The organism is Vibrio splendidus (assembly GCF_002873455.1).
Taxonomy (GTDB): Bacteria; Pseudomonadota; Gammaproteobacteria; order Enterobacterales; family Vibrionaceae; genus Vibrio; species Vibrio splendidus_J.
This window is the reverse complement of record NZ_MCUN01000007.1, coordinates 57672-288357: the sequence shown is the minus strand read 5'-3', so window position 1 is coordinate 288357 and position 230686 is coordinate 57672. Positions and strand designations below refer to the sequence as shown.

Sequence of the window (230686 nt, the reverse complement as noted above, 5' to 3'; positions counted from 1 at the left end):
CTTGGGGCCGGGTAAAACTCTAACTTGCTCCCTTCTACCACCAGAATACAATCCATCTTCGCAGCATGAGCGGCTTGTTTACCTAAGTTCGTATCTTCAAACACAACACACTGCTTTGGCTGTAATCCCATACCAAAACACGCATCTAAGAAGGTATCTGGATTGGGTTTGTGATTCTTAACGTCTGTTGCTGTCACTAGGATATCGAGCTTGCTCAAGATATCTGTTTTGTCCAACAACTGTTCTGCACTTTTACGTTGGCTACCCGTCCCGACGGCAATCTTCTTGCTACCTAAATTTTCTAATAACAGAGAATGCGTACAAGGGATGATATCTCCTTTGTCTTCAATCGCAGCAAACGACGCCATCTTAAACGTAGAAACCGCTTGTGGGTCGAGCGATAAACCGTATTTACTGTTCACCTCACCCGCGATCTCATAACTCGGCATGCCACCTAAGCTATGCAGCCAAGACGCTTCAAAATGAAAACCGAATTCTTCAGCCGTTTGCTGCCACGCCTTTACATGTGCTGGCATTGTATCGATCAACGTACCATCCATATCAAAGATTAATCCATCATATGCCGTTAAATCTATTTTCATCACTACTACCACTCTTTGAGAAAGTTACTGATACCATAACCAATATTCAGTATCATGACCCCATATTACCGTTCAAAATGGATGTTTATGTTACAAATATCTAACTCTGTTTCGATTCAAGACTGGGAACTTCAGTTAACTGCGATCAGAGCACAAGGAGCAGGCGGCCAAAACGTCAATAAAGTATCAAGTGCGATACATTTGCGTTTTGACATCAAGCACTCCACCCTACCAGATTTCTATAAAGAGAAACTGCTTGCACACAAAGATAGCCGCATCACTAAAGATGGCGTGATTATCATTAAGGCGCAGCAGTATAGAACGCAAGAACAAAACCGAGACGATGCTTTGGTGCGTTTGAAAGAATTGATCTTGGAAGCGACAAAAGTTCAAAAAGTAAGACGAGCAACGAAACCAACACGTGGTTCTCAGAAAAGACGTTTAGAAAGCAAGAAGCAAAGAAGTACCACCAAACAACTGCGCGGAAGAGTGGATTAATGACTTGATGTCTCCCAGTGAACACGTCAACTATGAAACAACCGTTCTAGCTCTGTTTATTTAAACAAAAAAAGATACCTAACGTTATTTATTCCTCGGGCTATTTGTTCGATCGCTAGGTATTCGAAATCTAGGTTAGGTATTCTAAGATAACCTAATGGAACAAAACTCTACTGCTGTTTTTTGACCGACAAAATCAGCTTGATTAACAACATCCGCTCTTCGCTGGTCAGTAAACGACTGACCGCCGCTACATCTTCCGCTGTTGCTTGTGATGCACCAACAATATCAAGCACGACATCCAAATCGGTGACTTTCAAGGTTCTCGTAAGCGAACGATACTGAGACATTTTGATATCAGCTTCACCGCGCTCAATTCGTTGATAGGTTTTTAAACTCATTCCCGCACTGGAGGCTAACTTTTCTTGAGACAAATTGGCTTGTTTCCTACGTTCAATCAGCGCCATTATGATGGGTTCTTGTGACATAAGCTCATCCTCAGTAGACAGTTATGACCTAATTTCAGCAAGAAACAGACCATATTGACTTGTGACGGTTTACATACACCATCAAAGACATATCATTCGAAAATTAAAAAACGTTACGTTTCATAAACTTTCGTACTTAGATCAGTATTGAACGTACAGGCTAGTTAACTTGAGTATTCAAGTGTTGGGAAATCATATAAATTGCAAATTGCGAATATGAAACACGTTAAATTGGAAATTGCGAGTCATTATAAATTGGCATTTCCTTGCATAAAGCACGCTTTAGAATCAGAAAATACCCGCAATCAAATTATCTCGGTACAGCATAGGCTACTTACATACAAAGAGGTGTTGTTACACGGCAACATGTTGGAAGACAAAGAGTTAAAAGACGCTTTTTCTGTATTGAGCCAAAGCGAAAAAGGTGTGGCGCAAGGTGGTATCGAAAGGATCAGCGACGCAGTAACAGAGATGGATGAGATTATCGAAAGATACAGTAGAAAAGTACCGACGGATTTCTGTGTATAACCATTTAGTAATCACTATTGACTATTCAATTCACTGACTACCTACGGCTTAAAGTGAATAGAACAAAACGGCCAGTCATTGTTTAATGACTGGCCGTTTTTAAACCAACATTAAAGGTTAAATTCTAACAAGAGATTATTTTTCTAAACCCACCAAGCAGCATTAACGCACCTAGCAAGCCAAATGATACACCGCCGCCACCTGAACCAGATGACGTTCTCGCATTGACGTAAGCCGTTCTTTTGGCATCGGTTGCTGAAATTTGAACTGTTTCAGAGCTATTGATTACACCATTAGCTACATCTGTAATCCAATATCTGTAATCATAGATTTCAGTGAATACCGATGTCACAGTTGAGCTACTACCACAAGTTGTTGGACCAAAACTAGTAATCCCTACTTGTTGGTATGCAGAACCATCCCACCAATATACCGGACCACCAGAATCACCCTGACAAGTTCCACCATACAAATTTGAGGCTCCCTGGGCACCACTAAAACAAATTTGTTTTCGCGTTAACGAGACACCATCGGTAAACACACCTGCACAAACATTATTTTCAACATATGTGAGGTCAACTTTTTGAAGACGGCTTGTGGCATCTTGACCTGTTGCCGTATCTCCATGACCAACAGCGACAAATTGACTACTAGAGCTTCTATAAACTTCAGAGGAAGGAGGGATAATATTCGCACCGATATTGAGTGATGTTTCAAGCTTTAAAATTGCAACGTCATTTGGTAACAACTTTCTTAAACTATTCGAATAATCACTGCGATAATAAACCTCTGCCACTCGGACTTTCTGAATATTACCATTCGGAAATTCAGACGTATTCTCTAGTTGAGGAACAACCGTAGTAAAAAGCTGCGCATTCTCGTCACCATAAATACAGTGTGCTGCAGTTAAAATATGGGTTGGGTTGAGAATGGTCGCTCCACAGTAAGGACCTGGAGAATGAAAGCCATCATAATCAATACGATCAATGAACAAACTTGCCATCGAAGGAAACTCAGTTACCGAAGCGTTGCTACCATTCACGATATAAGGAGTGATACCAACATCAGGAATGCTCTCGGCCGTGTTTTCCGTCGCCAATACACTAGATGTATAAATAAACGGTGCTAACAGCACTAAAACGACTTTACGAACCGGACTGATTGTATGGCTCACATTCATAGTTAACTCCTTGTAACTTTTACTACTTATTTACAAAAATGATGAATCGCCACCATAACACGTCACCACCATCAGTATAGTAAGTATTTGTAATGATATGGCTACATCTATCATTTTATAACGAGTTTATCGACAAATTATCTCAGCCAATCGTCCTAAGTTTTATACGTTACGGAAAACAAAAAAGCCTACCGTTAAACTCCTCAATACAAAGAAGTAAACAATAGGCTTTTCATTAAGCTTGGTGGTTTATCTTAAAAGAGATTAACCGCGGTAGTAACGTTGAGGTACGAATGGCATTTTTTCAACTGTCATAGGTAGTTTCTTACCACGAACTTCAGCGAATACTTCAGTGCCAATAACCGATAGATCAGTACGAACGTAAGCCATCGAAACAGGTTTACCCGCATTAGGACCGGCAGTACCGCTTGTTACAACGCCAATCTTGTTGTCTTCAGCATCAAACAGCTCTGCACCTTCACGTACTGGCGCTTTAGTTTGCCCCACTAGACCAACACGCTTACGTTGAACATCTTTCGTTGCGATTTGCTCAAGGATGACATCAGCGCCAGGGAAACCGCCTGCACGTTCACCGTCAGTACGACGCACTTTTTGAATACCCCATAGAAGGCTAGCTTCTACTGGAGTTGTTGTTGTATCTAGATCGTGACCGTATAGACATAGACCACACTCAAGACGAAGTGAGTCACGAGCGCCAAGGCCGATCCACTCTACTTCTGCCTCTGATGTTAATTTACGAGCAAGCGCTTCAGCGTGATCGTTCGGTACTGAAATCTCATAGCCATCTTCACCCGTGTAACCACTGCGGCTCACGATACATTCAACGCCGTCGATATCGACTTTTTGAACATCCATGAACAGCATGTCTGCAACACTTGGTTGGAAACGAGCTAAAACTTCAGACGCTTTAGGGCCTTGAAGTGCTAATAGAGCGCGATCATCAATCACTTCCATTTCTACGTCAGCAGGAAGGTGCGCAGTTAGATGGTCGATATCTTGTGTCTTACAAGCCGCGTTCACAACAACAAATAGGTGATCGCCTAGGTTAGCCACCATCAGATCATCCATAATGCCGCCCTGCTCATTAGTAAAGAACGCGTAGCGCTGCTTACCAGAAGGAAGGTCAATAATATCTACAGGAACCAAAGATTCTAAGACAGCAGCTGCATTCGCGCCATGAAGACGAAGTTGCCCCATGTGAGAAACATCAAAAAGACCGGCAGCATCACGAGTGTGTAAATGCTCTTTCTTTACACCTAGTGGATACTGAACTGGCATATCGTAGCCAGCGAAAGGAACCATTTTTGCACCCTCTTCAACGTGAAGTGCATGCAGTGGTGTTGTTAGTAGGTCTTGATTAGCGTGTTCTTGAGTCATTTTCTTCTCCATGAAGCGTTGCAGGCTTTCCAAATCGAGTCTGCCGCTTATATCTCTATTTAGAGTCGCTTCTAACGATAAGTTTCATCATTAGTCACCTCAGCGTAATCGCGTCAGTAACTTTGGCGTCTTAACCTTAGAAACAGTAGATAGTAAAAAGTGATGTCTTTTATATAGGCTTATATCGTTAGCTTGATAAATCAGGTTAGCTGTACAAAAGCTCTACAACTCACTTTCTAAGAATTCACTTCAGTAAACTTCAATCAACATGAGTAAACCGTGTTCACTATAATAAACAAGCCTGCGTCAGTTTTACACCCTTAACAATAGTCAAACAGCTCAAAATGTGACATTTAACAATTTAAAAACAATTATTCGATACATACAAAAACGCGATATTGATGATTATCACACCAATATCGCGTCTAATGCTTAACGTTCGAAACAAAAGCAAACGTTTGCATCCACTATAAGAAATTCTAAGATTGTTAATTTATTTTGCAGTCACCCACAAAATGAGCGCGTCTTCTGCACTGGTCGAGATAAGCATATGACCCATATTGGCATCGTAATACATGCTATCGCCTTCACTCATAGGTACGGGTTCGTAAAATTCTGAGTAGAACATCACATCACCAGAAATGATCATTAAGAACTCTTCACCATCATGGCGAACCCAATCGTTATACTCTTCAAAAGTACGCGCTCTCACGCGGCTCTTAAACGGCATCATCTTCTTATTAGAAAGCTCTGTGGCAAGTAACTCATGTTCGTAAGTCGGTGTTGGGTGTGGCTTTCCTTGCCCCGCCTTAGTTAAGTCACGACGCCCTGTTGCGACCTTTTTCCGCGGTGGCTCAAACAGTTGGGGCATATTTATTTGCAAGCCCATTGCTAATTTTTGCATCGCTTGGAAGGTTGGCGAGATTTGCTCGTTCTCAATTTTGCTGAGCGTAGAGCGAGCTAAACCAGTACGTTGGCTCGCTTCTTCTAACGTGATACCAAGCTTGCCGCGGATATCTTTAATGCGCTGGCCTAGCCTAAGTGGTTCGATATTCTGGTCTAACGTTTCCTTCGCCAACGTTAAAGATGGGTACTCATCATAAATGTCTTCTGACATAGGTCCCTCATTAAATTCTTGCTTCCTGTCTATTAATTTCATTGTTGCATGAAGCGCTTTGTTGATTAAAGAGCACGCAGAGAAATAAAGCGTGCTCCCTGTAGCAAAACAAGAAAAGTTGTTTCCTATTGGAAATTTTTGTTGAAAATTGATTTTATCGGGGCTATGTTATCGACTTGTTAGATGAAGAGATGCTACTTCAGCTTGCAGCAGATGATAGATTTAACATTTGTAAGAGCTGTTTTTTACCCGAACTTTTTGGGAAACAATTCGTGCTGCATTGACCCTACAACGATCGCTTAGACGCTGTAAGAGTATATTTATAACGCAATTCACGTTTATCTATACCTATATAGCGCAAACGATACCGATGCAGAAATCAACGTAAGACCTAATGGACTATAAAAACAATCACCATTAGCTTAATGAAAGGTCTCGATAATGAACGCTTACCAAAATCATAGCTTAGACAGTTTTTTCTCTACGAACCTATCTGGAACAGACGACGCAGTATTTGCTGGAATCCAAGCAGAGAACACTCGTCAAAACGAGCAAATCGAACTTATTGCTTCTGAGAACATTGTTTCTAAAGCAGTAATGCAAGCTCAAGGCACTTGCCTTACCAACAAATACGCAGAGGGCTACCCAGGTCGCCGTTACTACGGTGGTTGTGAGCACGTAGATACCGTTGAAGCTATCGCGATTGAACGAGCAAAGCAGCTATTCAAATGTGAATACGCAAACGTGCAGCCTCACTCTGGTGCTCAAGCAAACGGCGCAGTTAAACTTGCCCTACTTCAACCTGGCGACACAATCCTTGGTATGTCTCTTGACGCTGGTGGTCACCTTACACACGGTGCGCGCCCTGCAATGTCTGGTAAATGGTTCAATGCCGTTCAATATGGCGTAGACCGCGACACTCTAGAAATAGATTACGAAGCAGTTCGTGCGTTAGCTATCGAAAGCCAACCTAAAATGATTATTGCTGGTGGTAGTGCTATCCCACGCGTTATTGATTTCGCTAAGTTCCGTGAAATCGCTGACGAAGTTGGCGCTATCCTAATGGTCGATATGGCACACATCGCGGGTCTTATTGCGACAGGTGCTCACCCTAGCCCACTACCACACGCACACGTTGTAACCACAACAACGCACAAAACACTTCGTGGCCCACGCGGCGGCATGATTCTGACTAACCACGAAGACATCAACAAAAAGATTAATTCTGCAGTATTCCCAGGCCTTCAAGGCGGCCCACTAATGCACGTTATCGCAGCGAAAGCAGTGGCGTTTGGCGAAGCTCTTGGCCCAGAATTTAATACTTATATTGATTCAGTGATCGATAACGCAAAAGTTCTCGCTGAAGTGTTGCAAACTCGCGGTTGTGACATTGTGACAGGCGGAACAGACACACACCTAATGCTGGTTGACCTTCGCCCTAAAGGCTTGAAAGGTAACGTAACAGAAGAAGCGTTAGAGCGTGCTGGGATCACATGTAACAAAAATGGCATACCATTCGATACAGAGAAGCCTATGATTACTTCTGGTATCCGTTTAGGCACGCCAGCTGGGACCACTCGTGGTTTTGGCACTGAAGAATTCAAACTTATCGGTGAATGGATCGGCGATGTACTTGATGGCTTAATTGAAAGCCCTGAAGGCAATGCTGAAGTTGAGCAACGTGTTCGCAAGCAAGTTAAAGAGCTTTGCAAGCGCTTCCCTCTTTACCGTTAAACCGTTTTTAAGATTTAAATTAAAACCTCATAAATTTTTGGAGAATAGCAATGGACAATACACTAAAGTTTGCAGACAGCCACGAGTGGGTAAAAGACAACGGTGACGGTACTGTAACTATCGGTATTTCTGAGCACGCTCAAGAGCTACTAGGTGACGTTGTGTTTGTTGACCTGCCAGACACTGGAGACGAAATTGAAGCTGGCGAAAGCTTCTCTCTCGTTGAGTCAGTGAAAGCAGCTTCTGATATCTACGCACCAATCTCTGGCGAAATCGTAGAAATCAACGAAGAATTAGAAGATAGCCCAGAGTTAATTAACGAAGAATCTTATGAAGGTGGTTGGATTGTTAAAGTGAAGATGTCTGATGCGTCTGAACTAAACAACCTTAAAGATGCGGAAGAATACCTAAGCTCTGTAGAAGAAGACTAATAGGTAACCTCATTACGATAAAGCTGCTCATTTGAGCAGCTTAATTTTAGGGGCTAGCTCACGGCTCCAGAGAGAAAGTAGAACATATCATGACTGAATTACTTCAAAGCCAATTACTGAAAGACTTGGGTACGCAAAACGAGTTTGTTGCTCGTCATAACGGCCCTAATAAAGCAGACCAGCAAAAAATGCTTGAAGCGATCAACGCGGCTAGCTTAGACGCACTGATCGACGAAACGGTTCCTGCACAAATCCGTCTTGAAAAACCAATGACACTTGCTGCGCCACTGAGCGAAATGGACATGCTGACCTCTCTTAAAGAGATCGCTAACCTAAACCAAGTGAAACGTACCTTCATTGGCCAAGGCTACTACAACACATTTACTCCAAACGTTATTCTACGTAACGTTTTAGAGAACCCAGGCTGGTACACAGCTTACACACCATACCAACCAGAGATTTCTCAAGGTCGTCTTGAAGCTCTACTGAATTACCAACAAATGGTCATGGACCTAACCGGTATGGAAATCGCGAACGCATCCCTTCTTGATGAAGCGACAGCGGCTGGCGAAGCGATGACACTGTGTAAGCGTGCTGGTAAAAGCAAGAGCAAAGTATTCTTCGTTGCTGACGATGTTCACCCTCAAACACTAGAGGTTGTTAAAACTCGTGCTGAGTACATCGGTTTTGAAGTAATGGTTGGTGCTCTTGAAACACTTCCAGAGCAAGACGTATTTGGTGCGCTTCTTCAATACCCTAGTACAACAGGTGAAGTTCGTGACCTAACTGACATCATTGCGAAAGCTCAAGCTAACAAAACACTGGTTACAGTGGCTACAGATCTTCTTGCTTCTGCTCTACTTAAGCCGGCTGGCGAAATGGGTGCAGACGTAGTAATCGGCAGCGCGCAGCGTTTCGGTGTTCCAATGGGTTACGGCGGTCCACACGCTGCATTCATGGGTACTCGTGAAAAGCATAAGCGTACAATGCCAGGTCGTGTAATCGGTGTATCTATCGATACTCACGGTAACCAAGCGCTACGTATGGCAATGCAAACTCGTGAGCAACACATCCGCCGCGAGAAAGCGACATCGAACATCTGTACAGCTCAAGCACTTCTAGCAAACATGGCGTCTTTCTACGCGGTTTACCACGGTGCAGAAGGCCTACGTACTATTGCGCGTCGTACACACCACATGACAGCTATCCTAGCGGCTGGCCTGACTAAATCGGGTTACGAGCTAACGAACAACAGCTTCTTCGATACCATCACGATCAACTCTGAAGAGAAGACAGATGCACTGTACGCGAAAGCGCAAGCAGCAGACATCAACCTTCGCCTTCTTAAGGGTAAGATCGGTATCAGCTTAGATGAAACAACAACGATCGACGACGTGAACGCACTGTTCGCTATCTTCGACGTGAAAGAAGACGTTCAAGCACTATCTTCTGATATTGCATCAAACGAGTTTGCAGCAATTCCAGAAAACTGCCGTCGTGAATCAGAGTTCCTAACTCACCCAGTATTCAATACGCACCACAGCGAAACGCAAATGATGCGTTACCTGAAACAGCTTGAGAACAAAGACTTCTCACTAACGCACGGCATGATCCCATTGGGTAGCTGTACGATGAAGCTGAACGCTGCTGCTGAGATGATTCCAGTAACATGGCCTGAGTTTGGTTCTATTCACCCGTTCGCACCTCTTGATCAAGCAGCGGGTTACACAGCACTAGCGAAAGATCTTAAAGAAAAACTATGTGAAATCACCGGTTACGACGATTTCTCACTACAGCCTAACTCTGGTGCATCTGGTGAATACGCGGGTCTAGTCGCGATTCAACGCTACCACGCAAGCCGCGGTGACGCTCACCGTAACGTTTGTTTGATTCCAAGCTCTGCGCACGGTACTAACCCTGCAACAGCATCAATGGTTTCAATGAAGGTAGTGGTTGTTAAGTGTGATGAAGATGGCAACATCGACATGACAGACCTATCAGCGAAAATCGAGAAGCACAAAGATAACCTATCAAGCATCATGATCACTTACCCTTCTACGCACGGCGTATACGAAGAGCAAGTGAAAGAAGTGTGTGAACAAGTACACGCAGCGGGCGGTCAGGTTTACCTAGACGGCGCGAACATGAACGCTCAAGTAGGCCTAACTTCACCTGGCTTCATTGGTTCAGACGTATCTCACTTGAACCTACACAAAACATTCTGTATCCCACACGGTGGCGGCGGTCCAGGTATGGGTCCTATCGGTGTTAAATCGCACCTAGCACCTTTCCTACCAGGTCACATCGAAAACGGTGTACAAGGTTCTGACTACGCGGTATCAGCAGCAGATTTAGGTAGTGCTTCAATCCTACCTATCTCTTGGGCTTACATCGCAATGATGGGCGAACCAGGCCTAACAGACGCAACTAAAGTAGCGATTCTGAACGCGAACTACGTGATGGAGAAACTACGTCCTCACTACCCTGTTCTTTACCGTGGCACTAACGGCCGCGTAGCGCACGAATGTATTATCGATATTCGTCCGCTTAAAGAAGACACTGGCATCAGCGAAGAAGATATTGCTAAGCGTCTAATGGACTTCGGTTTCCACGCACCTACTATGTCTTTCCCAGTAGCTGGCACACTAATGGTAGAGCCAACTGAATCTGAAGATTTAGAAGAGCTAGACCGTTTCTGTGAAGCGATGATCGCAATCCGTCACGAAATGGCAGCAGTGAAAGCCGGTGAATGGCCACTAGACAACAACCCTCTAGTGAACGCACCGCACACACAAGTTGACATTTCAGGCGCAGAATGGGACCGCCCTTACTCTCGCGAACTGGCTTGCTTCCCATCGAAAGCAACCAAGAACTCGAAGTACTGGCCTACTGTTAACCGTGTAGACAACGTATACGGCGACCGTAACCTAATCTGTTCTTGCCCAAGCATCGACAACTACGAAGACTAATTCGTAGCGGCGCTAAGCAGCGAAACATAACAAAAGGCGAACCAAACGGTTCGCCTTTTTGTTTTTTGAAATTCAACGTCAACAAATGCATTGACCTTGCCGTAAGGGAAAGGTTTAAGGTGAAATGAATCCAACGATGAATTAGGAAACGATGATGGGATGTTGTAATAAGGCTCCAAAAGGTGGAGCCCCTCTTGGCTTACTTCTAAAAGTCACGCTTGGGATTGGGATTTTTGTGCTTCTGCTGGCTTTGTGGCAGTAGAATTGTGTATGAGCAATCAACTTATGCATCAACATTAGATTTTATGCTTTGAGATGAGTGATAGAAATAAAGCAAGCGCCAAAGGTAGCCAATTGGCGCAATAGTATCTTGTTGTTCATCAAATCCATCGACGAACTTTTTTACAATACTCTTCATACTCTTTACCAAACTTAACGTGCATCTTTTGTTCTTCAAATGAAATGTACCACCTGTCAGTAATCACAAAGAACACAAACGTCAGTAGAAAACTCACAACAGAAGCTCCTACAAGCATAGAAAAGCCGAGCATTGCGATCGTAAAGCCCAAATACATAGGGTTTCTCGTATACCTATAAATCCCTTCTGTCACTAACACTGTCGGCTCATCAAACGTCATGATATTGGTTTCTAGATGTTTAAAGAGCTGTTTCCCCGAGTTCGCGAGCAGAAAACCAACACCAATAACGGGTATTCCAAGTAAGTTAAATGGGAACATAAGTTGATGAGGAAAACCTATCCCCCAACATGTTAAGCCGATTACAACGATAAAAACTAAAAAAAGAAATGGCGGTAATATTTTTTTCATCTCGATACTCCGTAATAACAAAGTTCGAGAATATTAAAACCGTCTTATCTTGACCTTAACCTATGTTAAGTCCATCTCGCGGCGAATACGTGACAGAGTAACGTCTGTGATGCCTAAATACATAGCGACATGGCGAAGTGGGATATTCTTACTATCTTCACCAAACTCTGTCAAAAATTGCATGTAGCGCTCCTTTGCTGAAAGCATAAGAAAACCGGCTTCTCTCTTCTCTTTCTTTAATACCAGACGCTCAAACATCATACGGACGAAATCACCCCAATTACTGTTCGTTTTTGATAAATCCAACAAATTCGAATAGCTTATCGATGCGACAGTACAACTGGCAATAGCTTGAGCAAAAAAAGGGCTGGGACTGCCTTCAACTATTGAGCTAATACTGGCAAAAGCGCCCCCTTTTCTGACCAATGACTTATTACGTTCATTCCCATTCTTATCGATATAAAAATACCTACCGACGCCATCAAGAACAAAGTGAACATCAGAGATAACATCGCCACTCAAAAAGATAAACTCATTAGGAGCAAAGTAACGAAATCTAAAAAAAGGCAGAGCCAGAACCAGATCGGCTTGACTCAAAGGAACGAGAGAAAAGAATGCGCTATGCAGCAGTTGTTGGTTAGTATTTTCCATATTTCCATCTCGAATAAACGAACAAAAAACGCGACACCACGTTAAGTAACGATACGTGATTTACAGCACCCTGTGTTACTTTCTGACCCCAACTAAGACTGTGCATTCTGAACGGCCAAAAGAGTGGTAACTAGCACACAAAAACCCATTGTTAGAAATGTACTTGAGCAACTCTTTATTTGTGGTTTCGTATTCACTTGAATTGGTATGTCCATGCGCCAAATGTATCCCTCCAGTAATGACACCTAACTGTTGACTATCCATAAAGTCGAGAGCTGAGCGCTTGTTATTGAAAGCGAATAGGTAGTCTGAATATTGGTTAAGGGTACGAATATCTGCGAAATCTATGTTATTTAGCATCTCATCCGAAAATAATTTGTCGACTAGATTGATCACCACATCACGGATTACAGCTAGGCTATTTGATGGGTTCTCGAAGATAAAAAACTCAGTATTTTAATCCTCACAGAATTGAGCTAACTCTTGACTTTGCTCTGGGGATAAACCGGAAGCAAACAAACCGTCAAAAACAGTGCCCGATAATGATGAAACCGAGAGAGAATCTAACGGAATAAACCTTCCATTTGAAACTGAATCTAAGCCAGGAAGTGAGACAACTAATTGTAATGGTTCCATTTCAAATTCAATGGGTTCAAACATCGTAACTCCTATACTGATGTGATGTTCATAATGAATGATATGTGCTTTCCCTTTCGATAAACATCTTCACTCAAACGCCCATTAAAGAGTGGATATTTAGTGAGAACGCCACACCTTTTTCTGTAACAGATCCGCGAAGCTAAAGCCGGACGGCAATTACCTCGAATTCCTTTGGATATTCTTGATTGATTCATGAAATGGCATAGGCACATTCAATTAAAGTATGAGTACCCGCTAGATCGGTGCAAGTACAGAATCTGTCTTAAACTATCTGTTAGACGAGTTTTGCCTTCAGCGAAGCCGCTTGTTGCTCAAATAAACCATTGTCAGATTCAGAGTAAGATTTGGCTATATTTACCCATTGAACTCCTGTCTCATCAATATGGCGAAATTCAATTTGTAATGCATATTTTGAACAACGAAGTAGGCCAAATACAAAGCCTACAATCGTTAAGATAACAACTAGAGCTTGCAACCAGAGCGGTGTACTTTCAAGGCTTGAAATGGCTAGCCAAACTGCCCCTGAGAAAACAAATAACCAAAATATTATTTGACCCAAATTGTCGAGAAAACCGAGATTTTTAACTCTCACATTATTAATTTTTGATAAAGGATATGAATCTTTTTTGAAACTAAACTCTTCTTGGCTTAGTTGAAAGTCTGTTTCCCTGTACATTATTTACTCCATTCTTATAACAGTTCTTAGACAGAAAAATCTTGCATTTAAATACTGCATTTTTCACTCTAGTTTTTATGCCACCAATTGTATTACACCTGGACCATTCATAACAGTAGCTGATAACACAAACATGCTGATTTAACTGGTGAATATAGAAACTTTCCATTTAGTCTGATTCACATTAAAATCATCAGCTTATATATATTAGGAAGTATTTAAACAATAAAAAATCAGGCATCTCTTAGGCCAAATTAGACGCTATAAATCCAAAGCTTGACCCTTTACGGTAAGGTGTTTATATTGTCGCCCGCCCAACGGGGCACATCCTAAAATGCACACCGGCCATCCTGCCATCATTCGTGTATTTATATTGGTGTTGTGAACTTCCATGCTAACGAAATTTCGTCCATTTACTCGTGAATCGGGTGCGCTTATGCATCTTTCGATTCCAATCATTTTGACCCAAATAGCGACCCAAGCGATGGGATTTGTCGATACGACAATGGCTGGCCAAGTGAGCCCTGCCGACCTCGCCGCTATTGCACTCGGCACCAGCCTTTGGATTCCTGTATTGCTGCTACTGCGTGGCGTGATTATGGCGTTAACGCCAGTCGTGGCTTATCACCGCGGTTCACGTGACTTTCAAAGTATCTCTGTTGAATTCTTCCAGATGGTTTGGTTAGCATTGATAGCGAGTGTGCTGCTTATCGCTTATTTAGTAAGTGCGAAACCTATCCTAGAATGGGTTGGGGTTGCTGCTGAGATCATTCCAATTGGCAGTGACTATGCGTTTGCCCTAGCCTTCGGTGTTCCGGGTATTGCGTTGTTCTACACCTTGAATGGCTTTTGTGAGGGTATGAATAACACCAAAGTACCAATGATTATTTCGGTAGTGGGTTTGTTGGTGAATATTCCGGTCAACTACGTGCTTATTTACGGCAAGTTCGGCTTCCCTGAAATGGGCGCTGTAGGTTGTGGCTGGGCAACAAGTCTGGTGTATTGGTTAATGTCAGGAATGCTGTATTCGTACATTAAAGGTCATCACCACTACAAGACCATCATCAACTTTTCAGATGCAAAGCCAAAAGCAAAAGAGATGCTTCACCTTCTAAGATTAGGTTTACCTATCGGGATGAACATCGCGGTATGTGGCAGTATCTTTGCGGTAATTGCTCTGATGATTGGCCGTATTGGAGCTGAGAACGTAGCAGCAGCGCAAATTGCACTTAACATCTCAAGCCTAACTTACGTGATTCCTATGAGTATCTCATTTGGCATTACGATTCGTGTTGGACATGCACTAGGCGAGAAAGACGAACTAGGCGCAATTGAACGCAGCAAAGTCGGCATTTTGGTTGCCGCGTTGATTTCATTACTTTCAGTTGCGATGTTCTTGCTGTTCCCAGAGTGGATCATTAGACTTTACACCACCGACCCTGCAATAAGTGCTACGGCAGCAGTATTGTTGACCTTTACGGCGATGTACCAGTTTAGTGATGCATTGCAAACGTCTGCTAACGGCGCACTGCGTGGCTATAAAGACACTAAGATCCCGATGATCTTAGCTATCGCTTCATACTGGGGCTTAGCACTACCACTGGGCATGGTGTTGGGCTTAACAGACCACATTGTTCCTGCAATGGGTGAAGAAGGCTTTTGGATTGGTATCCTAACGGGCTTGAGCGTTTCAGCGACGCTGATGTTAATTCGCTTACGACACGTGATTAAGAAACGTGACTTGCCACCAGAAAGTGCTCCATTGGCAAACTAAGATAGGCCAATAAGCTAATAGAAAAAAGCGCGTTATTGCTACTCGGCAATAACGCGCTTTTTTATTGAATTTCTATAAACCAGATGATGTGCTTGGTTTAACACTCATCGTTCATAACACGAACTGTACACTCACAACCATCTACTGGACATGTGTCTCCACTTGTCCTGCCGCCAAAAGAATCATAAAGAACATAACAACCTGAAGGTAAGGCATCATCAGTTATGTTATTGCTGTTAAGGTCAGCTTGACTAAATGGCTGAGTATATCCTACTACCGTGTGTCTGTTGCCTAATTCAGATATGATACTGTCATCATCCGACAAAGTTAGGAAATGGAGCATATTTAACGCATCTCCTGATTCACCTTCACTTTCAGGGCAAAGTGTTCCCCAATCGACTTCAACGCTACCAATACCAAAATCGATCACATAGTTGCTCTGATCACCTGGGTTTGTTGCGTCCGGATTAAGCCCAACAATAATGGCTTTAGAAGTCACCTGAGTGATCACGCCTTCCATCGCACCAGCAACACCTTCAAGTACCGCTTCTCTTGCTGACTCTTGAATATTGAGGAACCTCGGGGCAGCTGTAACGGCCAACACTCCGAGTATCAGGATCACAATGATTAATTCCATTAAAGTAAATCCGTTTTTCTTCATAACACCCACATCAACTGATAACTACAGATACAATTACTGAATGAATTATCAATAACTATACATCGTGATGAGATGCGTAACACCCTATGTGTCTCGTTAGAGCTGTTGTTTAGTCGATTTTTTGACCTTGCGCATGTAGGACTTGTTGTTCGGTCTAATTGGATCGCGTTGTTCTAAATGGGTCAAATGGTCACGATATTACGCTGCGCGTACATTCTTCATTTCTGTTGCGCGCTATTGGTGTATCTGCGTCGGCATGGAGCAAAAAAATAGCGCTCATGTTTGACATAAGCGCTATTAAATAACTGGAGACTCAGCACATCCCTTAAAGAGGCATGCTGGGAAGTCTAGATTTTAAAGGAACCGACATAACGGTCGAGAACTTGCGATAGTTCAGCCAGCTGCTGACTTGATTGCTCTAACTTCTCACTTGCGTTCAAACCATTCTTCACTGAGCTATTAACCGTATCCATATTCATATTAATCTCATTGGCTACCGCTGATTGTTGCTCCGTTGCCGTTGCGACCTGAGTGTTAATATCTAGGATTGACAAAACTTGCGTGGAAATTTTTTCCAAAGCTTGGCGAGCCATTTCAGTTTCAGTCGTACCCTCTTCAATTAAGCTCTTACTATTACTCATCGAACTAACAGCGTTCTTAGCTTCGGTTTGAAGTTGGTTAATCATAGTGTCAATTTCATCGGTAGACTGCGCGGTTTTTGTCGCTAGGTTACGAACTTCATCAGCAACGACAGCAAAGCCTCGGCCAGCCTCACCAGCACGCGCAGCTTCAATTGCAGCATTAAGTGCCAGTAAATTCGTTTGCTCAGAGATACCTCGAATAACATCAAGAATAGTACCGATCGACTGGGTATTATCAGCAAGGCTAACAATGATGTCAGAAGCACTATTCATTTCGGCTTCAAGGTTCGAGATTGAGGTCGTGGTCTTCTCAATCGTCTTATGACCTTCTTGAGTTTCACTCGCCGCCATGTTTGCCGCACTTGCAGCACCAGCCGCGCTAGATGCAATTTCATTAACCGTGGCAATCATTTCATTCATAGACGTCACAACCAACATGGTTTGTTCGTTCTGTTCTTGCCCTCTTTGCAATGCTTGCTGCGACTGTTCACGAAGTGCAATAGCAGTACTATTTAATTCAACACCCGTATTCACGGTTTGTTTAATGATCTCGTGTACATTGCCAACAAACACATTGAAAGCCGATGAGATTTGAGCAACTTCGTCATTCCCTTTGATTGGTAAACGAACGGATAGATCGCCATCGCCTTCAGAAATATCATTTAGCGTATTTTTCAATACCAAAAGAGGTTGCATTAATTTGCCAAGAAGAAGCGACAAAACAATAAGACAAACAACAAAAATGAAAATCATCGAAGCTAGCTGGTAGCTAACAATACCATTGGTAGCTTGGCTAACTTCTGTAATTGGAATACCGATATCAAAAGTACCGTACAACTCTCCGTTGACATAAATAGGTGCCATAATGTCAAACACCCACACTTGCTGAACATCAGCGTACCATTTCGAGAATTGTTGTACGCCTTTAGTTGCACCTTCAACGGTATAGCTGTCTTCATAAACTTTGTTGAGTTTATTTTTATCACTGTGTGCGATAGCCATTACGTTACTATCAATAACAATGGCATAACTCACATCTGAACGCTGTTTCAGATCACCCACCAGCTTTTGTAAGTCTTGAACTGGATTCTCGGAATTCTCTAAGATGTACCCTGCATTGCCAGCTAAAAACTCAGCTTGGACTTGAGATTTATGCAGTATTATCTCATCAATTTTCTCGCTTGAAATAAAATACGTTGACGCCATACTCGCAGCGACTGCAATGCCAAACATAATAAAAACGGCTAATAGGATTGTCTTCTTCATTTAGGTGTCTCGACGCAAGTTTGTTAAAAATTCTCTAAAAGTTTCAAAAAGCGAAACCAAAGCTCACACGTTTTATCTCGTGTTAGAGCTATCCACTATTTCTTTATCTGCAAAAACCCCGATAACTTTAGCCGAAGAATATAAAAAACATATATTGATCACATTAATGCAACACAAAATCATCCAACGAAAGTCCATTAATTGGAAATCAAGTAGTTGGAGTTCAGGTTATAAGAAATAAATGTCGCTCAACGAATAAGTATAAGAGCCTTCTTTAGTTCGCTGCGATACAAAAACACTCTTCCCATTAATCGACTTCTAACAAAGACGTCACCCATTTTTGTAGCGGATCATCGTTATACCTTGGGTGCCATGCGGCTATCACATCAAAACTCTCGGGGGATTGTTCCATTGGAATAGTCACCAAGTTCAGCCCTTCGATTGCCCTTGATGGTAAGAAAGCAATAGAGTCTGTAGTGTTTAAATACATAGGCACCATGGAGAAACACGGTGCAGATACCACTACATTGCGCTTTAGCCCAAACTGACCGAACCATTCATCAATCGATCCTTTGAAGTTTGGACGAGATGGTGAAGCAATAATGGTTGGATAGGTCGCCACCTCCTCTAATGAAGGTGTGGTTCGTGCTATCGAAGAATGAGGCGAAGTGACACACACATGGTGCTCTTCAAACAGCTTGATTACTTTGTAACTATCAGGAATGTAGTCCGGAAACGCGATGGCTAAATTGACTTTGCCGCTTTCCATTAGCTCGTGCAGGTTGTCAATTTCGAAGTCACGCACAATCAACTTTAACTCTGGTGCTTGTTCCCTTAGCTTTGCAATTAAGCTTGGTAGGATGATCTGTTGGGCATAATCCGTCGCCGCAATCACAAACGTCCCTTTAGCTTTCTCTGGTACGAAATTTGTTCTAGATAACAACAAATTGAAATCGATCAGTAAACGATCGACACTCACAGATAACTCTTGTGCGAATGTGGTCGGAACAAAGCCGTTGGTTTTTCTCACAAACAGCCTATCGTCGAACACTTCTCGCAGCTTCTTCAAATGCTCACTAACAGCTTGTTGGGTCAGCCCCAATTGATTCGCAGCTTTAGACGCATTCTCTTCACGGATTAAAGCTTGAAAAACTCTTAGTTGCTTTATGTCTAATCGGTCTAGTTTGCTCACACGCACTCGCTTCGGTGAAGTTGGATTCCATGTCAGTGTAGCATTCAACAAGTAAAATCAGTAACACTCACAACTAAGCTTTGTTTCTACTTGTTTAGTGATTTAGTTAAAGTTCTTCCATCGAAACGAAACACATACAGATCGGAGAACAACATGAAAACAATCATTCTAATTGGCGCACGTGGCAAGATGGGTCAAGCAGCATTAATGGGCTTAGGCAATCATAACGTTATCACTGCGGGTCGCTCCGGCGATGTCGACCATATTGTTGACATCACTGACCCACAATCAATTGAGGCGCTTTACAAGAAAGTGGGACACTTTGATGCGGTTGTGAACACCGTTGGTCTCTGCGAATACAATACTTTTGCAGATATGACTGAAGAACAGTGGATGACTACGGTAATGAGCAAAATGATGGGACAGATCAACCTTGTTCGCATCGGTCAAAAGTACATTGCTGATGGTGGTTCATTTACGCTGATTAGTGGCATATTGAACGTTAAACCAATCCCTTTTGCTATTGCTGATGCGACCACCAGCGGCGCAATTGATACCTTCGTTAAGACTGTCGCTTATGAAATGCCAAGAAACACACGTATCAATGTAATCAACCCAACGGTTCTTGCTGAAGCATGGGATGTTTACGGTGAAATGATGCCAGGTTTTGAACCCGTCCCAAGTAAGCTCGTGGGTAAAGCCTTTGAGCGTTCTGTCGATGGCTTCATCACCGGTGAAGTGATTTTTGTAGACGCGTAGACTAGCAAATGAACAATGTTTATAAGCGCTAGCTTTTTATACACATAGTTTTTAAAAACACATAGTCCGTTTCTCTCTAACAAAAAGGCGAACCATTAGGTTCGCCTTCTTGTTTAAAGAGTCGTGCTTAAAAAGTCGTGTTTATCGATTTATCGCCAAATATGAGCCAGCCGCAATCATGATTCCACCAGCACTTTGATTTAATCTTTTATGTGCGCGTGGCGTTTTAAGTAACATAGCCATTCTACCCGCGCCTACAGCGATAAGCATCAAACCGGACATCAGAGCAACAGACGCTAAAACGGAAACCAAGACGATATCTTGTGAGCGTAAAACAGTCAGGTCAACGAAAGTCGGCAAGAACGAAATGTAAAACAGAATCACTTTAGGGTTTGATGCTGAAATCAAAAAGCCTTGCACGAAACTTGCCAGTTCGGATTTCTGACTCTGTTTAGCTGCGAGCTCAGCGGAACCTTGTACTTCAGGCAGGCTCTTAAACATCTTATAGCCCAAATAAATCAAATAAGCGGCACCAACGTAGCGAATCACCTCAAACGCAAACGACCAATTCTCGGCTATCGTCGCTAGACCAAAACAGGCAAGTGTAAGATAAATAAGATCACTGCATATCATACCTAACGAAAGAGTAATGCACTTTCGCCATCCATGAACCATACCACGAGCTAAAATGGCAAATACGCCAGGGCCCGGAGTAACACCAAATATAAACATGGCAATGAAGAATGTAATCGCACCTTCTAATGACATTGGACTGTCCTTATCTATAACCCAACATAATTGATCATGAACGTATCATGGAGCTTCGATTCGGGTAAAGAACGTTTTTGACTAAGCACAATTCACAAAACTCATGTTTTGAATAAGTGTCACACGTAATTTCCCCACTACACCTAAGCCCAAACCCAAACTTAAACCAAAGTGTTTTTTGTTAAGACCCAAAAAGGCGAACCTAGAGGCTCGCCTTTGAAAATGTTAACGACAAATCAACGTCACAAGATTAGTTAGCGATTGGAGACAGTAACTTAGGGTTTACGACTATATTTCTCACTCCGTGGGCGTGATCTTCGTTAAAATCATTTCCTTCACACCAGGTACCAACCGTCGCGATGTTTACTTTCGCTACTTGTGGTCTCACGCTCCATGTCACTTGGAAAGGCGATCCTTGTTCATTGTAGCCAGGACCTGTTGTTGAACCTGCGTATTGAATCGCTGAGCCCGTATTTTGTGGAATGTTTGGAGCTTGGTTTAAACCGTTGATTTTAGAGTGTTTCGCTAATGCTTCGAAATCGAGAGCTTTGTCGTCGTTAACTAATACGTAGACTTGAGTTTCAACACGCAGTTGTGGATTGGTAATCGCATCGTTAAAACAAGCGCCCAATGTTTCACCCGGTTCAACTTGCGCCGTTGAGTAAACATAGTGGACTTCAATGGTGTCACCCGAGTGTAGCGATCCGTGATCGCTTGGACAAACCTTGCTCTCAAATGGTTTTAACTCAGCCGCGCTCAACTTACCCGTGTATTTAAAACCACTTTGGAAGCCCTTTCCATCGCCGTTACCTGCGTATTGGGTAAACTCGCCGCCTTTGTGCTCTGCGTTCTTATGGAAGTGAATATTACATAAATTCATTGCGGTTGAATCGGGTGCATCGGAAAACAGGCGAGCGTTAGTTCCCTCTAGAGAGCCCAAATCTCTTGGAGCTTGCGGTCCAAAACCTTTCCCTTGGGTATTTTCAGAAAGGTTCGCTCTTTGTGCAGCGATAACTCCATCTGAAACCGCTTCATGATTAGCGTCAGATGCATTTGCTTGAGCAGATAACACCACCATCGCGACGCTTAAAAACACACTCTTGTTGTTCATATTTCTTCCCTAGAATATTGATAACTTAATCAAAACATCGAACTTCACAGCAAACATATTACTATGCTCACACATGAATATAAGCGTTGTCTTTGTAAGATTAGATTTCATTGATTACTTTGGGATGAGTATTAGAACCCTTGATGCATATAACAAGTCAAACACGGCAAATTCGGCTAGTCCCTTCCATAACTAACAATTTCCGACTTTGTTGACTGTTCCATGACTCAACGGGCTGATAAACGAACAAAGAATATTAAGTACCGCGATGACAAAGTTTGTAAGACCAAAAAGGCGAGCTTCTTGGCTCGCCTTTATCGTTTCATGCAATATTTTTTGGTTGTTAATGGTTAACGGCTTAACCCTGACCCGTGGCAAATATCCCAAACGTCATGACGTTCAATGCCTCTGTCACGCCCTCTAGTGATTTAATCACTTTCTTGGTCGGTTCGTTATTGAGAATAAAATAGCTTCCGATGCTTTTTTCACCACCAGTCTCTACTCTGTCTTCTGTCGCTGGTTTCATTACTACTTGAGAAGGTTCAACGCCGGTCTCAGCATTTGTATCCTTTGAAGTCTCGAGATTACTCTCTCCCTCTACGTTTTTCGACATAGCGTCTTCGTTGCTCAATGTGTTGTCGTCTAGCTGATGATTACTCGTTGAAGAACAAGCTGTTAAGCAAAAAAGGCTAACGATGAATATAAGTAAGTTTCTCATCATAATGATAAAACACGAATTAATAAAACATTGTTCGATTGTATTTTATTTGGCTGAAGACATCCAGTGATAAGCGGATTAGACATCAAAAGACGCATTCTTGAAGAATAAAGAAAAGCGCACGAGTTTAATGCTCAAATCTAATAGTTCGAGATCTCAATCAGATTGCCATCAGGATCACGAATATAAACAGAGACAATTTTTCCGATTGCACCTGTTCGCGGCACTGGCCCCTCTTCTATCATAACTCCTTGCGCTTGGATATGTTCGGCAACCTCAGCAATTGGCGTATTGGTAATAAAGCAGAGGTCTGCACTACCGACCTGCACGCGCCTTGCCTTTGGTTCAAACTCGCTACCACTGAGGTGTAAGTTGATCTTCTGTGCCCCAAATGACAACGCCAAGCGACCATCACCAAATTCGATGGGCTTCATTCCAAGCACCCGTTGATAAAAGTCGACCGTAACTGGTAAATCACTCACGGTTAATACCAAATGATCTAAATGACTGATTTCCATTATTACTTTCCTATAAATAAGAGTGATAAGGGTTTATTGACAATGATTAGCCATAGTTGGGCGAACAATGTCATTTGACAACCCACATAACTCATAACAGAAATGTAGGTGGGAATTAATAGACTTACCCTTCACGCTTACTGAGCGTATAGGAAACTAAACTATCATCACCTACTTTGAACACCCAAACATTCTCGTCATCTACAAATTGAAACTGATTAGTCGACTCCATCGGTTTTAATTTCGCAATAAACTCGGACAATGCGGGCTCGCTGATAACGAAGCTTCCTTCTGAAGTATTCGCATCGAGGTCGTTATTCACTTCAATCTTCACGGTAGACTTAGGCAGAATGTCGGGTAACCAACCTCTCTCGAACAAGCGTTCTTCTTTGGCTTGTGCATAAGTCGAGTATTCATCGCTGACTACATCTGAACAACCCGACATTAGGGCCAAAGCCGAAAATAAGGCAGGGAGTAAAACGTTAATTTTCATTTAATTACCATTACTTAAAGATAGGGTTTTGAGGTCGTGTTTTGCGATATAACCTCAAATCCATTCATAAAAGACATTTTATAAATCAACCGTAATCGCCATTCAACTCAATTGACTTTATTTACATCCAAGCCAATTATTGAAGAGCAAACTCTTGATTATTAAATCATCACCCTTTCACTCTCGCGCCGCTCAACCTGCAACAGATGTAACCAGTGCTAGATAATATTCAGGCCAAAGACGTCTTTTACATCAAACAGTACCTTTTGCGTTCTTTCCCTAGAGACTTCGGTGCCACTGCGTAAAATATCGACGAGTTGCGCTTTGTCATCTAGTAACTCTGATCTTCTTTCACGAATAGGACGAAGCATCTCTTGTAAGCACTCTTCCAATACTTTCTTAGTTTGTCCATCACCTAGCCCTCCTCTTTGGTAATGCTCTTTTAGTTGACTGACATAGTTAGCTTCACTGTGAAAAGCATCAAGATAAGTAAACACGATGTTCCCTTCTACCTTGCCAGGGTGTTCGATTCTTAGATGATTTGGATCGGTATACATGGATTTGACTGCGGCTCTGATCTCTTTCTCTGTGGCACCAAGATTAATGGCGTTGCCCATCGATTTAGACATCTTACTTTTACCATCGGTACTAGGGAGACGTGAGGCGTTGCTTAGAAGTGGCCTGCATTCATTCAAAATTGATTTACCAGCGAGCGAGTTCAATTTCCTCACTATCTCGTTGGTTTGTTCTAGCATAGGCAGCTGGTCATCGCCAACAGGCACTAAAGTCGCGTTGAAAGCGGTGATGTCTGCCGCCTGTGAGATTGGATAAGTGAAGAAGCCTGCTGGAATTGAGCGTCCAAATGCTTTGTTTTGAATCTCGCTTTTGACCGTTGGATTACGTTCCAAACGAGCGATAGAAACAAGATTGCTGTAGAACATGGTGAGCTCAGCTAACACCGGCAACTGTGATTGCAAACAAATCGTGGTCTTCGCCGGATCAATTCCAACAGCAAGATAGTCAGCGACTACATTGAGAATGTTAGAAGAAACCTTCGAGGGGTTATGGGCGTTGTCGGTAAGCCCTTGCATATCAGCGACCAATATCGTTTGGTTGTGAATATGCTGCAAAGAGACTCTTTGTTTAAGTGAACCGACGTAATGACCCAAATGTAAAGGCCCAGTTGCTCTATCGCCAGTCAGAATGATTTCAGGCTTGTTGGTATTGTTCTTACTGCCAGCGCTATAGTTGCTGACCGCATGGCTGTTGCTGTCGATATGGCTGTGTGAGTTGGTATTCATGGTGTATCTCCAAGTTAAAAAGGCTACTGGAGATAAAAAGAGGCGACATTTTTGATGACATTCTTAGCTACCGTCCAGCAGCTAAAGAATGTGAGTATTCCGTGCTGCTCTGTTAAGAGCACCACCAAAAGAAAATTGAAGTTGAAGTTGAAGTTGAAGCAGAATTTAATTTCATGGTTAAAACCTATCAACAATACAGACGAGCGACAACTGTTATTTACGCGCACCAAGAAAATAGGTCTTAAAATTAATAGGTTACAGGCTTAATCTTTAACGGAACACAGCTCAATGATTCGGTCACACATGGCTTGGTTGACTGTGAAGTGGGTGTTGAGGAACGTTAGTTGGGCAAGTGCCGATTCAGCTGTGCGTTCGTAACCTTGAGTAAAGGTTGGTAGCAATTGGGCAAACTTAGGAAAACGCGCTTCTAGTCTTCTATCCGACATAAACTCATCGACGAATTCAGGCTCAGAATGTTCAGTTTGATCCACAAGATCGATCAAACGATCAAGTGCGTAAGATTGAACGAACCGACTGCCCGACAGTTTTTCGCCTCGATTATAACGAGACATACCGACATAAAGATTGGTTAATGCTTCGCCTATGATCCACTCTTGCGAATTAGCTTCTGCCGCCCCTTTTTGTGGTGGGATACAGCACTGAGTATCAAATTCAGGTTGCTGCCAAACAATGCGCCCTTCAGCAAATGGGATATGCGCTAACTCGTGGGGTTCAAACACTGCAAACTCACAAAAGATTCCGTCAGCGTACAGGACTTTATAACCATCGACGGTATTTCTCACCGCGTAGTCGATTGGGTGAATATCAGATAGCCAATGTAAGCTGTCTAAGAAATATTGCTTGTGCCCTGTTTGTACTATCGCGAAAAAATCGACATCGGAATACTGATCAAGTCGTTCTGTTTCAATACCTACTGAGCCCAATCCCAGTAAAGCATGAGCCTTACCCGATGCGTTCAAAGACTCTCCAATCGCATCTAAACGCTGTAGTAGTTTTTCTGGAGTATTCATGTGCCTTGTTTGCGTTAATATATCCGTTTGCATTGATCGCTCCCTATCAAGTTGAATGCCATTCAACCTAACTGATAGTTAGAACATCTAAGAAGCTTAATTTATAAAATGTGTGTTTTGGATAACGATCTGCGCAAGTTATTGTTTGAATTACGCTGGGATATAGAGGTGAGAAAGAGTGCGTTCAACCGATAAACAACACTCTTCTATCATGACTTATCTTTTAACCGCTGATATTTATAACAGCTTATAGTTATGAGCACCCAGCTTATAAGTACCTAGTTTACAAACAACCAGCTTACAAACGCTTTGGGGCTAAACCGACGATTTTTCCAAGTAAGCGGCCATTTCTTCTTTCGGCACCATGCCTCCGCCAGTCGCCCACACAAGATGCGTTGCATTCGCTAGCGTCGACTCATCAATTTGTAGACGAGTAAGGTATTCGCTATTTTGCTCAACATGAACCGCACCTGGCATACCCGCTAATGCTGAAGGCTCAAGTTGAATACCCTCAGCTTGGTTCAGTTCACCTAGCAATTGATACATGCGTTCATCGGTTAATGTGTAATAACCATCAAGCAAGCGCTCCATCGCGCGACCCACAAAACCTGACGCCCGACCCACCGCCAAACCGTCTGCGGCGGTGAGGTTATCGATACCCAGATCTTGCACTGCAATCTCATCATGCAAACCCGAGTGAACACCGAGCAACATACAAGGCGAATGGGTCGGCTCAGCAAAAATACAGTGCACGTGATCACCAAAAGCCATCTTCAAGCCAAATGCGACACCACCGGGGCCACCACCGACGCCACACGGCAAGTAAACAAACAAAGGATGCTGTTCATCGACAATTATTTGTTGCTGTTCAAATTGCTGCTTTAGCCGTTGTCCTGCCACCGAATAGCCAAGAAACAGGGTTTGCGAGTTTTCGTCATCAATAAAGAAACAGTGCGGGTCTTGTTCCGCTTCTTTACGTCCTTGTTCAACTGCAACGCCATAGTCTTGTTGATACTCAACCACGTTAACACCATGCTCTCGCAGTTTACTTTTCTTCCAAGCTCTCGCGTCTGCCGACATATGAACGGACACTGTAAAACCTAGCTTGGCACTCATTATGCCAATCGACATGCCTAAGTTACCCGTGGATCCTACCGCAATGCTGTATTGTTGGAAGAAGTCACGAAACTCAGGTTCAAGCAGTTTACTGTAATCATCATTTTCTCTGAGCAAGCCCGCTTTAATAGCAAGTTGTTCGGCATGCGTTAATACTTCATAGATACCGCCACGCGCTTTAATTGAACCCGAAATCAATAAATGGCTGTCTTTCTTCATCATCAAACGCCCTTTTATTGGCTGCTGATAATGAGCTTCTAATGCTAACTTCATTGCAGGGATATCAATAAGCTCAGACTCGATGATGCCATTGGTCACTTGAGTTTCAGGAAATGCCTTCGCCAGATAAGGGGCAAACCTTTGTAACCTCAAACTCGCATCATGAATATCTTGTTCACCCAATCCCACATAAGGCAAACCGCGCTCCAGAGTCGTCACATTTGGGTTAAACCAAACCACCTCTTCCAGTGCAATCAATTGTTGAAGTAATGGGAAATCTGAGATGAGTTTATGGATATTCAATATGGTCATGGATTACCTTTTTTGGTAAAGCGCGCGCGACGCTGGTTCAGTCATTAGTAAACCTATTTAAACGGTATTTGTGTAATCATTCAATGACCTGTAGGCTAGCTTTTCTTCTCATAAGCAAACAGTAGAACAACCTATGAGCGCCTCTCTTCGTAATAGCATTTTCGTCATGTTAGGGATTCTATTCCTAGCCCTTAACCTTCGTGGGCCTTTTACGAGCTTGGCTCCTGTGCTTTCTCAGGTTATGGAAGGCCTCAACCTTACGTCGTCGGCTGCTGGATTCTTAACAGCTTTGCCACTGTTAACTTTTGCCTTATTTTCACCATTAGTCACCAAGATATCTCAACGAATTGGTCTAGAACCTAGCCTGCTCTTAGGCTTAGTTTTGATCACTTCGGGTATTACACTACGCTCTTTTGGAGCAATTCCGACGTTATACATCGGCACAGTAATGATTGGACTTGGTATCGCAATTGGTAATGTGTTGTTGCCCGTAGTAGTGAAAATTAGCTTCCCTACTCGTATTGCGACAGTCACTTCTTTGTACATCTTTACGATGGGTATCGGTTCGACGTTAGGCTCAAGTTTGATGGTGCCGTTTTCAAATCTAACCTTATTCACGGTCACGGGGTGGCAATTAGCACTGTTAATGAACCTAATATTCCCAATATTAGCTTTGATGATTTGGTTGCCTAAAATCAGAAAACGCTCTTCTTCATCGACCAATAACAAGCATCAAGAAACGCCTATTCCGATGAAGAAGATGATCAAGAGTGGCGTTGCATGGCAAGTGACACTAGCGCTTGGGTTTAACTCATTTACCTTCTATTCTTTGGCAGGCTGGCTTCCACAGATCTTGAACGACCTTGGCTACAGCGAAATCGATGCGGGCTATATTTATGGATTTCTACAATTTTCGACCATGGTCCCAGGGTTACTGTTACTGCCGTTCTTAGGTAAAAGCGATAACCAACAATGGCTCATTACGCTTTGTACTTCGAGTGTATTTATTGGATTAATTGGGCTGCTGTATTTGCCTGAGTTTGCGATCTTTTGGGTGGGACTATTTGGATTAGCCAACTGCTCTACGTTTATTATCGCGCTCTCTTTTGTTGGCTTGCGCACATCGAATAGCAGCCAAGCTGCATCTCTGTCGGGTATGGCGCAAGGAATTGGTTATGCTTTAGCGGCAACAGGCCCAACGCTGGTGGGTAAGCTTCATGCTCAAACCGATTCTTGGAGCGTTCCCATTCTGCTGATCGCATCTGTTGCATTTGCGTGCACGATTTTCGCGGCATTGGCAGCACGAGACAAAAAAGTGAGCGTTTAGGACAAACAGAATGGTCATGGCGTCGCGACTTTATTACTCGCGACTGTATTGCTGACGACGGTTTTGATGTATTCACTTGGCGACAAACCAAACTTCCCTTTAAAGCGCTGGCTAAAACGCCCTTCCGATTGATAACCGCAAGACTGAGCCAACATCGCCACATTCTGCTGTCCGTTTTGCATCAGATAAAGTGCATGACTCAACCGAACTTCAGCCAACACCTCACGATATTGCATACCTTCAAGTTTCAATTTACGGATAAGCGTGGCACGGCTCATCGCAAAGCGTTCCGCCACCGACTCTAGTGGATGCTTCTCATCAGGTGAATGTGAAAGGTAATGGCTGAGCTTTTGGCTAAACGAGACGTTGGCACTGGCAAACAATCGATGCAACACACCTTTTTCAGCTAAGTGTTGGTATAAGCCCTGCAACCAAAACTGTTGGGTCTCTTTGCTCATGCTCTGTGTATCAAACGAAAACAGCGCGTTGAGTGAGTCTTGTAAGCTTCGGTCCGCTTGTACTGTAGGCAGCCCCAGATCATTCGAGCGTTCCTCACTTAAATCAAGCATCCCTTGAGAAGGTTGGAATTGAAAGCTGAATACTCGCGACAAGAAACGTCCTTTGTGGGGCATATTCTCAAAACTTAATGACGCTGATGCCTCACACAACAACAGTTCAGAATGTGAAAGTTCTTCCGCTGAATCTTTCCAAAACAGGCGCTTACTGCCTGTAATGATCTGAATAATACTAGGAGATAGAATCCTCACATTACGCAGTTTTTGTAACTGCTCTGCACGAAAGATCGTTACTTGATATTGATGACTCACCTCATCCCCTTGTTTTATTAGCGTGTGTAAGTTGTAGTCAGTTTCGCTTTGTCTAAAGCCATGCTGTTCAACGTGAATCCAACCACAGCCGACGGCGTGTTTTCGTCTAGGTTGAGCTTATCCGTTGGCAATGCCCAAACCGTGAATTGATAACGGTGCATACCATCTTTTTCTGGAGGGCAAGCGCCACCGAAACCTACCGTTCCATAATCTATACGGCCCTCTTTGCCACCCACTTTAGAGATGTCGACACCACGAGGTAGCTCGCTCACTGCTGCTGGAATATCAAACGCCACCCAATGCCAGAAACCACTTTCAGTTGGTGCATCTGGATCGTAAGCCGTAATTGCAAAGCTTTTGGTTCCTGCTGGAGCATCTTTCCACATCAACTGCGGTGACAAGTTTTCGCCATCACAGCCCCAACTTGAATATTCAAACATCTTCGCCATTGGGTGACCTTCTTGAATATCATTACTCGTTAATTCGAATGCCTGAGCCGAGCCCACTGTTAAGGTACTAAGTGCCAATACTGATTTGATGAGTGTTTTCATGGTGGTTCCTCTGATTAGGTATGAGCCCAGTATAGTCCCCTCCACCTGCTCAATAATGACAATAAGTACACAATTATCTAATTTATCTCAAACAAATGATACTTACTGTATTTATACTTTATTATTTAAAAGCATGATCCACTCGACAATTTGTTATTAAAGGAACACTTGTTGACATTCAGGTTACAAATCGCGCCTAAAACTCTTTAGACTCGCCCCAAGACTTTTAACGAGAATGATTGGATGCGCAGGTTTACATTAGCCCTTTGCTTGACCTTTTGGCTCCCCACTCTAGCCAATGCCCAAAGTTTGCAAGACAAGTGGCAAACCCTGTATCAACTGAGCTGGCAATCATCCCCAATCCTAGTATCTCAACAAGAGTTGACTCAGTATCCGAGAGTTCTGCTTCATGAACGTAGCCGCTATCCTGATTTCAACCAATTCAGTTGGGACGACATCGCAGCGTTAGCGTCAATACAAGATCACTGCCGAGCAATTGAAAGCAATAACCCTTCATTACATGACGCCATCGAGTTCGAGCTCGCTTTATGTCAGCAACAATCATTGGATTCAATTTGGTTTGCAGCACACTCTAAACGACATCCTGCAGGCGGAAGTTTTGCTGATCGTTATCTGACAGCTTACCCAGACGTAAGCGAGCAGATACGCCCATTTTTGAGTATTTCCAACCCTCAGCACCCTTTATTTAACAAGCTAGAAGCCCTAAGCGCACAAGGCAAAGAAGCACTGCTCAATGGATATCGCGCTTGGAAACAAGACGATGTGCTTTGGCTAAGTGGCGAACAAGGTTGGAAAGCCATTCCCTTAGATGTTTGGCTACCTATTGCGAAGCAGCAACAAGTATCCTTGACGGGTGAAAACTGTTCTTTTCGTTACAGTAATATGTGTATAAGTGAGCCTAACAATGACAACCTGATCATGAAGATTGTGATTTTTTCATTACTCCTAATATTGCTTTCGGGATTAGGTCGAGTCTTATACCTAAGAACAAAACAACGAAAAGAGAGACAGTTCGTTTTACAGCTTCTTACTCATGAACTGCGCACACCAATTACGAGCCTAGGTCTAACCGTCGAGATGTTTAGAAATCGCTACGACGACTTTTCTGATGAAACTCAAAGTGCAGTTTGGCGTTTAATATCCGACTATCAAAGGCTCTCTCAGCTCACCGAGAACAGTAAAGTGTACCTAAGTGCGGATCAGTCAGAGCCTGTGTTAAAGCAAAACGCATCCTTAGAAGAGTGGCTCGATCATGTATGTGAAAAGCACAGTATCAAGTATCAATGCGAATCAAGTGATGCCGAACTTAACCTACCGTATTACTGGCTAACCATCTGCCTGGATAACTTGATTAAGAACGCCAAACAGCACGGTAAAGGTGAGGTTTTGGTCAAGGTAGAGCTCGCTGATAAACTGAGAATTGAGGTGCAAGACAAAGGTCATTTCCCTTCTTTTCTGCAAAGGTTTGTATCTCGATCAACACCGAATACCAATCATAGACAAGACAACATGGGTATTGGCCTTACTATTGTCAAACACTTGATGAAACAAGCAGATGGCCGTCTCATTATTCTCCGTAACCCAACCCGATGTATTTTGGAAATTGCTTATGAACACCCTATTGCTGATTGAAGACGACCAACTGCTTGGACAAGGCCTCGTCAGCTTCTTTGAGTCCAACGGTTACCAATGCCTTTGGACGACGGATTCAGAGAGTGCCAGTAAGCAATGGTTTCGAGCCGATCTAGTGATACTGGATCGACAGCTCGAAGATGGTGACAGCTTACGACATCTGCCGAATTGGTTACTGCTCAAAGCCATACCAGTGATAGTGTTAACGGCTAAAGTGGAAGTTCAGCAACGCGTAGAAGGATTAATGGCGGGTGCCAAAGATTACGTCACTAAGCCTTTTTCTAACGAAGAGTTGCTTGCTCGTATCATTACCCAACTTCGTCCGTTAGGTACGAGCCAACTAAATTACGCCAACATTGAAGTCCGCTTGTCTGAACGCATCGCTTATTTGGATGAAAGCCCTATCACGTTAAAACCTAAAGAGTTTCAGTTACTGGTGTTATTTGTTCAGAATCAAGGGCGTGTGTTTCACCGAGATGAGTTGTTGAATAAAATTTGGGGTTATCAAGCCTTTCCAAGTACTCGAACCGTGGATAACCACATACTGCGTTTGCGCCAGAAGTTGCCGACACTAAATATTGAAACACATCGCGGCGTTGGTTACCGCTTGGCTGGGGAATCATAATGAAAGTCACTTCATTAATCGTATTGGTCTTCACTTTGCCGTTTACGTGTCATGCAGCTTGGTTTACCAACACGCCATTGAAGCACACCTATCAATCACTACTTAGTGACCAACCTCGACTAGCCTGGCAAGAGCTCCAAATAGCACTCAATCAACAAACACTTGATAGCGATCTTTGGCTGCCAGTTAAACAAGAGATACTGAGCCAAACTCAATGCGGAACTTCACTAAAACAACACACCGAGACGAAACATCACATTCAAGTTAGCTTCATTCGACGCTACGGCCTGTCATCGCAAGGTTATCAAATCAAAGTCTCTGCGGAACAACTCAGCGAGGGCTTAGAAAGCCAGACACAACCTATCACTTTGATCTCCCCTAAAGGGAAAGTCCATATCGATGGACAACTCGCTTCTAACAATGGGTATAAAGAGGTTGAGACAAGTGAAATGTTTATCAAACCCGAATCTGGTGTTTATCAGTTAACAATAGGATCAAACCACTACCCTATTGTGGCGGCTTTGGATGACAGCAAGCGATGGTTATCGCTAGAGAACAAACTTAATGATCCGCATATTATCATAACGCCACCAAAGGTAATCGACAACTGCCCTGATGCTAATGTGAGTTGGCAATGGTTTGATGAAAACTACAACCTGTTGGGTTACAAAGTGCCAATCAAGACAGCGCAAGCACCCGTTCCCACAGAAACTCCACTTGGAACCCAAGCCAAGCATTTGAGTGCTTCGGTTGAAATGTTTGAGTACCAAGGTGCAATTGAAGTCCAATATGTGCAGCGTGTCGCGGTGCCTTTCTAATAGAATGCTTACAGCAGAATTTTAGAAAGTTAGAAAGCTTCTAATATAAAAATAGCTACGCAATGCCGAAAATAGAGACATATAGGTGACATAGCACTAACGCTGCTTAGGTGTAATGACCGTACTTACCCTTTACGGAATCTAGATATGCTCAGCGTACGTCACCCACTTAACCTTTCTACTTACGCCATTGTAGCTTTAACAACAGCTTGTCTGTTTTCATCCAACGCACAAGCGAGCCAAATAACACTCACCAGTATTAGCGAAAACAGAATTAACGACAGCACTAACACCACCACTAACAATACAGTCTCTATTTCATCGAATACTTTAGAGATAGATTGGAACGGCTTAAGCGTTAACAGCGGCGTTCTCACCGTTGATAGCCAACCACAGAAAGTGACCAATCTAGTCATTGGTCTTTCGAATAAAACTAACTCAGCAAAGACCGCAACTTGGACCTTAGTACCTAGTGGGATAAACGTTGAGGCAGAACTAAATCAAGATCAACTCACTTTTCAGTTCAGCTTGCCTTCAAATATACAGGTGAAACGTAACCAGCCCGTAGAGTTGGCGTGGTTTGATCTTGCAGAACAACAAACTCAGACCCTATTTCTTCCTTTTAGCGAAGGCATGCGTGTACCTACAAATAGCAAGCTTTGGGGTAGTTATCTCGTCGGTAACCATTCTGGAAGCAACACCACTCAAGACCTAAAGATGCCTTTTTGGACAGTACAACAGAACGACCACTTCATTAGCTATCAGATGATTAATGCAACCAATAATCAACTGCTTTTTTCAAATGCGTCCCCTGATACCTCCTCTAAAACAAACACCAAAATTGATATGAAAGCATCACACCAATTTACGATACTGAATCAATCACAACCTTTTATTATTCGTATCACCCTCGGAGACTCATGGTTAGATGGTGCCAAGCAATACCGAAATTGGCGCATCGATGATGACCAGTCTGAAACACTTGCAGCAAAGCAAAAGCGCAATCCAGATGTGAGTAAGTTAATCGGCGCGAGCCACGTTTATCTGTTTGGCAAAGATCCATTAAGCGTCCAAGATGTGAGTAACTGGTGGGGATTGAAAACCTGGTATCTAGTGGGCTCTAAGCTCAACGTTTCCAAGGAAGCAAAAAGAGAGCTTTCATCACTCTCCAAGGGCAAAGATTGGTTCAGTCAGTACCACAAACAGTTATTGTTAGACTCTATTAGCCAATCGTTGCAGGTCTTATTTCCGATTGGTAATCCGACACTCGAAAACAACTCGATTAAAGCTCAATACGAGGCCGCGCAGAATAAGAAAAACTGGTTGACTGAACACGCCTCCCCATACCTAAACTCGCCAGACACTTGGGGACAAGCGTTGTCTTTAGACATGGTCGCCAATCTAAATAAGGCAGGCTTAAACAAACTTTGGCTCGGATTCGATAATTGGATGCCAGCATTCTATCAACCTAACGCCGTTAGTCTGGCAAAACAATCCGGATATCTGGTTGGTACCTACGATTCTTACAACACAGCCATTCCTGCGAAATTAAACGACAACTGGTTAACCGCTCAATTACCAGAGCCGATGCGTCAAAGTTGTGCCATTGAATTAGCAGATGGCAGCCTAAAAAAAGGGTTTCGAGGTAACGGATTCTATCTCAATCCGAATTGCCATTTAGATTACGTAAAACAGCGCGCTCAAGACATTATGAAATTCGGCAACTTCAACAGCTTGTTCTTAGATGTTGATGCAACCGCCATGGCACGTGAGGATTACCGCGGCTCTCTAGAGGGTCATAGCGATAACAACGGCTACAGCCACACAAATGGCAATACAAACGAATCGGCCATGCTTTCAGCCTTCAATAACCGAATGCAGTGGTTAAGCGAACAACCATCGTTAGTATTAGGATCTGAAGATGGCAACAGCCTGACGACAAAAGGCATCGCGTTTGCACACGGCTTAGAAACGGTTGGTTTTGGCTGGACAGACAAAGACATGAAAGAGAACCGTCAGTCACCTTATTATTTAGGTCGTTGGTATCCAGACCACAAGCCTGACTTCTTCTTTAAGCCCGCCGAGGTTAAAGAGCCCTACAAGTCGCTACTGTTTTCGCCTCAATATCGAATCCCGCTTTATCAAGCCATTTTCCATGATGAAGTGATCAATACGCACCATTGGCATTCAGACAGTCTTAAATTCACCAATGTACAAGCAAATAGAGATTTAATCGCGATGCTGTACAACACACCACCGATGGTTCACTTGACCAGAGATGAAGCTTCATCAAGTTCAAGCCCAAGGGTCAAATCACTAAGCCACTATCAAGATGGTTTTGAACCGATGCACGAGCAGTTATGGGATAAGCGGTTAGTCGATTTCTTCTGGTTAGACAAAAACGGAAATGTTCAACAAACTGAGTTCAGTGACGGGAGTAAAATCATCGCAAATTTCTCAGATGAAGTGTTCGATCAAAATGGTATTGATGTCGCGCCTGACTCTATTAAAGCCCTCTTAAGCAACGGAAAAATCATAGAGTGGAAACCAGAACTTAATTACTAACGCTCCTCTTATTCAGTTCGTTAGCTTTCTATTCCGATACTAAAGAACTGAATCATATTTTGAGATTGATTATATAGAAAGCTATCTATGCTTCTCATTTTGAAAGGCCGTTAACAGGTAATCAATAAAGACTTTCTTGCGCTTTGGCATCAATTGCCTGTCGGCATACACCAAACTTACAGAGACTTGGGGCATGTCATATTCAGGCAATAAGTGTACTAATTTACCTGTTTTGAAATGCTCTCTACAAATGAACTCAGGTAATACTGCAAGCCCTAACCCATCAACACACGCGGTAAGACATGCCGTGATAGTATTGACTTTCAGTTGACTAGGAAGCTCAATTAATTCTGACGTTCCATCATCGAGTTGCAACTTCCATTTGGGCATTCGTGCCGCTTTGTTCACAACCTCAATCATTCGAAATGGTGTTTTAAGATCTTTTGGCGTTTCTATTTCTCCGTATTCCTCTAAATACTTAGGGCTAGCGACCAATACACGTTCAGAGGTCGTTAAATAACGGGAAATCAAGCTTGAGTCGACCAACTCACCAATTTGCGCATAAAGATCAATACCCTCAGCAATGATGTCGACTTCTCGATTGGTAAGTTCTAAGTTCATCGTCACATTTGGATGTTCTAGCAGAAAGCTATGAATGTATTTAGCGAGTACTTGATGGCCTAACTCCACCGGGAGCACCAGTTTTAACGGGCCGCGGATCAGGTCTTGGCTTGCCGACACTTCAAGTTCAGCTTGATTCATGATCTCATGCATTTGTAGGCTAGATTGATAAAAGCGTTCACCTTCCGGAGTCAACACCAAACTACGAGTCGAACGCGTGATCAACCTAACACCTAAATGCTGCTCAAGCTCTGCCAGCTTTCGACTAACCGTTGATTTAGTCATGTTAAGAGCTTCAGACGCTTGCGTAAAACTCCCACAATCAACCACTTGTGTAAAAACAGCCACAGCATTTAAGTCCATACAGCCTTCCCAAATTCTCTATTAGTTAGATTTTTGCAACAGTGTTTCCATTTTTTCCTATCTTATCAATCAATGCGAATCATTTACAATTGGTTACATATAAGTATTAAAGAAAACTGAGAATTGAAAAATGACAGAGAACAATAACGCTTCGCGACCAGTAAGCACAAAAAAACGTAAAAAAGCACCGCTTATTGCTACTGCGATCATGTTGTCATTAGGGTTAGCAGGCGCTGGATATTGGTATGGCTATGGCCAGTACTTTGAGTCTACAGATAACGCCTACCTACAAGGCGACATCACCAATATTAGCCCTAAGGTGTCGGGTTATATTGTTAAGTCTTACGTGAGTGATAACCAATCGGTTAAACAAGGTGATTTGTTGGTTCAAATCGACGATCGTGATTACCAATCTGCACTTGCTCAGGCTCATGCGCATTTAAGCGTCGTTCAATCAAGCGTACACAATCTTGTCGCTCAGCAAACGTTACAACGTAGCCAAATAAACCAAGCTGAAAGTCGTGTTGATTCCGCACAAGCTGAATATGAGCGTGCAAATCAGCAAGTCGTGCGTTCTCGTAGCTTGTTAAAGCGTAACTACGCGTCTCAAGACGAAGTTGACAGCATGGTTGCACAACAAAAAGTCACCCAAGCAGAGTTAGAAGAAGCGAAAGCGAATCTAGTCGCAAGTAATGATCAGTTAATCGTGATTGCGAGCGAAATCGAACAAGCAAAGGCATCGGTTACCGAGGCTCAAGCACAAAGAGAACAGGCGCAGCTCAACCTTGATTACACCAAAGTATACGCGCCAACAGATGGCGTTATAGGTAAGCGCAGTGTTCGTGAAGGCTTGCTGATTCAAGCAGGCGCGCCACTTATGAGTTTGGTACCAAACAACCAAGTCTGGATTGAAGCTAACTTCAAAGAAACTCAATTAAGCGGCATTCACAAAGGCCAAACCGTAGAAGTCGAACTGGATGCCTTTCCGGGTCAGCCACTTGAAGGCGTGGTAGATAGCTTCTCTCCTGCAACTGGCGCCAAGTTTGCGCTACTGCCACCAGAAAACGCGACAGGTAACTTTACTAAAATCGTTCAACGTGTACCGGTGAAAATTACTATTCCAGATCAGCAAGAATTGAAAGGTCGACTGCTTCCTGGTTTGTCTGTGGTCGCGACCATCGATAAACGAGGCTAGATCATGAGTAACGCTGGTGTTGCCACCCACACTATTGATGATGGAGTGGTTTCTAGACGCCATTGGATCGCCCTATTTGGCGGTTTGATTGGCGCGTTTATGGCGATCTTGGATATTCAGATCACCAACTCGTCTCTCAAAGATATTCAAGGCGCGCTGTCTGCCACCTTAGATGAAAGTTCGTGGATCTCTACGTCTTATCTAGTCGCAGAGATGATTGCTATCCCACTCAGTGGTTGGCTTTCTAAAGCGCTCGGTAAACGCCGTTATATCACGTGGACGACGGCCATTTTCACCATTTCATCTTTGTTGTGTTCGTTCTCTTGGAATATGACCTCGATGATCGTATTCCGAGCGATGCAAGGCTTCAGTGGTGGCGCTTTAATCCCGCTTGCTTTCTCGCTGGTGATTCAGTTATTGCCGGTCAACAAACGCGCCGTGGGTATGGCATTGTTTGGGGTAACCGCGACATTTGCTCCGTCTATCGGCCCTACTTTTGGGGGTTGGCTGACTGAGAACTTCTCGTGGCACTATATTTTCTACATCAATATTCCGCCCGCTCTGCTCGTGATCACCATGATCCGATATGGTTTGGACGATGAAAAGCTCGACCTTGGTACGTTAAGAAAAGCGGACTGGTTTGGAATCGCAACCATGGCTCTAGGCTTGGGGTGTCTAGAAGTGGTTCTAGAGGAAGGTAATCGTGAAGAGTGGTTCAGTTCGAGTTTTATCATTGGCTTAAGTATTGTGTCCGCGGTCAGTTTGGTTTACTTCGTGATAAACGAACTCCAACACAAAAAGCCACTGGTTAACCTACGGCTATTGCGGGATGGGCAGTTTGCTATGTCTTGTATCGCCTATTTGATTTTAGGGATGGCATTACTTGGATCTATCTATGTGCTGCCAATGTACCTAACTCAAATTCAACAATATAACGCGATGGAAATTGGTGAAGTGCTGATGTGGATGGGTTTCCCACAACTATTGATATTCCCTATAGTGCCCAAGTTGACGCAAATTATTAAACCCAAGTACTTAGTAACCTTTGGTTTCGCGATGTTTGGTTTCAGTTGTTACGTGAATACGCACATGACAATAGATTTTGGTGGCCAGCAGCTGATTTTGTCTATGGTTCTACGCGCTATTGGCAGCCCATTTATTATGGTTCCGCTGTCTTTGGTTGCCATGAAGAACATCAGCAAAATGGACACGCCAGACGCATCAACTTTAACCAACGTAATGCGAAACCTAGGTGGTGCTTTCAGCATCGCAATTATCGCTACGCTACTCGACAACAAAACACGTGAGCATTTGGCTCATATTAAGGAATCACTGCCTTCTGTTAGTCAATTAGGTTGGCAAACACTCAAAGATCAACAAGCGTTTTTCATTCAATCAGGGAGTGATGCTGCAACTGCGATGCAACAAGCGCAAGCAAGCTTACTTGGCACCATGCAACGTGACGCTGCCATCATGGCTTACAACGATGTGTTCTTAATGATGACGGCATTCTTGGCGCTAGCGGCAGTATTGATTTTAAACATGCGCGATTAACAAAGAAGTAAACTAATTCACCATTCAGATATCTCTAAATAGAAACAAGAAAGCCCGATAACCATCAAGTCATCGGGCCTTTTAGAGCTGTGTTGTAAACTAGAAATTAGTACTTAAGCAACACTTTCACATCGCCAGTAAGTGCAGTTTCATCAACATACCCAATCGCATTAGCGTTTGAAGCAACTTGATTGATTACAGCGCTGTAATCAGCAACTTGGATCGGCGCTTCAGCTTTACCAGTGAACACAAGTCGAGCCCAAGCCGATTGTAGTTGAGATTCAGAACGACCCGTTGCTATTTCATGAAAAGCAATACGACCTGCAGCGCCATCAACAAGCTCTACAATTTGTGCTTTGCTACCATTACCCAGTTGGTTTGATTTACCCATGAATAATTTTTTCACATCAGCATTGGTTAATGCATCAACACCTGCATTATTGCCGATAACAACCATACCTGCAGCAGCATTAAACGAAATGAGCGTTGCTGCCATAAGCGTTACTAATTTTTTCATACTGATACCTTAGAATACGAAGTCTAGCTTAGCTGAATACAAGATTGAGTCATCTTCAAAGAAATTGCCTGTTGCGAAATATGTACCGACTGTTTCGATATTCTCTTGGAAGCCGCCGCTAGTACCTTTGTAGTCAACGTAAGTAACATCAACTTTAAGTGACATATTTTTAGCAAAATCCCAACGAGAACCAACAGAGTAAGATAGACGCTCGTAGTTTAAAGCCTCTCTAAGAGCAGACTGAACGCCTGTCATATTAGTACGCTCTTCATTGTCAGTCGTTTCTACCCAGTTGATTGATAAATAAGGAGTAAACTCATTGACTCTATAGCCAACTAAAGCAGAAATAGATTGATAGTCATAGAACTCACCATCTAGCTGCACATCCGCACCTTCGATGTTGGCGATTAAATCACCGTTGTCGTATTGCGCACCAAGTGAAATAAATTGCCCGTCTTTGCTATCTAGCATCTCAGCCATTTTGCAGTAAGGATCAGATGAGGTCTTAAAATCACAAGATGGATTTGATTCAGCAACAAAGTAAGAACCACGGAATGTGAAATCGTTGACGTTCCAGTTCGCGCTTACACCCATCAATTTGTCTAATTTAACTTCACCAACAATAGAATCGTCTTCGTCAATGGTGCCAATACCAACAACGGGTTGAATCAATAGGCTTGAGTTTTCAAACTCTACAGGGATCAATAGATCAGCACCGGTATAGCTTTTTAAAACGATATTTTCGTACAACTCTTGAGAAGGACGAATCATCGGGTAAGCGTAACCAAGATCCGTGTAATCTGAGTAGAAAAACAGCGGTAGGCGTAGCTTACCAGCACGAGCCGTAAAACTGTCAAAGTCGTATGACGCATAAGCCATCTCGATCTTTGGTTCGTAGTCATAACGACTATTCGCAACAATCTGCGTTACAAACTTTGCTTTCTCATTCACATTGAAGTCAAACTGAAGCCCAGCAAGCGTCTCTTGTTCCCACTGCAGATTTTCGCTAGTGTACCCCGCATAATTAACATCATTGTTAGCTTTACCGATTCCAACCGAACCAAAGCCACTGATATTAATATCTTCCATACTTGCGGCATTAGCACCACAAGCAACACTCACCAAAGCAGCAATTAGTGTCTTTTTCATAACGAACTCCACAGTTATGTTTTCATTTTTATTATTTTTAGCCTCAAATTCGAGGCAAACTACCGCTGTTCTTCTTGGTGAAAATCAAGAAAAACGTCACTTAGAAAACAGCGGAAAGAATTGAGTGAAGTTAACGAGTCTTAAAGTGACCCGTTAATTCAGATAAATTTCGTGTGATTTTTTGAATATCCTGAGCAACTGAGTCAACTAACTGAACACTGTCCGTCGTACCTTCAGCCATATCACGAATATCTGTAACAAAGGTTTCGATTCGAGACGAAGTTTGCTCTTGCTCTTCAGTTGCCGATGCTATGCTGTCATTACGCTGACTGATATCCATGACATCATTAGTGATTTGGATAAGAGACTTTTCAGCGACTAAAGATTGCTCAACACAATTTTCGGCTTTCATTGCACTTTCAGATATGATTCTCGAAGCCATTTTTGCTTGCTCTTGGAGTTGAGAAAGCACTGACTGGATCTCTTGTGTAGAACTTTGTGTTCTAGAGGCTAATGTGCGAACTTCATCGGCAACAACGGCAAAGCCTCTTCCCTGTTCACCCGCTCTTGCGGCCTCAATAGCTGCGTTTAATGCAAGTAAATTGGTTTGTTCGGCAATGGCGCTAATTGAATCCAAGATCGAGCCTGCACTTTGAGTATTAGTATCCAATTGCCCAACAACTTGAGATGCTTGGCGCACATCAGTTGTCAGCTCTTGTACTGCGAGAATCGTACTTTTAACTTGTGACTCGCCCATAGAAGCTTGCTCACTAGCACTTGTCGCAGATAAAGAGGCATCGTTGGCATTCAGGGCAATATCTTTAGCTGCGCTGAATAACTGCTGTAAAGATTCGGATACTTCTTCAATTGCCAAATTTTGGTTCTTTGATAGTTTGCGTGTATTTTGGCTTGTGCTGACCAACGAGCGCGAAATAGAGTCCAACTCTACAACGTTTTCTATGGTCTCAGTTACATTGCGTTGCAAGTGAGAAACGAAAGAGTTGAACGAATCGACCAAAGGCTTAAGTTCATCATTTTTTTCATGTATAAGTCGAACCGTTAAGTCGCCTTCACCTTCGGCAATGTCTCTCATTTTGTCACTGATATTAGCCAAATCTTTACGAATAGCATGTACAACGAACCATCCAAACAAACACAGTGCGATCAACGCAGTGATGCCTAGCACTGTCATTATTTTGTTTGAACGAAGGTTATTTTGCTCCAGTACCGTGACTGAGTTTTCAAAATCTGAGATTCGAGCTTCTGAGAACTGATTTATATCTTTGGTAAGCACTTCAAGCATATCGCTATTTTGTTTGGCTAGTTTACCAACCTCAGTAAGTGCAAGGTCTCCATCGATCATGCCCTTAGCAATGCGATGTGCTAGTTCAAAATATGTCGTGGTATTTTTCTGAAGTTCTATGATTGAATATTTTATTGATGGGTCTAAACCTACCTGCATCTGAAAGTTAGCTATTATCTCCTTGTAGGTAACAGCATTCATTTGAAGTAGTTCTTCGTCACCTAACGTGACTGCTAAATTAAATCGTTCGGCCAATTGAGAGATTAACACTCTGTTCATTGACGACGAGTCCATGATTGGATAGAGAACTTTATCTATTCGATTTACTTGTTCATTGTTATTACTTAAGGCCCCCTCGCCCACAAATAAAATACTACTGAAACCAGCAAAAGAGAAAAGGCACAAAGCCAGAACTTTATTTTTTATAGAAAGCGAAAACATGAAACATCCTTATAAACGGAATAATATACCGTCGTTTATCTATAAGAATACTTTTAAGGTTAGTTACCCACAATTCAGATAAAACATGATCACCACAAATAATTTTAATTAAACACATAAGTACGGTAAATCATATGCATCTGAACGGTTAATTCTTCTTTTCGCTAACATCGAGACATCTAATGTAAGTAATCGCCAAGCCAAAGGTCTTGTACGCTAGAAAATTCAATTTAATGAACCTTTATCACGCAAATAAATAACATAACAACAATGACTTAAAGTTGTCTCATTAAAGAAGATGCCATCTTGACAATGTGCAACTTGACACCTAAATTAAGAATAACATTTGGTATTGAGGAAAATGGATTTGACCTTATCACCAGACCTACGGGTTTTAATTGTCGACGACTCTAAAAGTGCAACGATACTAATCAAACAGCAGTTGGCGAGCTTAGGTATTGCGCGCGAATGTATATTTGTTGCATCCGATTATCGACAAGCCATCAAAGCGGTCGAGACGCACTCGTTTCATGTACTCCTCATCGATTACCACCTTGAACAATCCTTTACTGGGTTTGAGCTTTTGGGGATTCTGTATCGAAACAGACTCATCGATCATACTGTTGCCACCATTCTTGTTTCTGGGGATATGCGTCAAGAAACGGTATTGACGGCTCTTTCCGGCGAAGCACATCATTTCGTTTCTAAACCTATTCATACTCAAATGTTGGGTAAAAAGATCCAAAGTGCTGTGTCCGTATCGAAGAAGCTCACTCAACTTAATGATTTATATCCAATTACCAGTCAGGATAGACTGAATCAAGCGTTAGAGATCTCACCCAATGGCACTAGCGTACAGTTCGAAGCAACATTGATTGAACACTTAATTTCAGGTAAGAAATGGCAATTACTCTCAAGCGTAATCAACAACTCTAAAACCAACATGCACCCAACAAAATTGGTTGCTGAAGCTCTTATTCTCGACAGCTTAGGTCAACCAAATTTAGCAATCGATAAGCTTCACAACTTTCTGATTGCGCAGCCACTCTCATTGAGCGTCATTGATTGCTTAAGCTGCATTTATGAAAAACATAATATGTTACTGCCTGCACTTAAACTGGCCATCAGAGCGTTTGAAATGACACCTAGCATCAGTCACCGTGCGATAAGAGCTATCGATTTAGCGGAAAATGCCGATAACACCCTTATGCTGATCAAACTCGGAGAGATGTACGCGACACATATATCGTCTACCGACATTGATGTTATTCATTCCATTGGCGCTCACTTCAGTTCACTAAAGGCGACATACCAGCGTGAGACACAATTAAAGTACAAACGAATTCTGCTGGAACACGCTAATCAATTCACAGAGCTAGTAAACCTCAAACTTCCGGTAAAACAACAGCAACAAGTTTTGGCCAGCCTTGCCCTATTTCAAAGTAATATTTTACTCATTGAGAACAGCCCTCAAGTTGCTCATAAGAAAGTGATTCGAGCCTCGACACTATTAGCAAATAACTTTTACAACCAACCAACTTACTTACTGTTTCAATTGTTGCCTCTGTTGTCTCATTTTGGCGAATACTCCCTGTACCACTTAGTTGCAGAGTGCTTAAAAACTCGAGGGGAGACAATAGACCATCAACTTGAATCAAAAGATGTCGACCCTTCTACTTGTGTAAATATAGAAAACTCTGGTTCCATTCAAGAATTAAAGGACTACATTCACAATTACCCATATTCAATTGCGGCGAAACTTGACTATATATATGCAGTCCATAAAGCTCATATAGAAGAAAACCTTAGACATGAATACTTAAAGCAACTCGCACAGCTAGAGCTTCCACCAAGATGGAGCCAATGGCTCAGTGATTCATCAAGATCTGGTTTTTCTACTAAGCCGCCCAGCCCATTTTCAACATACAGCCGACAGGAGTCTATATGCTAGATTTTGATGCCTTAAATGCCTACTTAGATAATGACAGAGAAGTAATTTTCGCTGTGTTGTCTGTGTATCAAGAAGACCATGGCAATTCATTAGAAGAGATACAAGAACTGGTACAGAAACAGGATTGGGGCAAGCTTCATTTTACTGTGCATACATTGAAAGGCATATTAGCCAGCTTCGGCGAAGAAACAGCCACAGTGGCCTTAGAAAAAGTCGAACAAAACACACTTAACAAGCTTGCTCCTCAAGATGATGATCTTTCTGTTATCTACAGCGAAATGAAGATCATCAACAAACAAATAGATGAGGTTCTTAGTACTTATTAGCAAATTTACTGAGCTTTTAGCCATAGGTTTTTGTATTGGGTAATAGCTTTTAGTTTTGGGTAAAACTTTTAGTCTTGAGTAATAGCTTTCAAGCTTTACGCACTAAACAATATCAGGTCAAAGAGCTGAGGTACTTTGGAAACATGGAACCTCGACTCTTGCCATTTCACCCTCAATTTTCCTATCAATTATATAACCACACACACCTATAAATTCACCCAGCTTATCTTCACATACCAATGCATAACACACACTTTGTAAGCCATACATAGTCATGTTTCCCATGAAAAACCGACACGTTCGATGAGATGTAAAATCGTTAATTATTTGTAGATTTTTTTGTGACGTAAGTATACGAAATTGCATTTTATTTATTGGTAAAGAAGAAACTGTTATCTACACTCTAATGAAACCAAGCGTTAATCACTTGGTGGCATAATAATAAAATAAAAAACAAAACGTTCAGTCGGCTAGAGAAGGACAAGGAAATGAACAACGATAGTTTTGCTGCGTTTCAGGGGCTCACGGATGAAACACCCATCAAAGAATCATTTTCGACTACTACAGAACCCTATGCACACTATCTAAAAGATATTGTGGGCATTGATCTTTTGTCGCGTGAAGATGAAGTATATTACGCAAAATTGAATCGAGCTGGTGACAAGCAAGCACGCGACATAATGATCGAATCAAACCTGCGACTTGTTGTAAAAATCGCAAAGAATTACCTAAAACGTAAAGGTAACAACTTTACACTGCTTGATCTTATCGAAGAAGGTAATATCGGCTTAATCAAAGCAATCGACAAATACGACCCCGAACCAGGTTATCGCTTTTCGACCTACGCCGTATGGTGGATTCGAGAGAATATTGAAGCCGCATTAATGAACAAAGGTCGTACTGTCCGATTGCCCGCCCACGTATGCAAAGAAATAAACAGCCTCGCGTCCAAGAAGCTCGATGTAAGTAAAAAAATGAGTAAAGAGATCTCTATTTCAGAGTTATCAAACAGCTCTGGCGTTAAAGCAAAACGTGTCGATCAGCTCGTGGCGCTTAGTGGGTTTATTGACGTAACAACAACGGTTGGTATCAGCCTCGCACCAGTGGTAATTGAACAGTGTGAAAGTGAAACTATCCCCGACCCTCAAAAAGATTGTGAAGATCAGTCTTTTACCCAGGCTCTAGAGCAAATCATAAACACGCTGCCACCCAAATTGCAGAAAGTTCTCATTCACCGTTTTGGTTTCTTTGATAACAAGGTGAAAACGCTATCTGAGGTGGGACAAATGCAAGATGTGAATGTTTCTAATGAGCGCGTTAGACAGATGCAAAAAGAAGCGGTCGAGAGGATTCAAAAAAGACTCAAGTTTGATGGTTGGGTGTGAGTCACACCCTTGCTGAAAAGTAATAGCAACGAGTAAAAACAGCAACGCTGAGTGAAAATAACAATGTTAATTGAAAACAATAGCGTTAAGTGAAAACAACGACGTGAAATGAAAACAATAACGTTAACTAAAAGAAAGAACCTTAAGGGTGAGCCTCAAAAGCTTGCCCTTTTTGTTTGCCTACTTTCCTAGCAAACTTGAATATCATAAACACTCAAAACAAACAATTATGGTCAACACACCAAGGCTGCGCTTATTCACCTTAACGAATTGGATCTTTCACTACGCAGAATAAGGTAATTAACATAGGTGGTTTCAAGGCAGTCTTGTTCCCACAAAGACAAAATACGCTTAGTTGCAAAGTAATAGTCTTTGTTCCTCAATAACATACCAACCGTACGGCTGAGTTTCTCAAATCGAACTTGGTCGCTTGCCGAAATATAATCGTCTTCACTTTGAATAATGGGAGCCAAACCATCGGCAAACCAATTATTTAGAATTTCTCGCATCTCTAATTCAGACTCAGGCACATCCACACTCGACAACTCACGATGTTGAGGTGGTGGCACGATGTATCTCGACGCTTGTGGCGAACTGACATATCGATACATGTCGTCCCTCCTTCTTAATTAACTCTTCTAATAATTAAGGACATTTTTACGCGTTCACAAGTTTTTAGTGCTTAGTTTGAGAAGGCAGTTTTTTAAAACCAACGCAATGAATAGAACGACAAATAAAAAAGCCACGTAAAGGTGACTCTACGTGGCTTTAATGAGGGCAACATTACGCTGCCCTGTCTGGTTGTAAGTTCAGAAAAACTGAACTCTTTGGGTTAGATAGAGCTCTGATCAAAATCGTTGCTTTGATCGGTTTCGATTTGAGAATCTGAATCGAAGCTTCCAGAATCGTCCGTGAAGTCAACACCTTGATCTTGACCACCTGAACTTGTCCAGTCGCTGCCACCAGATTCCATACCAGCCATGTCTGGTTGCTGCTCTTGAGTAGAACCTTGCATGGTGTATTGATCATCGACCTCAACTTCAACAGAACCGCTAGCACCGTCTATTGAACTACCCAATTCGTCGTAACCTTGGAATTGGATCTCGCTAGTACCTTCGTAACCTTCTGGAAGTTCAACGGATACAGGCTGCTCTAAGTTGCCACTGATTGTGAAGCTACCATCACCGTTATCCAGTGCGTTGCTCACAGTAGCGCCCTCAGGTAAGCCAGACATATCAGCGTAATCAACCGATTCATTACCACTCACCTCATCTGGAATCGAAATAGAGATGGTATCGCCCGGTGCCGCCGTTACATCTGCCGCATTGTCTTCAGTGTCAGCTTCAGCATCTTGAGATTGGTCATCAGCTTGTTGAACCACTTCCACTTGTTGCTCTTCTGTTGTTTGAGCAACTTGAACTTGTGGTTCATCACTTTGCACTGAATCATCGGCTACTTGGATACTTAAGCTGTGGCTTGATACTTCACCGCCGTCGTTAACTTCAACATTCATCGCTAAATTGCCATCGAAGTCTTCGTTCGGCCAGTAAGTCCACTCACCTTCACCAGATTCAGCAAAGAAGCCAGCATCGTTCGCATCTGCAACATCAACGACTTGTGCAGAATCACTCACACCTAACTCATCCACCAGCTGTGACTCAGTGATAGTTAGTGAACCATCATCAGCTAAAGCATAACCTTCACTCGCCGCTGCTTCATCACCACCTTGGATATCGACATTGAAGAAGCTTTCGATACGATTTTCGCCATCCGTCGCTATAAACCCAACTTGAACATCGCCGGTGTAGTCTTCAGCAGGTGTGAATTGATAGTTACCTTGGTTATCGCTTTCTATCACGCCCTGGCCTTCCATCAAGCTTACTGACTCAATGCTCAAGCTATCGCCTTCTGCATCGCTCAGGTTCGCTAACATGTCTTGATCAGTGAACGACAAGGTTGCATCAGCTGCGATTTCCGTCGTTGTGATGCTGTTAACTTCTGGTGCTGCATTCTCTGGTGAGTCTCCTTCTTTCACGACCACGCCAGTTTGCTCATCATGAAGCACGCCATCTTTATCAATCACGTAAGCAATGTCTGCTTCACCAATGAAGCCTGGTGCTGGTGTGAACGTCCAAGTGCCATCGCCATTATCGACAATCTCACCTTGGCTGCGGTCTGCTAGATGAACCAGTTTCACTTCATCGTCGCTGTCAGCATCCACATTTTCAGCTAAACCGATTAGCTCGTCCGCCGTTAGGATGATGGAATCACCCGCTACGGTTTCGAAATCACCTGAATCGATGCCATCTTCAAATGCTTCTGGCTCATCTCCGTAATCAACCGTTGTAGCACTTACCGTTACGAAGAATTCACCATGGAAATCTTCTGGAGGCGTCATTTGAATGTTTGAGATATCCCAATCGAACAGGTCGATGTATTGACCCGGCTCGGTGATCATCACGGTATTCACACCATCTGTTACCTCGAATCCAACAGGGAAACCTGTCATCACCAAGTTACTTAGCGTTTCCGAATCATCAACTAGACCAACATTCAGCCCTAGGTGACCGGTTTCATCTTCACCGAAGACTAATGGACCGTCATGGTCAGTTGAAATAACCGCGCCATCAGCGACAGGACGTACGTATACAGGAACATCGAGAACCGTTTCAAACTCACCGTCACTTACGACAACTTGAAGGTCAGAAACGCCCGCAAAATCGCCTGTTGGTGTGAATGTCCAAGTACCATCACCGTTATCTGTTACTTCTCCGCCATCTTCACCGTCTGCGGTGATAATACGAGAAACAACAAGGTCAGCGGTATCAATGTCACCGAACAAGTTCATCAAGTCGCCAGCATCGAAGGTGAACGCGCCATCTTCGTCTGTGGTCATCATTGCGTTACCGACGTTAAATGGTGCGTCGTTAACCGGAATGACATCCACATTCAGCGAGCCATCAACCACTTCTTCACCATCAGTTGCCTGATAACCCAGTTCTACCAAGCCATTGAAGTCTTGCGTAGTCACTAAGTGATACATGCCATCTGGTTGCTGAGTTAAGGTCGCATTCGCTGGAGCACGAACCGTGATGCTTTCGATGCTGATCTCGTCGCCATCAAGGTCTGTGACTTGATCCGCGATGTAGGCTGGGTCAATCACCATGACCACATCTTCTTCACTTTGCATCTCAATCATTGGTGCTTCAGGTGCATCATTCACTGGCGTAACATCGATGTTACCGTCGACTGAAATTGTCTCTTGGCCATCACTAACGTTAAACGTCATTGGCACATCGCCATTGAAATTTTCGTTTGGCGTAAATGACCAAGTACCATCTTCGTTGTCTAGCAACTCACCCAAGCTAGGATCGATTTGTAGACCAGAAGCTGACAGCTCGTCTGCGGTGTTATCGATGTCGGTAGCTTGAGCTAACAACATGTCTTGTGTGATAAGAATGGTGCTGTCTTCGGCTGTGGTTAGTTCCACTTCCTCAGATACTGGTCCATCGTTCACAGCCAGAACTTCGATACCTGCCGTCGTTGTTACAGTTGCACCGTCATCATCGGTCACAACCACATCTAGGCTGATATCACCATTAAAGTTCTCGTTTGGCGTGAAAGTCACAGATCCATTGTCGTTTTGAACCAAGGTGCCGTTGGAGCCTGAGTAAGTCGCGCTTTCAAGCGACACTTCACCATCAACGTCCGAGCTATTAGCAATTAATTGCTCTGGGCTGATTGTGATGGTGCCATCTTCGTTCATTTGGTAAGACGTTGAACCCGCAACTGGCGCATCGTTAACATCCGTTACCGTCACATCAATATTGGCATCGACTTTCTCAGTACCATCAGTCACTGTGAAGCCAAGGTTTACATCGCCATTGAAGTTCTCGTTCGGAGCGAAGCTGTATGTACCATCTCCGTTGTCAGTGAATACACCCTCTGCACCTGTGTAAGACACATCAGCGATAGAAAGATCATCACCATCAATGTCCGCAGCACCGGCTAACAGGTCAGCATCAGTAAAGGTTAACGTGCCATCTTCCTCAACCGTAAAGCTTTGATCAGCGGCCGTTGGTAGGTCATTCACCGGATTAACCGTTAGGTCGACTCCCGCTTGAACGGTTTCGATACCGTCTGAAACATCGAAACTTAGGTCTATGTCGCCGTTGAAGTCAGCATCCGGAGTGATAGTAAATGAACCATCATCGTTCGCTGTTACGGTCGCATTATCACCTGCACTTAAGTTAGTGGCAGTTAGGTCATCACCATCAACATCAGATGCGTTAGCCAACAACTGCTCTTGAGATAGCGTGATTGAACCATCTTCATCAACCGAATAAGCCACGTTTCCGGCAACTGGTGCGTCGTTGACGGCAATCACTTCAATACCAGCCGTTGTTTCAGCCGTTGCGCCATCGTCATCAATAACCGTCACATCAAGGCTGATGTCGCCATTAAAGTTTTCATTTGGTGCGAACGTTACTGAACCATCTTCATTTTGAACCAAGATACCGTCTGGGCCTGAGTAGCTCACGCTATCAAGCGACACTTGACCATCGACGTCCGAGCTATTCGCAATTAACTGCTCTGGGCTCAATGTGATGGTGCCATCTTCATTCATTTGGTAAGACGTAGCGCCCGCTACTGGAGCATCATTAATGTCCGTAACTGTTACATCAATATTGGCATCAACTTTATCAGTACCATCAGACACTGTGAAACCAAGGTTTACATCGCCATTGAAGTTCTCGTTCGGAGCAAAGCTGTATGTACCATCTCCGTTGTCAGTGAATACACCTTCTGAACCTGTGTAAGAGACGTCAGCGATAGAAAGATCATCACCATCAATGTCCGTAGCGCCAGCGAGAAGATCCGCATCAGTAAAGGTTAACGTGCCATCTTCTTCAACGGTAAAGCTTTGGTCAACAACCGTTGGTAAGTCGTTCACAGGATTAACGGTTAGATCTACGCCAGCTTGGACTGTCTCGATGCCGTCTGAAACATCGAAGCTTAGGTCTATGTCGCCGTTGAAGTCAGCATCTGGAGTGATAGTAAATGAACCATCATCGTTTGCCGTTACCGTAGCGTTATCACCCGCCGTTAGGTTTGCTGCCGTTAAGTTGTCACCATCAACATCGGATGCGTTGGCCAGCAACTGTTCTTGAGATAGCGTAATTGAACCATCTTCATCAACCGAATAAGCCACGTTTCCGGCCACTGGCGCATCATTGACCGTAATCACTTCAATACCAGCCGTGGTTTGAGCGGTTGCACCTTCTTCATCTTCAACGATGACATCTAAGCTGACATTGCCGTTGAAGTTTTCATTTGGTGCGAAACTGTACGTACCATCTCCATTGTTTGTGAAGATGCCTTCTGTGCCAGAGTAAGAAACGTCGCTTACCGATACATCGCCTTCAAGATCCGAACTATTCGCTAGAAGTTGTGCATCGGATAACGTAATTACGTCATCTTCATCAACACTATAAGCCGTTGAACCGGCTACCGGTAAGTCATTGACTGCTATTACATCAATGCCAGCTGTGGTTTCAGCCGTTGCGCCGTCTTCATCCATAACGGATACATCAAGACTGATATCTCCGTTAAAGTTTTCATTTGGAGCAAAGGTATATGTGCCATCGCCATTATCCGTAAACACACCATCCGTGCCGCTGTAAGTCACGTCGCTAACAAAGACTTCGCCTTCAACGTCAGAACTATTAGCCAATAGCTGCGCATCACTCAGGGTAATACTGCCATCTTCAGCAACAGTGTAAGAGGTGGTTCCCGCTACCGGAACGTCATTGATTGGTACGACTTGGACATCGATGTTTGCCGAAACAACATCGGTGCCATCGCTGACGTCGTAAGTTAGGTCGACATTACCATTAAAGTTCTCGTTTGGAGCAAAGGTGTAAGTACCATCGCCGTTATCCGTGAACACGCCGTCGGTACCTTCGTAATTAACCGATTCGACTGAAAGGTCATCACCATCAATATCCGTTGCACCAGCCAATAGTTGTTCATCGGTAAAGGTCAACGAACCATCTTCGTTTACGGTGTAGTTATGGTCGTAGATAACTGAAAGATCATTAACTGCCGTAACAGTAACGTCGAGTTCAGCAGGTGTTACTCCACCGTTACCATCGTCCACGCTGTAGCTAATGGAGAATTCACCGTTAAAGTTCTCTTCCGGTGTGATGGTATAAGTACCGTCACCATTGTCAGTAATAAGAGCGTTCTCAATTGAGACATCTCCAATACTTGGTTCGTTACCGCCCGTTTCCCCTGCTAATTCACCTGTCTGATCCGTTGAATCGCCAGTTTCATCAGTGGTGTCATCATCTTCACCGCCCGTAAGCAATTCAGAGATATCAATACCATTTTCATTCGCAAGCGCTTCTTCTGCCGTTGGCAAATCAAACGCATTCTGAGTGCCTACATCTTGGCTTGGAACAATAACGCCGTTAACGATATCGAATACATGCCAGTGGTCACCTGATGGGTTTTCAGATAAATCTGGGCTAAAGGTTTCAACCAATGTATCACCCACAAACACCTGAACTTGCACATCTTCAACGCCATCTACATCCCAACTTCTGCTAGTGTAATTGTGCACTGAGTAGTGCATGTCAGCATCTTGATAATTTGGAATAGTGATGGTTTCAGGGCCACCACCATTTGTGTCATCAACGTCTTGCTGAACAACATTGCCTCCGCCTAGGTCATGATTCATATCGCGGTAGTAGATATGATCCAACTCATTGCCAGACTCTGTATCGTAGAGCCATAGATGGTTATCCATGTCACGAGGGCTTTCACCCCATGTCACAACGATCCGCATATCTGTTTCTTCTAACACTTCAGATATGGCGGTGACACCACCATTAGTCTCTTCACCAGCAGGAACAATGAAGCTGTTGGTGATAGAGCCGTCTTGCTCAATGGTGATCGTACCTTGGTCTACAACAGGGCCGCTTACAGAGTAATTACCTGATTGATCAGTCTCGGTTTCGTAAGAATGGCCAACATTATCTGTCAACGTAACATCCGCACCTGCCACTGGACTCCCCGTTTCAGCATCCAACACCGTACCGGTTACCGTCGTATCATCCCCTTGTTCTCCAATGATTGCGGTCATGTCATCGTCTTCGATGTCCGTTGCGAATTGAAGTAACTCTTCTTGGGTAATCGTGTACGAACCATCTTCTTCAATGGTTATCGCAACATCCGCAGAAACAATTGGCGCATCGTTGACAGGATCCACCGTCAAGCCTAAGTTAGCGGCAATTGGTGTGTCGCCATCGCTGATGCTGTAGGCCACATCGATGTAGCCATTGAAGTTTTCGCTTGGAGTGATTGAGAACGTACCGTCGCCATTATCGACAATCGTTGCATCGTCACCCACTAAGGTTAAGTCGGAAGCGACAAGGTCATCGCCCTCAATATCAGCGGCATTCGCAAGTAGCTGCTCCTGCGTGATCGTGATGATGTTGTCTTCATCAACGTTCGCATAAACATCGTCGCTGGTTGGTAGGTCATTGATTGGGTTAACCGTTAGATCGGCGTTCGCCACAATCGATTCTGTACCATCAGAGATGTCAAAGCTTAGGTCGATATTACCGTTGAAGTCAGCATCTGGCGTTACAGTAAAGGTGCCATCGCCATTATCAACAACGGTTGCATTATCTCCCGCGCTTAAGTTGCTGGCGGTTAGATCATCACCATCAACATCGGAAGCTTGAGATAGCAACTGCTCTTGAGTAAGAACAATAGAACCATCTTCGTCAATGCTGTATGACAAATCACCCGATACCGGTGGATCGTTGATCGGAAGGACATCAATGCTTGCTGTCGTGGCCGTAGTTGCACCATCTTCATCGGTCACAACCACATCGAGGCTCACATCACCGTCGAAGTTTTCGTTCGGTGCGAAGCTGAATGTTCCGTTGCCATTGTCTGTAAAGATACCGTCAGCGCCCGTGTAGCTGACGCTATCAATCGCCACTTCGCCTTCAATATCAGAAGCGTTGGCCAAAAGTTGCTCTGAACTGATGGTGATGACTTCATCTTCGTTAACGGAGTAGCTGGTTGAGCCAGCAATCGGTGGATCGTTCACCTCAAGTACGGTGATTCCCGCGGTGGTCGCTTCAGTTGCACCGTCTTCATCGGTCACAACAACATCTAGGCTCACTTCACCGTTGAAGTTTTCGTTTGGTAAGAAGGTGTAAGTACCATCGCCGTTGTCTTCAAAGACACCGTCAGCGCCCGAGTAAGTCACGTTATCAATAGCCACTTCCCCTTCAATGTCTGAAGAGTTGGCCAATAACTGTTCGTTGCTAATGGTAATCGAGTTGTCTTCATGAACCGTGTAAGACGTACTGCCTGCGACTGGAGGATCGTTCTCTGGCGTCACGCTCACTTCAATGTTGGCTTGAACCGTATCTGTGCCATCCGACACATCAAAACTGAAGTTCACATCACCATTGAAGTTTTCGTTTGGCGCAAAGCCGTAGCTTCCGTCACCATTGTCGGTAAGCACACCATCAGCACCCGTGTATGTCACACTTTCGACTGTTAAGTCATCACCTTCGACATCCGTTGCACCTGTTAACAGGTCAGCATCAGTGAAGTTAAGAACCCCATCTTCACCAATAGTGAATGCTTGGTCTTGTGGCTCTGGCGCGTCATTGACTGGTGTTACCGTCAAATCTAAGCCTGCTGCCACCATGTCTTCCCCATCGGTGACATCGTAACTAAATTCGATATTACCGTTGAAGTTTTCACTCGGTGTTATGGTGAAACTGCCATCGTCGTTCATTTGAACGGTCGCATTTTCATCATTGGTGGTTAGGTTGATTGCTGATAGGTCATCACCATCAATATCGACAGCGTGCTCTAGCAACTGTTCTTGAGTTAGCGTGATGCTGTTGTCTTCGGCCGTAACGGCACTGATATCCCCATCAACTTCTGGAGCATCATTCGCTGGCGAGATATGAATCGTCACATCTTGTGTTGCCGTCGCGGTAGTGCCTGTATCAACATCCGTCGATGTCGCGTTAACGGTTAGTACCACATCACCATTGAAGTCCCCTGAAGGGATAAACTCTAGCCCTGCAAGTTCTTCAGGTTGTAGTGACCATGTACCATCACCGTTATCAGTACCTGCGGAAAGCGAACTTCCTTCCGGCACATCTTCGATCAAGATAGCGAGGTTTTCTGAGCCATCGGTATCGGTTAACGCCGCATCAATATCCAGTGGTACTGGCGTATCTTCGGTACCAATGATTTGGTATTCCGCGTCAGACACTGTGATTTCAATGTTGTCGATGCCAAACGACTCGTCACTGATCGCTTGATTCAAGGTTGAACCGAAGCCTAACTCAAGTTGGCCATCTTCGACTGGTACCGTTAGGTTGATTTGGTGTGCCTGTTCGTTCCAACCACTGAAACCTTCACCTTGTGATACACCGTGAACGACTTCACCCACTTCATTGCCAGCTGAATCGTACAACGTTGTCGTGCCATCTTGAGTTTGGAACGCTGAGCTATCTAACGAAGTAAGCTCTTCGCCGCCAACAAAGATTTGGAACGACTCACCGTCCCAAGAGTCAATCTCGTAGAAGCTAAACGAAATATTAACTTCGCTCACATCACTTGGAATGTCGTAGGTTTTGCTGACCGCTTCTTCGCCACCAGTGCCACCTATACGCCCCAACATGTCACCTGAATCAAAGCCTTGCGAGCTTTCAGTACTTGCATTCCAGCCGTTTGAGCCAGACTCGAAGTTGTCTGAAGCAATCACTAGGTCAGATGCAATCGACAGTTCAGGCATATCGACCACAGATTGAACGTCAATCGTTGCTTCTGCTGGTACGGTTGCCGTGCCGTCATTCACATCGAACGTCACATTCACATTGCCATCGAAGTTTTCATTCGGAGCAAATGTGTAAGTGCCGTCGCCATTATCAACCAATGAACCGCTGTCAGAAGCGACATTTTCGACAGTCAAATTATCGCCATCAATATCGCCTGCATTTTGCAGCAGTTGCTCTTCGGTGAACGTAAAGCTGGTGTCTTCTTGAATCACAAATTGTGGCTCACCGACAGTTGGCAAGTCATTGACTGGATTCACGGTAAGATCAGCCGTTGCTTGAAGCGTCGCATCACCATCGGTAATGTCGAAGTTCAAATCAATGTCACCATTGAAGTTCGCATCCGGTGTAATGGTAAAGCTACCATCATCGTTTACAGTGACGGTCGCATCACCACCAACGGTTAGGTTAGCCGCTGTTAGGTTATCGCCGTCAACATCACTTGCTTGAGCCAATAATTGCTCTTGGCTTAGGCTAATCGAACCATCTTCATCCACGCTGTACGCCAAGTCACCCGATACCGGAGCATCGTTAACAGGCAGAACATCAATGCTTGCGTTGGTCGCTACGGTTGCGCCATCTTCATCAGTGACAACCACATCAAGGCTGACGTCACCATCGAAGTTCGCGTTTGGTGCGAAGCTAAATGTGCCGTCACCATTATCGGTAAAGATACCGTCTGAGCCTGTGTAGTTAACGCTATCAATCGCCACTTCACCTTCGATATCAGAAGCGTTTGCCAACAGTTGCTCTGAACTGATGGTGATGACTTCATCTTCGTTAACGGAGTAACTGGTTGAGCCTGCGATTGGTGGATCGTTCACCTCAAGTACGGTGATTCCCGCGGTGGTCGCTTCAGTTGCCCCTTCTTCATCGGTAACGACAACTGTTAAGCTCACCTCGCCATTAAAGTTCTCGTTTGGTGAGAAAGTGTATGTACCGTCACCATTGTCTTCGAATACACCATCACTGCCTGTGTAAGTCACGCTATCAATCGCCACTTCCCCTTCAATGTCTGAAGAGTTGGCTAACAGCTGTTCGTTACTAATGGTAATCGAGTTGTCTTCATGAACCGTGTAAGACGTGCTACCCGCAACTGGCGGATCATTTTCTGGCGTCACGCTGACATCAATGTTGGCTTGAACCGTATCTGTGCCATCTGACACATCAAAGTTGAAGTTCACATCGCCATTGAAGTTCTCGTTTGGTGCAAAGCTGTAGCTTCCGTCGCCATTATCAGTAAGAATACCGTCGGCACCTGTGTAGGTAACGCCTTCAACCGACAGGTCATCCCCATCAATGTCGGTCGCACCTGTCAGCAAATCTTCATCAGTGAAGTTCAATACACCATCTTCACCAATGCTAAACGTTTGACCTTGTGGTTGTGGAAGATCATTAACTGGATTAACCGTTAGGTCAGCCGTCGCAACCAGCGTATCTGTACCGTCGCTAATGTCGAACGTTAGGTCAATGTCACCATTGAAGTTTGCATCTGGCGTAATGGTAAAGCTACCATCATCGTTAGCAACAACTGTCGCGTCTCCATCAACCATTAAGTTAGAAGCAGTAAGGTCGTCTCCGTCTACATCGCTAGCTTGAGAAAGAAGTTGCTCTTGGCTCAAGGTAATTGAACCGTCTTCTTCTACGCTGTATGCCAAATCTCCTGATACTGGAACATCATTGATTGGTAAGACATCAACCGTAACATGAGTATCAACTTGAGCGCCGTCTTCATCTTGAATGGTCACATCCAACTGCACTTGGCCGTTGAAGTTTTCATTCGGTGCAAAGCTACATGTGCCGTCACCATTGATTGAGAAGATTCCGTCTGGGCCGTCGTAGTTGATCTCAACAAGTTGTACGTCACCTTCAATATCAGAGGCGTTCAGCAGAACTTGAGACTCATTAAAGGTCAGTACAGAATCTTCATCGATAGTGTATGACGTTGGGCCAGCAACAGGCGGATCATTGACTTCTAGGACCGTAATGCCCGCAGTGGTCGATACGACTGCATCATCTTCATCCACAACAACCACATCGAGGCTAACTTCGCCATTGAAGTTCTCGTTTGGAGAGAAGGTGTATGTGCCTTCGCCGTTGATTTCCAGAACACCGTCACTACCACTATAAGTCACGCTATCAATCGCTACTTCCCCTTCGATATCCGAAGAGTTCGCCAACAACTGTTCGTTACTGATCGTAATAGAGTTGTCTTCGTGAACGGTGTAAGACGTGCTACCCGCAACAGGTGGATCATTCTCTGGTGTCACGCTGACATCAATGTTAGCGGTTACCGTATCGGTACCATCTGATACATTGAACGAGAAGTTCACATCGCCATTGAAATTTTCGTTTGGCGCAAAGCTGTATGTGCCATCACCATTATCGGTTAGGACACCGTCTGTACCTGTGTAAATCACACCTTCAACACTTAAGTCGTCGCCTTCAATGTCCGTTGCACCTGTTAACAGGTCTTGGTCATTGAACGTTAACACGCCATCTTCGCCGACGGTGAATGCCTGATCTTGTGCTTCTGGACCATCATTCACTGGTGAAACGGTTAACTCAAGATTGGTAGAGACAACATCATCACCATCAGACACATCAAACGTAAAGCTAACATCGCCATTGAAATCAGCATCTGGCGTTAATGTGTAAGTACCATCACCGTTATCTGTGATAGTCACGCTGTCATCGTCGGTCGCTAAGTTCAGAGCCGTCAGTTGATCGCCATCTAAATCGCGAGCATTGGCCAACAAGTCATCTTGAGTGATGATGATAGAACCATCTTCTTCCACTGTTGCTGCAACAGGAAGTGCTTCAGGTGCATGCTCAATGTGAGCGCCTGTCGCATTAATGTAGATAGTTTGAGAGACCGTTTCAGAATCATCATTCGATAACTCTGTTGCGGTAGCGGTTACATGAACTTCAAGCTGTTCGTTGAAGTCTTCAGGTAGCTGAATTTGTAGTGCATTTTCGATAGCCGTTGTTGGTAAGTTCACCGTACCATCAGGACCAACCGTCACTTCACCACTGTAGATTTGGCTGTTCACTTCACCGACATCGATTGTGAAGTTGAAGTCTGAATAGTCAGCATCACCGCCGCCATACAAATCTTCAAAGCCGTAAACCAATTCACCATCTTCGTTAACGGTCGTGCGAGTATGTTCGATACCATCTTGGTTCAGCTGAGAACTTGAACCACCATGGAAGATCGCGTCACCATTCTGGCCTTGAATTACGGTCTCAGAGCCATCTGCCGAAACAAAGACAAGTTGAGGATCAACCGTATCCATATTCGCAGGCGAACCATCCGCAGCACGGAACTCATACTGACCTTCCTGCATCGCGTCAAAGTCATTGTGCTGATGTCCGTTTGGAATCAAGAACAGGTTGAAACTTTCACCTTCTTCAACTTGGAAACTGAACTGATCTTGCCCTGGAACAAGGTTACCACCGCCACCCACTTGTGATGCGTTTTCGTAAACGACTTCAACACCTGTGATGTTGCCGTCTTCGTCTACTTTGTAGTAACCCGCTGTGTTTTGATAGCCTGCAGTTTCACCCTCAAACGTCACCGTAATTTCAGTGTCGTTGTAACTGGTGATACCGTTATCTTGGTCATTCAGAACACCTTCGTTATCGTATTGAATAACCGAACCTTCTGGCACACCATCTACGGTTACGGTGAGCGTTTCAGACAAGTCTTGGTCGACAAGCGCCGCTGCAATGTTCAGTTCAACAATGCCACCTGGCTCAACCAAAATCGCTTGGTCATCAACGTTAACGCCGTCGCCATCAGTAATAACAAGATCTGGCGCATCCGCTACCGCTTCAATGTGAACATTGAGATCTTGTACTACTTCAGTCGTACCGTCGGTAACTGTAAAACTGAACTGTAGATCACCGCTAAAGTGCTCTTCAGGAACAAAACTAAACGTGCCATCACCGTTATCGGTTACTGTGCCTTCATCACCAGAGTAATTGATACTGGTAACGCTTAGGTCGTCTCCATCGATATCAACCGCACCACTCAATAGATCTTCTTGAGTGAACAGGATGCTGCCATCCTCTTCGATGTGGTACATGCCAGGGGCAACCATTGGAATGTCATTCACCGGATTCACGGTCAATGTCATGTCATTGGCGGTACTTAGCTCACCATCACTCACTTCATAAGTGAATGCGATATCACCGTTGAAGTTTTCCGAAGGTGTCACCGTGTAAGTGCCATCGCCATTGTCTACGATACTTGCATTTGGATCGTTGGTTTCTAGCGCGCTCGCAAACAGCTCATCACCATCTTGGTCACTCGCGTTCTCCAACAACATCGCTTGTGTAACGAGAATTGAACCGTCTTCGTCGACATCCGCAACCATTGGCGTTGCTTCTGGCGAATCATTAACGAACTCAACTTTTAGGTCGATGTTTGCCGCCACCACATCGGTGCCGTCACTCACATCAAACGTTAAATCAACATTGCCGAAGAAGCCCTGTTCTGGCGTTAATGTGTAGGTGCCATCGCCGTTATCTGTCACGTCTACCGTATCGCTAGCACTTGTCACGTTCAGTACAGAAAGATCATCACCTTCTACGTCTGTCGCTTGTGCCAATAGTTCTGCTTCGGTAATGGTAATTGCTTGACCATCTTCCGTACTGAATGACATGTCAGGCACATCTGGAGCATCGTTGATTGGATTTACGGTTAGATTAAGATCCGCTGCCACTGTCTCAATTGCGTCAGTGACATCGTAGGTAAACTCAATCTCACCAAAGAAGTCTGCACTTGGTGTGATTGTGAAGCTACCATCTGAGTTTTCTACAACAACCGCATTTGGATCATTCGTCGCAAAGTTAACCGCTTCAAGGTTATCACCATCGACATCCGTTGCATTCGCCAACAAGTCCTCTTGCGTAATAGTGATTGAACCATCTTCATCAACCGCCGCTTCAATTGGACCGCTCACTTCAGGGCCTTCGTTGACAATCTCAACGTCGACTCTTGCAGTGCTTGGTGCGCTTGCTTGACCATCACTGATATCAAAGGTCAGATTCACTTCACCGTAGAAATCTTCTGCAGGTTCGAATGTGAAGGTGTTATCACCATTATCCGTTAACGTACCTTGCGTTGGGTCTGCAAGTAATAGGTTTTCGACATGAAGAATGTCGCCATCAACATCGGTCGCGCCAGACAATAGGTCTTTCGCTTCGATGATCATAGAGCCGTTTTCAAGCATTTGGGTGTGCAATGGTTCGCCCGGAACCGGAACATCATTGACAGGTACAACCGTTAGGTCTAAGTGCGTTGCAACTTCATCAGAACCATCAAACACCTTGTAGTCGATGTCAATTTCACCATTGAAGTTCTCATTAGGCATAAAGGTAAATGTGCCATCACCGTTGTCGACTAAGTCACCGTCATCACCACCGTAAGTGATGTCAGAAATAGACAATGCATCGCCTTCTACATCTGTGGTGTTCGCCAACAAGTCATCAGCACTGAACGTGATACCTTGGTCTTCATCTGTCGATAAAACCATTGGGCCAGAAACGATTGGCGCATCATTCACCGATTCAAAATTGATATTGATGATGTTGCTGTCTGTAAGCTCACCATCGGTAACTTGGTAACCCAGCTCAATTTCACCATGAAAGTTTTCATCCGGTGTTACCGTCCAAGTACCATCACCATTATCGGTGAGTGTTGCATGCTCAGAGTTTTCACCCACCAGCTCCAGATTTTGAATATCTAGATCATCACCATCGATGTCTGATGCTTGGGCTAGCAATTGTTCTTCAGTAATCACAACAGAAGCAAACTGTGCTGAACCTTCTGTATCGATAGTGATGTTAGGAAGATCGGCCGTCAGCTCAATTTCGTTGTCACCCGCACGGATGTTCAACTCAACCGTTTCGGTAATTTCTGAGCCGTCTACGCCAATCGATGTAAACACGGCTTCATCATGAAAAGTCTGTGACACTGTCATGTTTTGAACAACGTAAGTACCATTACCTTGCACGGTACCCAGTTCAAAGTAAGACACTGGTTGGTCAACCGTAAGTGTGTAATCAGTCTCGTAACCACCACGATCTTCTTTGTGGTAAGTCATCGAGTCAATTAGGTCGCCATCCTCATTGAATGCTTTAATTTCTACTTCCGTAAAGTGACGTGACTCTTCCATGAACCAGCCACCTAAACCATCTAGGTGGAAACTGATTTCATTGATGTCTTGGCCTTCAACTGAAATAGTCAGTTTTTCATCACCACTCAACCCTTGGCGATCGGTATCACCAAGGCCGTGACCTATGTGGGTGTTGCCATTCCAAGCACCAAGAGGATCATCGTTACTTTGAACTGTTACCGTTAAGTCGCCATCCGAGAACTCACGAGTGTATGGGTCGACTTCTGTACCCCAGTCGTCAACGCTCGCGTTATCGTCGAAGGTACCAATTTGCGTAGTATGTGTGCCTTCAGCAAGAGCCCCCTCACTTGGAACGAAGCGTACTTCTGTATCAGCCGGTACTTCTTGTCCTACTTCTAGCTCCACCCATTCATTATTAACATTCGCTTCAATGATGCCGTTTTCTGGCGCTTGGTCTAGACGCAATGCAGGTTCTTCACGAAGCGTCACGCCAACCGTTTGGTCTTCTTCCGCCTGAATGAAAATTTCTTCGCCCGCTTCTGGCGCATCGTTTACCGGGTTAACCGTCAAGTCGAGTGTGGTCAGTACTTCACTGTCACCATCACTGATGCTGTAAGTGAAGTCTAATTCACCATTGAAGTTTTCTGTGTGCGTGATGGTGAATGAACCATCGCCATTTTCAACAATTGTCGCGTCTGGGTCGTTGGTTTGTAAGTTAGATGCCGTTAACTCATCACCTTCAACATCGGTTGCGTTTGCAAGCAACTGCTCTTGAGTAATAGTGATGGAATTATCTTCATCTACCTCAGCCTGAATACCCGAAGTTTCAGGCCCATCATTCACAGCAATGACATCAATGCCCGCGGTAGTTGTTGCGGTTGCACCATCTTCATCAACGACAACGACGTCTAGTGAGATATCACCGTCGAAGTTTTCATTTGGTGTGAAGGTGTAGGTGCCATTACCGTTCTCAACAAACGAGCCGTCGTCACCAGCGTAAGTAACACTCGATAGAGCAACATCACCCTCTACATCTGAAGAGTTTGCTAATAACTGCTCATCACTGATCGTGATTTGACCATCTTCTTGTACCGTGTAGGCTGTTGAACCAGCGACAGGAGGATCGTTCTCCGGTGTTACACTCACATCGATAAGGGCAGTTGTTGAACCCGTACCATCAGAAACATCAAATGAGAATTGAACATCCCCATTAAAATTCTCGTTTGGTGCAAAGCTGTAAGTACCGTCACCATTATCACTCAGAACGCCGTCTGCACCTGTATAAAGAACATTTTCAATCGACAGTTCATCACCATCAATATCTGACGCTCCAGCAAGTAAGTCTGAATCCGTGAAGAGTAACGTGCCATCTTCTTCAATCGTGAACTGTTGATCTTGCGCTTGTGGCAAGTCATTAAGCGGGTTCACTGTGATATCGAGACCCACTTGAACCTCACCACCATCGTTATCGATGATATCGAAGCTCAAGTCTAAATTGCCGTTGTAATCAGCGTCTGGCGTAATGGTGTAGCTACCATCATCATTTTGTTGGATGGTCGCATTTTCATCGGTAGATAGATTGATAGCTTCCAAATTATCGCTATCGATATCACCCGCTCGAGCTAGCAACTGTTCTTGGCTTAACGTGATGGAGCTATCTTCATTGATGGTATAAGCCAAATCGCCCGATACTGGCGCATCATTGATTGGTAATACATCAACGTTAATGTGTGTTTCAACCGTCGCACCATCTTCATCTTGAATGGTTACTCCCAGTTGAACTTGACCATTGAAGTTTTCATTGGGTGCAAAGCTGCATGTACCGTCACCATTTACAGTGAAGATACCATCCGAGCCGTCGTAACTAATGCCAACGAGTTCGACATCGCCTTCTACATCAGAAGCATTGACTAGAATTTGAGATTCACTGAACGTCAGTACCGAATCTTCATCAATGGTGTATGACGTTGAACCCGCAACCGGTGGATCATTCACTTCTAGAACGGTAATGCCCGCAGTGGTTTCATCAATCGAACCATCTTCATCGGCAACAATAACGTCAAGGCTGATATCACCACTGAAGTTTTCATTAGGAAGGAAGGTATAACTGCCGTCACCATTGTCTTGGAAAACACCATCTGTGCCGCTGTAGGTCACGCTATCAATCGATACCGCGCCTTCAACGTCAGATGAATTTGCTAACAATTGCTCATCAGAAATGGTGATCGCATTGTCTTCGTTGACCATATACGAAGTAGATCCCGCAACTGGCGGATCGTTTTCAGGGGTCACACTCACATCAATGTTAGCGCTGACCGTTTCAGTGCCATCAGACACATCGAAACTGAAATTCACATCGCCATTGAAGTTTTCATTTGGTGCAAAGGTATAAGTACCATCACCGTGGTCTGTTAGTACGCCGTCACCGCCGGTGTAGCTAATGCCTTCAACGGTTAGGTTATCACCATCAATATCAGTTGCGCCGGTAAGTAGATCTGCATCGGTGAACTGTAGAGTTCCATCTTCTTGAATAGTGAATTGTTGATCTTGAGGAACCGGTAAATCATTTACTGGGTTAACAGTCAGATCGGCGGTTGCTTGAACCGTGTCAGTACCATCAGTGATGTTGAATTGAATATCAATGTCACCATTGAAGTTCGCATCTGGAACAATGGTGAAGCTACCGTCATCATTGGCGGTTACTGATGCGTTACCATCTACCGTTAAGTCACTCGCGGTTAGGTCTTCACCTTCAACATCAGACGCTTGAGACAACAATTGCTCTTGGCTCAATGTGATTGAACCATCTTCGTTAACGTTGTAAGCCAAATCACCCGATACTGGCGCATCATTGATTGGCAATACGTCGACATTGATGACAGTTTCAACTTCTGCACCGTCTTCATCACGAATGGTTACATCAAGCTGAACTTGGCCGTTAAAGTTCTCGTTTGGTGCAAAGCTACAAGTGCCATCGCCATTTACTGAGAAGATGCCATCTGGGCCATCGTAACTAATACCAACAAGCTCAACATCCCCTTCAACATCAGAAGCGTTGAGTAGCACTTGTGATTCACTGAATGTAAGTACTGAGTCTTCGTCAATAGTGTAAGACGTTGGACCAGCAACTGGCGGATCGTTCACTTCAAGAACAGTAATTCCAGCCGTTGTCGCATCAGTCGCGCCATCTTCATCGGCAACTACTACATCTAGAGCTATTTCACCATTGAAGTTCTCGTTTGGAGAGAAGGTGTAAGTGCCATTACCATTGATTTCAAGGACACCATCACTACCCGAGTAAGTCACGTTGTCTATCGATACATCACCTTCAATATCTGAAGAAGTTGCCAATAGTTGTGCATCAGAAATGGTAATCGAATTATCTTCATTGACCGTGTAAGAAGTTGAACCCGCAACTGGCGGATCGTTCTCAGGAGTCACGCTAACATCAATGTTTGCAGACACCGTATCGGTTCCGTCTGATACGTCGAAGCTAAAGTTTACATCACCATTGAAGTTTTCATTGGGGGCGAAGCTATATGACCCATCACCATGATCAGTCAATACACCGTCTGTACCTTCATAAGCGATACCTTCAACGGTTAGGTTGTCACCTTCAATGTCGGTTGCGCCTGTTAGCAGGTCTGCATCGGTAAACTGTAAAGTTCCGTCTTCTTCAATACTGAATTGTTGATCTTGAGGAATTGGTAGGTCATTAACTGGGTTAACCGTTAGATCTGCAGAAGCTTGAACCGTATTAGTGCCATCTGAGATATCAAAGCTGATATCGATGTCGCCATTAAAGTTTTCATCTGGCGTGATGGTAAAGCTGCCATCGTCGTTCTGAGTGACTGTTGCATCACCACCAACCGTTAAGTTGCTTGCTGTAAGGTCATCGCCTTCCACATCTGATGCTTGAGAAAGCAGTTGCTCTTGGCTTAAACGAATCGAACCATCTTCGTCGACTGAGTACGCCAAGTCGCCGGATACAGGCGCATCATCGACTGCAATAACGTTTACATCGATGTTTGCCGCTACCGTATCAGTACCGTCTGATACATCGAAGCTGAAGTTTACATCGCCGTTGAAGTTTTCGTTCGGAGCAAAGCTATACGTACCATTACCGTTATCAGTAAGAATACCGTCGCCACCATCGTAGGTCACGCTTTCAACAGTAAGGTTGTCACCTTCAATGTCCGTTGCACCTGTTAGCAGGTCTGCATCGGTGAAGATAAGCGTGCCGTCTTCTTCTATTTCAAACGTTTTGTCTTCTGGTACAGGTGCGTCATTAATAGGACGAACCGTTAAATCAATTGCGCTGCTTATGGTTTCTTGGCCGTCACTGATGTCGAAAGTAAGGTCAAGTTCGCCATTAAAGTCTGCAGAAGGAACAACAGTGAAAGTACCGTCACCATTATCTTGAACTGTTGCATCTGCACCAACTTGAACGTTTGAAGCAACAAGCTCATCCCCATCTACATCACTTGCGTATTCTAGTAATTGTTCTTGAGTGAATGTTATTGAGCCATCTTCATCCATGATGTAAGCCAGATCTTGTTCTACTTCTGGCGCATCATTTTCACTTTCTACTTGGATTTTGAACGTTTCGCTTACCGTTTCAGAATCAAAGTCATCTTCCACTTCGCTGATGGTCTCTTCGTCAGAAGCTTGAACATCAACTGCAAATGTCTCTTCTACTGTCTGTGAATCGAGATCATCATCGGCTTGTTGGTCATCCGATTCAGAAGATGTCGCACTTGGCGCTGCAGAGGTACGCGCTGCTTGGCCTTGTTCTTCATTACCCTCAGCGTCTGCTCCACCTGTCGCAGCCTCTGCGTTATCACCACCTACAGCTTGAGCGCCGGCCCCAGCCCCGCCGCTACTACTAGAAGCATTATCCGAGCCCGCTTCAGAAGATGCCCCACCAACCACATTGGATTGAGCTGCATCCGAACCGCTATCGCTTTCTGACGACTCTTCTTGCACTGCCGCACCAGATGCTGAGGCTTCTTCAGCATTACCAGCACCACTTGGATTATCTTCCAACGCTTGGTTGATTTCGTCCGCCGCGTCAGTATTTTCAGCCCCCGTCGCTACCGTCGACGCAATCGTATTCTGTTGATTTTGTTGATTCTGCTGTTGGGAGGGCGTACCCGCGTCGTTCGTGTCTGTCTGTTCTACCGCGTCATTGAGATCTTCATTTTGGTTGTTTTGGTTATTTTCGCCTGCCATTACAGCCTCCGTTGCTACTAGCTAACTGATCGTATTTAGAGGCATTAAAGGACACCATTTTAAAAAACCAAGTTTTTATACAACTTTTTTCATATTTTTCTTTTTTATGCATAGAGAAATAAAAAGAAGCAAAAAAAAATTGAAAACTGCCTTTAAACATCCTTAGTTATTGTGATTAAAGCAATTAAGGCAGTGGAATGATGATAGACATGACGAATTTGTTACGTTCAATCGACAACAACCACAAAGGGCTGCAATTGCTGTTAGGCGACTTTTATAAGGACTTTTCGGACGCATCGATGAACATAGAGACACTTAATAAAGGTCATCGTTTTGATGAACTCAACAGCTACTCGAAAAAATTGAAAACCATCTTAACTTTACTGTGCGACCAAGACTTGCCACCCAAAATGGCCAAGTTGGAACATTTGAGTAGACACGAATTCCCTGCGCCGGAAGAACTTTTGGAAGATGTAAAAATTGAACTACAAAACGTCAATCGACAAATCAATCACTTTTTGGACATTAAGGAAGTTGTAGATGACGAGTCATCGAGGTAAGTCATGAGCAATAACCAAATAGAGCATCACCTCAGAAAAGCGCTCGTTTCTAACAACGAAGCTTCCAAGGTCACAGCGGATGACACTATCGTGCTTGCAAGTGCTATGACTAGTGTTCATAAAACGCTGCTCATCATTTTCCTACTCGCTTTGGTGGCTATCGCCGTGGCGTCACAGGCACGCATCGACATAGTCGTTTCTGTGCGTGGCGAGCTTTTACTAGAGTCTGACGTTGAAAAAGTTCAACACCTAGAAGGCGGTATTTTAGAAGAGTTGTTAGTGAGAAAAGGTGAAGTTGTGTATGAAGGACAACCTATTGCTCGAATCCGTTCACTCGACCGCAACACCCAACTCGATACAGTGAACACCGAAATCATTCAGTTGGAACTCGACAAAATTCGTTATGAAAGCTTACGAGACATGGTCGAACCAAACTTTGCTTCTTACATCGAAAAGTACCCAGAACAAGTTCAGGTCAACATGAATACGTGGCAACAAGAGTTCTCGAAGAACCGTTCCAACGAAGAGCTCATCACCCACGATATCAAACACAAAAACTCTCTGATTGGCTCGATGCTAAAGCGTCGTAAAAGCTCAGAGAACCAACTCTCGCTCATTCGCAAACAACTCAACATTAAAAATACGCTTTATAAAGAAGAGATGGCGTCTTATGTCGACGTTCTCAATATGAAAGTACAAGAGTCCAATATGGTTCGTGAGATTGAAAACCTTGATGAGTCGGTCATGAATGAACGCTTTCAGCTCGACAAACTCGAAAAACAACATCGAGATTTGGTTGAGAACCGCAACTCCGAGTACCAAGCACAGATCATTCAGGCCAATAAGGACCTCAAACTGAAACGGATCATACAACCACAACATTCCGACAAGGTCGACCGCCTAATCGTCTACTCACCGGTGGATGGTGTGGTCGACAAACTACATTTCAACTTCCGCTCGGCGGTAATACCACCCGGTGAGAGTATCGCTGATATTGCACCGATTAATAACTCCCTACACGGAGAAGCAAAAATCCCACGTAAAGACATGGGTTTTGTTGAAATTGGCCAAGCAGTGAAAGTCAAAATGGACACTTACAACTTCGCAAAATATGGATTTGTTGAGGGGACCATCGCCTCAATCAGTCGTTCATCATATGAAGAAGAAGATGCTGAGTTCTATTTGGCAGAGATTGAGATTGATCGAAACTTTCTTGAGCGAGGAGGCACTCAATACAAATTATCACCTTATATGGAATTTACCGCCGACGTGAAAACAGGCTCGCGTCGCGTGATCGAATATGCAGCAAAACCTGTGATGTCAGCCATCGAAGATGCATTCGATGAGAGGTAATCAATGAGCGGAAAACCTTCTTACAACATTTCTGTACCCGCCCTGCGTCTGAGCATATTGTTCAGCGTGGTACTGGCCGCACTCGCTTTCTATTTGTACTTTTCTTGGTCAAAAGTAGATTCAGTTGCGCAAGTTCAAAGTGCCCCACTTCTAATACAAGCCCAAAAACTGAATCAGACCATAGAGTTGGATATACAAACCTTGCAGTATTGCCTGAAGGCCAACAATTGCAGTACCAGCGATTTAAACCTATCAACTTTGAAGGCTGAGATTGATGAGTTTAGGTCGCTAGCCTCTTTAAACAAAACCGAATTCAGCTTGGTGGGGGCAACAGAATACACGCAACTTGAACTCGCCATCAATCGATTCAACGATAGCCCTAAAACACGTAGCGAAGTGTTTGATTTGTATCTATCACTGACCAACAATTATCTGCAGATGGATGATAACTACCGCACCATGTTCAATAACCATGCAAGCGATTTGATGTCTGAGAAAAACGAGTTCTTCATCTGGCTATTTATGGTGGTCATAGTACTGGCTGTGATTACGGTTCTATCTAACGCAGTTGCCATGTTGAAACTGAAAAAATCCAGCTCTAACGAACGCGAAATCGACTATGAATTCGATGCATTGTATCAAGAACTAAAACAGCTAGATCTACAAAGGCTTGAAGAGCTTCTTAATGAAGTGAGCATCAACCCCAAACAGCGTCAGATCTACTCTCACCTCAAACTGGTCTTCAGTAAATTGGAAGACCAAAAGCGCAATAACGATCTCTACAAACAGCTGTATGCACTCATCGGCTATGAAATTCGCGGAATCACCAACACCATTAATGGTGGTGTCCAATATCTCGTTCAAGAAACCGATGAAAACGGTGTGTTGATGGCGAAGGATATTACCTCAGCATGTAGCACATTATCTGAACTCGCAGAAAACTATAACCGATTGATTTCACAAGGTACGGAAAGCAAGTCGAAAGAGTTCTCTCTTCTAAGCGTGTTGTCTGAATTGATGATTCATATCAGCGCCAAAGTACAACGCAATGAAAGCCAACTCGACTGCTTTATTTCTGACAATTTGCCCAATCGCGTAGAAGGACAATCCACCAGCTTGTTCTGGATATTGTTTCTGCAACTTTCAAACGCCATACAGCTTAAATCAAACAAGAAGTTATTCGTAACGATAGAGTCTGGCGCGGCTTCTGATATGGAAAATACGCGTGTCACCATTAATCTCAACTTCCTTTCAACATTGGATGTCTCTGTAGCCAAGCTGAATAAACTTCATTGGAGCACTCACAAGGATCACACCGCTAGCACAGACGACTTAGCAAAAAGCGTATTAAAAGATTACGGGTATTACGAAAGCCACTGGTTCCAATCGGGTACGCAGGAACGTTTTCAGATTGAGCTTGATCTCAAGGCTAAAAATTTCCACACAGAAAAAACTCGCTTCGACGGCAAGCGTTTACTGCTTTGCGCCAATACTCAAGTTCGCATTGATGTAATGAAAAAAATGCTCAGCAACTTAGGGCTTGATATCACAGAGGTTCGCACGGCAAATGAGTTATTTTCGGCGGCGAAGACCTTCGGTGAGTACGATGCCATTATGTTGACCGATACCTTTGAACCTAACAAGTTAGCGTCACTGAGTAAAACGGTGAAATCTCAACTTAAGAGTCACCCAAATACTAAGCTATTGCTTTCAGTGACCAACACTCAGCAAGCGCAAGAGTGTCATAGCTTCGTTGATAAGATCATCAACTCCCCTGCGATTCCTTACGAGTTTATTCCTAACCTGCTCACCATTATGGAAGCGGATGCATCAGAAGAACAAATGGAGAACAGCTCATTCCTTATCGTAGAAGATGACCGAGTTCAGCAGATCTTACTTAAACGAATTCTTACCAAACAAGAATATGAGCCCGATACGGTTGGCGATGGCGCTGATGCTGTGGAGCACTTCATGAACAAACGTTCTGACATCATCTTCATGGATTGCATTATGCCAGGCATGGGCGGTATTGAAGCGACAAAACGCATTCGCCAATTTGAACAAGAAAACGATAAAAACCCTTGCACCATCATAGGGGCAACCGCATTGACCAGCAGTAACGAACATCAGGCTTGTATCGAAGCAGGAATGGATTACGTGATCAGCAAACCTTACAAAAGCGACCAAATAATCAAGGTGATCAACAAGTATGTGGCGGTTCAAAAACTTAACTAGCAGCATCATCGCTGCGCTTACATTAAGCACGACACCTTCGGCATCGGCGACTACCTTGCTCGAGGCGGTAGAACTCGGCCTACAAAACAGCCTGTCTCTTCGTGCCAGTGATAAAGGTGTGGAAGAGAATGAATACAATATAGGTATCAGTCGCTCTAAATTTTTGCCTTCACTCAATGGTGCAGCCGATACTACATGGAACGAGAATGAAACCTTACTATCGAGCGTACCCGATGAAACCTCTAGCTATAACTCAAACAGCTACAGCCTTTCTCTTTCTCAATCGATCTTCAATCTTGGTGACATTTTTAAATATGGAACGGCTAAGCTCGACTTCAATATCGAAGAGGTTAAGCACGAGAACAAAATTCAAAGCACTATTTCGGAAATCGGATCTCAATATTTTGAGTATTTGAAAAACAACGCACAAATAAAAGCGACTAAGGTTGAGCTTAAATCGTCTGAGACGCGTGAACATCAAATGCGACGGAACGTGGAGTTAGGAAACACAGCCGCCAGTGAGTTATACGAAGTGATAGCTCAGAAAGAAGGAGTGTCGAATCGATTGAGAACCTTGCAGAAAGACCGTCGTGTCATTCTCAACGGGCTATCGATTCAAATTCAATACCCGATTACTCCGTCTCAAGATATATACGAAAGCGTACCTTTAAAAGAGATTAATGAAACCGAACAACGCGCGATTATGGATCAGGCGTTAAAGCTCAACAACGACTTGTTAGTCGCGAAGAAAAACGTCGAAAGAAGCCGCAGAAGCTTAAAAGAGAGTGGTTCGAACTTCTTACCGACCGTTTCACTTTCAGCTAGCTACCGTCACGATGATGCCAATAACTACGACAAAACCGATATCACAGCGACAGGTGAAAGTAACTCAACCAGTGTTGGCTTGAACCTTGCCGTTCCTATCTTGTCCGGTGGCTCTGATTACTACAGCTATCAAAAATCATCGACTGCAATTGAACGTACCGAACTGCTTTACCAAGATTCGCTTTACACCACACGTAACAGCGTCAACACCTCGGTGCTCAACATTAACGATTTCTCGCAGTCCATAAGCAGTTACGAAAACATCATTCGCGCCAACTATGCCTCTTACAAAGGTATCCAAAGGGCATATCAGTTAGGCACGCGTACTATCACCGATTTACTTGCCGCAGAAAGTAAACTGTTCAGCGCTTTAAGAGACTACGAAAGCGCGCGATACGACTACATCATCGAAACCATCAAGCTTGAGCAAATTAAGGGCATACTCTCTATTCAATCAATAGAAAGCATCATGCAATTAATGAGCGATATTGAAGGACGAAACAATCAAGAATTGGTACCTAAACACCTTCTCTCGACTGAATCATTGAAGAAAGGAGGCCGTCATGCAAACTGAACAGTTTTCTCAAAAGATCAACATGGCCGATAAGTGTTATCTCACTTTCTCAACGATAATATCGACCTTGTTTGGCTTAGTGCTGCCCTTCTCCATTCTGATCATTTTTGACCGAGTTTTACCCAACCAAGCGCAAGACACTCTGTTCCTGTTATTTGCGATTATCTTGATTTCAATCTTCCTCGACTACCACCTGAAAAATCAGGAAGAGAAAATATCTTCGGTCATCATGAGGCAGTTTGAGACCAACTTAACCAACAAGGTATTTCAATCGATATGCTTGGCCGAGATATCCAAATTCCGCCGTTTAGAGCCAGGTGAATATCTAGAACGAATCTCAACCATTCCTGAACTTAAAACCTTCTTTGGTGGAGAATCGGTTCGAGCCCTTATAAACCTTGCTGTCAGCGTGATCACCATCCTCATTATTGGTCTAATCAACATATGGGCTGGCGTGACGCTTCTGATTGCCTCGCTCATTTTAGCTATTTTCGCTTGGAGCCTTTCTAAACAGAAGATTGGCAGCTTGCAAAACAAATCAGACATAGAGGGCTTAACCACCTCTAAAATAATAGAAATCATCTCTAGCCCGCTGGATATCAAAGCGCGAAACATGGAATACCGAGTTGAAAGCTTGATGACACAAATGGTCGAAGAGCGCGAAGTGGAAAACATCAAATACGAGCAGATTGAGTCGAACTTCGGTTTGATCTTGGCGCTCATCCAACAACTCTCGATTGCTTGTGTTGTGGTGGTATTGGCAACAGCCGTGATCAATATGGAATCAAGCCAAGGCATCATGGCCGCGATCATCATGCTAACCAACCGTTATTTTGCGCCTTACCAACAAGTAATGCGCACCGCAAGCCGTTGGGAGCTCAACAAACTCCACATTCAGCGTATCGCTGAACTACTTGAACTGGCGGCTTCTGTTGAACACCAACATGAGACAACAGAAGTTGAACGCATTTCTATCAAATATTCTGAGAAGCAGCGTATTGAATTCGAACTAGGACAAGCCTACCTACTCACAGGTAAGAGTGGTGCGGGTAAGACACACTTAGCCAACTGCATTACGCGACAAAACAATGACAGCAAACTAGACATAATGATTAACGACACCCCTCTCGATGACATTAACTACAACGTGTGGCGCAACAGCGTGCTAATGGTAGATAAGACAAGTTCGTTCGTAGAAGGAACCATTATTGATAATCTGACCTGTTTTCGACCGAGTTTGAATAACACGGCGTTTGCGTTGTGTGAAACCATGAACATCAAAGCACAAATAGATGCGCTTCCGGCTGGCTTTTACACTGAAATCAAAGGCCATATGCGTAACCCATTCTCACGTCAGGTCGGCTACGCCTTATTATTGGTTCGCGCGCTGCTCGCTAGTAAGCGCGTATTGATATTTGATGATATCGATTGTGTCTATGATGAGGAATTTGCACGAGTGGTGCTGACCAGTACCGCGTATCGTGCCAATGACAAGATTCTAATCATCGCCAGTAATAAAATGGACAAACTTAACCATCGCCTCAAACGCGTAAAACTTACCGGAGGTGATCAATGAGCATCCTAGTTGACTTCAACAATGTTCCGCAACGTGTGTTGGACTTTGAAGCAAGTGGTTATGATGAGCGCTACAGTCAGTCGCCGCTGATTCGTGGCTTAGCCTACAGCTTGATAGCACTAGAATGGGAAGGGACACCCGCTATACTCAGCGACGCCTTTATTCCAAAACCAAAAGACAGTGACAGTTTTACTGCAACCATTGAGCGACTTGGATATCGCTGTGATGTTACTAAGCTCAAGACACTCGAGAATATCGATAAGTACCCTCACCCATGCTTTATTGAGATAGAAAACCTCAGTGCTATCTTCTTGGGAACAAAGGATGGAAAGCTGTTGTTGTTTGATTACACAAACAACAACACCATTGAATATCCAATGTGCAAAAAGCCATGCTTGTTAATTGCGATTAGTGAGTATTCTCGCTTGTTCCGCGAACCACCACCGGAATCTCAAGACAGAAGCAATTGGATTAAATACGCTTTCTATCGTTACAATAATGAACTCAAAAGCCTGATCATACTGAGCTTTGTGATCAGTATACTGGGCGCTCTGCAACCATTCTTTATTATGAGTGTGTATAATTTTGCACTCACCTCAAGCTCTCAAGCGACACTCTATTGGTTGACCTTGTTTGCCGTTATTGTTGGCTTCTCTGAATACTTCTTTAAGAAGATGCGAGTCAACATCATCGCCACCTCTGGTAAAGATCTCGCGGTGCACATATCCCAAGCCGTAATATCGAAACTTCTTTGGCTGCCTTATGCGATGACATCAACCGCAGGCGTTTCATCTCAGCTGGCTCGTTTGAAAGATATCGATACCTTCCGTCGCTTAGTGACCGCAGAATCGACTCTCAGTTACTTTGATATGCCTTTTGTGATTGTATTTATCATCGCGATTGCCGTGATGTCTGGAACGGCAGCGCTTGTGGTCATGGGCGGTCTAATTTTGATGTTAGTGTTCTGTGTGTACTCACGCTATATCTACTCGCAAGCCACATCCAAAAGCTCACGCGCCAACGCAATGGTCTCGTATCAGTGGAATGAGATCCTTCGTGGGATCAAAACCATTCAAGGTCTGCCTTTACTGCGTGTGGTTCAATCTCGATTCAGTGCCTCACATATGCAAAGCACCAGCGATGCCGAGAACGTTGCTGTGACCAACAGTAAAATTCAAGCGGCAGGCGGCAGTTTAATTCAGGTGATTGGTACTGCAAGTATCGTGACCGCGGTAATTGGGGTAATGGAAGGTACTTCAGATGCTGGTGCTATGCTTGCGACCGTGATTCTCGTTTGGAAAGCACTAGGTCCTATAATGGGCATTTATAACTCCATCTCTAAGTTTCAATCGATTAAGGCTTCATCGGCACAGATCAACAACTTGATGTCAATGAATGACGATAAACTGACCTTAGAGAAAAGCCCGCCTATTCGCTTGTTCCAAGGCAGCATAGTGGGCAGTGGCGTTAGTCACCGTTATACAGGAGCAGCAACTGGGTTAACCAACCTTGGCTTCAAAATACCGCCCAGTGCAAAAGTCGTCATATGTGGACCAACAGGCTGTGGAAAGACAACTCTTATTTCCATCATTGCAGGGTTAGAAGATCGTTATCAGGGAGCAGTGTCGGTCGATGGCTATAACATTAAGCAATTCAACAGCTATCGCTATCGCACATCAATCAACTACATCCCTTTTAATTTACACATTTTCGAAGGTTCTTTAGAGACCAACTTCATTTTACACAATGGATTGATTCCAGCAGAGAAGATGCAGGATATGGTGAGCTTCTTCGAATTAGACGAATGGCTACCAGAAGGCTTGGCGACTCAATTGAGTGTCGACAAATGCAAAGGCCTTCCAAATGGCATTCAGCAAAAGCTGCGTTTGGCACTTGGTTTAGGTAACTGTGAACAATCTCTGATAATCATTGATGAACCGTTCAACGGGGCTGAAAATGAAAACGCGCAATATTTTAACCGTCTGTTCAGCGATAAGTTGCTGAATAAAACAGTCATTTTTTCGACCAATGATCCCGGTTTGATTGCGACTTCCAATATGAGTTTGGTTCTAGAACCTGATGGAAACTTGAAATATTTTGGCTTAACAGACAAATACTTAAACAGTTTGAGTTAAACACGTCGATGCTTACTCACAGATTACTCGTTAGATAAATGGATGTAATTGACAAAACCATAAGTGAGAGAGATGATTCGTTCTCAAATCACATGTAACAAGGAAGCTAATGTACACATTCGTTGCAGACAAGCTTGATATCGCTTACTTATCCGCAATCCCTGAAAACCATCAACTTCAGGGCTGCGATGTGCCTGAAGAAGAGATTGAACTCCGAGAGATCGTTGAAGTTTGGTATGAGTCCGCCTTTCTACCTGCTTTCAATCTTAACAAAATCGATATCGAGAACAAAGCTGAGCTAACCGTCGTACAAACACATGTATTGAGCAACGATACGAGCACGCTCGCTTTCCTACTCAAAAACAGAGTGTACCGCGCCGCGCTAAACAGAATGTTAGGGGTTTGGGCATTAGAACCCTCTGCAAAAACGGTGTTAGAGCAACTTCTGTTTGAACAAAATTTCGATAAAAAACGCCCTCATTAACACACTTTTCAAGTTATTCATCAATAAACATAAAAATCAAACCGACTGCCAAACGCTATAAGTTGCTAGTAAGAGAGGGAATTTCAAAATAAGCTCTGGAATCACAAGAACTTATACCCCTCCCACACTTCCATTAAATTTACCATTTCAAGGTTTCCATATCCGCATTTTTATTCTACTGTTTTTATATAAAAACAGTTGGATGGATCCTTATATGGCGATTACGGTCTGGAATAACCTTTCAGTCAAACATAAACTCTTTGGCTTAGTTCTACTTCCCATTTCACTACTGCTCTTTCTAGCAGGCAGACAAGCGTATATCTTAACGACTCAGTTAACCGATTTTGAACGAACCAATCAGTTATCTGCGTATCTTCAAGATATTTCCGTCTTATATCGGAGCACTCTAGCTTCTAGCTCTGAAGAATTCGCAACACAAAGCAGCCAAGTAAAGGCAAAACTAAAAACGCTTTCTCCAGCTGTTTTTTTAGACACTTCTGATGAAATGAATCAGCTGGTTGCTGACTTCAGCGAAGCAAGCCTTTCAACGATGGAAGCGACTGATGATTACGATAAATTGGATGCACTTGAGTGGCAGAGTGATTTGTACAAACAGTTGCTCCTTGAGATAGAAAAAGTCCCTTTCGAAAACACCAAACGTGAGATTCAACAACACCTCACCGCGTTACAACAGCTTGAATGGCTGATGTTTTGGTCAAACGAAGAGTTTAAGCTGGGCACCTCTCTGATTGAGATATTCCAAAGCAGCCAAGAGTACGACCCAGAACTTGCTGAACAGATTGAAACCTTAAGTGAAAGACAGCAATTGTTCTTAGAACGCTTTGTTTCATTGAATGCCAACGAACATCAAGTGTCACTGATGGTTGAAGTATTTAGAAACGATGTGTTTGCTCAAAGCCAAGAGATCCGCAGCGCACTACTCGACCTAAACGCAATCAGCCAACTGACGCCACAAGAGATTTCTGTCGGATTAGAGGCGATGAGCGCTCGACTCAGCTTATTGCAAAGCCTAGGCAATGTTATCAAGCAAGAGTTCCAACAAGAAGTTGAGCAAGCCATCTATGAAGCTCAGATCCAACGAACACTGTTTATCTCTATCGTTGCTTTGCTCGCGACCATTGTGATGGGATTAACCCTAAGCTTGGCAAGACAAGTCACCAACAACCTGAATTTGGTGTTGGCTTTCTTAAAAAGCGAAAACGATGAAACCCGCCCTTCTTTGGACAAATTGATTCAGGGCAAAGATGAACTCAGCCTATTTGCTCAACAAGTAGAGCGACTCACGATCGAACGAGAACACGCAAAAGAGAAGTTAACCTTAGCCGTAGAAGACGCAGAAAAAGCCAAAGACCACGCAATACAAGCTAGCAAAGCGAAAAGTAGCTTCTTGGCTAACATGTCACATGAGATTCGCACTCCATTAAACGGGGTTATCGGTATCTCAGAGATCCTCTCTGATACTCCACTTACACCAACACAACGTGATTATGTAGATACAATCGAGACCTCATCTCAACTACTACTAAGCTTGATCAACGACATCTTAGACTTCTCTAAGATTGAATCTGGCATGCTATTAATCAGCCCGCATTCGGCATCGATTAGAGAATCAATTTACGACATCGCATCTATTGTCGCGCCAAAAGCTAAAGAGCAAAAAATATCAGTTAATGTAGACATCAGCCCCGACACACCTGCACGCGTGATGATCGATGACCACCGATTAAGACAGATCTTGATGAACTTTATGTCGAATGCGGTGAAGTTCACAGCCGAAGGTGGTGTAACACTATCAATTAAGACACTCGAACAGTCTAGCGACAATGTCACCATTCGATTTGCGGTGCGCGACACGGGTATTGGTATCGATAAACAGCAACAAAAGCAGATATTCGAACCCTTCGCTCAAGAAGATGATTCCACTACCAGACAATTCGGTGGTACTGGTCTTGGCCTTGCGATTAGTACTCAGCTTGTCGAGCTCATGGGTGGTCAGATCCAACTCCACTCAGTCAAAGGTGAGGGCAGCTGTTTCTACTTCGATCTGGCACTTCCCGTGGATTTGATACTTCCTAAACCAAGCACTGCATCAGCGAATATCTATATTTTGGGTAATGAGAACATGCTCTCTGAGCGCATAGAAAGAGACCTTAACCTTTATGGTTTAAAGGTCACTCAACAAACCAACAGCACAGACACCATCAATGAGCAAATCTCTGCAAAACAGCAAAATAAACCAATCACGGTCATTTTTGCTGAAGATGATTCATTCCAAGCCAGTGATTATTCAGACAGCCTAAATAAGCTCCATCAAAATGGCGCGACTATTTGTCTGATTCGTTCATTCTTAAGTGACCCTGCGGATATTGGCAACTGTATTACGGCTCAGGTATCACAACCCCTACTCGGCTTGCGCTTAATAAAAGCCATAGAACTTTGTGACACACAAGGCCTAGCTGAACTATCAGAAGCCAACCAACAAGCTCTTACGATTCAACACAAAATCCTTATCGTCGAAGACAACAAGATCAACCAGAAGATTGCAGGACTTCACGTAGGAAAAAGTGGCTTCGAGTTCGAGTTTGCGAATAACGGCCAAGAAGCCGTGGACATGTTTACTGCCAACCCTAATTACGCCGTGATACTGATGGATTGTATGATGCCCGTTATGGACGGTTTTGAAGCAACAGGTAATATTCGCCGTGTTGAAAAAGAGACTAATGCCACGCGCCGTATCCCTATCATCGCCCTAACAGCGAGTGTGATTGATGACGATATACAAAAATGTTTCGATGTAGGCATGGACGACTACGTGCCAAAACCATTCAAATTCGAGATGTTGAAAGAGAAAGTTCTCGCGGCGGTAGAAGCTATGCCATTACCAGTCACACATAACACACCTTCAGCGTCAAACGCCACAACGGTCACCCCTATTCATAGCGCAAAAGCAGTCAAGAAAACACTGCCAGAACAAGCAGAATTGAACGTGATACCAAAAAAATCTGAGAGGATCCTCTTGGTAGAAGATAATCGCGTGAACCAAAAGGTTGCTTCAGTCATGCTAACAAAGGCCGGCTATGCCTTTGAAATTGCAGACAACGGGCAAATAGCCGTTGATATGTATCAGAACGACAGTAGCTTCGACATTATTTTAATGGATTGCATGATGCCGGTGATGGATGGTTTCACCGCAACTAAGGAGATTCGCGAACATGAGAAAAACCTAGGCTTAAGCAAGACTCCCATTATCGCGTTAACTGCCAGTGTTATCGATGATGATATTCAAAAGTGCTTTGATTCAGGCATGGATGGATACGTAGCGAAGCCCGTAAGGAAAGAAAAGCTATTCCATCAAATAGAAAGTGCGACTTGTTAGGAGAAACCCATGGATTGGATGAAAACAATAAAAACACTTCCACGCAGAGTCGTAATGTCAGTCGTGGTAGGGCTATTAGGAAACTTGCTTATTCTCAGCCCCGCTCACGCTGCAGAAGATTACGCCATATTCTCTTTAGATTCTGGATTTGAAGCGTTATCAATCAACAAAGCAAGAAAGCTCTACAGAGGGAAAACCAAGCGCCTTAACGGCAAGCGTATCGAACTGTCTGATTGGCCTGAAAATAGCGCCGAAAGAGAGATATTTTATCAGCTTTTACTTGGGAAGAACGCCGCTCAAATGAATGCACACTGGGCGAGCTTATCCTTCTCAGGTAAGGCTCGTTATCCAAGAGAGCTTGAATCGGCGTCCACCGCAACCTTGGTTGACTGGCTAGACGACAAACCAAACCGTATTGGTTACTCCCCACTCTCTTCGGTTCCAAAAAATGCCAATGTTCTATACGTTATAAGTTCGGAGAAATAATATGAATAGAATAATTACGTCAGTGCTATGTGCCTCATTTGCCTCTCCGGCTTTCGCTATTATTGAACTTACCGATAATTTTTCGTTAAGCGGATTTGGTTCTACTTCGTGGGCAACATCAGATAACGACAACCCTTTAATTATTAACCGTGGTTTTACCGATGAAAATTGTTACGATTGTGATACAACGTTTGGTGTTCAGTTAGATTACTTCTACAACTCACTTAAAGCATCAGTACAAGTTGTTAAAGCACCGCAATTAGAATGGAGTGACCCACAGTTAGAATGGGCTTATCTTGGCTATGAATTTAATGACTTTGACGTCAGTATCGGTCGATTGAGGCTCCCACTGTTCCTTGCTTCTGAATACTACTATGTCGGCCAAGCTTATATGACAGCAAGACCACCGACAGAGGTGTATAATAGCATTCTGGGTATCACCGCTTTTAATGGTGTCAAAGTCAGTTGGACTCATGATGTAAGCGATGAATCTACCCTACAACTCTCTCCCTTTGTCGGAATCAAAGATAAGAACGAAGTCGACTTCGATTCAACAACCGAGCTGGAATTCGAAACGAATCGAATGTTTGGTGCTAACCTCCAATTCAGCGGTGACAATTATCGTTGGAACCTATCTTTCCTTGATGCAAATTTCGATCAAACGGCAACAATTAAAAACGTTGGTACCCGTCCTACAGAAGAAAATCAACACCTCCAACTTTGGTCGCTAGGCGCTGAATATGAATTTGGCCAAGCCGTATTTTCGAGCGAAGGTCAAATCAATGATATTTCTTCATCCCTGTACGCCAGTCTAGGTTACCACTTAAGATCATTCACACCTTACGTGGTATACGGAGCACAATTTAACGCCAATGAACACTTAGAAGGCAATAGCTACTTAATTGGTGTCGATTACGATTTGCTACCAAATGTATCTATCAATGGTGAGTTACAATTCTTTGAAACTCGGAAGTCGAACGGTGCCTTTATAAACACTCCTAAAGGTGATACAGATGCGATGCTTTACACCATCATGTTGAGTTTTGTTTTCTAACTCGAATTCAAATCGATAATCACTCGCGGTAATGAGGTAATGAGGTAATGAGGTATTTAAGCAGTTAAGCAGTTAAGCAGTTAAGCAGTTAAGTAATTAAGTAATTAAGTAATTAGGATACAAAAAGCCAGTCGAATATTTTCGACTGGCTTTTCATTAACTGCTTCTCTATTCACTCATTCAATATTATGAGTTGGAAGCCACTCTTTTCTCTTTCAACTGCTCAATAACATAATCAGGAGCCACTTTACCTAGCTCACTTAAGCAATCATCGGCCTTTTCGTTGCCGTAGCGCACGTAGATATCACATACCGCGTATAACTGCTCCGGAGAACCAGAGATCAAATACGCTTTCTCGAACGATTTAGTCGACTTGTCGATATCCAACTCTTCTTGCAACACTCCATTTAAGTACCAATAGTAGCTATTGTCTTTTGCAAGTTCTGCTGCGACTTCAATCTCTTTTGCTGCTGCTGTTTTATCTTCAAGGCGAACCAGAGTTAATGATTTGGAATAGTGCATCGCTGCATTGTCCGGCACGTTCTTCAAACCACGATCCAACACCTCGACCGCTTGTTGATCTTTATTCTGAGCTCTGAAATTATCCGCGTAACTCAGCCAAACTTGAGGGTCTTTCTGGTGAGTATTAATCAACTCAAGATAAATCGTTTCCGCTTTATCCCATTCATTGTGCCAACGGAGCACATCAGCGAACAACAATTGAAACTTTTCAGATTCTTGTGATGCCAAGAATGTGATTAACTCAGCGACAGGTTGTTCAATTTGTGCTTTCTGTTCTTTATCTAACGTATTGTAATCACGTACTAAGTTCGATGTTGCTGAGTGACGAACCATAGAATCTGTATCGCTCAGCAAAGGCGAAACTAACGACCAACGATGCTCAAGTTGATAAGGTGAAGAACCAATAATCGAAGCCTCACGAACTTCAGGGTTTTGATCTTTCAAACCTCTTGCCACCGCCACCAGCGCATTCTGGCTTGGGTATGAAGCAAGCTCTTGCAGTGCACCAGTACGATTTTCTATAGATTGGTTCTGATCTTGTGCCATGTAAGACAACTGTTGAATACGGGTTTGTGTGTCCGTCATTTCGAGCACTTGATTGATATTTTGTGCCGGTGCATCAACCGTTTGTTGAACGCTATTCGCTGCCATCGCAGACGTTGATATCAATGCGGACGTTGAAAACAATGCGGACGTTGAAACCAATAAAGCAACAGCCGTCGCTAAACTCTTCTTCATCATAGTATTACCTTAAACTGGAGAACTTAGCCTGTCCTTAGACTCGTATCTGGTTAAATTTGTCTTGGAGCTGTTGACCCAAGAAACAAGTTAAAACTTCGTCTCGAATGTAGATTGTTGCACCTGTTTTGCTCGATGCGCCATCAATACTGAGTCGCTGAATTTGCCATGAGCGACTGGATGCCCCATCGCACGAGCGATATAAGCCATCGACTGATCAACATGAGCAAAGAACTTGTGCCAACCCGCACATAAGTAGTTCAAGCCCGGCTCACCAGCGCTAGTTTTGATAAAGCGATTTTTGGGACATTCGCCATGACAAGCAAACTTGTAGTCACATTGCTGACACTGACTGGTCATTGTGCGTGATTTAGCAAAGCCAAACTTTTGCTGTGGTGCGCTGTATGCCAAGTCATCAAGCTTCTCGTGATGGATGTTGCCGATTTTGTATTCAGGGTATACATAGTGGTCACATGAAAACACGTCGCCGTTAGGCTCCATCGCGAGGCCTTTCCCGCATATTTCATTCAAGGTACAAAGAGGATTTGGACGGCCAATCCATGTTTCTAGGCTGGCTTCAAAATACTGAACGAACACTTTACCTATATCGTTCTTCGTCCACTCGTCAAACACAGAAATTAGGAAGTTACCCCATGCCAAATCAGACACGCACCACGATTCCATGATCGAATCTTTGTGGCCAGGGATCAGACGCTTGTCGCCTTGTTTTAATTGTTCGCTCACTTGGGATGTTTGCGGTGCAACCGTTCTGAAGGTTTTTTGCTCTACGATAGGAATAAACTGCATTTGTGGTGACTTCACCACATCTCGTAGGAAGCGATACACTTCTAGTGCATTTTGACTGGTGAGATTATTCACACAGGTAAGCGTTGCGAATTTCACTTGATGTTTGTGCAGTAATTCAACCGCCGCCATCACTTGTTTGAATGTGCCACGGCCTGCCCTGTTGACACGATACGCATTGTGCAGCATTTCAGGACCATCGATACTCAAGCCGATCAGGAAATTGTTCTTTGCTAAGAATCGACCCCAGTCGTCATTCAATAGTGTGCCGTTAGTTTGTAGATCGTTTGAAATCAGCACACCTTTAGGTTGGTATTTTTTCTGTAACTCAACCACTCTTTCAAAGTACGCTAAACCCAGCATAGTAGGCTCGCCACCCTGCCATGAGAAGATAATTTCAGGTGTATTTTGACCTTCGATGTATTGTCGGATGTAGGTTTCTAACGTCTCATCATCCATTCTTGGAGAACTGCCTTTCTTGTACTCCAGCAAATCTTGCTTACTTAGGTAATAACAATATTTACAATCAATGTTGCATGCTGCACCAATTGGCTTAGCCATAACATGCAAGCGTTTAGACGCTTTACCATTGTATTGTGGACCTTGAGTAATGTGCATGATTTATCTACCTATCTTAGTGTCTGTAGCCATCATAATGCCTATTTGAGTCAGCGGCATGTTATACCCTTTATAACCAATAGGAATGACCTTAAACGTTAAAATTGCCCTCTATTTCGAACATTCGAGGCACGTGATGAAATTTTTCAATTACAAACAATTAGCGGCGATCAGCAGCGTCACCATGACTATTTTCCTAAGCGGCTGTGCGAGCGTGCCTACACACCCTATCGCCCAACAAATTGATCAAGAAATGGTGTTGGTTGAAGGCGGTACATTCACTATGGGTTCGAACGATCCTGAAGCGACCAAAGCAGAACGACCTGCGCGAGATATAACTGTAGATAGTTTCTACATTGCGAAGTTTGAGGTGACTCAAGAATTGTTCGAATCGGTGATGGGTTCATCTCTCAGTTATTTCCAAAACCCACAAGTTCCGGTCAACAACTTAAGTTGGCAACAGGCGAACTATTTCGTTGAACAGTTGAATGAACTAACAGGCGAAGAATACCGACTGCCTACTGAAGCTGAATGGGAATTTGCAGCGAAAGGTGGTAACAAAAGTAAAGGTTATACTTACAGTGGATCCAATAACTTAGATGATGTTGCGTGGTACTCAGCAAATTCTAAAAATAGCGCGCATCCAGTCGGGCTAAAGAAGCCAAATGAACTAGGCTTATATGACATGACCGGAAACGTTGGGGAGTTTGTTATTGATGCCTTCGATGACACCTTCTACAGATTCGGTCCAACAGACAACCCTAACAATGCAAAACACAGTGACGTCGGTTTATCACATAAATCGGTTCGCGGTGGCAGTTTTGCTTATGATGAAAATGAATCTGAAAGTTACCGTCGTGACTTCGCGAGTCAATCGATCACTATGTCAGACATGGGGCTGCGCCTAGTAAAGAATACAAACTAGTCGAGGACGCTGGTTCATTCTCACAACAAGTTAGTTTGTTGTGAGAATAAGCCCACTAAAGATGCCGAAGGTTACGGTTCTGTGATCTTCAATTCATCACTCCAAAAACATGATTTGCACCATCCAAACGCTACATCGCTACGGCAATACTGAATAAGGAAACTCTATGCAATACACCAAGCTTTCCGGACTTACACTCGCGTTACTCTGTTCATTCCCTGCATCGGCTTCGGAAAAACCAAATCTAGTCCTTCAAATTACGGTTGATGGCCTGCGCGCAGACCTTATCGAACGATATAAGCATAACTTCGGTGAAGGTGGTTTTCGCTATTTAATGGAAGACGGCACTTACTACACCAATGCAAACTACCAACACGGCAACACAGAAACCATTGTGGGTCATGTTTCGCTTGCAACAGGTGCTCCACCAAGCGTACACGGTATGGTAGGTAACGTTTGGTATGATCGTAGCGAAGAGCGTTTGGTGTATAACGTAGAAGACGGTAAGTACAAAATGCTCACCTCTGGTGCGGGTGTCGACAAAGCAACCGAGATCGACCCAACGCAGAAGACAGCACAAGGCGATGGCCGTTCTCCTGAGCCAATACTCTCTACCACGTTTGGTGACGAGCTAACGATTTCCAATAGTGGTAAATCAAAAGTGTTCGGTGTGTCTGTGAAAGACCGCGGCGCAATCTCACTCGCAGGACACAGTGGTAAAGCATTCTGGTTCTCCAAAGCACAATCGGAGTTTGTCACCAGCAACTATTACTACGACGAGTATCCAAACTGGGTATCACGCTGGAACGAGAAAGCGATTGCTGCAAACTACTCGAAACAGAAGTGGGAGCTTTCATTACCACGTGATAAATACACGTTGCAAGAGCACGATACCGAACATAAAGTGAAACTCGGTGATTTCCAACGCACCTTCCCTCACCCATACGGCCCTGCAAGTTACAAGTACTACAGCACCACGCTAACCGTTAGCCCGGCTGGTGATGAAATCACAGAAAACTTTGCAAGCACACTGTTGATGCAAGAGAAGCTAGGCCAAGGCGACGTGACTGATTATCTGTCAGTAAGCTTCTCATCGAACGACTATGTGGTGCACTTATACGGCCCTGAAAGCCTAGAGACAGAAGACAACCTAATTCGACTCGATAAGACGCTCGCCAAGCTTCTTAAAACCGTTGATAACCAAGTCGGGCTCAAAAATACATTAATTGTGTTGTCTGCCGATCATGGTGTACCTGAATCTTCACCTGCGGCAAATACGCTTGGCTTCAATCAAGCTCAATACTTCAATAAAGACACACTACTATCGAGTGGCGTAGAGAAAAGATTGAAGGATCAATTTGGTTTATCCAAAGACGCAATTCGCTTGTATGCACAGCCTTATATCTATCTGAATCACGACTTAATCGCAGAGAAGAAACTTGACCTGGCTAAAGTGCAGGAAGCGATCGCCGATGAAATAGCGAAAGTGAAAGGTGTAGCGTTTGCCGTATCGAGCAGCGATATTGCAGCGAACCGAGTGCCGGATACTCATGTGATGCAACTAATCAAAAACAACTATCACCCTGCTCGTTCTGGTGACGTGTATGTGGTATTTGCACCACGTAGTTACATTAACGACATGGAAGGCCTTCAAATCGCCTCTACACATGGCTCTCCGTGGAAGTACGACACACATGTGCCGGTTATCTTCGCAGGCTATAACGTTGAAGCTCAAAAGGTCTCGCGAGCAATCACACCATACGACATTGCGCCAACACTTTCGAATAAACTGGGCATCACCCAACCAAGTGGATCAATTGGAGAGGTGTTAGAAGAGATTACTGACTAATCACAGCTACTCAGGTTGTGAACCAAACGTGCTCATAGAGTCTCAACCATAAAAAGAGCCGCTTATTCTGATTAAACTGAATAAGCGGCTCTTTTGTGTAATGCTAGATAGATTAAAGCATGCTTAATTCTTACCCGAGTAGCGAAACGCTTCTCTGGTTAGCTGATCCAATTGGTCATCATTCATCTTGTTGTGCACAACTGTGATACGGCCTAAATAGACCAGAGGGACTTCTGCTTCACGCTCTTCCAAGTGAAACTTGATTGCCTCGGCAGTTGCCACGCCAAGATCATCACTCATTCGCATTGGAGTTGCATCTAATTCATCAGTACGAATCTTTTCAATCTCTTTCGCAGTACCACCCCACCCCGTCACATAGACTTCAGACAACATGTCGGCATTGTTCAATGCATCGACCGCCCCCATGGTCATTGCAGTATTAGCATTGTGAACCATGGTCACCTCAGGAAAGTTACCGAGCACTAAACGAATCCCATCGGCACCGCCTATCTTCTGGTATTGTCCAAAGTGCTCATACACCGTCAACCAATCACCTTTCTCTTCTACGCAGTCAATGAAACCTTGCGAGCGTTGAGTATCTGTTATTCCCGGAATCCCACGGTTCGCTGAAAACTCCACTTCGTTGCCGAGCTCTTTCAACACATGGGCACACAAAACATCCGCGCCCATCGAACTGGAAAAATCGAACCAACTGTCTGGTTGATGTACCCATTGTTCGTTTGGCGTGTGAAACGCCCAGATAAAAGTTTTGAAGTCTTTAGACGCTGACAGTTTCTGAATATTACCTGCTTGAATGTCCAATTCAGACGGTCCAAAAATGACGAAATCATAAGGCGTCTCAGAATTCAGGACATGTTCTGTATGTTGTGTCTGTAACGAGTGTTCGATCTGTCTTGAAGTAAACTCCTCTATCTCAAACGGCAGCTCTAGATCAATGAGACGCTCTTTCAATGCGATGTAATTACGTATCCAAAAGTCAGAAATATCTGCACTTGGGTAAATTAATGCGATCTTAACTGGTTTTTCAATTGTCATCGAGGTCAAAGATACGGGTTCTCCGCTGACAGTCTCTTGAAATTTATCCAATTTTTTTACATCTAAGGCTGTCTTTAAGTCATCTGCATTCACATGCAAAGGGGAATAAAAACAAGCTGTAACAAGGGCTGGCAAGACGTTTTTATAGATTCGATGCAACATAACTGTTACCAAATGTTTGAATGTTTATTAACATTATTATAAATATAGAATGATAATGAATTAAAGCCTTTTATAGAGACTATGAATAAGAAGTTAAGTTTTGCGAGTTTATTGCTTGCTACCGCCTGCTCCTCCCCGAGTTTTGCAGGTAATCAGGAAGATGATTTCTTCAAATATGCTGAAGAAAAAGTGATGCTTGCGGTTTCCAACCAACGAACGTGGGATGGCCCCACACAAGGCCCTACTGTTCGTCATGAAAAGAACGTTATTTTTGTCGCGTCTGATTTACGCAATGGTGGCGTTTACGGCGTTGGGAAAGGCCTGTCTGAAGCCATTTCCAACATCAATTGGCACCTTAGATTCATTGATGGGTTAGGTTCAGAAGTGCGCCAAGGCGCTGCTATCAGGAAAGCGATTGGCTTTGAACCCGATGCCATTGTTCTGGGCGGCATTGATGCTGTCCGACACAAAACCATTTTGAAACAAGCGGAGGATCTCGGAATTGTCGTCATTGGATGGCATGCCACTGAGCTGGTCGGCGGTAATCCAGAGATTGGTTTATACACCAATATAACCACCGACCCTCTCGACGTTGCCGAAGTGGCTGCGCTACTTGCCATTGTAAACTCAAACGGACGAGTAAAAACCGTTGTATTTACCGATCCTAACTATGAAATCGCGATGATCAAAGCCAACGCAATGGTCAATACCATCAAGCGCTGCGGTACTTGTGATGTACTTGAGCTGAACTATTTACCGCTCGACAAAATTGCCGAGCAGATGCCTGCCACATTGAAGAACCTTGATGAGAAATACAGCGAGAAAGTCACTCATATTCTGGCAATCAACGACTTGTACATTGATTATGCTATCCCTTCTTTAGAGTCACACCTCGAGGAATACAAACTAATACCACAAAACATTTCAGCGGGTGACGGCAGCAAAGCCGCGTATAAAAGAATCAATCGCGGTCAGTTTCAACTGGCTACAGTACCTGAACCCTTATATCTACAAGGCTGGCAAATTGTCGACGAGCTCAACCGAGCATTTAATCAGATGCCGCCAAGTGGCTACTCTGCCCCTGTACATCTTGTCACGCCTGACAATGTTGAAGAACTCATCAGCGAGTCAGACAAAGGCATCTACGACCCTAAAAATGGCTACCGTGAAGCGTATCTGAAAATTTGGAAGCCACAATGAAATTACCTCAGATAAACATCACCCAACGACTCATTATTTCGAACCTGCTTTCGCTTTTGATTGTTAGCTTTGCTGTCATCATGGTGATCCGATCTCTGTACTACGTCGAGTCGACACTTAAAAACGAAACTTCTGCACATGTATCGGACTTGATCGTTAATTCTGAAATCAGCCGACGCGTATTTACGCTCACCTCCCGAGTTAAGCTGCTTGAACAGACTTTTTTATTCAGTGAAACCACATTGTCGGAAGAAGCATTTAATGTGGACTTCCAGCTTCAACGACTCAGAGACTTATCAACTAACGAAGGCTTCTCACAAAAGATCGACGCCTTCATTAGCAACTTCCACCGGTTTTTAGGTAGCTCACTTGCATTAAATCGGATTCTAAAACAGACAAAAAAAATTGACGCCACGCTGGCAAATCAACTTGATCAGCTCGAATTTGCTATTGCTGATAGTAAACTCAAGCACTTAGAAAAACCTGGTTTCATTAATTACAACAATGAATTAGATCTAATAAGCATGTTAAGAGAATCTTTTCTTACTTCAGGAAAAATGGTTGGCGACATTCATAGCCGTATTACTCCAGAGACTGAAAAGGTGCAATTAATCGAAATAGAAAAAGAGCTGGATATATTCTTACTTCACCTAGAAAACGTCGATATCGAAACCTCTGCGGTCATTGCTGAGAAAAAAAGAATCAGCCGCACGGTTAAACGATATAACGCCGCCTTAAAACGAATTCGAGCTAATTTGGAACAACGGTGGTTGGTGATGGCTTCGCTGTTAGTTGCTCAAAGTGACCTATTGGAGATGGTAGAAAAAACCGAGTCGCGCGTACAAAGCCAAGCTTTAGAATTAACCGACCAGCTTGAAAAAGAGATCGGTTTATCAAGAATGAACGCCATTATTATCAGCTTTTCGGCTGTTGTATTGTCGATGTTGCTGGTTCACCACGTTGTTCGACACCACATTCGAAAACCACTCAATGCACTGAGACATGGCTTCGATCGACTAGAATCTGGAAGCCTCAAAAATCCAATTAACTTGGGCAGAAGTGATGAATGGTCTCACTTAGAAAAAGCCTATAACGATATGGCTTCAAGGTTATCTGAAGCGTATCTAGACCTAACGGAAGAGAAGAAGAACTTCGACTTCCTCGCGCACCACGATCCGCTGACCAGTTTGGCGAATCGACTATTGGCAACAAAACAGTTAGATGAAGAGATCAGAAAATCCTATGAGAACAACACCTCTTTCTTGTTGTTCTATCTCGATATTGACGAGTTTAAGACCATTAATGATTCCTTAGGCCATGCTCCAGGGGACAACTTATTAGTGAATGCCGGTAACATCCTCAACAACTTAGTAGGCGATAAAGGCTTTGTTGCGCGAATGGGTGGGGATGAATTCTTGGTTGTGTATTCGAATATTGGATTAGACGAAGGTGAACCCTTTGCAGAGCGCTTGAACCAAGCACTACGAAAACCTTATTACATCGAAGAGAACTCTATCTTTGTATCTGCGAGTATTGGGGTGTGTGAGTACCCTACTCATGGTTTAAATCGTGAAACCCTAATTAGAAATGCGGACACCGCAATGTATCACGCAAAACGTAACGGCCGAGATCAATATAGGGTCTACGCGGACGAAATGACTCACGAGGTAAATGACTTGATCGAAACCAACATGGGGCTTCATCAAGCCATTGCAAATGACGAGCTTGAAGTCTTTTTCCAACCCAAAGTCGACTTGGATTCACAAGGCATCATTGGTGCCGAAGCTCTCATTCGTTGGCGTCATCCTAAATTAGGCTTGTTACCGCCCGTTGATTTTCTTGAGGTTGCCGAGAAAAGTGACCTCATTATCGATATCGATAAATGGGTGTTCAAGAAAGTAGCGAATCTAATTACCGAATGGCAACGTGAGGGCATGGACCTAGAGGGTGTGATTTTTTCCATCAACTTTTCAGCGAGAATGTTCTATATGACAGACCTCGCAGACCAGTTACAAGTGATACTCGACGAAACGGATTGTCAGCCTCATCAACTGCTACTGGAGATAACTGAAAGGGATATGATGCGAGACTTCGAGACTTGTTCAAGGACTATAGAGGTACTTCATTCTAAGGGTTACAAGATCGCTATCGATGATTTTGGAACGGGTTATTCTTCCCTGTCGGTGTTGAAGAATCTGTCCGCCGATTGCGTAAAATTAGATCGAAGCTTTATTGAAGATATCAACTCGTCAAAAGTAGATTACGAGATCACGTGCGCGGTACTCAAGCTCGCGCAAATACTCGATTTCTCAGTGATTGCAGAAGGCCTTGAAACCCAGAATCATGTAACGACTCTGCGCCAGATCGGTTGTAAATACGCTCAAGGCTATTTCTTTGCGCGACCTCTGCCTATTGATGATTGGGTGTCTTACTTCTTGCTTAACTCAGAACGAAGTCCAAAAGAGGCTTAATGCCTATTACTTAAAATTGAGTAACTTAAATCAAATAACTTAAATTAAACCGCTTCAGTTTGTTAAGTTCCTTCACTGATTTTTGACTAAACAAGCGCTGCCTTCGGGCAGCACCAAGCTGATGCTTGATGGCATAACCTCAAAGCGGATTTGGTTAGAACGATAAGGTTCACCATCAAGATTAATCGGCAGTGTCTGAGGGAAATCTACCTCTAGCCAACGAGCTTGAGTGCGAACAATGTATTTTCCGTCGTCGGCAGGATGTTTAAGCTCTTCGATAACTTTTGGCAAGTCAGAAGCAACGAAGGCTTTGACTAAAGTAAGATCCATCAAGCCATCGTCAATTAATGCATTAGGTGCGAGCTCTTGTCCACCACCTGCCAAGCGGCCATTACAAAAAGCACCGACCAAGATCTCACCAGTAAAACTGCCTTTATCTATAGTCAGTGTGCCACTATAAGGTTTAAAACCTAACGCCTTAACCATACCTGTCAACGTGTACGCACCACCACCAAGAAAGTCCTTAAGTTCAACGGGCGTTTCAGCTGTCACTTCCGCGCCAAAGCCAGCCGCAGCAACGTTCATGAAATAACGATCATTCGCACGAACGCTGTCTACCGCAAGCGCATTCCCTTCTAACGCGAGCGTAAAAGCACCGGTAATATCGCTCGGAATACCTGCTGCGGTAGCAAAGTCGTTCGCAGTTCCCATTGGAATGATCGCAAGCTGTGGCCTTTCACTGGCACGAAATTGGTTGAGCGCATTAACGGCTTCATTCACCGTTCCATCGCCACCAGCCACAATCAGTCGTTTTACACCATCGCATATCGCTTCGCTCACCAAGCGAAACATATCTGATGACTCCCACGTAACTCTAACTTGCAGGTCGATATCCCGCTCCCTTGTAGCAAAAACCGCTTGCCTTAGTTCTGGAGTATTGGCTTTCTTTCCGTTAAAAATCGCACGAACGCTTTGCATGGCGATGCTCCTTATGATTTCAACTTGATAACTCTTTTGCGGCCGCTTTGATCTTGGATCTCAACCATTTATGACTCGGTTCATTAGTTCGACTCGGATGCCAGATCATGCACATATCTAGATTTTCTAACTCGAAAGGCAAAGGCAGTGTTTTTACATTGTACTTTTCAGAAAAACATCGCACTGACGACATAGGAAGCATGCCAAGACAATCAGAACCTTCGATGACCGGAAACATTTCAACGACACCCGCAGCTCGATAAACGATTTTGCGCTTTTCTAAGTCCCTGAAATGCTCAGAGCTCAACAAACTCTTACGAGCGTGCCAGCGAGAAACCACTACATGTTCATGAGCCAAAAATTGCTCCATATCGATAGTGTCACCAACTGTGGGATGATCGGCTCTACACACGACAACCAGCTCTTCATGTGAGATCACTTCGTGTTTAAGTGTCGTTCTTTCCTTTGGAGTCATATCAATGATCACATCATGTCTTTGTAGCCTAAGATCCGATTCGTAATCTTCGGTAAATAAAGGGTGAACTTCCAGAGCTATGTTAGGAGCGACTTGACTAATAAGTTGCATTACTTTTGGCATCATTTCGTAACTTGCCGGGGAGACACAAGCAATAGAGAAAATACGATTTGATGTTTTAGGGTCAAAATCTCTTGAAGCCGACAATGTAGAAGTGAAATTCTTTAGCGCAGCCGCCATTGCCGGATAGATATCAATGGCAAAGGTAGTAGGCTCAACCCCTGATGTTGTTCGGTGAAACAATGGCTCGTCATAAATATCACGAAGCCTAGCAAGCGCTTTGCTTACCGCAGGTTGGCTAATGTCCATACGATTAGCAGCTCTAGATAAGTTCTGCTCTTCATAAATAGCGACAAAAATAGGAATTAAATTGAGTTCAGTACTTTTCATACAGTTCCATAGTAAAGAAGCAGGCTCTCCATATTAGAGAACCTGCCGATTATGTTCGATGCGAATGACTTAAGTTTGCTACTTAGTTCTATCTTTTAAGTCTGGCAAGGCTTTAGGAACTTTCAAGAGACCAATAATTGAACGCGAATTCACCTTGCCAGTTACCCCGTCAGGCGACATAGATTGGTCACTTGGTAGGATACGTAGACCTTTCCACAAACGAATAAATACCTTTTTATCTTCACGCCCTTGTTGAAGCGCTTCGCTGTCTTCCACCCAACGCTTTTGAGAGCTCGCTTTATTTAGTTCGAGTTGAGTGGTTTCACTGCGTAATTGACGATAAATAAAGGTTCTCAATGCAGACCAATTACCTTGCTTTAGTAAACGACGTAACGCCAACCAACTTGGTGCAGGACGGTTTTTATAATAACGCTTCAAAGAAACCAATAGCACAACACATAACGTCATTACCAAACCAATGCTGATAAAGACCGACATGTAAGCCTTGATGAAAGATTGGAGTGTGTGTTTTGCTTCAAACACTTCGCCTTGTATCACCACGCTTTCAAGCCGCTGGTTTTTGCTATCCCACCACTGGAATGAAAACTCTGGCAACGTAAATTCGCCACCTTGTTGAATCACATAGACCGTCTCTTCAATTCGGCTAGAACGGTAGTCACCACGTTCTTGTGTGTCATCTAAACGATTAGGTTGCGGGTAGGCTTGATATTGTTGAGTGGATTCCTTGGTCAACACATTGGGAAGTAACACCGACAAACTGTCTTTCGCTTTGATCGTCACAGTTCGAGTAACCGCATCACCCACTTTTAAGTCCTCGCTCGAACGTTGCCATTGCTGCTCAACATCCACGTTTGTCGCAGAAAACCAAGGCGATTCATCGCTTAACAAACCAGACGGTAATGAGGCTTCAAACTTAATCGGTTGTGTGTAAAGCGTGCCGCCAACGTTTGAACCATGAGGAGCAGAGACTTGTACACGAACCGGCAAGGTTGGAATCACAAACTCGCCAGAGGTCATTGGGTAGAGCGTCACTTCCCAACGTTGGCGCGACCAAGTTGTGCTACCCACTCTTTCCGTGTAATTCGTCGCGAGTTGGTTACGTTGTTTAGCAATTACATTCGGGATTTCAATACCACCAATGCGAGTTCCACCCGTAAACCAACGCGGCGTCGCCACCTCAATATTCAAGATCACTTGCTCATTAACGCTAACTTTAGGCGGCGTTACCCTATCGCCTGACTTCGGCTTTTCCCCTACCCAAGCGATAAGCTCAACGTCACCACTTTTTTGCAGATCGAAGATATCGATCGCAGAAGCAAGCGTAGAGAAAACAGTGCTAATCAAGAGAATCATCGACATTAGCAAGGTCTTCACTAGTTTAAAGGACTCTGAACGCCCTGGCTTTGCTTGAACCACTTCAAGAGCTAAATCATATCGACTCATTGTGCTTGCTCCTGTTTTAACGACGGCTCGATCGAAGGCGCAGGTTCTCGTAGTTGAATTTGGAATTTGGACTTCAAGAATAACTTGGGATCCGCCTCTACTCGTTTTAACCACTTGTCTGCCAGTTCTTGGCTACCCAAAATTTCGTTAGCGTTGAGTGTTTCCTTAAGCATGAGTTCTGCGACCGTTTCTTCTTCTGCACCATCGCCAGTGCGTGGCTGATCGTCATCTAATTCTAACGATTCCTCAGGGCCATCTGTAGTGCCTGATTGGCTCTCGCTGGTGCGATTGACCTCTTCGACAATACCGCCAATTACCGCTAAGTTATGCTCAACGTCAGGTCTTAGTTGTAGTGAAAGGTTTGGCTTTTCACTCAGCGCTTTCAATAAGTCTCGTGCGGCAAGGTATTCACGTTGACGAGCTAATGCACTCGCAGCGTTATACAAACCAAAATCGGTTTTCGTTTGTAAGAACGCACTATGTGCTAACTTAAAATCACGAGCATAATAATAAGCAACACCTTTTCTCATTGGATCTTTAAAGTGCTTGGCAGCTTCAAGGTATTCTTGTTGGTTCAATAAACGCTGCCCTTGTTGGTCGGGCGTTAGCCATAAATCCCACCACCATTGGGCTGTTTTATCCCAAGCGGTGACAGACTCCACCACGAGCGGTTTCTCAGCGGTTAAGTTGACTGTTTTCGCCAAAGTGTTAGGAGAATACACGCCGCCTGTAATCAGAACGCCAACCACACACCACTGCACTAACCACCCTTTTCTGAACCACAACAACATGATGATTGCCATTGGAATAAGTAGACCATAGCCCATGTCTTTCCATGGCATAGAGGACTCACCGTTAAGTTGCATGTTCCTCTCAACCGCTTTGTTCAGTTGTTGAATATCCGAGTCATCAACAGTCACCTCAATCACTCGTCCACCCGTTTTACTCGCTAAGTTACGCAGTGAGTCTAAGTCGACAGGGTTATCGCTGACCACATTACTGTTTCCTGCAGCTAGGATGAGCAACTGATATGGATTGTCGTTAAAGAAGCTCTCGTACGCTCTTATGGTACTTGGGTTTACACCATCTGATACTAACAGCACCGAAGAGCCTAACTCTCCAGATAGTTGTTGATTGATCAGTGGTAACGCTTCTTCCGCTGATTTACCTGAAACCGGCATAATGTCAGGTGTAATAGCCGCAAGAAACGGTTCAAATACCTTGCTGTCCTGCGTCACGGGCATCGCCACGTGTGCGCTGCCTGCATAAACCACTAAACCCGTATTACCGCCTTTACGCGCAGCCAACAAGTCTCGAATTTTCTGCTTAGAACGCTCCAAACGACTTGGCGGTAGATCTTTGGCAAGCATGGATTCACTGTTACCAAGCACAACCAACATCGACGCTTTGTCTTCACCAAAAGGCGAAGACTCACGCTGCCATGTTGGACCCGAGCAGATGACGATGGCGATAGTCACAATCACCACTAATAGTTTCAATGGTAACTGCTTACGCCAGCCGGTTTCGCCAATCGTCAATGCATCGCGTAAGTGCGCAGGTAGAATGTCTCTCCACGTTGGCTTGGTCTCTTCTCTCCAACGAACCCATAACAGGGAAAACATCGGAATAAAGGCCAACAACCACAATGGTCGAATGAAATGAAACTGGGTAAAGAACTGTTGCAGAGTGAGAGAATCAGGCATCGTCCTCTCCTTTCAATTTTTTAATTTTAGAGGCCAAAAACGATCTTCGGCGTATCGTCGCAAAACTAAAGGCAGTCAAATACATCACAACGACAATCGCCATCAGATAATGGTGCAGCCCCTGTTTAGGGCGAAAAGTGGTGCTTTCGTACAACTGAGGTTCTAGTTCACCAATCTGAGCGTAAGCTTTGGTCAGTTCGTCGCGGTTAAGTGCTTCAAAGGCTTCGCCGCCGGATTCTTGCGCCACACGCTTGATGGTTTCCATATCCAAAGCCACTTCACCAACAGTTTGCGGATCGCCCATCGCGATAACGTGTATACGAACGTCTTTCGCTTTAGCAACTTTTGCAGCATCAATCGGCTCAACAAAACTTCCCGTATCGTTACCGTCGGTTAACACAATCACGACTTTCTCTTTCGCGTTGGTATCGATGCTTGAGTCTTGAACTGCAGCGCTCTGCTTCTCGCTTTGTTCAAACACCTTAATGGCCAAACCAATTGCATCACCTAAATGAGTACTTTGACCCGCCATCGCAACATCGGTTTGGTTGAGTAGCTCAAGCCATACCTCTTGGTCTGCCGTAAATGGGGTTTGTACAAACGCTGCATCACCAAACAGAATCAAACCGAGTCTGTCGCCTTTTCTAGTTTTTGCAAAGTCGGCTAACACTTCTTTGGTCGCGTCTAAGCGAGAGATTTTATCTCCTTGCTTAGAGGTAAAGTCTTGCTCTGCCATTGAGCCAGATAAATCGACCACAACCATGACATCACGACCTAGTTGTTCGCGAACCTGTGGCTCACCAAGAATGGTTGGTTTCGCTAGCGCACACACCACTAATCCCCAAGTAATAATAAGCGTGGTTCGTTGCCACCAACTAGGTGTTAATTGGCTTGCACCTTCAGATGGCGCCTCCCCAATCGCTTCAACCAACTCGCTGAAGAATGGCACCTTGATGGCCATTTGCTTGGTGCGATAAGCAGGCACAGCAAAGTAGACCAATAAAGGTAGAGGTAACGCCATAAACCAAAGCGGGTGCACAAATTCAAAGTTCGCAGATAAAACATCAAACATTGTCTTGCTCCTCAACCGTCACCTGTACATCTGGTTTTGTTTGTACATTCGGCTTGTGAAGTTTTAACCACATCATCGCGGTTTGAATCACTTCTAAACGTTGTTCGAAGGTTAAACGCACGTTAGGGTTTATCAGGCTTTGCATCCATAATCCCGAGACTTCATCAGTAAAAAATGCACTGCTGCTTGTATTAGTGTTAGCGCCAACTGGCAGATAAGCGTTCAAGCGATTCACATAGGCTTGACCAAACAATTTCGCATTGCTGTTGTCTAGGTAGCGCAGTACCACTTTCAACACTTTAAAAGTTCGTTCGGTTGAGTTTTTATCTCTTGCATCTAAAAGCATGAGTTCTTTAAGTGCTTCTTGACGATAACGATTGTTCCACCATTTCTGCGCCAAACGATAAGCCAAATAGACAGCGACCAATAACAAAATAACGCCGAGGATCTTCCAACCCATCGTTTGAGGAGCCCAACTCACACTGTCAGGAATAGCGACATCGTGCAACTCGCGAAGAATGTAAGTACTTGGAGGAGTATGTTCAACGGCCATTTAGCGCCCTCCCACTAGCTTTTGCAGCTGCGATATGTGATTGCCTGACGTGTCTAATTCGATGTAAGGGAGGTTTTTCATCGCCATTAATTTAGCAAGGGACTGTTTCTGAAGTGCCGCTTTTTGGGCAAGGCTTTCACTCGCGAGGTTTACCTTAGATTGGCTGTCCAGATTAAGTTGAAACCGACCATCACCCACCACCCAGTTTGCGCTTGCAAGATCTTGAGGCAATGACTGTTCTAATGGGTCGGTGACCATAATGGCCAGGATATCGTTGTGTTGCTGTAACTGCTTTAGTCGATCGAGATGTTGTTCTCGGCAGTCTCGCCAGTCACTAATGAATATCAAGGTTGATTGCTTGAGTCTCATTCGTTTGATCAGTTCAATCCACTGGTTAAAACCAACATTATCGCCATCACTTACGTTGACGCCTAAGCTTTGATTAGCTTTGGTAAGATGCTTTAACTGAGCCAGTAAATCAGACTGTGAACGCTGTGCTTTAGTATGGAAAAGTTTTTGATGTGAGGCCAAAACGAAACCGACACGGTCACCGTCTTTAAGCACCCGCCATCCACACAATGCCGCCACTTCGGCAGCGACAACGGATTTCATAGTGTCTTGAGAGGCAAAAAACATTGAACTGCGCTGATCAACACAGATCATTACATTTCGGTCTTTCTCTTCGGTATAGCTGCGAACATGAGGTTTACCCGTTCGCATCGTGACTTTCCAATCGAGGTTACGAATATCATCACCAAGTTGGTAGTGACGCAGCTCCTCAAAATTCAAACCACGGCCACGGAACAGAGAGTTATGTCTGCCCGAAAGTACGCTGCCCGCTTTTAGATGTGGTAGCAGAGAGAAAGACTCAGCTTGAGCCTGAATTCGCACTAACCTTGAATAGTCACAATATAGTCGTGGATCAAGGCCTTGTGATTTGGGAGCTTGTGTTGGCTTCGCCATAACGCCCCCTAGTTATCCGATCTCAACATTATCAAGCAGTTCTTCAACCACTCTTTGATGGTCAACACCATCGGCCAATGCATCGTAAGACAACGAGAATCGGTGGCCTAATACGGTTGGCAACATAGCACGCACATCATCTAAAGTGACGTGGTCACGCCCTTGTAGCCATGCATAAGCGCGAGCACATTTATCTAATGAAATTGAAGCTCTAGGACTTGAACCAATTTCAATCCATTTCGATAAGTCTGATTCTGGATAACGCTCAGGTTTTCGCGTTGCCATTACCAAGGCCACGATGTAATTCTCAACTAATTCGGAAACGGCAATTTCTGGGAGTTGACGACGAGCCTCAAGTACCAATTCAGGTTCGATGTGTTGCGGTGTGACTAGCTCTGAGCTCGTTTCGCTGCCTAGCTCCTCACTGCGCACTAGTCGAATGATGTCGCGCTCAGCTTCATCCTCTGGGTAGTCGACCGTCACCTTCATAATGAAACGGTCCATTTGCGCTTCCGGTAGTGGATACGTACCTTCTTGTTCAACTGGGTTTTGAGTCGCTAACACCATGAACAGGTCTGGAAGGATATGAGTTTGACCGCCTACGGTTATCGTCCCTTCCGCCATCGCTTCAAGCAGTGCCGCTTGCACCTTCGCTGGAGCACGGTTCACTTCATCGGCCAGAACAATGCTATTGAAAATAGGACCCGGTTGGAAATGCAGTTGAGGTTTACCATCTAGCTCTTGATACACTTCAGTACCCGTTACATCAGATGGCAGGAGATCGGGCGTAAACTGAATACGGCCAAAGCTTGTATTCAGTAAATTCGCCAACGACTTCACCGAACGCGTTTTTGCTGTACCGGGAAGCCCTTCTAGAAGCACATGGCCATTGGTCAATAACCCTATCACCAGAGCCCGAACGACGTGGCTCTGACCGATAACACTTTTCTCTGTTTGTTCAATCAGTTGGTTTATTGCTTGTTGCGCATGGTTCATAGGTCTTCCCTTAATTCAATCTGGCTGCGTACATCCTACTCACAAACCCCATAACTATTAGTTATAAGCACCATAAATTTATAAGCGTATCGCCACGTTGATCATGGCGCTCTATTTCAGCTTAACTTGTTGCTCGATAAGTGCTTTCTACTTGCTAAGTGCTTTTGCTTTCAACTGCTGAATTGCCTCCGGAGGTGCTACTTTGCTCAATGATGAAATACATTGCTCAAACGCCTTTGGTGCGCCCGGTTTATGACTGTTTCGCGCCAACACTTCACATTGGGCATACAGATGCTGTGGGTTGCGACTAAATTGGTAAGCCTTGTTCAGTGATTTACTTGCAGCAAGCACATCAGACTTCTCCAAAGCCAACCCATACACATACCAATATTGCGGATCGGTTTGTGCAGTTTCCGCCGCTTGTTTAAGGTACGTCGTTGCTTGTTCGTAATCTTTCACACGAAGCAGAGATAACCCTGTGCTGTATGGTAATACACTCGATTTTGGTTGAGCTTGAATACCTTGTTTCAGTGTCGCTAATGCTTTTGGCTCGTCGCCAAGTGCGCGATACAAATCAGCCAAGTTGGCATAACTGTTCTCGAAATAAGGCTCTATCTCGATAGCGCCTAGATAAAACTCAATCGCTTTGTCGTGCTGACCTAAATCTCGGTAAACATTACCTAGGTTAGTACGTCCAAACCCTCTGTCGGCATTAAATTGCTGTATCTCAATGTACTCTTCCAATGCAGGCTTGATTTGATCTTTCTGCAGAGGGTTCATTTCTCCCCAGTAACGTACTAGCGCGCCTGCAGTTTCTGAACGAATCGACAATACAGGGTCTTTCAGTAGCGGCTCTAAAATCTGCCAACGGTCAGTGAACGTGAAACCAAACGAGCCTTGCACAACGCCCAAACGGATCATTTCATCATCATGTTTCACCGCTCTTGCTAGCGAGATAAGCGTATTCTTACCCGTATTGCCGCCCAAACGTTCTAAGCTAGATGCACGAATGATATTGCTTAAGCTGGAGTCCTGAGCCGAGTATGCCAACGCATCCTCTGCACCTCTGTGCCCTATTGAGTCAGCATAAAAGGCAACGGCAAAGTGCTGTTGATTACGATACTTAGAATCAGGGAACCATTCGCCAATTTGTTTATCTGCCCACTGGTCGGTTTGGTCTTCATGACAACTGGTACACACGTTCGGTGTTTTAATGTGTTGGCTAATATCTGGCCGCGGGATATGCCAACTGTGGTCACGTCTTGGGTCGACCTCCATGTACGTCGTTTCTGGCATGTGACAAGTCGTACATTGTGAAGCTTCGGTATTCGCTTCGTGGAAGGTGTGCTTTTCAGGCGTGTATTCGGAAGCAATGTGACATTGGCTACATACGGCTTCCTCTGCAATCTTTAATTCTGCGGTATGAGGATCGTGACAGTTAGTACATGTGACGCCTTTTTCAGCCATCGCCGATTGAAGAAAAGAGCCGTAAACATAATCTTCATCGTAGATTTGACCATCGTTATGGTAAAGCTCAGGAGTAATCAAGCTCAAACGATACTCATCAAAGAAAGACCCGTTCACGTGATCACCCGTTTCATTTAACTGAGTTCGTCGGCTGTGGCACTGAGCACAGGTTTGGACTTGGTTGGTATGGATGATGTCTTTTGGTTGCAGGGTTGAGTTGCCCTCTTGGTAGACCCACTCTTTCACCGACTTCGACAAGTCGCGATCAAAGCCATAATGCGCCGAGACTTGAGCATCCTTTCCGCCGTTAGCTTTTGCTGACTGCTCTTTGGTTAATTGAGCTTTTGCTAACTGGGCCTGCTCAACGTGCTCACTCGCAGGGCCATGACAGGCTTCACAACCGACATTAATCTCAGACCAAGTAGTGTTGTAAGTATTACTTGCGCTGTCGTAGTTCTTTTCTAGGTTCGTTGAATGGCAATCAGCACACATGAAGTTCCAGTTTTGACCGCTATTGGTCCAGTAGAATTCATCAGTGTTGGTGGTATCCGGGTAGAGGTTAAACCAGCGTTGGCCTCCTTCGTCCTCAGTGCGAGAATCCCAAGCGAAAGGAATCAACTGTACACGACCGTCTTCAAACTCAACCATGTACTGTTGTAGTGGTTCAAAGGCAAAGGTATAGCTGATTTTGTAATCTTTGAATTGCCCGTTTGGCCCTTCGATGTTGACCCAGAAATCATCGCCTTTGCGAAAAAATCGGTTGGGTTTTCCTTTGTGGGTAACGGTTTGATCGTTGAAGTCGCCCAATACCGATTCATCAGTCGCGTGCTTCATCGCCATATCATGATGAGAGCCTTGCCACGCTTCGACTTCTGCGCTGTGACAATCAACACAAGCCTCAGAGCCTACATACGTAGCTTGAGAGTTGGCTGATTCTGATTCTGTAAATAAAGCTTTTGAACCAACTGACGACACTTGTTCATTGGCATACACATTGAAACTCAGCATCGATAACATAAGTATCGGTAAATTGAGTAAAGACAATATTGCGGATAATACTGCAGCTCGCTGGTGTTTCAATCCGTTCACTAGTGAGCACAACCATGCAGACATAACATTCCTTGTTTTTATACATCCTTATGCTTAATAAGGTAGACGTAAAAACAACCGAATTACAATTATTTAGTAGCAGTTAGCTCCATAGTTGTGACTCATATTCACGACTCGTGATTACTCATCGATATGCGCATAAAAAAAGAGCTCCTAGGAGCTCTTTCGTGTTATCAGTTTCACTGTGTAACAGTTTACTTATTATGGTTCTCTTGAAGTTTTTCCATAACCTGATCCAAGCTAAAGCTTGCCGCTTTTTGGCGTGGTGGGTATTCGGCAAACGTTTCTAAGAACTCGCCTACATACGCTTGCGCAGGAACGAACATATAAGCATGATCTAACAACCAGTCATAATATGTATTCGATGTAATATCTGCGTTTTCGTATGGGTCCATACGCAGGTTAAACAGCTTAGGAAGACGTAACGTCACGAACGGTTCTGACCAAATCTGCATGGTACCCGTTGCACGTTGCTCCATGAACACCGCTTTCCATTGGTTATAACGAAGCGCCGCTAAATCACCATCATCGGTAAAGTAGAAGATCTCTGAACGACGGCCTTTTTCTTCTTCACCCGTTAGGTAAGGAAGGAAGTTGTAACCATCTAAGTGAACCTTAAACGTTTTATCACCCGCAGTATGACCTTTCAGTAGTTTCTCTTTGATTTGGTCATCACCGGCAGCGGCAACGAAGGTTGGCATCCAGTCCATATGATGCATGATTTCGTTGGATACGGTTCCTGGTTCAATCTTACCAGGCCAGCGAACCATTGCAGGTACACGGTATGCGCCTTCCCAGTTAGTGTTTTTCTCGCCACGGAACGGGGTTGTACCCGCATCAGGCCAAGAGTTCATGTGTGGACCGTTATCCGTTGAATAGAAAACAATCGTGTTATCTTTGATTCCCAACTCATCCACTTGCTTCAATAGTTGCCCAACGTGTCGATCGTGCTCAACCATACCATCAGCGTAGTTACCGACACCGGTCACACCTTTACTATCGGCTTTCACGTGCGTTCTAAAGTGCATTCGTGTTGCGTTCCACCAAACGAAGAATGGTTTGTCCGCTTTCACTGCGCGATCCATGAAATCAAGTGCCGCGTCGAGTGTTTCTTCATCGACAGTTTCCATACGCTTACGCGTCAAAGGACCAGTATCTTCAATCTTGCCATCAGCAAATGACTTGATGACACCACGAGGACCAAACTTCTTACGGAACTCAGGGTCGGTTGGGTAATCTTCATTTTCTGGTTCTTCTTCAGCGTTCAGGTGGTAAAGGTTGCCAAAAAATTCGTCAAACCCGTGTGCTGTTGGAAGAAATTCATCTTTGTCGCCAAGGTGGTTTTTACCAAATTGACCTGTCATATAACCCATGGGTTTTAGCATTTCTGCAATTGTCGCGTCTTCCGCTTGCAAACCAATGTCTGCCCCCGGCAAACCTACTTTACTCAAACCCGTTCGCAATACGCTTTGTCCCGTAATAAAGGTGGAGCGACCCGCGGTACACGATTGTTCTGCGTAATAATCGGTAAACATCATCCCTTCTTTGGCGATGCTATCAATATTAGGCGTTTTGTAACCCATTAAACCAAAGGTATATGCGCTAACATTAGACTGCCCAATATCATCCCCCCAAATCACGAGAATATTCGGTTTTTCAGCTGCGAATGTGGTGGTAGAAGCCGCCATCATCGCCGTACCCAAAATCGCTAAACGACGTTTAACGCCATATTTCGCTGTCATAGAAACCTCTTCTTAAGTTATTTGCATCCTGCCCTACAACGTATAGTCCATTTCTTGAGCATGCGCGAGGCTCGCTAAGCTATTAATCTTTTTATCATTTTCAATTCAGATACGGATGCAGAAATCATCGATAAGGTTTACGGTAACAAACATGATAAGGATCACACATGTTATCTAAGGGTTTCTTCAGACCACCAACCTAAAACTAATATAATCAATAGCTTAAATACACCTCATAACGATTGGTTATAAGCACTATAAAAGGACGTAACGAAATTTTGAGAATAACATTTGCTCATCGATGCGTTGTTCTAACGCATTAATCTTAAAAGTGAATCGGAGTCCTTATGGGTACTAAAATTAATAAACTAGCATTAGGTGTTGGCTTATTAGCAGCTTCTTCAGCGGCAACAGCAGCAGAAAAACCAAACATTCTTGCTATCTGGGGTGATGACATTGGTGTATTCAACATCAGTGCATACAACAACGGTATGATGGGTTACGAAACACCTAACATCGACCGTATTGCTAACGAAGGCGCACTATTTACTGACCACTACGGTCAACAATCGTGTACTGCTGGTCGTGCTGCATTCCTAACGGGTCAAGAACCTTTCCGTACTGGTCTACTGACTATCGGTATGCCGGGTTCGGACCACGGTATCCCTGATTGGGCTCCAACTATCGCAGACCTTCTTAAAGAACAAGGCTACATGACAGCTCAGTTCGGTAAGAACCACATGGGTGACCAAGACAAACACCTTCCAACGAACCACGGTTTTGACCAGTTCTTCGGTAACCTTTACCACCTAAACGCGGAAGAAGAGCCAGAGACATACTACTACCCTAAAGACCCTGAGTTCCGTAAGAACTTTGGCCCTCGTGGTGTAATCAAGTCGACTGCCGATGGTAAGATTGAAGATACAGGCCCTATGACGCGTAAGCGTATGGAGCACGCAGATGAAGAGTTCCTAGAAGAATCTCTAGCGTTCATGGAAAAAGCGGTGAAAGCGGACAAACCATTCTTCATCTGGCACAACACCACTCGTATGCACGTTTGGACTCGCCTACAAGAGAAATACCAAGGTAAGTCTGGTATCAGCATCTACGCCGATGGCATGCTAGAGCACGATGACCAAGTGGGTATCCTTCTAGACAAGCTTGATGAGCTTAAAATCGCAGATAACACTATCGTAATCTACTCTACCGATAACGGTGCAGAGACCGTATCTTGGCCTGATGGTGGTGCAACTTACTTCCATGGTGAAAAAGGTACAACTTACGAAGGCGGCATGCGTGTTCCTCAGCTAGTTCGCTGGCCTGGCACTATCAAACCGGGAACTAAGATCAACGACATCATGGGTCACCAAGACTGGATCCCTACGCTACTAGCAGCGGCTGGTGATGAAAAAGTTGTTGATAAACTTGCTTCTGATAAAGGTGCAACTTACAACGGTAAAAACTGGCGTGTACACCTAGATGGTTACAACTTCCTACCTTACTTCCAAGGTAAAGAAGAGAAAGGCCCTCGTGACAGCATGCTTTACTTCTCTGCTAACGCTGAGCTAAACGCAGTACGTTGGAATGACTTCAAGATTTCATTTGCGGTACTAGAAGGTAACATTGTTGATGCAGTACGTTTCCAAACGAACTGGCCTCAAGTTGTTCACCTACGTGCTGACCCATTCGAAAAAGCACCACACGAATCGGGCATGTACCTACGTTGGATGGCAGATAACATGTGGTTATTCGTACCAGTTGGCGGCAAAGTGCAAGAGTTCATGAACACGCTACCTGACTACCCAATGCAGCAAAGCCAAGTGTTGAACCCAGGTAACTTCAACCAAAATGCTTACATGCTTCAAGGTAAACTGAAGCAACTAGAAGCGGCAGCAGCGCAAGCTAAATAAGCCCATCTAGATCATGTAATTCAAGTTGTTTAAAGAAAGTACATGATGTAATACCAAAACCGTGGTAACTCTATGCAGTGACCGCGGTTTTTCTACATCAGGTCTTGTTTTTTTAAATCTAGATCTTAAAAAATTCAGTTTTATACAACAAGGTTTTCCGAATTCACCGTTAACTCGCTCATTTCCCCTAAGTGATGTGTTATCTCCAACGATGCCCCTTGTCACGTCAGCGATTCAATTACGTCTTCTTGAACCTCTTGCTCTTGCTACATCATCTTCTTGCAACATAAGCACTATGAAACTAAGTTTATAAATATAAACCTATCATCCACAGTGTAGATTGGTTTGAAATCAGAAGGATTCTGACTTGCCAAAATTATCTAAATTAGATGGAACTAATGCTATGAAAACGCCATATTTAGCAGTATTAAGCATAACTGTCATTTGCGTTTCGATAGGCTTACTGGTTTATGACGCCGCTTCTTTAAAGATGCATGCCTCTTTTGAACACCAAGACAGTCACTCTCATGAAATCGACCATGATGATTCACACTCGTCAGCACACGACTTAAGTACAAACTCACAAGATACCAAACAGGCAGTACGTTCAGAGCAAAAAATCTTCCCCATTCCAAATTCAACCGAGATAGACAAATCACTTGCCAAGATAGGTTGGGCGCTATTCAAAGACCCTAACTTATCGTCAAACCGAAGTGTCAGCTGTGAAAGTTGTCATAGCCTACAAACCAATGGCGCTGAAGTGACTCCTATTTCCATTGGCGTAAATGGAGCGGGAATGCGAAATTCACTCACCGTTTTTAACGCTGCCTTTAACTACCGATTTTTTTGGGATGGTCGGGTGAACAACCTTGCAGATCAAATCGATGGCCCGGTACATAACGTTGATGAAATGGATTCAAACTGGGAACACATCACGAACTATGTATCCCAATCGAAGGCTTACATCCGTCTATTCGAAGAACAATCGACGGGCATCAACGAAGCTTCAATTAAAGCAGCGCTCATTGAGTTTATTCAAGGGCTGACTACGCCTGACTCTCCTTTCGACCAGTATTTGCGAGGCGATCATTCAGCACTTTCTGGTACGGCCAAGCGAGGCTGGAAAACCTTTCAAGATGAAGGCTGTATTCGTTGCCACCAGGGAACCAATATCGGCGGTGGCATGGTCATGCGATTTGGTTATTTTGGGTTATCAAAAACAGGTTCAGAACGAAGTGAAGACCAAGGTCGATTTATGTTTACAGGACAACCACAAGACAAGCACCTCTTCCGTGTCGCCAGCTTACGAAACGTGGCGATCACTGCGCCCTATTTTCATGATGGTCAAACCGAAACGTTAGAGGAAGCCATCAAAATTATGGGTGAGAGCCAACTCGGTAAGGCATTTGAAAAACAAACCATTGATGAAATTAAAGCGTTCCTAGAAGCCCTAACGGGTAACCGCCCTCAAATGTTAGTGGAGTTTGAAAATGAATAAGATAAGACTCATCTTTTTATTCTTTATTTCACTGTTTGTAGGCTTGGTTAGCTTAATCATACTGACCTATTCCGAGTATGGGAAAGTATCAGAATATGGGGATTCCGTTCGCGAATTAGGGCATGAAGTTTTAGAAATGCGGGATCAGGTAACCAATGCCGCTCTCGTTGGTATTTCAAACCCTTACCAAATGTCTGCTAACTTAGTTAACCTAGAAATAGACCTGCAAGAGCTCAAGGGTAGCTATCAGGGTAAAAGCATCCACTCTACGTTCTTTCAAGATTTGCAAAACACTCATTTACTAGAGCGTTTTCACAATGCGTCGACATTGAATGTCGATACGCTCGACAAGCTTGTCGGGTTGAGTGTCGCTCGTCAGTTCATACTGCAATCCCTAACGCTACAACTCACTGATAGTCATTCAGCAAACAATCGTGAAACAACAAGCGAACACGATTCAGAAAAGTTAAATGCTCTCTCTACACCGGATATCAGCATTCAAAGTGAACTGCTTGCTAGCGTGTTGTTTTCTGGTACCCAAATTCAGCCTCAAGAGATAAGCTCAAAATTGGCGAACCTGTCCAACACGTTCACCGAACTTAATCAGCAACAAAGCCAGCTGTTATCTCAAGTCCTTTCAATACACAGCATGGAATATATTGAGCAAATTGAACATGGATTCAACGACCTTCAAGACCAGCTAGAAAGCATCATAGTTAAACTCGTCATTACACTTGCGCTACTGACTTTCGCCTTGTCATTCGCTATCTTTATCTTCCGAATTTTTGAATTAAACCGAAACAACCTTGCCTATCAACAAGCGGCAGACAAAGCAGAAAAAGCCAACGAAGCTAAGTCCTTATTCCTTGCCACAATGAGTCACGAATTAAGAACGCCGATGAATGGCGTACTCGGTATCGCTCAAATAATCAAAGAGGATTCGCAAAGCGCCGACACTCGCAAACAAGCACAAATCATCATCGATTCAGGCCAACATCTTGTCACCATATTGAATGATATCCTTGATTTTTCTAAGGTTGAACAAGGTAAAATTGAGCTTGAATATAGCCCTTTCTCAGTCGTAGACGTAGTGACACATCTTGATAAAACCCTGACGCCTCTTGCTGAAGACAAAGGCCTCGCTTTTATCATTAAAGACAACATACCAACCAACATTCAGTTGGTGGGAGACCCCGCACGCACGCGTCAGATCCTATTTAATTTAGTAGGTAATGCGGTCAAATTTACTGCATCAGGAAAAGTCGAAGTCGAGTTTTCAATTGCGCCAACTACCCCGCCAAGCGTGAACATTTTGGTTACTGATACTGGTATTGGCATTGCAGCAGACAAGCTTGATCATATATTCACAGCCTTTGAACAAGCTGAGCTTTCAACAACCCGCAAGTTTGGTGGGACAGGATTGGGACTTTCTATTGTTAAGCAGTTAGTCGAACTGATGGGCGGCACAATCACGGTTACCAGTCAGCCTAATTTGGGTACTCGATTTGCCATATCACTTCCGCTAGAAATGAATGAACTTGAAGAAAAAGTCGTCGTTCATACATCAACAAAAACCAATAAGACATTCGACAACTTTTCGGTATTGTTAGTCGAAGACAACAAGATCAACGCGATGGTGATTAGGAAGTTCTGTGAGTCGATAAACTTAACGGTTGAGAATGCTTACGACGGTTTACAAGCCTTAGATAAATTGGCTTCAAACCAATATGACCTAATCATCATGGATAACCACATGCCCAACATGAGCGGTATAGAAGCGATTCAAAAAATTCGTAACGAACTCAAGCTAACTACTGTAGTTTTCGCATGCACAGCCGACGTATTTAAAGAAGCACACGATGAATTTATCATGTCAGGGGCTGATTTTGTTCTCACCAAACCATTACAGAAAAACAGCTTACAAAACGCCATCAATGAGTTTCATCACCAGTTTGAGGTTAACCGACATAAATTGGCAAACGCACATAACCTTTTAACTAAAGATGAAAGCAACATAACCATGTTAACGCGTCATCCCAAAAGCAAACTACCACTCACAGAGGAAGAACTGTCGTGTAGCCAAATATTAGCGCAAGATGCTCTCAAATCAGACGAGAAGCTCAAATGCTTAACTTCTCTCGTTGATGAGCTAGAAAACGAAATTGATGAATTGATAGAGCTGTTCTCGAGCGCCCAACCCGATGACTTGAATAAAACTTTGCACGCGGTAATAAGCATTGCTTCAAAGTTTGAAATGACGGAAGTATTGGAGCTCGCAACTTTCGCGGAACAGATAGCAGAGCGTCACGTCATGCCAGAAGCCGAGTTGCTCCAACAACTGATCAACCGCCTGATGGTCAATAGCCACCAAGCTACGCGCCTAATAAACAAGCTCAATCAACAACGTAAAACAGGCTAAGTGAGATATCACATGACATGGAACTTTAATTTACCCAATACGCGATCAAACGTGCTCTTAGCTCTTGGTGCAACCATCATTTTCGCCGTCGATTATCATGTACCTTTAGGTATTGCTATGGCCGTTCCCTACATTACGATTGTGCTACTCGCATCGACAACAGGAGAGTCATCTTCCACTATCATGTGGGCTATCATCTGCACCCTGCTGACTCTATTGGGTTACTACTTGTCGGGTTCCGGTAGCGAAACCTGGTTCGTCGCTTTCAATCGAGTGATGACGATTTATGCCATTTGGGTTTCAGCCATTATTCCTATTTACATCTCTTTACCGTCCTCGCAGGCCCAAAAAGAAGTCGATGATGATAGCGCAGCTGAGGAGAAATCAATGTCGCAGACTCACCTAGATGAAAACCGAACAGTTAATACGTTCAAAAATTAGGCTTAGGTTAAGTTTCGGTGAATTTTACCAAATCGAGACAAGGTAACTTGAAATACTTCGTTCTGCATGAGATTGTAATTTAACTCCCCATAAACAACTGTATGATTATGAAAACATTACAATCCATTGCGCTGCTTTCCACAATTATCGTAGCACCACACGTGTTAGCTGACGTGACAATTGAAGTTCCTTCTAGCGTAGATGTCTTAGCGGTTAATGAAGCTAAGCCAGATCTTGACGGTAGTCTTTTCTCTTCTCACAAAACGCTAACCGTTCCAGACGGCCAAAACCAAATCGTATTCCAATATCAGCTGGCTTTTGATAAAGGTAACGACCGTGAGTTCGTTGATAGTGACGCTGTTATTGCAACTTTTAGCGCTACGGACGCCGCATTGACGTTTGATATGCCTAAATACCGTAATACCGCTGAAGCGAAGAAAGGTTTTAAAAACCTAGATTGGAAATTGGTTGATGAAGACCAGAATGCAATCAGTGTTAAACAAGACAAGCTAGTGAAAGATGGGATGCAGATTGGTCGCAAGTTCCCTCAAGAAGCGAAAGAGTACAACAAGAAAGGCGGCATTGCAGCGCTAGCTATGGGTACAGCAGCAGGCGCAACAGCGGCCGTTGTTCAACCAGTAACGCTACCAGCAAAGATTGACGCAAACGCGGCGAATACTGCTGAAGAAATGCTGTATTTCTGGTACGAAAAGGCTGATGCTGAAACGAAGCAGACATTCAAAGATTACGTAAACAAGTAGATTTGATTACGAACAAGTAAATAAAATCTCTCGTTCAAACGAAAGAAGCTGGCTCTTTGCCAGCTTCTTGGTTTCTAGATTTATCTAGATGATTTAAGCTACGTAAACTAGACAGGCTCAGAAGATAACACTTTGCCATCTACTTTTGTTGGCCACCCTAGCGCTTTGTATTCTGCTGCCAGTATGTGCGCACAACGGCTAGAAACTCTTGTTTTAATCCAATCACCAAGCCCCAATACTTTATATTCCAATACAGCCATTTTCATAATGATTCTATTCCGCTCTAATTTAATTTATAAATCTAGAGTCAACATTATAGATCTTCTCTTGTAATGTATGTTCCTAAAAGAACACTGTGCATAATTTTGTTGTGGGCTATTTAGTAAACACTGAAAATCTAATCATCCAAACGTTAGTTCGTATTGTTAGAGCTTCACGCCTTAATCTCAGCAACAGGATCTCGTATCATCAAATTCATCGGAGAAATATGCTCATACAAGCGCTCAACGTTGGTGATAGAAACCTTCCCCCTTTGTATCTTAACCAAACCCTGTTGCTCTATCCCTTTGAGGACCTCGTTTAGCCTAGGCCTTGATATGCCAGTGATGTTGCTCAGTTGACTTTGTGAAATGTTGATACTAACCGTTGCCCCAGTAATATTCGTTTGTCGTGCCGCTAGTTCTAACAACACATAAATTGTTTTTTGTTCTTTTTCATGGATAGACGACAAGTAAGCTTGCATCCAGATAGACTGACCTTTTGCACCGCAATGAAGTAGCCATTTGAATACCATGCACTTTCTCTCTGCGAGATCTAAGATCTTATCTGAAGGGAAAAGTACCATTGTGATGGGGTCTACCTCTTCAGCGAGAGCAAAAAGGCTGTAGTCGACATGAACCGACAGCGCCCCGATCCAGTCCCCCCTTCCTATCACACCACCCGACAAGCTTTTCATGCTTTCTGTTGAAAAGCAGATACCAGCGGACCCTGTAAGAATATAAAAAACACCCGGAAGGTTTTGAAATTTTTTCGTAATCTCTAGGCTGTGTATGCCCGTTTTTAGAACAGCGATTTCGAGCAGACTATCTATAAAGTCTTGTGGCAAATCACAAGGCCACTGAATTTGTTTACTGATTGTTGGGTCTAACAACGATTCATTCCTCCTTCGGCAATCGAAATACAACGTTGACGTTATATTTCCAGATATTTGAATCTCTTTTAAATATAGTTCATCCTCTCGGATGAAAAAGGTTTTTATTTAGATTATATCTTAGTAACTTAAGTCATTTGCTTCGTTAATGAATCGTGGGCAATCAGAAACAAAAATGACCAACACTTGTTGGCCTTTTTGGGCTTTCTAAATCACAGAATTACGAAAGTTAGTTCGCATTCATCTATACCTTATACTTCGCCTTTTGCTTTTATTTTTTGCTTCACATACCGAAACTTTAAACTCAAGCGATATACGCCAAAACAACATCGCGATATTGCTGCTTCAACGATTCTTCAATAAAGCTCGCTTCTATAGCATTTAAAGTAAATTGAGCGAGTTCTTGCTCCGTCATGTCATGAGCTTGACTCACTGCCTTAAAATTATCCGACATATAACCACCAAAGTATGCAGGATCGTCAGAGTTAATCGTCACGGCCACGCCTCGTCTTAACAGCTCGACAATGTTGTGATCTTCCATCACATCGAATACACGCAATTTAATATTGGACAGTGGGCACACGGTCAGCGGCATTTTTGTTTCAATCAATTCGGCTATCAGAGCTTCGTCTGTCATACACTGCACACCGTGATCGACTCTGCTTACGCTGAGCATTTCAATTGCATCGACAATGTTCTGTGCAGGCCCCTCTTCCCCTGCATGAGCCACCGTGAAGAAGCCTGCTTGTTTCGCTTGTTGGAATACACGCTTGAACTTCTCTGGTGGGTGCCCTAATTCAGAAGAATCCAAGCCAACTCCGATGATCTTATCCTGATGCTTTAACACCTCTGAGAACGTTTGAATTGCGCTCTCTTCAGATAAATGGCGCAGGAAACATGCGATGATTTGAGAGGTAATTCCCAACTCTTTCTGAGCACACTCTAGCGCACGATGAATACCATTAATTGCGATATCAAATGCAATACCACGCTCAGTATGAGTTTGAGGATCAAAGAAAATTTCAGTGTGAATAACATTGTCGGCTTTGCAACGTTTCATGTAAGCCCATGTTAAGTCATAAAAGTCTTGTTCAGTACGCAATGCATCAGCACCTTGATAGTAGATATCAAGAAATGACTGCAGATCATCAAATTCGTATGCGCGTCTTAGTTGTTCTGGAGAGGAGTAAGGCAAGTCAATGCCGTTGCGTTGAGCGAGTTGGAAAAGCAACTCAGGTTCGAGCGAACCTTCAATGTGTAGATGCAACTCTACTTTTGGAAGACCTTGAATAAATACGTTCATATTTCACCTACTATGGATTTTAGGTGTGCACTTACTCTGTATAATAGACAGGATGTTTTTTGAAGGCCATTACAAAGAGTAAGAACACAATTGTGATCTAAACCCTTCGTAATCAGCACTTTGCGGGAGCTGGTAGAGACCCCCAAACCATATCATTGGGATTATACGAAGCAAACGGTTGCCACTATACAGAATTCAGTGTGAATTTCACTAATCAATTACTCGTTAACAGAGTAAAAACCGATTTGTATAGCAGGAACCGATTTAGCTCGATATCAAAGACAATCCGGTCGAATTCTCGACATCAGTAACATATCGATATACTTACCCGCTTTAAACGTACTTAGCCTTTTGGTGCCTTCTAACTGAAAACCCATTCGTTCATATAAAGCAATCGCGGCATGGTTATCGGCATGAACCTCAAGCTCAAGACGAACTAAATTTAGCCAATTGTCGGCCTGATTAATGGCCTCTTGCATCAAAGCCTTTCCTATCCCTTTACCTTGGGCTTCAGGGTGAATCGCTATACCAAGCCCAGCACAGTGCCTGTCTCTCACCTTCGTCGTCATAAATAAGGTTAAGTGCCCTACTACCTTCTCGGAAACTTCAGCCACTAATGTGAAGTGGTCAGAATGCCCGAACAGTCTTTCAACTTGGTCAGAACTGAGGAAAGGTTTTTGTGAGGTATTTTCAGAGACTGAAGGATCGCGATAAATATCAAATATATCTTGGTTATCAGTTAATTCGAGGTGTCTAATTTGTATTTCCAAAGCACTTCCTTGTCAAATGAATCGATATTTACACAGTTTTTCATACTACGGATAGTAGAGAACCCCGACAAGCTAAAAGGATGTAAGCACACGTATTAATTGAATAAATAGTCAAGTCAAACGCCAACATGTCTCTCTGATTACACACGATGATTAGAACTTATAGTCAACACCAACGCCCGCTAATGCTTGTTCAGAGTTTTAAGAGTCAACCAACCTCACACCGAATAATGAGAAAAACGACCAATCTTCATAAGCTATTAAGCCATTAAGCTAATTAAGCCATCGAACTCACAAGCTAAGAATGCACCCTAATCAATATCTTCACCTACTTGTCTGTAAATGGGGGGGCTAAAAAATAGATTCAGAGGTGCAATAAATTGATCTATCACGATTGAGCTTTCGTAATACATCTCGAAAATAACGGACAAAACTCAAAGGAAGACAATATGTTTAACAAATTATTCAAAACCACATCAGTGCTAGTTGCGACGCTTCTGTTTACGGCTTTTGCTCACGCTAACCACCATGAGATGAAGAAAAATATCGTTGATGTTGCGGCTGGGAACGGCTCTTTCAATACTTTAGTTGCAGCAGTAAAAGCAGCAGGCTTAGTTGACACTTTGAAAGGTGAAGGCCCTTTCACCGTTTTAGCTCCCACAGATGAGGCATTTGCTGCATTGCCGGAAGGAACGGTAGACATGTTGTTGAAACCAGAAAACAAGGACAAGTTAGTCGCTGTACTTACATACCATGTAATACCAGGTAAAATCATGGCAGCTGAAGTTATGAAGTTGAATAGCGCAGTGACAGTTCAGGGCGGAACGGTAATGATAGCGATTAATGACGGCAACGTAATGATCGACAAAGCCAAAGTTATTATGCCGGACGTTGAGGTTAGTAATGGTGTTATCCATGTGATCGACGCAGTGCTACTGCCTAAATAAGAAAAGTAGCATGAATAAAAGATTCAAGAGGGTGTGGCAGGTCCACACCCTTTTCATATTTTAATAAAAAGCGAATATCGGTATCAAGCCAACCGAGGATGCCTTTATATCAACAAGAACTATATCAACAAGAACCCGAGTTACATAAACAAGCGCCCGAATATCAGAAATGCAGCCATCGACACCACCTTCGTGAAGACCACCACCCATATGCAATCACCAACACTAGAGTGCGTCGCTTTCCCAAGTAGAAACACGAATAAAATCAACCCTAGCACCCAACCCACAGTCGGAATCAATGACACCAAAGCAACGATTACAGCAATAGTAAGAAGCGATTTAAAGTCTGCGACCACAAAAGACATTTTGGAGGCGATATACATGCAACATGCGGTTATTAATGCGTCCATCACAAACGCTAAAGCTTCGATTCCCACGTTACTTCCTTCACTCAAATTAGTTGCAGTGAATATTATCGCTAAAGGGAGCATTTTCCTTTAAGAAGAGAACAAAAAGCAGCTGAAAAATGTAACAAAAATAAGATTGCCGTTCGGCTTAATGCACCGTCTTATTTGTTCGAGTCTTCTAAACCTTTAACCAATGCACCTGACCGAGCCTGATTTGCTTTTTGATAGGCATCAAAACCATCTCCGTGTTTATCTCCGAACAAGCAAAGAAAAGAATTGATGACGAATGAAAAGAATGAGATGACGACAACAAAAAGAGGAAACAGCCCTGACACCCCAACATCTAAGGCTAGGACCCCAACACCGAAGGACAACATCGACACTAATGTATATAGTTTAGATCTACTCACATGACTCATGAACAACACTCCTTGTATTCATTCAATGTTTAGATTAGACAAATTACCTTGCACACAATTTGAACTCATCGACAATATCAATAGATCAGAAAAAGTTATCCTTAAAAAGGTTCATTAATATTTTAAAGTAGCTATCTACAGTTTAAAGAACGCCAGTCCACTTATCCGACTACCTTCTCCATCACGTAATTAGTGAGCTTTACGCCACGCATTTCAACTTCCTGTTCATTCACGACCTTAAAACCAAAGTGCTCATAGAAAGGTCTTGCAGTAATACTTACTTCAGAGAAATATCTCGACACACCACGAACATGACCCACGGTGAAAACATGCTCCATCAACGCTTTCCCTACACCCTTCCCTTGATATTCATGGTGACAGAAGAAATGATCAATCAAGCCACTTGGTTGCAGGTCAGTATAGCCAACAACGCAACCATCAAGTTCCGCCACAAAAGGTTGTAACCCGTTCATGCGCTTTTGCCATAACGTAAAGTCAAAGCTACTTGGCGCCCAAGCTTCAACTTGTTGTTGAGAATAATCTCTAGCATTAACATTGCGAACGGTATGAAAGAAGATCTCCCATAACGCTTTATCATCACTCGTTTGGTAATTTCGAATTCTAACCACGACGTACTCCTTTCATGTCATTTGAGTATCTTCAGGGTTGCACATTAATATTGGAATAAGCAGGCTCCATAATCCAAGTTCAACAGTCTAAGCGTTAGAGCCAAAGACCAACGATTAAACTAAAGCTCAACGATAAAACCAAAGCTCAACGATTAAACAATAGAAAACCGAAACCTATGCGACGGCATTTTTTTTGAAGTAAAAGCGGTAGTACCCCACTAAATTGCTGCATATAAACAAAGCTTCCATGAGCACAGCAGTAGGAGAACCAACCAAGTAGTTGTGAACTAACCAGAAACTGGTTCCGATGATCATCAACTCTCTTAACCGACGATCGTCTTTATTGAAAGCTGCAAAGGTCTGAAACACGGAAGCAAAGCAACTCAATATGCTAGTCAGCCCCGAGTAAGTCACAGCCGTTGCGATCACTGACATGGAACAAAACAAGTATTTAAACTTAGACGATGTAGAAAATACACTCGTCAAATAGCGAATAGTGGCAATCGTCATTAAGCTCGCCGCTGTCCATTGTTCGAGAAGGATAAAATGACTTGAAATAAGCACGCCAGCAAAGAACAGACAGGTAACAATTTTCTTTCTCTCTTTAAACTGAAAAGAAAGAAGATCGAAACAAATAGCAATCGCGACTAATACTTGAGAAAGATAAAAAGCTGACACGGTAATTCCTTCAATAATAACATACGCCCTAGTCGCTTCTTTCAACTGTGAATAGCCGAATAAAATGTACTAGGCGGTTCTAACAAAACGGGCACACAGCGCTCTAGAGCTTCAACAGAGATCTAAAGCTTCAACACACCACTAATCACTGTGGTAGCAGAACCAATTAACTTTATTCGCCCATTGTCTAACAGCTCCGTCGACATATAGCCTCCACGACGAGACGCCTGATAAGCACTGAAACTGCTCTTATTTAATTTCTCTGCCCAGTGTTGCGTCAATGCACAGTGTGCAGAGCCAGTAACAGGATCTTCATTAACCCCAACCCAGGGTGCAAAGTAACGAGAAATAAAATCAAGCTCCGTATTTGATGCTAACGCAGTCACCACAACACCTCGTCCTTTGATACCTTTTAAAGCATCAAAATTCGGGGACAGATCCAATAGCACGCGTTCATCAACCACTTCGATTAACTGCTTTGAATCAAACTCCCTGTATGAAATCACTTGGTTTAACTTTATACCAAGGTGATCAAGCAACATTAAGTCGGGTTCAGAACTCAACGATAAATGAGCATTTGGAAAGTCAAGCTCGATAGATGATTCACAAACCGTGGCAGATAACTCGCCAGACAAAGTATTAAACACGACGCCGTCACCTGCTTTCACTAGCCCCTTCTCTTTTAATATGTGAACCGTCGCCAAAGTACCGTGACCACATAACTCCACTTCTACTTCTGGAGTAAACCATTTAAGCGTCATGGTGCTAAGCGCGAGAAATGCCGTTTCTGACACCGCCATCTCTTCCGCGATTGAGAACATTAATGATTCTTCTAATGGCTCTTGAGAAATACAAACCCCAGCAGGGTTCCCTTTAAATGCTTGAGCTGTGAATGAATCAACTTGATGTATTTCTAATTCCACAATAGTTCCTAATGATTCATAGATCAGATATTGCTGACAACAATAAGCACAAATACTCTGTGCGACAAGAGCTTATCGACAACTATCCTCAACAATTAATTGGTATATCAACTCAATAAAAAAGTTACCGAATTTAGTAAGATAAATTTAACGACTTCACTCCAAGCTCAACCACCAATCGAACCCTAATTCGTAGCCCAAATTCGTAGTCAGAAAGCAAACAAAATCGATTTGTTTGGAAAATGTTTAATGCTTAATTAGTTGCAATTGAACGCTTCATGCTGAATATTAACTTATAACCCTCAATCGAACCGAGGGAAACCAATGTTTGAAACCTTATTTGTTTATATCGAGATTGTTAGTGTCGAGGTTGCTAGCATTGAAATAATTAGCATCGAAGTCATTGGCGTCGAAGCAATTAGCGTCAATGTAACTAGCATCAATGTAATTAACATCGAAACAATTAGTGTTGCGGCTGCTAACGTTGAGTTTTCCGGAGGAAGTATTGAACGGCGTGTTTCACATTAATCCAATGTAAGCCGAATGAAATGCGACTTAACAAGTTCAAACGCATAGATTTTTGCATCCCATTGGTTCAAAAACATCAGTATTTACATGTAATGCAATGAGTTGAAGTAAAATTAGAAGCCTAATTTGATGCATGTCTCAAATTTTGGGCTACGATTTAATTAATCACAGTACGAAAGGAATCCGTCAGTGAATACATCCCACGCATCATTACTTGCATTATCATCCTTTGTAACTGGTCCTGCGTTTGGCCATAACCATGATGTTTATCTCTACAATTGGGATGAATTTTTATCCGATAGCGTCATAACCCAGCTGAAAGATACTTACGATATTTCATTGAAACAACAATACTTTTCTGATGAATCAATAAGGGATGAAGTTCTGTTAAGCGAGCGTAGAAATGCTTTTGAGCTCGTAATTCTAGAAAGTGTGCAGCTTAAGGAATTAGCCAAACAGAAGCTGTTCCACAACCTCAATGACTTACAGCAATCAATCGCAGGTAACTACGATGAAAGGTGGAGTGAGGGATGCGGAGAGTATGGTATCCCATACGCATGGGGAACATCAGGCATCCTATATCGAAGCGATAAGGTTGCTGAACCTCAGTCTTGGAAAGCAATCTTTGCCCCTGAACCGGAAATTAGCGGCAGAATCAGTATGTATTACGACCCCACTGACCTTATTGGTGCCGCGCTGTTAATGAACAAATTAGATCCATTTACTAACAGTGAGCAAGAACTTCGTATTGCGTACGAAACCCTACAAACACAAAAACCACACCTTGAAAGCAATGAATATGTAATCGACTACATACACAAACCAGAGCAACTCTCTAATATTGATCTTGCTTACGGTTATTCCGGCGACAGTTACGTTCTCAATGATGCCGATCCTGATGCGTCTTGGGCATATGTCGTCCCTCAAGAAGGTACAACGTTGTGGCTAGAGTGTATTGCCGCAATCAATAACGGAGAGTTATCTCCACAAGCAATCACAATAATGACATTCCTTTCACAACCAGACATCGCAGCTCAAAACGCGATGGATTCATGGTTTGCTACGCCCAGCACTAAAGCAAAAGAACGGACTTCTCAAGAATATCAGAACGACCCCGAGCTTTTTCCAAGCAAAGACGTGCTAGATCGCAGCTACCTTTATGAGCAATTAGAACCCAACAGCATTCAAATTCGCAACCGTATTATCGACAGTTTGAGATAACCAATGCCAGTATTGAAAAAGCTATATTTTGTACTTTTACCAACGTTACTGTTCGTCTTTACGATCGCAGGAATGGTGACGTATAACTTCGCATCTAACCATGCGAAGCACATGTATTTGGACAACGTACAGTCTGAGGTGAACACGGCTTTAGTTGCGGCTGAATACGAGCAACTCGGTTTATCTTTGCTGGTTAAAGACATCGGTTCTTCGTTGCAGTTTCTCCGTTATATTCAAAACCCAGGCAACTACACCACCTTATCATTATTGGAAAAACGGGTCCTTCGTGTAATAAACCAAAATCACGTTAACCAATTTGGGCAGCGGAATATCTATGTAATAGACCCCAAGTTTAATCTCACATTATCAACATTAAGAGCTGACCCGTTTGAGGGGTTAAAGATCCCTGACAATATTTATGAGAAAGTCTTCGACATATACACCTCATTAGTCAACAAAAAAGAGCTATCCCAAAAAGGGTTCTCTTATATCTCAGTCAGTGGTGAGCTCAGGTACGCTCACATCGCGGCCATCGACCCGTACTTACTCCCTCAAGATAAACGTGCAAGTGGCAGTTTAAATCGCTACATATTGATTGCTGACGGGCCTTTAAAGCAACTGTCTAGATTGCTCATTAAATACAATGATGACGATAATATGCGACTCTTGATTGAGCCTTCATCAGATGCCGCCAACATAGAGAACAGACAGTTTGTGATCAAGTCCATTGAGCAAACGAAAGACAGTATCAATGTACAAATGACAAGCAAACATCTCATTGCTCAAGTTATTATTCGCGAACAAAAATTCAACCATGAAAAAGCAATGATCGCTAAACGGACCCTACTGGGTTGTTTCGCTACCCTCTTTACTATCATGTTGCTGGTGCACTTAGTTGTACGCTATCAGCTTGTACGCCCGCTGAAAGATTTGCTGCACGAAATATCTATTGGTGGATTAAAACTTCGATATTTCAAACGTTCATCTGGGCAAAGTGAAATCGATGGATTGAAGAATGCTTACATCGATTCATTAACAGAATTGAAATTCGAAGCTGAGTTCGACCAACTTACTAAGCTAGCTAACCGACGTTCATTCATACGCCACCTCGATGTACGCTTAAAAAGCTCAATGCGCCCGAGTTGTTATCTGGTATGTTGGGATATTATCGACTTTCGAAAAATCAATGACCTGTACGGTGCAAAAGTGGGTGACAATGTACTAGTCAGCTTAGCTAAAGCTTTAAGAGAAACGCTACAGAACCAACAGTCATCGTTGGGCTTTAGTTGCAGTGATTACTCCCTAGCAAGGCTCGGAGGGAACCAGTTTATCGCCATATTGGAAATGGATGATCATCAATCGATAAACGAAGAAATAGAGAATATTAATAACACACTGACCGGTACCACCTTCCTTGATTACTACGGATTTCGGCTCTCGATCGCAACGGGCGTATTACCTGTTGATACTCCAAAGTTTGAAGAGATTTGGCACAGATGTATCGATGAAATGCTGATCAACGCCAAATCTCATAGCGATGGCGAAAGTCGCATTGTTTACGGCGAAGAATTACTGCACACCTTGGAGCGACATGACATTGTCGAGAAAAGACTTTTGGAATGCTGTGAGAGCGACAACTTTGAACTTCGCTTTATGCCCATCTTTAACGCCCAAACACTTCACATCGATGGTGCAGAGTGTCTCATTCGTTGCCCTGCCCTGTTTGATATTAACGCGGGGCCCGATGAATTCATTCCTGTTGCTGAAAAAAGTAACCTAATATCCAAGCTCGACATGTGGGTGATAAGTACCGCAATCAAGTCTTATAAAGAGCTCTCAGAAATTCACAAATACACTGGAACTCTATCTATAAACATATCAGCAATGGAACTCTACAATCGTAATTTTGCAGATAACATACGTAAAGTTCTTGAACGATATAAAGTGTCTCCAGCCAAGATCATAATAGAAATTACAGAGACGAGTTATGTAAAAAGTACCAAACTTACCGTTCAAACCATTGAGAGTCTCAGAAGTTTAGGGTTGAAAGTCTCACTCGATGATTTTGGTACCGGTTATACTGCATTTAACCAACTTCTTCATTACCCTGTCGATGAGCTAAAGGTGGACAAGAGCTTTATCGATAATATCGCAAACGACAAAGCCAGCCGCAAGATGGTCGAATCAATGGTTAACTTAGGTCACTCCTGTGACACCTTAGTCGTCGGAGAAGGTGTCGAGTCAATGGAGCAATACCAATACCTTAAAGAAGCAAATTGCGACTTAATACAGGGCTACTTATTTAGTCAGCCGTTAACTTATCTACAGTTCATCGAGTTTGTACGAGACCATAACCCCCAAGCGATTTTCGATACTCACTCCGCTGTAAAGTCTAATCCTAACGGCAGAATAGTTGCACTGGCTCAAAAGAAATAACCTAACTGTTTATCCTCCTTTGTTTAAATTGTCTTTCGCAAACATAATAAATCGCGGGAGCCAAATTAACTATGCCACTACATTGTCGATAAAGTCTTTTCTTCTCGTTTTTATCTAAGATTGATTCTTAGTTTTATGCATTGTTCTTTTATACATTGATCTTAGTCTTACAACCTTATTTGTTAATCAGTCGAACTCATGTCTATCCAACTATGAAGGCAAAAACTAGCAAGTGAACATCGAATAAAGACGACACAAGTTGATAGATAAAGTCAGCCGATGAAAACGATAAATGATGGGGTACTGACTTGATATGTGAGTAAACTAAAGAAGGCTACCGAACGAGGGAAGCCAATCTGAGAGACACATAAATGAAAAGGAACGACCGAGTAATAACATAACGGTGGAGAATCACAACAATATAGCCTTATAAGGCGCTTTAACCTTGCATCGTGGTTAGTAGCTCCATCATATCTTTAGAGCTTATGTTCTTCTTGTGTCGCACTACAGCATCAACCATTAGCTCTAAATTACCTGCAGAAACATAATCACTGAGCACATCGTTGAATTTCTCTTGTATTTCATCACTTGCATACAGGTGATCAGGAATAAAGAACAAAAACTGGCTGCCGCTGCTACGAAACGAGATAGTACTTTCAGGGATCTTTTCTGTCAGAGACTTAGCGGCCGAGCTCACAACTAAGTCACCATATTCAAGCCCATATTTTTGATTGATCTCGCTAAGGTTTCTGATTCTCACGAAGTACAGATCGAAATTATTATCTTTCGGGTAGTTATTTTTCACAAATTTCATTAACGAAACTCGATTGTGAAAGCCAGTGATGGAATCGGTTGAACGTAATGTTCGTTTAACGGAAAAATCGATATAAAAAATCGCGCCAGTGATGAACAATATCAAGACGAGAAACCCGCTACTGATTTGGTGAATCATGACCAACTTGTCAACCATCGAAGTGTTTTCTTCTATCACGGGACTTTGTAGCCTGAACTTATCATTAATAAACCCCACCAGCGTGTGGTAACAAATATCGATCTTCTTTTGTAAAGATTCTTTAGGTAATACACCTTGGTTTACAAGCTTAATCGAAGGTTCTAATGCCTTAAATTTTTCAAATTCTGTCGTAAAATAAGGCTTAAAATTCGCTGATTTAATAAAATTCGAGGATTCGTTACTGTTTATTAAGATATCAAATCGGCTCCATGTAATATCGTAAGCCAACCACAATTCATCGTAATCGATCTCGTTAGATTGGCTGACCATCAAGAAGTTGGCGTATTCTTTTACCAATTGGAAAACAAACCAAGTGGCTTCGTTTTGTCTATTGGAGAAACTCTTATTGATATCATTTATCCGAGTAACGCTGTAAATGTTGACCGTAAGAACCGCTACCGCCAGAGATAAAACAATCACTTTAACGGCAGCCAAAGACAACAGTTTTTTCATAGTCGAACCTCTACAGGTGAATATCTCTTATCTGCCAAATCATCTTGGCATGGAAATCCGTAGTATTGATTTCTGGATTTGAAGAAAGTGGGTAAATCAACCAATAAGGCCCTTTGTCTCTCACTGACATCAACTTACCATTTTGCTTTATGGCGATAACCGGTTGATAAACATCAAAATCTTCCTTAGGCACGGCAATTTTATAGTCATTCAGTGCGACAAAAGTGACTTGTGAAGATATCGGTAGATCTATGGTTTGAAGAACGGCTTGCAACGTCACACCGCTGTAAACAGAAGTCCCCTCCACCCAAGGCAGTGAAGTCTTTATTTCAGTTTGAGGGAGCAGTAGAAGCTGCTCCGTACTTAACTTGTGTTTTTGCCCTAAGTGGTCAAACACCGTTAGTTCAGAAGCAGCAAAAATAGAAAACGAAAATAGCGAGAATATAACCAAGAATGCAACTCTCATTCTAAACTCCATTTCAAAAAGGTCACTTAATTCAGTCTAGCCTAAATTGACCATTTAACTTGAGTCATGATTATCTAATTTTTCAATCATATAGCTTTCAGCTTATCCATACCGTCTTTACATTAATTAACAGCCAACTTCGTTACCCCCTCGCTCCACTCAAATTCAAGACCAAAGGGGCGTGGTGCTCACCATCAAATATTTATCTTTCCAACGTTTACGACTAAAACATCGCATTTTGAACACAACAAGTAATCCAATCGACCTGATGAATACGTACTAGGATATAGAATTAACAGTAAAAATAGCTCAACAAGTAGCGAGAACAACTAACACGGCATAACCTTTAAACGAACGTAAGCCGTTTTTTGAACCTTTCCAACCGCTTTCGTGCAAGTAACTGCATTTAGATAGACTTAATCTCAACGAAGAAACGCTGATCAATTTCATAACCAAGGGAACCTGTAATGAGTTTAAATATGCGTAAGTTTGACCCCATAACCGCACTTTCCGTCCTGTTGATGACGCTTGTAACGCATCCAGTTTATGCCGCACTAGACAAAGAACAATTTGAATTGGGTAAACAAAAAGCCAAAGTGTGTATGACCTGTCACGGTGATGATGGCATCTCCACGCAAGATCCCTACCCTAATCTTCGAGGTCAAAAAGTGGGGTATCTCATTTCATCTTTGAAAGATTACCAAACCAGAGAACGAACCAGTGGCCTAGCAATACTGATGCAGCAACAAGCCGACACACTTTCAGATCAAGATATTCGAGACATTTCTTATTTCTTTTCTCAGCTAGGTAATGACTCTCAGCACAGCAGCAACAATAGTAATGCCGAAACCAAGCTCAACACTTCAGAATAACTAGACGGCGATTCAAAACTTTAGGCAAGGAGCCTTGTTATGGAACAAGTGACAACGCAGTACAACATTAAGGTCGTGAGATATTTTATCATCGCATCTTTAATTTGGGCGGTTGTAGGTATGATCATCGGCGTGATCCTCGCCGCTCAGTTGTATTGGCCAGTCCTCAATTTCGATTCTCAATACTTCCAGTTTGGTCGACTCCGCCCTCTACACACTTCCGGGGTGATATACGGATTTGTCGTGAATATTTTGATGGGAACGTCTTTATACATTGCTCAACGAACAGGACACTGCGACTTGTTCAACAAAAGCCTTTCATGGATGGTATTTTGGGGTTGGCAATTCATTCTTTTGCTTGCTGTCATTTCCTTACCCGCAGGCCACACCAGCTCAAAAGAGTATGCGGAACTTGAATGGCCAATCGACTTAATGATCGTGCTAGTGTGGGTGCTTTATGCTGTATTGTTCTTTGGCACCCTAGCCAAGCGTAAAGTGAGCCATATCTTTGTTGCTAATTGGTTCTTCGCTGCTTTCATTATCGTTGTCGCAATGATTTTTATTGTCAACAACCTGGCTTTGCCGGTCTCGGCGATGAAGTCTTACTCTGTATTTGCAGGCGCTCAAGATGCAATTGTACAGTGGTGGTGGGGACATAATGCCGTTGGTTTCCTACTGACCGCCGGTGTGATTGGTATGAATTACTATTTCATACCCAAAGCAGCGGATCGACCTATCTATTCCTACCGCTTGTCTGTCATCCATTTCTGGGGTTTGGTTGGCTTTTACACGTGGGCCGGGACACATCACTTAGTTTACTCTTCCGTTCCTATTTGGATTCAGAACATCGGTATCGTGATGTCCCTAATTCTGTGGCTCCCTTCTTGGGCGGGTGCGTTCAACAGTGCAATGACCCTTCTACAAAACAAAGAGAAACTTAAGTCCGACTACATTCTTTTATTCTTTTTCTCGGCGATTCTTTACTACTGCTTGGCGACATTCGAAGGTCCCCTACTTGCTATTCGCTGGTTCAACATGGTGGCACACAACACCGAATGGATCATCGGTCACGTACATTCAGCCGCACTCGGGTGGGTTGGGATGTCAGGGATTGCGGTTTTTTACTACTTCATTCCTCGCTTGTGGGGCCAAACCGAACTTTGGTCACGACGACTCATTAAATGGCACTTCTGGCTTGCTCATGCTGGTGTGGCGATTTATGCGATTGCGCTTTGGGTCGCGGGCATCGGTGAAGGTTATATGTGGCTCGCTCAAAATGAAAATGGCGAACTGATTTACAGTTTTGTAGAAGCAATGGACTTCAAAGCACCTTGGTTGTTCTTACGATTCTTTGGTGGTGCATTATTTGTTCTGGGTTTATTCCTTATGGCAATTAATTTGTTTAAAACCGTTCGTATGCCAGTCGTGCATGCCGTTAAACACACCGTTAATGAGGGAGCTTAAATGATGAGTAAAGACTTTACACATTCAATCGTCATTTTGATTTTGACCACCGTTGTCGTCGCCTCCTTTTCTTTGCTGGTCTGGGTAGTGCCAAGTATTGTTCGCGGTGATGATATTGCCAAAGGCAGCTTAGCGATGCCGCTTACACCGCTTGAGTTAGCGGGACGGGACATCTACATCAGTGAAGGCTGTCATGTGTGTCACACGCAAATGGTTCGTCCTCTCGAACCGGAAGTGAAGCGTAATGGTCGTCCGAATAAAGAGGCAGACGATATCTATGAGTTTCCTAACTTGTGGGGTTCTAAACGCACTGGCCCCGACTTAACCAACTTAGGTAGAAAGTATTCTGATCAATGGCATGTTATTCATCTCATCAACCCTCGCCAAGTTGTGCCGACATCTATCATGCCCTCTTACCCTTGGCTGTTTGAACAAACGCTTACAGGGGATGATATCAGCGACAAAATGGAAGCCTTACGCACACTAGGCGTGCCTTATACCGACCAAGAACTTGGCGATGCCAGACTGCAGCTGAGAGGAAAGACTAAAGGTGAAGCTCTGATCCGTTATCTACAAAGCCTTGGTAAAGATACGTCACAGGAGGTATCACAATGAGTACATTCTGGAATCTATGGGCGGTAATTTTAACCTTAATTTTCTTCGTTCTTATGGTGTCCGTTGTCGTTAAGTACTGGCGTAGCAATCACCGAGCTGATCAAGACCACACCCTTGGTACTTTTGATGGCATCGAAGAGAAAGACGCACCACCACCTAAACTGCTATTTGTAAGCTATGCGGTGGCGTTCTTACTCTCTGCAGGTTATCTAGTGCTTTATCCAGGGCTTGGCGAGTGGGAAGGGTTAGTCGATTGGAAGCAAAGCGACGACAAGCTCAGCTCACCCACCACCAGCCTTAATGAACAGTTTTCACAAACCAGTGAGACAACCTTAGACGGCTTGGCTGACGTTCTACAAATAGTGAACAGCGGCAAAATCCTCTTTCAAACTCACTGCGCAGCATGTCATCGCAACAACGCTCAGGGGCAAAAGCACTTTCCTAACCTGATAGACCAAGAGTGGCTCTATGGTGGCAGTGACGAGGCTGTTATTCATTCGATCGCCAAAGGTCGGAATGGTGCTATGCCGGGGTGGAGTGAAGTTGTTCGCCCTGATGAAGTCGCTAAGATGTCATATTACTTAGCTTCTCTAAATCAAAGGCACACCGATGTTCCTGAGATCAAGGTGGAGCTCGGTAAAGGCTTGTTTTCTAAATACTGTTCGTCTTGTCATGCTGATGGTTCGGTTGCGAACCCCGCGATTGGCGTGCCTGATCTTTCAGACGACATATGGTTGCACGGCGGCAGTATTGAAGAGATTCAACACACCATCAATTACGGCTTGAACAACCTGATGCCGGCGTTTGATGAGCAACTTACAGAGAACGAAATACTCGCTCTTGGGGCTTACATCCGACACTCCGGTGAAGTAGAGCAACAAAGACTCGCGACTTTGAAAGCATCGTCTGTTGAGCGTGGTGAATACCTGGCTTATGCCGGTGACTGTGTCGCGTGTCACAGTGCAGAAGGGGGCGAACCCTTTGCTGGCGGGCTACCTTTTGTGACCCCTTTCGGCACCGTGTATTCAACCAACATAACTCCGCACACGACGGAAGGAATAGGAACCTACGACTTCGATGATTTTAGGGCTGCGTTAGTTGCCGGTAAAGGTAAGAACGGCTATTTATACCCTGCGATGCCTTACACCTCTTATCAGCACCTAACCGACCAAGACATGATCGATTTGTGGGAATACATGCAGTCCATTACCGCCGTTCCTCGACGCAATGATGACAACAGCATGATGTTCCCATCGAATATTCGCTTAGGTTTGCTTGGTTGGAACATTGTGTTCATGGATACCGACCCGATTGACTACCAAGTGCCTGAAGAGCTGAAAACGGAAGTCGAAAACGTTGATAAGTGGCAACAAGGGAAGTATTGGGTAGCGGGGCTTGGACACTGCTCTGAATGCCACACGCCACGAAACATTGCTCAAGCGCTGATACCTGAACGTATTTTCCAAGGAAACTTGATTGACGGTTGGAATGCGCCTGATATCACAGCTAATGAGCTCTATATCGATGGTTGGGATGAAGCGACACTGACCGATTTCTTACACACAGGTCACTCGGATAAAGGCACCGCTTTTGCGGGCATGGCAGACGTAGTGAAAAATAGCCTAAGTTTGATGACACGTGAAGATATTGAGTCAATGTCCTACTACCTACTCAGTGGTGACATCAACAACACCATTGCCAGTGACGCAGTTCCGTTACAGCCTAAAGGGTTTGATGAAGCCGCCTATGGCAGTGAAATCTATACAACCTATCGACAAACCTGTGGAGCATGTCATGGAGACGATGGTAAAGGTCGCGACCCAATCGCCCCTACTCTGTTGAATAACGGCATCATAATGCACAGCGACCCATTCAACACCATTGCGGTAACCGTTCGCGGCTTGCAGCCCACTTATCTCGACAAAGACAGAAACTTCATGCCAATGGCAAGTTTTGAGGATGTATTGTCGGATCAACGCTTAGCCGAATTAATCACCTTTGTACGGTCGAACCTTGGAGATAGAAATGAACCCGTCACGGCGGAGCATGTTCGAGAAGTAAGAGAAACACTTGAAGCCGCAGGTTATGCGGGCGGCTTGCACACCACGCCGGACATGTACGATCGCAGAGACAACACGATCAACATTAGATAGGCGACGTAGCTATACGCAGTTGTAAGTAGCAATTCGCTTCACAAGCAGCGAACAACACGTAAATTTTATCGCTGTCTAACCCCCCTAAAGGAGACCAATGTGTCTCCTTTTCTTTTGCCCAAGCCCGAGCTTTCGATGTATTGCTGAACAACACAATTGTAACCAACTGATTACACAATTAAGCAGAGCTGCACATAATGCGATCAATCTCGCAGAACAAAGGTGACACCAAGTGCATAATATACAAAATTATATAAAGATGCACTAAGGACAGATATGGATACAACTACACTCATTTACGATACGTTGGAAGGCCTGTCGAGCGCAAAGCCACAGCAACACGCTCAAATCCGCCAAAATCTATATAACCAATTAGATTTATCATTTGAGAAACAGTTGGCTTTGTATTCATCAGTTCTTGGTCCGGCGAGTGCTGGTAGATTGACCGATTTAGATAGTGCGGTGATGTCTGCTCGCAAGATTGTTGGTCTAGAAAGCAACTGATCGTTCTTCAAATTATCTCGACTTTAACGCTGCCACTGTGCAGCGTTTTTTTATGGCTACGAGTTTGTCAAAAGTGTAAGAAAGGCCATCTTTCAAATCCCTGCCCACTTCATTTGGTTAATCTTATGTTTCACATTTAACAGGTGTGTAACCATCATAATGACGCTAATGTTAGTAGCACGTTAACCACACATCGGAAAGAAGAATCATGAGAGTACTTATTGAATATACACAAACAGGCAAATACCGTGATCATGCGTGGGAAGCACTAACTATTCGTTCGAAAGGCGAAATTCAAGCTGTGACTCCCTCTTATGCGGCTCAACTTATCGAACAGAACCGCGCCAGCTTATCGACCACTGAAAATCAAGATATCGTCATCCAACCATAATGAGTTTAGGAACTATCCCTCCCGGTTCTTAAACTCTCAGTTTCAGTTAGCTGTAGTTCTTAACATCACGGCTAGTAAAACACAGTTCGATGACATAAAAAAACGCTGCACGGATGCAGCGTTTTCTTGTTTCTAGCGTATCTTATTTCTAACGTAGATAGCTTCTAGTTTACGTAACTTCTAATTTACGTCACTTCTAACGTAGCCCGTCTCTAACGTACATAGCTTCTGACATACATAAGCTTTTAACGTAGATAGCTTCTAACATAAGCAATTCGACTATTTTGGCAGGTTCTCTAACGCTTCAACCATCGTCATTAACTTATCTACAATTCTTTCGCCATCGACTCTCAAACCATTGTGTTCGTACTCGTTGGTAATCCACGCTTTTGAGTTTGGTATATTCGCCAATGTTTCACGGCTGTAATCCAGTTCTACGTACATGTCATCAGCGTAAACTGCGCATGCCATTGGCACGGTATTCTTGCTTAGCTGTTCTGCGTTGTACAACTTGCCCCAATCTGATTTCTCAGCCAGAAGATTCGCCGCTTCACGTAATGGCTTCAACGTTTCTAGTTGATCGAACATCCACGGGTACACCATTTCGCCGGTAAACCAGAACTCGCTACCCGACTGGTAGTTAAAGTGTGGATACTGATTGCGAACGCGATGTGCAGACCATTTCGATGCAGTGCCTTGGCAATAAATCGATTCATGCAAAATGGCGTAGATTGGGTTCGTTAAGTAACCCTGCTCTTGCTGCATTTGATTTAGGAAGCTGTAGCTCAACTGCTTGTTGCCGTTCACTTCAACAAACGCACTCTCCAACGTGAAGTACATAGGAAGGTTTGCTTCACCGCCACCAAGGTTAATGCCTATCAGCTGGAATTGCTCAACGGTAAACACCTGACCGTTTGGCAGCCTCACATCATTGTTAAGCAGGTAATCAGAGATCTCACGACACATAGCTTGTGCTTGTGGGAACTGAGCAAAGAAGGCTCTGTTTTTGTCTTCTACACGCTTGTAAGTCGCACGATAAACATCGTCAGCTTCTCGTTCAATAGAAGGAATGCCGCCCGTCACATAACAACGCTGTAAGCTCTGTGGGAACAGTGACAAATAACTTAGGGTACAGAATCCACCAAAGCTTTGACCAATCGTCGACCATTGCTTAATACCAAACTGTTCACGAATCGCTTCAGCATCACGAACGATATTGTCGGCTCTGAAATGCGTTAAGTATTCGACTTGTTGTTCTGGAGACAGATGCGCCAAGGTTTCATGGCTGATAACCGTGCTGTTGCCCGTACCACGTTGGTCCAGAAGCAGAACACGATAGTTTTGTAATGCACGCTTTAGCCAACCTGATTGACCGCTCACTCGTGGAGATGGAAAGCCTGGGCCGCCCTGAAAGTAGATCAACCACGGCAGTTCTTGCGCATCTTTAGCGAGATCAACCAGTTCACGTGCGAAGACTTGGATCTGTTGTCCATCTTTGGCTTGATAGTCGAGTGGCAACTCAAAAGAGTGCTGACGATACAGGGTGGTTCCATCAATAAAGTTAGCTTGCACGCTTCATTCCTTTTTATCTGATTCTAAAGTCATCGGTACGAATAAAAACGGCGCCCTTTGGCACCTACAATTAGCAAGATACTCATAGTAGCTTGTAAATGAAACCGTTTGTTTAACATGAATGTGAAGGTGCTTCGTTTAATTATTCAATTACCTCTCAACGGGTAACAACGTGTGTCAAAACAGTAAGTTTAGAATAGGTAGATCCAGCGAGAGATCAAAAGAATGAGGTAAAGCAAACCCAAAGCGTGAGGCAAATAAAAAGAGCTTAACGAGGTGAGGATTCGTTAAGCTCTTTGGTTTTATCTGTGTTGATAAACTAACTGGCTTACTTGCTGTTAATCTATCGAACCTGTTAGTTCTAATGAACCTATTAAATCCAACGACTACGAAGCCGTCAGTTCACCGGCACCTTGAGTCGAGCGTTCGCTGCTCTGAACTAGGATTGCGGTAGCGGTCTCTTTCAGTGCCGCCCACTCCCCATCATCAACCTCAATGCCATCGTTCCATGCTTTCTCTTGAGTTTTGAAAAGCGCTTCCGATTCAATGTGTGTTTGGTAGCCATCTGACAAACGTTCGATATCGAAATCCTGGACGGAAAGTTCGATGGTCATGTTGTGAATATGTTCGTCCGATGTCAGTGGCAAATCTGATAAAAACAGTTCTGGAGCAACGCAACCACGATTAAGAACATATAAAGTGCTCTTTGGGTTCGAACCGTTATCCCAACGTGCCATGCACGCGATACCTTTCGCAGCCAGCTTTACAAGCTCGCTGTAAGCCAACCAACGGTTGTGGCAGTTATTTAACTCAATTCTAAGCGTCTTTTTACCGACCATTTTTTCAATGGCGTAATCCATAACCACAGGAAGGTGACACGCTAAACTCGCCTTATGCAGGTCAACTTCAACCGTGTTATCGCTGCGCACTTGAATGTCTACAGGGCAATCGTCTTCTAACCCCATAAAGTTGCTCGCATTATTAAAATGACGAACACCATCCAAACCCACCATTTGTAAATCTGCCACCATGTTCGCTATCACATCAGCTTCACCACATGTACGACGCATACCTAAAAAGGCTTTATTGACGGCCGCTACCAGTTCATTGTGAGAAACGATCATAACGATTTACCTCCATGTTGAGCGTTGATATGTGTAGTAGCTTTTTGTGAGTCAGCGAGCTCCGCTTCACTTGGTAAGACTGGGAACACCCATTCGTCCTGATGAATCTCATCAAGCAGTGGCGCTCCTTGGAAAAACGTCACTCGTACCCAGCGATCTGAGCGAGGGTCAAACTTAGTCGCGCCAAACATCGCAAGCTTGCAACGCAGTAAGTGCATTGGTGGCGAATCTTGGTGCAGCACATTCATTTGAATGTCGCCCATTGCTTTGTTGCCTAGCGTCCACACACGGCGCGCAATTGCACGGTGTTGCGGCTGTTTAACAAGGAATTCGGCCAATGAAAGCTCAGGCGCAAATTGCAATAAAGCATGGTACAAACGATAAGCTTGACGGCCAATATCCAGCGGCAGTTCACGCTCTTCACCCAACTCTTCGCCTCGAACTCCGAGCCTTGGTTCTTCTTTATCTTGAGAGCGATACCAGAACCAGTAGTTGTTTTCTGCTTTAGTAAAGTCGGTTGTGATCGCCCAACGGTACTTTTCTTCTAGTACAACAAGAAGGTCTTGAATCTTTTTGCCGCTTGGAAGCGACAGTGTTTCGCTGCAATTCATTTGCTCTTGATGGGCGTCCACTAATTCTGGGTACAATTCCATCAAGCATGAGATAAGGATTTCTTGGGCTTCCATACTCATTTGCTTAGATTGCTCAACGAACTGCGACCATGTATCACACTGGCTGACAGACGTTTCTAGCGATTGCTCTGTTTCTTTCAAATCTTCAACAGCGGCTTTGTTCAGCTCTTGCTGTGTTTCATTGATGGTAACGACTTGTTCTAAATGACAAATCGCTTTTTTAACTAATGTACGTAGTGGCTCGATCAACGCCGTATCAGTCTGACTCGCTAACACGTCAGCGAGTGCATGCTCACGGGTCGTCATCCACTGATCGACAATACTTGGGTGGTTGATCAGGTATGGCGCCATCCCTAAACCTGTCGCATTACCAACGCCTAGGTAACGTTGTAATCCACGATGCAAAGAAATCGCATGTTCGCCGCCTTGTTGCTCTGCTAGATAATGAACCCAATCTAGGCTGAACTCACGCAGCATATACACCGCACACATTTGAGCGCTAAACGACTGATTGAAATCTTCATTTTTCTCTAAGATTTTAAAGTCAGCGATGCCAAATTTGCCATTACCATAAACGGCAGTGGTTCGCAGGATGTAACCTACTTCAGCCAGTTCTTTGGGTGTTGGTTGAACACCTTTAGCCAAGTGACTAACGATATGTTCAAACACACGTACACTTTTGTTTGCACGTGCTAAAACAAGCACATTGTTAGGATTACGGCCAGCTTCTTGAAGCGGTACATTTGCGCGGAGTCTTTCAAGTAACGTGACATCAACATCACCAAGAACTAGCGCAAACGTTACGTCCCACTTTTCAGCAATTACGCGGTCATTTCGTTCGTCGTCTGCAATTTCATCGCAAAAAACAACCAAATGATAAACATGGTTTGGCGTCGCAAGCTTATAGATAACATAACCAAAACCTTGAGCGTCTAATTGCCACTCATGTTTCGTCACTTTCCATTCTTGCTGCGCCATTTTACGAATCAGAGTTCTAACGAAGCTGATACGTGTTTGGTGCATTGCACCTAGCCTTTCCGGAGCCATGACGACAGTCGCGTCACGTAGTGCTGATTCAGTGTAGGTAGAACGATGTGCATCCATTTTGCTCACCACCTTATAGTTATAGGATTTTGCTAGCCATTCAGAACCGATCGTTGCCATCATTCGAAGCATTCGTTGTTACAGTGTGTTGGTTAGCTTTCACGTTTTAATCGTTATCGGTGTTATTGGGGCAAGCGAGCTCACCCCTTATTATTTGTCCTGACTAGATCGATTGACCTAAATGCTTTGCCGCCCGGTGTATCTTCACCAGTGCGGGTTTTCTGTTCCTTTCGGAATTTTTGCATCAGCCTTCTTTCAAAGGCTGATTTGTTTCTTATTTAATCAATTTCTTACAGTCTCTTTTTTACAGAGATCTTGTCTTACAGAGCCCTTTTCTTTAAAAAAACTGTTCTTTAAAGACCCTGCTCTTTCGCCATCTTGATTGCGATTTGAGGGGCATTCCAAAGCGATGGTAGTAAGATTATGGACACCGGTACTGCTGTGATAACGATGAACGATTGCAGCGCAGAGATTCCGCCTGAACCTAGGGAAATCAGAATTAACGCTGTTACCCCCATCATTACACCCCAGAAAGTACGAATAATTGCATTTGGCTCTGTCTCACCACTGACAACCACACTAATGGTGTAGGTCATAGAGTCACCTGTCGTCACGATAAAGATCGTCGTCAGAATCAAGAACAAGATAGAGGTAAGCATTGGCATTGGTAGTTGTTGAGTCACCGCCAGTAGAGCGCCCGGCAAGTTAAAACCTTCAAACGCTTTACTTACACTGCCTGGATCTGCAATTTCGAACGCAAGACCAGAACCGCCAACAATCGTGAACCAGAAACAAGTAACAAATGGTGCAATAAGGCTAATGGTTGATACCAATTGGCGAATACTACGACCGCGTGAAATACGAGCGATGAAGATTGCCATCATTGGGCCATAACCTAAGAACCAACCCCAGAAGAACACTGTCCACCAGCTCAACCAACCTTCGTCACCACGGTATGTTGCCATTGGGATGAAGTTATCAATCATGCTGCCTACACCTTGAATGTATCCATTAAAGATGAAGTTCGTTGGGCCAAAGATCAGGATGTAGACCATCAATCCCATTGCTAAAATTACGTTGTAACGGCTTAACATTTGCATCCCGCGGTTAAGACCACTTAACGCAGACAATGTGTAAAGCACGATAGCGAACAAGATGATGATCAGCTGAGTTGTGAAGCCATCTGGAATACCAAACAGTTCATTCAGAGCGTAGCTAACTTGCAAGCCCAAGAAGCCGATCGGACCGATAGTACCCGCCGCTACAGCGACAATACAACATGCATCAATCAGTGCGCCGGTATGGCCTTTCAGTGCTCTTTCACCCAAAACTGGGTAAAGCAAAATACGAGGTTTAAGAGGCAAACCTTTGTCGTAGTGAAGGTGCATAACCACGATAGACGTCAAGCTGCCCACGATTGCCCATGCTAGGAAACCCCAGTGCATGAATGATTGTGATAACGCATTCACCGCACCTTGTTGTGCATTTTCTTGTGCGCCATACAAAGGTGGAGGACTCACATAGTGTGCGATAGGCTCAGCTGCGGCCCAAAATACACCGCCACCTGCAAGTAGCGTACAGAAGATGATAGCCATCCAACGGAAGCCATCCATTTCAGGTTTAGCGATGCCGCCTAGGATAACCTTGCCTGTTCGCCCTGCCGCCAGGCCAAGACCAATAAGAAAAGTCAGAAGAAGAAGCATTTGCCAATAAGGGCCGAATACTTTTACAGACCATGCAAAACCAGTGTTAACTATGGTCGATAAGAGCTCTCCGTCAAACAAAGCAAGCGCTACGAACAAAGCAATAAAGCCGCCGCTGTACCATAGTGCTGGATTGGTTAGCCCTAGTTTGTCTGAAGTAGATTCAGACTGGTTTGTGTTGCTTGTTTTATTACTTGCTGTGTGTGCTTGACCCGCATTTACGTTTGAAGATTTCACGCTATTGGTTAAATCAGACATACTCTGACTCCAGAGGTTTCTTTGCAGCTGTCATTTTCATGATGACCACAAGAGGTGTATTTAACACCTGCCCTATTGTTTTTTGTGTTGGGCAGGCTAATCCATGTTTGGGTTACCGCGTTGCGAAATAGACCGTTGTTCCTTTTGTATAGTTAAATTGGTTAAGTTGGTTAAATTGGTTAAAGCAGCACGATTAAATGAACGTTGATTAGAAGGCTGCTAATTCGATGATGGCTTGTAAGAAAGCGCTTAACCCTTGCTTTGAGGCTCTAGGCCATCTTTCAAGAAGTTAAACCAGTTTTCTCCCAGGACTTGCCCAGCTTCAGACTCGCTGAAACCATGGCGCATCAATCCGTTATAAATATTTTCCATACCCGCACTACCACAGAACCAAGGCAGCGCATCTGGCCAACCTGAGTTGTTTGCAGAGCCTTCGCCATAGTCCATTGCTTTAGACCAACGACCATTTCTCATCCATTCAAGAACGGCTTGAGGTTGGTTTAAGCATAGGTCACTACCAATACCTAGGTGTTCTACGCCAACCATGTCAGCGGTAGTCGCAACCATTTGGCAGAAATCTTCCAACGTACATTGGCTGCCATTTGGTAGGTGGAATGGGTATAAGCTGAATCCGATTAAGCCACCGCGTGCGGTTAGGGCTTTAATCACATCGTTTGATTTGTTTCGTAATGCATCATGAGCAAACGTAGGGTTCGCGTGGCTGATACAAATAGGACGAGAAGACAGGTCAATCGCCTCAAGTGTTGAACGCTCAGCACTGTGAGACATATCGATGATCATGCCCACTCGGTTCATCTCTTCGATGGCCTGTTTACCAAAGCGCGTGATGCCTGTGTCATTCTGCTCATAACAACCCGTCGCCAGTAAGCTTTGGTTGTTGTAAGTAAGCTGCATGATCAAAAGACCCTGCTGACGCATCACTTCGATAAGACCAATCTCATCATCGATTGGCGAACAGTTTTGAGCACCTAGAAAAATGCCGACTTTGCCTGTCGCTTTTGCAGTTTCAACATCAGCCATTGAATGAATCGGCATGATAATGTCTGCATTTTGCTCGAATCTTAGGTTCCACTCAGCAAAGCGAGATAAGGTTTCACGAGCTGTCTCGTGGTAAACCGCGGTAGCGTGAACTGCTGTAATGCCGCTCGCCTTTAGTGTTTGGAAATATTCTCTGTTCCAATTGCAGTATTGCAATCCATCTATAACAATCCGTTGCTGGTACATAACCACTCCTATTGAAAGCTCGGTGTTCTAGCTCGGTTTTGAAAACACGCTCAAATAACATGTTTTCAAAAATGGGTTAAATCACTTGTCTAATTTCGTTTGCTGCTTTGGTTGGGATGTTGGCCTGACTCTGTGAATCAGGCCAATTCGATAGCTGGATAGCTTGGGGCTTAATATCCTCAGCTATCCAATTCTTATATAGAAAGTTGATTAGTAAGGACGCTGGTAAGCTGTCTTCACGACTGTGTAGAACTCTTTCGCGTACTGACCTTGCTCACGAGGACCGAAGCTAGACTCTTTACGACCACCAAACGGTACGTGGTAATCCGTGCCTGCTGTTGGTAGGTTCACCATCACACAACCTGTTTGCGCTTGCTGCTTGAACATTGCGCTAGTACGTAGGCTTTGAGTAATGATGCCGCCCGTTAGACCAAAGCGAGTATCGTTTGTTGTCGCGATAGCTTCTTCTAGGTCAGCGACACGAATCACGCTTGCCATTGGTGCAAACACTTCTTCTTGGTTCACTTCCCAATCGTTCTTAGTATTCAAGAACAGCGTTGGAGACATGTAGAAGCCTTCGTGTTTCATGCTTAGGCGTTCGCCACCAAATGCGAGCTCACCGCCGCTTTGACGTGCTTTCTCAACCCAACCTAGGTTTGCTTCAAGTTGGTTGCCGTCAACAACAGGACCCATGAATACGCCGTCTTCTAGTGCGTGACCCACTTTCAGTTCGCTCATGCGTTTTATTAGTGCTTCAACGTATTGGTCATGAATGCCATCCATAACCACTAGACGAGAAGATGCTGTACATTTTTGACCTGCGCCAGAGAACGAACCTGCGATAGTCGCATCAACAGCTGTTTGGATATCAGCATCATCAGCAACCACAAGTGCGTTCTTACTGCCCATTTCTAGTTGGCAACGAACGAAGTTTGGCGCGGTAGCAGCCGCAACCTTACGACCCGTATCAACAGAACCAGTAAAGCTCACACCGTTCACTTCTTTAGAGTTGATCAGTGCATCACCTACTTTCGAACCGCTACCTAGAACAAGGTTGAACGTGCCTGCTGGCATGCCTTGACGGTGGATAATTTCAGTTAGCGCAACTGCACTTGCTGGTGTTAGGTTTGCTGGTTTCCAGATAACGCTGTTACCGAAAGCGAGCGCTGGAGCGATTTTCCAAGCTGCTGTTGCTGTCGGGAAGTTCCAAGGAGAGATGATGCCGATAACACCCACCGCTTCACGAGTCACTTCTACAGAAACGCCTGGGCGTACTGATTCTGCGTTGTCACCAATTTGACGAAGCACTTCAGCTGCAAAGTACTGGAAGAACTGACCTGCACGGTAAATTTCACCACGACCTTCAGCAAAAGGCTTACCTTCTTCACGAGAAAGCAACTTACCCAGCTCATCACAACGTGCAATCAGCTCATCACCAATCGCTTGAAGTACTGCTTGCTTACGTTCAATCGGCGTTTTTTCCCACTCTGGTTGAGCGTGCTTCGCCGCTGAAATCGCTTGTTGAACTTGGTCAGCACTTGCTTGTGCGAAGTTACCGATGTTTTCAGAAATATCTGATGGGTTAATGTTCGCAACGGTGCTTACACCCGCTTGCCATTCGCCGCCAATGTAAAGTGCGTTTTCTGCTTGAACATTCTGTAATTGAGTCATCATTCTGTCCTTGTAACGGTTAGGTTGCGTTTGAGCCTGGCAACCATCTGATTAATGAATAAAACGTTAATTTATATAATAAATAACGTTTAAATCTTGTATCTAAAACTGAACCAAGACGCTTGTATCAATAAAGATCTTTACAGACAAATAGCTTTAATCCGCAAATTGCCTCAGTTCACAGTATCTTTATTCAGGTTGAGAGGCTGATGCGTAAACCACGAACTCAACCAACATTTCTTCTCTTGCTAACCCTGCAACGACGACCGCAGCACGGTTTGGATAAGGTGCATTGAAGTATTCTCCGTATACGCTATTTACCGTTTTTAGGTATTCACGGTCTGTCACGTAAATCAGAACTTGCAGTACGGAATCCATAGATTCGCCTGCACACTCCAATGTATGAACAAGGTTGTTAAAAGTCTGACGCGTTTGCGCTTCAATACCGCCTTCAACTACTGCGCCAGTCTCATCGATTGGAATCTGTGCGGTGTATAGAGTGCCGTTATTAACGATTGCCCACTCTAGTGGTGCTTTTGAAGCGAAAAGTTCGGTTTTTACTGGGTGTTTTTTAGTTTGTGCGTTCACGATTCCATCCAACTTTGTAACAACTATGTTTCAAGATGGTTAAATACTGCACCTTGACGACTGATAAATCTAACGGTAAATTTTGTGCATTTGATAAATAAAATCTATCACCTTTCAAAAAGTAAGGTATAGCAAGGGCTAGAGAAGGATCAGTGTCATGAGTATTAAGCTACAACAGTTAAAACATTTCGTTTTAGTGGTCGAAGAAGGTGGATTTAGAGCGGCATCTCACCGAGCAAATCGATCGCAAGCGGCACTTTCTACCTCAATAAAAGAGTTAGAAAAAATACTCGGTCAGCCACTGTTTGAAACAGGCAACAAATCAACCCTGACACCTTTCGGTGAAATATGCCTGCCAAAAATCATTCAATTCCTGAATGTTTACAAGGCATTAGACAACGACCTGCGCGCAGCCGCTGCAGGACAACAAGGAAGAGTTCGAATAGCGAGCGTGCCGTCGGTCGCCGCAAAATTAATCCCTAGTGTTTTAGGGGCTTTTTGTGAGCAATATCCTAATGTAGAAGTCAGCTTGATTGATGATAACGCGGCGGGTGTAGAAGCGAGATTATTGTCTGGAGAGGTAGATGTTGCCCTCGGAAATAGCTCCCATTTAGAAGAAGAGAGTATCGACTTCACGCCTTTACTTTCCGATCCTATTGGTGTGGTCTGCCTCAAAGACAACCCTATCGCCTCTCAACGAGAGGGAATAGAATGGCAAACTTTGTTAAAACAACCCTTCATTCGCAACGGGACTTGTACCTTACTTGACCCAACTCCTGCGCGAATGCTCAGCGAACAAGCTTTGTATTCAGTAGAGAATATTACTTCGCTGTTTTCAGTATTAGAGCTCGGGATAGGCGTAACCACACTTCCTAAGCTGGCTTTTCCAACCAATGAAACCCGTTTGGTGTGGATTCCATTAATTGATCCGCCCTTACAACGTCAGATCGGTATTTTTAGATTGGCTGACCGTACGATCTCGCCACAAGCGCAAGCTTTTCATGACTTATGTATTCAATATCTAAGCTATAAAGAGTAATTAAGGGAAACAAAGAGTAATAGAGGGAAACGTAATTGACTTCGCTTACTTATGATGACTATTGGTAAGGCAATAACTCTAGTGCGAGATTAGGCAGTGCTTAACTGCCTATTACCTTATCTAAATTCGGCACTTTCCTTTCGTACCATTCTTTCCAATCGCCCTAACCTTTGACCACTAGTCCCAATTTCCAGCGCTGTTGCTCTGATGATTGGGGAGCTAGATTGCTCTTTTAGTGTTCGCCTTAAACGGCAAACTAGCCGTTTTAGCTCTTTACCAACACATAAATAACGACTTTTCGGCAACAATACTAAAAATAATTAATTTAATATAAAGGTCGACGTACCGTTAACTTGTTACACAGATAAGGCCTCCCACTATTGATTAAAACTTAGTTAACCCCACCCAGAATGACAATTAAAATTAGTTCTAGAAGTAATTCTAAGTGTTTGAATCTTATCAATTGATAACATAATAAGTTGATCGTTTTGCTTTCAATTTTTCAGAAAAAAACCTTTCATATCGTCAAAAATAAAGCATCTGAAATATTCATGAATGAAGTAATCAAGCTATTACTTTCATAAATGAAAAACACTTCTTTCAAAAATGGAATTATTGATGTCGATATTTGTCGTTTAGATCACATAATTTTAGGCGTAATTTATATTTTGTCGAAACGATAGCGAATTAGTTTTTACCGTTTAATTTCGGCAGGAGATATAAAGCCAGAAAGATTATTTCTTTGTTAACAAGTAAAGGTTTATTAACAAGTCAAATTGCTATTAACAAGTAAGTGCTAGTAACAAAACATATTCAAACTGTGTTTTATATTTACTTACACTGTTAAATATAAGGTTTTATTATGAGGCTTAATGGGATAAGTAGCGACATCCTTGTTGCTGCTAAAAGAGTTGTTCTTTGCCAAATAGTATTAGCCGTCGGTGTAGTTTTATATGAAGTGTTTTTAGGTAATAAAGTAGATATGGAGTCTTCAGCTTTGGGTATCGTTATCGCGATGCTACCACCGCTGTTTGGATTTATATATGCAAGCTTAAAGGTGCGCAAGAATCCTAATTATAGTTTACGCGACTTAATGCAAATGAGTCGTGTCGTGAAAATAACTTATACGTTCTTAATGTTTATCCTGGCATTCCAATTTTTTAAATTGGACAACCCAGTAATATTATACGCGTACATTTTCACAATGATTGGGTACTTCTTAACACCATTTATTACTGCCTCTACAAGATCGGAGTACGTGTAGTATGGATCAAGTCACTACCGCTCACGAATACATAGAGCATCACTTAACCTTCTTAACTACAGGCGATGGTTTCTGGGCGTTCAACATTGACTCAATGTTGATATCTTGGATTACAGGTTTACTGTTCATTGGTGCGTTTCGATATGTGGTAACTCGCGGCACTAGCGGTGTTCCAGGTCGTTTTCAATGCTTTATCGAGCTTATTTTTGATTTCGTTAACAACCTAGTCAAAGAGATTTTTCAAGCGGAGGATAAATTAATAGGGCCACTGGCATTAACCACTTTTGTTTGGGTGTTGTTAATGAATGCAGTTGACCTATTACCTATAGATTTAATACCGGGGTTAACTCGTGTAATGGGTTTAGGACACTTTAGGGACCTACCGACAGCGGACGTAAACATCCCTATGTCGATGGCACTTGGTGTGTTTATTCTACTGTTAACTTATACGTTTAAAAATAAAGGTTTGAAAGGCTTTATCAAAGAGCTCACTACTCAGCCATTTGATAACCCTCTTTTATATCCTGTTAACTTAGTTCTTGAATTAATAACATTAATTTCAAAGCCAATATCACTAGGCTTACGATTATTCGGAAACATGTATGCAGGCGAGATGATATTCATCCTTATCGCACTAATGCCTTGGTGGATGCAATGGGCACTAAGTGTTCCATGGGCCTTATTCCACATATTAATCGTATTCTTACAAGCATTTATATTTATGGTACTGACCGTTGTTTATTTAGCAATGGCAACAGAAGAACACCACTAATTAATAATTAAAAAATTAACTAACACATTATTTATCGGAGATACAAATGGATATCGTAAGCGCAGTTTTATATGTAGCGGGTGCATTACTGATCGGTTTAGGTGCAGCGGGTGCAGCATCTGGTATTGGTAACTTAGCAGGTAAATATCTTGAAGGTGTTGCTCGTCAACCAGACCTTACTCCAATGCTTCGTACTCAATTCTTCATCATGATGGGCCTTGTTGATGCTGTACCGATGATCGGTGTTGGTATCGGTCTATACATCATCTTTGCCGTTGCTTAATTAAAAGCTTTGAAAAGATCGATTTGTAAATAATCAAGATTTAGTGAGGAAGGTATGAATTTAAATGCCAGCATGTTTGGTCAAGCAATCTCATTCGTGATTTTTGTTTGGCTATGCATGAAATATGTATGGCCCCCTCTCACCGCGATGTTAGACGAGCGCCAAAAAGAAATCGCTGATGGTTTACGCCACTCAGAGAATGCAGCGAAAGAGCTAGAACTAGCAAAATCAAATGGCGCACAACTCGTCGCAGATGCGAAAAAAAATGTGACCGAACTGATTGAGCAAGGCAAAAAACGCCGCAACGAGATCATCACCTTAGCTCACCAAGAAGGTGAGCAAGAAAAAGCGCGCATCTTAGAACAAGGTAGAGCAGAGCTAGAAGGCGAACGTCAAAAGTTACGCCGTGAACTCCAGGCGGATATGGCAGACGCTGTTATTCAAAGTGCACAGAAATTGATTAGCAAAAACCTAGATTCTGAAACGAACCGAGCGTTAGTTGATCAAATGATAAGCGAACTCTAAACGGAGGCAATATGTCAGATTACACCAATATTGCTCATCCCTACGCTAAAGCATCGTTCGACTTTGCTTTAGGTGAAAACAAGTTACAAGAGTGGCACTCAATGCTGTCCATTCTTGTAACGGTAGCGGAAGAAGAAACGATCGCTAAGCAGATTTCATCAGCAGAAGGTGTTCACACACAGCAATCTGAAGAACTGGTCAATCTCATCATTCACGTTTGCCAAGGACTTGTTGATGACCACGTCATTAATCTCATTAAAGTCTTGGCTGAGAATGGCCGTCTTGCAGTGATCAGAGACTTGTTTAACTTGTTCAGCGACCTAAAGGACGAACATGAACGTGTAATCCCTGTCACTGTCACCAGTTCAGAATTGCTTACACAAGATCAAGTTACATCACTCACTGCTGCACTTGAGAAGAAATTAGAGCGTCAGGTTGAAATGGAACAGGTTATTGATAACTCGCTGGTTGGCGGGATCGTTATCAAGGCGGGTGAAACCGTCATCGATGGTTCTTTGAACACATCAATTAACCGATTAGCTCATCAACTTCACGCGAGATAGGTAACAATTATGCAATTAAATTCAAATGAAATCAGCGACCTGATTAAAGATCGCATCTCGAAATTTAATGTGAGCACCGAAGCTCGCAACGAAGGCACCATTGTATCGGTTCGTGACGGCATCATCACCATTAACGGCCTTGCGGATGTCATGCAGGGTGAGATGATCGAGCTTCCAGGTGGCAAGTACGCTCTTGCACTTAACCTTGACACGCACTCAGTCGGTGCCGTGGTTATGGGTCCCTACACTGACCTCTCTGAAGGTATGAAAGTGAAAGGTACAGGTCGTATCTTGGAAGTACCCGTAGGTAACGGACTGCTTGGCCGCGTAGTGAACACATTAGGCGAGCCCATCGATGGCAAAGGCCCAGTGAGTTGTGACCGACTCGACCCTGTAGAAGTGATTGCACCCGGCGTAATCGAGCGTAAGTCCGTCGATCAACCAATTCAAACCGGCTATAAAGCCGTTGATACCATGGTGCCTATCGGTCGTGGTCAACGTGAACTTATCATCGGCGACCGTCAGACTGGTAAAACAGCGTTAGCTATCGATGCCATCATCAATCAGAAAGATTCTGGCATCAAATGTGTGTATGTGGCTATTGGCCAGAAAGCCTCCACTATCGCAAACGTGGTTCGTAAACTTGAAGACCACGATGCGCTTAAAAACACCATCGTCGTTGTAGCCTCAGCATCAGAATCAGCTGCGCTTCAATACCTTGCTCCTTATGCGGGTTGCACCATGGGTGAATACTTCCGTGACCGCGGTGAGGATGCACTGATCATCTATGATGACCTATCAAAACAAGCCGTCGCTTACCGTCAAATCTCATTGCTACTGAAACGCCCACCGGGTCGTGAAGCCTTCCCTGGCGACGTATTCTACCTCCACTCTCGCCTGCTAGAACGTGCAGCAAGAGTTAATGCTGAATACGTAGAGAAGTTCACAAACGGTGAAGTGAAAGGCCAAACCGGCTCATTGACGGCACTGCCTATCATTGAAACTCAAGCGGGTGACGTATCGGCGTTTGTACCAACCAACGTTATCTCAATCACCGATGGTCAGGTTTTCCTACAAACCCAGCTGTTTAACTCAGGCCTACGTCCTGCTGTTGACCCAGGTATCTCGGTATCTCGTGTGGGTGGTGCAGCTCAGTGCAAGATCATCAAGAAACTGTCTGGTGGTATTCGTACATCGTTAGCTCAATACCGTGAGTTAGCCGCATTTGCTCAGTTCTCTTCTGACTTAGACGACATGACGCGCAAACAGCTTGATCATGGTGAGCGTGTAACTGAATTAATGAAACAAAAGCAATACTCGCCTATGTCTGTCGCTGAGCAAGCAACGGTTATCTACGCAGCAGAAAAAGGTTATTTAGCTGACGTAGAATTGAACAAAATTGCGCGTTTTGAAGAAGAGTTGATTGCTTACGCGAAAGGTCAAAACCCAGAGTTGTTCGACACCATCAACGCTAATGGTGACTACAACGATGAAATTGATGGCGCTCTTGCAAAGCTTCTCGGTGACTTTGTAGCGTTGAAAGCTTGGTAAACGCTCCGGTTTGTTGGCTGGAAATCAAAACAAATTAGGAGCAGATAATGGCAAATACTAAAGAAATTCGCACCAAGATAGGCAGTGTTAGTAACACTCAGAAAATCACCAGTGCAATGGAGATGGTTGCGGCAAGTAAGATGCGTAAGGTTCAAGACAATATGACGTTAACGCGTCCATATGCCGAGAACATGCGCAAAGTTATCTCTCATGTCGCATCAGGGTCGCTGGAATACCAGCACCCCTACCTTCAACAGCGTGAACCAAAACGCGTTGCTTACATCATTGTTTCGTCCGATCGAGGCTTATGTGGTGGTTTGAACTCGAACTTGTTCAAGAAAGTGTTAGAAGAAATGGAGATGTGGCGTACCAAAGGCGTTGAGGTAGAAACAACCTTAATTGGTTCAAAAGCTATCTCATTTTTCCAACGCAGCGGCAATGTTATCGCGCAAACGTCAGGCCTTGGTGACGCCCCTAAATTGGAAGACATCTTAGGTACGGTTAACGCGATGCTAGGGCATTACGACGACGAAAAAATCGACAGTTTGTATCTCGTTTATAACCAGTTCATCAACACCATGGTTCAAGAACCAACGACCTTGCAGTTGCTACCCCACCCCTCAGATTCTGAGGACGATGGAGGTGCGAAAAAAGCACGTCGTTGGGACTACATCTACGAACAAGCACCAAGAGACATCCTCTCTGAGCTGTTACATCGATACATTGAATCACAAGTGTATCAAGGCATCGTAGAGAGCATTGCCTGTGAGCAAGCAGCCCGAATGGTGGCCATGAAAGCGGCGACCGATAACGCAGGCCAACTCATCGATGATTTGCAGTTGGTATACAACAAAGCGCGACAGGCTGCCATTACCCAAGAACTGAGTGAAATAGTCTCAGGTGCTCAAGCTGTCTAAGGGCAGAAAAGAGTGGGTTAAGAATAGAATTTGAGGATTTAGAGATGAGTGTTGGAAAAATAGTTAAAGTTATCGGCGCGGTGGTAGACGTCGAGTTCAGCGGCGGCAACAGCCCACGCGTTTATGATGCATTGAAAGTGACTAGCGAGGAAGCAAGCTCTCTCGTATTGGAAGTTCAGCAACAACTGGGTGGCAGTATCGTTCGTTGTATTGCAATGGGTACGTCAGATGGCTTGCGCCGCGGCCTAACGGTTGAAAACACCGGTTCTCCAATCACCGTTCCTGTGGGCGAAGAAACCTTAGGCCGTATCATGAACGTTCTTGGTCAGCCTATCGATGAATGTGGTGAAATCGGTCAAAAAGAAAGCTACGAAATTCACCGTGAAGCACCCTCTTATGAAGAACAAGCCAACAGCACTGAACTTCTTGAGACCGGCGTTAAAGTTATCGACCTTATCTGTCCGTTCGCAAAGGGCGGTAAAATCGGTCTGTTCGGTGGTGCTGGCGTAGGTAAAACCGTCAACATGATGGAGCTTATCAACAACATCGCAAAAGCCCACTCAGGTCTCTCTGTATTTACCGGTGTTGGTGAGCGTACTCGTGAGGGTAACGACTTCTACTACGAGATGAAAGAAGCGGGTGTACTAGACAAAGTAGCCATGGTTTACGGCCAAATGAACGAGCCACCGGGAAACCGCCTACGTGTTGCACTTACAGGCCTGACTATGGCTGAGCGCTTCCGTGATGAAGGTCGTGACGTACTGTTGTTCATTGATAACATCTACCGTTACACACTTGCGGGAACAGAAGTATCAGCACTGCTAGGTCGTATGCCTTCAGCTGTAGGTTACCAACCAACGCTAGCTGAAGAGATGGGTGTGCTTCAAGAGCGTATCACTTCGACTAGACAAGGCTCTATTACATCTATCCAAGCGGTATACGTTCCTGCGGATGACTTGACTGACCCATCACCAGCAACAACCTTTGCTCACTTAGACGCGACCGTTGTACTGTCACGTAATATCGCTGCATTGGGCCTATACCCTGCGATTGATCCATTGGATTCGACCTCTCGCCAATTGGACCCGCTTGTCGTTGGCCAAGAGCACTACGACATTGCACAAAAAGTACAAACAACGCTGCAACGCTACAAAGAGCTAAAAGACATCATCGCGATTCTTGGTATGGATGAGCTGTCTACTGAAGACAAACAGACCGTATCTCGCGCTCGTAAGATTGAACGTTTCTTAACTCAGCCTTACCACGTAGCCGAAGTGTTTACCGGTCAGAAAGGTGTATTCGTACCGCTAAGCGAAACACTAAGAGGCTTTAAAGGCCTGTTAGGCGGCGAATATGACGATATCCCAGAGCAGGCATTCTTGTACTGTGGTTCTATCGACGAAGTGCTTAACAAAGCAAAATCACTCTAAGAGGCAGGTGCACCATGGCTATCGGAATTACAGATAATACATTTCAACTTAATATTGTAAGTGCGGAAGGTACGCTGTTTTCAGGTCCAGCGTATGCCCTAGCCGTTTCTGGCGCTGATGGTGAGCTGGGGATCCGCCCCGGTCACTCCCCGCTTCTCAGTAAAATTAAGCCAGGCGTGACAGTGTTTGTCACAGATCCTAAATCAGAAGGGCAAGTGCTTTATGTCTCTGGCGGGATGCTAGAAGTTCAACCGGATGTGGTAACTGTGTTAGCCGATACTGCCTTGCACGGCCAAGATATTGACCGCGCTCGCGCAGAAGAAGCGAAATATGCAGCTCTAGAAAATATCAATAAAGGCAATGTAGACATCAACTTTGCACAAGCTCAGCTTGAACTAGCAAAAGCCGTTGCTCAGCTTCGCGCATCAGAACTGACGTCTTCTCGCACTCGACACTGAGAATAGAACTTAGACGTTTAATGCTTGATGTGTAAATAGTCTACCCACTTAAAAACAGTTTAAGTGGGTAGACTACATCAGATGTTATCGACTCAAACTCTTCCCTGCTTTCACCTTATCCACCCGTCTTTTCCACCAGCATATTAAAAATCACTTCTTTGCAAAACGCGCTTGGTGCGGATCAAGTTCATGACCAAGAGGTTGTGTGAGTGAATGATATAACTCTGGCTTACGGCCACGAATCCAGCGTCTACCAGTACACATGTCTAACTCTTCTGCTTTTAGCTCTGCAATCACCATATCGTTATCAACACTATCGGTCTCAGCAATGATTTCACCATAAGGGCTAAGGACCATCGCATTGCCTGTTCTTACTTCATCCATATCAACGCCGACACCATTACTAAACACAACAAACATGCCATTGTCGTGCGCTCTTGCAGGCAACCAACGCATTAACCACTCTCGGCCATTCTTGCCTTGCATTTCAGCTCGAATCGCCTCTGGGTTTTCATCTCGGTTAAACCATAACTCTGGGTCAATTCGCTTCATCGCATTCGGGCTTCGTGATTGGCAGCCGCCCGTTTGGTGTGGCGCAATCAATATATCTGCCCCTTTCAAAGCAGTGATCCTGACATTTTCGACCAAGTTGTTATCCCAACAAATCAAGATACCGACTTTGCAGCCATGCGGCGTATCGAACACCGTGTATTGGTCGCCGCTACCCATGTGAGGGCTAACGAAGGTATGCAGTTTTCGATGTTTCTGAACTTCTCCATTTGGCATGGCAAATACGTAGGTGTTGTATAACTCGCCATCAGTACCCTGCTCTATCAAGCCTGCGCCAACGCTAATGCCAAACTGTGTTGCCAATGAAACTAACTTTTGAGCCGATTCACCGCTCGGGACAGGTTCAGCTAATGCTTCAATATCACCTCGCGACAATTCAGACACATGCCAATAACCTGTAATGCACATCTCTGGGAAGCTGATGATCTCCACGCTACTGTCCGCAACTTGTTGAACGTATCGCTCTATAACCGATAAGTTATACGCCTTATCACCTGCGTGGTGGTTAAATTGAACCGACGCTACTTTGATGTCTCTCTTCATGATTCGTCCTCAAGCTTCGCTTTATCTGATTGGTATGAACCTAGTATAAAAAATCGATTCAATTCCATATAATGAAACATATTCTTAATTCAATGAGCATTTGGAATGGAATTTGATCTACTGAAGGCATTTTGTCAGCTGGCTAAATCGGGCAATTACCGTTTGGCATCAGAGCAGCTCTACATCACTCAATCGGCACTCACTAAAAAGATTCAACGACTTGAATCCAACATTGGGGCATCTCTGTTTTCTCGTGGTAGGAATGGCGCAGAGCTCACGCACGCGGGGAAAACGTTACTGGCAGAAGCCCAACGTTTGGTTCATTCAATGCAGGCGTTTGAACAGCTGTCAGGCTCAGTGGTAAAAGGGACTCAGGGGCATTTGAACATTGGCTTTGGTGTTTCCACTTATCATGAAGCGCCAAAGCTTATTGCGGCTTATAAACAGCAATATCCAGACGTTCATGTCACTTTAAATGACACACCTTCTAAGCAGCAGACGGATGAGTTATTGAGCCATGACCTCGATATTAGCTTCAATCGGATACCAGAATCATCGGATTTAGAAAGCCTAATACTGTTCAATGATTCGCTTGTGGTCGCGATACACAAAGATCTTCTTAAGCAAGCGCCAAGCAAAAATTACGTCGTCTCTGAGTTATCGAAATGGCCTTATCTAAAGCTCGCCCAACACCGTGGCCCCGGATTAGATAGACAAATTCAACAGTATTGTCTAGCGAACGATATAGACCTATCTAAAACGCAAGAAGCCGATGATATTCTCACCCTGATCGCGTTAGTTTCGGCCAATATCGGTTTCACTATTGTGCCAAACAGCGCGCAGTACATTAGTAACACCGATGTGGAATTCATTGCATTACAAGGTGAACACGCCACTTGGCCTGTCGGGTTGATATGGAATGGGAAGAGTCAAAATCCACTCAGGGATAGGTTCGTAGAGTTTGTTGCTGATCAAAAAGAAAATTAAGCCAGAACCTAAATTACACCTACAAAAAAGGCTCACTAAATAGTGAGCCTTTTGATATCTGATTAACGTAAAACCTAGGTCTAACGTTGCTTGATGTTCAAACGAATCGTTTTAAAAGAATAGTTTAGAAAAGCAGTAGAGCTATAGTTTAGAAAAATTCAATCGAATTACGGCCGCTTTTGTCGTCACGTGTTGGCTTTGGCGTATCCGCTTTCTTTTTCGGTTTGTTTTCTTTCTTCTTCTCTTTTTTCTCTTTCTTTGGTTCAGCCGTTGCGCTTAGCATTTCTGCTTTGCTTTTCTTAGATTCTTTCTTCTTAGAATCCTTTTTAGACTGACCTTTCTTCGCCTTGTTGTCTTTTTTAGGCGCTTCTTTCTTTTTCGGCTTGTCTGATTCTTCTTGTACTGGCTGATCACACACCACTACATAGTACTCTTGGTTGAATTCAAAGAAGTCGCCATCGTACATTTTACGACGCTTACGAGTTTCTAACTCACCATTTACCGCAACATAACCTTCAGAAATAATGTGCTTAGCTTCACCGCCACCGCTCACTAGGTTAGCAATTTTAAACACTTTGTAGAGCTCGATTGGCTGTGATGAAACATCAATACCAATTGCTTCAATTTCAATCTCTTCGCCTTCTTCGCCTAGCTCTTGGCCTTCGTAGTCAGCGTCTTCGTAATGTTCCTGGTCCATGGTGACCTCTACCTAAATATGTACTTCTGAAATATTGGGCGCAGTGTAATCTTAAAACAACTAAATGACCATGTTGAATTGAACTGGCCATCATTTGTTTTAGTGTTAACACCTACGTTATAACACACCACCCACATTCGAAAGACGAACAAGTTGCTTGGTGTACTCATGCTGCGGATTACCAAACAAAGTCTCAGTATCGCCCTTCTCTATTACCTCGCCTGCTTTCATCACAATGGTGTAATGACACAAGGATTTCACGACATTCAAATCATGACTGATAAACAAATAGGTCAGGCCATATTTTTCTTGAAGTGACTTTAACAAATCCAGGACTTGCGCTTGAACGGTTCTGTCTAATGACGATGTAGGTTCATCTAGCAAGATAAACTCTGGCTTAAGAATAAGAGCTCGTGCAATGGCGATACGTTGTCTCTGCCCTCCTGAAAACTCATTCGGGTAACGGTGACGAGTTTCAGGGTCTAGGTCGACCTCTTTCATTACGTCACAGATGCGTTGATCGAGTTCATTGTCATCCAATTGTTGATGCACTAACAAACCTTCACCAATCACTTGAGCGACCGACATTCTTGGGTTCAATGCAGAGAAAGGATCTTGAAACACAACTTGCATGCGGCTTCTAAATGGAAGCATCTTTTTGCGGTCTAAACCTTGCAGCTGTTCATTCGAGTAGGTAATTGACCCTTCGCTATCCACTAATTTGAGTATCGCCATACCTGTTGTCGATTTACCAGAGCCACTTTCGCCAACTAAACCGATTGAGTACCCTTTCTTCAAAGTGAACTCCATGTCTGTTACGGCTTTGACATGAGAAATGGTTCGCTTGAATAAACCGCCCGTAATCGGGAACCAAACACGAAGTTGGTTAACATCAAGCAGAGGTTTACTGTCAGAAGAAACCGGTACAGGTAAACCTTTCGGGTCAGAGTTGATAAGCTTTTGCGTGTATGGATGAGCTGGCGCATTAAAAAGTGTTCGGCAGTCATTGCTTTCCACGACTCGGCCATCTTTCATTACTGCCACTCTGTCGGCAATTTGACGAACGATACTCAAATCATGGGTGATAAAAAGCATCGCCATACCCAGCTCTTGTTGTAGGTCCTTCAACAAATCCAAAATCTGCGCTTGTACCGACACATCCAATGCCGTCGTCGGCTCGTCAGCGATAAGCAGCTCAGGTTCGTTGATCAGTGCCATCGCAATCATCACACGCTGACGCTCTCCACCAGATAGCTCGTGAGGATACGCTGATATCTTCTGCTCTGGGTAACGAATACCCACCTTTGAAAGCCACTCTATCGCCAAGGCTTGAGCTTTATTGGTTCGCATTCCTCGGTGAATAGAAAGAGTTTCAACCAACTGCTTACCGACTCGATGAAGCGGATTAAGCGAAACCATAGGCTCTTGGAAGATCATGCCGATGCGGCCACCACGAATCCCGCGCAATTGCCTTTCAGAACAACTCAGAATATCGGTACCAGAGAAGTTAATCTTACCGTTTAAGTAGTGCGACGAACCTTTAGGCAAAAGTTTTAGAATCGAGTTAGCTGTAACCGATTTACCGGAGCCACTCTCGCCCACCAGCGCGAGTGTCTCACCTTTGTATATCTCCAACGAGACGTCTTGCGTCACTTGTTCTATCGAGTCTTTACGCCCGAAACCGACAGACAATTTATCGATGGTCAGAACTGGAGACGTGTCGGAACTACCTGTTGCTGATCTTGCAGTAGAAACGTTATTGGAAGTAGGAACTGTATCTGAAGTCATAACTTATCCTTACTTCTGTTGATGTGGATCGAAGGCATCACGCACCGCTTCACCAACGAAGACAAGTAACGTCAACATCAGAGAAAGTACGACAAAGGCTGAAATACCAAGCCAAGGCGCTTGTAAATTCGCTTTACCTTGCGCTAACAGCTCACCTAATGAAGGTGAACCCGCAGGAAGACCAAAACCTAAGAAATCTAACGACGTTAATGTGGTGACTGAGCCTGAAAGAATAAACGGCATCATGGTTAACGATGCAACCATCGCGTTGGGTAGCATGTGACGAAGCATAATGCGCTTGTCGTCCACACCCATCGCTTGCGCGGCACGCACATAATCAAAGTTTCGACAACGTAAGAATTCCGCACGCACGATACCCACCAAACTCATCCAACTGAACAGCACCATAATCCCGAGCAACCACCAAAAGTTTGGTTCGATAAAACTAGAGAGGATGATCAACAAAAACAGGGTCGGCATACCAGACCAGACTTCAATGAAGCGCTGCCCAAACAAGTCGACCCAACCACCGTAGTAACCTTGTGTCGCACCGACGACGACACCGACCACACTCGAAACAATCGTCAAAATAAAACCGAATAGAACGGAAATACGGAACCCATAAATGATACGAGCCAATACATCTCGCCCTTTATCATCGGTTCCTAGCCAGTTGACTGAATCGGGCTCCGATGGCACCGCGCCTGAGATATCGAAGTTTATCGTGTCGTAACTAAACGGAATAATTGGCCACACTATGTATCCGTTGTCTTCAATCAGTTCGATAACATACGGGTCTTTGTAGTCGGCTTCGGTTTCAAACTCGCCACCAAATTCTGTTTCGGCATATTCATTGAGAACGGGTACAAACCATTGATTATCATAAGAAACTAATAATGGCTTATCGTTGGCAATGATCTCAGCGAACAGACTCAAGCCAAACAAGATGGTAAATATCCAAAGGGAGATAAAACCACGCTTGTTTGCTTTAAAACGTAACCAACGAGCTTCAGCTAAAGGGTTGTTAAACATTTATTATCAATACCTTGTTATTCGTTCGCCATTAACGCGCTTCAAAATCAATTCGAGGATCAACCCAGGTATAAGTCAGGTCGGAGATAATGCTCAGCACCAAGCCTAATAAGGTCATGATATAGAGAGAGCTGAACACCACTGGGTAATCGCGCTGAATGGTCGATTCAAAACCAAGTAGACCGATGCCTTCGAGTGAAAACATCACTTCGATCAACATAGAACCCGTGAAGAAAATACTAATAAATGCGCTAGGGAAGCCGGCAATAATGATCAACATCGCGTTACGGAAAACATGCTTGTAGAGAATACTGCTCTCGTCCAATCCTTTCGCTCGCGCCGTCACAACATATTGCTTATTGATTTCATCAAGGAAGGAGTTTTTGGTCAGCATGCTGAGCGTGGCAAAGCCACCGATAACCATCGCAAAAATAGGCAAAGCTAAGTGCCAGAAATAGTCGCCAATTTGCTGATACCAGTTGAGCTGGTCGAAGTTACTCGACACGAGTCCACGCAATGGGAACCAACTGAAGTAGTTACCACTCGCGAACAAAATAATCAGGATAATCGCAAACAAGAAGCCCGGTACGGCATAGCCAACAATGACCACAGCACTCGACCAAATATCAAAGCGAGATCCGTGATGTATCGCTTTCATGATGCCTAAGGGTATCGAAATCACATAGATGATTAACGTACTCCACAACCCTAGAGAAATGGAGACTGGCAGCCGTTCGATGATTAAATCAATAACGTTGCCGCCTTTAAACAGGCTTTCTCCAAAGTTAAAGGTCGCGTAGTTTTTCAGCATATCGAAGTAACGAACATGAATCGGCTTATCAAAACCAAACTGCTTTTTGATCTCTTCAACCACTTCAGGATCAAGCCCGCGAGAGCCTTTGTAGCCACTGGCAGATGCTTGGTCACTTTCGCTTAAATCAACTTCTTGTCCACCACCAGAAAAGCGTTCCATGATTCCAGAGTTATGCCCTTCTAACTGAGCAACGGCTTGTTCTACCGGACCTCCTGGGGCAATCTGGATAATGAAAAAGTTGATGGTGATGATCGCCCACAACGTGGGGATCACCAACAGTAAACGCCGAAATATATACGCGGCCATGCTAACTAACTCCTAGCGACGTTTCTCAGGAAGCAAAGCCGCCTTCTCTTCTGAAATCCACCATGTATCGATACCTAAATCGTATTTAGGCAATACATCTGGACGCTCAAACTTGTCCCACATCGCGACGCGATATTCACCAACGTGCCATTGAGGGATGTTATAGAAATTCCACTGCAATACACGGTCTAGCGAACGACCTAGTGTAAGAAGCTTTTCAGGATGCTGTTGGTTACGCGCAATTTCTTCTGTTAACGCGTCAACCACCGGATCCATTACACCTGCAGTATTGTAAGTAGAATCAATGTAGTTAGAGTTCCAAACAATCATTAAGTTCGGGCTAGGATAAGGGTTTGCAGAAAACGATGAAGACACCATATCGAAATCGCGGTCACGGAGACGCTTGATGTACTGGGTGGTATCGATGGTACGTATCTTCATCTCGATCCCCATACGCTTGAGGTTCTTCTGAACCGGCGTTGCAATACGCTCCGTGGTTGGGCTGTAAATCAGCAACTCAAATGACATCGGCTTGCCAGTCTTTTCGTTGGTCATTACTTTGTCTTTCAATACCCAGCCCGCTTCTTTCAGCAGCTTGAACGCGGTGCGCATTTGGCTTCGAATACGGCCACTGCCATCGGTTACTGATGGCTGGAATTCTTCGGTGAAAACTCTTGGCGGGATTTGATCTTTGTACTGAGACAGCAATTCAACTTCAGCTGCACTTGGTAAGCCTTTCGCTTCATAGTCGGTGTTTTGGAAGTAACTACGAGTACGTTTGTACTGACCATAAAACATGTTCTTGTTCATCCACTCAAAGTCCATCGCGTAGGTTAACGCTTCTCGAACTTTAGGATCTGAGAACACAGGAGATTGAATATTGAAGACAAAACCTTGAGTCGTCTCTGGCTTCTCATGGTTGATCTCTTCTTTAATGATGTAGCCTTTATCGAAGTTCGCCCCCGTGTAAGAGTTTGCCCAGAACTTAGCCGAGTTCTCAGTTCGAAGATCGAACTCCCCTGCTTTGAAGGCTTCCAGCATTACGGTGTCATCGCGATAGTAATCGTACTGCACTTGCTTGAAGTTATTGCGACCAACGTTAACGGGTAGATCCGCAGCCCAGTAATTTTCATCTAAACCATAGGTAACACTTTGACCCGATTTATAGCTGATGATCTTATAGGGACCACTGCCGACTGGCGGCTCACTTAGAGGCTCAGAAAGCTTTCTGTCTTTCCAGAAATGCTTCGGCAACACACGAGTGCTTTGCGCAAAGCTGAACAGCTTCTCGCGGTTCGGCTTGTTCATTTCAATGCGAACAACCGAATCAGAGACAGCAGTTACCGACTCGATTTCTTTGTAATACACGCGATATTGAGGCACACCTTCTTTTGAAAATTTATCAAAAGTGAAAGCAACATCGTGAGCCGTGATTGGTTTGCCGTCTTGAAATTTAGCATTTGGGTTGATCTCGATTTCCATCCAAGAGAAATCACTGGCGTAGCGAACCTTTGAAGCAATCAATGGATAGTACGCATCAATCTCGTCACTCGGAGAAAACATTAACGTATCGTAAATCTCACCCGTGTAGCTTGCAGCAACGCCTCGGGAACCGAATCGATTAAAGCTATCGTAAGTACCAATGCTCCCATAAGTCACTTTGCCCTGCTTTGGCGCATCAGGATTAACGTAATCGAAGTGAGTGAAATCGGCTGGATATTTTGCTTCACCAAAACCAACCAGTTGTGTGGTTTCAATAACGGTGACAGCAGGCGTTGATTCGGTATCAGAAGCGTGAGTAACGGAGGGTTGTAAAGCAATAAGCGGCAACATGACTGCACATGACTTCAAACTAGACCTGAAAAACTGAGTGCGTTGCGAGGCTTTGCGTCGAAAAACGGTTCCCATTTGACTCTCCCTTCAAATGTCATGAATTCTATATTCAAGTTGATTAATCGGCTTTAAATGCATGCCGTTAAATCAAGTATAGGTTCAAATCTAACATCATGTAATAACTAATAAAACCATCAGCACCCTAAGTCTTACTGTTTATTTACAATTAACTAGTCAACGCTCGAAATTATGCGATGAGGTAGGTTAAGGCTACAACACAATGATCTCACTAACGTAAACAACTGAAGCTTCATTAACGCACCTCACTAACGAAATAAAAGACGTCTCACTGACTTTGACTGGCTTAACTGGCTGAATTAATCAAACTTAGTCCTCAAATAATCAACAAACTATACTTTACTGGAGTATCCTTGCTGCCTAGGTCTAAATGGAATGACACTTTGAATAAACCAAACCACATAACATTCGCAACGTTCAATCTTTTGAACTACCTCGAACCACCGAATGCTTACTATGATTTTGAGAATATCTACAGCTTCGAAGAATGGCAGAAGAAACAACATTGGATGGCTGAAGCGATTAGCTCATTAGATTGTGATGTGATTGGCTTTCAAGAAATCTTTAGCCCGCAGTCTTTAGAGCAATTGATGAACGAGTTAGGTTATCCATACTTTTCTGTGGTCGATAGCGCACACGTTGAAGATGATTACCTATACACCTCACCTGTCGTTGGTATCGCTTCCCGTTACCCGATTGAAAAGGTGCAGCCTGTTACGCCTGATTCGAAGTTACTGACAGCATTCAACCTTGGCGACAAATTCTCATTCAACCGAACACCAGTTCACGCAACGATTATGTTACCCCATTTAGGTTCAACCGACTGTTATGTGGTGCACTTCAAATCACAACGTCCGACAGAACCAAAAGCAGGATCTGTCGATGCGGATAACGCTCAGCAAGGCGCAAAACCACAAAGTGACACGCTCACTCGCTTTCACCAAGAACAGCTTGGTTCTTGGTTATCGAGTGTTCAACGCGGCCTTGAAGCTCAGATGCTGCATCAATACATTACCAACCAACGTTACCAAACCGATCAGCCAGTTGTGTTAATGGGTGACTTTAACAAACCACTGTTTCACGATGAGTTCAAAGGGTTATTGAGTTACTCAATCAATAGAGACGAAAACAGCAAGCATTGGCTATCTCACTTTCGCTTAAAGGACAGTTGGGATCTCTATCATCAACTGCATGAAGAGGACTTGCTTGAACAGCGTAAACCAACCCATTATTACGGTGCTTCAGGGTCTGTACTGGACTACATTTTGATGTCCAACGAGTTCGATTGTCAGAACTCTTCAAGCTTAATGGAGATCTCTAGCTACACAGTGTTAGACCATCACCTGATTAATCCTAGTTTTGAGCACGATCAATTCAGTACGGACCATGCCATCGTTGCTGTCACCGCTCATATTCGTGAAGCTTAATAGCCTTACTGCCAATTAGGCTTTCGAAGTAAGAACGATCAAATTTAAGATATAAAAAAGCCGCAGTTAAACACTGCGGCTTTCCACTTTAGCCAAACGGGTTGAGCCAACCGACGCCCCATTTAGAAACCGATTTACCGTTTAGCAAAGTGTGAAACTTAGAATGTGTACATTGCGCCTAAGTAGAAAGAGTCCAGAACAACAGTATCTTCTGTCTTGTGTCCGTTGTCGTAATCTTCGATGTCAAAAGCATCGGCTTCGTATGCTAGACGAAAGCTCAACGAAGACATTGTAGGTGGCGTGTATTCAACACCAACACCCATACGAATACCATCTCCCGAATCATCAAAACCATTTCCTGAAGGACGAGAACCATCAGCAAGCTTCATGTCTAGATCAATAGTCGATAGACCGATTGTACCAAATGGACGAACGCCATTATCAAATGTGTAACCGAGGTTTGCTGTTACCGAAAAGATTTGAGGTGTCCAAGTGAAAACCTTATGACCAGATTTCGTTTTCAGGGCTACGTCACCAAAATCTGTGTATTGAGCTTCAATCGAAACAATACGGTTGAATTTGTAACCAGCAATTAATCGGTAAGTATTGTCTTCGGCTTTAAATGTAATAGGCTCATTGATCGTGTCAGTTAGCCCGCCATCATCAATACCAGAAGTACCGATTGCACCACCTAGATAAAAACCACTGTCCGCTGCCATTACGTTGTTTACTACAAATGCTGACATCATTGCGATGCTAAGAATAAATTTGTTGCTCATTACTGCTTGACCTTACTTATTGCAAATCAAGATTGCTGTGCCTTCCTCTGCTGCACAACCTTGTTGGAGTTATCCGACACCCCGTCGAATTCGCAAGCAGGTTAAACTCACAGAAGACAAAAAAATAAATAAAAACATAATCACTTTGTAATCTCATACAACACAATCAGTAATAAACAAATAACTAACTGAATAATAAACAAATAACATCCAGCCATTTCTACAATAAATACCTCCCCATTTTTCAAACCATCCGATTTTTATATTTTATTAGTAAGGACTTACGAAGGCTTACTTTCAAGAGTGACGTTATTTTGCATAATCCGTCTGCTCTAGTTGGCATCCCAATACCTACCCCTTCCCAAATGAAGTATGAGAAAGATAGAAACACAATGAATAATGAAATCCACCTTGGTGACCTAACTCTTGACGTGACAACTCGGAATATTACGAACAAACAAGGGAACAAAATCCATTTGCGCCCTCACCTGTTCGCAGTGCTTTGTCTATTGTCGAAAAGCCCCGGACAACCCATTCCTAGAAAAGATATAGTAGAAGTCTGTTGGGATAACCAACCCATGCCAGCGCAAGCTCTGACCAATGTCATCTATTACTTGAGAAATGTACTTATTCGTTTGAGAGTTTCAAACGTCAAAATTGTTACGATTCCTCGATATGGATATACGCTATTCATCATCCCAAACACCAATGAATCAGATTGCTTAGCATCAGAAAAACACACTAAAACATCCCCTAATGAACTTTGCTCAGAACTTTCAGGTGAGTAAACCTTAGCTCCCTTTTACGTTAACTCCCCTATCGATGAAAGTGATTACGATCACCAAAAAACGCGCCATCGAAACGTTTCGATGATCGTTATCACACTCTAAAACAATCAAACGTGCAAATGATAAATCACACACTATTATCACTATCGAAACGTTTCGATGGCTTTTTCTTGAGTTGTTCTCAACCCATTAAACGTTATTTTTCGATAGGTCGTGATATGAAAAAAAGTACCCTAATAAACTCTGAACTCTCTTACCTAGTGGCGACTCTTGGCCACACAGATGAAATCACGATTTGTGATGCAGGGTTGCCGATCCCAGATCATGTGACTCGCATAGACCTTGCTTTAACTCACGGAGTACCGAGCTTTCAGCAAACCGTAAAAACCATGCTGGATGAATCTCAAATTGAAGGCGTTGTGATTGCAGAAGAGTTTGCGAAAGTGAGCCCAGAACACCACGCCGCACTGATTGATTTAATCAAGACAGAAGAAGCACGTTGTGGCAAACCGCTTTCGATTACTTACATCACTCATGAAGAATTCAAAGAACGAACGCATGACAGCCGCGCGGTTATTCGCACTGGCGAATGCACACCATATGCAAACGTTATTTTCCAAGCTGGCGTAACCTTTTAGCTCAAGCAAAACGCAACGACAGCTCAGTGTCCTCACTGAACCAAAAACAATACATATACAGAACAATCAAATACAACTGGCCCCGAGTAAAGGAACCGACATGACTCAAGCCATTTTAGAACTTAGCTCAATTGAAAAAGCCTTCCCTGGTGTGAAAGCTCTGGATAAGGCAAGCCTCAACGTTTATCCAGGACGCGTAATGGCGTTAATGGGCGAAAACGGTGCAGGTAAATCAACGCTTATGAAAGTGCTTACGGGTATCTATCACTTGGACAGCGGCACTATCGCTTACCAAGGGAAACCGGCGGCATTTAAAGGACCGCGAGATTCACAACAAGCCGGCATTAGTATCATTCACCAAGAATTGAACCTAATCCCTGAGTTAACCATCGCCGAGAACATCTTCTTAGGTCGTGAAATCACAGGGTCTATGGGTCGTATTTTGTGGAACGAGATGTACCAAGAAGCCGACAAGCTACTTAAGCGTCTTAACGTGAAACACAGCTCGAAAACCCCCTTAGGCCAATTAAGCCTTGGTGAGCAACAAATGGTAGAGATCGCGAAAGCCCTATCGTTTGAGTCTAAGGTCATCATCATGGATGAACCAACGGATGCGCTCACTGATACCGAAACTGAGTCTCTGTTTAAGGTGATTAACGAGCTTCGTTCTGAAGGCTGCGGCATTGTTTACATCTCTCACCGCTTGAAAGAGATCTTTGAGATTTGCGATGACATCACCGTACTTCGTGACGGCAAGTTCATTGGTCAGTGTGAAGTTAAAGACACCGACGAAGACGGCCTGATTGAAATGATGGTGGGCCGTAAGTTGGACGAGCAATATCCACGTATTGGCCAGAGCCACGGTGAAACATGCCTTGAAGTGATTGGCCTGACCGGTTCTGGTGTTCACGATGTGAGCTTTACTCTAAAGCGCGGTGAAATCCTTGGTGTTTCTGGCTTGATGGGCGCAGGTCGTACCGAGCTGATGAAAGTGATTTACGGTGCCCTTCCGAGTGAACGCGGCGTCATCAACTTAGAAAACAAAACCATTAACCCAGTCAGTCCAAAAGACGGGCTTGCCAATGGCATTGCTTACATTTCTGAAGACCGTAAAGGCGATGGCCTTGTGCTAGGGCTTTCAGTAAAAGAAAACATGTCGTTATGTGCACTGGATCTACTGACTAAGAAAGGTCAAATCCAACATAAAGATGAAGTGATTGCAGTTGATGACTTTATCAAGCTTTTCAACATTAAGACTCCGACTCGCGAACAGATTATTGGCAACCTTTCTGGTGGTAACCAACAGAAAGTGGCCATTGCTAAAGGCTTGATGACCAAACCAAAAGTACTGATTCTTGATGAACCCACTCGTGGTGTCGATGTCGGTGCGAAAAAAGAGATTTACCAACTCATTAATAAATTCAAAGCCGACGGCATGAGCATTATTTTGGTCTCATCTGAAATGCCAGAAGTGTTAGGAATGAGTGACCGCATCATGGTGATGCATGAAGGCCGCATCAGTGGTGAATTTGATGCTAAAGAAGCAAACCAAGAATTATTACTGGCATGTGCGGTCGGTAAAAAGATTAACGAGGACGCAGCATGAGTACTAAAACCATGAGCAAAACAACTGAAACTGAAGTGCCAAAGAAGAAGCCGTTAATCAACAAAGAGTGGCTGATTGATCAAAAATCATTGATTGCTTTGATCTTCCTGATTGTTGTCGTTTCTTTCTTAAATCCAAACTTTTTTACTGTCGATAACATCCTGAACATTCTGCGCCAAACCTCTGTGAATGCAATTATCGCAGTGGGTATGACGCTAGTTATCTTAACCGCTGGCATCGACTTGAGTGTGGGTTCTGTACTGGCACTTTGTGGCGCGTTCGCAGCCAGCATGATTGGTCTGGAAATCCCAGTAATGATCGCAGTGCCAACCGCTCTAGTAGCAGGGGCAGCGTTGGGTGCAATCAGTGGCGTGATTATCGCCAAGGGTAAGGTTCAAGCCTTCATCGCAACGCTTGTAACCATGACTCTATTGCGCGGCGTAACCATGGTTTACACAGATGGTCGTCCTATCTCGACTGGCTTTACTGACACAGCAGACGCGTTCGCTTGGTTCGGTACGGGTTACGCAATGGGCATCCCAGTTCCAGTATGGATCATGGTCGTGGTATTCGCAGCGGTATGGTACCTACTTAACCACACACGTTTCGGTCGCTATGTTTACGCGCTGGGTGGCAACGAATCAGCAACTCGCCTATCAGGTATCGACGTAGACAAAGTAAAAATCGGCGTTTACGCAATCTGTGGTCTGCTAGCTGCAGTGGCAGGCATCATCGTGGCATCTCGCTTGTCATCCGCTCAACCCACCGCAGGTATGGGCTACGAGCTAGACGCCATCGCCGCAGTAGTACTGGGTGGCACAAGCTTAGCCGGCGGCCGTGGTCGTATCATGGGCACTTTGATTGGTGCATTGATTATCGGCTTCCTAAATAACGCCCTAAACCTACTAGACGTATCTTCTTACTACCAGATGATTGCAAAAGCAGTGGTTATTCTTCTGGCGGTATTGGTCGACAACAAAAACAAGTAATACAAATTGATTTATTCAGTAAACGCAACACCTATTAAAAACAAGACGTAATGTAACAATTAAACCAATAAATAACGTAACAACGAGCTAGGATTATCCAACCTAGCTCACCCCACATAAAGGACTTACACCATGAAAAAATTAGCGACTCTTATTTCTGCTGCTCTTCTTTCTACAACGGTATCTGTGTCTGCACAGGCGCAAGATACAATGGCAATCGTTCTGTCTACATTGAACAACCCATTCTTCGTAACCATGAAAGATGGCGCAGAAACGAAAGCTGAAGAGCTAGGCTACAAGCTTATCGTTCTTGATTCTCAAAACGACCCAAGCAAAGAGCTTTCGAACATTGAAGATCTAACCATTCGTGGTGTTAAAGCAATTCTGATTAACCCAACGGATTCAGACGCTGTGTCTAACGCTATTCGTATTGCTAACCGTTCAAACATCCCAGTATTAACGCTAGACCGTGGTGCAAGCCGTGGTGACGTAGTGAGCCACATTGCTTCTGATAACGTAATCGGTGGTGAAATGGCAGGTCACTACATCATGGAAAAAGTGGGTGAAAAAGCGAAAGTTATCCAACTTGAAGGTATTGCTGGTACTTCTGCAGCTCGTGAACGTGGTGAAGGCTTTATGAACGCAGTAAACGGCAGCGACCTTGAGCTTCTAGCAAGCCAACCTGCTGATTTTGACCGTACTAAAGGTCTGAACGTAATGGAAAACTTGCTTGCAGCTAACCCAGATGTACAAGCGGTATTCGCTCAAAACGATGAAATGGCTCTAGGTGCACTTCGCGCGGTTCAAGCTTCAGGTAAAGACGTAATGATCGTTGGCTTTGACGGCACTGAAGACGGCATCGCTGCGGTTAACCGTGGCCTACTGGGCGCAACGGTTGCACAACAACCTGACCTAATCGGTTCTCTTGGTATCGAAATGGCAGACAAAGTACTGAAAGGCGAAACAGTAGACGAGTACATCCCAGTACCTCTAAAAATTATTGCTAAGTAACCGAACCAGTATTCAAAATCAGTAATCGAAACCCATATCTGTTAATTAAAGCAAGAATGGTTAGTAAATAAAGCGACACACAGGCAGGGGGTTCCCTATTCCCCTGCCTTATTTTCCAAACTCCGATAGTGCATCGCTGTTTCTCATACCGCCGTCTAGCGAGGCGTGCAGTTTTACGCAATAAGAATTTACGTAAGAAGAATTTACGTAACAAGACTGAACGTAATAAGAATTCACGTAATGAGAAAGACCCATGCATTTTCAAATACGATATATCATAAGGCTCGTATCATGACTCAACTGATTGTTTTAGGAAGCGTTAACGCTGACCACGTATTGCAAGTTCCTTCGTTCCCTCGTCCGGGTGAAACCCTGATTGGCGGTAACTATCAGGTCATCCCTGGCGGTAAAGGCGCAAACCAGGCAGTAGCCGCAGCGCGATTAAACGCAGACATCGGCTTTATCGCGTGTGTTGGTGACGACCCATTCGGCATCAATATTCGTCAAGACTTCGCCAAAGATGGCATCAACATCGACGGCGTTATCGTTGCAGACAACACACCTACAGGCATCGCGATGATCCAAGTATCCGCAACAGGTGAAAACAGTATTTGCCTTTCTGCTGAAGCCAACAACAAGCTGACTTGCGATCAAATCGAACCACACCTAGAGAAGATTCGCAGTGCTAAATACTTGCTGACTCAACTTGAAACTCCGATTGAAGGCATTGAATACGCAGCAAAAATAGCCAAAGAGAGTGGCACTCAAGTTATTCTTAACCCGGCCCCTGCTCGTCCACTATCAGATACATTATTGGCTTGCGTTGATGTGATTACACCAAACGAAACCGAAGCAGAAGTGCTGACAGGCATTACCGTTACTGACAACGCATCTGCTCATCAAGCTGCGTTGGCTCTGCATGCTAAAGGCATCGAAACGGTGATGATCACACTAGGCGCTAAAGGCGTTTGGGTTAGTCATGGAGGTCAAGGTGATGAAGCTAGTAAAGGTGAATTAATTGCAGGTTTCCGCGTTGAAGCGACTGATACAACCGCAGCAGGCGATACCTTCAATGGCGCATTAGTCACTGGCCTGCTTGAAGACATGCCACTCGAGCGCGCAATTAAGTTTGCTCACGCTGCCGCAGCTATTTCAGTGACTCGCTTTGGTGCTCAAACGTCGATTCCAAGCCGTGCTGAAACCGATGCATTTTTATTAGAGCAACTGTCTGCTTAGTTGATACCTATTTGAAGGCTTAACTTCTGCGCTAAACCGTAGTTAACGGATGTTAACCTTCAAATTCGGCAACAACAAATAACAAGCATAAGCCCCTGTTTTCAGGCAAAATATCGCCCAACGTGGAAAAGTAATTCCCACAAGGATTTTATATGGCAACAATGAAAGACGTCGCACGGCTAGCAAAGGTTTCAACGTCTACCGTGAGCCACGTGATCAACAAATCACGCTTTGTCAGTGAAGAGATCGCTGAGCGTGTTAACAGTGCGGCTAAAGAACTCAACTATGCACCGTCTGCATTAGCTCGCAGCTTAAAAATGAAGCAAACCAAAACCTTGGGCATGCTAGTTACCACCTCTACCAACCCATTCTTTGGTGAAGTAGTGAAAGGTGTTGAGCGTCGTTGCTACGAAAAAGGCTACAACCTCATCCTGTGCAACACCGAAGGCGATAGCGAACGCATGAAATCGTCTATCGATACTTTGCTACAAAAGCGTGTCGATGGCTTAATGCTGATGTGCTCAACCCTTGAAGGGCAGCATATCGACGTGTTCGATCGCTACCCAGAGTTGCCTGTCGTGGTAATGGACTGGGGCCCAATGTTGTTCGCGAGTGATAAGATCCAAGACAACTCGCATCAAGGTGGCTACATGGCGACCAAACACTTGATCGATAATGGCCACTCGGATATTGGCTGTATTACTGGCCCACTGCATCGCAACCAAGCTTCGTCTCGCTATCAAGGCTATAAGCAAGCAATGGAAGAAGCGAACTTGGAGATCAATCCTAAATGGATTGTCGAGTCAAACTTCGAATGCGATGGAGGCTTTGATTCTTACCAATCATTAAAAGCCCGTGGTCAAATGCCTTCGGCCTTGTTTGTCAGTAACGACATGATGGCGATGGGTGTGATTCACGCTGCAGCTCAAGATGGCACATTGATTCCAAATGACCTGTCTATCATTGGCTACGATGATATTCACTTGTCTAAGTACATGACACCCGCGTTAAGCACGGTCCACCAGCCAAAACACCGTTTAGGCAAAGCGGCCGTCGATACCTTGTTAAGCCGACTACAAACGCCAGACGCCCACCCGCAAGTCGTTGAACTTGAACCGACTCTTGTCGAGCGAAACAGCGTAAAAGCGATTTAGTGTGCAACCTGCCCATAACACGGTTAAAAGCTAGCCTATTCAGCTAGCTTTTTGGCATTTGGCACATAGCGGCTGCACTTACTCCTCCTCCAAAGCCCTTAATATACAAAACCCACACGTTAAAAATATGCACTTATGCACTCAGCAACTATTTACTCACTTGACCACTCATTGTCATCTACACTAACAGTGGAATGACATCGACATGGAGAGCGCTGTTTTATGATCGCGGGTTGGTTTGACAATATATCCCTACAGAGAAAGCTGTTAGTGAGCTTTTTTATTCCTATCGCTTTAATGCTCATCGTTGCTTTTTCTGTTCATGAAAACACCCGAAACATTGTGAAAGACAATAATTGGGTAGTTCATACACACAAAGCCATAGCTCGGGCTCAAGAACTTCTCAGCTTAACAGTAAACATGGAAACGGCTCAGCGTGGTTATCTGATCACTGGTGACCTCGTTTTTTTAGAGCCTTACAACTTAGCGCTTGATGTATGGCCCCAAAAAGTCCAAACCCTTACGGACCAAGTGAGTGATAACCCACTTCAAGTAGAACGCCTTAATCGAATTAATGATATCCACAACACATGGCTAAAAGAGTCAGGTGAAAGAGATATCATGCAGCGCAACCTTGTGAATAGAGGTGAAGCTGAAATGCAAAGTGTTGTCTATCTCACTCAGCAGCAAACCGGTAAAAAACTGATTGATAAGATCCGTCAAGAAATTGCCCAATTCATTGAAATTGAACAATCTCTTATCAGAATCAGAGCCGACAAGTCAGAAAGTTCCGCGAATCAAACAAGTTATGTACTCATTCTCGGTACACTATTTTCAGTGTTTATCTCGCTGCTCGTCGCTACGTGGTCATCAAAACGAATTAAACGACGATTACACACTCTACTCCAAGCAGCGAACCAAGTTGCCGCAGGTCATTTGAATCAAGGAGCTGCGACTCTCGAACTTGGTTCAAATACAGACACCCAAGACGAAGTGGCTCATCTCACACAAAGCTTTCAAAAAATGACAACAAACCTCGTCAAAAATGACAATGAAATGCGAGTAAAAAATCAGGAGTTAGTCGAAGAACGAACCAAAGCAGAAGCAGCGGTAAAAGCTAAGGGCGAGTTTCTATCCACCATGAGTCACGAGATTCGAACGCCAATGAATGGAGTGCTTGGTATCTCTCAAATCATTGCAAGCCAAACCCAAGAACCTGAAACAAAAGAGAACATTAATCTCATTCTCGATTCTGGTCATCATTTAATGACGATACTTAACGACATATTAGACTTCTCGAAAGTGGAAGAAAATAAGCTTGAGTTAGACTTTGCACCGTTTAATTTTATCCAAGTAATACAACCTGTTCGTAGCGCGCTAAAACCCTTGGCCGATGAGAAAGGCATTCGCTTGATAATCGAAAATAACATACCCAAGAACATCCAACTGATCGGGGACTGTGCAAGATTACGTCAGATCATGTTCAACTTGGGTGGCAATGCGACCAAGTTCACCAAAGAAGGACACGTCGTCATTCAAGCCGAACTCAACCGATCAAACAATCAACTCACTCTCACAGTAACAGACACGGGTATTGGCATTCCAAAGGACAAGCACGAGCAAGTCTTTAATTCGTTTGAACAAGCTGACACTTCAACCACAAGAAAATTTGGCGGGACAGGGCTTGGCCCAGCAATCGTTAAGAATCTAGTCAACCTAATGAATGGTGAAATAACACTCACGAGCGCTGTTGGGCTTGGCACAAAGTTTCAAGTTTCTCTCCCTATCGCTTGGCAAGAAGGAAAAACAGAGGATGTCGTCACACCAATAACCAACACAGAAAATCTGACTTGCGACTCCTTGAGCATTCTATTGGTGGAAGACAATCGTATTAATGCGATCGTTGCACAAGGGTTCTGTGAAAAGCTTGGCCATCATGTTGAGCATGCAGAGAATGGAAAACTAGCAATTGAGCGCCTCAAAACCACTCAGTATGATCTTATTTTGATGGACAATCACATGCCTGAAATGAATGGGGTCGAGACAACACAATACATTCGCGAGAAGCTAAAACTCAGAACCTTAATATTCGCCTACACCGCCGATGTGTTTCGCGAAGCACATGACAACTTTATTCATGCAGGTGTCGACCATGTTCTGACCAAACCTCTACAACAAGAGAGCTTCTTTGACGCTCTACAACAATTTTCGAGCAGGCTGCCTAAGCAAACAGATACCGCCGAAGGCCTGAGCCATAGCGAAAACATCATCGAACTTCACCGCAAGCCCATTGAGACGTTAAGGTTAACAGAAGAAGAGTTAAGCCATTCAGAAGTGATACACATACTTAAAGATGACGCAGAAGGCTTCAGTTTGCTTATCGATTCAACCATTATTGAGTTCGAACAGTCTGTTGATCGAGTCATCGAATACTACCTAACGAAGGAGTTGGAGCCACTAAGTCGCACTTTGCACTCCATCAAAGGCATGTCCCTAAACTTAGGTCTTAACATGCTTTCTAAGCAGGCATTAGAGCTAGAAGTGCAAGCAAAAGACCAACAACTGCCTGATATTGAACTGCTGCAAAAGCTGCTCAATCGACTCATGGTCAACATTCATCAAGCTCAGCGGATGAAAACTGCCAATTCATTCGAGCGTCTGAATCAAATGAATGATAAAACTTAAAAATTTCACGCCTAAACCAAAGCGCAGGTTTAATCACCTTGCGCTTCTCGATCTTATGTCGTTCAGCTAATCATTTCTAATGATTCAACACTGAAGCTATCTGCTGCATTTCGTCTAACACATCAACTCCGTTGTATTGAGGCGCGATAGACAGATCTTGAATCTCTATCGTTTCAACAGACTGATGCTCACTAAGTTGAAGCACTAACTCTCCCTTAGGTGAATAAGTTCTGCTACTACCGCAATACGTTGCGGTAAAGGCATCTACCACATCTTGCCCAACACGATTACAAGTGACGATATGGCACCCTTCTTCCAAAGCTCTTGCTTGGGCAATGGCAAAGCTATGATGACCACCAAAATTCGCGGGATGGAGAATAACGTCGACCGACTGATACGCCCTCATGATCTCTGGGAACCAGATATCAAAGCAAATCGCGACGCCGAACTTCAAACCTTTGTGTTCAAAAGTAAGAAGTTCACTTCCTCTAGAAAAATATTCTTTGTCGAATTTCGTTTGGCTGATCTTTCTGTATTGATGACGTAAACCGGAAGCATCTACAACCACAACGCTATTGTAATATTGACTTTGGTCTTTCTCTGCAATACCAGCAACAATCAGGGTTTGGTGTTTCGCTGCAAGCAGAGTTAACGAATCAATTGTCGGGCTGTTATTGAAGTCTTCGCTAAGTTCATGAATTTCTGCGGCATCGTTAAAAATGTACCCAGTAGTGAACAGCTCAGGCAATAAAGTAATATCCCCTACTGTCGTCTCGGCTTCTAAAAGCTCAGAGACCAACGCAATGTTCTTTGGTTTGTTTTTATATTCAACTTCAAGCTGAATGAGGGTAATGCTGACATTATTCACAATTGAATCCTTACTGAGTAACACTTCAGCTTGATACTAAGAACGACAGACTAAGGCAATCCCCTATCGCTTTGTTATTCGCACATCAAAGGTTGAAGCGAGTGCACACTCTCATAAGCACTCAGTTCATCGACTTCAGCAGCTTGGGCTCAGGTAAAACAGGAGGTGTGCTGTCCATGTAGGTTAAGAAGTTCTCCCACACCTCATGCGTTCTTTGTTTAGTCAGCTTCGTTTTGCAAGAAAGCGCCATAAGGCCTCGAATTGAACCGTCACGCCACTGGGTATACACCGAGTCACAATGTGCTGTCATGTAAGCTTGCCAGCTCTCCTGAGCCACCTTCATTGAGCTCACCAACTCTTCATCATAAGCATTGTGCTCAAAGCTCGCGTTAAGGTATTTATCGAGTTCCGCTTGGGCAGATTCCAACTCAATTGCGGCACATTGATTGATCTCGATGGTATTCATTGCATTTTCGCAATCGACTACAGCATCAACAGCATCATCGGATGCAGATACAGATGCGCTCAATGACAAACAGGCTAATAAGCCGATAGATAATAACTTTTTCATTTTCTTCTCCAAAATCGGCAAACGCATATAGGGACTTATAAATGCCGCGCATTACGAATCTTAGTTAAGTAGGTGGCAAATTTCTGATAAGTACGTTTAGGGTTATGCAAAAGAATAACAAAAGCATACAACCAAATCAGAAGAAACATTGAAAACAAACCTGACTGAAAACCACTCAAGTACACCTCGGGGAGTAAATCGATTACCTTTTGATAGTTCTCAATGGGAATGGTGGCTTTATTACTAATCAACTCATACGTTAAGCTTATTGGTTCCACGAAGCTCCAAACTAAAAACCACGACATGCTAGCAACAGGCACTAAACTCAGTAACGGCTTAAGTTGCTTAACTGGAACAATAAAATACAAAAGCATAATCAAATACAGAGCGGCCAAAAACAAAGTCCATGCGTTGATACTGACTTCAAAAATCCAATAACGCTCGTCTATATACATTATTAATACTACCGCCCCCAACACACTAAGGGATAATAATTTCCCCGCGTCTCTCGTTTTAGAACACCTGATCAGTACATACCCAATCACAAGAAGAAAACATGAAACCCAAGCTAACACCTCTGGTGTGGTATCTAAAAAACGAGGCGCGGCTGTATTAGTTAAAATCAGAATTGCGTAGGTAGGAGCAATCATCAGATACGCAATTAAAACACGTAATAATATCCATATTAACTTTATTGTCATTACCATCTAGCCTACTTGATTCACGTTATTACAAAAGTACAGATCAGAACCTGATGATAAAAACATACAGTAATGCGCTCCATCAAAAGTCTAAAATACTGAACAAAAAAACGTCACATTTAACGCTAAAGGTATCTGTAACGTTATGATTTTTATAGTACGACCATAAAACACTCAGTTTCAATAAATAACTCATGATTTCATTCACAATATTTATGCATAGGCTTGCGTTATTATCGTTAAATTTATAAATTAAATCGAATGCTCACTTAGATCGGTAGTCTTCTTCCAATTATGGATATCAATTACCCGAATATTGCTAAAACATCGCTATGCTTCGTCGTTTCTTTTTGTATATCAATGGCAATGCTCATTCCGTTTACGCCTTTTCATTACCAGACGCTGACTGAAGACTCATCCAAACAACTAGAGCAAAAACTGAGGCACATTCAATCTCAATTCGATTACTTTTTGACTGAAGTTGAGCATGGGCAATCATGCGAGTCCGTGGTTACTCAGCTTAGACAAACGGTTTTTGATACCGACTGGATTAAAGAAGCAGCGCTATTTAATAAAAATGACCGATTTTATTGTTCAACAACAAAAGGTAACGTGTCGTTCCGCGTCTTTAAATCCATCAGAGAGCGCTTGAATTCCGACCCAAACATGACCACGTTGTCTTATACCAATGCTGCGATCACTAAAGTCAATTCCATCATGCTCATTTCTTCTAACGAAGATAATGCAGGAATTAGCTTAATGATCCCTCCTCATTTCTTGTACGACATAGTAAATCGAAACCTTTCCAATTTTGGTATCGAATCAGAAGTGAAAGTAATTGATAAAAATATATCCTCACCAAACGAAAGGGTATATTTAAAGAAAATAGTCATTGATTCTGATAAATACCCACTAACCGTTACCTCATATATCGGATATCAATATTACTTTGATTACCTCTTACGTTACTCTTGGTTCGGTTTTCTATTTGCAGGAATCGCGACAATTATCGCCGTGTCGATCAGGCACAATAAACAAAACCACAGAAGCTTAGAGTCTTCATTATCTGACGCACTAAGAAACGATCACTTACATGTCCACTTGCAGCCAATCGTTAACCATAATACTCATGAAATAGTCGGCTGTGAGTCACTATTAAGGTGGCATGACCCAGTTGAAGGTAACGTCTCTCCCGCTATATTCATCCCTCTTGCAGAAAGCTTAGGATTAATAGAAGACCTCACGTACTTCGTCTTACGTGAAGTATTAGCCATGCTCACCAACAACCAGCACCTATTTCAATCAAGATATGTCAGCGTCAACATAAGCCGGAATGTGCTCTCAAATAGCAACTTTGCGAGCAAGGTGAGTCATATATACAAGAAGAACCCAGACATTCTCAAGCAGGTGGTCTTTGAAGTAACCGAGGATGGTGAATGTTCTGATGCCGATATGCTCAAGATTAAAGACAACCTGACCAAGCTATCGAACATGGGCGTAAGAGTCGCAATTGATGATTTTGGGACGGGCTATGCAGGCTTAGACTTTGTAAGACAATTCCCATTTAGTATTCTAAAAATCGATCGTGTATTCGTGCAAAACATATCCGACGAATCAAGCTTTGGTATCCCTCTGCTAGAGTCCATGCTTCAGCTATCTCAAACCTTAGGCATGCAAGTTATTGTCGAAGGCGTTGAGTATGAATCACAAGTAAAAATCTTGTCTAAGCTAGGTGTCGACTATATCCAAGGCTTCTATTTTTATAAGCCAATGCCAATAAGCTTAACCATCAGCTTACTCAAGCAACAGCACCTTAAGTCCGATAACGTTGAAGCGCAAACCGACCAGACATTCCCTGTTACATAAGGCACTCAAAAACAACGAAAGAAAATGTGAAAACGATGGGTCTCCTTGGAGGGACATTTAATTCATCGCATCGTTGAGTGCATAAAAGGAATATCATGGAAAAGAAACTTCAAACGAAATTGGCGACGAGCCTACTGCTGCTCAGAGTTGGCATTTTTATCGTCTTCTTGTTCTGGGGCTTGGATAAGATACTAGTACCAGAGCACGCTACAAAGGTGCTGTCTGGCTTTTACGGCATCGACATTTCGGACAACGCAATAATGGCTATGGGTGTCGCTCAACTCGGCTTTTTAGGCGCATTCGTTGTAGGCATGTGGAAAAAGTACACCTACGGTGCCATTTTGGTCCTACACGCAGGTTCAACTTTCGCCTCTTTTGGCAAATACATGGACCCGTTCAATAACCTACTGTTTTTTGCCTCTTGGCCAATGCTCGCAGCCTGTATCGCACTCTTCTTACTGCGCGACTACGACACTTACAGCGTTGCCAACTAACACAAAGGGCGCCGTTATTGGCGCCCTATTTCAATTACTAGATGAAAACAACTAACTCAACACCAAAGAAATGCCAAGTGTCGGTTTTTACTCTTGAATGCTTGTTATGTTCTCAACTTTACCGCAGTTCCGAAAGCCATGATTTCAGACGAGCCGTCCATTATTGCACTAGTAGAGAAGCGAATGCCCACAATTGCATCAGCACCTAAGTCAGTCGCTTCAGACACTAAACGTTGAATAGCCGTATCCCTAGCCTCTGAAAGCATTTCGGTATAGCCTTTTAGTTCACCACCAACAAGGCTTTTAAAACCAGCCATAATGTCTCGACCAACATGTTTGGTTTGAACAACATTTCCAGTTACAACACCCAAAATCGCCTCAATCTCACGGTTTGGAACACTTTCTGTAGTAGTAAAAATCATAATTTTCCCTTTAGAAGATAACGAATGATATGGGTTCCTCCTACCGAGGATCTGCCACACTTATGTGGTGCTTAATCACACCGGACACACCATGTCTACTTGAATTACTAATTAGGTTGTTGGTATCGCTCGCTTAATAGCTTCAGCTAGCCCATCGGCGTTTTCCCACGCCATTGAATGCCCAGCATCAGAAACAACGGTGATCACTATACCGTGGTTACTCAGTTCTTCGGTATCGCTGTTTGGCAAAGATTCACTACCAAATAGGTAGGTTCTGTTTACGTTCAGAGAATACAACCTATCACGCCAACTCGGGCGCTGCCCTTCTATCAAGGACACGGCTTGCCTGTGCATACCTATCGCTGAATTCACGGCTAAACTGGCAGCCCATTGAGTATTTTGGTTATCGATGCTGTGTTGCACTATCTGGGCGTGACCGTGATTGGCATATTCAAGCTCGGTGTAGCTCGCAATCTTCTTGCTAAAGAACCCGCCACCTGAATCAAGGTTAGCCTCACTCAACACCAAAGCCTGTAGTTGTGGTTGAACTTTTTCAGCCAACACAACCGACACAGCGCCACCCATGCTGTGACCATAGATAACAAACTTATCCAAACCCAAAGATTGAATAAACGCCTCAAGATAAGCCGCGTGGCTACCGATGGAGTAATCGAAATCCTCAGGTTTATCACTAAACCCAGAACCTAATAAATCAACAAGAATGCGTCGATGAGGAAGCAACCAATCACTAGACGCAACGGCCGGATAATCAAACGAGGAAGCACAGCCAATACCGTGTATAAAAATAATAGGCACTTCCGAACCGGGAAGATCATGATACCTGAGTATCGCGTTGCTCACCTTAACCTTAAACTCTTTCATTTATTCCTCTGAAACCAACTGAACACAACACTGAACTTATGCATGGTTAAAATGCCAAGCGTGTAGAATCATTACCTAAGCATTGTTATTTTTTCTCAACAGCCTTGGTCGCTAAAACAGCTAAACCACCTAAAGCTAAGGCACCACCAAGGAACTTAGCAAACTTAGGATTTTCAGAGCATAAGCCAACTAAACTTGCGCCTAAAACAGCACCTGTCGCGCCCGCGACAACTTGGGTCGAAGACATTTTTAACCCCGTAGCCCATTTAGCAAAATGCTCACAATTTCTGTCAGTCAAAGAATATTTCCACTTTCCAATTTGAGAACGTGCCACTTCAAGTACCTCTGGCACAGGTCGGTCGTATGTAACTTCCATTAAGTAAGTATGCTCACCCTTAGTGACTATATCCCAGCTTTCTTCTTGGACTGTGCCGTTTCGCTGAGTTGCAGAAATGAGCATAGGCAGCCCCTTCTCACATAGTACGTCCGAGACCAAAGACCAGTGCTGATAAACACCAAAGTTACTGACAACAATATCGCCAGCATTCAGGTTTTTAATTGACATGTGTATCCCTACATCTAGTTGATGGTATCGATATGTAGGCATGTTTTTTAAATTTCAAGTGGTTGCATATCCCAATACTTTATAAAAATAGCAACAACCCACATCAGCTCTACTAAAACCGCCTTAAACACTAGGCACTGCGGCCGTACCAACATTTCTAGCTTGACGCTTTACTTCAGGCTGGCTTGAATGATTAACAACTCAATGTCATTTTTTGACGTATTAGCCAAGCCATGGGTACCAAAACGTTTATTTACTATCATGTCTCCCGCTGTCACTTTTGTCTCGACACCTTCAATGATCATCGTGCCTTCACCTTTCAGAATAATATACATTTCTTCATCGTCTCCATGAGAATGCTCCCCCATAGAGCTTCCCGATGGTATGACAACACGGATGGCAAAATCCCAAGCACCATCAAAGTCTTTACGCCTGAACGCACGATAGATGTCTATCGACCCCTCTCCATCATGACTGCTTTCATCTGTTTCTTTATCGCAAGTATAAAAATTACGTATCATAACTCTCTGTATCTCTCTGACTAGTTTCCGCTATTCTGTTAAACAATAAAACGCTACGGTAAGAAGTGGCACTGCATGGTTGAATGCCACGTGTTTAGAATCACTCTAAGCCGTTGTTAGCTCTGTAATCCTGAGTCTTACAGGTTTACTTTTAGCGCGCCTGATGAATCCGCGATTAGGTTTGATAGTCTGGAAAACAATGAATGAGTTCACACCAAAGTCTTCGGTTTTTCTCCGAGGTGTTGAGTGAACCTTAACAAATAACCATCCGGATCTTGGAGAAGAAGCTCACGCTCCCCAGACAACTTTTCACCAATGTCATACCAAGTTTCTTTCATCTCACGAAACAGGGACACTTTGTGGGTTTGGAGACGTTTTACTAGAGGTTCTAAGTCACTTAATTCAATCTGAAAGTTCACACCTCGCCCCAAGGGAACCTCAAGCTCACCAGTAATCCATCTTTCATCACTGATTTGCTCTAACATCATCTGCACATGCTCTTGTTCGAGATACACAAAATCAGGGTTTTCACGCCTTATGCGAATAGAAAAACCAAGTACATCAACATAAAAGGCAAGCGATCGCTCAAAGTTGCTAACGGATAGTTCAGGAACCATCGGATTCCAATAATTTTCCATACTTACTTCCTTATATTAAGGCTCTTGTTGACTGAGTTTTTTCAGAAAGCCTTGCTTAACCTCTGGCCACTCCGAGTCAATAATTGAATACACAACCGTATCTCTTACCGAGCCATCCTTTAAGATTTGATGATTACGCAAGATACCGTCGAGGTTTGCACCAAGCCCTTCAATCGCTCTTCGAGAGACGGCATTCCCAATATGAGTGCGAAACTCGACTGCAATGGCTTCATAGCGCTCAAATATTTGTTTTAGAAGAAGGTATTTACACTCTTTATTTATCAGTGTTCCCCTAGCCACATTTGAATACCAGGTATAACCAATCAAAGCAGGTCTATTTGGTCTATCAACGCCATAGTAACGGGTAGTCCCTACTACTTGATTGGTGGTTTTAGCTCGCACGGCATAAGTTATATTACCTAGATGCATTTGAGCGATAGCATCAACAACGTATTGCTCCATTTTTTCTGGGCTCGGTACATTAGCGAACCATAGCTTCCAATGCTCTCCATCTTTCACGGCCTCGATTAATTCAGATACATGCCCCATAGTAAGAGGCTCAAGAGCAACATGCTCACCTTCAATCAGGCTCTGTTCTATCCACATAACTCTCAATTTTCCTTTTATCGCCAACGCGGTGTTAAGTGTTGTGTAACGTTTGCCATTTCACCAAAATGCAAGGCGTAACGTATTCGTCTGGCAAATCTTTGGCTATAGCGCTTTTGTGAATATCAAGAAGATATACCTCAAAGAGCAAACTCCGAATTACAAACTTTGAAAACATTGACCAAAGGCTCTTCCCAGCCGAGACAAACTCTAAGCTGATCAACGATTGGTTTCACTTGGCTCTTTGCCACGTTGATTTCAACTTTTAATAACGGGTAGTTTTCGACTTTCCCGTTGCACCCAAACACAGGCGCAGAGCCATCAAGAGCTCGGTGAGAACCGATAACAGAACCAATAGCCCAACAGTGATCATAGTTTCCAATTCTATCGACACCCGACTCATGTAAGGTGCTCAAAACTAGATCTTGTTGCTCAGACGTACAAAAAACCTCTAGTTTATACATCTAATTTAAACCCCTAAATGCCAAGCATTACGAATCATTTTAACTGCTTGTTATCGCGCTTATCCGTAGTTTTTCTTACACCAATTTTCCCAACTCTTCTCACCCAATTTTTTTCGTGCTTTGACGATTCTGAACGCATTAACAAGCCCCATAAAGAAACCGAAAATAGCAGATGAAATAAGGTAAGTTTTCCAATGTTCGGGCTCTGAGTGCCAAATAAACATCCACATCAAAGACCCCCAAATTACCGCCATCGATAATCCATACGTCAAGAATACTTTTTGAAGCGATTGAAACACCAGAGGCGTTTGAGACACGTTAGTATATTTTGACCAAATAAAGGCATTTGGCCTCGTTAGGTCTGCAGGGACACCCTTTTCAATAAGGTGCTGCTGAATGAATTTCGCCTTTTCCATCTTTACCTCACTATGCCTATGCCACTTGAATTCTATGACTATACGACGATTTATCGAGAAGGGTTGTTCAGTGTTACCCACTAAAGGACTAACTAGATTCAATGTGTGTGGGCTGATTGATACACGTTGTTTTCTATCAACGCTCCGGAGAACTCAAAAGTCAGTAAACCTATTCGACTAAAACCTAAATGTTCATAAAAGCCATTCGATTCATTTTCTACCCACGTGTACAGCCAGTATTTATTACCAAACTGATTCTCGATTCCATTCAAAAGCTTTCGACCTATCCCTTTACCTTTGAAAATGTTATCTACATAAAGTTTGTCTACTTCAAAGCCATTGCCAGACGTCTGGTAGTGCGATTCAAGGTTAACCATTACGTAGCGTTGAATAACCTCATTTTCTTCACTTACAAACACACGATATTTAGTGGTATTCAATATTTCAAAGAAGTAGGCTGCCGTGAAAGTAGACAAGACATACTCCGCGTATTCAGTTTTGACCCCTTCTCTCGCATATGTGTCTAGCCAGACTTTAATGGACAATGCCGCTAATTTTACACAGTCGTCTTTTGTCGCTTCCCTGACCATTTCCTCTCCAAGCACAGCAGTTATTAAACTGAATAATTATGATTTTTATCACTAGAGCATTTCTGTCTAATAATTTAATTATCTCATACTTAGTTAAATAACTCATTTAATAACAGTATCTTACCAATATAACCGTATCATACATGACGAAAAGCAGAAGTATTCCGTATAGCTAAAATTGAATGCAGAAATTATGTGAATGTGTGTATTACTTATCATTTCCCTCATGTACTTCTTCATCCAAACAAAGATTGTTGGCCTAGATCTGTATGAGGCGTGATGGTTAGTAAATTATGGATGACGTGATCGTTGATATAACCTCTACCGGATTTGCAAAAAAACCGACATGATTGTCGGCTTTTCGTTTGGATATAAGCTGCAAATAAAGTACTCAAAATGTTCCCGCTGAAAGTCACCTTTCCTGCTCCCTTTGAACTTCTAGCAGAGAAGCTAACCAACGCTTTGTAAAAACTCCCCAAAAGCTACGTTGAAGTGCAATGGTTTCTCAATGTGGGCATTGTGCGCACAATCGTTAATGATACACATAGAACTGTGCTCAATACCCTTCCACAATACTGATACCTGCTCATCCCATGGATAAGTTTTATCTGAGTCCGCCCATATAATTAATACTGGCATTCTGTATTTAGAGACATAGGGTTCACCATTCCAACTGTTCATTGCGATAAGTCCGTTTAGATAGGACTGAAACGAAACCTTGTCTGCAAGTTGCATCGATTGCTTGAGTACCTGAGGCACTAATTCATTTTTAAACCAACTAGACACTGCCCTCTGTTTGCTGTCGCCATAGGTAAAAGAGGATGCATTCTTGATACTCTCTTGTAATGGTTCAAACCTACCAGGCAAGCCGCCTTTCGGTCCTGTTCCGTACAAGGTCAAACTGGCGACTTGTTCAGCCCATTTATGCCCAATCTGCTGGGCGACCATTCCTCCCATTGAGTGCCCTATTAGGTGAAAACGCTTTATTCCAAGCAGTGCAAGTTGTGACATAACATCTTGAGCCATATATTGAATCGTCTCAAAAGCTGTCTCATCAGAACGTTCACCAAAGCCTTTCAAACAAACAGGGACTACTTGCATGTTTTTCTCTAAAAACGGTACTTGAGCACTCCAATATTCTGGGCCACTTAAAAATCCATGGATCATCACCAGTGGTACATTAACGTTCATTCACATTACCCCATAACATTTGGTAGCCACACGGCAAGTTGAGGAAAGATAACCATCAGTACAATCAAAAATATGAGAGCACCAATGAAAGGCAAGCAGCCTTTAATGACATCTACAATAGTCAGACGATCTTTCTCAATAGATTGAATAACATACAAATTTAGGCCAACAGGAGGAGTCAATACAGCGACTTCCATTGTTATTGTGTAAATGACACCGAACCAAATCAAGTCAAAGCCTGAAACTTGAATCAGAGGAAACAAGGTTGGCAGGGTTATGAATGTCATCGAAACGGGCTCTAAGAACATGCCTAAAATAATGTAGAACAAAATAATCAGTGCAAGCGTCGTGTATGGCGATAGTTCAAGAGAAGTAAACAAGCTAGTGAATTCTTGTGGCACTTGATAGTAAGTCATCACAAAACCAAAAAGCACACCAGAAGAAAGCAATAGGCCCAAATAACCCATCGTCTTCATGGTCGCTTTGATTGATTCAAAGAACCCTTTGAGATCCATTCCACCAACGGTCATAGCAAGTAGCAAGGTAATCACACAAGAGACACCCGCGGCTTCAGTAGGGGTCGCGATTCCCGCATAGATTGAGACTGTAATAATAAGACCGATAACCATCACTGGAATTATCGCGCTCAATGCTAGCCCCCAAGGAATGCTTTCACTATCATCTGCCCCTGGTACGGATCCTTTTTGTAAGACACTCCATCCTTTAATGATAAGAAAGAAAAAGGAAACCAAAATTAAACCCGGTACAACGCCCGCAATAAACAGTTGTCCGATAGACTGATCTGTCACTATCCCGTAGAAAAGAAGAATCAAACTTGGTGGAAGAAGAACGCTGAGTGTTCCACCAGCAGCGAGCACCCCACTGGCGAGTTTTTTATCGTAGCCAAGGTCTAACATTGCTGGAAGCGCGACGCCGCCAATGGTCAATGAGCCAACCATACTCGATCCGCATACAGCGCCAAAGCCAGCACAAGCACCAACACTCCCGTATGCAGCAGAACCTGTAATTGGCACCTTACTATGCATAAACCAATACAGATTGGGGCCTATGTTGGACCTGCCAATCAATTCCCCTAATAACACAAACAGCGGAACCGATAATAAAACGTAATCTACCCACACACCCCACATTTTAAGTTCGGCTGTAACAAGTGTTGTAGAAAAAGACTGAATTGAAAGAAGAAACGGAACGGATGCACCCGCCAGTGCAAATGGGATTGGTAAACCCATCACAATGAATAAAATTAGTAGCCCCATCAAGCCGAGACCAACTTCATACCACTCAAGCATATATTATTCTCCAAGCTTTACTTGAGGCACAGAAGTCGTGCCACGAATTGACTCAAGTTTATGCATTATCGAGTCATAGAGTTTTAAAATAGAAACCAAAGATAAATTGAGTAATGAAACAAAAACTCCGGCCCAAAAATAATACTTAGGCCATAACAATACCTCTGAGGCAGCAAGCGACACATAGGACTTAGATAGCCCTTTAAAGGCGGCCAAAGCGAAAAAAACAGAGATAACCATCATCAGTGAGTTGTTCGCAATTTCCAGATAGTCTCTTTTCCCTTTAGAGAGTTGGTCGATAAAAATCGTTACCTTGGGAAAAGCATCTGCCTTAAGTGCGTATGAGAGGCCAACGAACGCTAATGGTACTAACATCAAAGCCGTTGCTTCTGTAACCATCCCATCAGGACTACCTATTACGTATCTCATGAATACGCCATAGGTAATCCAGAAAGCTTGGACAATAACGATTACACCACCGCAATACAGCAGTACATTCGTTGAAATATCCAATGCTTTTCTGAATTTACCTTCCATAGTTTCTGTCCCTAGATTGAGTTTGCAGCAAAGAGGTCTTTCATCTTGACTGAAAGCTCTGTTCCACAATCATTCGTCAGCTCGTTTTCCCAAGATGTGGAAATATCGGAAACTAACTTAAGCTTTTGCTCTGAGGTCAGTTCAAGAACCGTACCGCCTTCTTTTTTAGCTTCTGCAATCCGCGCATCTACCCACTTTTCATATTGAGGTTTCAACCAAGCTTCAGTCTCTTTAGCTGCCTCTAGTAGCGCTTGCTGATCCGTTTCGGAAAGCGAGTCAAATCGCTCTTTATTCATCATGTACATGATGTTGCCGTAAAATATTCCAGCATCCACCATGTGTGGCATCACATTCCAAAGCTTCCATGAGCTATAAGTTGCTACGCCCATGTTGATGCCATCAACAACACCACGCTCCGCAGATTGAAACACTTCTTTAGGAGAGATAAAGACTGGCTTGCCGCCCCAACCTTCAATCATCTTGCTCACTAGTGGCCCAACAGAACGAACTAGCTTGCCGTTTAAGTTGGAAAATTCTTCAACAGAATTGACCTGCTCGTTGAACCACCACTCTTGGTCATAAGAGTAATTAGAGTTCATGAGAGGAACCAAACCGTTCTGGTTAGCCTCCGGAGTAATAAGATCACGATATTGAGAATCCATGTCTAACTGCCCGCTCAAATCAACCGCTGACGGATATAATGAAGTTGTTCGATAACATGAAAGTCGGTTATCAGCGCTGATCCAGCTGATATCTGCTACCCCGCCTTGTACAGCATCAACCCCTTCACTCCACCCGTGTAGCGTGGAGGATGGATAAATTCTGACTTTCAGATTTCCATTGGATTTTGCTTCTGCTATTTCCGCAAATTTTTTAAACCCTTCATACCTAATGTCCGATTCATTCACATAGGTAGAAAGCCTAATTACTTCTTTGCTCATCGCATTGAAAGACAGTAATCCACCAATAATTAAGCTGGCTAGTTTGATTGATTTTTTCATGTAATCTCCATTTACAACATTTCATTAAATCTTCTTTCTATCAGTATTCAGTACTAACAGTTACGGTTAATGGGTAAGGTCAGATTGGAAAGTCTCACTTCTATCCATTACTCATAATTTGGAAAGTCGAAGCTGTCACGATAACCAAATAACGCTTGAGCGCCTCCGGTATGCACAAAGACAATATTCTCGCCCTTCTTAAAGAGACCATTTCGAACGAGGTCGATAAGACCCGCAGCCCCTTTGCCCGAATACACTGGATCAAGCAAAATACCTTCAAAACGTGAGAACATGTTGATCGCTTCGATCGTTGAAGGTGCCGGAATCCCATAGCCTTCGCCAACATAGTCACAATTCGCCACTACATCTTCGCGTTTTACTGCGTCTGCCTCGCCCATGTGCTCAGCAGTACGTTGAGCCAATTTGAAGACATTGCCTTCTTGAGTTGGTTTATCAACGCGCACCCCGATACCAAGTACTGGAATTTGACTGTTGGTCATCGCAAAACCGGTGACTAGCCCTGCTTGAGTACCAGCACTCCCCGTAGCGTGTACTACGTGGTCAATCTTCAGGTTCCGGTCATTGCTTTGTTTTAAGATCTCTAGTGCACAATCTACATATCCAAGAGCACCAATATGGTTAGAGCCACCGCCCGGTACGATGTAAGGCTTCTTGCCTTGAGCACGCAGTTTCGCTGCCACATCTTCCATCGCAGCGTTCATATCTGTACCGCCTGGATACTTAGAGAGTTGAGCATTAAATAACTGGTCTAACATAACGTTACCGTTAAACTTGTAATCAGGGTCATCACTTGCAGTACGATCTTCCAGTAAGACGATGCAATCCATATTCAGCTTGGTCGCTATCGCCGCCGTTTGACGTGCATGGTTCGACTGTGTTGCACCTTGAGTAATGATGGTATCAGCACCTTGTTCAACGGCATCAGCCATCAAAAATTCCAACTTTCGAGTTTTATTTCCGCCACCAGCAAGGCCAGTACAATCATCTCTCTTGATCCAGATGTTCGGGCCTCCTAACGCTTCACTCAGATTTTTCATTAGTTCTAAGGGTGTATTCAAGTGGGCAAAATTTAAACGAGGATAACGCGATAAATGCATCTCTCTTCTCCAGTCAATGTTTAGTTAGTGGTTTGTTTAACACTGAATTACATTAGCTCGTGATATCGCTCGAAAGATAATGCTTTTTGCTAACAGGGGTGTTAACTTTTGTTTAACAAAAATATCGACACTCATAATTTTGGACAAGGATTCGCCACATGGATTTGAAGTGGATTGAGGACTTTTTACACCTTTCTCAATACGGAAGTTTTGCAAAAGCAGCCAAAGCAAGAAATATCACTCAACCTGCTTTTGGCCGAAGAATCAAGCTATTAGAAGAATGGGTGGGGACTGACCTTGTTAATAGGAACACTTACCCAGCGACATTCACTAAAGCGGGATTTCGGTTTCTAAAACATGCGAATGACCTCAAACAACAAATAGACTACGCTAGGCTAGAAACGGTTAGAGAAGTTAACAATAATGAAACAAAAGTTACATTTCATACTCAGCACTCGCTGTCTGAATATGTCGTTAATAAGATGATTAACGAATACACCGATGCGTTTAAAACGACCTTAGTTTATGTCAGCCCAAACAACTTACATGATTCAGTGCAAGCATTTATAGATAACCGTTCTGACTTTCTTATCGGACTATCTTTTAAGGGAAGTCGACTTTATGTACCCAACCCAGAAGTTGAATCTGTCACCATGGGGTATGAGTGCCTGATACCTGTAGTGGCCACCAAAAGTGATGGTTCTGCGCTCTATAAAGATCGAAAAAATTCCAATGTTCCTCTACTTAGTTACCCGTCGAATACCTTTTTCGCACAAGTGTTAGAAAAACATGGCTCAATTGCTCAAAGCCTGTGTGGTTTTGATATCGTGTATGAAAACGCCGTTACGCACTCTCTCAAATCAATGGCGCTATCAGGCCACGGAGTCGCGTGGTTGCCAGAAGGGTTTGTTCAAGAAGAGCTCGAGCAAGGTTTATTGATGAGGTTTTCAGAAACCATTTCACCGATTACCGCCAAAATAAAACTCTATCGCTTCTCTACTGAAGAAATGACGCCAGGAATGGCAAAATTGTGGCACCACTTCAAAACGACTAACGGTAAAGCCTAGGTATTGGTGAAGTTTAAGGTATCAGTGAAGTCCAGATATCGGATACATAAACGTGTGACTCCCCCCTCACCACCTTCCCCAAAAAAAGAAACAAGAAGATAAGCCGACAAATGTGGCTTATCTTTTAACAGCATCGCCTAGCTAGCTAATGCACTCAAAAACTCGGCTTCAAACTCTTCATCGGCTTCTCGGGTTAAGCACTCCACCAGCCAATCGATGCTTTGATGATCGAGCTTACTGTTCACCACGAAGGCTTGCTTTACGCCAGACTGTCCCAGCTTGGCTGAGCCATAGTTTTTGAATGATTTGTTGCCATGGTAATGGAGTGATTTAATCGCCTCCGCGTTAGGCTCTGGCAACGCATCGAGGGTGTTGGCAAGCTGAATCACCAACTCCATTGGGTTCTTAGATGATGAGATGCGATACAGAAAACCGCCCTCGACTCTTTGACGCACCCAGTAATCAAAGCCACTGCAATCCATAACTTTGTCACTCACCAAGGCGGCTTCGCTGCGATAGCCACACGGCTCAACGACTACAGGAGTATGTTTGAACTCTGGCTGCCCTGATGCAGCGTCGGTATGAGGCAAGATCAGATCACACGGTTTACTGTCTTTGGCGGTCGGGGCGTTCCAGTGGATAGGCATGAAGACTTGTTCGCGGCGCATCTCTTTGGTCACCACTAAACGGGCTTGGCACTCCCCTTGTGCGCTGCGTACTTTCACTACTTGGTTGGTAGCCCCTTGGCTAACACGATTTATAGTCGCGTGGTTAACAGCATCTAGCCCAAACTCTTCTAAGCCAAGTGCTGCGACCGTATCTGGGTGCATAGCGACAAAAGGCTCTGGTGTGTGCTCACCCAAACCTGCCGCTAAGCCTGTGCGGCTCATGGTGTGCCATTGGTCTCGGATTCGACCTGTGTTCATGATAAGCGGGAATTCAAGACTGGTATCAGCAATCGGCTTGTCGTGTTCGACTGCAATAAACTGCGCTTTGCCTGATTCAGTAAAGAACTCGCCATTGGTGAACATGCGCTGCTCAATGATCTCTGGTTGATACTCAAGCACTGGCCACTGTTGTGGAGTCAGTTCGCCATAGCCTTTCTCATCCAGTTGAGTGAGTCCAATTAAGCACAAGTCACGTGCTTTACCTGTTTCATTGCCGAGCGCTGTCATCTCGCAATATTCTTTAAAGATCTCACCTTCGTGACGGTAATCAAACTGCTCTTTGAATCCCATTTTCTGTGCCACTTCTTTTAATATCCACCAATCGGGTTTGGCTTCCCCTGGGCTTGGTAATATACGGCGTTGGCGTGAGATTCGACGCTCAGAGTTGGTCACGGTGCCCGACTTCTCGCTCCACCCTTGCGCGGGCAGCACTACATCGGCCAGGCGAGTGGTTTCCGTATCGGCAATACAATCCGACACCACCACAAATGGGCACTTCTCTAATGCGGCTTTGATCTTTTCACTGTCAGGCAGGCTCACGACTGGGTTGGTCGCCATGATCCACACCGCTTTAATTTTGCCTTCATTCATAGCATCAAACAGGTCGATCGCTTTTAAACCCGCATGTGTAGCTAAGCTGTCGGCCTGCCAAAACTCACTTACGGTTTGGTGTGATTGCGGATCACCAAATTCAAAGTGAGCCGCTAAGGTATTAGCTAAACCGCCCACCTCTCGCCCGCCCATCGCGTTCGGCTGACCCGTTACAGAGAATGGCCCCATGCCCGGCTTGCCAATTTTTCCGGTGGCTAAATGGCAGTTTATGATGGCATTCACCTTGTCACACCCTTGTGTTGATTGGTTTACGCCTTGAGAGTAAATGGTCAGCACCTTCTCGTTCGATGCGAACAAACGGTAGAACTGTTTTAGCTGCTGCTCTGTAAGTCCTGTAAGTTCAGGAACACTTTTTTCGCCCCAACCTGATTCGGTATAACGATATTGAGTCGCAGATCGAATCGATTCAGTAAAGCCTTGGGTGTGATTTTCTATATAGTCTGAATCTAACTTGTCGTTATCGTCGAGATAGCCCAATAAACCATTGAACAACGCCACGTCTGAGCCCGATTCCAATGCCAAGTGAATGTCTGCAATTTCACAAGTGTCGGTGTAACGAGGGTCGATGACGATAACTTTCAATGCAGGGTTGGTTTGTTTCGCGGCTCTTAACCTTTGGAAAAGTACCGGGTGACACCATGCTAAGTTTGAGCCTGTAATCACGACTAGATCGGCTTGCTCAAGATCTTCATAACAAACCGGTACTGTGTCTGCGCCAAATGCACGCTTATGCCCGACCACGCTTGAAGCCATACACAGCCTAGAGTTACTGTCGATGTTACCGCTACCAATGAAGCCTTTCATCAGTTTATTGGCAACGTAATAGTCTTCGGTAAGCAACTGGCCAGAAACATAAAACGCAACGGAATCTGCCCCAAACTCTTCGATCGTTTGATTGAATTTGTCTGCGACCAACTGAGTAGCACGGTTCCAGTCTAACTCTTGTTTTTGCTCATTTTGAATATGAGCAGGTTGTGTAAGACGGCCTAAAGGCGTGACGGTGTCGCCGAGCGCAATCCCTTTAGTGCATAGCTTTCCATAGTTTGATGGATGATCTTTATCTCCACGTACTTCAAGTTTACCTAATGAAGTCGGCCTCGCTTCTATTCCGCACCCAACACCACAATAGGCACAGGTCGATTTTATCCAACCACTGTTTGAATCGGTCATCCGTTTCTCGCTCAATTATCCATAATTGTAATAATTCAAACCAAGCAAATAACACGCCACTTAATAACAAACTTCAACATAGAAATATTAAACAATAAAAACAACAACTTAATAAGATTTAAAATACTAACCATGAACTAGATAAAACTTAACCAAGATAGAAACTTAATTTTTGCACCATCTTGCAGAAAGTTGCACCACAAATGCTCATTTATATAAATCTAACAAAAAATTTACATACCACTTTAGGGGTAATTGCGTGTTACTGTTAAATTTTAAACAACTGAAAAATAAAGATTAAATTTTATTTTATCGAACAAACCCCAATCTGGCACCCTCCTTGCTCCACTAGAAACCAAGACTTAGAAAAAACATTTTTGTTTTTCTTGATGATTATGAATTGAGTGGAATCTCAACCCGGTATTCATCTGCTAACAACTAGAAATTAGATATTAGTGATGGTGACGCCGAGAATAAGGAATGGATTATGAGCAAGAAGAAAATCGTCGTTGTAGGTAACGGCATGGTTGGACACAAATTTATCGACAACATCCTGCAATCAGAAAGTGATGAGTTTGATGTCATGACTTTCAGTGAAGAGCCAAGGCTTGCCTACGACCGAGTTCAGCTTACAGCTTACTTCAAGCGCGGAAATGCCGAAGACTTAGCATTAACCAGCGAGGAGTATTACCAAAGCAACGGTGTGAACTATTTGTTGAACCAGAAGGTTGCTAAGCTAGACACGGCCAATCAACAAGTCATCACTGAGGGTGGTCATGTTGAAAGTTACGACAAGCTAATCTTGGCGACGGGATCTTTCCCTTTTGTTCCCCCTATTCCCGGCAACGACCAAGAACACTGCCACGTTTATCGCACCATTGAAGATTTAGACGCCATTGAACTATCAAGTAAAAGCAGTAAATCTGGCGTGGTGATTGGTGGCGGCCTGCTTGGCTTAGAAGCCGCAAACGCAGTCAAAAACCTTGGCTTAGAAACCCATGTAGTGGAGTTCGCACCTCGCCTGATGGCCGTTCAATTAGATGACGGTGGCGGTGCGCTTTTACGCAGAAAAATTGAAGACCTTGGTGTGCAAGTTCACACCGAGAAAGCAACCTCAGAAATAGTTGCGGGTGAGAACGCTCGCTACAGAATGAATTTCGCCGATGGCACCCATTTAGAAACCGATATGATCGTGTTCTCTGCGGGTATTCGCCCTCAAGATGCTCTTGCTCGAAGCTCTGATATTGCCATTGGTGAACGTGGCGGCATCGTGATTAACGATCACTGCCAAACCAACATCGACAACGTGTATGCGATTGGTGAATGTGCCCTTTGGGACAACAAGATCTTCGGCTTAGTGGCTCCTGGCTATTCAATGGCGAAAGTCGCGGCTTCGCATATTGTCTCCGGCGGTACTGATGAGGCAGCATTTACTGGCGCGGACATGAGTACCAAACTGAAATTGCTAGGTGTTGACGTAGCCAGTATTGGTGAAGTACATGGCAAGACGGAAGGCGCTCAATCGTATACCTATAACGATGAAATCGAACAAGTTTATAAGCGCCTGATCATCTCGGCAGACGGCACAAAGATTGTCGGTGCGGTATTGGTGGGTGATGCAGAAGCTTATGGTTCACTGCTGCAAATCAAGCAAAACGATATGCCTCTTCCTGAAAATCCATCCGTGCTTATTCTACCAAACCTCGCGGACGATTCTGGCTCTGCAATGGGTGTTGAAGCTCTGCCTGATAGTGCTGTTATCTGTTCATGTTTTGATGTGACCAAAGGTGATATCAAAGATGCGGTATCCGCTGGTTGCACCACAATGGCTGCATTGAAAGAAACCACTAATGCTTCAACAGGTTGTGGCGGTTGTTCTGCTCTTGCTAAACAGGTTCTGGATAGTGAGCTAAGTAACCTAGGTGTGGAAGTCTCTAACGATATCTGTGAGCACTTTGCGTATTCTCGCCAAGAGCTGACTGACATCATCCGAGTGAACAAGATTAAGACCTTCGATGAGCTATTGGATTCTCATGGAAACGGATTGGGTTGTACTGTGTGTAAACCAGCAGTGGGTTCGATTCTGGCTTCTTACTGGAATGATTACATCCTCGAAGATCAACACATCGAACTGCAAGACACCAACGACATCTACCTCGGTAACATGCAAAAAGACGGCACCTACTCTGTGGTTCCGCGTATTGCTGGCGGTGAGATCACACCGGATAAATTAATCGTTTTAGGCGAAGTCGCAAAAGAGTTCGACCTCTACACCAAGATCACAGGCGGACAACGTGTCGACTTGTTTGGCGCACAACTTAACGAACTGCCAATCATCTGGAAAAAACTAATCGATGCTGGTTTTGAAACTGGCCATGCCTACGGTAAATCGGTTCGTACCGTGAAATCGTGTGTCGGTAGCACTTGGTGCCGATATGGTATCGACGACAGTGTTGGCTTAGCGATTCGACTAGAGAACCGCTACAAAGGGCTGCGCTCGCCACATAAGACCAAGTTTGCAGTTTCTGGTTGTACTCGTGAATGTGCAGAAGCGCAATCGAAAGACTTTGGCATCATCGCAACTGACAAAGGTTGGAACCTCTACATCTGTGGTAACGGCGGTATGCGCCCTCGCCACGGTGACCTTTTTGCTACCGACCTTGATGAAACCACCCTTCTGCAATACATCGATCGCATTCTGATGTTCTACACACGTACTGCAGACCGCCTGCAACGTACATCAGTATGGATGGAAAACCTTGAAGGCGGCATTGAATACCTCAAGCAAGTCGTGATTGAAGACAAGCTTAATGTTGTTGAAGAACTTGAAGCCGACATCGCGCTCAACATCGAGAAATACCAATGTGAGTGGAAAACCACCATCGAAAACCCAGAAAAGATGAAACGCTTCCAGCATTACATCAACAGCGAAGAAATGGATACCAGCCTGTCATTCATCAAAGACCGAGAGCAGCGTTTTCCTAAGCCGAGCTTGAGCTCTTCTGCCGATTCACAACGAGATGAAATGCTAACCAAGGCTGACCAAATCGAAGTGACGGAAGTTTCGTAAGCCGAATTGCTGGTGAGTGAATAAGTAACAACTAGACCCAATATCGATAGTCGACAGTGGCGCAGCCCAAGAAAACTGCTGTCGGCTATCACCCTAATTGAATTGATTATTAGTTTTATGTTTTGACTAGGAGAAAGTCATGGAAAATTGGACAACCGTATGCAGCACCCGCGACCTAACCCCAAACGGTGGTATTTGCGCCAAAGTAGACGATAACCAAGTGGCTATTTTTTACTGTAAGCGCAGTGACACGCTTTATGGGCTCTCTAATTACGACCCTATCGGCAAAGCGAATGTAATGTCGCGTGGTATCATTGGTTCATTAAGCGGTGAGCCTTACGTAGCTTCGCCCTTATACAAGCAGCACTACCACTTAGAAACTGGCGCATGCCTTGAACAACCCGAACTCAAGCTCGTTAAATTTGAAGTTCGCAAGCAAGGTGAACACGTACAAGTTCTCGCACCTCTTGCTATCGCCAGTTAATAAACAGCCGACATCATCCTGCAAACGCTTTAAGGCGTAAGCAATTTCGGCATAAAGGTTTAAGCACATTCAAGCGTTCGAATTTCGAAATAACGCACGAGCTAAAACCGGGTAATTTCCAGATTTAAGGGATTTAAACCATGGATAATACAAAATTTTCGCTGCTTTCATTTACGGGTAAGATGAAAACCTTACACCTAAGCTGGATGGCTTTTTTTATCACCTTTGTTGTGTGGTTCAACTTTGCTCCGTTACTACAAATGGTGAAAACCACGCTTGGTCTTTCTACTGAAGAGATCAAAACGTTATTAATTCTCAACGTTGCGTTGACCATTCCTGCGCGTGTCGCAGTGGGTATGTTAACCGATAGATATGGCCCAAGATTGGTCTACTCTTCGCTACTTGCTGTCTGTTCAATCCCTTGTTTTATGTTTGCTATGGCAGACTCTTTCATTCAAGCCGCGATTGCACGTTTCTTACTGGGTTTCATCGGTGCTGGCTTCGTTGTTGGTATTCGACTTGTGTCTGAGTGGTTCCCACACAATGAACTGGGTACGGCAGAAGGTATTTACGGCGGCTGGGGTAACTTCGGTTCTGCAGCAGCGGCGTTTACACTTCCAACTCTAGCTTTAGCGTTTGGTGGTGAAGACGGTTGGCGTTATGCGGTCGGTATTACTGGAGCAATGAGCCTAGCGTTCTCGTTTGTGTTCTACAAAAACGTAACGGATACACCAAAAGGTTCTACTTACTTCAAACCCGCTCAAGTAACGGCAATGGAAGTGACATCAAAGGGGGACTTTTTCTTCCTACTTGTTATGAAGATCCCGATGTATGCCGCGCTAGCGCTACTGACTTGGAAGCTATCACCAACCAACATCAACATGCTGTCTGACATGGCGGTTTACTCAGTTTATGCAGGCTTAGCAGCACTTTACGTGTATGAAGTATCGCAAGTTTGGAAAGTGAACAAAAACGTATTTAAAGAAGAAGTGCCAGAAATTCACCAATACAAATTCAAGCAAGTAGCGGTACTGAACGTATTGTACTTCGCGACATTTGGTTCTGAACTGGCTGTTGTTTCTATGTTGCCACTTTTCTTCTCTGAAACTTTTGAATTAACACCCGTTCTTGCCGGTATGGTTGCATCGGCTTATGCCTTTATGAACCTAATGTCTCGCCCAGGTGGTGGTTGGATCTCAGATAAATTCGGTCGTAAACCAACACTGCTTATTCTAACCATTGGTCTTGCTGTGGGTTACTTCGCAATGGGTCAAGTAGACAGCACATGGCCAGTATGGCTTGCGGTTGTCGCGGCTATGGCATGCTCTTTCTTCGTGCAAGCGGGTGAAGGTGCGGTATTTGCAACAGTACCTCTGATTAAACGTCGTATGACAGGTCAAATTGCGGGTATGACGGGTGCTTACGGTAACGTAGGTGCGGTGGTTTACCTTACTGTGTTGTCATTCGTGAGCTACCAAACGTTCTTCTTCGTGATTGCTGCAACAGCGGTACTTGGCTTTGTCACTCTGTTGTTCATGGAAGAGCCTAACGGTCAAATTGCCGAAGTAAACGACGACGGCAGTGTCACACTGATCAATGTTTCGAGTTAGTCACAGCACTAGCATGAAGCACTGATATTATTGAATCGGGAGTGGTACCAAGGTGTGTTTCACCACTTTGGTATTGCGTTCAAAGGCTCTAGGTTCACTAGGGCTTTTGTTCTTCCTAAGATGTTCTCTCAAGGAAGTTAGAAGAAGATAGTTAAGAACAAGAGCAGTTAAAATAAGAAGACCAGTTATGACAATTTCATTCAGCCAAGGGCAAGTCGTCACGCCGGAATCAAACAACCAGCTAACACTCAAGTTTGGTGGTTATTCGAATAAAGGCATACGCGATGAAAACCAAGACGCCATCATTGTAAAGCACCCCAAAACTCGCGCAGAGCAAGAGTTGAAAGGCAGTGTTGCTTGTATTGCTGATGGGGCTAGTTGCAGTGAGCACGGCCAGAAAGCCAGTCACACTAGCGTAATGCAGTTTATCGACGACTATTACGCCACGCCAAATAGCTGGAGCATTCAGCGTTCGGCGCAAAAAGTCCTTACTTCGCTCAACTCTTGGCTCTTCAACACCTCAGTGTCTAACATTCATCCCGCACAACAAGTTAACCATAACGCCCTAGTTTCTACATTCAGCAGCGTGATATTAAAATCCAACACCGCACATATATTCCACGTAGGCGACAGCCGTATCTATTTATTGAGAAGTGGTGAGTTACGTCAGCTGACACGCGACCACACCCGTAAAACTATGGGACAGAAGCATTACTTAACGCGAGCGTTAGGCATGGACAATCAACTCAACGTTGACTATCAAACGCTACCAATTAAGAAAAATGACTGCTTCATCCTCACATCGGATGGTGTGCACGAGTTTGTCTCGCCCAACACATTCAATGAACACATCGACAAGCCTGGAGCGGATTTCGAATACGCCGCACAAAGCATCTGCAATACCGCCTTAAGCCACAATAGCTCAGACAATGTGAGCTGTTTGATAGTCCAAGTCAGTCACCTACCCAAACCATCGTTAATTGAGTTCCATGAAAAACTCGCCAAGCGCGCTATTCCACCCGCACTAAAACTTGGTCAAAGTATCGACAACTTTATGGTACTTGAGGTGTTGTATGCAGGGTCTAGAAGTCATGTATATCGAGTCATGCAGAAAGAAACACAAACCGAGTTCGTGCTCAAAGTGCCTTCCGTTCAATATCACGATAACCCGTCGCAACTGAGAGCATTCTTTAATGAACAGTGGGCAGGGATCTTGCTCAACAATAAAAAAGTAATGAAGGTTTACCCAACGCCAGAGCATTCGCAATTCTTATATCAAATTTGTGAGTGGGTAGAAGGTATTACGCTAAGACAATGGATGTACGACAATCCAAAACCTTCACTCAAACAAGTGCGCGATATACTCGATAAAATCACACAAGGTGTCCGTGTACTGCAGCGTGCAGATATGGTGCACCGAGACTTAAAGCCTGAGAACATCATGCTTCAACGCGATGGTGAAATTAAAATCATCGACCTTGGTGCGGTGTTAGTGAGAGGCCTTGAAGAGGGAGAGTTCGCAGACAAAGACGACACACCATTAGGCGCAGTCAATTACATTGCACCAGAAACCATCAAGCACAATACAGCGACCACAAGTTCAGATCTATTCTCTATCGCAGTGATCGGCTATGAGATGCTAACAGGCAAACTCCCCTACTCTGAAATGACCGCGCAATCGCTTAAGCAATCTCGTCATCATCAGTGGGAATACCAACCCATTACTCAAAAACGTGCTGATTTACCAAGCTGGGTGGATTTGGTGTTACAAAAAGCCTGCGCGGAATCGCCGAGCGAGCGTCATCAAGTGTTGGGGGATTTTGTGGCAGACCTTTACACACCAAACCAAAGCTTGGTGAAAAGTAAAGCCAAGCAACCTTTGATAAACCGAAACCCAATCCAGTTTTGGAAGGTGTTGGCTTTGTTGCTCGGCATTGTTGCCATTGTAGAAATGGGCTTATTGCTTAGTTAGAGTTAATTGCAGGTTCGAGCTAAATGTCCAAGTTCGAGTTAATTCCAAGTTCAAGCTAAGTGTCCAAGTCTAATCTAGCTTGTGTAAACTAACTGGAATTAGCCTCGTTTCACTAAGCTTCTTGGCACGAGTTCAATGCCCGCTTGGTAACGCTTAGCCGATGCATTTAACGCCAAAGCAAAAGCGCTGTCGGCAATCACTTCAAATTGCTGCGGCAGTGAGTGGACTTTGAAAGGCAAGAAGTCGAGCAGTCGGTTATCACCAAAGGTCGCCAGTTTTACTTGATTGATCAGCTCTGGCTTTTCAACCATCACATCAAGCACACCCTCTAACAAGGTGTATGACATAGTGACAATAGCATCGGGCACCGTGCCTTTTGCAATCCACTCTTCAAAAACCTCACGTCCAGATTCTCTATCAAAATGCTCACCATAACCCACAACCATCGGCTTGTTTTCTGCTGGCTTTGTTTGTTGAGTATGTGCTTTATTTGCTGCTTCAAAACCCAGCTGACGTTCACGTGAAATGTTCAGATCTGGCAGTGCACCAATTAAGCCTACACTATGAATACTGTCATCGAGAATCGAATGGGTCAGTTCAAACGCGGCTTCGAAATCTTCACTGATCACACAAGCAAAGTGTTCATCATCTAACGGACGGTCAATCGCAATCACAGGTGTGCCCGAGTTTTGCAACTTTAAGTAGAACTCATTGGCATCTGGCATTGAGCTCGCCACCAACAAGGCATCAATACGACGGCTCACCAAAGCTTCCGCTACTTTGCGTTCGGTTTCAGCGTCATCATCAGAGCAACCGATCAGGATTTGATAACCCACTTTACGTGAGTTCTGCTCTATCAATTTTGCTAAACGCGCATAACTGCTGTTTTCAAGATCAGGAATAATCAAACCAAATGAACGGCTATTACCAGCACGCAGCGACGAAGCAGCATGGTCTGGTCGGTAGTTATACTCTTCCACCACCGCCATCACTTTCTGCTGCGTCTTTTCACTGATTCTGTATTTCTGCGCCTTGCCGTTGATGACATAACTGGCCGTGGTTTTCGATACTCCAGCCAATTTAGCAATTTCATCAAGTGTCATATGGGTGACCTGTATTTTGTGCGTAGGATCATATAACCAATGATCTGATCCTCGGATTAGTTGAATTATATGCTGAATCGATTCAGTATAAAAGCTGAAAGGATTCAGCAAAATCTGAAAAGTGACTTCAATCATCCTTTTGTATGGATTGAGCGTCATTTGTCGTGATTCAACTTCTCGTTATTAACGAAACTGAAATTACGACACGCAGCAAAACTATTTTGAAACCCAAAATCGGCTTTGCTGAATTTTTTTACACTGAATGCTGAACCGATTCAGCTAAAGTAAAACAAAGAGCAAAGCAACGAGTAAAGCTCACTAATACTTGCTCTAGACTGAATCGTAGCGATACACAAATTCTCAAGCGATACGCTAAAGAGGCACCATGCTTAAATTATCAAAATCTGACATCACTCTTGGTCAAACGGCCGATGACAAATTCAAAGCTATCCAGAACATTGCTGGCGACCTAACCGCAAAAGGCTTAGTGGATTCTGGTTACGTTGAAGGAATGCTGAACCGTGAAAACCAGAACTCGACGTTCCTAGGTAACGGCATCGCGATTCCTCACGGCACCACTGACACGCGTGGCCTAGTAAAAGAGACAGGCGTAGCTGTTCACCACTTCCCTGAAGGCATTGATTGGGCAGACAGCAACCGTGTTTACGTAGCAATTGGTATTGCAGCGAAATCTGACGAGCACTTAGGCATCCTTAAGCAGCTAACAAAGGTTCTAGCGGCAGACGGTGTTGAAGAGAAATTAAAGCAGGCGAAATCAGAAGACGAAATCATCGCCCTACTTAATGGCGAAGTTCAGCTAGAAGCAGACCTAGACGCTTCTTTAGTTCAACTACTGTTCCCTGCAAGCGACATGGTTCAAATGTCTGCTGTTGCGGGCGGCCTACTGAAAAATACAGGCTGTACTGACAACGCATTCGTTGCTGACCTAGTAACAAAAACTCCAACTCACCTAGGCCAAGGCCTGTGGTTGTTGGGCAGCGATAAAGGCGTGACTCGAACTGGCGTATCGTTTGTTTCAACAGCAAACCATTGTGAGTACGAAGGCACACCAGTGAAAGCATTGGTCGCATTCGCAGCTTGTAACAGCGCACACCAGTCTATTCTGGCAAACCTAAGCAAGATGGTTTTCGAAGGTAAACAGCAACAACTGTTAACCGCTGACATTGCACAAGTGATTGGCCTTCTAAAAGGTGAAGCGGTTTCTACAGCGTCTCAAGACGATGACAACTGCGCAGTATTCAAAATCAAAAACGCGCACGGCCTACACGCTCGTCCGGGTGCAATGCTGGTGGCTGAAGCGAAGAAATTCGAATCAACAATCCGCGTTTCAAACCTAGATGGTGACGGAAAAGAAGTGAACGCGAAGAGCTTGATGAAAGTAATCGCACTTGGCGTTAAACACGGCCACCAGCTTCAGTTTGTTGCTGACGGTGAAGATGCAGCACAAGCACTTGAATCGATTGGCAAAGCTATCGCTTCAGGCCTTGGTGAAGGTTAAGGAGTCGATATGTCTGATAAACAAATCAAAGCCGTTACCGTTACGCTAAACCCTGCTCTCGACCTGACAGGCGCTATCGACGCACTTAACGTGGGTTCAGTGAGCTTAGTGAACAAAGGTTCTCTTCATGCTGCGGGCAAAGGCGTAAACGTAGCAAAAGTACTTTCAGAGCTTGGCGCGAAAGTGACCGTAACAGGTTTCCTTGGTCGCAATAACGAAGAAGCATTCTGCCAACTGTTCGAACAAATGGGCGCAACTGACCGCTTTATCCGTGTCGACGGCGCAACTCGTATCAACGTGAAGTTGGTAGAGAATTCAGGCCAAGTAAGCGACATCAACTTCCCAGGTGTTCCTGTTAATTCTGATGCTATCAAAGCGTTTGAAGAAACCTTGTTAGAGCTTGCTGAAACACACGATTACTTCGTGATTGCTGGCAGCTTGCCACAAGGCATCTCCCCTGAACTTTGCGCTTCTTGGGTTCAACGCTTACACGATTTAGGTAAGAAAGTGTTATTTGATAGCAGCCGTGACGCACTTAAAGCCGGTATCAATGCACAACCTTGGTTGATTAAGCCAAACGACGAAGAGCTGTCTCAGCTGTTCAACGCAGAACTGACAACACGTGACCAATGCCAACACGCAGGCCAAGCCCTAAGTGAAAAAGGCATTGAAAACATCGTGGTATCACTTGGTGCTGAAGGTGTGATGTGGCTAAACCAAGGTGAATGGTTACATGCTCAGCCACCGCGTATGCAAGTGGTAAGCACGGTGGGCGCAGGTGACACATTAGTTGCAGGCTTATGTTGGGGTCACATGCAACAGATGCCAAAACCAGAACTCATTAAATTCGCAACCGCCCTATCTGCTCTAGCAGTATCGCAGGTAGGCGTGGGCATCACCAGCCAACAAGAGCTGGATTCAGTACTACAAAATATCCAATTACAGTCGCTTAGTGCTCCAACTAGCCAGTTAGACACAAGCAAATAGGACAAAAGGTTTATTATGAATATTACCATTATCACAGCTTGCCCTAGTGGCGTAGCAAACAGCATCATCGCCGCAGGGTTGTTAGAGCAAGCGACAAAAGCACTGGGTTGGAACGCCGCTATTGAATGTCAATCAAGCGTGCTACCTGACTCAACTGTATCGCAAGACACTATCGACAGCAGCGACGTTGTAGTTATCGCAGCTAACACCAACGTTGATAAAACGCGTTTTGTCGGCAAGAAAGTGTATCAAGCGGCTATCTCTGAATGCACTGCTGATGCAAAAGCATTTCTAGAGAAAGCGGTAGCAGGTGCAACAGTCTTAGACGCTTCGCAAATCTCTGACGAATTAGTTAAAGAAACAGTTGCTGCAACTGGCACTTCTCCAGTAACAAACAGCAAGAAGATCGTTGCGATTACCGCTTGCCCAACTGGTGTTGCACATACCTTTATGGCCGCTGAAGCGCTTGAAACAGAAGGCAAACGCTTAGGTCACCAAATTAAAGTGGAAACTCGCGGCTCTGTAGGTGCTAAAAACCAACTGACAGACCAAGAAATCGCAGACGCTGATCTTGTTATCATCGCTGCAGACATCGACGTTCCTCTTGATCGTTTTAACGGCAAAGCGCTGTACAAAACAACGACAAGTCCTGCTTTGAAGAAAACAAAGCAAGAGATGGAAAAAGCATTCGCAGAAGCTAAACCATACCAACACACAGCGTCTTCAAATTCAGCACCTACTGACGAGAAGAAAGGCGTGTACAAGCACCTAATGACAGGTGTATCGCACATGCTTCCAGTGGTTGTTGCAGGTGGTTTGATCATCGCTCTCTCTTTCGTATTCGGTATTGAAGCGTTTAAAGAAGAAGGCACATTAGCAGCAGCACTGATGACTATCGGTGGTGGTTCTGCATTCGCACTGATGATTCCTGTTCTTGCTGGTTTCATTGCATTCTCAATTGCTGACCGTCCGGGTCTGGCTCCGGGTCTAATCGGCGGTATGCTGGCTAGCTCAACGGGCGCAGGTTTCCTAGGTGGTATCGCAGCAGGTTTCATTGCCGGTTACGCAGCGAAATTCATTGCCGACAAGGTTCAACTTCCACAATCCATGGAAGCCCTCAAGCCAATCCTAATCATTCCGTTTATCGCGAGTTTGTTCACTGGTCTTGTGATGGTTTACATCGTGGGTGGCCCTGTTTCTGGCGTGATGAGCGCAATGACAACTTTCCTAAACAACATGGGAACGTCTAATGCGATTCTTCTGGGTGTGATTCTAGGCGCTATGATGTGTTTCGACCTTGGTGGCCCTGTAAACAAAGCAGCTTACACTTTCGGTGTAGGTCTACTGGCTTCGCAAACTTACGCACCAATGGCAGCAATCATGGCAGCAGGTATGGTTCCAGCTCTAGGTATGGGCCTTGCGACTTTCCTAGTGAAAGACAAGTTTGAAGCGGGCGAACGTGAAGCAGGTAAAGCATCATTCGTTCTTGGCCTATGTTTCATCTCTGAAGGTGCAATTCCATTCGCAGCGAAAGATCCAATGCGTGTTATCCCTGCTTGTATGGCAGGTGGCGCACTAACGGGCGCTCTATCAATGATGTTTGGTGCACAACTAATGGCTCCACACGGCGGCTTGTTCGTACTGCTAATTCCGGGCGCTATCTCTCCAGTTCTTATGTACCTAGTGGCGATTGCAGCAGGTACAGCGGTAACAGGTTTTGGTTACGCAGCTCTTAAAAAGATGAGCAGCGATAAAGTGACAGCAGAGGCTTAATCCCCTACTTTGTTTAACGACTAATCCCGATGAACAGAGGCTCTGATAACCAGTCCCTTGGTAAAATGGCTCCTTGAAACAAAACAAAGGCTCCTCATTTGAGGAGCCTTTTTATTATTCGTTGTCTTGGGTCGTTAAGATGGGCAACTGGAAAGAGAAGGTCACCCCTTCCACTTCGTCATCATCTATGTGGCGAACCATCTCCACCAAATAACCTTGCACATCTAACTTCAAACCTTGTTGCTCAACCGCCTTAAACAGAGCTTCTAAGGCTGTGCTGTACGCCACATCCGAAACCAGATAAACGTCGCTGCATAAGTAGTAGCCTTCAGGAATGGTCATATCGTAACGATCTTTCGCGACTTGCCAATTTCCAATTTCAGCGTCGATGTCGTCCCATTTATTGTTCATCTGTTTTATTGGTGTGGTTCCCATCAAGTGCGTCGATTTCTGACCATAGATTTCAAATACCGTGTCCCAATCAGGATCTTCCAACTTAAGCTTTTGCATGCCGCGTTCTGGATACCAAACCAGCTCGATCGGCATAGATTTAACTAGCTCTTTCTCCATCGAAGACTGCACACCTGGATGTGCCAATTTCTGGATGAAGTCTGCCGTTTCTTTAGGCGTCGCGTTGTAGCCCATTTCTCGAATATGTTTTGCAGTAACCCCAAGCTCGCGCTTAAGCGCCTTACCTAATGACTGTGACGATGAGTAGCCACAATACTGAGCAATTTCAATCACGCTCCACGGCTCATCATTGATCAACAAACCCACCGCGATTTGTAACCGAACTCGGCTTAGATACTGACCCGGAGTTTCGTTAAACAGCTCAGTAAACTGACGATGAAAATGGTAGGGCGAAATAGCGCTCTCGGTTGCGATTTCTTCCCACGAGCGACGCTCACCCCACTCTTCATGCATCAAGGTCAATGCATGCGTAAAGCGTTTTTGAAGGTGCTCTGGCAAAGATTCAATCAATGCAATCTCAGGCACCAGTTTAAAACCTTGCACCAAATGCAAAGCAGGTTTGTTCTCTTGCGTCATACAGTCTTGGATCTCAGGTACATTGGCTTAGTCTTACTGTCAGCTAGCTTCGCCGAACTGGAAGGCTTTATTGAATTGGATAGCTTGGCTTCACTATCGTCTTTGTCCTTTATAAAATCAATCACGAGCGCTCCAAAGTGAGTTCTTCTAATGAATCTTGTTCATGTGCTTCTTGTTCGATTAGATTTTCAACTGGCGGCGATTTGCGACAAAACAGACCAAGCAGCACCGGAATCAAAATCAGAGTCACCGCAGTGGCAAACAACTCACCAAACACCAAAGATACTGCTGCTGGTTTCAAGTATTGCGCCTGTTCTGCAGTTTCGCTTAGCAATGGCAACAATCCACACACCGTTGTAATGGTGGTCAAGAAAATCGCTCTCAAGCGGATAGTACCCGCAATGATTAACGCTTCCTGTAACGGCACACCTTGGCGATATTCACTATTAAAGCGTGTGATCAACACTAGCGAATCATTAATCACGATGCCTGTCATGGCCATCATGCCGAACATCGAAAGAATACTGATGGGTAAATCCATCAAGTAGTGACCAAAAATCGCACCTGCAAAGCCAAACGGTATCACGGCCATGATGATCATCGGCTGCCAATAGGACTTCAAAGGCACCGCCAACAAAATGTAGATAATGATGAGCGTTAGTATCATCGCTGATTTGAAGCCGTTCGACACCTCACCTATTTCTTCAAATTCGCCGCCCGCTTTTATCGTTACACTTGGAAACTGTAAGTGCAGAGATTCAATCGTATCTTCGAGTTGCTCACGTGTTTTCTCTGGTGATTGCAAGTCTCGGTTCTGCTTCCAATATAGGTTGATCACTTGTTCTCGGTCACGGCGGTAAACCACTTGCGGTTCTTGCTCATGACGAAACTCAGCAATATCCCCCATCATCACACTTCCGCCATTAGGTAACATGACAAGTGCCAGTTGTAGCTGAGCTAAGGTTCTGCGCTCCTCTCTTGGATATTGCAGAAGCACCTTGGTCTCTTGCCCATTTTCTAACAGGCGATGCACTTCTCTTTCGCCAAACGCTTCGCCTGCTAGCTGAGCCAGTTTCGCTTGCGTTAACCCTAGCTGCTGACCATATTGATTCAACACCAAGCGAACTTGCGGTAAACCGTCCTGACCGTCGTCGTAGACATCCGATACGCCTTTCAACGAAGCCAAAGTATCCGCTAGCTCCTCGCTAACTAAAGAAGCAAGCTCACGATCATTAGAAGAGATCGTTAAGAATGTTCCACCAGCAGGCTCCTCTGCCGCGCTAAATTTAACCGAATAAGCACCTTCGATTTGCCCTGTGTTTTCTCTCCATCGCTTCAACAATAAATTACCCGGCAATAAGCTTAAAGATTCGTTGGTGAGCTCAGCTGTGACTTCGATTTCGCCATAGCCATCAGACCAAGCAAGCAGGTTCACAACAGGCTTTTCCTGTAATGGGTAATCGTCCATCAAGCCTTTTTCTACTTGCGTTATCGCTTGCTCAACTTGCAACAAGGCTTGGCGCAGTAAAGGCAACGGCGCGCCATCTTCTAGCTCAATAACCGAGGTGATGTAACGCCCCGGAATTTCAGGAAACAGCGCACTTCGAATCGCACCGTTAGACCACATGCCATAAGCCAATGAGATAACCGCCACAAACCCAAGCAAGGACGCGACTTTGTAGCCAAGTGCAAATTCCAATACTGGCTTGTAGATGTTGAGATTAAACCACTGTAACCCGCCTTGAGCAGCATTCTGAACCTTGGCGAACAAACCCTTCGATGGCTTTTTCACGGAAAGCTGAGCCAAGTGTGACGGCAAAATAAATTTACTTTCGATAAGCGAGAATATCAGCGCAAAGATCACAACTGCTGAAAACCCAGCCAACACTTTAGCTAGCTCATTGTTAATCCAGAGCATTGGAGAAAACGCTGCGATGGTTGTCAGCACACCAAATACAGTTGCCACCGACACAGAATGCACGCCCTGCCAAGCGGCTATCTTTCCGTTTATATCAGAGGGGCCGTTTACCTTTGAGAAACCATTTATGCTTAGATTCCCGGATCTACTGCCGTTCCCCGTCCGTTTTTCATGTATTGCTTCACCTACAACAACCGCATCGTCCACCAGCACACCGAGTACCAAAATAAAACCAAACAAGGTGATATCGTTGATGCTGTAGTTGAACAACTGCATTGCTGCCAAGGTTCCAGTCAGCGCAATTGGAATACCCATTGCAACCCAAAACGCGAGCCTAATTTCAAGAAAGATCCCAAGTAGAACTACGACGATCAATAAGCCTTGCCATGCATTATCACTCAAACGAAATAGCTGCTCTTCAATGTAAGGCGCCATGTCAGCCATGGTATTCAACTCAATATCCGACGGCAAAATCGCGCGTTGGGCATCGAGCGTTTCACTAATCGCTTTGCTGACTTTGAGCAGGTTGTCGGTTTGGCTCGTACTGACCAATAATGCAATGGCGTTAGAGCCGTTGTTACGCACGATAGAGCCACTGTATTGGTAACCACGACTTAACTTGGCGATATCACCCAGCAGTATTTTCCCGTTGCTTCCTGAAATCACAACAAGCTGATTCAACTTCTGTAAATCATCGGCGTATCCGTCACCACGAATCACCATTCGGCCTTTGTCACTAATCAGTTCACCGCTACGAGTCTCAAGCGAACGCTGCTCAACGAGCTCTGCGAGATCTTCTAAGCTCAACCCCAACGCTTTCAGTTGGTCAGGATCTGGCTCGATAACCAATTGAGATGTGCGAGTTCCCCAATTTGATACCTTCGAGATACGCGGATTCTTCTTCAGCGCTTGTTCAAGTTGCTTGGCGATCGGTTGCAGCTCGTCATCGGTTCTTGGCCCCGACACCACCACAAACGCCGCTAAATTGGTAAATTCGTTTCGCACAACTTGTGGCCTGTCCGCTTGTACGGGAAAACCATTAATCGCGTTGACTTGATTACGAATGTCGTCCAGAAGCTTGTCTAAATCAGTGCTACTGGTTTTACGGACCATGACCTGAGAAACCCCAGCACTCGACTGACTGGTGATCTGTTTGATGCCTGCAATACCGCTGATTGACTCTTCGATTCGCTGGGTAACACTCTCATCGATCTGTTGCGCCGTGCCGCCAGGGTAAGTAACGCTGATACTAATGGAAGAGGGTGCGATTTGTGGAAACGACTCAACACGCAATTGTCCGAATGCAAGCACACCACTGATCACGATCGCCATCATCAACAAATTGGCAGCAACAGGGTTATTGATAAACCATTTAGTCATCCAACTCATTGGTTCGTCTCCTGAATCTGTTCATCATCAGATTGGCTCGCGATCATCGATTCTGAACTATCATCTTGATAGAAGTTAGGCGCGACTTGCTTACCAATTAACATCGAAGAAAGTGGATATTGCACCACTCTGCGAACCTGTTCACTTTGCTGATTAAACCGAATATCGAGCACCTGATTACCTTGCCCAATCAAAGATACCGACTCTTTACGTAGACGATCATTATTGTCTAACGTCCACACATATCCGTCTCGTGTCATCGCACTTAAAGGCACGCTGACTACGTTATCCTTCAGCCCAAGATTAACCACCGCCTGGACCTGCTGATTTGGAAACAATCTTGGTTTACTTTGATAAGGTGCCTCAACCGAAAGCACGACTTGCCTTTGGCGAGTGACCGAGTCAACTTGTGGAGACACATAACGCACCTTGGCAGGCCACTGATTCCCAGAACGACTCACTACTGTGATACTCGGCTCACTCAGAGCGGCTTGGACTTGTTGCCAATGCATTTCAGAAATCGGCAACTCGATATCAATCGAATCACTGGCAGCCAATTCAAAGGTCACTTGCCCCGCCTCTATCCACTCTCTCGGGCTGATATGGCGTTTCATGATCACAGCATCAAAAGGCGCAGTAATCACTGATTCTTCCAACAACTTCTGCGCACTTAAGTAAGCCTGTTTCGCTTGTTTCAGATTAGCTTTCGCTGCAAGTAATTGAGGCTCTCTGCGAGCAAAAGACGAACTCGTTTTCGAGTTCAGCATTTTTAACGCGACCGTTTGTTCGTGCTTAGCCTGCTCCAATTCTAATTCTGCTTGTTTCAATGAGCTCAACGCCTGAGCCAAGTTCGCATCAACTGCGCTAGTATCTAACCTTGCCAACACATCGCCGTTGTTAACCAAATTCCCCGGTTCAACGCTTTCATCTAACCATTTTAATTGCGCGCTGCTAGATGCTTTCAACTGCACAGACCAACGAGCAGCGGTCACACCTAATACCGTTAACGTCGATTGATGCTGTGATGGTGTCACCTCTAACACTGAAACTGGGGAAAGGACGGCTTCTTTCTTCACTGGCTGGGTAGCTTCAGGTTCCAATTCATCTACGACAACCAACGCGATAAAGATGGCTGCGCAACCGACTAATACAGAAAGTGGCTTTTTAAATTTCATGAGGTATCTCCTTGGTAACCTGTTGAATGGAGGTGTGATTAAGGCGCTGACTGATTTCAGTGAGACGAGAAAGGGTTTGTAATGTGATTGGTAACATCACTGCGGTTTCAACAAACTCCAGTGAATAGGTAACGATAGAAAAAACTTGCCCTGCGGTAGGCTCTGTAAGCTGACTCACCATCCATAAATTGCCGATGACCGCGCCAAACAACACGATAAAAATCAGACCATAGACAACGGCTTCGGTATCAGACAACTTGATTTCACACTGTTTTAGACGCTCAAAGTGCCAACGAAGTGCAGATAAACGAACACCGCTCAGTAGTTTCACTTGCTGTTCAACTTGGTCGTTAAATTGGCCATTAAGTCGTGTAAATGTTCGGTGGAATACGCCGTAGATAACCAGCATCGATAACCCTGCAAACAACATGCAAAGCGCCAATGAGAAGTGAAACGTTGAGAGGATAACCACCGTCGCGACCAGCTGAACGATCGCCGTCATCAAAGTAGGCAAATCATCTTCTAGAAAATCAACCAGCTCACGAGACATGGTTAGCCGAGCGTCTTTGGTCGAAATAGATAAACCGCGCAGGTTACGCTCAACAAGATTGGCCAGTTTTACGCGAATAGCACCATACACGCGAGTATCGTAAAAACGACGAACGACACTGATGATCACCAGTACAAAAAGAATCAGTGCCAACATCATCAAAGGCTGAAATCTCTGATTTAGCACTCCGTCGATGGCGTAACCAATAAACAGCGGCAGCAGAATAAGCATCACGTTTTCAGCCAATACCATTAACCAAGTCGTGGCGACCTTAAATGGGTTAAGCCGAATAATCGTCAGCAGTGAGATGGGATATTTGAATAGCATTATTGAGCCCATAAATGAATATGGCGTCAGTATTACCAATCCCACATGGAAAAAAGTGTCCCAAATTGCTGTATTAACAAATTAGGCAATCGACGGATTCGCTGTTGACCACTAAAAAGCCCGCTCGGTTACCTTTTGTTTACCTCACCTCCTTTACTGTCCTTGATAAGAAAAATGAACAACAAGGAAAGAGCATGAAATTATTCGCTTCACTACTCACGACAGTCGGTATTACTGGTGTTGTTTGGGGGCTATTACATATTCAGCCAGCGATTGCAGAGGCATCGACAGAGCAGCCAATCACTGAGTCATCAACGAACAAGTCCTCAAAGAAACAGTCATCAATAAGTAAGCCGCTAACAAATAAGCCCGTAGAGGTAAAACCACAGGCGACTGCAAACACGACTTATCTGCAAGGTTTAAGTAAGACGATTCCATTAGAGGATGTTCCAGAGTTGTGGGTGGATTTCTATCAGCAACTCGACACCAATGACGAAGCAGTATCTAAACACCAGAAACAGCAACAGCAACAAGTCATCGTGATCTATCAAGACATCAGCTTAGATTTCAGCGAAGCAACAATCACGATTGGCTTCCCGACTCAGCAATCAAAATTAAATAAAAACAAACCCTTAATTAAGGTTCCAAGCAAAGCCAAGGGCACCCTTCTGCTAGGTAAAGGCGAACATACTGAACAGGAACTAGCACATGCTTGGGAAGGTATCGCGATTCTAAAAGAAGTGGATATGGTTATAGAACATCACCAGCTGAATCAGCATGGGTTGCCAGATTCTAATGAGTTATACGTCTATTATAAGAACAATCAGTAAAGGATTTAGTTATGGATTTCACTATGGATAGCATTGGGAATTTTCTCTCTCAAACATTCACAGAAACGAGCATCATCCTAACCGAAACTTGGGTAGATGATAATTTTCTGCTGCTTGCTCTGGCTCTGTTTATCTTTGAGCTTATCCGCTATGCCTTTAAGAAAAAACTCAGCTGGAATATGTTGGGAGACAGCGCTACTAACTTAGTCACTTTGTTCTTCTTGTTGGTTACCCTTTTCTTCGTAGGGTTAGCCTATGTGGGCACGTTTGTTTACGCTTACGAGAATTTCAGCCTAACTCAGCTACCGATATCTGGTTGGACAATTCTGGGTTGCTTGATCTTGGCCGATCTCGCGTACTATTGGGAGCATAGGTTCTTACACAGCAACGGTTTAGCTTGGGGAACGCACTCGGTTCACCATAGCTCGCCTTACTTTAATATCTCGGTAGCTTACCGATTTGGGCCGTTAGATTGGTTCTTCCCATTCTTCTTTTATTTGCCGTTAATCCTGCTCGGATTCAATCCGTTTGTGGTGCTGATGTGTGAAACCTTTGTGCAGCTTTATCAAACGCTATTGCACACCGAAACAGTTAAGCGTCTGCCCCGCCCTGTTGAAGCGGTGTTTAATACGCCTTCACACCACAGAGTGCATCACGCGACCAACAAGCAGTATCTTGATAAGAACTACGCTGGGATCTTTATCATTTGGGATCGTATGTTCGGCACCTTCGCCAAAGAAGAGGAAGAAGTCAGATATGGCGTATTCCCGAGAATCAACTCTGTGAACCCATTTAAGGTATATTTCCACGGCTACGTTAAACTGTGCCAACAGTTATGGCACGCGCCAACTTGGAACTACCGACTACAGCTTCTTATCCAGCCGCCTATTTGGGCTTGGAAAAGAGAACGAGAAACAAAGTAAGGACATTTATGAGCATTAACGCCCTGTTGATTGAAGACGACAGTGACTTGGCAGAAGCCATAGCAGACTATATGGAACTCGACGGTTTCGAATTCGATTTTGCTTACAATGGCAGCGCAGGACTCAATCTTGCGTTAGAGGGGCGTTATGACATCATTTTAACAGACATCAACATGCCCAAAATGGACGGGCTTGATGTCTGTCAATCTCTTCGCCAACAAGGTGTCACGACACCTATCCTTATGTTAACGGCAAGGGACACGTTAGAAGACAAAATCGCCGGGTTCGAAGTGGGTTCGGATGACTATCTAGTGAAGCCTTTTGCGATGGAAGAGCTGAAAGTACGGCTGATGGCACTGATACGTCGCTCTCAAGGTTCGGTGACATCGCTGTCTGTGGCAGATCTCAAACTGGACTTAGACAAGCACCAAGCCCTTAGAGACGACAAGCTATTGAAGCTCTCGCCAGTATGTTGGCGAATGCTTGTTATGTTAGTTCGAAACAGCCCTAACGTGGTGAGCAAAGCCAAGCTTGAAGAAGCATGGGAAGACGAAATGCCAAGCTCTGACAGCGTGAAAGCGCACCTATTTAAGCTTCGACAAGTGGTTGATGCTCCCTTTGACTCAAAACTAATTCACACGGTTCATGGTATTGGTGTTGTCTTGCATGAGGAGCCATCATGAAACACGCGAACATGAATCGAGTCAGTATTAAGCGCGACATCTACCTCTATTTATTTGGCATCGTCGTGCTACTGACGGCCATCTACAGTTTGATGGTGTCACAGAGCTACCATATTGGCCTTAATGAATCGGCAAAATATGGATTCTTGTATGAACTGGAAGTCGCAGAGCAGCAATACATCGAAACAGGGCAACTGCCAGACTACCAAAACCCGACATTCCAAGCCTTTCTAAGCTATTCAGAGCTGCCTGTTAAGTTTCAACAAACCTTTGATTGGAAAGCGTTTGATAACGATGCGATTTATGAACACTACGAGCAATCACCTAACAATGATTCAGGCCAATACCTCTATGCCGCTAAACATCAAATTTCAGGTAAAGACGAAACCTTATACATCATTTCTGAGTACGATGAAGCCATCTATTTGAATCTATTCGAGCTGAACCCACCTGATTCCGTCAACCAAATTAACAATGCCTTCATTGCCATCGGCGTCCTATTACTCTTGGTGTTCTTGATCATTCGTCTTCTGATACATCGAGTTACTAAACCGATCATTACGCTATCAAAATGGTCTGAATCTCTGGATGTTGGCAACACTGAAGGGCTGACTCAGTTTCGATACAAAGAAATCGACCAGTTGGCTACGCTGCTTGTTAAGAGCGTACAAGGTGAGCGTCAGGCCAATGAGCGTGAGAGCTTTTTCTTAAGAGCAGCAAGCCACGAGTTAAGAACACCGATTGCCACGATTTCAGCCAGTGGCGATATGCTGGTTCGGTTGTCCGAAACTATCCCTAACAGCGGTCAACGAGCGGTAGCACGAATCCAACGTTCAGCCACCAACATGAAAGCCTTAGTGACGACTCTGCTATGGATGAGTCGTAATAACGAAATAGAAACCAACTATGAGCAAATCAAGCTTACTCCTCTGCTCAATAATATTATCGAAAGCCAACGTTATCTTTTAAAAAATAAAGAAGTGGACATTCAAACCAAGGTTGAGCAAGAAGAGCATACTCTGCCCCGTGAATTAACTGAGATTGTGCTCACCAACTTAATCCGAAATGCATTTCAACACGGTGGTAGTGGAGATATCAACATCACACTGACAGAACATCAGTTTGAGGTAACCAACCGTTTGGAAGATCAAAACCTAGCAAACGACTCTGAACAACAAACCTCTTTTGGTATCGGCATAGAGCTCATAGATCGCGTTTGTCAGAACCAAGGATGGCAGTTTACTCATAAAACCAACAACAATGAGTTCATCGTTAAAGTCATGCTGTAGCAATTTGCCCAAATGGTTATTTGATGGTGACCAAAAGTTTACCCTTGCTTGGTTATGCTAGTCGCACAATCTAGTTAGGAGTTATTTTATGGGCACTTGGATTTTAGAAACACTGTTATGGGCTGTGGTAACCGTGGCGGTTTGTGTCGCGATTTGGGGGCTGTACTTACCTAATATATTGATCGCATTAGGTGTGTCGGTAGCGGTATCACTGTTACTGGGGAATAGCTGGAGAAGCTAAAATTTCGGCAGCAGACAATGAGCAAAACGAGGTGCGCACCGACACACCCGACAGCACCTAAATTACTAAGCTACTAAGTTATTAAGTTACTAAGTACAAATATTAGCTACAAACTGTCGGGCGCGAATTAAATTAGCTACTTAGTGTCTCTTCAAACACACCCAGCTCACGGCCAAGCCAAATCGCACGTACTGTGTGGTCTAGCGTTTCTTCGCCGCCAGTGACCGGGTGAATAAGCACCGACATATCACCGCGCTCTTGCTCAAGCCACTCAACAATGCCCGACTCTTTGTTCGCAAAGTGAATCTCAAACATTGGCATCTTATGTGGGCCAACCAAACGCTGTATTAATGGGAAAGTCTCTAACACATCTTTACGTTCCGAGAGGATTTTCTGACGCAGTGTTTCTGCCTGCTCTGCAAAGCGCAGAGGGAAATAAATATGACCGTGGTACATGGCACCATCCTTTAGAATTATGATGTCGCGATTTTATACCTAAACCGCCTTCAATAGCTAAATCTAAATAGGTGGATTGACTTTCGAAAGGGCTAAGAACAGGGTAGGAAAACTAGAGCTTGTTGCTCGATTCAATCGAAAGCAAACTCTAGTCATGGATTACCAAATATTACTTTAAATGGCTACGGACGTAGTTTTAAAACACGGTCGATATCTTCCGCGCTGTGACGCTCGGGTACTTGTTCCCACTCTTCGCCAAATGAACGGTTCACTACTCGGCCGCGCTGAAAACCTTCACGAGCTTCAAGTTGCTTCGCCCAACGAACAACATTGGTGTAAGACTCCACTTGTAAGAACTCTGCTGCGTCGTAAATTTTTCCAAGTACTAAGTTACCGTACCAAGGCCAAATTGCGATATCTGCAATAGTCAGTTCTTCGCCCGCAACAAAAGTGTTATTCGCTAACTGTTTGTCTAACACGTCTAGCTGGCGCTTCGCTTCCATCGCAAAACGGTTAATTGGGTATTCTTGCTTTTCATCAGCGTAAGCGTAGAAGTGACCAAAACCACCACCAAGGAAAGGTGCCGAGCCTTGCGCCCAAAATAACCAGTTAATGGTTTGCGTTCTTGCCGCTCCTTCTTTCGGTAAGAAGTGACCAAATTTTTCAGCCAGATGCATCAAAATAGACGCAGATTCAAAGACATTGACATCTTCATCGCCAGATTTATCGACAAGTGCTGGTATTTTGGAATTTGGATTCACTCCAACAAAGCCAGAAGAGAACTGATCCGCTTCACCAATGTTGATCAAGTACGCATCATATTCAGCTTCTTTAACACCTAGCGCTAATAGCTCTTCCAGAAGAATAGTCACCTTCTGGCCATTAGGTGTTCCAAGAGAATACAGCTGTAAAGCATGCTCACCAACAGGAAGCTCTTTATCAAAGCGAGCGCCAGATTCAGGACTATTGATGTTTGCCCATTTGTTACCACCATCGGTATCGTTAGCCCAAACTTTTGGCGGAGTGTATTGTTCTGACATGATATTTCCTTATTAATATAGGTTCTCACAAACTGATATTAGGTCACCGGCACTGAGTTAAAACCCCTGAATACGATTTCTTTTCAAATTGTTAAGCATGGCTTATTCCAGAAAGACATAACTCCCTCTAAGAGATGGCTTACACAATAGAGGCATACTTGGTCAAACTTCACTTGATGTAGATGCTGGGTTCCAAATACAAACTAGTACAAAGCATCATTTAACAATGACATGTCTACAGGTTTCAAAAAGCTGTGATAAAATCGGCGACATTACAATAAATAGGAATTTGACAATGTCTTCAGATTACACTGGTTCTAGCGCTGCTTATGCTCGCCAAGAAAGCGGCTACCGCGAGAAAGCACTTAAATTGTTTCCTTGGGTATGCGGTAAATGCGCTCGTGAGTTTGTATATTCCAACCTACGCGAACTGACGGTTCACCACGTTGATCACGACCATACGAATAACCCACAAGATGGCAGCAACTGGGAACTTCTTTGCCTCTACTGCCATGATCACGAACACTCTAAATATACAGATCATGACCGTTATGGCGTCGATGCAAAAGCGAGTTTAGATGATCATCAATCAGCTACACACAATCCATTCGCAGATCTTGCGAAGTTGATGAAGAAATAACTTTCTACTAAAAGTTCGGGTTCGTAGCGAATGAGCGAAAAAGCAGAAAATACAAAAAGAAGAATTATTGAGGCGGCCTTTGATATTACCTTGAATGAAGGCTTTGATGCTGCAACATTTACCCGACTGTCTAAACAAGCGGTTATTTCACGTAGTGGCATCAATACACACTTCAAGCGCAAAGAAGATCTCGCTTTAGAGTTAGTATCAAAGTATGTAGAGATCATCAAACAACCGCTCAAATTTGAATCAGCAGAGGTGTTCTACCAATCTTGGACTGAGGCGTTCGACAACGATTCAAGGTTTAAGAAAGCAATCCTAACTGCGGGTCCAATAATACCTAAGCTTGATGGTGTTAAAGGCCTATTTGATTCAATACAAGGTGATGAACAAGAGGTTCAAAGTTGTGTTTACAAGTGTGTCGGCTACGCCGTAATTCACGCGTAACATTGCATTTGAGCTAGAAAAACCTAGCTAACTCCAACCTTTATGTAAAATCGTCACCCTGCTCTGCACACCAAATAGGCCACTAATTCAGTGGCCTACTTTCAAATCAATTAAATCTACATTTGTTTAAGATGATTTTGGGTAGTTGGGTCACATTGAATATCACGATATTGATCTTTAGTTTGTAGAATTTCGTCAATCGACCGTATGAAGGCATCAACGACTTCTGGATCAAAGTGGCTCCCTGATTCTGACTTTATTAATGCTATCGCTTTCTCATCACTCCATGCTTCTTTGTATGGCCTAACGGTGGTCAATGCATCAAATACGTCAGCTATTGCAATAATGCGTGCTGATAAAGGGATTTGTTCACCCATTAAATTGTAAGGATAGCCGGACCCATCCCATTTCTCATGGTGTGCTATCGATATGTCCTTAGCCATGATCAACAAAGGGCTACTATGCTCTCCGATAATCTTCGCTCCAAATATAGGATGTGCTTTCATAACGTCCCACTCTTGCGTGGTTAGTTTGCCTGGTTTATGTAATATCTTATCTGGAATCCCTATTTTCCCGATATCGTGCATCGGCGCAGCAGTGAATAAGTTTTCACACCATTGCTTTGTACAACCATAATTTACTGCGACAATTCTTGCGTAATGGCTCATTCGAACCACGTGCATCCCGGTATCATTATCTTTAAATTCAGCAGCATTACCCAACCGCTCAATCAAACTTCGATTTAACGCAATTTGTTTGCCCGTCACTTTTCTAACAATGATCAATGTAAAGCCGAGGCTCAAAATAACAAAAGCACTCATACCGGATGTAATGATAATCAAAGCCCACTGAAAGTCGTTGTGCTCAGTTAGTGCCTCATCAACATCGATCTTCGCTATAAAATTAGCCTGAAACGTACTTTGCTTACTTGCAACAGCAAACACTTTAGTTCCTTGGTAATCCGTAGTGCGCTCCATATCACTAATGTCACCATTACTCGGCGGTTGTGAAATAGGGATAATTCCGTCTTTCTTATTACCTAGACAATTCCCTTTCTTACAACGCGATATCACAATGCCCGACGTATCAACTGCGAGCATCTCTCCCGTATTTTGAAAATATTTTTTGTAATCATCAGGGAAAAACAACTCATCGGTCAGTATTTCACTCACAATTACACCAACGATTTCTCCGGATTTCTGTTTAACAATTGGAGTAGAAAAAAACAGATTGCCTTTGTAGTCTTGCTCAATGTGGTCGTAATAAGCACCTATCGAGAATATTGATGCTCGTCCCCGAAGAGCTTCTAGAAAATACGGATAGATATCCACATTGAATTCATCATAAACAACGCTATCCCCATAGTGAGTCAACACTGACCCTTTAGTATTTAATACCGCGAATGCATTGTTTCCCCCGATATGTAAGTTTTCGTACCGTTTGAAGACTTGAATTAGTCGGTTCTGATTGTTTTTTATTGATACGTTTACCTGTTCATTTCGCGTAATCATGAGCTCATCAAACATGTTGATAAACTCGTCAGTTGAAGTGATAAAGTCAAAAGTACTTTTCATCAAATTAACTTTGTTTTCAACACCTTCTTGGTAACCACGAACAACGCTATTAAGGTCACTTTTCGTTCTTTCGATTGCATAACTTCGACTAGAATCAATCAATAAATAACTCACAGCCGTTGCGATAATGACGAAAAATATGATGGAGATTAGAAATGAATAGAGAAACTTATTTGAGTTGATATCGAAGCTCGATAGCTTTGCATCAGATCTCTTTAGAGCCGCATGAAATATGCCCGATAAAAGCAAGATCACAAGTACAAAAACAGCCGCATAATATCCAATGTGGAAACGGTCATCCGTTAAAGGTTCATCATCAGAGATATAAAGATGCACTGTACCTATGACCAATCCGTCATAAACAATATCAGTGTTGGCGTAATCCGAATACAAACGTACATTTTCATCGATAGAACGGTTGAAATAGGCGCTGTTTTCGCTCTTGAAGTACGTCAATGCGCTCTTCCCGCTTACAACATCTTTTATATCGAGTGCATTGATCGATTCGTTGTGAGCAATAATCGATTCAACCGTCATCCGCAGGTTTTTTGCATCCAAATTGTATAAATGAGGAGCAACCAAATCCGATATTTTTGCAGCTATTTTTAACGGTGTGTTTCTTGCCTTTAAATGGCCATTTGAATCCTGAATTGTCGCTAAGAAAATCAAATAAAAGCTTAAGATGATCATTAAACCAATGAGCAAGTGTGTTGTTTTCAACCTGCTCATTAGGACTCTCCTAACTTTTTATACTTATCAAATAATTGTGTGATGTAACCTTGAGACCGTAGAAACTTGATTGCCTCATTAATCTTAGGAAGAGACCCCTCATTCACTTTTGTTAATCTAATTCTTAAGTCAAAATGCTTCATTGGCTTTGTGATCCCAATGAGTTGATCGTTGATCTCTTTAGCTTCTGCGATGACTAGAGGCATAAACATATAATCACAACGGTCCATTTCAATCATCTTTGTTGAATTATTTTCTGTAATACTGTCTTTGTCTGAGCTCCCAATGTTTACGTCATAAAAGCCTAAAACAGAACAAGAAGTCAGTGTTTTAAACGCACTCAACGTATTGGGTGGAGATTCAAAATGAGAACGCCGATAGATAACCACTTCAGACGTTCGATACAACGGAACACTGTACACACTATTCTCAAGCTCAAGAAGTTCGGTTCGCCATTCTTTCGCTATTCCAGGTTCAACATCCATCTTCTGGTATTTCATTAGGTGTCGAACCCGCGACTGTGGGAAAAAATGATACTTGAAGCGGATTCCCGTCATCTCTCCAATTTCATTCAAAAGATCAATATAGACACCCTTCTCAGGGGCTCCGAACTTCGGTTTGACAAAATAGGGATACCTATCTTCATTCATTAAGGCAACATTGAGTACATCAACGTCGCCATTCGCCTGTATTTGTGCGTGTACCTTTATAGAGAAAATAAAACTCATAGAGATAACGACTGCTTGCCATACTAATTTCAAGTTTTGATCTCCTGTTCATTCTCCACCACCCAACCTAGCCAAAATAAACAGCCAGATTTGATGATAAAATCAACACATCTGCAATGACCATTGTAAAGCTACCGATATTTTATAATAATATAACGCACGCCAATCAGTTTGATTAACTTAATAGTTCTTGTTGATATTTTGACAAGCCAAACAAAAACAAAACAAAAAAGGACGATGTCCGTGAAAGTGATATACATGCTCTTGATCATTTTATTTGTAGCTGTTAAAGCGCCAGCACAAACCCATTTAGATGAATCACTCGTAATGAAAATACGTTTTGAAAGTAGAGATGTAACCTACGACTACACAATGGCCGAACTAACAAAAATAGCCCCAAGGCAGCTCTCGACACCACTGCCTTGGCGAAAAGAGAAACGAACTTACCAAGGAATCTATCTGGAAGACTTGCTCAAACATCATGAATCATCTCTGAACATACGTTGTATTGAGATCGTCGCTGCAAATGGATACAAAGCGACATTTACTCCAGACAGTCTTGCCAACACACACTTTTTCTTAGCGTATCAAGACGAAGGACAACCAATATCCATTAGGCAAAAAGGGCCTATTACTGTGATCAGTGATTTAAACAACCTCAACGACCAAGCTATGCGAGATCTGTCACTTGCTTACCACCTAGTCTGGTTTGCCAATGAAATTGTTGTTTTTGAAGAGTGAGGAAAAAACCGTGAAACATGACAAAGTCAAAAGAAGCTTGGCATTAGCAATCTTCTTCACCTTATTACTGTTTGTTACGTTGAGAATCAATGAAGCACACTCTGAACATGACCGTGAAACCGTAAAATATATCGAATTGATAAAAGCTTCTTATTGGGCTTCTTGGCGATTTGGAAGAGAAGTTCATGAACTGGAAATGGAAGTGTCAGACACAATATACAATGATGTAGATTCGCCTCAAAAAATAAAAAATAGGATTGATTTCCTTATTGTTAACTATGAGTTCTTGACTACAGACGCCAACGTGTTCAAAAAATTTCAAGGTTATGCAAAGGACTCGATTGCTAATCACATTGAACAACTAGACCAACATTATAATACGCTTTTGTCGCAAGAAAATTGGCGACAACATTTACCTGAAATTTTGGGTACGGTCTCCAACATAAAGGTTCTTTATGATGACGTGGTGTTGTACGAACTCAAGGGCTATGATCTCTCTGAATTTGTGAATGCGATAAAAGATGATCGAAAAAGCCTGTTGTATGCGATATATATGGCAATTATTGGCGCTGCGATAACAATTCCCGCCATCACTTATTTAACTCGTAGCCTCAAAGTAAAATCACTTAACCTTGAAACCGACTACCTTACTGGGCTTAAAAACCGGAAATACTGCTTAACTGCACTAAAAAGACATATAGAAAAAGGTGAACCTCTTGGCTTTTGCTTTTTAGATTTAAATGGGTTTAAAGAAGTTAATGACACTTTGGGACACGATGCAGGGGATCAGCTTCTCAAAATCATTGCTAGGCGAGTGCAAAAATCGATAAAGAGTTCTGATACTTTTGCACGACTCGGAGGTGATGAGTTTGGTTTGATTATTGTTAATTTTGAGCATCATGCAGACATTGAAGTCGCACTAACTCGGATAATGGGAATGATAAGCCAACCGATTGAGCTCGAAGGAAACATAATCCAAGTTGGGTGTTCCGCAGGTATTTCCATCTACCAACAAAAACACTTTTCATCAGAAAAAGAGCTCATGTCTGCCGCTGATTCTGCGATGTACAAAGCAAAATCGGAGAAGCACAATCAACTCAACAATTATGCATTTTATCAAAGTTAAACAAGATTTTTACTTGTCTATACTCTGACTTGAGAGCAATTAAATAGTGCCAATATTTTCACTTTACATCTGCACCCAATTTCCAATCAAGGGTGGAGGTTGGTTTGTATTTTGGCAAACGGTCTTCCCTAACCGATACATAAGTAAGAACATTGGACGTAACAAATCGCCTAGTTACAACTAACCAAATCAAGAACCGGTTTAGCATCTACTGGAACACCCATTCTTGACTCATATCTTAAATAACATGAATCATTCACAAGGTTGCCATTTAGCATATTGTTAGGGAAGGTTATTTCCACGTAATAAGCATTGCTGATGTTATTGTTAGATTGTACGTCTGTCAGAACAAAATCGCCTGAACCGTCAACGTCAATACCGTCAACCAAAACGGACAACGTTTTTACATCCGCAGGGGAATATCCGTACCAAAAAGTACAATCACCACAACCAGGTATAATTGCCGCGGCCGAAGCCCCTTTAGTTATAGGATTCCCTTCTGCGTTGGCCAATAGCATTTTTCCATAAGATAAGTTGATTGCAGACTCAATAGCTCCTTTTAGCCCCTTCAATGACGCGTTTCTTGCATCACTCTGCAAATTCAAAAAACGAGGTGCAGCAGTCACTGCCAACACCCCAATGATGACTATCACTACTACAAGTTCAAGCAAGGTAAAGCCTTTGTTTTTATACATAATGATTAACCTCACACATTGTTATTGACCCTACACATAACTATTAGCCTTGTTCCTGTTAATTTTTTCAATGATATCTTTACTCTCGATTCTTTTTAATAAGTGGACCATTATCGAACTTTAACTCGACTTGAGGTCGGCTGCTTCATTTGGTCTCGAGTGGTGTATTCCTATCAATGTAGTTAGCCTCATACTTCAAATGTTCTTGAAGCACTGGTTGAGAAATACTAAGCCACATAATTTGAACTCACTCCTCGCAACATTAATTGCTTTAATATGAATCAATTCAGCCATTAAGAAACAACAAAGCGAACAAAAGAAAAACGAGTAATATCAATAGATTTTGTACTTCATTGTTGAACACTAACGACTACCCCAACTACAACTATCCAATTTAATAAGCACTGCTTTTGCACATCTCTCTAGCGCAAGCAAAAAACAAAAAAGGACAATGTCCTTTTTTGCCATAATAAACATCTGACGAGCAATTCGTCAAACACATATTATTTCAATAATGCAATTTTAGGTAAGGTACTCAAATTCTGATTTTTTGAGCTCAGACAAGATCAAAAAGAGCCTTCCGAAGAAGGCTCATTTTTAGAATTCTGTATTAGTTTTGCAATTATGCTGCCGTTTGCTTGCGAGACTCTTCTACCTGCTTAGCGCGCTTTTTGAGCGTTAATTTATCGCGGTATGCAAACCAAACGTAAGTAACAACCACTAAGAAGAACAGGTATGACAATGAGAAAATGAACGGCGATTGAATAATATCGTTCGAGATTCCCCAAGAAACCCCAACAACCGTCACTGCGATTTTCGCGAAAAAGCCACACATCAATAGCATTAAAGCTAACTGTGGGAAACGCGTGCTACGGAAAGCTAACCAATAGCAACTACCCACTGCCAATGCAGCAATATAGAAGCCAAACAAGAAAGAGTGGATATGGTCAGCTGCCGCTACACCACCAGAAATTGACATCAATAGAATTAAAAACAGTTTCATAATACTCGCCTCGCCATAAGTTGGAAACGCATCCTTTCAAATTTGGAATCTCAGTTTGCGTGCTATTTTCCCACTTTTCACGGACAACACAACCCCTCAAATCGAACAAAATGTAAGCAAAGGTGCTAACAAAAACCAACCGTAACAACTGGTTAACATTTTGTTTTTAATAGAACTCCGTTACTCCTTGTCTCATATGGATAAAGCTCCACTTTGATTTATTTTGTTACACAAAATTAACCTTAGAAAATAATTAAAATAATTCGTAACTCTGTGATATCCGCACGATATACGCACCAACTGGTAATACCTCTTTGAAAAATCCTCTTGAGAATAAGACAATAACGCTCAAAAATCACAAAATTGAAAGGTATTAAACACAAATGCCAAACCAATAAAAAACACCCCGTTAACATTAACTGTTTTATTTATCAAAAATGGAAAAAGAGATTCCAATCACATTTTTATTGGTTATAATCCGCGCTCTTTTGCGTTATCTGTTGATAAACGCAAACTAATTTTGAAGAAATAATCACAATAACCCGTCTTGGGTTAAGTGGCTCTCACTTAACTTATGACAGAACTGAGAATAAAAATGAGCAAGATTGATAAAGCATCACGTATCCTGCTAGCAGGCTTCTGTATCAACCTTTGTCTTGGCATCCTGTATGCTTGGAGTGTATTTAACAAGGCGCTAGTCACTGAAGCTGGTTGGAGTGCTGCTGAAGCATCTTCACCTTACGCTATTGCAACTATCACATTCTCTGTTTGTCTTCTTGTTGCAGGCATCCTACAAGACCGTATGGGTCCACGTAAGATCCTTATTCTAGGTACAGCGCTTACTGGCCTAGGTATGATTGCTTCTGGTTTCGCTACGACTCCTATGATGCTAAACCTAACGTTTGGTGTGATGACAGGTGCTGGTATCGGCTTCGGTTACGCATGTCTTTCTCCATCAGCAATGAAATGGTTCCATTCTTCTAAGAAAGGTATGGTTAACGGTCTAATCGCTGCAGGCTTCGGTCTTGCTGCTATTTACCTAGCACCACTAACTTCTGCGCTTATCGATAGCATGGGTATCCAAACAAGCTTTATGATTCTTGGTGTTGGTGTACTTGCAATTGCAGTACCTCTAGCGGCAACGATCAACAACCCACCAGCGGATTACACGCCAGCTGAGCCTAAAGTAAAAGAAGGCCAAGCACCTAAAGCGGTTAAGAAAACTGAAGATTTAACTTGGAAAGTAATGCTGAAGACTCCTCAGTTCTACTCTCTATGGATCATGTACGCATTTGCTGCTTCTGTTGGTCTTATGATCATCGGTAACATCACTACGATTGCTAGCGTTCAAGCGAACCTACCAAACGCGGTTTACCTAGCGTCTATCCTTGCTGTATTTAACTCAGGCGGCCGTGTTGCTGCGGGTATGCTTGCAGATAAAATAGGTGGCGTACGTACTCTACTTCTAGCGTTTATCCTTCAAGGCGCGAACATGGCTCTATTCGCTACGTTCAACTCTGAATTCACGCTAATCATTGGTACGGCTATCGCAGCTGTTGGTTACGGTACGCTTCTAGCAGTATTCCCAACACTAACTGCTGAATTCTACGGCCTGAAAAACTACGGTACTAACTACGGCGTGCTTTACACGGCATGGGGTATCGGTGGTGCTATCGGCGCAGCGGTTGTTGGTTACTCAATGACGAATGGCGAAGGTTACAGCCTAGCTTACACAATCTCTGCAGCTATGATGGCAGTGTGTATTGTTCTAGCAATCATCACGAAGCCTATCTCAGAAGCTAAAGTTTCTGAGCTAAAAGCATCTCAAGCTTAATCGTCAGAAAAGATTGAATTTGTTACTGAAGAGCTTAACCTTAGGGTTAGGCTCTTTTTGTATCAAGCGACGAACCCATTGACAATAGAAACCACTCCTCAGCTCTCCCCTACTTATTATCTCGACAACTTTAATCGACTGATTGAACACGCTCAAACGCTCTACCCCGATCTTCTGAGCGAAGATGAATGCCGTTGGTTGTCTGAATACGCACACCTTTCGGTTGCAAGTCAGTGTCTAATGGTTCGTTTGCTTTCTCGCAAGGGCTGTTGGTTTCGAAGTGATAAACTCAGTTATGTTGAGATTCCAGATCTAAAAAGCGCCCTGCAAGAGCTAAACGCATCGAGCTTCATTACGTTAAGTCACCCAACGGAACAACATAACCTCGCCATCAGTCAGCTCGAGTTAGGGTTGCATCTACTGACTAAACCAGAGCTGTTCAACGCATTCCCGTCTCTTAAGAGCAATAAAACAGCGAAGAAAGACGAATTCTTGGCTTCACTCGATCACCAGCCTTTTGATCAGTTCCAAAACTTGTCGTTCGATTGTATTTACGTCGTTGAATCTCAAGTTATCGACGTATTACTGTTACTCTTCTTTGCTAACACCTATCAAGATTTAAGCCAGTTCGTCTTAAGTGACCTGGGACTCAACACCTTTGAAAACTATCCATTAAGCAAGCAGCGCCGCTTCTTCAACTCCAGAGAGCAACTCAACCAACTACTCCAGATACGCGATATTCAACGTGAGTATTCTGAAGGTGACCGAAAAGACGGTGAGTTTCTTGAACTCCTTTTAAACTCGATACCGGCAGAATCGGAACACGGAAACATTGCTAGAAAACGATCTCGTTTGATCAATGAAATTGCCCGTGATCTAGAAAGGCTAAACCTAAACGACCAAGCTATCTTTTGGTTCAAGCAATCTACGCTTCCACCTAGCAGAGAACGACTTGCACGCATCTATGACAAGCAAGACGAGTTAGACTCAATGTGTGACATTGTCACGCAAATGAAAGCAAATCCATCGGATATATCAGAGTTAGAGGTCGCGGCTAAGCTTGAGCAGAGGTTGTTACGCAGGCAAATGTTATCTACAAAGAAAGGACACAAAGTGCCACGCACCGCCAAACCAAGTTGTGAACAGATAAAGTTGGAGTTGGACCTAAGTCAAACGAGAGTGGAACTTGCGGTAAAACAGCATTTTGAAAGCCAAGGTTGGGATATCTATTTTTCTGAGAACAGTTTTCTTTGTGGCTTATTCGGTTTGGCTTTCTGGGATACAATTTTCTCTGATGTTGAAGGCGCATTTATCAACCGTTACCAACATCGACCACTGGACCTGTACCATTCAGATTTTGTTGAAAAACGAGCTGACCAAATCGATGCCGTATTACAAACCATATCCGAGCGCGGGCTAAACCAATTGCTTAATATTTATGACCAGAAGCACGGTATTGCCAATCCATTTGTCCATTGGAACTACTTCCCTAGATCACTCATCGAGCACAGTATAGAGGATATTCCCAATGCCTTGATTGTCGATCTCTTCAAAGTGATCTTGAGTGACTTAAAGTTATTTAGAACTGGGATGCCCGATTTGATTGCGTTCAAAGACCAAGGGTTTCATTGGATAGAAGTCAAAGGTCCAGGAGATAAGCTGCAAGACAATCAATGGCGATGGATAAAAGAGTTTGAGCGACTGTCTGTTCCATTCTCGGTTTGTTACGTCAATCAATAAACCTAGCTTAGTTCTCTAAACTCTGAGCTGAGTAAGGGGTTGACGCAATAAGCTACGCCCTTCTATCAATATCTTGTCTACAAAATTGTCAGAACATGAGCATTTTCAATCATTTTCGATATAATTAGAGAAAATGCCTAATCTTTAAATACGTATGAATTTGAAAAAACTCTTCATTTTAGCTTTTGTTAGCGTCTTCTCTGGTTGTGCCGTCTACGCGGGTTTAAACTTCGACCAGCTGTTTGGTCAACAACAAGTTCGTGATCGCCAAGCGCCGATTCTGTCAGCTCAGGCACAGCACTTTATTGACGAAGTAAAACCCATTATTGATAACCGATGCGTAGTTTGTCACGCCTGTTATGACGCACCTTGCCAACTCAAAATGTCTTCGGTAGAAGGTATCGACCGAGGAGCGAGCAAGGCACTCGTTTATCAAGGCACCCGTTTAACTGCATCAGCCCCTACTCGCTTGTTTGAAGATGCTTTAACTACACGAGAGTGGCGCGATGCGGATTTTCATCCAGTCCTCAACGAACGTATGCAGAACTCAACGGCTAACCTAGATGCTGGTCTTGTTTCTCGAATGTTAATCCAGAAAGAGAACCACCCACTTCCAGATCAAACCCAGCTTGAAGGTTTCGACTTTTCAACCGATCGTGACCAACAGTGCCCGACTATTGAAGAGTATGCTCAATACGAAAGAGATTACCCGACGTGGGGGATGCCGTATGGGATGCCGAACTTAGATAAAACAGAATATGCTACTTTAATGAGTTGGTTGGAAAATGGCGCGTTAATGAACGACCACATTCCGCTGAATGATGCTGAACAAGAACTCGTTAATGTCTACGAAAGCTTCCTCAATAAAAGTGATAATAAAAGCCAACTTTCAGCACGTTATATCTATGAGCACTTGTTTCTATCGCACGTCTATTTCTCTGATTTGGCGCAGCCTACACGTTTCTTCAACATTGTTCGTTCTGCGACGCCCCCAGGTGAAACCGTGCAACGCATCACGAGTCGCCGCCCTTACGATGATCCAAACGTAGAACGAGTTTACTACCGACTGATTCCAGAACAAGGCACCATCGTCGACAAAACGCACATGCCTTTTGCATTGAATAAAGAACGTCTGAAAAATTGGAATTCATGGTTTGTCGATGCTAATTATGCTGTAAAACAACTCCCTAGCTACAACATTGATGTCGCAGCTAACCCGATGACTTCGTTTGAAGCACTGCCTGTGAACTCGCGGTTCCATTTCATGTTGGACAATGCGCAAAACACCATCATGGCTTTTATCAAAGGGCCGGTGTGTCGTGGTCAACTTGCCTTGAATGTGATTAACGATCGTTTTTGGGTTTTCTTCATTGATCCAGAGAAAGCCGATTTACCTGAAATAAACGCCTTCTATGCAAACCAAAAGAAAAATTTAAAACTACCCAGTGAACTAAAAAGTAACACAGTACCTGCAACTAACTGGGTGCGTTACTCTAAGCAACAAGCTCGATACCTAAATGCGAAATCAGACTTCACCAACCAATGGTTCGAAAGCGGCGTAAACCTAGACACTGGCATCATTTGGGATGGTGATGGCATCAATCAAAATGCCGCTCTCACCATCTTTAGGCACTTTGATAGTGCTTCGGTTGTTCAGGGTTTAGTAGGCTCACAGCCTAAGACAGCATGGATCCTTGATTACGCGCTACTGGAACGTATTCACTACCTTCTTGTAGCAGGCTTCGATGTGTACGGGAACTTCGGCCACCAGCTGATTACACGCATGTTTATGGACTTCTTGCGCCTCGAAGGTGAAAGTAACTTCTTAACTCTATTGCCTCAGGACGTTCGACATGTGGAGCACTCAAGTTGGTATAAAAACCAAAGTGCACAATTGAGCGATTACTTGCAGCGCAATATCGCTCCTTTCGACCAACCAACAAGTGTTGTTTACAAGACGGCCGATCCTAAGCGTGAACTGTTCAATATGATCAAAGATACGCTCGCCCCTGTTCTCGATGATCGCTTCGATATTGTGGAAACAGGTTTTGGTAGAAAGAATGAAGCACTGCTTAACCAAGTGAATTTGATTAAAGGCGCCGGCCTACGTCATGTTCCTCAATTAGTGATGATCATGATTGAGGGCGAAAACGGCAAAGAACAGCTGTTCACCATGATTCACAATAACGCTCACAGCAACATTTCTAGCTTGTTTAATGAAGAAAGTAACCGTGATTACGCCAATGACGACTTAACGCTCGTACGAGGCGCTGTCGGTAGCTACCCTGCCGCACACCTATCTTTAACCGAGAGCGAGATACCCGCTCTGGTTAAAACGCTGCAAAAATTGAACACAGAAGAAGACTACGTAGCATTATTGGATAAGTTTGCGGTGCGACGCAGTTCTAGCGAATTCTGGCCATTCAGCGACCGAGTTCATCGTTGGTATCAACAAGATCAGCCGATTGAATTTGGCTTATTGGATTACAACCGCTTTGAAAATAGGTAGCAAGCGATATGCCTTGGTTCTGATTCTTTGATCTTAGCTGCATATCCTTGAGCCTTGGTTCTAGCTCTTGAGCCTTAAACTGTATAGCCCTGAATTTTGGCGATAACTCTTGAGCCAAGATTAGCTTTGAACATTTAGTGTTTCTTAAAGAACGCTGACTTTCGCGGTATAAAAAATCCTCTGGCGAATATTCGTCAGAGGATTTTTTTGATTTGTTGATTAGATCAGGTTTAAAGCAAGCTCACGTTATTAAGCTGAAACATAAATTAGCAGTGCCTCTAACGAGTCTTTAACCAATTCAGATAAAGCTTGGTCGTTATCACGGTACTGCAATAATGGCTCTTCACTTGCTTCAATGCTCTGACACAAATTGTACAGTGCTGATAAACCCAAACTACCCGCCGATCCTTTAAGTTTGTGCGCCAAAGACTTCACTTCTCGTCCATTATCGGCTTCGCTGGCCTCGACTAATTCATTCAACGTAAGGTTGCTACTTTCCTCGAACAGGTCAACGATCTGTTTCATCTTCTCTAATCCAAGAATCGATAAGTCACCCTCTATCACTTTGGAATCAATCAGTTTCACCGGAGCGTCTCCTTCGTCTTGAGAGTCAGTTATAGTCGTGTGCTTAGCCAAAAGTTCAACCATCTGTGTCGAGTACAATTCATCACTGTCCCCCTTAATAACACGGTTACCATTTTGCTTACACACAGCATCATTTGGATCGGGCTGCGGCAACAATAGTGTTTTACCATCGAGTTGAGCAACGATGAGCTGAGAAAGTGCTTCCTTCTCTAGCGGCTTAGGCAAGAAACCATCAAAACCAGACGACAAGTAGCTTTCCACTTCCTCGTTAAACACGTGAGCCGATACTGCGATCATAGGTGGTACTTTGCGTATTTCGTCTTGCTCATGCTGACGCACGTCGTCTTTCAACTGTTGAATCAACTCTACGCCATCGCAATCGGGTAAGTTGATGTCTACCAGAGCAATATCAAACTCTTGTCCACTAAATATGGTTCTCGCTTCTTGTCCGGTTGTCGCAATCACAACCTCGTGGCCTAGGTTATTCAAAAAGCCTTCGGCAACAATACAGTTCACAGGGTTGTCTTCAATTAGAAGTACCTTCGCTCGAATACAAGCCTCAATAACCGTTGCTTTTGTTTCAATCTTCTCACCCACTTCAAGTGGCAGTGAGAACCAGAACTGACTGCCCTCACCTTCTTCAGAATGAACACCAATGTCACCATTCATTGCCAACATGATACTTTTGCTGATCGCTAATCCAAGTCCTGTACCACCCGTTTTGTTACGACCACTGTTGGTTTGGGTAAAGGCATCAAACAGACAAGCCTGTTCACTTACATCAATACCGACACCGGTATCTGAGACTTCAAACATCACTCGATTTTCATCTTCGATATCTAAACTAATAAAGATATCGACCGAACCACTTTCAGTAAATTTAATCGCGTTACCGACCAAATTATTCAATATTTGACTGATTCGAGTTACGTCACCGCGCCAATAGCGTTGAACGTCACTTTCAATATGAAAATCAAAGTTAAGCTTCTTCTCAGCGGCTCGCCCTTCCATTAACTGGTAGGTATCTTGAACCATCTGATAAAGGTCAAAAGAAGCCGCACGTATTTCTAAATGTCCCGCTTCTATCTTCGAATAATCCAGTACGTCATTCAAAATGGCGAGTAGATTCTTACCACTGCGATTAATGATGTCCGCATAGCCTGATTGCAGCGGGTCTAACCCGGTATCTTTAAGCAATCGAGCGGTACCTAACACGCCATTCATCGGCGTTCGAATTTCATGGCTCATCGTAGCGAGGAAAGCGGACTTAGCGCGGCTTGCTTGTTCTGCAGCGTTGCG

The 230686-nt window shown here is 43.7% G+C and carries 183 protein-coding genes, 1 pseudogene and 1 riboswitch (2 of these 185 only partly in view); of the genes and pseudogenes, 88 read left to right on the top strand and 96 right to left on the bottom strand.

What is annotated here, in order from left to right; genetic code table 11:
• Window positions 1-602, bottom strand: partial view of a beta-phosphoglucomutase family hydrolase gene (locus BCU75_RS05550; protein ID WP_102473182.1) — the 5' portion only. It extends 4 nt beyond the left edge of the window; only the first 602 of its 606 coding nucleotides appear in the window; the start codon lies at window positions 600-602; its stop codon lies beyond the left edge, outside the window.
• An 87-nt stretch (window positions 603-689) separates the two neighbouring features.
• On the opposite strand from BCU75_RS05550, the gene arfB reads away from it, so the two are divergent.
• Entirely contained in the window at window positions 690-1100 is a 411-nt protein-coding gene (gene arfB / locus BCU75_RS05545; RefSeq protein ID WP_102466231.1) for an alternative ribosome rescue aminoacyl-tRNA hydrolase ArfB, read from the top strand.
• Window positions 1101-1270: 170 nt separating this feature from the next.
• Here arfB and BCU75_RS05540 read toward each other — a convergent pair whose 3' ends face one another.
• Window positions 1271-1588, bottom strand: a complete 318-nt coding sequence (locus BCU75_RS05540) for a helix-turn-helix transcriptional regulator (protein ID WP_076673738.1) — start codon at window positions 1586-1588, stop codon at window positions 1271-1273.
• A gap of 201 nt (window positions 1589-1789) precedes the next feature.
• Between BCU75_RS05540 and BCU75_RS05535 the strand changes: the two genes are divergently transcribed.
• Window positions 1790-2116 carry a hypothetical protein gene (locus BCU75_RS05535; RefSeq protein WP_102473181.1) on the top strand — a complete coding sequence of 109 codons (327 nt, stop codon included), beginning with the start codon at window positions 1790-1792 and terminating at the stop codon, window positions 2114-2116.
• Window positions 2117-2240: 124 nt separating this feature from the next.
• On the opposite strand, the gene BCU75_RS05530 is transcribed toward BCU75_RS05535, so the two are convergent.
• From BCU75_RS05530 to BCU75_RS05520, 3 genes are all read right to left on the bottom strand, one after another.
• Window positions 2241-3296 (bottom strand): S1 family peptidase, encoded by a 1056-nt coding sequence (locus tag BCU75_RS05530; RefSeq protein WP_102473180.1) that lies wholly within the window; start codon window positions 3294-3296, stop codon window positions 2241-2243.
• 264 nt (window positions 3297-3560) lie between these two features.
• Window positions 3561-4694 carry a glycine cleavage system aminomethyltransferase GcvT gene (gcvT, locus tag BCU75_RS05525; protein WP_102473179.1) on the bottom strand — a complete coding sequence of 378 codons (1134 nt, stop codon included), beginning with the start codon at window positions 4692-4694 and terminating at the stop codon, window positions 3561-3563.
• 493 nt (window positions 4695-5187) lie between these two features.
• On the bottom strand, window positions 5188-5811 hold the full coding sequence (locus BCU75_RS05520) for a helix-turn-helix domain-containing protein (protein WP_017082298.1): 624 nt from the start codon (window positions 5809-5811) through the stop codon (window positions 5188-5190).
• A 441-nt stretch (window positions 5812-6252) separates the two neighbouring features.
• On the opposite strand from BCU75_RS05520, the gene BCU75_RS05515 reads away from it, so the two are divergent.
• The 3 genes from BCU75_RS05515 to gcvP all read left to right on the top strand — a co-directional run bounded on the left by BCU75_RS05515 (window position 6253) and on the right by gcvP (window position 10945).
• The gene (locus tag BCU75_RS05515) at window positions 6253-7545 is read left to right on the top strand and encodes a serine hydroxymethyltransferase (RefSeq protein WP_102344080.1); all 1293 of its coding nucleotides are present in this window, start codon (window positions 6253-6255) and stop codon (window positions 7543-7545) included.
• A 50-nt stretch (window positions 7546-7595) separates the two neighbouring features.
• Window positions 7596-7976, top strand: a complete 381-nt coding sequence (gene gcvH / locus BCU75_RS05510) for a glycine cleavage system protein GcvH (protein ID WP_017074376.1) — start codon at window positions 7596-7598, stop codon at window positions 7974-7976.
• Window positions 7977-8065: 89 nt separating this feature from the next.
• Window positions 8066-10945: an aminomethyl-transferring glycine dehydrogenase gene (gcvP, locus tag BCU75_RS05505; RefSeq protein ID WP_102473178.1), complete on the top strand. Its 2880-nt coding sequence runs from the start codon at window positions 8066-8068 to the stop codon at window positions 10943-10945.
• A 380-nt stretch (window positions 10946-11325) separates the two neighbouring features.
• Here the strand turns inward: gcvP and BCU75_RS05500 are convergent, their stop codons facing one another.
• The 4 genes from BCU75_RS05500 to BCU75_RS05485 all read right to left on the bottom strand — a co-directional run bounded on the left by BCU75_RS05500 (window position 11326) and on the right by BCU75_RS05485 (window position 13759).
• Window positions 11326-11772, bottom strand: a complete 447-nt coding sequence (locus BCU75_RS05500) for a methyltransferase family protein (protein WP_102473177.1) — start codon at window positions 11770-11772, stop codon at window positions 11326-11328.
• Window positions 11773-11832: 60 nt separating this feature from the next.
• Window positions 11833-12423, bottom strand: coding sequence for a Crp/Fnr family transcriptional regulator (locus tag BCU75_RS05495; RefSeq protein ID WP_076673724.1), 591 nt, complete (start codon window positions 12421-12423; stop codon window positions 11833-11835).
• Window positions 12424-12879: 456 nt separating this feature from the next.
• A complete protein-coding gene (locus BCU75_RS24500) occupies window positions 12880-13083 on the bottom strand; it encodes a hypothetical protein (protein WP_241905347.1) in 204 nt (67 codons plus the stop codon).
• A gap of 274 nt (window positions 13084-13357) precedes the next feature.
• Entirely contained in the window at window positions 13358-13759 is a 402-nt protein-coding gene (locus tag BCU75_RS05485; protein ID WP_102473176.1) for a hypothetical protein, read from the bottom strand.
• Between the two features lie 391 nt (window positions 13760-14150).
• On the opposite strand from BCU75_RS05485, the gene BCU75_RS05480 reads away from it, so the two are divergent.
• Window positions 14151-15533 (top strand): MATE family efflux transporter, encoded by a 1383-nt coding sequence (locus tag BCU75_RS05480; protein ID WP_102473175.1) that lies wholly within the window; start codon window positions 14151-14153, stop codon window positions 15531-15533.
• Between the two features lie 97 nt (window positions 15534-15630).
• Here the strand turns inward: BCU75_RS05480 and BCU75_RS05475 are convergent, their stop codons facing one another.
• The 3 genes from BCU75_RS05475 to BCU75_RS05460 form a co-directional block, all read right to left on the bottom strand.
• Window positions 15631-16194 carry a type II secretion system protein gene (locus tag BCU75_RS05475; RefSeq protein WP_102473174.1) on the bottom strand — a complete coding sequence of 188 codons (564 nt, stop codon included), beginning with the start codon at window positions 16192-16194 and terminating at the stop codon, window positions 15631-15633.
• A 347-nt stretch (window positions 16195-16541) separates the two neighbouring features.
• Window positions 16542-18068: a methyl-accepting chemotaxis protein gene (locus BCU75_RS05470; protein WP_198593400.1), complete on the bottom strand. Its 1527-nt coding sequence runs from the start codon at window positions 18066-18068 to the stop codon at window positions 16542-16544.
• A 340-nt stretch (window positions 18069-18408) separates the two neighbouring features.
• Window positions 18409-19293, bottom strand: coding sequence for a LysR family transcriptional regulator (locus tag BCU75_RS05460; protein WP_102473278.1), 885 nt, complete (start codon window positions 19291-19293; stop codon window positions 18409-18411).
• Window positions 19294-19446: 153 nt separating this feature from the next.
• Between BCU75_RS05460 and BCU75_RS05455 the strand changes: the two genes are divergently transcribed.
• Window positions 19447-20052 carry a short chain dehydrogenase gene (locus BCU75_RS05455; RefSeq protein ID WP_102464113.1) on the top strand — a complete coding sequence of 202 codons (606 nt, stop codon included), beginning with the start codon at window positions 19447-19449 and terminating at the stop codon, window positions 20050-20052.
• A gap of 141 nt (window positions 20053-20193) precedes the next feature.
• On the opposite strand, the gene BCU75_RS05450 is transcribed toward BCU75_RS05455, so the two are convergent.
• The 8 genes from BCU75_RS05450 to BCU75_RS05410 form a co-directional block, all read right to left on the bottom strand.
• Complete coding sequence (locus BCU75_RS05450; RefSeq protein ID WP_102473172.1) at window positions 20194-20820, bottom strand: LysE family translocator; 627 nt, start codon at window positions 20818-20820, stop codon at window positions 20194-20196.
• Window positions 20821-21070: 250 nt separating this feature from the next.
• A complete protein-coding gene (locus BCU75_RS05445) occupies window positions 21071-21931 on the bottom strand; it encodes a delta-class carbonic anhydrase (protein WP_102473171.1) in 861 nt (286 codons plus the stop codon).
• A 358-nt stretch (window positions 21932-22289) separates the two neighbouring features.
• Entirely contained in the window at window positions 22290-22652 is a 363-nt protein-coding gene (locus BCU75_RS05440) for a hypothetical protein (protein WP_102473170.1), read from the bottom strand.
• A 137-nt stretch (window positions 22653-22789) separates the two neighbouring features.
• The gene (locus tag BCU75_RS05435; protein ID WP_102473169.1) at window positions 22790-23167 is read right to left on the bottom strand and encodes a VOC family protein; all 378 of its coding nucleotides are present in this window, start codon (window positions 23165-23167) and stop codon (window positions 22790-22792) included.
• 124 nt (window positions 23168-23291) lie between these two features.
• The gene (locus tag BCU75_RS05430) at window positions 23292-23660 is read right to left on the bottom strand and encodes a hypothetical protein (RefSeq protein WP_102473168.1); all 369 of its coding nucleotides are present in this window, start codon (window positions 23658-23660) and stop codon (window positions 23292-23294) included.
• Window positions 23661-23878: 218 nt separating this feature from the next.
• Window positions 23879-24961, bottom strand: a complete 1083-nt coding sequence (trpS, locus tag BCU75_RS05425; protein ID WP_102473167.1) for a tryptophan--tRNA ligase — start codon at window positions 24959-24961, stop codon at window positions 23879-23881.
• 263 nt (window positions 24962-25224) lie between these two features.
• The gene (locus BCU75_RS05415) at window positions 25225-26025 is read right to left on the bottom strand and encodes a hypothetical protein (protein WP_102473165.1); all 801 of its coding nucleotides are present in this window, start codon (window positions 26023-26025) and stop codon (window positions 25225-25227) included.
• Window positions 26026-26307: 282 nt separating this feature from the next.
• Window positions 26308-27639, bottom strand: a complete 1332-nt coding sequence (locus BCU75_RS05410) for a D-serine ammonia-lyase (protein WP_102473164.1) — start codon at window positions 27637-27639, stop codon at window positions 26308-26310.
• Between the two features lie 133 nt (window positions 27640-27772).
• Between BCU75_RS05410 and BCU75_RS05405 the strand changes: the two genes are divergently transcribed.
• The gene (locus BCU75_RS05405) at window positions 27773-28966 is read left to right on the top strand and encodes an MFS transporter (protein WP_102473163.1); all 1194 of its coding nucleotides are present in this window, start codon (window positions 27773-27775) and stop codon (window positions 28964-28966) included.
• A gap of 14 nt (window positions 28967-28980) precedes the next feature.
• Here the strand turns inward: BCU75_RS05405 and BCU75_RS05400 are convergent, their stop codons facing one another.
• Together BCU75_RS05400 and BCU75_RS05395 are read right to left on the bottom strand one after the other, a co-directional pair.
• Complete coding sequence (locus tag BCU75_RS05400) at window positions 28981-29793, bottom strand: helix-turn-helix transcriptional regulator (protein WP_102473162.1); 813 nt, start codon at window positions 29791-29793, stop codon at window positions 28981-28983.
• 17 nt (window positions 29794-29810) lie between these two features.
• Window positions 29811-30344: a YbhB/YbcL family Raf kinase inhibitor-like protein gene (locus tag BCU75_RS05395; protein ID WP_102473161.1), complete on the bottom strand. Its 534-nt coding sequence runs from the start codon at window positions 30342-30344 to the stop codon at window positions 29811-29813.
• Window positions 30345-30587: 243 nt separating this feature from the next.
• Between BCU75_RS05395 and BCU75_RS05390 the strand changes: the two genes are divergently transcribed.
• The 4 genes from BCU75_RS05390 to BCU75_RS05375 all read left to right on the top strand — a co-directional run bounded on the left by BCU75_RS05390 (window position 30588) and on the right by BCU75_RS05375 (window position 36005).
• On the top strand, window positions 30588-31997 hold the full coding sequence (locus BCU75_RS05390) for an ATP-binding protein (protein WP_102473160.1): 1410 nt from the start codon (window positions 30588-30590) through the stop codon (window positions 31995-31997).
• Window positions 31975-32622, top strand: coding sequence for a response regulator transcription factor (locus BCU75_RS05385; RefSeq protein WP_102473159.1), 648 nt, complete (start codon window positions 31975-31977; stop codon window positions 32620-32622). Before BCU75_RS05390 ends, BCU75_RS05385 begins: the two co-directional genes overlap by 23 nt.
• Window positions 32622-33440: a DUF2861 family protein gene (locus BCU75_RS05380; protein WP_102473158.1), complete on the top strand. Its 819-nt coding sequence runs from the start codon at window positions 32622-32624 to the stop codon at window positions 33438-33440. Before BCU75_RS05385 ends, BCU75_RS05380 begins: the two co-directional genes overlap by 1 nt.
• 147 nt (window positions 33441-33587) lie before the next feature.
• Window positions 33588-36005, top strand: coding sequence for a glycoside hydrolase (locus BCU75_RS05375; RefSeq protein WP_102473157.1), 2418 nt, complete (start codon window positions 33588-33590; stop codon window positions 36003-36005).
• Between the two features lie 81 nt (window positions 36006-36086).
• Here BCU75_RS05375 and BCU75_RS05370 read toward each other — a convergent pair whose 3' ends face one another.
• Complete coding sequence (locus BCU75_RS05370; RefSeq protein ID WP_102464130.1) at window positions 36087-36989, bottom strand: LysR family transcriptional regulator; 903 nt, start codon at window positions 36987-36989, stop codon at window positions 36087-36089.
• A 130-nt stretch (window positions 36990-37119) separates the two neighbouring features.
• Between BCU75_RS05370 and BCU75_RS05365 the strand changes: the two genes are divergently transcribed.
• Both BCU75_RS05365 and BCU75_RS05360 read left to right on the top strand, forming a co-directional pair.
• Window positions 37120-38184, top strand: a complete 1065-nt coding sequence (locus BCU75_RS05365) for an HlyD family secretion protein (RefSeq protein WP_102473156.1) — start codon at window positions 37120-37122, stop codon at window positions 38182-38184.
• Between the two features lie 3 nt (window positions 38185-38187).
• Window positions 38188-39738 carry a DHA2 family efflux MFS transporter permease subunit gene (locus tag BCU75_RS05360; RefSeq protein ID WP_102473155.1) on the top strand — a complete coding sequence of 517 codons (1551 nt, stop codon included), beginning with the start codon at window positions 38188-38190 and terminating at the stop codon, window positions 39736-39738.
• A gap of 106 nt (window positions 39739-39844) precedes the next feature.
• On the opposite strand, the gene BCU75_RS05355 is transcribed toward BCU75_RS05360, so the two are convergent.
• The 3 genes from BCU75_RS05355 to BCU75_RS05345 form a co-directional block, all read right to left on the bottom strand.
• Window positions 39845-40255 (bottom strand): phosphate ABC transporter substrate-binding protein, encoded by a 411-nt coding sequence (locus tag BCU75_RS05355; protein ID WP_102473154.1) that lies wholly within the window; start codon window positions 40253-40255, stop codon window positions 39845-39847.
• A gap of 9 nt (window positions 40256-40264) precedes the next feature.
• Window positions 40265-41404 carry a hypothetical protein gene (locus BCU75_RS05350; protein ID WP_102473153.1) on the bottom strand — a complete coding sequence of 380 codons (1140 nt, stop codon included), beginning with the start codon at window positions 41402-41404 and terminating at the stop codon, window positions 40265-40267.
• Between the two features lie 130 nt (window positions 41405-41534).
• On the bottom strand, window positions 41535-43148 hold the full coding sequence (locus BCU75_RS05345; RefSeq protein ID WP_076673676.1) for a methyl-accepting chemotaxis protein: 1614 nt from the start codon (window positions 43146-43148) through the stop codon (window positions 41535-41537).
• Window positions 43149-43509: 361 nt separating this feature from the next.
• Here BCU75_RS05345 and BCU75_RS05340 point away from each other — a divergent pair, with 361 nt between their 5' ends.
• The 3 genes from BCU75_RS05340 to BCU75_RS05330 all read left to right on the top strand — a co-directional run bounded on the left by BCU75_RS05340 (window position 43510) and on the right by BCU75_RS05330 (window position 46810).
• Window positions 43510-45099 (top strand): response regulator, encoded by a 1590-nt coding sequence (locus BCU75_RS05340; protein WP_102473152.1) that lies wholly within the window; start codon window positions 43510-43512, stop codon window positions 45097-45099.
• Window positions 45093-45425 (top strand): Hpt domain-containing protein, encoded by a 333-nt coding sequence (locus BCU75_RS05335; protein WP_102464889.1) that lies wholly within the window; start codon window positions 45093-45095, stop codon window positions 45423-45425. Before BCU75_RS05340 ends, BCU75_RS05335 begins: the two co-directional genes overlap by 7 nt.
• A gap of 488 nt (window positions 45426-45913) precedes the next feature.
• Entirely contained in the window at window positions 45914-46810 is an 897-nt protein-coding gene (locus BCU75_RS05330) for a sigma-70 family RNA polymerase sigma factor (protein ID WP_102473151.1), read from the top strand.
• Between the two features lie 257 nt (window positions 46811-47067).
• Here BCU75_RS05330 and BCU75_RS05325 read toward each other — a convergent pair whose 3' ends face one another.
• Together BCU75_RS05325 and BCU75_RS05320 are read right to left on the bottom strand one after the other, a co-directional pair.
• On the bottom strand, window positions 47068-47421 hold the full coding sequence (locus BCU75_RS05325) for a hypothetical protein (protein ID WP_102473150.1): 354 nt from the start codon (window positions 47419-47421) through the stop codon (window positions 47068-47070).
• Between the two features lie 221 nt (window positions 47422-47642).
• Window positions 47643-68066, bottom strand: coding sequence for a tandem-95 repeat protein (locus tag BCU75_RS05320; RefSeq protein ID WP_102473149.1), 20424 nt, complete (start codon window positions 68064-68066; stop codon window positions 47643-47645).
• 197 nt (window positions 68067-68263) lie between these two features.
• Between BCU75_RS05320 and BCU75_RS05315 the strand changes: the two genes are divergently transcribed.
• The 10 genes from BCU75_RS05315 (at window position 68264) to BCU75_RS05270 (ending at window position 82745) form a co-directional block, all read left to right on the top strand.
• Complete coding sequence (locus tag BCU75_RS05315) at window positions 68264-68626, top strand: hypothetical protein (protein ID WP_102473148.1); 363 nt, start codon at window positions 68264-68266, stop codon at window positions 68624-68626.
• 3 nt (window positions 68627-68629) lie between these two features.
• Complete coding sequence (locus BCU75_RS05310) at window positions 68630-69979, top strand: HlyD family type I secretion periplasmic adaptor subunit (RefSeq protein WP_102473147.1); 1350 nt, start codon at window positions 68630-68632, stop codon at window positions 69977-69979.
• 3 nt (window positions 69980-69982) lie between these two features.
• On the top strand, window positions 69983-72214 hold the full coding sequence (locus BCU75_RS05305; protein ID WP_102473146.1) for an ATP-binding response regulator: 2232 nt from the start codon (window positions 69983-69985) through the stop codon (window positions 72212-72214).
• A complete protein-coding gene (locus tag BCU75_RS05300; RefSeq protein ID WP_102473145.1) occupies window positions 72189-73613 on the top strand; it encodes a TolC family protein in 1425 nt (474 codons plus the stop codon). The genes BCU75_RS05305 and BCU75_RS05300 overlap by 26 nt, the downstream gene beginning before the upstream one ends.
• Window positions 73603-75189 carry an ABC transporter transmembrane domain-containing protein gene (locus BCU75_RS05295; RefSeq protein WP_102473144.1) on the top strand — a complete coding sequence of 529 codons (1587 nt, stop codon included), beginning with the start codon at window positions 73603-73605 and terminating at the stop codon, window positions 75187-75189. Before BCU75_RS05300 ends, BCU75_RS05295 begins: the two co-directional genes overlap by 11 nt.
• Window positions 75186-77324, top strand: a complete 2139-nt coding sequence (locus tag BCU75_RS05290) for an ATP-binding cassette domain-containing protein (RefSeq protein WP_102473143.1) — start codon at window positions 75186-75188, stop codon at window positions 77322-77324. Before BCU75_RS05295 ends, BCU75_RS05290 begins: the two co-directional genes overlap by 4 nt.
• A gap of 109 nt (window positions 77325-77433) precedes the next feature.
• Window positions 77434-77808 (top strand): hypothetical protein, encoded by a 375-nt coding sequence (locus BCU75_RS05285; RefSeq protein ID WP_102473142.1) that lies wholly within the window; start codon window positions 77434-77436, stop codon window positions 77806-77808.
• A gap of 214 nt (window positions 77809-78022) precedes the next feature.
• Window positions 78023-81205 carry a response regulator gene (locus BCU75_RS05280; protein WP_102473141.1) on the top strand — a complete coding sequence of 1061 codons (3183 nt, stop codon included), beginning with the start codon at window positions 78023-78025 and terminating at the stop codon, window positions 81203-81205.
• Window positions 81206-81214: 9 nt separating this feature from the next.
• The gene (locus BCU75_RS05275) at window positions 81215-81691 is read left to right on the top strand and encodes a hypothetical protein (RefSeq protein WP_102473140.1); all 477 of its coding nucleotides are present in this window, start codon (window positions 81215-81217) and stop codon (window positions 81689-81691) included.
• 1 nt (window position 81692) lies between these two features.
• Window positions 81693-82745: a sulfate ABC transporter permease gene (locus BCU75_RS05270; RefSeq protein WP_102473139.1), complete on the top strand. Its 1053-nt coding sequence runs from the start codon at window positions 81693-81695 to the stop codon at window positions 82743-82745.
• A gap of 186 nt (window positions 82746-82931) precedes the next feature.
• On the opposite strand, the gene BCU75_RS05265 is transcribed toward BCU75_RS05270, so the two are convergent.
• Together BCU75_RS05265 and BCU75_RS05260 are read right to left on the bottom strand one after the other, a co-directional pair.
• Entirely contained in the window at window positions 82932-84008 is a 1077-nt protein-coding gene (locus BCU75_RS05265) for a hypothetical protein (protein WP_102473138.1), read from the bottom strand.
• Between the two features lie 87 nt (window positions 84009-84095).
• The gene (locus BCU75_RS05260; RefSeq protein WP_102473137.1) at window positions 84096-85427 is read right to left on the bottom strand and encodes an anaerobic sulfatase maturase; all 1332 of its coding nucleotides are present in this window, start codon (window positions 85425-85427) and stop codon (window positions 84096-84098) included.
• A 136-nt stretch (window positions 85428-85563) separates the two neighbouring features.
• Here BCU75_RS05260 and BCU75_RS05255 point away from each other — a divergent pair, with 136 nt between their 5' ends.
• Both BCU75_RS05255 and BCU75_RS05250 read left to right on the top strand, forming a co-directional pair.
• The gene (locus tag BCU75_RS05255; protein ID WP_102466420.1) at window positions 85564-86352 is read left to right on the top strand and encodes a formylglycine-generating enzyme family protein; all 789 of its coding nucleotides are present in this window, start codon (window positions 85564-85566) and stop codon (window positions 86350-86352) included.
• 166 nt (window positions 86353-86518) lie between these two features.
• Complete coding sequence (locus BCU75_RS05250; RefSeq protein WP_102473136.1) at window positions 86519-88201, top strand: alkaline phosphatase family protein; 1683 nt, start codon at window positions 86519-86521, stop codon at window positions 88199-88201.
• Window positions 88202-88324: 123 nt separating this feature from the next.
• On the opposite strand, the gene BCU75_RS05245 is transcribed toward BCU75_RS05250, so the two are convergent.
• Complete coding sequence (locus tag BCU75_RS05245; RefSeq protein WP_102473135.1) at window positions 88325-89419, bottom strand: substrate-binding domain-containing protein; 1095 nt, start codon at window positions 89417-89419, stop codon at window positions 88325-88327.
• 81 nt (window positions 89420-89500) lie between these two features.
• On the opposite strand from BCU75_RS05245, the gene BCU75_RS05240 reads away from it, so the two are divergent.
• Complete coding sequence (locus BCU75_RS05240; RefSeq protein WP_102473134.1) at window positions 89501-90619, top strand: substrate-binding domain-containing protein; 1119 nt, start codon at window positions 89501-89503, stop codon at window positions 90617-90619.
• The gene (locus tag BCU75_RS05235) at window positions 90616-93090 is read left to right on the top strand and encodes an EAL domain-containing protein (protein ID WP_102473133.1); all 2475 of its coding nucleotides are present in this window, start codon (window positions 90616-90618) and stop codon (window positions 93088-93090) included. Before BCU75_RS05240 ends, BCU75_RS05235 begins: the two co-directional genes overlap by 4 nt.
• A 72-nt stretch (window positions 93091-93162) precedes the next feature.
• Here the strand turns inward: BCU75_RS05235 and yegS are convergent, their stop codons facing one another.
• The 10 genes from yegS to BCU75_RS05185 all read right to left on the bottom strand — a co-directional run bounded on the left by yegS (window position 93163) and on the right by BCU75_RS05185 (window position 106063).
• Window positions 93163-94068, bottom strand: coding sequence for a lipid kinase YegS (yegS, locus tag BCU75_RS05230; RefSeq protein ID WP_102473132.1), 906 nt, complete (start codon window positions 94066-94068; stop codon window positions 93163-93165).
• A 19-nt stretch (window positions 94069-94087) separates the two neighbouring features.
• On the bottom strand, window positions 94088-94993 hold the full coding sequence (locus tag BCU75_RS05225; protein ID WP_076673630.1) for a LysR family transcriptional regulator: 906 nt from the start codon (window positions 94991-94993) through the stop codon (window positions 94088-94090).
• 78 nt (window positions 94994-95071) lie between these two features.
• Window positions 95072-96457 (bottom strand): BatD family protein, encoded by a 1386-nt coding sequence (locus tag BCU75_RS05220; protein ID WP_102473131.1) that lies wholly within the window; start codon window positions 96455-96457, stop codon window positions 95072-95074.
• Complete coding sequence (locus tag BCU75_RS05215; protein ID WP_102473130.1) at window positions 96454-98160, bottom strand: VWA domain-containing protein; 1707 nt, start codon at window positions 98158-98160, stop codon at window positions 96454-96456. The genes BCU75_RS05220 and BCU75_RS05215 overlap by 4 nt, the downstream gene beginning before the upstream one ends.
• Window positions 98153-99232 carry a vWA domain-containing protein gene (locus tag BCU75_RS05210; RefSeq protein ID WP_102473129.1) on the bottom strand — a complete coding sequence of 360 codons (1080 nt, stop codon included), beginning with the start codon at window positions 99230-99232 and terminating at the stop codon, window positions 98153-98155. Before BCU75_RS05210 ends, BCU75_RS05215 begins: the two co-directional genes overlap by 8 nt.
• On the bottom strand, window positions 99225-99785 hold the full coding sequence (locus BCU75_RS05205) for a DUF4381 domain-containing protein (RefSeq protein WP_102473128.1): 561 nt from the start codon (window positions 99783-99785) through the stop codon (window positions 99225-99227). The genes BCU75_RS05210 and BCU75_RS05205 overlap by 8 nt, the downstream gene beginning before the upstream one ends.
• Window positions 99786-100748 (bottom strand): DUF58 domain-containing protein, encoded by a 963-nt coding sequence (locus BCU75_RS05200; RefSeq protein ID WP_102473127.1) that lies wholly within the window; start codon window positions 100746-100748, stop codon window positions 99786-99788.
• A gap of 12 nt (window positions 100749-100760) precedes the next feature.
• Window positions 100761-101744, bottom strand: a complete 984-nt coding sequence (locus BCU75_RS05195) for an AAA family ATPase (protein WP_102473126.1) — start codon at window positions 101742-101744, stop codon at window positions 100761-100763.
• 147 nt (window positions 101745-101891) lie between these two features.
• Window positions 101892-104324, bottom strand: coding sequence for a tetratricopeptide repeat protein (locus BCU75_RS05190; protein ID WP_102473125.1), 2433 nt, complete (start codon window positions 104322-104324; stop codon window positions 101892-101894).
• 191 nt (window positions 104325-104515) lie between these two features.
• Window positions 104516-106063 (bottom strand): arylsulfatase, encoded by a 1548-nt coding sequence (locus tag BCU75_RS05185; RefSeq protein WP_004730481.1) that lies wholly within the window; start codon window positions 106061-106063, stop codon window positions 104516-104518.
• 347 nt (window positions 106064-106410) lie between these two features.
• On the opposite strand from BCU75_RS05185, the gene BCU75_RS05180 reads away from it, so the two are divergent.
• The 5 genes from BCU75_RS05180 to BCU75_RS05160 all read left to right on the top strand — a co-directional run bounded on the left by BCU75_RS05180 (window position 106411) and on the right by BCU75_RS05160 (window position 113092).
• Complete coding sequence (locus BCU75_RS05180) at window positions 106411-107973, top strand: arylsulfatase (protein WP_076673610.1); 1563 nt, start codon at window positions 106411-106413, stop codon at window positions 107971-107973.
• Between the two features lie 403 nt (window positions 107974-108376).
• Window positions 108377-109471, top strand: a complete 1095-nt coding sequence (locus BCU75_RS05175) for a cytochrome-c peroxidase (RefSeq protein WP_102473124.1) — start codon at window positions 108377-108379, stop codon at window positions 109469-109471.
• Window positions 109464-111890 (top strand): ATP-binding protein, encoded by a 2427-nt coding sequence (locus BCU75_RS05170; RefSeq protein WP_102473123.1) that lies wholly within the window; start codon window positions 109464-109466, stop codon window positions 111888-111890. The genes BCU75_RS05175 and BCU75_RS05170 overlap by 8 nt, the downstream gene beginning before the upstream one ends.
• Before the next feature lie 12 nt (window positions 111891-111902).
• Window positions 111903-112331: a hypothetical protein gene (locus BCU75_RS05165; RefSeq protein ID WP_102473122.1), complete on the top strand. Its 429-nt coding sequence runs from the start codon at window positions 111903-111905 to the stop codon at window positions 112329-112331.
• Window positions 112332-112438: 107 nt separating this feature from the next.
• Window positions 112439-113092, top strand: coding sequence for a DUF2057 family protein (locus BCU75_RS05160; RefSeq protein WP_102473277.1), 654 nt, complete (start codon window positions 112439-112441; stop codon window positions 113090-113092).
• Window positions 113093-113199: 107 nt separating this feature from the next.
• Here the strand turns inward: BCU75_RS05160 and BCU75_RS24355 are convergent, their stop codons facing one another.
• From BCU75_RS24355 to BCU75_RS05145, 4 genes are all read right to left on the bottom strand, one after another.
• Window positions 113200-113358 (bottom strand): hypothetical protein, encoded by a 159-nt coding sequence (locus tag BCU75_RS24355; RefSeq protein ID WP_165690341.1) that lies wholly within the window; start codon window positions 113356-113358, stop codon window positions 113200-113202.
• Between the two features lie 167 nt (window positions 113359-113525).
• A complete protein-coding gene (locus tag BCU75_RS05155) occupies window positions 113526-114242 on the bottom strand; it encodes a Crp/Fnr family transcriptional regulator (RefSeq protein ID WP_076673600.1) in 717 nt (238 codons plus the stop codon).
• A gap of 304 nt (window positions 114243-114546) precedes the next feature.
• Window positions 114547-115545: an adenosine deaminase gene (locus BCU75_RS05150; protein ID WP_102473121.1), complete on the bottom strand. Its 999-nt coding sequence runs from the start codon at window positions 115543-115545 to the stop codon at window positions 114547-114549.
• An 89-nt stretch (window positions 115546-115634) separates the two neighbouring features.
• Window positions 115635-115734, bottom strand: a riboswitch (purine riboswitch).
• 86 nt (window positions 115735-115820) lie between these two features.
• The gene (locus tag BCU75_RS05145; RefSeq protein ID WP_102473120.1) at window positions 115821-116315 is read right to left on the bottom strand and encodes a GNAT family N-acetyltransferase; all 495 of its coding nucleotides are present in this window, start codon (window positions 116313-116315) and stop codon (window positions 115821-115823) included.
• A gap of 449 nt (window positions 116316-116764) precedes the next feature.
• On the opposite strand from BCU75_RS05145, the gene BCU75_RS05140 reads away from it, so the two are divergent.
• Window positions 116765-117262, top strand: a complete 498-nt coding sequence (locus BCU75_RS05140; RefSeq protein ID WP_102473119.1) for a fasciclin domain-containing protein — start codon at window positions 116765-116767, stop codon at window positions 117260-117262.
• Window positions 117263-117402: 140 nt separating this feature from the next.
• On the opposite strand, the gene BCU75_RS05135 is transcribed toward BCU75_RS05140, so the two are convergent.
• From BCU75_RS05135 to BCU75_RS05115, 5 genes are all read right to left on the bottom strand, one after another.
• A complete protein-coding gene (locus tag BCU75_RS05135; protein ID WP_050643901.1) occupies window positions 117403-117699 on the bottom strand; it encodes a hypothetical protein in 297 nt (98 codons plus the stop codon).
• Between the two features lie 131 nt (window positions 117700-117830).
• On the bottom strand, window positions 117831-118088 hold the full coding sequence (locus BCU75_RS05130) for a hypothetical protein (RefSeq protein WP_076673592.1): 258 nt from the start codon (window positions 118086-118088) through the stop codon (window positions 117831-117833).
• Between the two features lie 161 nt (window positions 118089-118249).
• A complete protein-coding gene (locus BCU75_RS05125) occupies window positions 118250-118717 on the bottom strand; it encodes a GNAT family N-acetyltransferase (RefSeq protein ID WP_102473118.1) in 468 nt (155 codons plus the stop codon).
• Between the two features lie 174 nt (window positions 118718-118891).
• On the bottom strand, window positions 118892-119395 hold the full coding sequence (locus tag BCU75_RS05120) for a YgjV family protein (RefSeq protein WP_102473117.1): 504 nt from the start codon (window positions 119393-119395) through the stop codon (window positions 118892-118894).
• Between the two features lie 122 nt (window positions 119396-119517).
• Entirely contained in the window at window positions 119518-120318 is an 801-nt protein-coding gene (locus BCU75_RS05115; RefSeq protein ID WP_102473116.1) for a PhzF family phenazine biosynthesis protein, read from the bottom strand.
• A 324-nt stretch (window positions 120319-120642) separates the two neighbouring features.
• On the opposite strand from BCU75_RS05115, the gene BCU75_RS05110 reads away from it, so the two are divergent.
• The 3 genes from BCU75_RS05110 to BCU75_RS05100 all read left to right on the top strand — a co-directional run bounded on the left by BCU75_RS05110 (window position 120643) and on the right by BCU75_RS05100 (window position 124503).
• The gene (locus BCU75_RS05110; RefSeq protein ID WP_102473115.1) at window positions 120643-120846 is read left to right on the top strand and encodes a hypothetical protein; all 204 of its coding nucleotides are present in this window, start codon (window positions 120643-120645) and stop codon (window positions 120844-120846) included.
• A 189-nt stretch (window positions 120847-121035) separates the two neighbouring features.
• The gene (locus tag BCU75_RS05105) at window positions 121036-122067 is read left to right on the top strand and encodes an ABC transporter substrate-binding protein (RefSeq protein ID WP_102473114.1); all 1032 of its coding nucleotides are present in this window, start codon (window positions 121036-121038) and stop codon (window positions 122065-122067) included.
• A 3-nt stretch (window positions 122068-122070) separates the two neighbouring features.
• Window positions 122071-124503, top strand: coding sequence for a putative bifunctional diguanylate cyclase/phosphodiesterase (locus BCU75_RS05100; RefSeq protein WP_102473113.1), 2433 nt, complete (start codon window positions 122071-122073; stop codon window positions 124501-124503).
• A gap of 439 nt (window positions 124504-124942) precedes the next feature.
• Here BCU75_RS05100 and BCU75_RS05095 read toward each other — a convergent pair whose 3' ends face one another.
• On the bottom strand, window positions 124943-125968 hold the full coding sequence (locus BCU75_RS05095; protein WP_076673579.1) for a GGDEF domain-containing protein: 1026 nt from the start codon (window positions 125966-125968) through the stop codon (window positions 124943-124945).
• Window positions 125969-125978: 10 nt separating this feature from the next.
• The gene (locus tag BCU75_RS05090; protein WP_076673577.1) at window positions 125979-126434 is read right to left on the bottom strand and encodes a hypothetical protein; all 456 of its coding nucleotides are present in this window, start codon (window positions 126432-126434) and stop codon (window positions 125979-125981) included.
• Window positions 126435-126901: 467 nt separating this feature from the next.
• On the opposite strand from BCU75_RS05090, the gene BCU75_RS05085 reads away from it, so the two are divergent.
• The 6 genes from BCU75_RS05085 (at window position 126902) to BCU75_RS05060 (ending at window position 132433) form a co-directional block, all read left to right on the top strand.
• Window positions 126902-127306 carry a c-type cytochrome gene (locus BCU75_RS05085; RefSeq protein ID WP_102473112.1) on the top strand — a complete coding sequence of 135 codons (405 nt, stop codon included), beginning with the start codon at window positions 126902-126904 and terminating at the stop codon, window positions 127304-127306.
• Window positions 127307-127345: 39 nt separating this feature from the next.
• Window positions 127346-128770, top strand: coding sequence for a cytochrome-c oxidase, cbb3-type subunit I (ccoN, locus tag BCU75_RS05080; RefSeq protein ID WP_102473111.1), 1425 nt, complete (start codon window positions 127346-127348; stop codon window positions 128768-128770).
• A complete protein-coding gene (locus tag BCU75_RS05075; RefSeq protein ID WP_102473110.1) occupies window positions 128771-129385 on the top strand; it encodes a cbb3-type cytochrome c oxidase subunit II in 615 nt (204 codons plus the stop codon).
• Window positions 129382-131538, top strand: a complete 2157-nt coding sequence (locus BCU75_RS05070) for a c-type cytochrome (RefSeq protein WP_102473109.1) — start codon at window positions 129382-129384, stop codon at window positions 131536-131538. Before BCU75_RS05075 ends, BCU75_RS05070 begins: the two co-directional genes overlap by 4 nt.
• A 276-nt stretch (window positions 131539-131814) precedes the next feature.
• The gene (locus BCU75_RS05065) at window positions 131815-132042 is read left to right on the top strand and encodes a PAS factor family protein (protein WP_076673567.1); all 228 of its coding nucleotides are present in this window, start codon (window positions 131815-131817) and stop codon (window positions 132040-132042) included.
• Between the two features lie 208 nt (window positions 132043-132250).
• A complete protein-coding gene (locus BCU75_RS05060; protein WP_004730424.1) occupies window positions 132251-132433 on the top strand; it encodes a hypothetical protein in 183 nt (60 codons plus the stop codon).
• A gap of 279 nt (window positions 132434-132712) precedes the next feature.
• On the opposite strand, the gene BCU75_RS05055 is transcribed toward BCU75_RS05060, so the two are convergent.
• The 7 genes from BCU75_RS05055 to BCU75_RS05025 form a co-directional block, all read right to left on the bottom strand.
• Window positions 132713-134005 carry an alpha/beta fold hydrolase gene (locus tag BCU75_RS05055; RefSeq protein WP_102473108.1) on the bottom strand — a complete coding sequence of 431 codons (1293 nt, stop codon included), beginning with the start codon at window positions 134003-134005 and terminating at the stop codon, window positions 132713-132715.
• A gap of 386 nt (window positions 134006-134391) precedes the next feature.
• Window positions 134392-135129, bottom strand: a complete 738-nt coding sequence (locus tag BCU75_RS05050; protein ID WP_102466450.1) for a DUF3726 domain-containing protein — start codon at window positions 135127-135129, stop codon at window positions 134392-134394.
• Window positions 135126-136928: a hypothetical protein gene (locus BCU75_RS05045; protein ID WP_102473107.1), complete on the bottom strand. Its 1803-nt coding sequence runs from the start codon at window positions 136926-136928 to the stop codon at window positions 135126-135128. Before BCU75_RS05045 ends, BCU75_RS05050 begins: the two co-directional genes overlap by 4 nt.
• A 290-nt stretch (window positions 136929-137218) precedes the next feature.
• Window positions 137219-138826, bottom strand: a complete 1608-nt coding sequence (locus BCU75_RS05040) for a BCCT family transporter (RefSeq protein ID WP_102473106.1) — start codon at window positions 138824-138826, stop codon at window positions 137219-137221.
• 249 nt (window positions 138827-139075) lie between these two features.
• Window positions 139076-140071: a membrane dipeptidase gene (locus BCU75_RS05035; RefSeq protein ID WP_004730415.1), complete on the bottom strand. Its 996-nt coding sequence runs from the start codon at window positions 140069-140071 to the stop codon at window positions 139076-139078.
• A 210-nt stretch (window positions 140072-140281) separates the two neighbouring features.
• Window positions 140282-141742, bottom strand: coding sequence for an aldehyde dehydrogenase family protein (locus BCU75_RS05030; protein WP_198593395.1), 1461 nt, complete (start codon window positions 141740-141742; stop codon window positions 140282-140284).
• 189 nt (window positions 141743-141931) lie between these two features.
• Entirely contained in the window at window positions 141932-142330 is a 399-nt protein-coding gene (locus BCU75_RS05025) for a RidA family protein (RefSeq protein WP_004730412.1), read from the bottom strand.
• A gap of 157 nt (window positions 142331-142487) precedes the next feature.
• Here BCU75_RS05025 and BCU75_RS05020 point away from each other — a divergent pair, with 157 nt between their 5' ends.
• The 10 genes from BCU75_RS05020 (at window position 142488) to BCU75_RS04975 (ending at window position 151132) form a co-directional block, all read left to right on the top strand.
• Window positions 142488-143369 (top strand): LysR family transcriptional regulator, encoded by an 882-nt coding sequence (locus BCU75_RS05020; RefSeq protein ID WP_017074007.1) that lies wholly within the window; start codon window positions 142488-142490, stop codon window positions 143367-143369.
• Window positions 143370-144231: 862 nt separating this feature from the next.
• Complete coding sequence (locus BCU75_RS05015) at window positions 144232-144633, top strand: hypothetical protein (protein ID WP_102473104.1); 402 nt, start codon at window positions 144232-144234, stop codon at window positions 144631-144633.
• Between the two features lies 1 nt (window position 144634).
• Window positions 144635-145405 (top strand): F0F1 ATP synthase subunit A, encoded by a 771-nt coding sequence (gene atpB / locus BCU75_RS05010; protein ID WP_076657335.1) that lies wholly within the window; start codon window positions 144635-144637, stop codon window positions 145403-145405.
• A 46-nt stretch (window positions 145406-145451) separates the two neighbouring features.
• Complete coding sequence (atpE, locus tag BCU75_RS05005) at window positions 145452-145688, top strand: F0F1 ATP synthase subunit C (protein WP_004730405.1); 237 nt, start codon at window positions 145452-145454, stop codon at window positions 145686-145688.
• A gap of 54 nt (window positions 145689-145742) precedes the next feature.
• The gene (locus BCU75_RS05000) at window positions 145743-146213 is read left to right on the top strand and encodes a F0F1 ATP synthase subunit B (protein WP_004730401.1); all 471 of its coding nucleotides are present in this window, start codon (window positions 145743-145745) and stop codon (window positions 146211-146213) included.
• Window positions 146214-146224: 11 nt separating this feature from the next.
• On the top strand, window positions 146225-146776 hold the full coding sequence (locus BCU75_RS04995; RefSeq protein ID WP_076673553.1) for a F0F1 ATP synthase subunit delta: 552 nt from the start codon (window positions 146225-146227) through the stop codon (window positions 146774-146776).
• Between the two features lie 9 nt (window positions 146777-146785).
• Window positions 146786-148327 carry a F0F1 ATP synthase subunit alpha gene (atpA, locus tag BCU75_RS04990; protein WP_009844932.1) on the top strand — a complete coding sequence of 514 codons (1542 nt, stop codon included), beginning with the start codon at window positions 146786-146788 and terminating at the stop codon, window positions 148325-148327.
• A gap of 47 nt (window positions 148328-148374) precedes the next feature.
• Complete coding sequence (gene atpG / locus BCU75_RS04985; protein ID WP_102473103.1) at window positions 148375-149244, top strand: F0F1 ATP synthase subunit gamma; 870 nt, start codon at window positions 148375-148377, stop codon at window positions 149242-149244.
• Between the two features lie 44 nt (window positions 149245-149288).
• Window positions 149289-150674 carry a F0F1 ATP synthase subunit beta gene (atpD, locus tag BCU75_RS04980; RefSeq protein ID WP_004730394.1) on the top strand — a complete coding sequence of 462 codons (1386 nt, stop codon included), beginning with the start codon at window positions 149289-149291 and terminating at the stop codon, window positions 150672-150674.
• A 14-nt stretch (window positions 150675-150688) separates the two neighbouring features.
• Window positions 150689-151132, top strand: coding sequence for a F0F1 ATP synthase subunit epsilon (locus tag BCU75_RS04975; protein ID WP_004730391.1), 444 nt, complete (start codon window positions 150689-150691; stop codon window positions 151130-151132).
• Between the two features lie 150 nt (window positions 151133-151282).
• Here BCU75_RS04975 and BCU75_RS04970 read toward each other — a convergent pair whose 3' ends face one another.
• Complete coding sequence (locus BCU75_RS04970; RefSeq protein ID WP_102473102.1) at window positions 151283-152245, bottom strand: nitrilase family protein; 963 nt, start codon at window positions 152243-152245, stop codon at window positions 151283-151285.
• 105 nt (window positions 152246-152350) lie between these two features.
• On the opposite strand from BCU75_RS04970, the gene BCU75_RS04965 reads away from it, so the two are divergent.
• Window positions 152351-153232: a LysR family transcriptional regulator gene (locus BCU75_RS04965; RefSeq protein WP_102473101.1), complete on the top strand. Its 882-nt coding sequence runs from the start codon at window positions 152351-152353 to the stop codon at window positions 153230-153232.
• A gap of 148 nt (window positions 153233-153380) precedes the next feature.
• On the opposite strand, the gene BCU75_RS04960 is transcribed toward BCU75_RS04965, so the two are convergent.
• From BCU75_RS04960 to BCU75_RS04940, 5 genes are all read right to left on the bottom strand, one after another.
• Window positions 153381-153929, bottom strand: a complete 549-nt coding sequence (locus BCU75_RS04960; protein WP_017080166.1) for an RNA-binding S4 domain-containing protein — start codon at window positions 153927-153929, stop codon at window positions 153381-153383.
• A gap of 117 nt (window positions 153930-154046) precedes the next feature.
• Window positions 154047-155717, bottom strand: a complete 1671-nt coding sequence (gene yejF, locus BCU75_RS04955; RefSeq protein ID WP_102473100.1) for a microcin C ABC transporter ATP-binding protein YejF — start codon at window positions 155715-155717, stop codon at window positions 154047-154049.
• 9 nt (window positions 155718-155726) lie between these two features.
• The gene (locus BCU75_RS04950) at window positions 155727-156749 is read right to left on the bottom strand and encodes an ABC transporter permease (protein ID WP_102473099.1); all 1023 of its coding nucleotides are present in this window, start codon (window positions 156747-156749) and stop codon (window positions 155727-155729) included.
• Between the two features lie 31 nt (window positions 156750-156780).
• Window positions 156781-157869, bottom strand: a complete 1089-nt coding sequence (locus BCU75_RS04945; protein WP_004730359.1) for a microcin C ABC transporter permease YejB — start codon at window positions 157867-157869, stop codon at window positions 156781-156783.
• Between the two features lie 12 nt (window positions 157870-157881).
• A complete protein-coding gene (locus BCU75_RS04940; protein ID WP_102473098.1) occupies window positions 157882-159777 on the bottom strand; it encodes an extracellular solute-binding protein in 1896 nt (631 codons plus the stop codon).
• A gap of 386 nt (window positions 159778-160163) precedes the next feature.
• Here BCU75_RS04940 and BCU75_RS04935 point away from each other — a divergent pair, with 386 nt between their 5' ends.
• Complete coding sequence (locus BCU75_RS04935) at window positions 160164-161207, top strand: endonuclease/exonuclease/phosphatase family protein (protein ID WP_102473097.1); 1044 nt, start codon at window positions 160164-160166, stop codon at window positions 161205-161207.
• Window positions 161208-161365: 158 nt separating this feature from the next.
• Here BCU75_RS04935 and BCU75_RS04930 read toward each other — a convergent pair whose 3' ends face one another.
• Window positions 161366-161986, bottom strand: coding sequence for a porin family protein (locus BCU75_RS04930; RefSeq protein WP_102466465.1), 621 nt, complete (start codon window positions 161984-161986; stop codon window positions 161366-161368).
• 392 nt (window positions 161987-162378) lie between these two features.
• On the opposite strand from BCU75_RS04930, the gene BCU75_RS04925 reads away from it, so the two are divergent.
• The 8 genes from BCU75_RS04925 to BCU75_RS04890 all read left to right on the top strand — a co-directional run bounded on the left by BCU75_RS04925 (window position 162379) and on the right by BCU75_RS04890 (window position 172093).
• The gene (locus BCU75_RS04925) at window positions 162379-162774 is read left to right on the top strand and encodes a winged helix-turn-helix domain-containing protein (protein ID WP_076673521.1); all 396 of its coding nucleotides are present in this window, start codon (window positions 162379-162381) and stop codon (window positions 162772-162774) included.
• Window positions 162775-162992: 218 nt separating this feature from the next.
• Window positions 162993-163412 (top strand): D-ribose pyranase, encoded by a 420-nt coding sequence (gene rbsD, locus BCU75_RS04920; protein ID WP_076673779.1) that lies wholly within the window; start codon window positions 162993-162995, stop codon window positions 163410-163412.
• 100 nt (window positions 163413-163512) lie between these two features.
• Window positions 163513-165018 (top strand): ribose ABC transporter ATP-binding protein RbsA, encoded by a 1506-nt coding sequence (rbsA, locus tag BCU75_RS04915; protein WP_102473096.1) that lies wholly within the window; start codon window positions 163513-163515, stop codon window positions 165016-165018.
• Entirely contained in the window at window positions 165015-166007 is a 993-nt protein-coding gene (gene rbsC / locus BCU75_RS04910; RefSeq protein WP_102473095.1) for a ribose ABC transporter permease, read from the top strand. The genes rbsA and rbsC overlap by 4 nt, the downstream gene beginning before the upstream one ends.
• Before the next feature lie 132 nt (window positions 166008-166139).
• On the top strand, window positions 166140-167018 hold the full coding sequence (rbsB, locus tag BCU75_RS04905) for a ribose ABC transporter substrate-binding protein RbsB (protein ID WP_076673513.1): 879 nt from the start codon (window positions 166140-166142) through the stop codon (window positions 167016-167018).
• Window positions 167019-167309: 291 nt separating this feature from the next.
• Window positions 167310-168254 (top strand): ribokinase, encoded by a 945-nt coding sequence (gene rbsK / locus BCU75_RS04900; RefSeq protein WP_076673510.1) that lies wholly within the window; start codon window positions 167310-167312, stop codon window positions 168252-168254.
• A gap of 152 nt (window positions 168255-168406) precedes the next feature.
• Window positions 168407-169408 (top strand): substrate-binding domain-containing protein, encoded by a 1002-nt coding sequence (locus BCU75_RS04895; protein ID WP_076673507.1) that lies wholly within the window; start codon window positions 168407-168409, stop codon window positions 169406-169408.
• Between the two features lie 222 nt (window positions 169409-169630).
• Window positions 169631-172093, top strand: coding sequence for a CHASE3 domain-containing protein (locus BCU75_RS04890; protein ID WP_102473094.1), 2463 nt, complete (start codon window positions 169631-169633; stop codon window positions 172091-172093).
• Window positions 172094-172169: 76 nt separating this feature from the next.
• Here the strand turns inward: BCU75_RS04890 and BCU75_RS04885 are convergent, their stop codons facing one another.
• From BCU75_RS04885 to BCU75_RS04875, 3 genes are all read right to left on the bottom strand, one after another.
• Window positions 172170-172961, bottom strand: a complete 792-nt coding sequence (locus BCU75_RS04885; protein ID WP_076673504.1) for a carbon-nitrogen hydrolase family protein — start codon at window positions 172959-172961, stop codon at window positions 172170-172172.
• A gap of 121 nt (window positions 172962-173082) precedes the next feature.
• Window positions 173083-173532, bottom strand: a complete 450-nt coding sequence (locus tag BCU75_RS04880; RefSeq protein WP_102473093.1) for a lysozyme inhibitor LprI family protein — start codon at window positions 173530-173532, stop codon at window positions 173083-173085.
• Between the two features lie 35 nt (window positions 173533-173567).
• Complete coding sequence (locus BCU75_RS04875) at window positions 173568-174218, bottom strand: hypothetical protein (protein ID WP_102473276.1); 651 nt, start codon at window positions 174216-174218, stop codon at window positions 173568-173570.
• A gap of 309 nt (window positions 174219-174527) precedes the next feature.
• On the opposite strand from BCU75_RS04875, the gene BCU75_RS04870 reads away from it, so the two are divergent.
• Window positions 174528-176099: an EAL domain-containing protein gene (locus BCU75_RS04870; RefSeq protein WP_102473092.1), complete on the top strand. Its 1572-nt coding sequence runs from the start codon at window positions 174528-174530 to the stop codon at window positions 176097-176099.
• A gap of 95 nt (window positions 176100-176194) precedes the next feature.
• On the top strand, window positions 176195-176593 hold the full coding sequence (locus BCU75_RS04865) for a hypothetical protein (RefSeq protein WP_076673496.1): 399 nt from the start codon (window positions 176195-176197) through the stop codon (window positions 176591-176593).
• A 104-nt stretch (window positions 176594-176697) separates the two neighbouring features.
• On the opposite strand, the gene BCU75_RS04860 is transcribed toward BCU75_RS04865, so the two are convergent.
• From BCU75_RS04860 to BCU75_RS04795, 14 genes are all read right to left on the bottom strand, one after another.
• Complete coding sequence (locus tag BCU75_RS04860) at window positions 176698-177015, bottom strand: heavy metal-binding domain-containing protein (protein WP_102473091.1); 318 nt, start codon at window positions 177013-177015, stop codon at window positions 176698-176700.
• A gap of 111 nt (window positions 177016-177126) precedes the next feature.
• Window positions 177127-177897, bottom strand: coding sequence for an alpha/beta fold hydrolase (locus tag BCU75_RS04855; RefSeq protein WP_102473090.1), 771 nt, complete (start codon window positions 177895-177897; stop codon window positions 177127-177129).
• 85 nt (window positions 177898-177982) lie between these two features.
• Entirely contained in the window at window positions 177983-178462 is a 480-nt protein-coding gene (locus BCU75_RS04850) for a lecithin retinol acyltransferase family protein (protein ID WP_102473089.1), read from the bottom strand.
• 170 nt (window positions 178463-178632) lie between these two features.
• Window positions 178633-178983: a cupin domain-containing protein gene (locus BCU75_RS04845; protein ID WP_076673486.1), complete on the bottom strand. Its 351-nt coding sequence runs from the start codon at window positions 178981-178983 to the stop codon at window positions 178633-178635.
• 209 nt (window positions 178984-179192) lie between these two features.
• The gene (locus tag BCU75_RS04840) at window positions 179193-179621 is read right to left on the bottom strand and encodes a bleomycin resistance protein (protein ID WP_102473088.1); all 429 of its coding nucleotides are present in this window, start codon (window positions 179619-179621) and stop codon (window positions 179193-179195) included.
• A gap of 15 nt (window positions 179622-179636) precedes the next feature.
• Window positions 179637-180227: a GNAT family N-acetyltransferase gene (locus tag BCU75_RS04835; RefSeq protein ID WP_102473087.1), complete on the bottom strand. Its 591-nt coding sequence runs from the start codon at window positions 180225-180227 to the stop codon at window positions 179637-179639.
• A 140-nt stretch (window positions 180228-180367) separates the two neighbouring features.
• A complete protein-coding gene (locus BCU75_RS04830; RefSeq protein WP_076673478.1) occupies window positions 180368-180691 on the bottom strand; it encodes a hypothetical protein in 324 nt (107 codons plus the stop codon).
• Between the two features lie 59 nt (window positions 180692-180750).
• The gene (locus BCU75_RS04825; protein ID WP_102473086.1) at window positions 180751-181107 is read right to left on the bottom strand and encodes a DUF6404 family protein; all 357 of its coding nucleotides are present in this window, start codon (window positions 181105-181107) and stop codon (window positions 180751-180753) included.
• A 98-nt stretch (window positions 181108-181205) separates the two neighbouring features.
• On the bottom strand, window positions 181206-181697 hold the full coding sequence (locus BCU75_RS04820) for a GNAT family N-acetyltransferase (protein ID WP_102473085.1): 492 nt from the start codon (window positions 181695-181697) through the stop codon (window positions 181206-181208).
• A gap of 450 nt (window positions 181698-182147) precedes the next feature.
• Complete coding sequence (locus BCU75_RS04815) at window positions 182148-182888, bottom strand: alpha/beta fold hydrolase (RefSeq protein ID WP_241905346.1); 741 nt, start codon at window positions 182886-182888, stop codon at window positions 182148-182150.
• Between the two features lie 5 nt (window positions 182889-182893).
• Window positions 182894-184198, bottom strand: coding sequence for a TRAP transporter large permease (locus BCU75_RS04810; RefSeq protein WP_102473084.1), 1305 nt, complete (start codon window positions 184196-184198; stop codon window positions 182894-182896).
• A gap of 3 nt (window positions 184199-184201) precedes the next feature.
• Window positions 184202-184735 (bottom strand): TRAP transporter small permease, encoded by a 534-nt coding sequence (locus BCU75_RS04805; protein WP_102473083.1) that lies wholly within the window; start codon window positions 184733-184735, stop codon window positions 184202-184204.
• Window positions 184736-184746: 11 nt separating this feature from the next.
• Complete coding sequence (gene dctP, locus BCU75_RS04800; RefSeq protein ID WP_102473082.1) at window positions 184747-185736, bottom strand: TRAP transporter substrate-binding protein DctP; 990 nt, start codon at window positions 185734-185736, stop codon at window positions 184747-184749.
• Between the two features lie 107 nt (window positions 185737-185843).
• Window positions 185844-186854 (bottom strand): D-cysteine desulfhydrase, encoded by a 1011-nt coding sequence (locus tag BCU75_RS04795; RefSeq protein ID WP_102473081.1) that lies wholly within the window; start codon window positions 186852-186854, stop codon window positions 185844-185846.
• A 158-nt stretch (window positions 186855-187012) separates the two neighbouring features.
• On the opposite strand from BCU75_RS04795, the gene BCU75_RS04790 reads away from it, so the two are divergent.
• A complete protein-coding gene (locus BCU75_RS04790) occupies window positions 187013-187921 on the top strand; it encodes a LysR family transcriptional regulator (protein WP_102473080.1) in 909 nt (302 codons plus the stop codon).
• A gap of 137 nt (window positions 187922-188058) precedes the next feature.
• On the opposite strand, the gene BCU75_RS04785 is transcribed toward BCU75_RS04790, so the two are convergent.
• A complete protein-coding gene (locus BCU75_RS04785; RefSeq protein ID WP_102473079.1) occupies window positions 188059-190665 on the bottom strand; it encodes a molybdopterin oxidoreductase family protein in 2607 nt (868 codons plus the stop codon).
• A gap of 472 nt (window positions 190666-191137) precedes the next feature.
• Between BCU75_RS04785 and nirB the strand changes: the two genes are divergently transcribed.
• The 4 genes from nirB to BCU75_RS04765 all read left to right on the top strand — a co-directional run bounded on the left by nirB (window position 191138) and on the right by BCU75_RS04765 (window position 197786).
• A complete protein-coding gene (nirB, locus tag BCU75_RS04780) occupies window positions 191138-193720 on the top strand; it encodes a nitrite reductase large subunit NirB (protein ID WP_102473078.1) in 2583 nt (860 codons plus the stop codon).
• Between the two features lie 139 nt (window positions 193721-193859).
• Window positions 193860-194204: a nitrite reductase small subunit NirD gene (nirD, locus tag BCU75_RS04775; RefSeq protein ID WP_102466192.1), complete on the top strand. Its 345-nt coding sequence runs from the start codon at window positions 193860-193862 to the stop codon at window positions 194202-194204.
• A gap of 140 nt (window positions 194205-194344) precedes the next feature.
• Entirely contained in the window at window positions 194345-195814 is a 1470-nt protein-coding gene (locus BCU75_RS04770; protein ID WP_102473077.1) for a NarK family nitrate/nitrite MFS transporter, read from the top strand.
• 187 nt (window positions 195815-196001) lie between these two features.
• On the top strand, window positions 196002-197786 hold the full coding sequence (locus BCU75_RS04765; RefSeq protein WP_102473076.1) for a bifunctional protein-serine/threonine kinase/phosphatase: 1785 nt from the start codon (window positions 196002-196004) through the stop codon (window positions 197784-197786).
• 98 nt (window positions 197787-197884) lie between these two features.
• Here the strand turns inward: BCU75_RS04765 and cra are convergent, their stop codons facing one another.
• The gene (cra, locus tag BCU75_RS04760) at window positions 197885-198889 is read right to left on the bottom strand and encodes a catabolite repressor/activator (protein WP_102473075.1); all 1005 of its coding nucleotides are present in this window, start codon (window positions 198887-198889) and stop codon (window positions 197885-197887) included.
• A gap of 385 nt (window positions 198890-199274) precedes the next feature.
• Between cra and fruB the strand changes: the two genes are divergently transcribed.
• The 3 genes from fruB to fruA are packed head-to-tail and all read left to right on the top strand — an operon-like array spanning window position 199275 to window position 203168.
• Window positions 199275-200408, top strand: coding sequence for a fused PTS fructose transporter subunit IIA/HPr protein (fruB, locus tag BCU75_RS04755; RefSeq protein WP_102473074.1), 1134 nt, complete (start codon window positions 199275-199277; stop codon window positions 200406-200408).
• Window positions 200409-200417: 9 nt separating this feature from the next.
• Window positions 200418-201395, top strand: coding sequence for a 1-phosphofructokinase (gene pfkB / locus BCU75_RS04750; protein ID WP_102473073.1), 978 nt, complete (start codon window positions 200418-200420; stop codon window positions 201393-201395).
• Window positions 201396-201410: 15 nt separating this feature from the next.
• Window positions 201411-203168, top strand: a complete 1758-nt coding sequence (gene fruA, locus BCU75_RS04745; RefSeq protein WP_102473072.1) for a PTS fructose transporter subunit IIBC — start codon at window positions 201411-201413, stop codon at window positions 203166-203168.
• A gap of 114 nt (window positions 203169-203282) precedes the next feature.
• Here the strand turns inward: fruA and BCU75_RS04740 are convergent.
• The 4 genes and pseudogenes from BCU75_RS04740 to BCU75_RS04725 form a co-directional block, all read right to left on the bottom strand.
• Window positions 203283-204340 (bottom strand): annotated as a pseudogene (locus tag BCU75_RS04740) (helix-turn-helix domain-containing protein).
• The gene (locus tag BCU75_RS04735) at window positions 204337-207522 is read right to left on the bottom strand and encodes an efflux RND transporter permease subunit (protein ID WP_102473070.1); all 3186 of its coding nucleotides are present in this window, start codon (window positions 207520-207522) and stop codon (window positions 204337-204339) included. The pseudogene BCU75_RS04740 and the gene BCU75_RS04735 overlap by 4 nt, the downstream one beginning before the upstream one ends.
• On the bottom strand, window positions 207519-208697 hold the full coding sequence (locus tag BCU75_RS04730) for an efflux RND transporter periplasmic adaptor subunit (protein ID WP_102473069.1): 1179 nt from the start codon (window positions 208695-208697) through the stop codon (window positions 207519-207521). The genes BCU75_RS04735 and BCU75_RS04730 overlap by 4 nt, the downstream gene beginning before the upstream one ends.
• Window positions 208687-209574: an ABC transporter six-transmembrane domain-containing protein gene (locus BCU75_RS04725; RefSeq protein WP_102473068.1), complete on the bottom strand. Its 888-nt coding sequence runs from the start codon at window positions 209572-209574 to the stop codon at window positions 208687-208689. Before BCU75_RS04725 ends, BCU75_RS04730 begins: the two co-directional genes overlap by 11 nt.
• 194 nt (window positions 209575-209768) lie before the next feature.
• On the opposite strand from BCU75_RS04725, the gene BCU75_RS04720 reads away from it, so the two are divergent.
• The 5 genes from BCU75_RS04720 (at window position 209769) to BCU75_RS24350 (ending at window position 213540) form a co-directional block, all read left to right on the top strand.
• Window positions 209769-210404: a hypothetical protein gene (locus BCU75_RS04720; RefSeq protein ID WP_102473067.1), complete on the top strand. Its 636-nt coding sequence runs from the start codon at window positions 209769-209771 to the stop codon at window positions 210402-210404.
• An 11-nt stretch (window positions 210405-210415) separates the two neighbouring features.
• The gene (locus tag BCU75_RS04715; protein WP_102473066.1) at window positions 210416-211327 is read left to right on the top strand and encodes a sterol desaturase family protein; all 912 of its coding nucleotides are present in this window, start codon (window positions 210416-210418) and stop codon (window positions 211325-211327) included.
• Between the two features lie 8 nt (window positions 211328-211335).
• Window positions 211336-212010, top strand: a complete 675-nt coding sequence (locus tag BCU75_RS04710) for a response regulator transcription factor (protein ID WP_102473065.1) — start codon at window positions 211336-211338, stop codon at window positions 212008-212010.
• Window positions 212007-213299 carry a sensor histidine kinase gene (locus BCU75_RS04705; RefSeq protein ID WP_102473064.1) on the top strand — a complete coding sequence of 431 codons (1293 nt, stop codon included), beginning with the start codon at window positions 212007-212009 and terminating at the stop codon, window positions 213297-213299. The genes BCU75_RS04710 and BCU75_RS04705 overlap by 4 nt, the downstream gene beginning before the upstream one ends.
• 88 nt (window positions 213300-213387) lie before the next feature.
• Window positions 213388-213540: a hypothetical protein gene (locus BCU75_RS24350; RefSeq protein ID WP_009844874.1), complete on the top strand. Its 153-nt coding sequence runs from the start codon at window positions 213388-213390 to the stop codon at window positions 213538-213540.
• Between the two features lie 132 nt (window positions 213541-213672).
• Here the strand turns inward: BCU75_RS24350 and BCU75_RS04700 are convergent, their stop codons facing one another.
• Both BCU75_RS04700 and yghU read right to left on the bottom strand, forming a co-directional pair.
• Window positions 213673-213996 carry a DOPA 4,5-dioxygenase family protein gene (locus BCU75_RS04700; protein WP_052880068.1) on the bottom strand — a complete coding sequence of 108 codons (324 nt, stop codon included), beginning with the start codon at window positions 213994-213996 and terminating at the stop codon, window positions 213673-213675.
• Window positions 213997-214178: 182 nt separating this feature from the next.
• Window positions 214179-215036 carry a glutathione-dependent disulfide-bond oxidoreductase gene (gene yghU, locus BCU75_RS04695; protein ID WP_102473063.1) on the bottom strand — a complete coding sequence of 286 codons (858 nt, stop codon included), beginning with the start codon at window positions 215034-215036 and terminating at the stop codon, window positions 214179-214181.
• A gap of 295 nt (window positions 215037-215331) precedes the next feature.
• Here yghU and BCU75_RS04690 point away from each other — a divergent pair, with 295 nt between their 5' ends.
• Window positions 215332-215676, top strand: a complete 345-nt coding sequence (locus BCU75_RS04690) for a YajD family HNH nuclease (RefSeq protein WP_076673412.1) — start codon at window positions 215332-215334, stop codon at window positions 215674-215676.
• A 30-nt stretch (window positions 215677-215706) separates the two neighbouring features.
• Window positions 215707-216123, top strand: a complete 417-nt coding sequence (locus tag BCU75_RS04685; protein ID WP_102473062.1) for a TetR/AcrR family transcriptional regulator — start codon at window positions 215707-215709, stop codon at window positions 216121-216123.
• Window positions 216124-216239: 116 nt separating this feature from the next.
• Here the strand turns inward: BCU75_RS04685 and BCU75_RS24790 are convergent, their stop codons facing one another.
• A complete protein-coding gene (locus tag BCU75_RS24790) occupies window positions 216240-218426 on the bottom strand; it encodes an HD domain-containing phosphohydrolase (RefSeq protein ID WP_372200629.1) in 2187 nt (728 codons plus the stop codon).
• Window positions 218426-219187 (bottom strand): substrate-binding periplasmic protein, encoded by a 762-nt coding sequence (locus BCU75_RS04675; protein WP_102464953.1) that lies wholly within the window; start codon window positions 219185-219187, stop codon window positions 218426-218428. The genes BCU75_RS24790 and BCU75_RS04675 overlap by 1 nt, the downstream gene beginning before the upstream one ends.
• Window positions 219188-219412: 225 nt before the next feature.
• Here BCU75_RS04675 and BCU75_RS04670 point away from each other — a divergent pair, with 225 nt between their 5' ends.
• Both BCU75_RS04670 and BCU75_RS04665 read left to right on the top strand, forming a co-directional pair.
• The gene (locus tag BCU75_RS04670; RefSeq protein WP_102473061.1) at window positions 219413-219895 is read left to right on the top strand and encodes a hypothetical protein; all 483 of its coding nucleotides are present in this window, start codon (window positions 219413-219415) and stop codon (window positions 219893-219895) included.
• A gap of 10 nt (window positions 219896-219905) precedes the next feature.
• Window positions 219906-221021, top strand: coding sequence for a GGDEF domain-containing protein (locus tag BCU75_RS04665; protein ID WP_157933896.1), 1116 nt, complete (start codon window positions 219906-219908; stop codon window positions 221019-221021).
• 170 nt (window positions 221022-221191) lie between these two features.
• Here BCU75_RS04665 and BCU75_RS24675 read toward each other — a convergent pair whose 3' ends face one another.
• Entirely contained in the window at window positions 221192-221716 is a 525-nt protein-coding gene (locus tag BCU75_RS24675; protein WP_102473059.1) for a prepilin-type N-terminal cleavage/methylation domain-containing protein, read from the bottom strand.
• A 622-nt stretch (window positions 221717-222338) separates the two neighbouring features.
• On the bottom strand, window positions 222339-222719 hold the full coding sequence (locus BCU75_RS04655; RefSeq protein ID WP_076673395.1) for an NADH:ubiquinone oxidoreductase: 381 nt from the start codon (window positions 222717-222719) through the stop codon (window positions 222339-222341).
• Between the two features lie 595 nt (window positions 222720-223314).
• On the opposite strand from BCU75_RS04655, the gene BCU75_RS04650 reads away from it, so the two are divergent.
• From BCU75_RS04650 to BCU75_RS04640, 3 genes are all read left to right on the top strand, one after another.
• Window positions 223315-224553 carry an L-lactate MFS transporter gene (locus BCU75_RS04650; RefSeq protein ID WP_065105442.1) on the top strand — a complete coding sequence of 413 codons (1239 nt, stop codon included), beginning with the start codon at window positions 223315-223317 and terminating at the stop codon, window positions 224551-224553.
• A gap of 57 nt (window positions 224554-224610) precedes the next feature.
• Window positions 224611-226293, top strand: a complete 1683-nt coding sequence (locus BCU75_RS04645; protein WP_102473058.1) for a VRR-NUC domain-containing protein — start codon at window positions 224611-224613, stop codon at window positions 226291-226293.
• 154 nt (window positions 226294-226447) lie between these two features.
• On the top strand, window positions 226448-228802 hold the full coding sequence (locus BCU75_RS04640; protein ID WP_102473057.1) for a fatty acid cis/trans isomerase: 2355 nt from the start codon (window positions 226448-226450) through the stop codon (window positions 228800-228802).
• A 249-nt stretch (window positions 228803-229051) separates the two neighbouring features.
• Here BCU75_RS04640 and torS read toward each other — a convergent pair whose 3' ends face one another.
• Window positions 229052-230686, bottom strand: partial view of a TMAO reductase system sensor histidine kinase/response regulator TorS gene (gene torS, locus BCU75_RS04635; protein ID WP_102473056.1) — the 3' portion only. Its footprint extends 1377 nt past the window's final position; only the last 1635 of its 3012 coding nucleotides appear in the window; its start codon lies off the right edge, out of view; its stop codon occupies window positions 229052-229054.

Coding starts and splice junctions, on each gene's coding strand:
- arfB (WP_102466231.1), top strand. CDS start 690: ATGTTACAAATATCTAACTCTGTTTCGATTCAAGACTGGGAACTTCAG.
- BCU75_RS05540 (WP_076673738.1), bottom strand. CDS start 1,588: ATGTCACAAGAACCCATCATAATGGCGCTGATTGAACGTAGGAAACAA.
- BCU75_RS05530 (WP_102473180.1), bottom strand. CDS start 3,296: ATGAATGTGAGCCATACAATCAGTCCGGTTCGTAAAGTCGTTTTAGTG.
- gcvT (WP_102473179.1), bottom strand. CDS start 4,694: ATGACTCAAGAACACGCTAATCAAGACCTACTAACAACACCACTGCAT.
- BCU75_RS05520 (WP_017082298.1), bottom strand. CDS start 5,811: ATGTCAGAAGACATTTATGATGAGTACCCATCTTTAACGTTGGCGAAG.
- BCU75_RS05515 (WP_102344080.1), top strand. CDS start 6,253: ATGAACGCTTACCAAAATCATAGCTTAGACAGTTTTTTCTCTACGAAC.
- gcvH (WP_017074376.1), top strand. CDS start 7,596: ATGGACAATACACTAAAGTTTGCAGACAGCCACGAGTGGGTAAAAGAC.
- gcvP (WP_102473178.1), top strand. CDS start 8,066: ATGACTGAATTACTTCAAAGCCAATTACTGAAAGACTTGGGTACGCAA.
- BCU75_RS05500 (WP_102473177.1), bottom strand. CDS start 11,772: ATGAAAAAAATATTACCGCCATTTCTTTTTTTAGTTTTTATCGTTGTA.
- BCU75_RS05495 (WP_076673724.1), bottom strand. CDS start 12,423: ATGGAAAATACTAACCAACAACTGCTGCATAGCGCATTCTTTTCTCTC.
- BCU75_RS24500 (WP_241905347.1), bottom strand. CDS start 13,083: ATGTTTGAACCCATTGAATTTGAAATGGAACCATTACAATTAGTTGTC.
- BCU75_RS05485 (WP_102473176.1), bottom strand. CDS start 13,759: ATGTACAGGGAAACAGACTTTCAACTAAGCCAAGAAGAGTTTAGTTTC.
- BCU75_RS05480 (WP_102473175.1), top strand. CDS start 14,151: ATGCTAACGAAATTTCGTCCATTTACTCGTGAATCGGGTGCGCTTATG.
- BCU75_RS05475 (WP_102473174.1), bottom strand. CDS start 16,194: ATGAAGAAAAACGGATTTACTTTAATGGAATTAATCATTGTGATCCTG.
- BCU75_RS05470 (WP_198593400.1), bottom strand. CDS start 18,068: ATGTTTGGCATTGCAGTCGCTGCGAGTATGGCGTCAACGTATTTTATT.
- BCU75_RS05455 (WP_102464113.1), top strand. CDS start 19,447: ATGAAAACAATCATTCTAATTGGCGCACGTGGCAAGATGGGTCAAGCA.
- BCU75_RS05450 (WP_102473172.1), bottom strand. CDS start 20,820: ATGTCATTAGAAGGTGCGATTACATTCTTCATTGCCATGTTTATATTT.
- BCU75_RS05445 (WP_102473171.1), bottom strand. CDS start 21,931: ATGAACAACAAGAGTGTGTTTTTAAGCGTCGCGATGGTGGTGTTATCT.
- BCU75_RS05440 (WP_102473170.1), bottom strand. CDS start 22,652: ATGATGAGAAACTTACTTATATTCATCGTTAGCCTTTTTTGCTTAACA.
- BCU75_RS05435 (WP_102473169.1), bottom strand. CDS start 23,167: ATGGAAATCAGTCATTTAGATCATTTGGTATTAACCGTGAGTGATTTA.
- BCU75_RS05430 (WP_102473168.1), bottom strand. CDS start 23,660: ATGAAAATTAACGTTTTACTCCCTGCCTTATTTTCGGCTTTGGCCCTA.
- trpS (WP_102473167.1), bottom strand. CDS start 24,961: ATGAATACCAACTCACACAGCCATATCGACAGCAACAGCCATGCGGTC.
- BCU75_RS05415 (WP_102473165.1), bottom strand. CDS start 26,025: ATGCAAACGGATATATTAACGCAAACAAGGCACATGAATACTCCAGAA.
- BCU75_RS05410 (WP_102473164.1), bottom strand. CDS start 27,639: ATGACCATATTGAATATCCATAAACTCATCTCAGATTTCCCATTACTT.
- BCU75_RS05405 (WP_102473163.1), top strand. CDS start 27,773: ATGAGCGCCTCTCTTCGTAATAGCATTTTCGTCATGTTAGGGATTCTA.
- BCU75_RS05395 (WP_102473161.1), bottom strand. CDS start 30,344: ATGAAAACACTCATCAAATCAGTATTGGCACTTAGTACCTTAACAGTG.
- BCU75_RS05390 (WP_102473160.1), top strand. CDS start 30,588: ATGCGCAGGTTTACATTAGCCCTTTGCTTGACCTTTTGGCTCCCCACT.
- BCU75_RS05385 (WP_102473159.1), top strand. CDS start 31,975: ATGAACACCCTATTGCTGATTGAAGACGACCAACTGCTTGGACAAGGC.
- BCU75_RS05380 (WP_102473158.1), top strand. CDS start 32,622: ATGAAAGTCACTTCATTAATCGTATTGGTCTTCACTTTGCCGTTTACG.
- BCU75_RS05375 (WP_102473157.1), top strand. CDS start 33,588: ATGCTCAGCGTACGTCACCCACTTAACCTTTCTACTTACGCCATTGTA.
- BCU75_RS05370 (WP_102464130.1), bottom strand. CDS start 36,989: ATGGACTTAAATGCTGTGGCTGTTTTTACACAAGTGGTTGATTGTGGG.
- BCU75_RS05365 (WP_102473156.1), top strand. CDS start 37,120: ATGACAGAGAACAATAACGCTTCGCGACCAGTAAGCACAAAAAAACGT.
- BCU75_RS05360 (WP_102473155.1), top strand. CDS start 38,188: ATGAGTAACGCTGGTGTTGCCACCCACACTATTGATGATGGAGTGGTT.
- BCU75_RS05355 (WP_102473154.1), bottom strand. CDS start 40,255: ATGAAAAAATTAGTAACGCTTATGGCAGCAACGCTCATTTCGTTTAAT.
- BCU75_RS05350 (WP_102473153.1), bottom strand. CDS start 41,404: ATGAAAAAGACACTAATTGCTGCTTTGGTGAGTGTTGCTTGTGGTGCT.
- BCU75_RS05345 (WP_076673676.1), bottom strand. CDS start 43,148: ATGTTTTCGCTTTCTATAAAAAATAAAGTTCTGGCTTTGTGCCTTTTC.
- BCU75_RS05340 (WP_102473152.1), top strand. CDS start 43,510: ATGGATTTGACCTTATCACCAGACCTACGGGTTTTAATTGTCGACGAC.
- BCU75_RS05335 (WP_102464889.1), top strand. CDS start 45,093: ATGCTAGATTTTGATGCCTTAAATGCCTACTTAGATAATGACAGAGAA.
- BCU75_RS05330 (WP_102473151.1), top strand. CDS start 45,914: ATGAACAACGATAGTTTTGCTGCGTTTCAGGGGCTCACGGATGAAACA.
- BCU75_RS05325 (WP_102473150.1), bottom strand. CDS start 47,421: ATGTATCGATATGTCAGTTCGCCACAAGCGTCGAGATACATCGTGCCA.
- BCU75_RS05320 (WP_102473149.1), bottom strand. CDS start 68,066: ATGGCAGGCGAAAATAACCAAAACAACCAAAATGAAGATCTCAATGAC.
- BCU75_RS05315 (WP_102473148.1), top strand. CDS start 68,264: ATGATGATAGACATGACGAATTTGTTACGTTCAATCGACAACAACCAC.
- BCU75_RS05310 (WP_102473147.1), top strand. CDS start 68,630: ATGAGCAATAACCAAATAGAGCATCACCTCAGAAAAGCGCTCGTTTCT.
- BCU75_RS05305 (WP_102473146.1), top strand. CDS start 69,983: ATGAGCGGAAAACCTTCTTACAACATTTCTGTACCCGCCCTGCGTCTG.
- BCU75_RS05300 (WP_102473145.1), top strand. CDS start 72,189: ATGTGGCGGTTCAAAAACTTAACTAGCAGCATCATCGCTGCGCTTACA.
- BCU75_RS05295 (WP_102473144.1), top strand. CDS start 73,603: ATGCAAACTGAACAGTTTTCTCAAAAGATCAACATGGCCGATAAGTGT.
- BCU75_RS05290 (WP_102473143.1), top strand. CDS start 75,186: ATGAGCATCCTAGTTGACTTCAACAATGTTCCGCAACGTGTGTTGGAC.
- BCU75_RS05285 (WP_102473142.1), top strand. CDS start 77,434: ATGTACACATTCGTTGCAGACAAGCTTGATATCGCTTACTTATCCGCA.
- BCU75_RS05280 (WP_102473141.1), top strand. CDS start 78,023: ATGGCGATTACGGTCTGGAATAACCTTTCAGTCAAACATAAACTCTTT.
- BCU75_RS05275 (WP_102473140.1), top strand. CDS start 81,215: ATGGATTGGATGAAAACAATAAAAACACTTCCACGCAGAGTCGTAATG.
- BCU75_RS05270 (WP_102473139.1), top strand. CDS start 81,693: ATGAATAGAATAATTACGTCAGTGCTATGTGCCTCATTTGCCTCTCCG.
- BCU75_RS05265 (WP_102473138.1), bottom strand. CDS start 84,008: ATGATGAAGAAGAGTTTAGCGACGGCTGTTGCTTTATTGGTTTCAACG.
- BCU75_RS05260 (WP_102473137.1), bottom strand. CDS start 85,427: ATGCACATTACTCAAGGTCCACAATACAATGGTAAAGCGTCTAAACGC.
- BCU75_RS05255 (WP_102466420.1), top strand. CDS start 85,564: ATGAAATTTTTCAATTACAAACAATTAGCGGCGATCAGCAGCGTCACC.
- BCU75_RS05250 (WP_102473136.1), top strand. CDS start 86,519: ATGCAATACACCAAGCTTTCCGGACTTACACTCGCGTTACTCTGTTCA.
- BCU75_RS05245 (WP_102473135.1), bottom strand. CDS start 89,419: ATGTTGCATCGAATCTATAAAAACGTCTTGCCAGCCCTTGTTACAGCT.
- BCU75_RS05240 (WP_102473134.1), top strand. CDS start 89,501: ATGAATAAGAAGTTAAGTTTTGCGAGTTTATTGCTTGCTACCGCCTGC.
- BCU75_RS05235 (WP_102473133.1), top strand. CDS start 90,616: ATGAAATTACCTCAGATAAACATCACCCAACGACTCATTATTTCGAAC.
- yegS (WP_102473132.1), bottom strand. CDS start 94,068: ATGCAAAGCGTTCGTGCGATTTTTAACGGAAAGAAAGCCAATACTCCA.
- BCU75_RS05225 (WP_076673630.1), bottom strand. CDS start 94,993: ATGAAAAGTACTGAACTCAATTTAATTCCTATTTTTGTCGCTATTTAT.
- BCU75_RS05220 (WP_102473131.1), bottom strand. CDS start 96,457: ATGAGTCGATATGATTTAGCTCTTGAAGTGGTTCAAGCAAAGCCAGGG.
- BCU75_RS05215 (WP_102473130.1), bottom strand. CDS start 98,160: ATGCCTGATTCTCTCACTCTGCAACAGTTCTTTACCCAGTTTCATTTC.
- BCU75_RS05210 (WP_102473129.1), bottom strand. CDS start 99,232: ATGTTTGATGTTTTATCTGCGAACTTTGAATTTGTGCACCCGCTTTGG.
- BCU75_RS05205 (WP_102473128.1), bottom strand. CDS start 99,785: ATGGCCGTTGAACATACTCCTCCAAGTACTTACATTCTTCGCGAGTTG.
- BCU75_RS05200 (WP_102473127.1), bottom strand. CDS start 100,748: ATGGCGAAGCCAACACAAGCTCCCAAATCACAAGGCCTTGATCCACGA.
- BCU75_RS05195 (WP_102473126.1), bottom strand. CDS start 101,744: ATGAACCATGCGCAACAAGCAATAAACCAACTGATTGAACAAACAGAG.
- BCU75_RS05190 (WP_102473125.1), bottom strand. CDS start 104,324: ATGTCTGCATGGTTGTGCTCACTAGTGAACGGATTGAAACACCAGCGA.
- BCU75_RS05185 (WP_004730481.1), bottom strand. CDS start 106,063: ATGACAGCGAAATATGGCGTTAAACGTCGTTTAGCGATTTTGGGTACG.
- BCU75_RS05180 (WP_076673610.1), top strand. CDS start 106,411: ATGGGTACTAAAATTAATAAACTAGCATTAGGTGTTGGCTTATTAGCA.
- BCU75_RS05175 (WP_102473124.1), top strand. CDS start 108,377: ATGAAAACGCCATATTTAGCAGTATTAAGCATAACTGTCATTTGCGTT.
- BCU75_RS05170 (WP_102473123.1), top strand. CDS start 109,464: ATGAATAAGATAAGACTCATCTTTTTATTCTTTATTTCACTGTTTGTA.
- BCU75_RS05165 (WP_102473122.1), top strand. CDS start 111,903: ATGACATGGAACTTTAATTTACCCAATACGCGATCAAACGTGCTCTTA.
- BCU75_RS05160 (WP_102473277.1), top strand. CDS start 112,439: ATGAAAACATTACAATCCATTGCGCTGCTTTCCACAATTATCGTAGCA.
- BCU75_RS24355 (WP_165690341.1), bottom strand. CDS start 113,358: ATGAAAATGGCTGTATTGGAATATAAAGTATTGGGGCTTGGTGATTGG.
- BCU75_RS05150 (WP_102473121.1), bottom strand. CDS start 115,545: ATGAACGTATTTATTCAAGGTCTTCCAAAAGTAGAGTTGCATCTACAC.
- BCU75_RS05140 (WP_102473119.1), top strand. CDS start 116,765: ATGTTTAACAAATTATTCAAAACCACATCAGTGCTAGTTGCGACGCTT.
- BCU75_RS05130 (WP_076673592.1), bottom strand. CDS start 118,088: ATGAGTCATGTGAGTAGATCTAAACTATATACATTAGTGTCGATGTTG.
- BCU75_RS05110 (WP_102473115.1), top strand. CDS start 120,643: ATGTTTGAAACCTTATTTGTTTATATCGAGATTGTTAGTGTCGAGGTT.
- BCU75_RS05100 (WP_102473113.1), top strand. CDS start 122,071: ATGCCAGTATTGAAAAAGCTATATTTTGTACTTTTACCAACGTTACTG.
- BCU75_RS05095 (WP_076673579.1), bottom strand. CDS start 125,968: ATGAAAAAACTGTTGTCTTTGGCTGCCGTTAAAGTGATTGTTTTATCT.
- BCU75_RS05090 (WP_076673577.1), bottom strand. CDS start 126,434: ATGAGAGTTGCATTCTTGGTTATATTCTCGCTATTTTCGTTTTCTATT.
- BCU75_RS05085 (WP_102473112.1), top strand. CDS start 126,902: ATGAGTTTAAATATGCGTAAGTTTGACCCCATAACCGCACTTTCCGTC.
- ccoN (WP_102473111.1), top strand. CDS start 127,346: ATGGAACAAGTGACAACGCAGTACAACATTAAGGTCGTGAGATATTTT.
- BCU75_RS05075 (WP_102473110.1), top strand. CDS start 128,771: ATGATGAGTAAAGACTTTACACATTCAATCGTCATTTTGATTTTGACC.
- BCU75_RS05070 (WP_102473109.1), top strand. CDS start 129,382: ATGAGTACATTCTGGAATCTATGGGCGGTAATTTTAACCTTAATTTTC.
- BCU75_RS05065 (WP_076673567.1), top strand. CDS start 131,815: ATGGATACAACTACACTCATTTACGATACGTTGGAAGGCCTGTCGAGC.
- BCU75_RS05060 (WP_004730424.1), top strand. CDS start 132,251: ATGAGAGTACTTATTGAATATACACAAACAGGCAAATACCGTGATCAT.
- BCU75_RS05050 (WP_102466450.1), bottom strand. CDS start 135,129: ATGATCGTTTCTCACAATGAACTGGTAGCGGCCGTCAATAAAGCCTTT.
- BCU75_RS05045 (WP_102473107.1), bottom strand. CDS start 136,928: ATGATGGCAACGATCGGTTCTGAATGGCTAGCAAAATCCTATAACTAT.
- BCU75_RS05040 (WP_102473106.1), bottom strand. CDS start 138,826: ATGTCTGATTTAACCAATAGCGTGAAATCTTCAAACGTAAATGCGGGT.
- BCU75_RS05035 (WP_004730415.1), bottom strand. CDS start 140,071: ATGTACCAGCAACGGATTGTTATAGATGGATTGCAATACTGCAATTGG.
- BCU75_RS05030 (WP_198593395.1), bottom strand. CDS start 141,742: ATGACTCAATTACAGAATGTTCAAGCAGAAAACGCACTTTACATTGGC.
- BCU75_RS05020 (WP_017074007.1), top strand. CDS start 142,488: ATGAGTATTAAGCTACAACAGTTAAAACATTTCGTTTTAGTGGTCGAA.
- BCU75_RS05015 (WP_102473104.1), top strand. CDS start 144,232: ATGAGGCTTAATGGGATAAGTAGCGACATCCTTGTTGCTGCTAAAAGA.
- atpB (WP_076657335.1), top strand. CDS start 144,635: ATGGATCAAGTCACTACCGCTCACGAATACATAGAGCATCACTTAACC.
- atpE (WP_004730405.1), top strand. CDS start 145,452: ATGGATATCGTAAGCGCAGTTTTATATGTAGCGGGTGCATTACTGATC.
- BCU75_RS05000 (WP_004730401.1), top strand. CDS start 145,743: ATGAATTTAAATGCCAGCATGTTTGGTCAAGCAATCTCATTCGTGATT.
- BCU75_RS04995 (WP_076673553.1), top strand. CDS start 146,225: ATGTCAGATTACACCAATATTGCTCATCCCTACGCTAAAGCATCGTTC.
- atpA (WP_009844932.1), top strand. CDS start 146,786: ATGCAATTAAATTCAAATGAAATCAGCGACCTGATTAAAGATCGCATC.
- atpG (WP_102473103.1), top strand. CDS start 148,375: ATGGCAAATACTAAAGAAATTCGCACCAAGATAGGCAGTGTTAGTAAC.
- atpD (WP_004730394.1), top strand. CDS start 149,289: ATGAGTGTTGGAAAAATAGTTAAAGTTATCGGCGCGGTGGTAGACGTC.
- BCU75_RS04975 (WP_004730391.1), top strand. CDS start 150,689: ATGGCTATCGGAATTACAGATAATACATTTCAACTTAATATTGTAAGT.
- BCU75_RS04970 (WP_102473102.1), bottom strand. CDS start 152,245: ATGAAGAGAGACATCAAAGTAGCGTCGGTTCAATTTAACCACCACGCA.
- BCU75_RS04965 (WP_102473101.1), top strand. CDS start 152,351: ATGGAATTTGATCTACTGAAGGCATTTTGTCAGCTGGCTAAATCGGGC.
- BCU75_RS04960 (WP_017080166.1), bottom strand. CDS start 153,929: ATGGACCAGGAACATTACGAAGACGCTGACTACGAAGGCCAAGAGCTA.
- yejF (WP_102473100.1), bottom strand. CDS start 155,717: ATGACTTCAGATACAGTTCCTACTTCCAATAACGTTTCTACTGCAAGA.
- BCU75_RS04950 (WP_102473099.1), bottom strand. CDS start 156,749: ATGTTTAACAACCCTTTAGCTGAAGCTCGTTGGTTACGTTTTAAAGCA.
- BCU75_RS04945 (WP_004730359.1), bottom strand. CDS start 157,869: ATGGCCGCGTATATATTTCGGCGTTTACTGTTGGTGATCCCCACGTTG.
- BCU75_RS04940 (WP_102473098.1), bottom strand. CDS start 159,777: ATGGGAACCGTTTTTCGACGCAAAGCCTCGCAACGCACTCAGTTTTTC.
- BCU75_RS04930 (WP_102466465.1), bottom strand. CDS start 161,986: ATGAGCAACAAATTTATTCTTAGCATCGCAATGATGTCAGCATTTGTA.
- BCU75_RS04925 (WP_076673521.1), top strand. CDS start 162,379: ATGAATAATGAAATCCACCTTGGTGACCTAACTCTTGACGTGACAACT.
- rbsD (WP_076673779.1), top strand. CDS start 162,993: ATGAAAAAAAGTACCCTAATAAACTCTGAACTCTCTTACCTAGTGGCG.
- rbsA (WP_102473096.1), top strand. CDS start 163,513: ATGACTCAAGCCATTTTAGAACTTAGCTCAATTGAAAAAGCCTTCCCT.
- rbsC (WP_102473095.1), top strand. CDS start 165,015: ATGAGTACTAAAACCATGAGCAAAACAACTGAAACTGAAGTGCCAAAG.
- rbsB (WP_076673513.1), top strand. CDS start 166,140: ATGAAAAAATTAGCGACTCTTATTTCTGCTGCTCTTCTTTCTACAACG.
- rbsK (WP_076673510.1), top strand. CDS start 167,310: ATGACTCAACTGATTGTTTTAGGAAGCGTTAACGCTGACCACGTATTG.
- BCU75_RS04895 (WP_076673507.1), top strand. CDS start 168,407: ATGGCAACAATGAAAGACGTCGCACGGCTAGCAAAGGTTTCAACGTCT.
- BCU75_RS04890 (WP_102473094.1), top strand. CDS start 169,631: ATGATCGCGGGTTGGTTTGACAATATATCCCTACAGAGAAAGCTGTTA.
- BCU75_RS04880 (WP_102473093.1), bottom strand. CDS start 173,532: ATGAAAAAGTTATTATCTATCGGCTTATTAGCCTGTTTGTCATTGAGC.
- BCU75_RS04870 (WP_102473092.1), top strand. CDS start 174,528: ATGGATATCAATTACCCGAATATTGCTAAAACATCGCTATGCTTCGTC.
- BCU75_RS04865 (WP_076673496.1), top strand. CDS start 176,195: ATGGAAAAGAAACTTCAAACGAAATTGGCGACGAGCCTACTGCTGCTC.
- BCU75_RS04860 (WP_102473091.1), bottom strand. CDS start 177,015: ATGATTTTTACTACTACAGAAAGTGTTCCAAACCGTGAGATTGAGGCG.
- BCU75_RS04855 (WP_102473090.1), bottom strand. CDS start 177,897: ATGAAAGAGTTTAAGGTTAAGGTGAGCAACGCGATACTCAGGTATCAT.
- BCU75_RS04850 (WP_102473089.1), bottom strand. CDS start 178,462: ATGTCAATTAAAAACCTGAATGCTGGCGATATTGTTGTCAGTAACTTT.
- BCU75_RS04845 (WP_076673486.1), bottom strand. CDS start 178,983: ATGATACGTAATTTTTATACTTGCGATAAAGAAACAGATGAAAGCAGT.
- BCU75_RS04840 (WP_102473088.1), bottom strand. CDS start 179,621: ATGGAAAATTATTGGAATCCGATGGTTCCTGAACTATCCGTTAGCAAC.
- BCU75_RS04835 (WP_102473087.1), bottom strand. CDS start 180,227: ATGTGGATAGAACAGAGCCTGATTGAAGGTGAGCATGTTGCTCTTGAG.
- BCU75_RS04830 (WP_076673478.1), bottom strand. CDS start 180,691: ATGTATAAACTAGAGGTTTTTTGTACGTCTGAGCAACAAGATCTAGTT.
- BCU75_RS04825 (WP_102473086.1), bottom strand. CDS start 181,107: ATGGAAAAGGCGAAATTCATTCAGCAGCACCTTATTGAAAAGGGTGTC.
- BCU75_RS04820 (WP_102473085.1), bottom strand. CDS start 181,697: ATGGTCAGGGAAGCGACAAAAGACGACTGTGTAAAATTAGCGGCATTG.
- BCU75_RS04815 (WP_241905346.1), bottom strand. CDS start 182,888: ATGAACGTTAATGTACCACTGGTGATGATCCATGGATTTTTAAGTGGC.
- BCU75_RS04810 (WP_102473084.1), bottom strand. CDS start 184,198: ATGCTTGAGTGGTATGAAGTTGGTCTCGGCTTGATGGGGCTACTAATT.
- BCU75_RS04805 (WP_102473083.1), bottom strand. CDS start 184,735: ATGGAAGGTAAATTCAGAAAAGCATTGGATATTTCAACGAATGTACTG.
- dctP (WP_102473082.1), bottom strand. CDS start 185,736: ATGAAAAAATCAATCAAACTAGCCAGCTTAATTATTGGTGGATTACTG.
- BCU75_RS04795 (WP_102473081.1), bottom strand. CDS start 186,854: ATGCATTTATCGCGTTATCCTCGTTTAAATTTTGCCCACTTGAATACA.
- BCU75_RS04790 (WP_102473080.1), top strand. CDS start 187,013: ATGGATTTGAAGTGGATTGAGGACTTTTTACACCTTTCTCAATACGGA.
- nirB (WP_102473078.1), top strand. CDS start 191,138: ATGAGCAAGAAGAAAATCGTCGTTGTAGGTAACGGCATGGTTGGACAC.
- nirD (WP_102466192.1), top strand. CDS start 193,860: ATGGAAAATTGGACAACCGTATGCAGCACCCGCGACCTAACCCCAAAC.
- BCU75_RS04770 (WP_102473077.1), top strand. CDS start 194,345: ATGGATAATACAAAATTTTCGCTGCTTTCATTTACGGGTAAGATGAAA.
- BCU75_RS04765 (WP_102473076.1), top strand. CDS start 196,002: ATGACAATTTCATTCAGCCAAGGGCAAGTCGTCACGCCGGAATCAAAC.
- cra (WP_102473075.1), bottom strand. CDS start 198,889: ATGACACTTGATGAAATTGCTAAATTGGCTGGAGTATCGAAAACCACG.
- fruB (WP_102473074.1), top strand. CDS start 199,275: ATGCTTAAATTATCAAAATCTGACATCACTCTTGGTCAAACGGCCGAT.
- pfkB (WP_102473073.1), top strand. CDS start 200,418: ATGTCTGATAAACAAATCAAAGCCGTTACCGTTACGCTAAACCCTGCT.
- fruA (WP_102473072.1), top strand. CDS start 201,411: ATGAATATTACCATTATCACAGCTTGCCCTAGTGGCGTAGCAAACAGC.
- BCU75_RS04735 (WP_102473070.1), bottom strand. CDS start 207,522: ATGAGTTGGATGACTAAATGGTTTATCAATAACCCTGTTGCTGCCAAT.
- BCU75_RS04730 (WP_102473069.1), bottom strand. CDS start 208,697: ATGAAATTTAAAAAGCCACTTTCTGTATTAGTCGGTTGCGCAGCCATC.
- BCU75_RS04725 (WP_102473068.1), bottom strand. CDS start 209,574: ATGCTATTCAAATATCCCATCTCACTGCTGACGATTATTCGGCTTAAC.
- BCU75_RS04720 (WP_102473067.1), top strand. CDS start 209,769: ATGAAATTATTCGCTTCACTACTCACGACAGTCGGTATTACTGGTGTT.
- BCU75_RS04715 (WP_102473066.1), top strand. CDS start 210,416: ATGGATTTCACTATGGATAGCATTGGGAATTTTCTCTCTCAAACATTC.
- BCU75_RS04710 (WP_102473065.1), top strand. CDS start 211,336: ATGAGCATTAACGCCCTGTTGATTGAAGACGACAGTGACTTGGCAGAA.
- BCU75_RS04705 (WP_102473064.1), top strand. CDS start 212,007: ATGAAACACGCGAACATGAATCGAGTCAGTATTAAGCGCGACATCTAC.
- BCU75_RS24350 (WP_009844874.1), top strand. CDS start 213,388: ATGGGCACTTGGATTTTAGAAACACTGTTATGGGCTGTGGTAACCGTG.
- BCU75_RS04700 (WP_052880068.1), bottom strand. CDS start 213,996: ATGTACCACGGTCATATTTATTTCCCTCTGCGCTTTGCAGAGCAGGCA.
- yghU (WP_102473063.1), bottom strand. CDS start 215,036: ATGTCAGAACAATACACTCCGCCAAAAGTTTGGGCTAACGATACCGAT.
- BCU75_RS04690 (WP_076673412.1), top strand. CDS start 215,332: ATGTCTTCAGATTACACTGGTTCTAGCGCTGCTTATGCTCGCCAAGAA.
- BCU75_RS04685 (WP_102473062.1), top strand. CDS start 215,707: ATGAGCGAAAAAGCAGAAAATACAAAAAGAAGAATTATTGAGGCGGCC.
- BCU75_RS24790 (WP_372200629.1), bottom strand. CDS start 218,426: ATGAGCAGGTTGAAAACAACACACTTGCTCATTGGTTTAATGATCATC.
- BCU75_RS04670 (WP_102473061.1), top strand. CDS start 219,413: ATGCTCTTGATCATTTTATTTGTAGCTGTTAAAGCGCCAGCACAAACC.
- BCU75_RS24675 (WP_102473059.1), bottom strand. CDS start 221,716: ATGTATAAAAACAAAGGCTTTACCTTGCTTGAACTTGTAGTAGTGATA.
- BCU75_RS04655 (WP_076673395.1), bottom strand. CDS start 222,719: ATGAAACTGTTTTTAATTCTATTGATGTCAATTTCTGGTGGTGTAGCG.
- BCU75_RS04650 (WP_065105442.1), top strand. CDS start 223,315: ATGAGCAAGATTGATAAAGCATCACGTATCCTGCTAGCAGGCTTCTGT.
- BCU75_RS04640 (WP_102473057.1), top strand. CDS start 226,448: ATGAATTTGAAAAAACTCTTCATTTTAGCTTTTGTTAGCGTCTTCTCT.